The organism is Pseudoclavibacter terrae (assembly GCF_008831075.1).
Classification (GTDB): domain Bacteria; phylum Actinomycetota; class Actinomycetes; order Actinomycetales; family Microbacteriaceae; genus Pseudoclavibacter; species Pseudoclavibacter terrae.
On sequence record NZ_WBJX01000001.1, the window covers coordinates 412,318 to 643,003 of the forward strand.

Below are 230,686 nucleotides of genomic sequence, written 5' to 3' on the forward strand. Positions count from 1 at the left end.
GATGTAAGTCGCATTAGAGATGTTGACCACCGCGTTCTCGGTGAAGAGCATTCGAACGCAGTCCGTCGCCACGAGTCCGTCCACGATCGCGTTCAGTTGGCTGTCGCGTGTGTTCTGATTCGGGTGTCCCGACTGATTGACAGAGACGACTATGGCTGCGCCAGACATCCGCTCTGCTTTGAAATTCGAGATGTGGTGGCCCCAGGACTCACCGCCACCAGATTCCGTTCTGATACTGATTCCATTGACGGACTGGTGTGCGGTGCAGTCGGTGATGCGATGCCGACGGCCACGAAGTTCGAACCCCGCGGGAGTGCCACCCGCAGGAACCGAACCCGTCGTCCGACAGGCTGAGAATGTGACGCCCTCCGAACTGTGATGCGTCGAAAATCCAGCCGAGGTCGTCATAAAGGACTCGACTCCGAGCAAGACGGTCCCGTAAGTGCGACCGTAGTACGTCAGGTCGCTGTTGTTCGCCGGGACCTCGGGAGTGTCATCCGTATACGCATGGCGTACGTGCCGGAACGTGCCGCCGACCACGCGACCGAAACTGCAGCAATTGTCCGCAACGCCGTATCCAAGCGCGCTTTCACCAGACGCGTCCCGGGCATACCCGACATCGACGTTTTCAACGAGGTAGCCGAAGCAGGAGTTGAGGCTGACAACTCTGTTGCTTGACTGCGTCACGCGGACATCTTGGACGCGAGGGTTAAGCAACCGGCTGAAGGCTAGCAGAGCCTCGTTTGAAGTCTGGGTCAGACGCGACGCGATGCATTCGAGCTCGAGCCCGAGAACGTTGATGGTCTGACGAGTGATTCTCGCGGCACGCACATTGGTTTGGTAAGTCTCTCGAAGTCGACCGGCGAGCGTGACGGTTGAACCGGAAACCGAGTAGACGACGCCGAACTCGCCGATGCGTCGGCTTCCCGGACGCGAACCACCGATCAGATCGTCTGCAACGATCTTGATCACGTCCCCAGCTTTCCAGGACATGGTCTTCGCGAGCTTGATCACGGTGGTCGGAACGCTCTGACCCGTCGGGAAAGATACTGCCGTGTCGGCCGCGGAACTGACGCCGACGGTCTCGTCGTAGGTACCGCGCAACGAGATAATCGACTTCGTCGTCGTTGCAATGAGTTTCGCGCCATAACCTGAAACCGTGATCGACTTGCCGCTCTTAGGCGCAAGCGCGACCGAGACTTGGTAGGTGCCAGCGGGAATCAGTAGTGTCCCGCCATCAGGAGTCGCATCCATGGCCGCCTGGAGGCCCGTAGTCGAATCGCTGGCTCCTGTCGGATCTATGCCGGAAAATCTCCTGGCCTCGGCGACCACGGCAATCTTGTCGATCGTTGTCTGTTCGGCCGCTGTCAGGACCGTAGGGGCGCGATTGTGCAGCGGGTGCCCCTGCGCGTCCGCTACCGCATTGGTCGGCGACGCAAACATTCCTGCCAGCGCTGCGCCTACCGCGCCCGCACCGCCTACGACTACCGAGCGTCGACCATGGATTGACTGTGGCATGTTCTCTTCCCCAAAGAAAGAATGGATGGTCGGCACGAATTGGTCCCGTGCCCTGCCGAGCGGTTCGCCCGCATCTCTATTGGAAGTACTCGAACGTGCGATCGCGACGAACTATGCGACCGGTCAGTGACTCCATCCTAAGCACGATAGGAAGGATCTCGCATGGTGATGTCCGGGTGTTGACATCGGCGGTGCACGGGAACTATTGCCCCTCTCCACCGAACTCCCTCCACATCCGCGCCACGCTCTGGCCATCGCGGCTCTCGCGCGGTGAACTGGACCTATGTCTAAGACAACGCGCGTGATCAGCGTCTCGATCCCTGTTTCCGATGTGGATGCGGCGCTCGCCTTCTACATTGACGTGCTCGGCTGCGAGCTCGTCATGGACGTCGAAGCGTGGCCGGGCGCCCGCTACGTCGAGGTGCTCCCGCCCGGTTCCAGTGTGGGCATCGTGCTGCTGCCGCAGGACAGTGAGATCCCGATCGCGGTGCGCCTCGGCACGACCGACGCGGAGGAGGCGCACGACCGCATCCGGGCGAGCGGCGTCGAGCTCCACAACGATGAAGTGCTGCGCTGGGAGGGCGTCGAGCCGATGTTCTCCTTCGAGGACCCGGACGGCAACGGACTCGTCTACCTGGAGGACTCGAGCGATCAGACGCCGGGGGAGTAGGGGATGGGCAACGTCGCGCGAAGCGATCGAGCGGCGCGAACAGCCCGAAGCCCCCGCACTCCCAGCCCCCGCCGCACCGCGCGCATCCTCGTGCTCGTCGCCGCCACGATCGGCCTCGTGCACGCCGCCTTCAGCGCCTACTGGGCGCTCGGCGCATCCTGGCTGCTGTCGACCATCGTCCGCGATCCAGCTGGTCCTCGACCATCGCCGACCGGCCTTCGAGTTGGAAGGGGAGTGGCTCTGACGGAGCCGTCGCGCCGGGGCCGCTGTCCAACATCAGTGCGATATGGGCGGTTTCTGGTAAGTGAATCGTGTCAGCGGCGAAATTCGCACTGATGTTGGTCAGCGCTGCCACCGACCCGACTGCAGGTCCGGTCTCAGCCCCTGCTGCTGCGCACGCCTGAGCCCCGGGCGCAGCACCACCGGCAGTACCTCGCCCCAGCCCCACGCGCAGAGACGCCCGCCGCCAGCTGGTTGCTGGTGGCGGGCGTCTCTGGCGTCCGGCGGATCTGGCAGGCTCGGCGGAACCGTTCCCTGCCCCGCAGCCTTACGCGCTAGGTGCCCCGAGCTGACGTGAGATGCGGTCGGCCGCGGCGATCGCGGCGGGGGCGAGTTCCTCGATGGTGTGCCCGGGGTATTCGAGCTCGATCGAGGACACGGAGAGGCCGTGGGTGACGGCGCCCGTGTGGTCGCGGATGGGTGCCGAGACGCACACGGTGCCGCTCTCGTTCTCGCCGAGGTCGGTTGCGTAGCCGCGAGCCCGCACTCGGGCGAGCTCTTCGTGCAGGGCGTCGAGGTCGGTGATCGTGAGGTCGGTGCGTCGGGGCAGTCCGACCCGTTCGGCGAGTGCATCGACCCGTTCGGGCGCCCAGTCGGCGAGCACGACCTTGCCCATGCCTGAGCTGTGCATGGGCACGGCGAGCCCGACGCGGGAGCGCATGCGGTACGGCTTGGCGGCGTCTCGGCGGATGACGTAGACCATCTCCGAGTCGGTCGCGACGCCCACGTGGATGGTGCAGTCGACCTCGCCCGCGAGCTGCTCCACGAGGGGAGCGGCGACGCTGGAGATGTCGACGCTCGCGAGCGCCCGGCCGGACAGCGCGAGCAGGGTCGGGCCGGCCCGGTATCCCTGTTCGGCGCCGCCGCCGAGGTACTCCTGCGCGACGAGGGTGGCGAGGATGCGGTGCACGGTCGCTTTGGCGAGCCCTGCCTCCGCGACGATGTCGGTGAACCGCGGGTGCGCGAGGGCCGCCGCGAGCACGCGTAGCGTCTTCTCGCTTGCCCCTGCGGATGGTGCAGGGGAGCGGTCCACGTCGTCCATGATGACCATCCTCGTCGTCTCCGTCATCACCGCATGTCGGTGATCGGCACAGAGTCCATGTCGTCGAACGACTGGTTCTCGCCGGCCATCGCCCACACGAACGAGTAGCTTGAGGATCCTACTCCGGAGTGCAGGGACCAGCTCGGGGAGAGCACGACGTCGCCGTTCGCGACCATGAGGTGGCGGGTTTCCTTGGGGTCGCCCATGAGGTGCACGACGCGCTGGTCGTCGTCGAGGTCGAAGTAGTGGTACACCTCGGTGCGGCGGTCGTGGGTGTGCGCTGGCATGGTGTTCCACATGCTGCCGGCGTGCAGGCTGGTGACGCCCATGACGATCTGGCAGCTCTTGACGCCGTTCTCGTGGATGCACTGGCGCAGCGTGCGGCGGTTGGAGGTGACCTGGTCGCCGAGTTCGCGGATCGTGCCCTCTTCCGGGGTGACGAGCGTGTTCGGGTAGGCGGTGTGCGCGGGTGCGCTGAAGCCGTAGAACTTGGCGGGGTCGGCGGCGTCGGCGCTTTCGAAGGTCACGTCGACGGTGCCGCGGCCGAGGTACAGGACGGCGGTCTTGGCGAGCTCGTAGCGCTCTCCGTCGGCGACGATGGTGCCCGTGCCGCCGGTGTTGACGAAGCCGATCTCGCGGCGGTCGAGGAAGTTGTCGCTGCGCAGCTCGTCGACGGTCTCGAGCTTGAGGGGCGCGTCGACGGGGACGGCGCCGACGGTGACGACGCGGTCGAAGTGCGTCGACACGATGCGCACCTCACCGGGGGTGAGGAGCTGCTCGACGAGGTAGCGGTCGCGGAGCCCCTGCTGGTCGAGGGTGGGGATGTCTTCCGGGCGGCCCGGACGGTACTGGTGAGACAAGGGGATGCCTTTCGTTTGCGGTTGAGGTCAGGGGCGGTCGGGTCAGACCAGGCCGAAGAGGCCCGGCAGCCAGAGCGAGAGCTGCGGCACGAACACGACCAGGAACAGGACGACGATGAGCGCGAGGAGGAACGGGAGGAGGCGCATGATGACCGGTTCGAGCCTCACCCCCGCGACTTGCGCTCCGACGAACAGCACGGGCGCCGATGGCGGCGAGATCACACCGATCGACAGGTTCATGACCATCATGATGCCGAAGTGCACGGGGTCGACGCCGTAGGAGATGGCGATGGGCAGGAAGATCGGCGTGAAGATCAGGATGGCCGGGGTCGGGTCGAGCGGGATGCCGATGATGATCAGCACGATCATCATGATGAGCAGCACGACGACCTTGGAGTCCGTCCAGCCGAAGAGCGTGTCGGCGAGCAGCTGCGGCAGGCGAGCGTACGTCATCACGAACGCCATGATCGAGGACACGGCGATCAGGAAGATCACGATGGAGCTGGTTCGCGCGGACTCGAAGAGGAGGCGCGGCAGGTCCTTCACGGACACGGTCCGGTAGATGAACGACAGCAGCAGGGCGTAGACGACGGCAACGGCCGAGCCCTCGGTCGGGGTGAAGAACCCGGCGACGATGCCGCCGATCGCGACAACGATGAGGCCGAGCGCGGGGAGCGCCTTCAGGAAGGTGCCGAGGATGATGCCGAACGCCGGCAGCGGCTTGCCGCGGAGCTCCGGGTGCTTGCGGGCGTAGAAGAAGACGACCACGGCGCAGGCGAGTGCCCAGAGGGCGCCCGGGATGTACCCGGCGACGAACAGGGCGCCGACCGACGTTCCACCCGCCGCGAGCGAGTAGATGATGAGCGTGTTGCTCGGCGGGATGATCATGCCGGCGGGCGCTGAGGCGACGTTCACGGCGGTGGAGAACGCGGGGTCGTAGCCGTCCTTCTTCTGCATGGGCGCCATGGTGGCGCCGACTGCGGAGGCCGTGGCGACGGCGGATCCGGAGACGGTGCCGAAGATCGCGTTCGCGATGACGTTGGTCTGCGCGAGCGGCGCGGGCATCCGCCCGACGAGCACTCGGGCGAGATTGATGAGCCGTTCCGCTATGCCGCCGTTGTTCATGATGACGCCGGCGAGGACGAAGAACGGGATCGCGAGCAGGGCGAACGAGTTGGCGCCGCGGAACATCTGCTGCGCGCTGGTGATGGCTCCGTTGTCGAAGCCGAGGATGAGGAGCATGCAGATCGCCGAGGGCAGTCCGATGCTGATGGAGATGGGGGCACCGAGCGCGAGCAGCAGGACGAGCCCGCCGACGAGGATCAGTGCGATGAGACCTGGCTCGATCATATGGATGCGGCCTCCGGGTCCTCGTGCCCACGCGACCTGACGGAGTAGCCGGGCGAGAGCGTGCGCGAGATGTGCAGGACGATGTAGAGCGAGAAGAGGATGCCCGCGATGGGCAGGGCCAGGTAGAGCTGGCCCTGCGTCACCGGGAGGATGGGGTTGGACTGCCCCCAGGCGAGGATCGCCTGCTTGCCGCCGCCGTAGACGAGGGCGTAGAGGACGAACGCGAGGGTCGCGAGGTAGGCGACGATGTCGGCTCCGCGCTGGAGCTGCCTCGGCAGGCGCTCGACGAGGAAGTCCATGACGACGTCAGCCTTCTGGCCGACGACAACGGCGATGCCGATGAAGCTGACCCAGACGAAGGTGAAGCGTGCGGCTTCCTCGGTCCACGCGCTTGGCGCGTTCAGCACGAGTCTGGTGAAGACCTGCCACACCACGAGCAGCAGCAGCACGCCGAAGAGCGCGATGACCAGTGCTTTCAGGATGCGTCCGAACCACAGCTCGACTGCGGCGGCGGCTTGCTTCACGAGCTAGCTCCTCGCCGCTTCGATGGCGTCGTAGATGGCCTGCGTGCGCTCGTTCGTGACGCGCTCCTCGTGGAGCGGGAGGGTCGCTTCGCGGAACGTCTCGACGTCGACCTCGTTGAACGTGGCACCGGCTTCTTCGGCCTCGCCCTTGGCGGCGTCGACTGCTTCGGCGAAGAGCTCGAGCTCGCGGTCGGAGCTGGCTGCGAGCAGGTCCGTCATCGTGGCCTGCACGTCGGGCTCGATGCCGTCCCACACCGTGGTGCCCGCGATGAGGTAGTCGGGCATCATGAGGTGCTGCGTCTGCGAGTAGAACGGCGCGATCTCGTCGTGCGAGAGGCTCGAGTAGATGAGCTCGTTGTTCTCGGCGCCGTCGAGCACGCCCGACTGGATGGCCGTGAAGACCTCGCCCTGGGCCATCGGCGTGCCGACGCCGCCCATGAGCTCCATCATCTTGACGTTCGTGTCGGAGCCGATGACGCGGATCTTCTGTCCGGCCAGGTCGGCTGGCGTCTCGACGGCGCCCTTGCTGGAGTACACGTTGCGCACGCCGCCGTGGAACGCGGACAGCACCTTGATGCTGTCGTCTTCGACTGCGCCGTAGAGGTCGCCCATGATGGCGTCGTCGTTGAGCACCTGCATCTGGTGCTCTGGTGAGTCGTAGAGGTAGGGGAGGTTCACGACGGAGAAGTCGGGCTCGAAGTTCTCGAGCAGCGAGCCTGCGATCATCGCGAAGTCGATGGTGCCTGACTGCACCTGCTCGATCGTGGATGCCTGGTCGCCCAGCACCTCGTCGGTGTAGAGGTCGAGCGAGAAGCGGCCGTCGGTCGCCTCGTACAGCTCGTCGGAGAACTCGAGCAGCGCCTGTGCCTGCGGGTGCTCGACGCTCTGGTTGAAGGCGACTCGGAATGCCTTCTCGCTGCCCATGAGCTCGCCGACTCCCGGTTCCGCTCCGCCTTCAGCGCCGCCGCCTGCGCCGCTGCCAGAGCATGCGCTGAGAGCCAGTCCTGCGATTGCGACGCCTGCGACGGCGCCGATCTTGCTGATCTTGCTGATCCGCATGGTTCCTCCTCGTTGAGTACTGGCGGCGCTTGCCTTCGCGCTCGCCACGACCGCTATAGTAGCCAGATGAAACCGAGTTCCGCCAGTCGGACCTCGCAACGGAAACAAGTTTCACCGAGCAAGGGAGCACGGGAGTGAGAGCAGCGCAGTACAGCGGGGAGCACCGCATCGTCGTCAACGAGGTCGAGGCGCCAGCGCCGGCCAGCGGCGAAGTCCAGATCCGAGTCGCCTACACGGGCATCTGCGGCACCGACCTCCACGTCCTCCACGGGTCGATGGATGCGCGCGTCGACGTCCCGCAGGCCATCGGCCACGAGATGAGCGGCACCGTCGAGTCCGTCGGCGACGGCGTCACCGCGTTCGCCGCGGGAGACAAGGTCACCGTCATGCCCCTCGACTGGTGCGGCACCTGCCCCGCCTGCAAAGCAGGCAACTCGCACATCTGCCAGAACCTGAACTTCGTCGGCATCGACTCGCCCGGCTCGCTGCAGGAGCTGTGGAACGTGCGCGAGGACCTCGTCGTCCCGCTGCCCGCATCCCTCTCCCTCGAGCACGCCGCACTCGTCGAGCCGCTCGCCGTCGCCTGCCACGACGTGGCGCGCTCGCGGCTCACCGAGGGCGAGACCGCCGTCGTCATCGGCGGCGGCCCCATCGGCCAGCTCATCGCGCTCGTCGCCGCCGCCACCGGCGCGACCGTCTACGTCATCGAGCCCAACCCCGAGCGTCGCGCACTTGCCGAGCGCCTCGGTGCCCGCACCATCGACCCGACCACGAGCGACGCGGTCGCGATCATCGAGGAAGCGACCGGCTCGGCCGGCGCCGACGTCGTCTTCGAGGTCGCCGGCGTCGCCGTCACCGCCCTCACCGCCGTCGACTACGCGAAGGTCCGCGGACGCGTCGTCCTCGTCGCCATCCACCCCAACCCGGTGCCCATCAACCTCCACCGCGTCTTCTGGCGCGAGCTGGAGCTGCTCGGCGCCCGCGTCTACGTGCGCGCCGACTTCGAGCGAGCCATCGAGCTGCTCGCATCGGGTGCCGTCCCCGCCGACGACCTCATCACGAGCGTCGTCGGACTCAGCGAGACCCAGTCGGCATTCGACCAGCTGTCCGGCGCCGCCGCCATGAAGATCCTCGTCAACGTCCAGGAAGGCTAACCATGACCAGCTTCGACCTCACCGGAAAGACCGCCGTCGTCACAGGAGCCCGCCGCGGCATCGGCCTGGGCATCGCCACGGCCCTCGCCGAAGCCGGCGCCGACATCATCGCCGCATCCTCGCAGCAGGAAGCCGACGGCGGCGAGGTCGGCGCGCGCGTCCGCGCCCTCGGCCGCAGCTTCGAAGGCCACGGCGTCGACTTCACCGACCGCGCCGCCGTCGAGCAGTTCGGCGACGCCGTCAAGCACGCCGACATCCTCGTCAACAACGCCGGCACCATCCGCCGCGCCCCAGCAGCAGAGCACTCCCTCGACTGGTGGGACGAGGTCATCCAGGTCAACCTCTCCAGCCAGTTCGTGCTCAGCCAGATCGTCGGCGGCGCGATGGTGGAGCGCGGCGAGGGGCGCATCATCTTCACCGCAAGCCTCCTCAGCTTCCAGGGTGGCATCAACGTGCCCGGGTACACCGCATCGAAGTCGGCCGTCGCCGGCCTCGTCCACGCACTCAGCAACGAGTGGGCGGCGCGCGGCGTGACCGTCAACGCCATCGCCCCCGGCTACATCGCCACCGACAACACGGAGGCGCTGCGCGAAGACAGCGACCGCTCGCGCTCCATCCTCGAGCGCATCCCGGCCGGACGCTGGGGCGAGGCCGACGACCTCGGCGGCGCCGCCGTGTTCCTCGCGAGCCCCGCCGCCGCCTATGTCACGGGCATCGTCCTGCCCGTCGACGGAGGGTGGCTCGCCCGATGAGCTCGCTCTTCGAGGGGCACCCCATCGTTCCCCTCTCCACCCCGAGCACCATCGCGCAGGCGGAAGCGCTCGCCGACGGGCTCGTCGCCGGCGGCATCGGCATCGTCGAGATCGCCCTCCGCGGCGACGGCGCGCTCGCCGCGATGCGCCACATCGCCGGCCGCCCCGACCTCGTCGTCGGAGCAGGCACGGTCCTCGACGTCGAGCAGGCGCAGCAGGCACTGGATGCGGGTGCCCAGTTCCTCGTGTCGCCCGGCCTGTCCGCCGATGTCGTCCGCGCCGGACAGCGCGCGGGAGTGCCCGTGCTCCCCGGCACGTTGACGCCCAGCGACATCACGGCAGCGCGAGACCTGGGGCTCACCCAGCTGAAGCTGTTTCCCGCAGGCAACTTCGGCGGGCTCGCCCTGCTCGGCACCTACGCATCCGTGTTCCGCGGCATCACGTTCATGCCGAGCGGCGGCATCACACCCGCCAACCTCGCCGAGCACCTCGAGCATCCAGCCGTCTTCGCCGTCAGCGGCAGCTGGCTCGGCGGCGCGAAGCTCCTCGACGCGGGAGCCGACGCCGTCGCAGGCGCGGCACGCGAAGCCTCACAGATCGCCGCCAAGGTGCTGCAGGCCAAGGCGGCCGCCGCGTGAGCGGGATCGTCACCATCGGCGAGGCGCTCGGGCTCGTGCTCGCGCGCCGCGCCGGCGGCTTCGACCTGCAGTCCGAAGCCGAGATGAGCTTCGGCGGCGCCGAGAGCAACGTCGCGATCGCCGCCGCCCGCCTCGGCTGCGACGCCACCTGGATCGGACGGCTCGGCGACGACGCCATCGGCAACCGCATCCGTCGCACGCTCAGGGCAGAGCAGGTGCAACTGCACGCCAGCATCGACGCGGATGTCCCCACCGCGCTCATGATCAAGGACCGCCCCCGCCCGGGGCACAGCCGCGTCACCTACTACCGGAACGGGTTCGCGGGCAGCCGCATCACCCCGGCCGACGTGCCCAGCGACGTGGTCGCCAGCGCCGACGTCCTGCACGTCACCGGCATCAGCCTCGCCCTCAGCGACAGCGCCGCCGAGACTGTGCTCAGCGCCGTCCGCCTCGCCCGCGAACGCGGCGTGACCGTGTCGTTCGACGTGAACCACCGCAGCAAGCTCTGGTCCGCCGACACCGCGGCGCCCCGCTACCGTGAGCTCGTCGCGCTCAGCGACATCGTCTTCGCCGGCGACGACGAGGCCGCCATGATCGTCGGCGCATCCTCACCCCTCGAGCAAGCCCGCGCCCTGCAAGCCCTCGGGCCGACGCAGGTGCTCATCAAGCGCGGCGAACACGGCGCATCCGGCGTCCACGGCGACCTCGAACTCGAGGTCCCCGCCTACCGCGTCGACGTCGTCGACACCGTCGGAGCCGGCGACGCGTTCGCCGCCGGCTACCTCGTCGAGCTCATCCGCGGCGGCACCCTCGAACAGCGGATGCTCACCGCCGCGGCCTGCGGCGCCTGCGCGTGCCGCGCCGACGGCGACTGGGAATCGCAGCCCAGCTGGGGCGACGTGCGCGGCCTCGTCGAAGGCTCCGGCGACGCCGTCCTCCGCTGAGGCGCGGCGCGCCAGCCCGCCAGCGCCTCACCGAAACCGAACCCCTGCCGACGCAGACACAAGACTGGAACACGCCCATATGACCTTCGAGATCGGCGACGAGCACTTCCTCCTCGACGGCGAGCCGCACCGCGTGCTCTCCGGCGCCCTGCACTACTTCCGCGTGCATCCCGAGCAGTGGGCCGACCGCATCCACAAGGCGAAGCTCATGGGGCTCAACACCATCGAGACGTACGTGGCGTGGAACGCGCACGAGCCCCGCAAGGGGGAATGGGATGCGACGGGCTGGAACGACCTCGGACGCTTCCTCGACCTCGTCGCCGCCGAAGGCATGCACGCCATCGTGCGTCCCGGCCCCTACATCTGCGCCGAATGGCACAACGGCGGCCTGCCGACGTGGCTGACGGCGATGCCCGGCATCGGGCTGCGCCGATCGGAGCCCACGTACCTGGCCGAGGTCGAGACGTACCTGCGGCGCGTCTACGACATTGTCGTGCCGCGACAGATCGACCTGGGCGGGCCCGTCGTGCTCGTGCAGATCGAGAACGAGTACGGCGCCTACGGCAACGACACCGCCTACCTCGAACGGCTCGTCGAGGTCACGCGCGAGGCGGGCATCACCGTGCCGCTCACGACGATCGACCAGCCCACCGACCAGATGCTGAGCGACGGCAGCGTCGCAGGCGCGCACCTCACCGGCTCCTTCGGGTCCCGCGCCGACGCGCGCCTCGCCACCCTGCGACGCCACCAGCCCACCGGCCCCCTCATGTGCGCCGAATTCTGGGACGGCTGGTTCGACTGGTGGGGCGCCTTCCACCACACGACGAGCGTCGAGGATGCGGCGCGCGAACTCGACGCGCTCCTCGCCGCCGGCGCCTCCGTCAACTTCTACATGGTCCACGGCGGCACCAACTACGGGCTCACCAACGGCGCCAACCACAAGGGCCGCTACCTGCCCATCACCACGTCCTACGACTACGACGCCCCACTCGACGAAGCCGGCAACCCGACGCCCAAGTTCTTCGCCTTCAAGGACGTCATCGCGAAGTACGCGGCCGTGCCCGCCGAGACGCCGGCCGCCGGCGGGCCTGCGCCCGAGCTCACGGCGCCGCTCTCCAGCATTGCGGCGGATGCGTGGCTGCCGACCGTCGCGGACGCCCGCGTCGGCTCACCCGGTTCGGCTGGTTCGGCTGGTTCGGCCGGTTCGACCGCATCGGCTGCATCGGCTGACACTGCTCGCTCGGCTGGTTCGGCTGCATCGGCTGACGCCGCTCGCTCGGACGGGACTCCTGCCTCGCCTGCGACGTACGCCGTGCCACCGACCTTCGACGCGCTGCAGCACCTCAGCGCGCTCGTGAGCTACGAAGTCGAGCTGCCCGACGCATCCTCGCCTCGCCTGCTCGAGTTCGAGGAAGTGCGCGACCACGCATGGGTCTCGGTCGACGGCATCCCGGTCGGCACGCTCTCGCGTACCCTCCACGAGACCGCGATCGTCGTCCCGCCAGGGCAGCGACTGAGCGTGCTCGTCGAAGAACAGGGACGCGTGAACTACGCCGAGCGCATCGGCGAGGAGAAGGGCATCATCGGCGCGCCCCTCCTCGACGGGGTACCGCTCGAAGGATGGACGGCGACACCCATCGACGTCGCCGAAGCCGGGCTAGCGATCGCCGCGGCTGGAGACAGCATCGCCGGGGGGTTCGCCGGCGCCCCCGCGTTCGCACCCCTGCATCACGGCGGAACGCCACTCGGCATCACGGGTCTCCGCGGCGAGTTCGTACTCGATGAACCAACGGACCTCTACCTGGACACTTCGAGGTGGGGCAAGGGCTATGCGCTCGTCAACGGCTTCCTCCTCGGCCGCTATTGGCGGAGCGGGCCGCAGCAGACGCTGTACGTGCCAGGCTCCGTCCTCAGATCCGGCACGAACACGATCTCGGTCATCGAGCTCGAGGTGACGGCGTCTCCCGTCGCCCGCTTCGTCGCGCAAGCCGCCCTCGGCCCCCTCGAGGAGTAGCCACCCCGCGCCGCGCCGCGCCGCGCCGCGCCGCGCCCACGCCGCGCCGCCGCGCCCCGCGCCCGCCCTCGGGTGTCACCCCGCCCCCGTGCCCCGCGCCCCGCATCCGCATCGCTGCCAGTCAAATGGCCCCTCTGGGAAGTCCAGAAGGGCCATTCGGCTGGCAGTGCTTGCTTCTCGGCGGCCCTAAAGCGCCACTTGACTGGCAGCGTTGATCGTGGTCTTCGAGGTGAGGCGCCGCCGCCCATGGCTGTCGCCTCCGCCGCCCACGCCTCTCGCCTCCGCCTCGTGAAGCTTGTGGGGCGATCCGCCGCGCCGCATCCGCGCGGCATTCGCGTCGCTGCCAGTCAAATGGCCCTTCTGGGAAGTCCAGAAGGGCCATTTGCCTGGCAGTGACGACGGCTGAGCGGGGCTTAAGCCCCAGTTGGCTGGCAATGACGACCGCTGAGGCGACGGCTGAGCGACGCTAGGGGCCATTTGGCTGGCAGCGATCGACATCAGGCCGCGTTTCCGCCTGGGCGGGTTCCTCAGCCGCCGCGTTCAGCCGCCGTCTTCCGCCGCCGTGTTCCGCCTGGGCGGCGTTTGCCGCTAGGCGTCGTTGGATCGCCCTCCGGTGCGGGTCGCGTCGCGCGAGGACGAGCTGGACACGTGGCCCGAGGTCGGGCTGGCGCTCGTGCGCGCATCCCGCGCATCCGTCGCATCCCGCGCCTCCGCCGCGTCAGCCGCCGTCTCGATGGGCTCGCCCTGCACCGTGGAGCGCTCGGACTTGCTGCGGTCGCCGCGTGTCTTGAGGAGGCTCGCGATCGTCGCGACGGCGATGGTGGCGCCGATGAACGTGAGCGAGAACCAGATCGGGATCTCGGGCACCCACAGCAGCGGCTCGCCGCCGTTGATGAACGGCACCTCGTTGACGTGCAGGGCGTGGAAGACGAGCTTCACGGCGATGAAGCCGAGGATCACGGCGAGGCCCTGGCTGAGGTAGACGAGGCGCTCGAGGAGTCCGCCGATGAGGAAGAACAGCTGGCGCAGGCCCATGAGGGCGAAGGCGTTCGCGGTGAACACGATGTACGCCTCGTTCGTGAGGCCGTAGATGGCGGGGATCGAGTCGAGGGCGAAGACGAGGTCGATGAAGCCGATCGCGACGATCGTGAGCAGCATCGGCGTGACCCAGCGCTTGCCGTCCTTCTTCACGGTCAGCTTGTCGCCGTGGTACTCGTCGGTGACGGGCAGGATGCGGCGCACGAAGCGCATGAACGCGTTGTTCGAGGGGTCGCCGTGGTCGCCCTTGATCTGCTGGTAGGCGAGCACGAACAGCAGCGCGCCGAACAGGTAGAAGACCCAGGAGAAGTTCTCGATGAGGGCCGCGCCGACGGCGATGAAGCCGCCGCGCATGATGAGGGCGATGACGATGCCGATCATCAGCACCTTCTGCTGGTAGATCTTCGGCACCGCGAAGCCGGTCATGATGATGAGGAACAGGAAGAGGTTGTCGAGCGACAGCGCCTTCTCGGTCAGGTAGCCGGCGAAGTACTCGCCGCCGTAGCGCCAATCGGTGACGAAGCCGATGCCGACGCCGAAGAGCAGCGCGAGGCCGATGTAGAAGGCGGACCAGCGCGCGGATTCGCGGATGGTCGGCTCGTGCGGTGTCCGCACGTGGGCGAAGAACTCGTAGACGAAGAAGCCGATCGTCACGGCGATCGTGATCAGCCAGACGGTGGTGGTCACCTGCATGGGGGTACTCCAAAGGGGGTTCGGTGTTCGACAGCGACACCAAGGTCTCCTCCGCCCGACCAGCACCTCGTGGGGGTGATGCTGGTGGAGCCGGCGCCCCGGAACGTGGAATCACGCTCGTATTGACGGGCACACCGCAGACGGGAGTACTCCCCTTGCTTCGGGAGATAGTAGACAGACTTCCGCAAAGGAAACCTGGGAGAACCCTTTCGAGCGGATGCGGATGCGGACCCGCGCCGCTCCGCTCAGACGGCTCGGGGCGGCGCCGTCGAGAGTCGCGAGTTGAAGCTCGGGCTGAGCACGGTGCGGTGCACGGGCCTCGACGGGTCGGCGATGCGTGCGAGGAGCGTCTCGACGGCGGCCCGCCCCAGCGACGATCGCGGCGGGGTCACGGCGGTCAGCGCGGGTGTGAACAGGTCGGCGACCTCGTCGTCGTACGCCACGACCGAGAGGTCGTCCGGCACACTGAGCCCCCGCGCGAGGGCAACGTCGATGATCGCCATCGCCTCCCGGTCGGAGTGCACGAGCAGGGCGGTGACCCCGGCCTCGAGGACCGCGTCGAGCACCGCATCCACGGCACCCGAGAAACGGGGGTCGCGGCGGTCGGGCAGGATGCGCTCGACGTGCTCACCCGGCGTGAGGCCCAGCTCGCGGCAGGCGGCCGACCAGCCGGCGATGATCTTGCGCGACGTCGGCGAATTCCGCGAGATGAAGAGACCCACCTTGCGGTGCCCGAGCTGCGCGAGGTGACGGGCCGCGAGGACGGCGCCCAGGGCGTGGTCGGTGGTGACCGACTCCGCCGGCGTCCGGTCTGGGCCGACGACGGCATCACGCTCGGCGAGCACGAACGGCAGCCCGGACTCGTGCAGCCACTCCATGACCTCGCGGGCATGGTCGGTGTCGGTGTTGGGGGCGACGACGAGACCGGTGACGCCCTCGTGCTCGACCATCCGCTCGAGCACGGGCCGCTCATCCTGCATCTCGTAGGAGGTGCCCCGCAGCAGCAGCTTCGCGCCCTGCTCGCGCGCCGCCTGCTCCATGCCGCGGATCACACGCGGCCAGTAGAAGTCGAGCGACGGCACCAGCACGCCGATGGTGTGCTGCGCGCCGTTCGTCGCCTGACGCGACTGCAGGGCCGGGGCGCCATCGGGCGGGAGCACCGCGCCGCCGTGCACGCGCACCAGCAGGCCGTCCGACTCGAGCTGCTGCAGATCGCGGCGCAGCGTCACCGGGGTGACCTCGAGCTCGTCGGTCAGCTCGGCGACCCGCACCGCACCGGACGCGAGCAGCCGTTCGAGGATGAGGTCGCGCCGTTCAGCGGCGAGCCGTGATCCCTGTTCCATCATTCTGCGTCCCCCACAGCGTTCATGCCCCCGAAGGGCGGTGTCGAGTGCTCCTGGCGCACGGTGACGGTCATCGTTGACCGGTCGGCGACGTCGAGGTCGAGTCGCACGAGTCTAGGGCCCCACACGTCAGCGAGCATCGGGTCGTCGAGCTCGATCGGCGTGAGGGTCGCGGAGGCGGTGCCAGTCCAGGTGACGTGGACCCGCGGGGCGCCACCCAGAGGGGTGATGATGGCGCTGTCGTCACCCTGACTGTCAGGGGTGAGGGCCACGTCGCCGGCGAGCAGCATCCGCAGCTGCGCCGGGGCGTGTGCGGCAGAGGAGTCCGTCGAGTCGGCCGAGTCCGGCGAGTCGTCCGCGTCCGCCGCGTCGTCCGCGTCCGCCGCGGCGTCAGATGCGGAAAGTTGTGGCGAGGTGCTGTTCAGCTCCTCGCGGACCGCACTTGGCCACAACTGTGCGGAGCTCACGGTCCGGAGTGCGGAGGCGGCGGGAGGGAGTTGTGGCGAAGTGCCGTTGCCGGCGCTCGCAGCTGCGCTAGGCCACAACTCTGTGGGGCTCGCGGTCGCGGGGGCGGGTGCGGGTGCGCCAGCGCCCGCGGCATCGGCGGACGCCCAGCGCCACGCGTCGTGGATGCGCACCTCGGCGCGCTCGCGGTCGAGGACCACCTCGCGGCGCCACGACTCGAGCCCATCGACGTCGTAGGCGCCGGCCAACTCGAGTTCGAGCCTGGGCCCGGCTCCCGTCTGCACGCTGACGACGTCCGCCGCGTACTCGCGCCCCGTCGGCTGCCCGCGGCCGGCGATGAGCGGCACGTTGTGCCATTCGCTCTGCATGGGCCACAGCTCGTAGCGGCGGTCGCTGAAGGTGCGGGCGTCGTAGCTGGGGCGCCCGGCGTCGACGATGACCGGCACGCCGTCGGAGGCGACGAGGAAGCTGCCGATGTCGTTGTGGTTGTGGTTCTCGTCGTTGTGGCCGCCTTTGACTGCAACTGACAAGCCCGAAGTCGAGCCCTCGCGCTCGCGGGCGACGAGCATCTGCGTGGAGGGGAGCCAGGTGGATGCGGGGGCCGGGGGAGCGGGTGGGCTCAGCTGCAGCCAGGCTGCGTCGGTGAGTCCACGCAGCACTCGCCCGAGCCCCTCGGCCTCGACGACCGCGGGCTCCGATGGGCGTCGGTGGGAGGCCGCGAACGCCTGCGCGTCAGTGTCTCCGGCGCGCACGGCCGCCCGGTAGAGGGAGTGCCACGGCTGGTCGCTGCTGGGCTTCGCCTGCCCGTCGGCGGCGTTCACGAACCACCCGTCGCCGAGGTGCATGCGGTGCGGGAAGGCGACGGTCTCGCGCAGCGAGCGGATGCTCGGCACGGGGTCGAAGGCGCCGCCGGTCGCGTAGGTGAGCAGGTCGAGTGCTTCGAGGAGGCGGCAGGCGCCGTTCCACCAGTAGGCGTAGCCCTCGTCGATGGCGCCGTCGTCTGGGAGCACGGCGACGTAGCGGTCGAGCCCTTCGACGACGAGTTCCAGGATGCGCGCGCGTTGGGCGGCCTCGCTCGGAGCGTCGAGCAGTCGGAGGGCGGCGACGAGCACGTTGCCGTGGATCCAGGGGTTCCAGTTGTGTGCGTCCCCGTCGAGGCCGAGCCAGTGCCAGTCGCGGCGCCGCTCGAACGGCTCGAAGACGCGCTCGCGAGCTTCGTGGCGGATGCGCGCCCGCACGCCCGGGTAGTGCAGGTCGAGCTGGTCGCCGAGCAGCTGGTCGATCCAGGCGAGCTGGCCGACGACTTCGCCGGCGCCGAGGTCGAGGTAGGGGTCGGTGACAGTTGCGAGCACCGAGCCGTGTCGGGCGAGCGTGTCGTCGTGGGCCGGCCAGCACCAGGAGCTCTGCTCGCAGAGCAGGATGACGCCGTCGACGACCTCGGCGAGCAGCGTCGCGGAGCCGCTGGTGTCCGCACGCCGCGATTCCGGGGCATCCGCGGCTGGGGTGGTCGCGCCCGGGTCAGTGCCAGGATCGGCCACGACGGGCGGGGCTGAGACGGCGGCCGCAGCGGCGACCACGGTGCGGGTCAGGCGTTCCTGGCGCGAGAAGGCGGGTGTCTCCCAGGCGATGCGATTGCCATCGCCGTGGTACCTGGCGGCGTCGCTCGCCCGTGGTTGTGGCCATGGCGTGCCCTGTTCGGCGGTGGCGCGTTCGGTCATGTCCGCGAGGGTGCGCGCGTCTGGCAGCCCGGCGTGCCAGGTGGATGCGGGTGGCACGGGGAGCGCGTGGTCGGGATCGGCGATGACCTCGTCAAGGCTCCGGCCGTCGAGCTGCTCGTCGAGGGCGCGCGTGAGGGGGCCACGGAACGCGGTGCCGCTCTGCACGGGAATGTCCGTGGTGTCTGTCATCGTCGACCTACTTCTCGGGGGTGGTGCTCGCCGCTGCTGCGGTGATGGTGGTGCCACACGAATCGATCGTAAACGATCATGCACGATCATAACCGCATTGTTGTGATCGAGATTGATTGCTACTCTTTCGAAACGTCACCACCCCGGGGCGACCACTCGAACCCCCGGACGGCAATTCAAAGGAGAATCCGTGTCCACTGCATTCACGCCTGAAGCGCCCGCCGCTGCGGCGCCGCCAGCGTCGCAGCGAGCATGGACCCGCGACGACTGGACCGGCTACGCCGACCGCCTCCTCGCGGGCGCCATGGCCTGGGCGTCACCCGGCAAGGGGCGCATCACCCCTCCTGGCGCGGAAGGCGGCTACGGCCACGACATCGACGGCCTCGAGGGCTTCGCCCGCACGTTCCTGCTCGCCGGCTTCCGCATCGCGGGGGAGCGGGGCCAGGGCGTCGACGAGCTCATCTCCTTCTTCTCCGAGGGCATCCGCACGGGCGTCGACCCGGACGCGGCCGACCGCTGGGTCCGCCTCGAGGAGCACCCGCAGGCCAAGGTCGAGGCGGCGTCGCTCGCCCTCATCCTCGATCTCACCCGCCCCTGGATCTGGGATGCGCTCGACGAGCTCACGCAGCACCGCGTCATCGGCTACTTCGCCCCGGCCGTCGGCGACGACACCTACCCGCGCACGAACTGGCTCTGGTTCCGCCTCGTCGTGCAGACCTTCCTCCGCTCCGTCGGCGGCCCCTGGTCGCCGGATGACGTCGCCGCCGACCTCGCCCTGCACGACTCGTTCGTGCGCGCCGACGGCTGGCTCTCCGACGGGGAGGAGCGCTCCTACGACCACTACGTCGGCTGGGCGCTGCACATCTACCCGGTCCTCTGGTCGCGGATGCGCGGGGCCGGTGAGCTCGCGGGCGATCGCCTCGCCGGCGATGTCGCCGCTCTCGACCGCTTCCTGCAGGACGCCGTGCACCTCATCGGGGGTGACGGCTCGCCGCTCCTGCAGGGACGCAGCCTCATCTACCGCTTCGCTGCCGCGGCCCCGTTCTGGGTGGGCGCGCTCGCGGAGGTTCCCTCGGTCTCGCTCGGCGCGCTCCGCCACGCGGCGGAGAAGGTCGTCTCGCACTTCGCCGAGCGCGGAGTGCCGGATGAGCGCGGCCTCCTCACGATGGGCTGGCTCGGCGAGTGGCGCCAGCTGGCGCAGGCCTACTCCGGCCCTGCTTCCCCGTACTGGGCCTCGAAGGGTCTGCTCGGCGTCCTCCTCCCCGCCGATCACCCCGTCTGGGCCGCCGAGGCCGAGCCGCTTCCCGTCGAGCGGGGCGACTTCGTGCGCACGATCACCGCCCCCGGCTGGGTCGTGACCGGCACGAAGAGCGATGGGATCGTGCGCATCGCCAACCACGGCACGGACCATGCGAAGCCGGACGCCCTCGTCGGCGACTCGCCCCTCTACGCCCGCATCGCCTACTCGAGCGCGACCAGCCCGCTGCTCGACGACGCCGCCTGGCACGAACCCCTCGAGCAGTCGGTCGCGCTCGTCGAGAGCGCCACCACGGGCAAGGACGCCACCGCAGGCACCGAGACCGCCACGCATCGCGCCGCGATGGAGCTCCTCGCGACGACCACCGACGGTGACGCCGGTGTGGCCGCATCCACCTGGCTCGCCCACACGCTGGTTCCGAACGCGAAGCAGCAGCGCCACGGCTCCGGCCTCGACGGCGAGGCGACGGTCGTCGCCCGCCTCACCGTCGTCTCGGTGGTGCGCGGCGCCGAAGAGGTGCGCCTCGCCCGCGTCACCGACCTCGCCGAGGGCGTCGACGAGAACGACTGGATGCTGCGCTGGGGTGGCTGGCCCGTCACGAGCCGACAGGATGCGCAGATCACGAGCGCACTCCGCGGCCTGACGGACGGCACCACGGCACGGACGGTCACCCGGACGGACGCGAGCCCGCTCGGCGCCTCCACCGCGGTGCCCGTGCTCGACGCCCCAGTCGAAACCGGCACCTGGGCCGCCGCCCACCTCACGCTGGCGGGCGCCGACCACACCCCGAGCCTCACCACCGGCGTCGAGCTCACGCACGAGCTCGCCGCCATCACCTGGTCAGACGGTGCGCATAGCACCGTCGACCTCACCAACTACCGCCTCTCGTAGCCCGGGCGTCGGTTTTCAGGGGTCCGAAGCGGATCCCGTTCATTGCAGCAAAGGAGCAGCACCATGAAGAAGCGCACCATGATCGCCACTGCGGGCCTCGCCGCCGCCGCACTGGCCCTCACCGGATGCAGCGGTGGCGGGAGCGTCGACCCAGACGGCCCCATCACGCTGTCGGTGTCGGGCTGGAGCGTCGCATCCACACCCGAGTTCCAGCTGCTGGCGGACGGCTTCACGGAGAAGTACCCCGACGTGACCGTCGAGGTCATCGACTACGACCCCGCCGAGTACAACACGCTCATCACGGCTGACCTCGCGGCCGGTTCGGGCCCCGACATCATCACGCAGAAGGAGACGAAGTTCGTCACCACCTTCCAGGAAGGCGGACAGCTGCTCGACGTGTCCGACATCGAGCTGCCTGAGGGCATCAGCGGCGCCGCATCGTACGAGATCGACGGCACCACGTGGGCGACCCCGTACCGCCAGGACTCGTGGGTGCTCTACTACAACAAGGCCCTCTTCGACCAGGCAGGCGTCGCCTACCCGGACGGCAGCTGGACCTGGGACGACTACGTCGAGAACGCCGACCTCCTGACGCAGAACCTCACCGCAGCGGGCTCGACCGCCAAGGGCGCGCACCAGCACAGCTGGCAGTCGACCGTCCAGGGCTTCGCCAACGCACAGGCTGACGGCGACATCTTCAGCGGCGAGTACGACTACTTCGAGAAGTACTACGACAACTCGCTCAAGCTGCAGGACGACGGCGCGCAGGCCTCCTTCAACACGGTCACGGCCAACAAGCTCACCTACCAGGGCGAGTTCGGCAAGCAGAAGGCCGCGATGATCCCCATGGGCTCGTGGTTCGTGGCGACGCTCATCTCGCAGCAGGCGGCCGGCGAGGCCGACGACTTCGAGTGGGGCATCGCACCCGTGCCGCAGATGGATGCATCCACCGCCGGTCTCGAGAACACGCCCATCACCTTCGGTGACCCTGCCGGCTTCGGCATCAACGCCAACATCGACGAGGGCAAGACGCAGGCCGCCAAGGACTTCCTCGCCTACGCAGCAAGCGAAGAGGCAGCCACGAAGCTCGCCGGCATCGGCATCACCCCGGCGCTCCTGAGCGACCCCGTCGTCGAGGCGTACTTCGGCGTCGAGGGCGCCCCGCAGGACGAGCTCTCCTCGTTCGCCGTGCAGACGCACGAGACGCTCCCCGAGAGCCCGACCAACTCGAAGACCGCGGCCGTCCAGAACATCCTGAACGACATGCACTCCTCGATCCTCTCCGGCTCCAAGTCGGTCAAGGACTCCATCACGGAAGCCGAGACCCGAGTCGCCAACGAAGTCGGCCTCGACTAACCCCTCTCGTCGGTCGGCCGGTGCTCTCTCACCGGCCGACCGGCACCTCTCTCCAGGAGAATCATGACCACCACAACGGAACCGGCGCAGCCCAAGGCCGCGCCCGAGGGCCTGTCGCCCGAGGCGCGCAAGCTGCGCAACCGCTCACGGCTGAAGCGGACGCTCGTCGGCTGGAGCTTCATCCTCCCGAACTTCCTCGGGTTCGCCACGCTGACGCTCGTGCCCGTCATCGTGCTGTTCTACATGTCTCTCTCGAACTGGAACATCTTCGGCACGTCCACGTTCGTCGGCTTCGACAACTTCACCCGCCTCATGGGCGACGGCAGCTTCCAGGTCGCGTTCGGCAACACCATCTACTACTCGGTGCTGCACATCCCGCTCACGATCGTCGTGTCGCTCGGGCTCGCGCTGCTGCTCAACAACAAGCTCCGCGGCGTCGCGTTCTTCCGCACCGCCGCGTTCTTCCCCTACATCACGTCGATCGTCGCGATCGCGCTCGTCTGGAACCTGCTCTTCAGCCCGGACTTCGGCCCCATCAACGAGGGCCTGCGCCTCATCGGCATCGACAACCCGCCAGGCTGGCTCACCTCCACGGAGTGGGCGATGCCCGCAGTGGTCATCATCAGCACGTGGCGCGACATGGGCTACTACATGGTGCTCTTCCTCGCCGCGCTGCAGACGGTGCCGCCCGAGCTGCACGAGGCGGCCCGCGTCGACGGCGCGAACGCCTGGCAGCGCTTCTGGAACGTGACGCTTCCCTGCCTGCGCCCGACGATGTTCTTCGTCACCGTCATGCTGACGATCAACTCGCTGAAGATCTTCGACCTCATCCTCGTGCTCACCGAGGGCGGGCCGGGCCAGTCGACGACCGTCATCTCCCAGTTCATCTACCGCAAGGGCTTCGAGGAGAACGAGTTCGGATACGCGTCAGCGGCCTCCGTCGTGCTGTTCCTGCTCTGCATCGTCGTCACGATCATCCAGTTCATGTGGAACAAGCGGAAGGACAGCTGATGTCCCAGACCATGGCAGTCGTCCTCCCCGAGGAGACCACGACCCCCCTCTCGACCGACCACGTCGAGCCCGCGAAGCCCGCCGGCAAGAAAGAGCACAAGCTCGCTCGCGCGCTGCTCTACGTCATCCTCATCGTCGCCGCGGCCGCGATGCTCACACCGTTCTTCTGGATGATCATGAGCTCGCTCAAGGAGGCCAACGCGGTCTTCTCGGTGCCGGTCCAGTGGATCCCCGAGGTCTTCGTGTGGCAGAACTACGTCGACATCTGGACCAAGTCGGACATCATGACGTGGATCGGCAACACGATGATCCTGTCCGTCACCGTCACGGCCCTGCAGGTGCTCACGGGCTCGTTCGCCGCCTACGGCTTCTCACGAATCAAGTTCCCCGGCCGCGACGTGCTGTTCCTCCTGTACGTCGGCACGATCGCCGTGCCGTGGCAGTCGTACATGATCCCGCAGTTCATCCTGCTGTCGAACGCGAACCTCTCGAACACCCTCTGGGCGATCATCCTGCTGCAGGCGTTCGGCGCCTTCGGTGTGTTCCTCATGAAGCAGTTCTACGAGACCATCCCCATGGAGCTCTCCGAGGCGGCCCGCCTCGACGGGCTCAGCGAGTACGGCATCTGGCGGCGCATCATGCTGCCGCTGTCGATCCCGGCCATCGCGAGCCTCTCCCTGCTGACGTTCGTGAACACCTGGAACGACTACCTCGGACCGCTCATCTACCTGCGCGACCCGAGCCTGTGGACCATGCAGCTGGGCCTCAAGAACTTCGTCTCGAGCCTCTACGACGTCGACTACGGCGTGCTCTTCGCTGGCCTCACCATCTCGGTGCTGCCCATCGCGATCGTGTTCCTCCTCGGCCAGCGGTACTTCGTCGAGGGCATCGCGACCAGCGGGATGAAGGGCTAGGCCATGAAGCGCATCTCGCACGGCGTCTACGCGACGGCGTTCAACGTCACCTACCTGGCGCTCGCCGTCAACCTGATGCTCGCGGTCATGAGCCTGCCGTTCCTCGTGCTGCTCGTGACCACCGACCCGTCGCTGTCGTGGCCGCTGCTCGCGGCGAGCGCGGCGCTGACGGGGCCGGGCATCGCGGGTGCGTTCGCGACCTTCCGTGCGAATGCGGAGGGTGACACCGACGTGATCCGCGCGTTCATCAGCGGGGTGCGCCGCACCTGGAAGCGGGCGCTCGTGATCTCGGCGGTCACGTCCGCCGTCGTCACGGTCGCGCTCGTGGATGTGTTCGTGCTCGTCCCGACGGGCATCGGCGTCCTCCTCGTGCCCCTGCTCGTCGTCGTCACGATCCTGACGCTCGCGACCGCAGCCGTGACGCTCGTGGCCATCACGCAGGCCGAGGACACGCGCCTGCCGACCCTGGCGCGCGCATCCCTCTTCCTCGCCGTGCGCCGCTGGCCGCTGACCTTCGCATCGTTCGCGATCGTCGGCGTCCAGGCCGCCGTGCTCACGGCGGCACCGGCCATCGCCATCGGCATCACCACCGCCGCCTGCCTCTACGTCGTCTGGGCTGGCGGACGCTACACCCTGCAGCAGGCACCCGCGCGCGTCGCGGCCTGATCGACCTCTCGAACTCTCACGAAGGAACACCCATGACTTTCGCGCCCGCATCCACGACCGTGGAGAACGCGCTGGCAGCGGCCACGGACACCGTTCGACGCAACATCGAAGCGTTCGGCGCCGCCTACCCGGACGACACGACCAGCGACAACAAGTACCCGCTGCGCCCCGCGACCGACCTCTTCGCGGAAGGCGCGAACCGTGGCTGGACCACCAGCTTCTGGCCGGGCATGATGTGGCTCGCCGGCGACGTCACGGGCGACGCCGACTTCCACGAGGCCGCGCTTGCGCACGCCGCCGACTTCGAGCGGCGCCTGTACGCAGACGAGGACCTCGAGACGCACGACCTCGGCTTCCTCTACTCGCTCTCCGTCGTCACGGCGTGGAAGCAGACCGGCGACGAGCGCTGGCGCACGGCCGGCATCAAGGCAGGCGAGCGCCTCATGACGCGCTTCCTCGAGCCGGCCGGCATCCTGCAGGCCTGGGGCGACCTCAGCGACCCCGCGCAGCGGGGGCGCGCCATCATCGACAGCCTCATGAACATGCCCCTGCTCAGCTGGGTGGGCGAGCAGACGGGCGACCCCCGGTATGCGGACGCGGTGCGCCGTCACACGGAGCAGCTGCGCACGCAGATCTTCCGCGCAGACGACTCCACGTTCCACACGTTCTACTGGGATGCGGAGACCGGCGAGCCCCTGCGCGGCGGCACCGAGCAGGGTGCGTTCGACGAGTCGTGCTGGGCGCGCGGCGAGGCGTGGGGCATCTACGGCTTCGCGCTCAACTCGCAGACGGTCGGCGACCCGCGGCAGCTCGAGGCGGCCTGGCGGTGCGCGGACTACTACCTCGCCCACCTGCCGAGCGACGGCATCCCCTACTGGGACCTCGTGTACACCGAGGGCAGCGACGCGCCCCGCGACAGCTCGGCCGCCGCGATCGCCGCGTGCGGGTTCTTCGAGCTCGCCGCCGTCGAGCCCGACCCCGAGCGCTCCGCTCGCGCGCTGCAGGCGGCGCACACCCAGATCGACGCGCTCATCGCCGAAGCCGCCCCGCAGCCGCCCGAGTCCTCCGACGCGCTCCTCCTGCACGGCGTCTATGACCTGCCGAAGCTCGTCGGCGTCGACGAGGGAACCCTCTGGGGCGACTACTTCTACCTCGAGGCGCTGACCCGCGCCTCCCGCCCCGACTGGAAGCGCTACTGGTGAGCGGCGGCATGAACGAGGGAGTCTGCGCATGAGGATCGTCACCTGGGACCGCGCTGGTGTCAGCGTGCCCGCAGCGCTCGTCGCCTCGGGCGACGGCGACCGGCTGGTCGACCTGTCCGGGGTCGTCGCCTCGACGCTCGAGCTGCTCACGGATGAGCGGGCGCTGGCGGATGCACGTGCCGTCGTCGACGCGGCTGACCCGTCCAGCCTTCCCGCGCGCGACGGCGAGCGCCTGCTCGCGCCGGTCACACCGCGCGTGCTGCTGTGCATCGGCTACAACTACCGCGGCCACGTGGTCGCGGGCGGAGAAGGGCAGCCCGACCCGGAGCATCCGGACGTGTTCGTGAAGACCGCCAACACGACGCTCGGGCCGGACGACGCCGTCGTCCTGCCGCCGCAGAGCGACGACGTCGACTACGAGGGCGAGATCGGGGTGGTCATCGGGCGCACGGCGCACGCCGTCTCCGCGGAGGACGCCCTCGACCACGTCGCCGGCTACACGCTGGTCAACGACGTGTCTGCCCGCGACTGGCAAAACCGCACGAGTCAGTGGACGCTCGGCAAGTGCTTCGACGGCTTCGCGCCCATCGGGCCGGCGATCGTGACGGCCGACGAGATCGCGGACCCCGCAGACCTGCTCGTCGAGGTCATCCGCGACGGGAAGACGACCGTCTCGCAGAGCACGTCGACGCTCATCTTCCCGTTCGCGGAGATCGTGTCATACGTCTCGCAGTCCATCACGCTCCAGCCGGGCGACGTCATCGCAACCGGGTCACCGCAGAAGCTGCCGGATGCCCTGCAAGAGCATCGTGCGCTCGCCGACGGGGACTCCGTGCGCATTCGCGTGGCCGGTATCGGGGAGCTCGTGACGGTGTTCCGCAGCGCCTGAGAGCCGCGGCCGGGTTCGGCGCTCGCGCCGCTCCCGCCGCTACGGCGTCGGCGTCTCGCTCATCGAGGGGGTCGGTGTCGGCGAGTCGGTGGTCGACTCCGTCTCCTCGGGATCGGGGGAGACCGTCATCGTGTCGTCCTCGTCCGCGGTCTCCTCGGTCGTCGAAGTCGGTACCCCGGTGTCGGGGGAGATCGGGCTCTGCACGACCTCGTCGCCACCGCAACCGGCCAGCAGGAGGGAAGCAGCGAGCGCCGCGGAGGCGGCGAGGGCAGTCCGTAGGGTCTTGGATGTTGATGTCATGTGTCCAGTGAAGACAAGCCACCTGGGAAGTCCGTTCCCCTTGACACGGTGACGTGCGCTCGTTCTCACCGACCTCATCCGCCCGGAGTCAATACTGACGGGAAACTCGGGTTGGGTTCCTAGCGTTGGCGCCATGAGCGAAGCGAAGCCCCTTGCAGACCGTCACGGAATCTGGGCCGCCCTCGGGCAGCACACCGCCGCACACGACCGAGCACCGGAGGCGGTGGGCGGCGACGCCTATGACGTGCTGGTGGTCGGCGCTGGGATCACGGGGCTCACGAGCGCCGTGCTGCTCGCCGAGTCGGGCTTGCGGGTGGGCGTGCTGGAAGCCCACGACCTGCGCGCTTCTGCGACCGTCAACAGCACGGGCAAGCTCTCGCTGCTGCACGGCCAGACGCTGAGCTCGCTGCGCAGCAAGCGGGGTGATGAGGTCGCGGCCGCCTACGTGCAGGGCAATCTCGCGGCCATCGACTGGGCGAGGGCGTTCTGCGCGGCGCGGCAGGTGCCTCTGCAGGAGCGCACCTCCATCCTCTTCTCGCGCACGGAGCAGGGCGTGAAGCAGGTGGCGCAGCAGCGGGAGGCGGCGGAAGCGCTCCGCCTTCCCGTGGGCACCGAGGTCGCCGCGGAGCTGCCGTTCGAGATCCTCGACGCCGTCACCCTCGACGGCGGCCTGCAGCTCAACCCGTACGAACTGATCCTCGCGCTCGTCGAACGGGCCACCGAGCTCGGCGTGCACCTCTCCCTCAACACGCGCGTCACGCGCGTCGACCACCACCGCACGCATGTCGACGTGCACGCGAGCCGCGCCGGCCGCGACCTCTCCGTGCGCGGCGGGCACGTCATCATCGGGACCGGCTTCCCCATCGTCGACCGCAGCGCCGAGTTCACGACCCTCACCGCCTACCGCTCCTACGCGCTCGGCTTCGAGACCGGGATGCCGCTGCTCACCGGCATGTACCTGGGCCTCGACCGCGAGACCATCTCGCTGCGCGAGTACACCACCGCGGGACGACACCACCTCGTGGTCGGCGGGGCAGGCCACAAGGTCGGCGCCAGCGTCTCCTCCCGCGAGCGCGTGGATGCCCTCAGCCAGTGGGGTCAGGAGACGTTCGGGCTGGTGGCCCCCGAGAAGTACCGCTGGTCGGCGCAGGACTACGAGGAGCCGGACGCGGCACCGTCCTCCGGCGTCGCCAACCCGGTCCATCCGCGCATCCTCTACGCCACCGGATACAACAAGTGGGGGCTCTCGAACGGCATCGCCGCAGCGCACGACCTGCGTGGCCGGATCCTCGACGAGCGAGCGGAATGGATGCACACGCTCTACGACCGGCGGGTCACCACTTCGAAGCTTGGCGGTCTGGTCGCCCGCGGCGCGGAGGTCGGCGTGACCGCGGTCGGCGACTGGGCGCGGGCGGAGCTCTCCACGCCGGAGGCGCATCCGGCGGAAGGGGAGGGGAGCGTCGGTCGTTCTGGCGGCGTGCCGGTGGCCGTGAGCACGGTCGACGGGGTCACCCGCTCGGTGTCGGCGGTCTGCACGCACCTCGGCGGCGTGCTGCGCTGGAACGACGAGGACTGCTCGTGGGACTGCCCGCTGCACGCGTCCCGCTTCGCGCCTGATGGGACGCGGATCGAGGGGCCGGCGACGTCCGACCTCCCGTCTCGAGACGCCGACGAGGCGTAGCCGCGCATCCCGGAGCGCCGGAACGCGCGCCAGGGTAGCGGTGCCAGCGTCGTTGCGCCAGGAGAACGGTGCAATTGCTGGGCGGCGACAGACTAGAGGCACCCGTCGTCGGCTCCTGGCTCGATCCCCCGACTGGGCGTCCACGATGTGGACCCCTGGGCCAGGAGCCGTCGCCGGGGTGATCTGAGCAGGTCAGCCCCATGCCCCCGACGCGAAGCCAGGTCCTATGCGCTCCCACCCGTTCCAGCTGCCCGCGTTCGACGCGAGCGCGCTGCGGCTGTCCACCGCGCTGCCGGCGGAGCCGCCTGTGGTCGCGGCGTTCCCGTCTTCCATCGATCTGATGGTCACGGGTGCCGTGGTGAGCGTGGCGGTGCTGTTCGTCGTCGGGGTCTGGGTCGCCGCGGCGATGCGGTTGCGCAGCGGACAGCGGATGTCCCTGGACCTGGTGGGACGAGTGGAGCGGGCTCAGCGGATCAATCGTGCGGCCACCATCTCGACGCTGCTCGCCTCGGGCGTGATGATCGCGCTGCTCGTCGTGTGGGTGATCGTCAGCCTGATCTGGCTGTCCTAGGCGCGGACCACACGGCCCGGGCCGGTCCGGAGGAGAGGGCGGGCGCGGCCTGGTGGGCACTGCTGGGCCGCGCGGTCAGCGCGTGGGCCCGGAGATCTTCGCGCGCGTGCGACGGGCGACGACGGGGCTCACGCGACTGGTCGACGGCTTCTCGCCGGTCGAGGCGCGACGGGTGGCCAGTTGCGCCTCCCCTTCGCAGCAGGCCGCGACGAGCGATTCGATCGCCCGCTCGAGCTGCACGTGCTGGCTGATCTCGATGCCGGTGTCCACGCGTGCGCCGCGGAGGACGACGTGCACGCCCTCGACGTCGACGATGAATCCGAGCGGCACCCCTTCGCGTTCGAGGGCGACGGTGCCTGCCGTGGTCTGCGTGAGTTCGTATCCGGTCAATGCGGAGATGGGAATCATGGGGGAGCTCCTCTGCCGTTCCCAGAAAGCGTGACGGGGCGGTCTGGGAGGAGCTTGGAGATTGACGGGTTTTCGACCGGGGCTGACAGCTACATCGGCGAACGCACCACCATGACCAGGCATTTTGTCGCCAGCGGCGTCGTTGCTAGCTGATCCAAGAAATTTGCGCAAGCCCCCGGGGTAATCCGGTCGCACGGCAGGGCGTGACGCGGTTGACCGCGAGATGCGCGGCACACTAGGCGGATGCGCGCACCGATCACCCCCTGGCGACGCCGGTTCCGTCGATGGCGGGAGCACAGTCGCCTCGTGCGCGTGTGGCGTCTCGCACGCACCGCGAATCCGGTGACGTTCACGGACAAGGTGCGCTACAAAATGCTGCGCGATCGGCGGCAGCTCATCGTGACCTTCGCCGACAAGGCCGCCGTGCGGGGCTACGTGGAGGCGGCCGTCGGCGCGCGGTACCTCCCGAAGGCCTACGGGGTGCTCGACGACCCTCGCGAGCTGGAGGCCCTCGAGCTGCCTGAGTCGTACGTCGTCAAGCCGACGCACGGCTCCGGCGCCGTGGTCGTCGTCTCGCCCGCAGCGCCGGCGGAGGCGCGGCTGCCGGAAGCCAGATGGGGGTGGGTGTACGCGCACGTGCGTCCGGAGCACGCGAACCGGGAGCACCTCGCCGCGATCGGCGAGGGGTGGGTGTCGAAGCTGTACGGCCAAGGCCCCAACAAGGAGTGGGTGTACGGGCGGATGCCGCGCCGCGTGCTGGTCGAGGAGTATCTCGTCGGCGAGGACGGCGCGGTGCCCGAGGACTTCAAGTTCTTCGTCTTCCACGGGGTGGTGCACTTCGTGCAGGTCGACGGCGGGCGGTTCGGCGAGCGGACGCAGGATTTCTTCCGACCCGATTGGACGCACCTCGACATGTCCGGCGGTCTGCCCTGGCGGTCGCCGACTCCTCCTCGGCCCGCCCGACTCGACGAGATGCTGCAGATCGCGGCGAGACTTGGCGCGGAGACCGACTTCGTGCGCGTCGACCTGTACCACCTGCCGGATCGGGTCATCTTCGGAGAGCTGACGAACTACCCGGCCGGTGGCGACAGCCCCTTCGAGCCCGAGAGCTGGAACGCGGTCTTCGGCGAGCCCTGGAGGGTCCCGCGCCGCTACCGCTGAACCACACCCCGCCCGCACACCTGCCTGCCCGCAGACCTGGGCCTTGCGCACCGCAGCTCGCGCGGAGGGATGCACAACCCCCAGGTCTGCTGCACACCCATTCGCAGACCTGGCAGTTGCGCACCGCGCTGGGCACATTCACCCGTCCAACGCCCACGTCTGTCGCGGGACAGCGGGCAGGTGGCGGGGCAGTCGAGCACGCAGGTGCGCGCCCGCGGATCAGCTTGCGTCCGGGTGGCACCCAGGCGATCGCAGGATGCGCGGGGGAATGTGGGTGCGTTCGGCTCCTGGCCGGGCGCTCACGACCTCCACAGCACCGCGGCGGCTGCCGCACGGAAAGGACCACGATGTCGAACGCAGATGTTCACGGCTCGCATGATCTCGACGGCCCCGAGGAAGGAAGCGTCGGCGCAGGCGGCGCGACCGCTGACGGAGCGATCGACGAAGCCCTCGGCACGGACCAGCCCCTGACCTCGAACGAGGGCAGCGTCGGTGCAGGCGGCGCCAGCGCCGACGGGTCGCGCTCGGAGTAGCCGCAACCCACTTCAGGCGACGAAGGGCCGGTCGGCAGCTCAGGCTGACGACCGGCCCTTCGTCGTGCCGGCATCCGCACCTGCGCTCGCGGCCGGGGCCCGTTCGCGGCTAGCTGCTTCGAAAACTCCCGACCCTATCCAGTGCGCACTTGGGGTACCCCGGACGTTCACTCACACTGCGTTCTCAGGCTCCGCTCCGAATCCCTGCCCAGTGCTGGTGATCAGGGCTTTCTCTGATCTCGCTGGAGGGGTAACAGCAGGAAGCTGGAGGTTCAAGCCCGTGTTTGGGCGGCACGCATCGCGCCAGCGTTGGACCTGCCGCTCGTCCCCCGATCGTCGAGCGAGCGACCCCCAACGTCACACCGAGCGCGAGGAAGTCATGTTCTTTCACAAGCAGGAATTGCAGTTCAAGTCGAGTCCGTCGAAGCCTGATGCAGTGCTGGCGAAGCGGATGCAGGAGATCCTCGGCGGCCAGTACGGCGAGATCACCGTCGCGATGCAGTACGGCTTCCAGTCCTGGAACGCCCACGAGCCGGGCAAGTACCGCGACCTGCTCTACGGCATCGGCGCCGAGGAGTTCGGCCACGTCGAGATGATCGCGATCATGATCGCGCAGCTGCTCGAGAAGGCGCCCATCGAGCAGTCCGAGGCGGCCATCAAGGCAGACCCGGTCCTCGGTGCGGTCGTCGGCGGCACCGACATCCAGCAGGCCATCGTCGCAGGTGCCGGTGCACGCCCCGTCGACAGCAACGGCAACCCGTGGCAGGGCTCCTACATCACGGCGAGCGGCAACATGCTCGCCGACTTCACGGCCAACGCGAATGCGGAGATGCAGGGCCGAGTGCAGGTCGCGCGTCTCTACAACATGACCGACGACCCCGGCGTGCGGGACATGCTCTCGTTCCTGCTCGCACGGGACACGATGCATCAGAACCAGTGGATCGCAGCGGCGAACGAGCTGCGCGCCGAAGGCAAGGAGGATCTGCCCGTGCCGAGCAACTTCCCGCTGAACAAGGAAGAGCGCGACGTGGCCTACCAGTACCTGAACTTCTCGGACGGCGCCGCGGCCAGCGAGGGCTCGTGGGCGAGCGGCCCGACCCCGGATGGGAAGGGCGAGTTCACGTACCACGAGGGGCCGACGACCAGCGTCCCCATGCCGCCCCCGACGGTGCCAGACGAGCGCTTCTACGGCACCACGCCTCTGCCCAACACGATGGAGAAGGTCGCCGGGGTGGTCAAGGACACCTTCAGCAAGAAGTAGCGACTTCCGTTCCAGTCCGCACGACGAAGCTCTGAAAGGAACACCATGTCCAACAACACCCCATTCTCCGTTCCGGACACGCCCCGTCACGGGGGTGCCCTCCCGCCCGACGGCTCCCCGCAGGTGCACGAGGACGGCACGGTCTTCGAGCCGGGCGTCACGGAAGATGTGACGTTCTCACCCGCCGGCACCGGTCGGGCCTCCGACGGCGGTGACTCTCGCACCGGCGCCGCGAAGGAACAGGCGTCGCAGCTCAAGGACACCGCGACCGACGAAGCGAAGAACGTCACTGCCAACGCCAAGGAAGAAGCTCGCAACGTGGCAGGCACTGCCAAGGATGAGGCACGCAACGTAGCTGGCACCGCGAAGGAGGAGGCCCGCAACGTGGCCGGCGAGGCGAAGAACCAGCTCGCATCCCTCTACTCCGAGTCGATGCACCAGCTGAACTCGCAGGCCACGCAGCAGCAGGAGCGGGCAGCGACCGGGCTCAAGTCGCTGAGCGGCGAGTTCCGCAACATGGTCAGCAACTCGGAGGGCGACGGCCTCGCCACGGAGCTCGTGCGTCGCGCCGCGGACACCACCGGGGCGGTCGGCGCCTGGCTCGGCGACCGCAACCCGAGCGGTGTGCTCGACGATGTCCGCTCGTTCGCTCGTCGCAAGCCGCTCGCCTTCATCGCGATCGCCGCCGTCACGGGTCTCGTGGCTGGTCGCCTCACCCGTTCCATCGCGGAGGTCGCGAAGGACGAGAAGGCGGATGAGCTCGGCCGGTCGCTCTCGGGAACGTCCGGTTCGCGGTCCGGCGGAACGGGCGCAGCCGATTCGCCAGCAGCCTCGAGCGCTGGCGCTGGCGGCAGCGGCGGCGGCGGCCAGTCCGAGTCCTCGGGCGGTTTCGCCCGGCAGGGCACCACGTCCTACGGCGCGGGCACCTCCGACGAGGGCATCGCGAATGATGTCCCCGTCGCCCCGCCAGCGCCGAGGCCCTTCGCCGACGCGCGTCCGCTCGAGAACCCGGTCGGCGACCCGCTCGACGACCCGCTGGGTGAGCCGCGTCGCGAGAGTGACGGCTTCCCGAACCGCGGAACCGGACTCTGAGGGGGCCCGCCATGACCAGCGAGTACCCGGCACCCCCGCCGCAGCATCCGCCGCAGAACCCATCAGATGTGTCGCTCGGCGACATGCTCGGACGCGTCAGCACTGACATCTCGACGCTCATGCGCCAGGAGGTGGCGCTCGCGAAGGCCGAGCTCACCGAGACGGCGAAGAAGACCGGCAAGGGCGCGGGCCTCCTCGGCGGCGCGGGCTACGCCGGCATCATGGCGCTGCTGTTCCTGTCGATCGCCGCCTGGTGGGGCCTCGGCTACCTGATCGGCAACGCCTGGTCGGCGGTCGTCGTGGCCGTCGTCTACGCCATCGTCGCGGCGATCCTCTTCGCCGTGGGCCGCAGCAAGCTCAAGGACGTCGAAGGCGCCCCGCAGACGGTCGCCACCATCAAAGAGATCCCAGACACGCTCAACCCGAACGGAGATCACCGATGAGCACTGACCCAGACCAGATCCGCGCCGACATCGAGCGCACCCGCAGCACCCTCGGCTCCGACGTGGACGCGCTAGCCGACAAGGTCACGCCGTCCAGCATCGTCGACCGACAGACGGAGAAGGTGAAGGACAAGCTCGGCTCGGTGCGGGACTCCATCATGGGGGCCCGGGACGACGCGGCCGAGTCGGTTCGCGACGCCACCTCCGCCACCGGTGACGGCGTCGCCGACGTGAAACGTCAGGCGGTGCGCACGGCGAAAGGCAACCCCTTGGCGGTCGGCCTCATCGCGTTCGGTCTCGGCGCGCTGGTCGCGTCGCTCGTGCCGGCGAGCGAACCCGAGAAGCAGGCGACCGGCAAGGTGAAGGATGCTGCCGAGCCGCTCGTCGACGAGGTGAAGGGCGCGGCTCAGGACCTCGCCCAGGAGCTGAAGGAGCCGGCGGCGGATGCGGTCGGCAGTGTCCGCGAGACCACGATGGATGCGGCGGAGCACGTCAAGACCGACGCGCAGTCTGCGACCGAAACGGTGAAGGGCGACGCGCAGTCCGCCGCGGACAGCGTGAAGTCCGACGCCACGTCGTCCGCCGAGAACGTCAGGGACTCCGCGCAGGAGGCCCGCGACAACGTGCAGGGCGCTGGCTCCTGATGCGCTGACCCCCACAACCAGCCGAGGACCTCCTCGGCGCCGAACTGGCAGCGGGCCGCGCATCCACCCCCGATCGATGCGTGGCCCGTCTGTCACTCCACCAGCATTCTCAGCAGAGCAGAGGTACACGGAGATGGCCACGTCGAACCCGTCCGCAGCATCCACCAACGAGAAGCAGGGCGCGCCCGACCCGGATGACGCGCGGAAGCCGGACTCGCCGACCGACATCAAGAAGCGGTCGTGGAAGTACGTCTTCACGAAGACGATCCGCGAGTTCTCGTCCGACCAGTGCACCGACATCGCGGCGTCGCTCACCTACTACTTCGTGCTGGCACTGTTTCCGGCGCTCATCGCCGTGTTCTCGCTGCTCGGGGTCATCGGTCAGGGCCAGGCGGCGGCGGATGCGATCCTCGGCATCGTCGACGAGGCGGCTCCAGGTGGCGCGTCCGACGTGATCCGTGGCCCCATCGAGCAGTTCGCGTCGTCACCGGCGGCCGGGTTCGCGCTCGTGTCCGGTCTCCTCGTCGCGATCTGGTCGGCGTCCGGCTACGTGGGGGCGTTCAGTCGCGGCATGAACCGCATCTACGAGATCGAGGAGGGGCGGCCGTTCTGGAAGCTGAAGCCGCAGCAGCTGCTCGTGACGCTCATCGCGATCGTGCTCATCGCGATCGCGGGCGTGATCCTCGTCGTCTCCGGCCCGGTCACCGAGGCCATCGGCGGCGCGCTCGGACTGGGGGAGACCGTCACGACGATCTGGTCGATCGCGAAGTGGCCCGTGCTGGCGTTCGTGATCGTGCTGGTCGTCGCCGTGCTGTACTACGCGACGCCAAACGCGAAACAGCCGAAGTTCCGCTGGATGAGCATGGGCGCGTTCCTCGCCATCGTCGTGCTGGCGATCGCCACGGTCGGGTTCGGGTTCTACGTCGCGAACTTCTCCAACTACGACAAGACGTACGGGTCGCTCGCGGGCGTCATCATCTTCCTGCTCTGGATCTGGATCGCCAACAACGCGCTGCTGTTCGGCGCCGAGTTCGATGCCGAACTCGAGCGCGGCCGCCAGCTGCAGGCGGGCATCGCGGCCGAACGCGAGCTGCAGCTGCCGCCGCGTGACACGAAGCGCAGCGACAAGGCCGCAGACAAAGAGGAGCAGGATGTCGCCGAAGGGCGACAGATCCGCCTGCAGCACGCGGAGACCGAGGCGCGGGACGGTGGGAGGACCGAATAACCGCGGCGGTCCCGCCTGCTGCGCTATCGCTCGATGCGGTTGATGTAGTCGCGCAGGTTGCTGATGACCGTCTCGAGGTCGGTGCCAGTGGCTTGCGCGAGCTGACCCGCGAGCCAGCTCTGGTTCAGCAGGGCGGCGCCGAGGATGTGGCTGTCCTCGATGCTCTCGTCGAGTTCTGTGGCCGGGGCTCCGAACGGCTCGAGGGCGAGCTGGAAGGCCCGCTCGTTGGTGACGGGATCCGAGGTGGCGTGCTGCGCCAGCACGGCGTCGAGCTGCACGTGCATGGCGCGGATGGCCTGCTCCGGAACCTGCAGGCTCGAGCTCTGCTCCGTGATCGCAGCGGCTCCGTGCTCGGAATCGTGGTCCATCTCAGTGCCTTTCATCGCCTGCAAAGGTGGGTCATCGCTCGCGAGGGCGAGCGCTTGCTTCTGGAGGTGTGGGCCGCAGGCCGTCGTGGGTCGGACCGCTGGGCCAGGGGCATCCGCTTCGCACGGTAGGGGGCTCGCTGCTGTGATCAGCCGGTTTCCGGGCTGCATCAGAGCGAATTCACCCCGTTCTTCACCACGCACGCGTTCAGGTGCGCTGCGTCAGCCGACGGTGATCGGGCCGCGCGTGAACGCGACCTCTTGTCCGTCGACGGTTATGGAGCGGCGCGCCCAGACTCGTGCCCTGCCCGTGTTCTCGACTGCGCGGAACATGAGCTGGTTGTCGAGGTTCGTCTGCGTCGAGGTCGCGGTGATCGGGCGCTGGTAGGTCGTGACGTAGACGGAGCAGGTGACGCCGTCGATGCGAGTCGTGCCCGTGCGGGTGGGTGTTGACCACGCCCCGGAGTTGCCCCTCATTGGGGTCCAGGTGACGTTCGCGTCGCTGTAGAACGTGATGCTCGCGTTGGCGAGCTTCGTGCGCGTGCTCGTTCCCGTCACCCACAGGCCGCGCTCGGGGGGTGTGCCGCTGCCGTCGATCGTGAGGTGGTTGGTGGTGATCGGACGCGGCGCGAATCCCTGCGTCCACTGCGTGGTCTGGGTCGTGGTCATCGCGACCCACCCCTGGAGGCCCTTCTCGAGCTCCTGGGAAGCCGCGGCGAGCGGTGCCGCGACAGCGACCGCGATGACCGGTGCGGACCACGCGGCCGCGGTGAGCAGCGCGCGGCGGTGGAGTTCCGGGGTTGGGGTGGTGGATGACATGGGGCTCCTCTGCATGGACGTAGGTGTCGCTCATGGAGTGCGTCTGCCTGCGATCGAGAGACCGTTGCGCGGGATCAGCTGGCAGCAAAGAAAATGAACGACATTCATAAGCATATGCTTGCATCTACAACTAATGCAAATGCATGTAGCTTGATCGTCGACCTGCTCAGGAATCACCCCGGGGTGCCGGGGTACTCTCGCCCTCGGCTCTCCGACGCCTGGCGCTTCCAGTGCAGCGCAGCGAGCCAGCCGGCGCCCAGACCCCGCTGCCGAGAGATTTCATAGGAAGAGCGCATGAGCTTCCACGAGATGAGTGACCGTTGACCGATACCGCACCCGTGTTCCTGCCGATGGACGGCGCTGGCCAGCGTGCCCACGATCGGCCGCGGTCTCGCGAGCTAGTTCCGGCTCCGGCGCCCATCGAGCGGATCGTCGAGGCGCAGGCCCGTGGCGACTGGGAATCGGTGACGCAGCTCCTCGAGCAGCACTGGTCGTCGCTGCTGCGCACTTCACGCGCCGCGATGCGGGAGGTGGTGAACGCGCTACCAGATGCCGTGCTGGAGGCGAAGTCACGCTGGGCTGCAGCACGGCAGTACCTGAACTTCGCTCCGGACGACGGGCGCGTGCGCCCGGCACGTTTCGATTTCGAGGCGGCTCAGCCGAACGACGCGGGCGAGCTCATCGACGACCTGGCGCAGTTCACGGGCCAGACGGCGCACGAACGGGGGCAGGGGCATTTCCAGAGCGCCGCGACGATCGCCGAGACCGCGATCGAGGCGGTCAAGCAGGCGTCGCCGGCCGAGATGAAGACCTTGCGTCCCCTCCTTCCCGGGTTGCGCATCCAGTGGGCGACGAGCCTCCTCTTCGCGGGCGACATCCGCGCCGCGCTGACCGAGTTCGAGGCCGCCTACGCTGACGCCGTCGCGTTCGACAGCGACCGGATGGCCACCGCGGCGGCCGGGTCGATCGCGCTCATCCACAGCCTCACGGGCGACCTCGTGCTGGCGCGTTCGTGGCTGCGGCGCCAGCCGACCGCGCTGAACGGCGGATTCGAGGGGCCGGGCGAGTTCGACGGCGGCCCTGGCGACGCGGTCACCGTCATGGGTGCGCTGGCTGCGGCGAACATCGCGATCGATGAGTTGAACGTGGAGGAGGCGCGGGCCTGGCTGGCGAAGGACCCCGGCGACGAGGTCGCCCCCGAGCAGTGGGCGCTGCGCCTCGGTGTCGCATCGCGCCTGGAGGTGCTGAGCGGGGACCCGCTAGCGCAGTCGCTACGCAATCGCGCCGCGGTGCGAGCCCGCCCCGCCCATCTCGCCGAGGACGGGCTGAACGGGTGGGCGCTCAGCTTCTCGGACGTCGGCATCCGCGTCGCGTTGCGCGACGTGCGCGGAGCCACGGAGGCGCTCGCGGCGCTCGACGCCGGCGACGGCGAGCTTCACCGGCAGGCCGCGCTGATCGCGCGCATCTGGAGGCTTGTGCGGGCCGGTGAGCACGTGCAGGCGGTCGCCGTCATGGAGTCCGTACCGACCGACGAGCGCAGCCTGCGGGTCGGCATGGAGCTGCTGGCCGCAGCCGCGATCATCCACCTCAGCGCCGGAGCCAAGGCCAGGGCCGCGGAACTGTTCAGCACCCTCACGACGATGGTCGCCGAACAAGGCTTCAACGGGGTGCTGATGCGCTTCAGCGACGAGGACTACGAGGCCCTGTGCGCGAGCAGCGGCGTGCGGCCCGAGGTGCGCGAGGCGAGGCGGGCATTGGGCGGTGAGCTCCACACGACCGCGCAGGCGGCGGTGTCGGACATCAGGCTCACGGAGCGCGAACGCGTCGTGCTCCGCCACCTGCTCCAGTCCAGGAAGCTCAACGACATCGCCGCCATCGAGCACGTGTCACCCAACACCGTCAAGTCGCAGCTGCGAACGCTCTTCAAGAAGCTCGGCGTCTCCTCCCGCGACGACGCCATCAAGGTGGGGCGACGCAACCCGGGCCTGTGGTCCGACGTCGGGCTGTGAGGCGCTGCTGAACCGCAGGATGCTCGCCTCACGGTGCCGCATGATGGTGCCATGCGAATCTCCCGCGCGCGTGCCGTCGCCCTCGTCGCAGGCGTGGCGTCCCTGGCATCCGTGGCGCTCGCGGGCTGCGCGTCCGATGGGCTGACGAGCGGCGAGTCCGGCTCGGAGGTGAACGCTGGCGTCGCTCTGCCACCCACGTCGGGCACCTTCGACTACCAGCTGGGGGAGCCGTACGCGATCGACGGCGGCATCGACGTCGTCGCCCGCGATTCGACGGCGGCCCCCGAACCCGGGGCGTACAGCATATGCTACGTGAACGGCTTCCAGACGCAGCCAGGGGAGGCGGAGGCGTGGCTGGGGGAGCGCGGCGGGCTGCTGCTGCGTGACGCCAGCGGTGAGCCGGTCATCGATCCGGACTGGCCCGACGAGTACATCCTCGACCCCTCCACGAGCCGTCAGCGCGACGGCATCCTCGCCGAGATCGAACCCGTCATCACCGGATGCGCGGAGGCGGGCTTCGACGCCGTCGAGGTCGACAACCTCGACACGTTCACCCGCTTCGGCGCCATCGACGAAACCGGTGCGCTGGAGCTCGCGCGTGCCTACGTCGACGTCGCACACGCATCCGGGCTCGCGATCGGCCAGAAGAACAGCGCCGAGCTCGCCGATCGTGGACGAGACGAACTCGGCTTCGATTTCGCCGTCACCGAAGAGTGCAGCGCGTACGCGGAGTGCGGCACCTACTCGGCGGCGTACGGCGAGCAGGTGCTGCAGATCGAGTATCTCGACAACCTGCCGGCGGCGGGCGCCGCGGCCGTGATCTCGACGGATGCGGTCTGCGGCGATCCGGACCGGGCGCCGCTCACGATCATCCGCGATCGCGACCTCGTCGGGGTCGGCGCCGAGGGCTACTTCTACCAGCAGTGCTGAAGAGGCAGGCATCGAGCGTGGGGAGAAGCTGCTGATGCGTCCTGAGCGGGTTCACTGACTATTTACTTCACTTAACTACCGAAAGCGTCCCGGGTCGCACTAGTCTGATCGCACCCCCCAGATGGCGTCCACCCTGATGCCGTCTCTCGCGACGTTGCGGTCGATCCGGGCGCCACGTCGCGTTCGGGTCGTTTGCGCGCGCGAGCAGCACCCGGAATGGACCCATGAACGACGATCTTTCTCCCGAGACCGCCACCACCTCGAGCCGCCGCACCGTACTGACCGCCGCCGCATGGACGGTGCCCGTCCTCGCAGCCGCGACCGCGACCCCAGCACTCGCTGCCTCGCTCTGCACGCCGACGAATGTCCTGCTCAGCTGGGCGAACACCGGTGTCGTGGCGCAGCCCGAGCCGGGTGACAACACGCAGGTCGGCTTCAGCCGCACCTTCCCGTTCCAGCTCGTCAACCAGCGTCCCACGCGAAGCACGATGAACGTCGCTGTAAGCCACGCGTACACCGGAAACGCACGCTCCGCAGACGTCCTCACCTCGACCGGAGCCGTCGCGGCCCGCAACGGAACACGCACGCAGGTCAGCGGTGTCGGCAACGTCGGCGGCACCAATGCTCCTGGCTACACGGTCGCGCAGCGTATCGGCACCGCAGCGGCTCCAATTGGCCGCTCGGCTGTGACCGCGGGTGACTACCAGACCGTCACATTCACGTTCCCAGAGCCGGTCAGCAACGTGCGGTTCTCCGTGACCGACATCGACCGCTCCTGGGAAGAGAACGGGACCCGCGATTTCTGGGATGCGGTGACGATCCTCGGCCTCAGCCCCGCGCCTGCAGCCGGCACCGGTTTCGCGGCCGTTCCCGGGCTGGGCTCGACAAACATGGTGGGCACCGGCACTCTCGCTAACCCGTACCGACGCAGCGTCAACGGCAACATCGCCGAGGCGACCGCGGGCGGCAACCTGGACGTGACCATCTCGGCCACCATCACGAGCTTCCAGATCCGCTACCGCAATTACGGATACTCCTTCCAGGCCAGCGGAACGAGCCTCGCGCCGACGACCGACAACAACCAGACGATCTTCATCTCGCAGATGCGAGTGGATCGCGCTGCCTCCGTCTGCCTCTGACCGAGGCGCGCGAGCACTCGTCCAACGGTGGGCGGATATTGAAGAGCAAATTCATCCGGATGTTTGAGTTGAATCCGAGTCGTTTTCGATCGGAAGCGAATTGTTCATTCGAGATATTTGAGTTTCAGTCCACCGGACACATAGTCTGAAATCTCCCCGACCTGGCCGCTCGCAGTCTCTGCGCATGTCTGGCCCCCACCTGGCGCCCCTCTCGGTTGCTTGCCGGTTCACCACGAATGGATCCCCTTTGTCAGATACGTCTCCCGCGCGTCCAAACGACCTTGACCGTCGCCGCATGCTGAAAAGCGCCGCCTGGGCAGCGCCTGTGATCGCCGTTGCAGCAGCAACCCCATTCGCTGTTGCTTCGAGCTCTGGCGGGACACGAAACGTCACGACGGCCGGCGCTGTCGCAATTCGCGTGACCGGGCAGGTTCGCCGGATCACCTTCACCGTCATCGGGGGTGGAGGCGGAGCCACGGCCGCGTCGGCCGCGCCCGCGCACCAGGGCGCTCTGCTCTCGGGAACGATCACACTTCCCGCGAGCGCCACGAGTCGCAACATCAACATCATTGTCGGTGCCGGCGCGGGTGCGGCAGGAGTGGGCGGACTCGGGTACGGCAACGGCGGTAGCGGACCGACCTACGGTGGCGGTGGCGGATCCTCTATCTCCATCGACAACACCCTTGCGGTTGTCGCGGGTGGCGGAGGTGGGCGCTCGGTGGTCAACTCGACGCAGGGCACCACGACGACGATCGACCGCTACGCGCCGTTCACTCAGATGCCCTCGACAGGCTCGAGTGCAGGTGCGGTGAACGGAATGACACGGCAGACGACGGTCACCACCGGTGGTCAGGTGTACGTCGGCGCGCCAGGACTTGCTGCGTCTGGCGCGACGGGTGGTGTCGCCCCGCTGGCGACAGCGAACTTCCCCGCGACCAACCCGACCGGCGCGACAATCGTGCGCACGGCAGGGGTCGCCGGAGGTAACCACCTCACCGGTGCCAACGGCGGTGGAAATGGCGCGAATGGTGTTGCAGCCGGCGGTGGTTCAACCGGAGCAGGCGGCGGCGGATACGCGGGTGGATCGTCCGGCGCAAGTATCCGACGTACGGACGGGAACATCGTCGACGCACCTGGCGGTGGCGGTGGCGGTTCGAACTACACGAGCGGTCCTGGCGTCGTGGTGACCACCACCGGCACGAGCAACCTGCCTCCCGTTGGCCCTACGGGTCACGTTGGCCGCGTTGAGGTTACCTGGTCCACAACCTGACCAGTGCATTGAGTCTTGAGGGGGTATCCGCATCAGCGGATACCCCCTCCGACGTTGAGTTGAAGGCACCTCGCCAACGCAGATGACCCGCGTATGCGTGGGGCAGATGTGTCTCGAGCCTTGTTGCTGCGTGCCGGGCCACCTACTGTAGGAACACCTGTGCGTCGAGTTTCCACGACGTATGCACCACCTGTCCTGCTCCAATTCCCCCCCTGAGCAAAGGCCTGCCGTGCACAAGTCTTCCGCCTCCCGTCAAGGAGCCCTCGAGACGTCGACCGATCGCCGCGCCGTGATTCGGAACACCGCCTGGGCGGTGCCTGCGATCGCAGCTGCCGTTGCAGCGCCGCTCGCTTCCGCATCGACGACTGCCGACATTGACGTGGGGGCGTACGTGAACCTCGGAACGTGCGGAGTCCTCGGCGTTCTCGGTCCTGGATTCACCCTGACCGCATCCCCGACCGCCCCGCTGCCAGTAGACACGACGATCACGATCATCGGAAGCGGAATCGGGAACATCGGCACCTTCGGCGCCGCCGGCGGCACGGCTTCGATCACAACGCTCAGTGGCACCGCGCGGCAAGCGGTCCTCACCGCCCCGTTGCCCGCAGGCGCGACCCTCGCTCTGCGAACCACGCTGTCCATCAGCGTCGCCTTCACGCTGAACGCCGTCGTGTCCCTCCCGAACGGATACAGGGGCACCGGCGCAAAGCCGGCGGCCAGCGTGTCCTCGACGCTCATCCTCTGCAGCGGGTTCTAGAGTCCCTGCGCGGTGAACGCAAATCGCCCGTGGATGCGCGGGGTGATTCACGTCTGGGTGTCCTGCTCAGGCAGGTTGGTCAATCTGCTGATGGTGTGATCTTCCCGATTCCGGTGCGGAACGGGGGAACTTCACTCTCGCTTCGACTGGATCGCAAATGCCCGGTCTTGGAACCGCCGCTTCACCGGGTCGACGAACGCCGAATACGCGAGCTAGGGACGGGACACAGTCAGGCGATCTTCTGCGTTGGACGTATGCTCGTCCCACCCCCCCCCCCCCGTGCGCGCGACACCCTCGACGCGTATGCACCACCTTCCTGCTCCATCCCCCCAACGCTGAGCAAAGGCTTGCCCGTGCAGCATTCTGTCGCGCCCCAGACCACGCCCGGGACTTCTCGTCCCGACCGACGAGCGCTGCTGAGCGCCGCGGCATGGACCGTCCCCGTCCTCGCCGCCGCGGCTGCGGCGCCGCTCGCCTCGGCATCGACGCCCACGGGCATCAGTGCCGGCGCCTTCCGGCTCGTCGGCAACTGCGGCGTGCAGGGACTATTCGGACCGGGGTTCCTGCTGGCCGCGGACCCAGGTGTCGCCTTGCCCATCGGGACGCAGATCCTCATCACCGGCAGCGGGGTCGCCTCCCTCGGAATCGTTCGCGTCACCGGCCAAGCGACCGCCGACGTCGAGAACCTCGGGACCGTATTGAGGCGCGTGACCTTGACATCCGAGCTCCCGGCAGGCGAGTCCATCGCGGCTCGTACCGCGCTGTCGACGACCAGCGCCTTCACGCTCACCGCGTTTGTCACCCTGCCCGACGGGTACGTCCAGGGGAGCGGTGCCAAGACGGCTGGGAACGTGAACTCGCAGCAGATCGTCTGCACGGCGGGCTGAGCCGCCTCCGCCCGCACGTTCCGCCGGCTGATCCTGCCGAGCAGGAGCGACCTGCGCTTGCCAACGCAGATGCCCCGCCCATCCCAGAGGATGAGCGGGGCATTCGCGTACCGAGCGGCGACGAGGCGTCAGCGCCCCGTCGGCTGGTACTCGCTGACCGTGTCGGCCGCGAGGTGCTGCTTGAGGTCCGCGATGCTCACCGTGTCCAGGAAGACGACGGACTGGTCACCGACCATCCCGGTGCCGTTCGTCGGCAGAGTGAAGCTCCGGACGTTGCTGCCACGGATGTCCCGCATCGAGAAGCCCAGGTTCGCCATCGTGGTCAGATCAAGGGAGTCGCTGACCCCGACATAGGGCGTGAACTGCGTGATGATGTTGTTCACTTTGCCCGGGTCGGTCAGTGTCTCAGCGCTGAGCATCTTGTCGAGCACCGCCTTCAGCCAGGCCTGCTGGTTGCGCACGCGCTGGTAGTCGCCGTCGGTGAACGCGTACCGCTCGCGCACGAATGCGAGCGCTTCCTCGCCCGTCAGAGTGATGGGGCCCGCTTCGAACGTCTTGCCCTTCATATGCGAGGAGTTGAACGCGACGTCGTTGTTGATCGTGACGCCGCCGAGCGCATCCGTGATTCCGGCGAACCCGTCGAAGTCGACAACAGCCACGTGGTTGATGCGCTGCCCGAGCAGCCCCTCGACGGTCTGGACGACCAGCGGAACGCCGCCGAACGAGAGCGCGGCGTTGATCTTCGCCTCACCATGGCCGGGGATCGCAAGCCAGCTATCGCGCATGATCGACATGATCTGCACGTCGCTGCGGTCGGCGGGGACGTGCACGAGCATCATCGTGTCGCTGCGGCTGCCGAGGTCGGTCATGATCGACGGGCTGCCGGGCGCTCGGGAGTCGCTTCCAAGAAGCAGGATGTTGACTGGTTCGCCAGCGGCCGTCACGACCTGCTCCGGTCGGCCTTCGTACTCGCCCGGGTCGCCCTCGAACGTCTCGATGGCATCGATCCTCGATTGGACGTTCCACCAGACGATCCCGGCACCCGCGACGGCCGCGACCAAAATGCCGACGAGCGTCCACAGCAGGATCTTCGGGCCGCGACGCTTCCTCTTGCCGCTTTCGCGGGCACCGCGCCGGGTGCCGTCCGAGCTGCTGGCTGCGTCGTGCTCGAAGAGATCTGAGAGGGCGTCGTCATCGCTTTGGGGGCGCGACGAAGCCTGGCCTGGGGTCTGCTCCATGCAGGCGAGTATGACACGGGCAACGTTTCGAGCACGATTCAGGCCAACAGGCCTCAGCGAGCATCGCATTTTGATCCATCTGCGACGGGAATGCACACCGAACATGTTTCGGGGAGGAAAACACGCCCTCGATGCGCAAAAAAGACCGGGGTAACCCTTTTGTTATGCGTGAACGTTGGGATAGTCTCAGCTGGCACCCAGGATCTCTATGACGAGCCACAGGCCCGGACAGAGCGCGGCCGGTGGCCGCGGAGACCCGAAGCGCATTGCCGTTGCCCCTCAAGCGGTGTGCGCACCAAGAAGTACTCATCTCTTATTGGAGCACACGTGACGCCTCCCTCCTCAGGGCCCGCTACCGCGCAGATCCCGGTCGTGACGACCGACGACACTCGCGACAGCGCATCACTGCCCTCGGTCGAGCCGCACTTCGCGCAGACTGCCGCGGAGCCGAACGCCCGCGTGCAGCGCACGCTCAAGCGTCGCGCCAACTGGCGTCAGGGATACGCCCGCCTGCTGGTCGTCACCGACCTCGCGGTCCTCGCCGTGGTCATGCTGGGCGCTCAACTCGTCTGGCTCGGCGGCGGCAACGCGGCCGTTCCCGCTGGCGGCAACGCTGTCATCAGCAGCGACGTCTCGTACTGGCTCGTGTCCGCCGTCATCGTCGCTGGCTGGGCTTGGATGCTCTCCCTCTTCGACACCCGCGACTACCGCATCCTCGGCTCCGGCTTCGAGGAGTACCGGGGCGTCTTCAACGCGTCGCTCATGCTCGCGGGAATCGTGTCGATCTTCGCGTACCTCACCGCGTTCGAGCTCGCCCGCGGATACGTGCTCATCGCGTTCCCCGTCGGGACGCTCGCGCTGGTGCTCTCGCGCTGGATCGGCCGCCAGTGGCTCGTGCGTCAGCGCAAGGGCGGCAACCTGCAGGCTCGCGTGCTGCTCGTCGGCTCGCGCTACTCTGTGCTCGACCTCAACCGCGACCTGTCGCGGCGTGAAGCTGCCGGCTACAACGTCGTCGGAGCCTGCCTCATCGACGGCAAGAGCGGCGAGCTCGACCCGAACGCTCCTGACTTCCTGCCAGGCACCGACGTGCCGGTCGGCGGCAACCCGGAAGACCTCGCAGGCTCGCTCGACGCCATCGGCGCCGACACCGTGGTCATCGCCGGAAACGACGTCACCTCCACGCAGTGGCTGCGCGAAGTGGGCTGGGACCTGCACCCGGACCGTCACTTCCTCATCGTCGCCCCGGGCCTGCTGGATGTGGGCGGCCCCCGCATCGTCACGCGCCCGGTCGCGGGCCTCCCGCTGCTGCACGTCGACTCCCCGAAGTTCACGCGCATGGGCCTGCTGCTCAAGCGGGCCTTCGACGTCCTCGTGTCCGGCCTCCTCATCCTCGTGCTCTCGCCGCTGCTCATCGGAACCGCGATCGCCGTTGCGGTCACGTCGCCCGGTGGAGTCTTCTTCAAGCAGGAGCGAGTCGGCTACAGCGGACAGCGCTTCACGATGTGGAAGTTCCGCAGCATGCGCGCCGACGCCGAAGAAGTGCTCAAGAAGCTGCAGAGCGAGCGCCGCGACGCGGGCAACGACATCCTCTTCAAGATGAAGGACGACCCGCGCATCACGAAGGTCGGCAAGTTCATCCGCCGATACTCGATCGACGAGCTCCCGCAGCTGTTCAACGTCTTCGGCGGCTCCATGTCGCTCGTCGGACCCCGCCCGCCGCTGGACCGCGAGGTCAAGCAGTACGAGGACCACGTGCACCGTCGCTTCATGGTGAAGCCGGGCATCACCGGCCTGTGGCAGGTCAGCGGCCGCTCGAACCTCACGTGGGAAGAGACCGTGCGCCTCGACCTCTACTACGTCGAGAACTGGTCGATGGCCGGTGACTTCGTCATCCTCTTCCGCACAGCCCGCGCGGTCGTCGCGAGCGAGGGCGCGTACTAGGGGTTCTCCCGAAGCTGCACGAGGCGGCGGTGGTCCACACATGGACCGCCGCCGCTTTGCTCGTCGCCGGCCGGGATGCGTCCCGTGCGTGCCGCCTGAACAGTAGGCTGGCAGGATGGACCAGGGGACAGGCGCGCGGCCTCACGTGGGTGGCGAGCTCTTCGACGCCATCGTCGCCCCGGTCGGGTCCCTCGCGTTGGTGAGGGACGACGAGAGCGGTGACGTCACTGTCCTGTCGCTGACGGACGTCGACTGCAAGCCGCTCGTGCTGAGCGGAACGGCCGCAGTCATCTGGGACGAGTTCGATGGTGAGCGCTCACTCCGCGACATCGTTCGCGTGCTGGCCAGCGACTACGGCCTCGACGAGGCGGTCATCGGTGAGCAGGTGCTCTCCTTCGTCACGCAGCTGCTCGAGGCGCAGCTGCTGCACGTGCGTGGCTCCGCGAGGGACACTGCGACAGCGCTCTAGGGGATCCAAGGACCCGCCCAGCTTGTGAACGAGCGTTTTCTCAGGCAAAATACCGGTTGATTGCTCCGCTTGATCCCGGTCCCCGATCGCGGCGCGTTCAATCCAGCTTCTGCCGACGCGTCTCCGCGCAGGCACCAATGGCAGCGCACCTCGCACTGCAACGACCCAGGGGGGCCCATGAGCCAGCATCCGGACCACATCGAACGACGCACGATCCTCCAAGGCGCGGCCTGGTCGGTGCCTGTCATGGCGGCGGCAGTCGCGACACCGGTGGCGGTTGCCTCGCCGGGGTGCCCGAGGACCTTCGCCTACCGGGCTGCCGAGGTCGACTACCAGTTCACCAACCTCACCGCTGAGGGACGCTGGCGCGCCGACTCGTCGCTCCGAGTCGTCGCCCGCGTGGGGTCCACGGTGCTGAATCTCGGCGGACTGAGCTACGCCTCGGACGAGGCGGGTGCTACCGTCGCGACCATCGGCTTGAACTCCGTCATCACGTTCACCGTCAGGGTCAGCTGGACCACCGTGCCAGCGGGGTGGACCGTGACCGAGGCCGTTCTCGGCGGCGGGCAGTGGCGGTACACGTTCACCCGAACCTCGCCGGTCGCATCCATCTCCGCGCTGTCGCCCATCACCAACCGTCCGACGGCGGCATCCGCGTCGAACGCGGTTCCGATCACCACCTTCATCGGGGCAGCGACGAATACCCCGTTCACGGTCGGACAGCTCGTGGCGAACGGTCCGACGTACTCGTTCCCGTGGACGTACTCGACCACCTACAACGTCTCGAATGCGCGCAGCGCGTGCAACACGGGCCAGGTGACGGTGAACTCGGGCGACTTCACGATCACCAATCGACCGGTCACGTGATTTCCCGTGGCGCGGGCCAGGCCCGCGCCACGGCTCGATCGCGCCAGCGGCAGACGTCTCAGCGCTCGTCGAAGGCGCGCAGGTCTCGGCGCGCTTGAACGATGCCGTGGAGTCCTCGGCTGACACGCCTCCACCAGGCTTGCCGGAGGCTGATGGCGCCGTTGCGGAGGTCAGGGTCGATCGCTTCGAGGTCCGCGCGTGCCGGGAAGAAGGCGCGCGCGGCGATGCCGGGCTTCTCGAGCAACGGCGCACGCTGCAGCTTGAGCATCCACCCCGTCATCGCGTGCTCGGCCTTTGCGTTGAGGCGCCAGAGACGCAGCGGCTCGCTCGCCGCGGAGTTCGGCACGAGCGGCACGTCGTGCCCCAGGTCGATGAGGAACCGGCGCGCGGTCTGCGTGGAGTCGGTGCCAACCGCATCCTGCAGGATCTGCTCGGAGAGCGAGGGTGTTGCGCGCGCCTCGGCGATGTACTCGGAGTCGGTGCCCTGCATCCGCTTGAGGGCTTCGACGAGTTCCGTGTACTCCGTCATCTGTCGAGAGTCGTCCGAGACCTGGCCCTCCTCGCGAAGGGAGTGGAGCGCGAGCACGAGGGCGCTGCCGGCGATGTCGGGGGTGTCGATGGGGTGTCCTGCCACGCTGACCTGGATGCGGTGCAGCCACAGGCGGTCGAAGGCGCTCTGCGAGTCGCCGAGGAACCCGGGCCAGTAGTGATGCACGTCGATGTCGTTGGGCCAGGACTCGTGGATGAGGGTGCGCGAGTGCTGCTCGAGGAGCTTCGGGAAGTCGGGCCACGGGCGTGGCGTCCAGCCGTAGACGGCGAGCGCCTCGATGAAGTCCCTGGCCCGGGTGGGTTCGACGATGATGTCGACGTCGGTGGAGTACCTGCGGGTGCGCAGACCGAGGTCGGCCGAGATCGGCCCCTTGATGACGAGCATCCGAATGCCCTGTTCGCGGGCAACATGCTGTGCGAGGGCCGTCGACAGCGCAACTCCATCGCTCACCGAGAAGGCGATGGTTGTTGCGTCCGAAGACGCTTCAGCTGGTGCCACTGAAGTCCTTACCTGTGCGCTGCGGGTCTGGAGGACTCGCAAGGGTGAGCATATCGAGGTCTGCGAGCGCATGTGCACGTGATCGGGGGGTAGGGGAGCGCTCCCCTGGCCCGTTCTGGGGCCGGTCTGCTTGGTACAGTTGCGAGCATGACGAGAACACTGCGCCTGCATCCCCTTGGCGTAGACGTCGAACTGTGCCTCGATGACAGCATCTCGGCGGAGTTCGAGGCTGATCTGCGTGAGTCGTGGGCCGATGTGACTGGCCAGCCCGGGGATGGTGAGCCGGACGAGACGCATCGTCTTGCGCTCGCGCAGTTCGACGAGCCCGAGGTGAGCGATGTGGTCGGCGCTTCTGCTGCTGACTTGGCGTCGCAGATCTCGACGACCGTGACGTTGGATGCGATCGAGCACAACGGCGGGCGCCTTGTCATGATCCACGCGGCGGGCGTCGCGCTCGACGACGGGCGGGTCATCGCCTTCGTGGGGCCGTCCGGGCGGGGCAAGACGACGCTCGCGAAGACCCTCGGACGTGAGTTCGGCTACGTCACCGATGAGACGCTCGCCATCGACTTCGACGGCAACGTGCTGCCGTACCGCAAGCCGCTCTCGGTCATCGTCGACCCGAGCCGGCCGAAGGAGCAGCTGTCGCCGGCGAAGCTCGGCCTGCGGCCGCTTCCGGATGCACCGCTCAAGATCGCCGCGATCGTGCTGATGCACCGTGTTGACGAGCACGAGCTCGAAGATGGGCCGCTCATCTCGCCGGTGGCGACGGGCAGCGCCATCGGCTGGATGGTGCCGGAGCTCAGCTACCTCCCCGCGCTCCCTGACCCGCTTGTGCAGCTCGCGGAGCTCATCGATGCGACGAACGGGGTGCGCCGCGTCACGTACTCGGATGCGTCGCAGGTCGCCGCGCTGGTCCCGGAGATCCTGAGCGCGCACGGTGACGTGCAGCCGTGGACCGCCGGACACAGCGAACTGGACGCGACGACGCCGTCGGCCACGGTCGGCGAGGACTCGTACCGTCGGGCACCCGGCGTGCACTGGCTGCTGTTCGCGAACGAGGCGGTCACGCTCGAGGCTCGCATCGTGCGCCAGCTCGCGGGTATCGCGCCTGGCCTCTGGGAGCTGCTCGGAGAATGGACGACGCTCACGCAGCTCACGGCGGAGCTCATCGAGCAGTACGGTGAGGTGGCGGACGCACGCGAGCTGGTGCAGGTCGCTCTCGACGGTCTCATCGAGGCGAACCTGGTCGAACGCGTCCAGGCAGCCGTCGTCGGCAACACGGCGGGCAAGTGACCGACCCGGGGGGCGCGACCACTGCCGCGCCGAGACCGCGTCGTTCGCCGCTCCGACGACTCACGTCGCATCCGCTCTTCCACCTGGTTGCCGCGTTCGTCGTGCTTGCGCTCGTGCAGGCGTTCTTCGTGAAGGTCTACGCGATCCCATCCGCCTCCATGGATGACACGCTCGCCGTCGGCGACCGCATCCTCGTCAACCGTCTCGCGTACCTCGGCGATGCCGAGCCCGTCACGGGCGACATCGTCGTGTTCGCAGCGTCCGACACCTGGGATGAAGCGCCTCCCGAGCCGCCGAGCGACCCGCTGCGGTTCGCCGCGCGAGTCGTGGGTGAGGTCTTCGGCATCGGCCAGGGCTTCTCGCACATCCTCGTGAAGCGCGTCATCGCGACCGGCGGGCAGACCATGGCGGTCGACCCCGCAACCGGCGGCATCGTCGTCGACGGAGTCGCGCTCGACGAGAGCTCCTACGTCGACCTCGACTTCGAATTCGTGCCAGGCACCCTCGACTGCTCCACCTCGCCCGCGTCGCTGCGCTGCTTCGACGAATTCACGGTGCCAGAGGGACAGATCGTCGTGCTCGGCGACAACCGCACCAACTCATCCGACTCACTCGCCGCCTGCCGCGGCGGGGGAGTGGACGCATCCTGCCTGCGCACCGTGCGCGACGAGGACGTCGTGGGCGAGGTCTTCTCGATCGTGTGGCCGATACCGAGGTTCGGCGGGGTCTAGGGCCCGCTGCTCCGTCGCGTGACTGGGTTTCGCTGCGAGCCGTGTCCGCCGAGCGGACCAAGCCGACCTGTTCCCTTAGAACGACGTGTGCTTGGCCACGGGCATGAGCGAGCCCAAGCGCACGGCCTCTGCCACCCGTTCCGCCGCTCGCTCCTGCTCCCAGGCCTGATTTCTCCTGGCTGCGATGGCGACACCGATTCCGATGACGATGAAAGCGGACTGGGTGATGAACACCTCGCCGAGGCGGAAGGCGCAGAGCAGGACGACGATTGAGGCCGCTTCGATTATGCGGGCATCTCGAGAGGTCGGCCCCTTGGCAAGGAATTGGAAGCCGGCGAGCCCGATCAGTGAGAGGAAGGCGATCAGGAGGAAGTAGCCGCCTTCGGTGATGAGGCCCCAGTAGGCGTTGTGGTACAGCCAGTTGTCGCCTGCGACCTGCGTCACCGCCTCGCCGAGCCCGTAACCGTTCCAAGGAGCGGCGATCGTCTTCTCCAGCGACGCGGCATCGATGCGCTCACGCAGGGCGTCGGAACCTTCGCGCGTGGTCGCGTAGTCGCCAGCCGTTGAAAGATTGGTTTCAGCGAAGATGAAGCCCGCGTAGATCAGGGCAGCCAGGCAGATGCGCCAGAAGGGACCGAGGTACTTCGCCACGACGAGCCAGATGAGTGCGCCAGCGAGGGCTGCCATCGACGTGCGCGAGTCCGTGAGGACAACGCAAGCCCCGCCCACCAGCACGATGGTGCCGCGAACCCACGCCCGGTTGGCGAGAAGCAGAATGAGGACGGTGACCACGGCGTATGTCAATCCTGCGACGTTCTTGTCACCGAGGTACCCGGTGAGGAGGCCACCGTAGTTGTCAGGCGCAACGCCCGCGTAGAAGAGAGGTACGTTCACGAGGAGCGCGAGTGCGAACCCCTTGAGTGCGGAGGCGATGTCGATTCGCCCTGTCGCGATGAAGGCGCCCATCACCATCATGATGAAGATGCGTCCACCGCGGTCAATGTCGCTTTGCTCGACACCTGCGGCCAGAGCGTTGAGCGCGAGGTACGCGAGGATCACTGCGCAGATAGCGGGGTACCAGTAGGCGCCCGCAAGCGAGCGCGTGGGTCGACGGAAAGCCGCAATTCCGATCAAAGCAAGGCCCGCGAGGTCATTGATAGGCAAGCCGAGACCCGGGGCCGGCAGGCGGACGATGAAGACGGCCATGATGATGGCGTCGATGATCCGGGTCTCGCCGAGCGCGAGCACGGAGTCTCTGAACGCAAGCTTCGCAGACTGCTGCGGGTAAGCGTCATTCACCTTTTCGGTCACGCGGACGATGGTACGTTGTTTCCCAGTCGCCGACCAACTGTCTGAGGCCAACGCCCGCCTCTTCCGGTCCCGGTCAGGTGACGCTCGGTGGTGGCCGGTTCGCGTGTGCCACGAGTCCGTATGCTTTGCTCAACTGCTACATCCCGACTGAGAGGTGTGTCGTCGCTACGGTGACGACGGTGTACGAATGACGAAGAGCCGAAGTGCGCAGGTGGGGGGTCCTGCCGGACCCCGCCCGCGTGTGGCGATCGCTCACGACTACATCACCCAACGCGGCGGGGCCGAGCGCGTAGTGCTTGCACTGCATCGCGCATTTCCCGAGGCCAAGGTCTACACGACGCTCTTCGAGCCGGCGACGACATTCCCTGAATTCGGAGAAGTCGACATCGTCGCCTCGCCTTTGAATCGGGTAGCAGCGTTCCGGAGAGATCACCGAAAAGCGCTTCCACTCCTTGCTGCCGCGAGCTCGAGAATTCGAATCGACGCCGACGTCGTGATCGCGTCGACGACCGGGTGGGCACACGGCTTCCAAACAACGGGCAAGAAGATCGCCTACTGTCACAGCCCCGCGCGCTACTTGTACCTGCAGGAGCAGTACTTGGGCAGTGCCGGTCACCTGTCTCCCGCGGTTCTCGGAGTCAAGGCGCTGAGTCCCTACCTTCGGCGCTGGGACCGTTGTGCGTCCGCGACCGTGGACACCTACGTGAGCAACTCCACGGTCGTCCGAGAGCGCGTTCGGGAGATCTACGGCCGGGAGTCCCAGCTGATCTTCCCGCCGCACAGCGTCGATGTCAGTGGTCCGCGTTCTCCTCGCCCGGAACTCGAGGAGTTCGTCGGGCTCGGCGGTCACCTGCTCCTCGTCTCCAGGCTGCTTCCGTACAAGAACGTGGACAAGGCGATTCGAGCCGCCGCGGGACTGCCGCTTGAGCGACTCGTCATCGTCGGCGATGGTCCTGAACGTGAATCCCTCAAGGCATCGCTCCCGAGCAACGTCCGCATGGTCTCTGGGATATCCGATGCTGAGCTCAGATGGCTCTATGCCCGAAGCCGTGCGCTCCTCGCACCGTCACACGAAGACTTCGGGCTCACGGTCGTCGAAGCCGCTGCGTGGGGCAAGCCGAGCATCGCGTTGCATTCCGGCGGGTACCTCGACACGGTCGACGAGGGGACGACGGGCCGTTTCTTCGCGCGCCCGGAAGTCGCTGACATCGCAGCCGCCATTGCAGCTTCGCGTTTCGACGTCTGGGACGTCCAGAAAATCAAGGCCCACGCGCGACTGTTCTCCGAAGAATCGTTTGCCCAGCGTCTCAAAGGTCTCGTGGACCGAGCGTCGCAGGACGCCAAGTCGGCGAATGACGGCCTTGTCTAGATCGCCGATGTTGTTACTCTTGACTTCGGTCGCGCACGAGGAACTCTTTCGGCGAGCGCCCATTTTTGTGTCAAAGAGAGGGTCGACCCGTGACGGTACTTGATTTCCTGAGGCTTACGGGCCGCAGCTGGCGGACGCTGCTGATCGGTGTCGCGATCGGACTTCTTGGAGCGTTCGGCTACACGCAGGTCCAGCCGCATGTGTTCACGGCGAATTCGTCGGGCTTCGTCACGGCCGGCCCATCGGAGGGCGGGCTCATCGGAGGGTCCGAAGCCGCAGTTGCCAAGGCGCAGTCTTACCTTCCGCTTATCACGAGCCGCCCCGTCTACGAGAAGATCGCTCAGAACCCGGACTCGGGTCTCGCTGAGGGGCAGACGCTGACCGGGCGCTTGACGGCATCCGTCGCGCCCAACAGCAATCTCATCGAAGTGCAGGCCAGCGCGGATTCTCCTGCCGCCGCGGTTGCCCTCGCCAACGGAGCTCTGCAGGCCATGGCCGACGTCATCAGCGACCTCGAGTCGCAAGCAGGAGGCGGAGTCTCCAGCGTCACTGTTCTCCCACTCCAGGACGCTGTAGCGCCGACATCGCCGGAAAGCCCCAACCTGCGGAACAACCTCCTCATCGGCGCGGGCATCGGCCTCGTCTTGGCATACGTCTTCGTCTTCCTGAGGAAGGCGCTCGACGTCAAGGTCCGCAACTCGAAGGACCTCGCGAGCGCCGCAGGTGTCGGCTCCCTCGGCCGCATTCCCAAGTCGCCGCAGCTCATGGGCAAGAACCGCGCTTCGAATGACGCGGACGCGATCGCCGCCGAGTCCTTCCGTCGACTTCGCACGAACCTTCGCTTCGCGAGCGTCGACGAGGAGATCCGTTCGATGGTGATCACCAGCTCGAATGCCGGTGAGGGGAAGTCGACGATCGCGACATCGCTGGCCCAGGTTCTGGCTCAGTCGAACACGCCAACGATTCTCATCGACGCCGACCTTCGTCGTCCGACGGTGGCCTCCGTCCTCGGCATCGACGGAAGCGTGGGGCTCAGCGAAGTGCTGAGCGGGCAGATCTCGCTGGAGGATGCCCTCACGGCAACGAAGACGCCCGGCCTGTACGCGCTTCCCTCTGGCCGCATCCCCCCGAACCCTTCCGAGATGCTCGGCTCGGAAGCCATGCGCTCCATCATCCGTCTGCTCTCGCAGGACTACATCGTGATCATCGATGCACCGCCTCTGCTCCCCGTGACCGACGCCGCGATCCTCTCGACCCGAGTCGACGGAGTCGTGCTCGTCGCTACAGCCGGACGTACTCGCCGCGAGGATGTCGGGGCGGCGCGCGACATGCTCTCGCAGGTGCACGGGCGACTGCTCGGCACGGTGCTGAACATGGTCCCACCGCGAGACACCGCAGACGGGTACGAGTACCGCCGCAACCGCAGCTACTACGTCACCGCCAACAAGAAGGGCATGCCTGTCTTCAAGTCCGCGAAGGGACACGTCGACCTTCTCGAGCCGCAGCCGGACACGAACGCGCCAGCGACGATCAGCCTGGCACCCCGCGCGAACGTCGCTCCGCAGAACGCGGGGAAGAAAGCTCAACCGCAGGCAGCGCCCCAGCAGACCGCGGTGGCCGAACCGCCCCTGAGCAACGCAGCCCCATCTGATTCCGAGAACGCCCCGACCCGTCGCTCGCGCAGAGGAGCGTAGTGCCCAAACTGCTCTTCGTCTGTCACGCGAACATCGCGCGATCGGCAGCTGCGGAGGTTCTCGCGCAATCCCAGCTCGGAGACGCGAGTGCGTGGTCGGTGGAGAGTGCCGGAGTGCGTGCGCTGGTCGGAGAAGACATCGACGAGGTCATCGCTGGTGCGCTGCGCGAACGCGGACTCGTCCCCCCGCCGCATAAGGCTCAGCAGGTGACCAATTCGATGCTCGATTCGGCAGACCTCGTGCTCGCGTTCGAGTCTGCACATCGCATGTGGATGCTGCGCGAGTCCCCGAAGTCGGTTCGCAAGACCTTCACGGTCCGTGGCGCGGCTGCAATACTCGACGGCATTCCGCGACGCGCTGCGCCGCTTGCCTACCTTTCAAATGTAAAGACATCAGGAAAGAACGAGGAATTCGCGGACCCGTACGGGCGTGGACCGGACGTCGCGCGCCAGGCGATCCAGGAGATCGACCTCCTCTTGAGCAGAATTCTCCCTGGAATCGACGCGCTCCCTCGGACCGCCCGCAGTTCCACTCAGGCCATCCGTGATTGAGGCGGAGTACCCGGCACCAACGTCGCGGCAGCAGCGTGTGCTCCTCATCAGCCCAGCCTTCCACGGGTACTGGAAGGCGATCTCCGACGCATTGAAGTTCCGGGGACACGAGGTCCACCCGCACTGCTACGACGCACCGAACGGCCTGTCCGGCAAGGTGCAGAACAAGCTCATCCACGAGCTTCCGGTGGCACTCCAATGGCATGGGCTCCGCGAGGCAGCAAGCGTCCGTGCTGTCCGTGCTCTGGATCGGGTCCAGCCGGACGTCATCCTCGTCATCAAGGGCGATCAGCTGACCGATACCTGGTGGTCGGCAGCTGAGAAATCCGGTGCCGCTCGCGTGCTCTGGCTGTACGACGAGCTGGAACGCATGTCCTACTCGCCAGAGCGCCTTCGAGAGCTCGGGCCCGTCGTCAGCTATAGCAAGCGCGACGTCGAAGCGTTGCGTCTCGCCGGTGTTCAGGCTGCGCACGTCCCTGACGCGCACGATTCACTGATGGAGTTCACGCCAAAGCCGATCAAGGGTCTCAGCTTCATCGGGGCTCGGTATCCGCGTCGCGAGGAACTCCTCCGAGCGGTAGCCGTCGAAGGCATCGATGTGGTTGCGTTCGGACGAGAATGGTCGCGCTCCTTGTGGGATATCGCGCGCACCCGTCGCTTCCGAGGAGCCGGTTTCCCGAGTGGAGGAGACGTGCCGAGGGCTGAGTACTACGGGATCATGGCCGGCTCGAGCGCGGCGCTCAACATGCACGGAGACGGCCACGACTTCAGCATGCGCACCTTCGAAGCGCCCGGGGTCGGTGGACTCTCGCTTATCGACAAGCCGGAAGTCGAGCGTTACTACGACGTCGGTACGGAAACGCTCGTCTACTCGGGTGCTGAGGACGTCGTCGACATCATGCGACGTGCCGAACTCGACAGCGTCTGGTCGCAGTCGATTCGTGATGCTGGTCGCCGCAAGACTCTCGCGAAGCACACCTTCGTCCACCGGGTAGCGGAGATCGAACAGCTGTGGGGCTGAACCATCCGGAGGACCTGCCTGCTTGGCGGCGCTGGCAGGAGTCGCGCCACACCCTGCGCCGGCTGAAATCCGTGCTCGTTCGCCCGCCCGCACCGAGTTTCACGCTGTTCTCGTCCGGGGCGCTGCCGACGATCCTCGTCGTCGTTGACGCGCCGACCCCCTCGCAGATCGCCGCCTACCTCGAACCTGCGCTGAAGGTCGAGGGTGCGAGCGTTGCCGTCCTCGCCCAGGGGGACGTGAGCTCGTTTCTTCCTGCGGGATGGACTGAGCATGTTCTCGCGGATGAATCGCCCCCAGCCTTCCTGCGTGGCGTTGGCGTGGTCTTCGCCTCCGGTCATTTCCTTCCAGCGAGCTCGCTCGCTCACACGTGGGCACAAGCGCTTGCCGCGCGGTTCGTTGTCGCACAGCACGGCTTGCTGACCCCCTTCCAACCGCCGCTTCCTCCCAACGCCCACGCGCTCGCCTTCACCGAGGAAGATGCCGTGTTCTGGCGTACAGGGCGAAGCGACGTGACGTACGACGTGGTGGGCTCGCAGATGCTCTGGAACGCCTCGAAGCGTCGAGCCGCGCAGACCGAGGTCAGCGGTCAGCCTGTCTTCCTCGGTCAGTTGCACGGGGCGGAGCTGGCGCGTCGGACAGCCGCGCGAACCGCTCAGCGATTCTGCATGTCGACGGGGGCCAGCTACCGCCCGCACCCCGCGGAGATCGACAAGCTCTCCCGATTCCAGCACGAGCGCTGGCGACGAGCCGGGATCGTCGTCGACGATTCGAAGGTGCCGCTTCGCGATCTGAATCGCCCCGTCGTCTCGATCTTCTCGACCGGCGTCCTGGAAGCGGCGGCCTCTGGGCGTCCGGCCTGGGTCACCGGTGCCAACGTGCCGGACTGGATTCACGAATTCTGGGCGCGCTATTCTTTACGCGAATGGGGCGGCGAACCAACGCCAGCTCCCGTTGTTCCCCCGGTAGAACCAGCCAAAGCTATCGCCGCGAGCCTCGCGCGCATTCTGGAAGGAACAGCATGAGGATGCTCTGCGTGATCCCGGTCCGGGGAGGGTCGAAAGGCATCCCAGGCAAGAATCGGCGTCTCGTCGCGGGCAAGCCCCTGCTTGTCTGGACGATCGAGCAGGCGTTGGCAGCGCAGCCGAAGATGGATGTGCTCGTCTCGACAGATGACGAGCAGCTGGCTGACATCGCGCGCTCCGCAGGGGCCCAGGTGCCTTGGCTGCGCCCGGCGTATCTCGCCGAGGACACGACGGCGACAGAGCCCGTAGTCGAACATGCGATCGCTGCGTACACGGCCGAGGGCAAGCGTCCCGACGCGGTGATGCTCCTGCAAGTGACCTCCCCTGTGCGTTTGGAAGGCACACTCGACCGCGCCATCCAGCAGTTCGTCGCTTCGGGTGTCGACTCCATGGTCGGAGCCGTCCCGCAGACGCCATTCCTCTGGCAGTACGGCGCGGATGAGCACGACCAGCCGCGCGCGCACTTCACCATCGGCGCGCGCCCCCGCCGCCAGGAGCTCGATCGCACGCAGCTCTTCTATCGCGAGACCGGCTCGCTCTACGTCACCAGCACCGAGATCTACGAGCACGAGCACAACCGCCTCGGAGGCAAGATCGGCATCTTCGAGATGGATGACCTGGAGGGTGTCGATATCGACACCGAGCTCGATCTTTCCATCGCAGACCACCAGCTCACGCAGCTCCACCGCGACACGGCAAACGCCACCTCGGCAGCTTCAGCAGGACCAACAGACAAGGACTCCGCTCAGTGATCTTCGAGCGCAACCTCACTCCCTACATCGTCTTCGCGGAGGACCCGATCGTTGTCGGGCTTCAGAAGATCAGCGCCAACCAGCAGCGCATCGTCTTCTGCGTCGATGAGCACGGGAGGCTCAAGGGCTCCCTGTCAGATGGTGACTTCCGTCGCTGGATCGTCGCGAACCCGACGGCGTCCCTCGACGTCACGTGTGTCGAGGTCTCCAACACCAGCGTGACCTCAGCCCCAGCGACGTCCACGCCAGCAGACCTAGCTCCGCTGCTCGGACAGGGCGGCATCACGCATCTGCCCCTCGTCGATGCCACCAACCACCTCATCGCGGTCGCCATCGACCGCAATGACGTGCTGCGTATCGGTGCTCACGAGATCGGGCCAGGGCATCCCGCGTTCCTCATCGCTGAGATCGGCAACAACCACAACGGTGATGTCGACCTTGCCAAGCGTCTCGTGGACCTCGCAGCCGACGCTGGCGCGGACGCGGTCAAGTTCCAGCTTCGCGACATGGACGCGCTCTACCGGCAGAGCGGCGCTTCGACCGCCGGAGAAGACCTCGGGGCGCAGTACACGCTCGATCTCCTCTCGCGGGTCTCCCTCCCAGCAGAGAAGCTCTTCACCGTCTTCGACCACGCGCGAGATCGCGGCGTCGACCTGATGTGCACGCCGTGGGACGGCCCGAGCGTGCAGGCGCTCGTCGACTACGGCATCGAAGGCCTCAAGATCGCGTCGGCCGACCTGACGAACCACGAGCTGCTCCGGGACGCCGGTTCGCGCGGCCTCCCGCTCATCCTCTCGACCGGCATGTCACGCGAGTCCGAGATCCTCGAGACCGTGGGGCTCCTGCGTTCGCTCGGTTCGAGTTTCGCGCTGCTCCACACGCAGTCAACGTATCCGGCGCCGTTCAAGGACCTCAACCTGGCCTACCTCGATCGCCTTGCCGAGATCGGCGACTGCATCGTCGGCTATTCCGGCCACGAGCGTGGATGGCACGTGCCGGTCGCGGCGGTCGCGCGAGGCGCGCGCATCATCGAGAAGCACTTCACCGTCGACCGCGGCATGGAAGGCAACGACCACACGGTGTCGCTGCTCCCCGAGGAGTTCGCGAAGATGGTCGAGCAGGTTCGAGACATCGAGATCGCCCTCGGTGACGCCGCTCCCCGCGAGGTGTCGACCGGCGAGCTCATGAACCGGACGACACTCGCGAAGTCGCTGGTCGCCGCTCGGGGACTTCGCGAGGGCGAGGTGCTGCGGGCAGAGGACATCGCAGTCAAGAGCCCGGGGCGTGGACTGCAGCCGAACCGACTCGACGAGCTCGTCGGGCGCAAGGTGAACCACGACATGGCCGAGGGTGAGTTCTTCTTCGAGAGCGATCTGACCGACACGGCGTCGGTCGGCCGCGAGTTCGAGTTCCGCCGACCGTGGGGGCTGCCAGTGCGCTACCACGACTACAAGAAGCTCATCGAGAACTCGACGCCGGACTTCCTCGAGTTCCACTTCTCGTACAAGGACCTCGAGGTCGATCTCGACAGCTTCTTCACGGAGCCGCTCGACATGGACTTCACGACCCACCTCCCCGACCTCTTCTCCGGCGATTTCCTCGTCGATCTGGCGTCTCCAGATGACGCCCACTGGGAGCGGTCGATCCGCGAGGTGCAGCGCACGATCGACACCACGCGCAGCTTGAAGAAGTGGTTCCTCCGCTCGAGCGAGCCGATCATGGTCGTCACCATGGGTGGTTTCACGAAGGACAAGCATGTTCCGGCTGAAGCGCGCGGGGCTATGTATGCGCGTATCGCGGATGCGGTGAAGCGCCTGGACGCCGACGGGGTCCGCATCGCCGCGCAGACGCTCCCGCCGTTCCCCTGGCTCATGGGCGGTCAGCAGTTCCACAACCTGTTCCTCGACCCGCACGACACCGCGGAGTTCTCCGCGACGACGGGCACGAAGCTCTGCTTCGACGTGTCGCACTCAAAGCTGGCCGCGAACTTCCTCGGGATGCAGTTCTCGGAGTACACCGAGCTCATCGCCCCGCACAGCATCCACCTTCACCTCGTCGACGCGACCGGAGTCGACGGGGAAGGCGTGCAGGTCGGCGAAGGCGAGGTCGACTGGCCCCTGCTCGCAGGTCAGCTCGACGAGTTCAGCCCTGGGGCTCCGTTCATCCCGGAGATCTGGCAGGGCCACATCGACAACGGTCAGGGCTTCTGGACGGCGCTCGACAGACTCGAGCAATGGCTGTAGGCGAATCCGAGGCCGACGCCCAGCGCGCTCAGGCTCAGCGGCCGATCGCGCTGTGGGTCGTTCCCGTGTCCGGGCTCGGGGGAGTGGCTCGCCACGTGCTCGACGTCGCCGCTGCGGGCCTCCCCGGGTACGAGCTCGTCGTGCTCTCACCAGAGGGGCCGCTCGCCGCGGAGCTCAGAGATCGCGGTGCTCGCGTTGCGGTGGGGAAGTTCGGCCCGGACTTCGGCGTACTGGCCTCGATCCGGACGCTGCGGACTGCAGCACAGCGTCTGAGGCCAGCTGTCGTCCACTCGCATCTGGCCTACGCCGACGTCATCGTCGCAGCAACACCTCTGCCGCCCGGCACCGTTCGCGTCACGACTGAGCACGGTATCGCCGGCGACGACCAGGTGTACCACCGGACAGCTGCCAAATCGAAGATCATGGCGAAGGTCCACGGGATCCGTCTTCGTCGGTTCGACCGCGTCATCGCTGTCGCCGAGGCAACAAGACGCGCGATGATCGACAAGTGGTCGCCGTCGCAGGACATCCGCGTGATCTTGAACGGGGTCGACCCGGTCGAACAGCCGCGTCCTGCCAGGTCGAGGCAGCCTTCGCTGCGCATTCTGGCGCTTGCGAGGCTCTCGCCAGAAAAGCGCATCCCGCAGCTGCTCAGGGCCTTCAGAATCGTCCTCGACGCGCGCCCAGACGCGCACCTGACGATCGCGGGAGTGGGCGAGCTGGACAGCGAACTGAAGGCGCTCGCCGCCGATCTCGGCATCTCCGAGTCGGTGACGTTCCCCGGCTTCGTCGACCCTGAGGACGCCATGGCGGACGCGGATGTGCTTGCTCAGCTCTCAGTCTGGGAGAACTGTTCCTACTCGCTGCTGGACGCGGCGAACAGGGGCATGCGCGTCATCGCGTCGCGGGTCGGGGGCAACCCGGAGATCGTCGCCCCGCGCGGCCTCGTCGACGCCGATGACATCGATGCCGTGGCAGCGGCGCTCCTCGACGAGGCGGCAGAGACGCACCTCGACAACTGGTTGTCCGTCGCAGATATGACGCGTGCCGTGGCTGAGGTCTACGCAGAGGCCCTGGGTGGGGTCGAGCATCGAGCACTGCCCGGCCACGTCACCTTGGCGACGAACAACGGGGACATCGGCGGGGGCGAGGTCATGTTGCTGAGCATCGCCGACGCGCTTCGAACTCTCGGGGTCGCCGTCACCATAGTGGGTCCCGCCGAGCCAGCTGCGCTCGTCGCGGCTGCACGCGAGCGTGGACACTCGGTCGTCGAGCTGCCGGCGAAGGGCCGCAAGCAGTGGATCGCTCAGCTGCGGAGCTGGGATGCGAAGAACCGCGATGGCGTGCTCTGGTGCAACGGCCTTGTGCCCGCCTTCGCCACCTCGTTCCACCCCCAGCGCATCGTGCACCTGCATCAGCGGCCAACGGGGGCGCAGCGACTCCTCGCGCCGATCGCCCGATTCCGAAGCCTCCGCACGCTGGTCCCGTCCGCGTCCATGCAGGAGGCCATCCCGGGATCGACGGTTCTCCCCAACTGGTCCGAGCGAGTGGTGCTTCCGAAGACTCGGACCCGGAAACCGGGGTCCCCCGTCGTCATCGGCTTTCTTGGACGCTTTTCTGTGGATAAGGGTGTCCCGGTGCTTGCGGAGGCATTGGCGCAACTCGAGCAGTCGCATCCGGGTCAGTACAGGTTGCGAATGGCCGGCGAGCCGAGGTTCGTCAGCGACTCGGCGCGAGCGGACGTCGAAACCGCACTCGCGCCTGTCAGTGCCCTCGTGGAGTTCACCGGTTGGGTGCTTCGGGACGAGTTCCTCGCAGATATCGATCTCCTGGTCGTCCCCTCGGTCTGGGCAGAGCCGTTCGGCCTCGTCGTCAGCGAAGCCATGTCAGCGCGCGTTCCGGTGATCGTCAGCGACGCTGGCGCCCTGCCGGAGGTCATCGGCGACATGGCCCTGGTCTTCGAGTCGGGCGACGCAGCTGCTCTGGCCGCGGCAATCCGCGAGCGATTCGCCCAGGACCCTTCGCGGACCGTGGACGACCAGTTCGCCAGATGGCAGTCAACGTACAGCCCAGAGGCGGGAGCTCGGCGGGTCGCCAGTCTGCTGGCGACCATCCAGCGCTGACCGGAAGGCGCGAAATCGCACTCATGCATCCCATGAGCAGCACAACAATCGAAGTACGGAGCCCAGCGTCCATATGAACAGCACCGTGAGTCACCATCTCAGAATCGGCTTCCTCACCCCGTGGGACACGTCGAACGCCAACGCCTGGTCGGGTGTCTTGGGCCCGATGATGCTGGCGCTGGCGCAGCGAGCAACACTGATCCCCCTTTCGACTGCTGACGTGCAGACGGCACTTCCAGACCGTGTGCTGGCCCGCCTGCTCGGGAGCATCTCCTCGAAGAAGTACCTGTGGGACCAGGCGATCGCGACTTCGCGGGCTCGCGGCAGGAATGCGAGCAGCGTCGTCGGAGCCGCGGATCTCGACGTGATCTTGGCAGTCGCGGCATCGCAGGACGTCGCATTCCTGAACACTCGTGGAATCCCGATCGTCCAGGTAGGAGACGCGACGTTCAAAGCCATCCGCGACTACTACCCGATGTTCACGAACCTGCACCCGCTCTCAGTCGTGCAGCAGGAAGCGGTGGCGAAGAGGGCGACCCGGGCCACAGATCGCTTCGCGATGGCAACGCAGTGGTCGATCGACTCGTTGGTCGCTGACTACGGGGTGTCGAGCGGCAGCTGTGTCCTCGCACCGTTCGGCCCGGCGCTCGAGCCCTCGCAGCCGCCCACGGCCGCACTTGGAGAAGCCGGTGTCCTGCGGGCGCTGCTCGTCACGAGCGACTGGGCGCGTAAGGGTGGGGATCTCGCCGTTCGCGTCATCGAGCATGTTCGTCGTCAGCATCCGGGCGTGACGCTCACCGTCGTCGGCAACACGCCCGACGGTCTGCCCGACTGGGTCGAGAACCTCGGGCGTCTCCCGCGTCAGGAGCTCGCCGAGCAGTACGAACGAGCGGACGTGCTGCTTGAGCTTGCGACCGCCAATGCAGGCGGGGTCACGCTCACCGACGCCGCAGCGTTCGGGTTGCCGGCCATCGCGACGGACACCGGGGGAGTCTCGTCGATCGTGGAGAGCGGAACCTCCGGACTCCTGTTTCCTGCAGGCGCTGACACGTTCACTGCTGCTGTTGCAGCCGTCGAGACGATGCTCGACCGCGACGTCCGTTCTCGATACGCAAGGGGCGCGAGAGCGCAGCACGAAGCAACTCTCAACTGGGAGGCGTGGGCTGATGCCGTGACCGCGCTCTGCGTCGAGGCCGTGTCATCTGCACCTCACCGAGGCGAGATGGGCACCCGGGCGTAGCGGAACTCGCGACGCAGGGTCTCCAGCGACCTGACGTCACGCCCGGCGAGCTGACGGGCAGCGTTGACGATGAAGTTCAGGATCGCAGCTGCGCCGAGGGCAGCCCGATGGAGGCCGGGGTGGTCGTTCCACTTCTCCGCGAAGCGCAGGGCCGACGTGACGACCCACGTGCGTCGCAGTTCGGGGTTCGAGGAACCACCACCCTCATGCTCGACGGTCAGGTCACCAAGAACGTACGAGTGCACGCCACGCTGCCCGAGGCGCCGCTGGAGATCGATCTCCTCGGAATTCATGTAGAACCGCTCGTCGAAGCCGCCAGCGTCACGGAAGACTCGAGTCTGAAGGAAGAGTACGGCGCCCACAACCCAATCGGTCCTGTGCACGCCCGGCACAACTGTCGAGGTGTCGTGCCCCACGGCCTCGTGCCACCAGCGTGTGTGCCTGAATCTCGCCAGTCCGCTGAACGCATTCACGAAGGTGTGCTTGACCGCAGGGAAGTGGCGCCCTGTCCATTGAGTCGAGCCACTGTGACCTACGACCTCGGGCGACACCACCGCCGGCATCAGAGGAACGGCAGCGAGTAGGAGATCCGCGATGAAGTTTCGTGAGATGGTCAGATCGCTGTTGAGAATGAGCAAATACTCATGCTCAGCCGCCCCAGCCCCAACGTTCACGGTGCTGCCAAAGCCGCCGTTTCGGTCGCGGCGGATCAAGAATTCTCCCGCAACGGGTACATATGGCTCCGGAGAGGCGTCATCAACGACGATCACCTGCATATCGGCAGAGCCAATCTGCTCGCCGAGCGCGACGACCAGCGATTGAGTCGGGAGTGGGTCGCCATAGTGAGGCACGACGATCGACACACCGTCTCTGAATTCATCCATATTGCACATGCTCCGATAGTTCCAGCAGCGCCGGGGCAACTGGGTGTGTTCTTGTCCCCGACAACGGTGCGGTGTGAGTGCACATCAAGTTCACTAGAGGTTCGCGACGGACATCAGGTGCTCAACACGGTTGAAAAAGACCCTTTCGAACGGGATCTTGGCCATGAAATCTAGGCCTCGCTTAGCTTGCGCAGCAAACTCCTGGGGGTGTTCAAAGAGTTGCCGCACGACATCTACCGCGGACTGCACTGAACCCATCGGTACCGCCCAGCCTCCCCCACCGCGCGCCAGTAGGGGGCTGAGCGTTCGATTCTGAAAGCCGAGGACAGGTACGCCGGAACCCATGGCCTCAAAGTACGTGCTGGCGGAGTCGCCCTGAACGTGCGGCAGGAACATCAGGTCGATGCTGTCCCTGGCCATCGATTTCCAGTCACTTTCAAAGTCCACGAAGCCAGTAAACTCAACCCACCTAGGGGACGACACTCGAAGCTGTGCCGCGTCCTCGCCCGTCCCGATAAAAGTGAACTCGACAGGTAGTCCTGCCCGCTCTAAGCCGCTGAGAAACGGTGGGATGTGATGCACGCCCTTCATGCGTGTCAGTCGGCCAGAGTAAGCGATGCGTAGCGGTGTGGAACCGTCCCAGACGGGGCGGTGCTGAGCTCGTTCAATGTCTTCGGCCCGCAGTCGATGGTCAAAAAACATTAGCGTCGAATCGTTGATGTTTCTGTAGTGGTCGAAGGCGGAGTGTCCGTTGCACTGGAAGCCCGCAGCTGCCCGGGCCAGGGAATCGATTCGTCGTCGGCGCATCATCGCACCGGCACGGATACGGATGCCGTCGGCGGCATTCTTGCGAGAGACCAAACCAACCTCGAGACGAACCTCGGGCGACCAGTCGTCAGTTAAGACTGTTGGGTAGTCGGCAGTCACGAGATGGCTGCTCAGCGGGCCGTGGACGCTGTGCATTACGACGGCTGGCTTGCGCGCAGCAAGTTCCTCCACGCTGGTGGTCCCCACGAACGAAAGATTCGCGGCATGCACCTCGTGGGCCCAAGTGACGCCCAGCTTTTGGGCCTCTGCGCGCTCCGGCTGAGCCAGCGAAGTGACAAGAACTTCACCGGGCCACTGTCTTGCGTACTCGACCAAGCCAGAAGCAGACTTCGCGAACGTGCCCAGACGCCCAACGGGATCCTGGAAGAGCGGTCCGTCGCTCAAATAGACGAGTTTCGTAGTCAACGGGCGTCGCTCCTTCTTCAGACCTGCCTAGTGTGCCTCACTCGAGCGTTTTCTGCTGGCCTGGATTACCGACCCTCTCGGCACGCTTCGTGGACGACGACGTCTTCCGGGTGCAAGCCTCAGGTATGCTCACTGGCACCAGGAGCTCGCTCCGCGACCGGCGTGGGCTCCTGTGGGTGCCAATCGATGCGCCGGCTGTCGACAGAAAGATGCGCGTGAAATCCGTCTCCGTCTCCATCATCGTGCCCAGCCGAGGCGGCGCGGCCCGGCTTCCACAGTTGTTCGGGGCTTTACGTGCGCAGACGGTGCGGAACTGGGAGGCGGTCGTGGTCCTAGACGGGGACATCGACGATTCAGAGCGCATCTGTCGTGCTGCAGCCGGCAACCTCCCGGTCAGGACAATAGTTTTCCCCGAGAACGAAGGACGGTCCCGAGCGCTTAACGCCGGGTTTGCCGCAGCTACGGGAGATATTCTGGTCCGCTGCGACGACGACCTCGTCCCCGCACCCGACTACGTCGCGCAGCAAATCGCGGAGCACGCGGACGGTCCAGTCGGTGTTATCGGTCTCTACAGAAACATCTTTCCGGACACCCCTTACGCATCCGTCTACGGGCGGCCGAACGATGAGCGATTCAGGCGAGAAGCGTACGCAAAGAGCGCCGATGCTGTGTGGCATTATTGGGCAGGGAACGCATCTATATCTCGGTCTACTTACGAGAAGGTTGGAGAGTACGATCCCCGGTTTCGCGCCTATGGGTACGAAGACGTTGACATGGGCTACAGGCTCTACCAGCTCGGTGTCCGTATCCACTTGAGTCCTGAACTCGAGACGAATCATATGGTGGCGGCGACGACGACGAGGGTCAGGGTCAAGCGGGCGTACTATTCAGGATCAGCTCGGCGCGTATTCGAGGACAAACATGCGTTACCGCCTGTCGAACATCAGGCAGGGCTGTGGTCAAAATCCGTGAAGCACGCCGCGCGCCGGGCTGAACTAGGTGCCCTAATGCGGAGGGCAGAGAACCTCGATAAGAGACTGCCGCGGCTACCTGGTTGGCTGGGGCAGAAGTTAGTTGCTCACCTCGTTGAAACAGCTGCAGGCGCCGGATATGGGCACGCTGTCGAGTTGCAGGCAGACTTCTAACATGACAAAGACGGCGGCTGGTCAGCCTCAGGGCCCCGAGAGGGTGCATGTCTGTTCACTTACCCCCGTTTTGCCGACACCAGCAAGCGCACACGCGGGCGGTGTCTACGTTTGGCGCCTTCACGAAGCCCTTACTAGTTTCGCAACGGTTCACTATCTGGTGCCGGACCTTCAGAGTAACAAGCCGACCATGGCGACAACCGACGCCAGGACTTACACAGGTTTGTTGACTCAGGGTGGATTGGTGCGCCGCATCCTCACGATCGTCTTTAATTCGGCCAAACGGCTGGATGCTCAAGCGCCATTTCTCACAGTTTTACCCAGCCTTTTGTCAATTCGTTCACTTCGAGCGATTCGAAATGCTGATGTGCTGGATATACAGTGGTCCGACTGGGCGCACTGGTCAGTACTCCGTGTGGTCAATCCCCGGGTTAAGCTCATCGTGACGCTACACGACATCACCTCTCAGAGCGCCGGGCGGCGGCTAGAACAGGCGCGGCGACCGCTGCAACGTGCAAAATGGACTCTCTCGCGATCGCTGGCGAGACTTCTCCAAGTTTTCGTGCTCAAGGTCGCCGATCAAGTCGTAGTGCTCAGTGATAAGGACCGGGATCTCCTCGCAGGGGGGAGAAGTAATGAAAAGATCGTTGTGGTGAGTCCTCCACTTGAGACTTCATCTTCAGGCGGAATTTTTTACTCACCTAACAAGAGTGTGCTCTTTTTGGCATATTTTCTTCGCCAGGAGAACGCTGAAGCCCTAGAGTGGTTCATCGATCTCGTATGGCCGGAGGTATTTCGAGCCGTACCAGACGCGCAGCTGCGAATCGTCGGTACCGGGCTCAGCCCCGCTTTGTCTGCCAGGCTGTCTGGTATACCGGGCGTGCGGGTAGAGGGCTTCATCGAGTGCGTAGATGACGCCTATCGCGACACGCAGCTCGCGGTCGTGCCGCTTCGATCGGGGGCGGGCGTTAAGTTCAAGTCCATCGACCCCCTACTACGCGGGTTGCCGGTAGTAGCCACCTCAGTCGGAGCGGAAGGGATCGGCGGTCCTGAAATTTTTACGGCTATCGAGGACGATCCTATTCGGTTCGCCAATGCGGTGCAGAGAATTCTCCTTGATCCAAAGGACTCAGTCGGGAAGGCGAATCGAACAAGAGTCTGGGCCGAAAAAAAATATGGCATGCGAGCGTTTGCCTTGAAAGTCGAGACGCTTTATAGCCGGCGAACTCGGGGGTCTAAGTAGCGGTGCGGCGGGGTCGGGGAAGGGGCACAAGTAGATGGCCGTAGAATTGAGCGTAGCGGTAATTATTCCTGCATTCAACGCTGCGTCTGTGATCGGTGAGCAGCTGCGAGCGCTCTCACTACAGACGCACCAGAATTTCCGTGTTGTAGTAAGCGACAACGGCTCTACTGACGGCACGCGAAAGGCCGTCGAGGCATGGATGCCTCAATTCAAGTCTTTGATCTGGGTTCTGGCCGATGGGCGCAAAGGGGCGGCTCATGCTCGCAATACCGGAATCCGCTCTGTGACATCGGATCTCGTGTTGATTTGCGACAGCGACGACGCGGTAGGCCCGGACTGGGTTGCGGCTCACGTGGAGGTGCTGGGGAGATACCAGGCATCTACTGGTCCGCTCTACATCGTCGACGCGGTTGGGCAGGAGCGCCGCGAGATCTGGAACGCCGACTCCATCCCGCGAACCATGAACTACTTGCAATACATGCCAAGTTGCAACGCCGGGTTCAGGCGGGCCGCATTCGACGCCGTCGGGGGCTTTGACGAGGAGCTTTGGCGTGGGCACGAAGATGTGGACCTGGGCTGGAGGTTGTGCCTAGCTGGTTTCACCATTGGGCACGCACCAGACGCGGTTATCCAGTACGTTCAACGCTCGGGGGCATCCAAAAGATTGAAACAGCAGTTTCAGTATGGCCAGGCATTCGCGCAACTTTTCGCAAAGCACAAATCTAGGCCTATACCTGTTCAAAGCCGGCGTTGGCGAGCAAGATGGTGGAGTGAATGGCTCCTTAAGAATCTGGGAATCCCGCAGAGGTGGAAATCTGCTCCAGCTACCATCGCGTTTCAAATCGGCCGAATCTACCGGTCGCGTCTACTCAACGTTCACTCACCTATGTGGTGAGGTCTCACGGAAGCAGGAGGGCTTAGATTATGATGGTGACGCAATCTCTGCGTAGCCTCAAGCACGGGGCATTTCTTGCGCGAAAGAAGATGGTCAATTCCTTGCGGCCGCCGTTGCAGACCGTCACAGACCTGGCTCTAACTGGTCTAGGACGAGTCCAGCCCTACGACTTCGATGCGCGCAATTATCACGGCCAATTCTTGGCCTCCCACACGGTTGCGGCCAATGTTCCAGAGCAGGCCCCGCCGGATATCTACATGTTTTGGCTAGGAAACACCCCGATTAGTGCGAATAGGTCAAGGGCGATAGATGCTGCTCGAGAACTCAACCCTCACCAGGCGCTTCACCTCGTGACAGAAGCAAATCTTGGAGAATACCTGCGGAGTGATCTGCCACTGCATTCGGCCTACAAGAATCTCGCGCTAACACATAAATCTGATTATTTGCGGTGTTATTTCATGCACGTCCACGGGGGTGGGTACCTAGACGTGAAGACAATCCACCAGAGTTGGAGCTCATCTTTCAGTCAGCTCAATGCTTTGGAGGATCGCTGGATGCTGGGGTACCGAGAAATTGGGCACGCGTCCACGACCCCTCTGCCTGGGGCGATCCAAGATGATGTGCGCCGTAACTTCTTCCGTATTATCGGTACATGTTCCTTCATCGCGAAGCCCAATTCACCGCTGACCTCTGAATGGTTCGGCGAGATCACTCGTCGGTTAAACTACTACGAGGATCTGCTGCAATTGCATCCGGGGGGCGTAAGGGGAGGTGAGAGCTACGGCGAAGTGGTGCCCAAGCATGCTCTGCTCGCCGACATCCTCGGACCTCTTGCGTTGAAATACCATGAGAAGCTTGTGATTGATGATCGAGTCAAGCCGGATTTCGTTGACTACCTCTAGGGTAGTTGTGGTGACTTGTGCGGGATGCGTTGAGGGTACACGCGGTAGAATCATGCTCTTCCGACTATCTCCGCAGATTGAACAGTCTACTTTTCGGATCTGCACATCGTAATCGTGAACAGAAACCTGTATGTATGATCGACGCGCAGTCCACCGGAAGCAGGTTTATCACAGCTGGCCATGGATCACTCGGCTCGAAAGTTGGAAGGACTTTTTGGCCGAGGTAGATGATAAGTCGACGAAACAAGCTGTGCATCTAAGGTAGCTCAACGTCTCTTTCCACGGAGTCCCACGTGATCGTGAGGACATCGAACTAGATCGCTCGTCTACGTTAACTGGCCGAGCTGAACTAGTTCTTCGAACTGGGGACTGCTTGCGCGCAGCTGGGCAAACGTCCCCACACTCTCGACTTTGCCGTTGGCCAAGTAGATGATTTGCGACGCGCTTCTGACCGTGGATAGACGGTGGGCGACGATCAGGACGGTCATACGACCACGAAGGGCGTCGATGGTGCGTGTAATCTGACTTTCCGTTACGTTATCTAGTGCCGAGGTGGCCTCGTCGAGAACGAGAAACTTCGGTCGCCTGTAGAGTGCTCGAGCGATGCCGACGCGCTGACGTTGGCCCCCTGAGAGGCGGACTCCGCGCTCCCCGAGCACGGTATCAAGGCCCTCGGGCAGTTCTCGGACGAAGGCCTCAAGTTGGGCCTCCGACAAAACATCAGCAATTATCCTGTCATCGATCTCTGCTCGAGGGACTCCATATGCAATATTCTCGCGAAGGCTGGTGTTGGTCAGGTAAACCTCTTGCGGGACGACCCCCACGCTTTCGTACCACGCTGCGAGATCGTCGGCAATCAGATGACCGCCAACGCGCACAGCTCCGGCTTGCGGCGTTATGAGGCCAAGCACCAGGTCTAAGACCGTGCTCTTGCCCGCTCCGCTCGCTCCAACTAGAGCTGTCGTTTCCCCGTGCGAGATGCGCAGCGTCAGGCCGTCGAGGACTGGATTCGTTGCGCTCGGATATGTGTATACGACTCCATCAAGATCGATATCGCCCTCGTACTCGTGGTGCGAGACCCTGCTCTCGTTGTGAGGGGCGATTGCCTGGAACTCATCTGTAACGCGCGCGAGAATGTCGAGGCCCACCGTTCCGGCACGAATGGAACTGGCCGTAGCTGTCACTCGGTTGAGCGTGGGGAGCATTCGCAATGATGCTGCGGCGAAAACGCCGAGAGTGACTAAGGCCTCTTCAGGGGTTCCAGTAGAGAAGAGAACCACGGTCATGGCAACAATAGCGATGATGAAAGTAATCTCCAAGACGTACTTCGGCACCTCGGAGAGAATTGCCGTACGCCGTTGTCCGTGAGCGACTTTCATCTTCGCGTCCAAGAAGGCGTCTACGAGCGAAGTCGCGCTAGAAGTCAACCGAGCCTCACGGAAGCCATCGAGTCCAGGCATGAGCGCTGCCCAGCCAGAGATGTCGGCAGAAGCGATATCCTCGCTAGCTTTCATGAGGGCGGGCTTCATGGACCGTTGCACGAGCAGTGAGGCGGTTGCCAGAACTAGGACAGCCACGAGCGTGGCCAGGGGGGAAACCACGAGCAGGACCAGTGCGAGGGCAGCGAGTGTGAGGAGATCGGCGACCAGCGTGAGTATGCCTAGTCCAACCTGATTGAAGGCCTGTGGGACCGCAATGCCGATGTTGCGGTAGATCTCCGGGAGGCTGCGCTCCTTGTGAAGTGTGTAAGGGGAGAGCACGTACCGACGCATTAGCTCGGCTGAGGCCTCAGCGGTCAACCGCGTCGTTCGACCAAGAAGCCACCAGCGAAACGCGACGAAAACAACACTTTTAATGAGAAACGCGATGGCAACAACGCCGGCCAGAGAGACAACGAGGGCCTGCAGGTCGTCCGTTCCCAGCCATCGCGAGACCTCACCGGGGATCCCGCTAGTCGTGTCCTGAGAAGTCAGGACCTGCATCAGGGGCAGCATGGATGCAACGCCCAGGGTGTCGAGGCCGGCGAGCGCTATCGACCCGAGGATCGCGAGGACGATCCACGGGCCTCGGCTGCTGGGGGCTAGGACGCGCACTCGGAGCAAATTCTTCAGCATCAAGGATCCAGTCATCGTCAGGGCCACAGTTGCCCCAAGGCTAACGCGCATTGGCCCGCGGAGCGTACCGCGGCTGGGGATGCGCGGTTCACCTGCCCAGTTGCTAGCCTGATCGCATGCGCGAGCCACGTTTCACAGTGATAATTCCGACGTTACAGCGCTCGGAGCGCCTTGGCGCGTTGATCGACACTTGTACGCGAAGCCCCCTCGTCTTGGAGATTCTCGTAATCAATAATGTCCAGGAGCCGTTAACTAATTATTCGAGCAAACTTCGCATAATCCAGCAGGACGAGAACATCTACGTGAATCCCGCATGGAACCTTGGTGCTAGACAGGCCCGCGGAGATCTGCTGGCGATCGTCAATGATGACGTTTCCTTCGATGAGGAAGCTCTGGAGCACGCCGCGCGAGTGCTTGACCGTGGATGGTTTTCCGTCGTGGGGCCGGATCGCTCGACCTTCGCGACCGCGTCCTCGCGCACGATCGCGCATCGACTTGCTCGGCATGACGCGACAACGTGGTACTTCGGGACATTCATGTGTCTCCGGACGGTCGACTACGTCGCCATTCCGGAGGAAATGCGCATCTGGGGAGGGGACGACTGGATCATCCAGTCGCAGAATCGACCTCCGGCAGTGTTGATCCGGACCCGCTTCGAGACCGATATGAGCACTTCGAGTGGCTCGCCCGAGTTTCGAGCGCTACGAGCCGAGGAACAAGCAACAGCCGATCGTATACTGTCCCCAATTTTCGGCACGCGTTGGTGGCATAGTCCACTCGTTAGGGTGACCCACGCTAGAATTCGGATGCATCGTCTTAGCGCGTGGATCAGGAGATATATTCTCCGCAGAGCGGGGTAGCCATCTCGTGGCGCCTAAGGAAGCGCGGACTCGTTGGCCCTTTTCGACTGGCCGACGGCTGGTGTCGCATGATCTAACCTAGTGGCATGGTTGACGCATATAAAATCCTGGGGTTATTCGATCATGCGGGTGTCCTTGGTAGTCAGCGGAACGAGTCGCGGGAGCGTAGAGTTCCTGGCCCGTACCGGATTGATCTATTGCAGGACCAAGGGGTTGAGCTACGGACGGTACCCATGCCTCGGTCGCGCCTGCACAGGAAGATCCGAGATGTAATCGAGCATCGGTCCGGTGTTCGAGTGGACCTTGCCCTGCGAGGCGCAGGTTTGGCGCGACGCTCCGACGCCGTGCTGGCTGTCCTGGAGGACAAGGTCGAATTCCCTGCGTTCAGCCGTCGGGCGCGATTTTCTCCCTATGCGTCAGCTCGTCTAGCGGTCGTCTCCTGCTGGTGGGCCGAGGAGATCGTGAACGGGCCTGCGTCTACCAGGAAACGAATCGAAAAAGTGCTGCGAAGTGTTGACGATATTTTTGTATTCTCACGCAATCAGGTCAAGATTTTCGACCTAGTCGGCGCAGGCCATAAGGTTGTGCCTATCACGTTCGGCGTCGACCATCACAGCTTCCGCCCGGGCTCGGGAGACTTCGTGCGCAGGACTGTACTCAGTGCCGGCGTGGACCGCGGTCGTGACTTTGTCACGCTCGTACGAGCCGCCGAGATGCTTCCGGACGTGAAGTTTACGATCATCACGCAAGCCGGGCGGCTCCGTGGCGAATCCGTACCGTCGAACGTGGAGCTGTTGCCACCGTTATCAGGCGACGCGTACAGGAGCGCCTTGTTAAGCGCTGAGCTGGTAGTACTCCCTACGCATGACTTGGCCTATCCGACGGGGCAGAGCGTGCTGCTCGAGGCGATGGCATGCGGGAAAGCAACCATGGTTACTCGAACGGATGCCATGGAGGAGTACATCGGGGACGGTGAGTTCAATTTTGCGATGCCGCCTCACAACCCCGAGGGTGTTGCTGAAAGCCTGGCGGTCGCGCTTTCGCACCCCGAAGAGCTGCGGAAGGTTGGCGCACGAGCTCGGGTCGCGATCGAGGAGCGGTTCAACTTCGACCGAACTTGGGCCCAGGTGGCCGTGCATCTTCGGGACCCTCGTTAACCCTTCTCTGACGTGCGTAGGACTGACCGTTGGCTGAGCGGGTGGCCGAGGAGTCGTCGAGGTACTCTGTGGCGAAGTCGCATGGCTGGCTGCTCCACGTATTTCCATGAGAGCCAGGCGACCCCGCTAGTCAGGCAAAGCGCCAGGACGATTGTCCCGTAAGGCCCCATCCAGGAGAGGCCACAAACCATGATGAGCTGCTGGATCGGGAACGCCCATATGTAGATACCGTAGGAAATATCATTTCTTGCGCCTAATCTGACTTTGAGTCGGCTGGCAAGCCAAAGCAGAATGAAGGCGAACGGTAATTGTCCGAGCCAATCCGCGGTCCCCGTGACCACCATCGTCGCGAAGAGAGCAAGCGCCACGGCCAGGCTCAAATAGTCGACCCTGATTCGGTCGGCCATCAGAAATAGCCACATGCCAGCTAGGAAGAAGCCACCCAGGCGAAGCGAGTTGAGATAAAGGTTTGTCGTTACTTCGAGAGGTCCGTGGGCTAGGATTTGTCCGACGAGGAGAGCTGCGAGTGTGATGCTTACGAGCAATAATGCGTGCTTACGTAGCTTGCTTGCAGATAGCAAGACAGCCGCGCCAATGTAGGCGGAAAACTCGAAGAATAAAGTCCAAAGTGATCCGTTCCAAAGTGTGGCTAGTGGCACCTGGCTAAGCGTCTCGTCGATACCCCACTGGAAGTTCCAGAGAGCGAGATTGCCAACTACGTATGAAACGGCACTTCCCGGTACCCAGGTTTCCCCAGCAATGAATGCGGCGAGGGGCGAGAGGACGAAAGCTGTTGCTAGCAGTATGACCCAGTATGCTGGAAATATTCGGAGGACGCGGTGCAGCAAGTACTCTCTCGTGCTGAGTCTCAAGCGTGATCCAGCGATCAAATATCCAGATATGGCAAAGAATCCGTTCACTGCCCAGCCTGACGCATCAAACAGGTCACCAGATTCGAAGCCTCCGATCGCCCACCCGTGATGGAAAAGCACCGTGGTCGCGAGTAGTAATCGGATGAAGTTAAGCGCGTTATCACGGCTCGACAGGCTGTCTGCCAAAGTTCTGGTCACGCGCTGAGGGTATCAGTTCAGGTCGGTGCGAGCGTGCCTGGGGGGCCGCAGGCGAGGAACTTTCAACTCCGCACCGGATGCAAGTGGCACCGGAGAGCTCCTCTGCGTCGACCGCAAGCCGTGTGCCACAAAAAATCGCGAGGCAGTCTTGGTGGGAAACGGACACCCCAAAATGTGTGACGTGCGCACGGGAGTGCTTTCCATGCTCAGGATCCACTTCCAGTGGGCCCGTGTAGATCGGCGCCGGGTACAGCTGTTTGTTAGCCTCACATGTGCTCTTGAACTCCGTGCTGCGGTGTTGGCAGCGGTGTCATGAGCCCCGGTCTGAGCGCTGCCTGGCTGGCGCCTCGGGCAGATCCTCTTGCCTGCTAGATTCAGCCGGTGCCATAACGCTGCGCGATGCGCTCTCTACGCGCGACAATGCGCTGAATTTCGTTCGCCTCCTCCTCGCGATGGCAGTGATCATTCATCACGGTTACGCGATAGCTGGCGAGGTCGGCTGGGCTAATTCCTTCGAGATTGGCGGATGGGCTGTTTATGCTTTTTTCGCGCTCTCGGGATACCTCATCGCAGGTTCGCGCATGCGCCATGGCTTCGGTGCCTACATTGCGCACCGAGTTCTACGTATCTTTCTGGCGTTCTGGGCCGTTCTTCTAGGTACGGCGTTCGTGCTCGCTCCGCTCTCCTCCGCGCTAAGCGGGCAGGGCTACGTACTTCGGCGGAGCATACGTCGTGAAGAACGCGGCTTTACTGACCCTCCAACCGGGTATCGAGGGCACGCTCATGGGTGTGCGCATGTGGAATGTACCTCTGTGGACGCTCCCCTATGAGTTCGCTGCGTATGTGGTCATAGGTGTGCTTCTCTCTGTCGCAGTCGTGCGAAAGCGTCCTACTCTGGTGCTTGGTGCTCTCTCAATGCTCGCCATTGTTGCGCAGTTTTTAATGCGAGATATGGTGTGGGTGGAGAGCGCGGTTCTTTTGAATGCATTACAACTGGGTTCGTACTTCCTCCTTGGTGCCCTAATGTTTATAATTTCCGATTAGATTCGTCTAGATTGGTACATCTTCGCTATTGCGGTGATGGTGTTCGGCGTACTTGCGCTCGGTGGTCTCGCTCATGTGCTAGGTCAATTGCCTTTCGCCTACGTGATCTTCTGGCTCGGGTCTCGCTTGCCCATTCGTTTGGGTAGATCGAATGACATCTCGTACGGCCTCTATATTTGGGGGTTCCCTGTCCAGCAAAGTATTGTTCAATTGAGTGGCCTCAATTTCGGTGCACTCGGGTTCAGTGTCTTGGCCATCGTCGTCACTGTTCCAGTTGCCTTCCTCTCCTGGAGGTATGTTGAGAAACCCTCTATGGCCCTTCGGTGGCGTAGACCTCAGAAGCTGAGAGCAGGCGGTCCTAAACCTCCAACGGTCTAGATTCGGCGCGAGCTCCTTGCAACTGCACTCGGGCACCATCACTAGGCAGGTTCTTAGACCCGCTGGGATCCAATAGTCGTGCGGCCACTCTTCAAGAAGCTCACTTCCGTGCTGCCCCACCTGCCCTCCGCGAGCTGCTCTCCACCCGCGACAATTCGCGTAACTGCCCCCGAAGGTGGTTCGCGGCTGCTGTGATCCTGTGCCGCTCATTGACGGGCAGTGGACTCGAGAGTGGTCCGTTGCCGACCTAGGCACCTGGGCAGTCAACGACTCCTCGCGATCGGGGGATACCTGATTGCAGGATGCAAGATGCGCGCCGCTCTGCCCGGTCCCTTCTGGCGGACAGCGCTGCGCATCCTCCCCGTATTCTGAGCCTGCTCATCGTGACGGCATTCGTGGTGGGGCTCCTCGCGAAGGCCTCAACGGGGCAGTAGCTGGCGATAGGCTTCCTCAGCTACGACATCTCTAACTTCCTAGCCCGCGATTCCGCAGACCAATATCGATACCGTTCTGCGTGACGTGCCGTTGCCTGACCTCCGGAACGGGTTCCGCTGAAAGCTAGACGGTGAGTTCACCGCCTACGTCATTGGTGCACTCGCGCCGCACGTTCCGGAGGCGAGAAGCGGAGCGTCTGGCTCCTGGCAACTTAGCTGTCGTTACGGTCATGATTCAGCCCGCCGCGCCTGGGCCGCTGGTCGTTACGCAGCCCCTGACTGTCAACGTGCTGTCCTATATCGTCTTCTTCTTTGCAAGAGCGTTGCTCTTCTTCCTGTCCGCCGTAATCCGTCTCACGTGGTGGGCCCTCGCAAGGACTCTGGTGCCGCTGGACGCCCTGGCTCCCGCTGGCCTTGCCGAGTCCTGCGGACAATTGCCGTCTGGCTTGGCGGTCCTCCAGCTTGGAGTCGGATTCGAGTCTCGCTCGGGCGAGAGAACGACTTTTCATGCCGTCCTTACATCTGGGCTTGGCTTGTTAAGCAGCGAATTGTCTTGGCCGGCGCTCAAGCTCTCGGACCGTGGGTCAGTGCCTTGCTCGCACTCGTCTGCACGCTGCCGCTTGCCTGGCTGTCCTGGAAGGGTGTTGAGGAGCCGGCGATGCGGCTGCGGCACCTCGTGCCCGTCCGGGACATGTCAAAGGACCCAAGTCCCAGCTCGGCCTCGGCTCCGCAATCGCCTTCTTCTGCGGACGATCCTCGCTCCTGAAACCGGGCCCGCGCGACAGGAGTCCGGTGTCGGAATGCTGGCCGCAACCGCTGCTTCCGATCAAGCACGCAGGTGCACCACCGGGGGAGCTCATGCGTGGGAAGAACATCGTCGCGGCAGCCGTCGGCACAACAAGCACGAGCTTCTCGTTTTGGATCTCGGGCGGTGAAATCGGAGTCAGCGGTGGTATTGAGCTCGCGGGCTCAACCACGGACAGCGTCGACTTCGTGCAGACGACGGTGCCGATTGAGATCGCCGTTCGCTCTAGAACCCACTGCGACGCCAACCTCGACTTCAAGCGCAGCCCGACGGTCGCGCCCACCGCGGTCGCCTCAGCGCCGCTCCGCTGGGGCTGAGCGACGCTCAGCGACGACCCTGGCGCGCTGAAGTCGGCCGCTCGTGCCCTTCACGGGGTCGCGAGCCGTCGGCTTTCGCGTCAGAAGAACATCTCCAGCGACAACCGCAGTGCCTCCTCGGTGAGCAGCGCGGCCGTCGACAGTCCAGCCGTCGCTATCAACGCCCCGGGATGCGCCAGCCCGACCACGACGGCACGCAACCTAGGCTGCTGCGCGAGGAACGCATCCGGCACCCTCGAACGCAGCTGTGACGGATGCTCGCGCCAGCCGCGCAGCTTCGAGAGGAACCACGCGCACCGCAGCAGGAAAACGAGCCAGATGGCCAAGACCACCGGGAACATGAGGCCCGCGAACAGCTCGATGCCCGAGTACGTGATCTCGTCCTCGCGGTTCTCGGCGATGAGCTGCAACAGCGTCGACAGGCTGGCGCTCATGACCACAGAGACGGTCCAGGCCACGAATCCGACGATGAGGGTCACGAACCGCACGAAGAAGTGGCCGAACACGGAGTCGTGTGCGTCAAGGTGGCTGCGGGGCGTGTGCAGGAGGAGTGCGACCGTCGCCGAGAGCGCCGGCACCGACCCCACCATCAGGATCGCCACCCACGCCACCGTCGGCCAGTCAGCAAACCAGCCGATCACGGTCAGACCGCCGAAGACCACGAACCAGGCCCAGCTCCAAAGCAGCGGATGCGACACCAGGGCCGCCGGAAGCCGTCGGTCCGCGGCGTCGAGCAGGCGGTGAGCGGACGGCACCCGCGCGGAGTTCATGCGCCAATCGTATTGCCGCCACGTCGTAGCTGAGCCACCAATTCGTGTTCCAGGACAGGCGCAACGCCGTGCATTCTCGAGTGCCTTGACGGGATCCGAGCACGCCAAACGGATGCCGTGAAATCGACTAGCGACGAGTCCAGGGCACGAGCCCGTCCAGGCTTCTGGACCGCGCGCTCAACGGGCCCCGACCGACGCGGCCTGCTCGGTACAGCCGTCTGGTCCACGCCCATCGTCGACGCCGGTGTCCAACTCAGAATGATGATTCAGATCCGCCCCTTGCACGAAATCGCACAAGGGGGAGTTCTGCCCTGCGCTGGACCGCACCACTTCGGTTACAGTTGCCCCGGGGTAGCGAGCTGACGTGCCGGAAGCCCACCGTGTCGTAGGGGGAAACTCGACCCGGTGAGAGCAACCGCAACGCGAGGAAGACACGTGTCCTCCTCGCGCGCAGCTCAACGCCCCGACGGCGCCGACCGAACCTGGTCGGCATCAAAGGGGGAAACACAATGTCACTTGACGACGTCCGGAACACGCAGAACACGATCGACCGCCGCAAGGTCATCGGGGCAGCGGCCTGGGCCGCGCCGGTGATCGCGCTCGCGGTTGCCACACCGGCGGGCGCGACCTCGCAGATCCAGTACCAAGCGCACTCCGGATCCGGGGCCACCATCGCCTACGGCTCCTACCAGGGCTCCGACAACAGCCAGGAGTTCGGACTCCTCGTGCAGGTCGTCAACACCTACGTCATCCCGTGGGCGACCTTCAGCGCAAACATCCCCGGGCTCACCGCAACGGTCACGAGCTTCGTCGCGACCTACGACTTCCCGTTCGCGGTGGATGTGCAGGAGATGAGCTCAGATTGGTCGCTCACCGAGAGCGAGCCGGCGGGCGGACCCTTCACCTACACGTTCACGCCCAAGTCACTCCCACCGGCGCCCATCGAGATGCGCGAGCCGCTCGGAGACGCGACACCGAACGTCATTACGCCCGAGAACTCACTCATCGGGCCAAGCATGCTCGGGGTCGCGGTCAGTCCGCCGGCCAGCGGCACCACCATCACCGTGCCATACACGCATACGTTCGACTTCACCGTGGCCTTCCCGAACGGCACGACGGTCGACGACAGCTACACGTTCACGGGAACGCACGTCACCGCGCCCGAGTAGCAGGAACCGCCGCGTGGTGCATCCCCCGTCCTAGTTCGTGACTGCGGCGGGGGATGCGGTGGTCCACGCCCCACAGTGCCGTTTCTGCGCGCCGCACGACTCGCGTACGCTCAACCGCGTGAAACCCAGACGACGAGCGCGGAACAAGCGTGCGCTCGCAGCCATCGGCCTGGCGGTCGCGCTCGCCGTCGCCGTGGCCCTCGCGGGTCTTCCCCTCTTCGTCTTCCCCTCCATCGACGAACCGCGCGAGGTCGACGCCATCGTCGTGCTCGGCCCGCCGCGCGACGCCCGCATTCACGCCGCACAGCAGCTCGCCGCCGAGGGGTACAGCGACACCATCGTCATCGCCGTCGACGACTACGGCATCGACGCAGCCATCAACATCGACGCCTGCCCACCGGATGCGGCACCTGACGAAGCTGGACTCGTCACCCGCTGCCTCATCCCTGAACCCTTCACCACCGCCGGAGAAGCCATCATGGTGGAGCGGCTCGCAGCGGCCGAGGGGTGGGAGAGCGTCATGATCGTGACCAACGTCACCCACATCTCACGCGCCCGCATGATCTTCACCGACTGCCTCGGCGGGGGAGTTCTCGCGGTCGATGACGGGGCAGGCATCGAAGACTCCAACTGGGCGTGGATGTACGCCTACCAGTCCGCGGCGTTCGTCAAGGCCCTCGTCGCGCCCACCTGCTGAATCGCGCGGCAGTTCTCTCGGGGCCAGGCACGCCCACCCGCGATGTCGGCGGCACTCGGTACGGTAGATGCATGACGACACGTCGCAACGAGGGGGCAGCATGACCGCGCTCGACCACACCACCGTGCAGTGGCGCCGGGTGTCACCCAAGTACATCTGGTCGGAGCTCATCGGAGCCTTCTTCTGGGCCCTGGTCGCGCTCGCCGGCATCATCGCGATCCTCGTCATCCCGGACGTGCCGAAGTGGGTCGCCGTGTTCCCCGGCGCCGGACTCCTCGTCATCCTCATCTCCATCCCCTTCGAATGGCGCCGCGTGCGCGCCATCGGCTACCAGCTGCGCCAAGACGACCTCGTGTTCCGCCGGGGCCTCTTCTGGAGCCGCATGGTCGCCATCCCATACGGTCGCCTGCAGCTCGTCGACATCCAACGCGGCCCGCTCACCCGGATCTTCGGGCTCTCGTCGCTCAAAGTCGTCACCGCAGCCGCAGTCACGAACGTGACGATCCCCGGTCTGGGCTGGCAGGACGCGGAGAAGCTCAGAGACGACCTCGTCGCGCTCGCCGAGACCCGCCGAGCTGGCCTCTGATGAGCGCCCCAACCTCACCAGGCAACTGGCAGCAGCCGGGGCCGCCCCCGCCCATGGGCGGCGCACCGCCCGGTGCCCCGGCAGGGGGTCCGCCGCCGGGAACGCCGCTCGGGCAGGGCTCCGACCTCATCGACGGCGACTGGCACAGGCTCCACCCGCTGACGCCGCTCCTCCGTGTCGGCGTGTTCGTCATCGCCATCGGCGCCTTCCTCATCAACCAGTCGTGGCAGACGATCACGAGCTTCCTCTTCCCGCAGCTCGACGAGTACAGCGGTGCAGAGTACGACCCAACCAACATGGTGCTCCGCAACGAGGGCTGGCTCTTGTGGGTCGCGCTCGGCATCCTGGCCGTCATCCTCATCCTCGGGCTCTTCAGCTACCTGTCGTGGCGCTTCTCGCAGTTCCGCGTCAGCGACACGACCATCGAACTGCAGACCGGGGTGCTGTTCCGTAAGAGCCGCCAAGCGCGACTCGACCGCGTGCAGGACATCAACATCCAGCGTCCCCTGGTCGCTCGCATCGTCGGCGCCTCGAAGATCGAGATCGGCGTCGCCGGCGAAAACGCGAACATCCAGCTCGTCTACGTGCGCACGCGCGACGCCGACGGCATCCGCGCCGGAATCCTGCAGCGCGCATCCGGTGCGAAGCGCAACGAGCGCCAAGCCCAGGCGCAGGGGTACGCCAACGCCGGGCACGCAGGCGAACCGGGGTCAGCCGTCGGCGGCCCGTCCGCGCCCGGATACGGTCCCGCGAGCGGCTCGGGCGATGCGGCCTCGCAGCCCCAGCAGAAGCCGCCGACCGCGGAGCAGCTGCGCACGCGAGCATCCGAGTTCTTCGCCCAACGAGTCGAAGAGCTCACGAGCCCAGAACTCGCCCCGGGCGAGGCCGCACCACAGTCGGTCGTCCGACTCCCGCCGTGGCGGCTCGTCGTCGCCAACCTCGTGAACCCGTGGCTCGTGGTCATCCTCGTAGCCCTCATCGCCGGCCTCATCGTCACGTTCACCTTCGGCTTCTGGTGGCTCCTCTTCTCGATCCTGCCCCTCGGCGCCGTCTTCTTCGCCGTCACCGTCGGCCAGATCCTGCCGTCGCTGAACTACAGCATCGCGGCCACCCCGGACGGCGTCCGAGTCGGCCGCGGGCTCCTCACCACCAGCAACGACACGGTCCCACCCGGGCGCATCCACGCCGTGCAGGTGTCGCAGCCCCTCTTCTGGCGGCCCTTCGACTGGTGGATGGTGCGCATCACCCGCGCCGGCACCGAACAGGTCTCCTCAGACGGGTCACAGAACCAGGCCGCGCTCACCCGCAACCTCGTCCTCCCCGTCGGCACCCGCGCCGAGACCGAACGCGTCCTCGCGCTGCTCCTGCCCATGCTCGTCGACGACGAGGTCCGCCGACTCATCGAACTCGGCATGTACAGCAAGGGCGACGACAACTACTTCGTCACCGCCCCGAAACGAGCGGCATGGATGCGCCCGTTCTCGTGGAAGCGCCACGGGTTCCGCCTCGACAACCGCGCCCTCTACCTTCGCTTCGGCGCGTGGTCGCGCAAACTCACGATCATCCCCGCAGAGCGGATGCAGTCCATCGGCCTCGACCGCGGGCCCATCGGCTACTTCGCCAACGTCGTCAACCTCCACGCCCACACCGTGCTCGGCCTCGGAGTGACAACGCGTATCGGCATGGTCGACGGCAGCATCGGCATCCGACTCTTCGACGACGTCTCCGCCGTCGCCATCCGCGCCGCGAACCTCGACACCTCCCACCGCTGGCGGGAAGCCGCCACGCTCAGCGCCATCGCAACCGCGCGCATGCGCGTCGCCGACGCGGCGGCGCGCGGCATCCCCGTCGACAGCCAGACCACCGCCGTCCTGCAAGCCGAACGCGAGTACCAGCATGCGCTCGCCCAGAGCGGTCTGCAGGAGACCTCCACACCACCCGTCGCGCAGCCCCAAGCGGCACAGGACGCCGCTCCGGCCCCGGACCTGTCCCGTATCCCCGCCCAGTTCGGCTCCGCGGGGTCCGCGGCCGCGGGAGCCCCCGCGCAGCCTGCGCGGTTCGAGTCCACCGGAACCCCGATGCCGGATGCGGTGCCGCCCGCGCCCTCGCGGATCGGACCCGTGCCGGGCGCGCCGGCGAACGGGGCCTGGGCACCGGTCTCCTGGGAGCCCGTCGCCACGACGCCGGCCGCCCCAGAATCTGGTATCGACACGACACCGACACCGATGCAGACCCCCGCGACGATCGGACCCGCACCGGTCGGTGCCGCGCCGCAGGTCCCGAGCGCGCCGCGCATCCCGACCCCACCGACCGGACCGGCGCCGTCAACCCCGTCTGGCCCAGGCGGCACCGCGCCGGCCGAATCGCCGGTCGGCGAAGCGCCGCAACCGCTCACGCGTCGCCAGCTGCGCGAGCAGCGCCAGAACGGGATCATCCCGCCATCGGATCCAGCACCACACCGCGAGCAGGCTTCGGAGGACGGCGCGTGACCGGCAGAGAAGGGCGCCTCGGCATCGGCCTCGTCGGAGACTCGCCCACGGGACTCATCGTCGCGACCGCCCTCGCCGCGGCAGGCCACGCGCTCGTCGGCGTCGCCACCGAGTCCGAGGAAGCCAGCGACCGCGCATCCGCGATGCTGCCCGGCGCCCCCAAGCTCACGCAACGCCAAGCCATCGAGCGGAGCGAACTCGTCATCCTCGCCTACGAAGACGCAGAGCTCGAAGCCCGCGTGCTGGAACTCTCCGAGACGAAGGCCTGGGTTGCAGGGCAGCTCGTCCTGCACACCGTCGCCGGCCGCGGCACCGCAGTGCTCGGCACCGCCCTCGACCGAGGCGTCATTCCACTCGCCGTGCATCCCGCCATCGAGATCACCGGCACGAGCCTCGACCTGCACCGCCTCAAAGAAGCGTGGTGCGCGGTCACCGCACCCCGCCCAGTGCTCCCCATCGCGCAGGCCCTCGTCGTCGAACTCGGTGCCGAACCGGTCATCATCCAAGAACAGGACCGCCCCACCTACGCGGAAGCACTCCACACCGCGACCGAGTTCACCCGCTCCATCGTGAAGCAGGCGACCGAGCTGCTCACCGGAATCGGCGTCGAGAACCCAGGCTTCATGCTCTCCAGCCTCGTCCGCTCAGCCGCGGACAACGCCCTCAGCGACGCCAACCCGCTTCCCCTCGACCCGCTCGACGGTACGCTTCCTGAGGCGGACCCGCGCTCGTAGCAGCAACCGCCGGTTCCAAGGAGGGCACTTGCCACACGTTCTGACCACGATCGCCGAAGCCAAGGAAGTGCTCCCGGAGATCGCGAAAAGCGACACCATCGCACTCGTCCCCACGATGGGCGCCCTCCACGACGGGCACCTCTCGCTCGTCGACATCGCCAAACGCAGCGCCACCAAGACCGTGGTCTCCGTCTTCGTGAACCCCATGCAATTCGCGCCAGGCGAAGACTTCGAACGGTACCCGCGCACGTTCGACGATGACCTCGCCAAACTCGACGAAGCGGGCGTCGACTACGTCTTCGCGCCAGCCGTCAACGACATGTACCCCGACGGCGTCAAGCAGACGCGCGTCGTCGGCGGATACGCGGCCGGACTCCTCGAGGCAGCGCATCGCCTCGCGCACTTCGACGGCGTCCTCACCGTCGTGACCAAGCTCTTCAACATCGTCCGCCCGAACGTCGCCGTCTTCGGCGAGAAAGACGCGCAGCAGCTGTTCCTCGTGCGCCGCCTCGTGCGCGACCTCAACCTCGACATCGACGTCGTCGGGGCGCCCATCGTCCGCGAAGACGACGGCCTCGCCCTGTCCAGCCGCAACCGCTACCTCTCCACCGAAGAACGCGCCGCCGCGCTCAGCCTCGTCCGCGCCCTCACCGCCGCAGCATCCAACGGCGACCGCGGGATCCGAGAGATGATCTCCCAGGCTCAAGGCGCGCTCATGGACGAGAAGCTCGTCAAGATGGACTACGTGTCCATCGTCGACCCCGAGAGGTTCACGCTCGTCAACGAGGCCTACACGGGCAAAGCGCTCGTGCTCGTCGCCGCCAAGGTCGGCACAACCCGCCTCATCGACAACATGAGCGCGTACGTCGGCGAGTACCGCTAGCCCGCCACGACCCGCGCCGCACATCCGCACAACCCGACGCGCATCCAGCGCGTCGCTAGGCTAGAGATCCGCCGACCCAAGGGGAACACACACATGAGCTTTCGCATCCTGACGGTCTGCACCGGCAACATCTGCCGCTCACCGCTCGCAGAGCAGCTCCTTCGCGACGGCCTCAAAGACCTCCCGGGCGTCACCGTCGAAAGCGCCGGCACCGGGGCCCTCGTCGGCAGCGGCATGCCGCAGCAGGCCCTCGCCCTCGCCGCCCAGTACGGGGTGACGGACGCCGAAGCCCACATCTCCAGGCAGCTCACCGAGGACATCGCCCGCAGCGCAGGCCTCGTCCTCGCGCTCTCCCGCGACCACCGGCAGCGCATCGTCGAGCTCGCCCCCTCCGTCGTGCGACGCACCTTCACCCTTCGCGAGTTCGCGCACATCGCCAGCCAGGTCACCGCCGAGGACCTCGAGGAGACCTACGAAGCTCCAGGCGCCAGCTCAAGCTCGCGCCGCTCGCGCCGCGAAGCGCTCGACAGCACCAGCGACGGGGCCGCCGGCGGCGCCTCCGACCAGGACATCGCCGCCGCAGCCCTCGCCGCCGCAGTCGGCGCAGCAGCACCGCTGCGCGGCGTCGTCCCCCCACTCGAGAACGCCAGCGACTACGACGTCGTCGACCCGTTCCGCCGCTCCGACGAGACCTACCAGCGCTCCGGACGCGAACTCGTGCCCGCCGCCGAGACCATCGTCGCCTACCTCGAAGGTGTCGTCGACTGGGCCAGGGCGCGCACCTCGTAACCACGCCGAGGCCCGCCGGTTCGCGCGACGGCTCGAAGTGCACCAAACTGGGGGAGTGCGTTTCCGAGCGCCGTTCGTCGCGCCCGGGACACGCACCCACACCCAGACGCACGAACCGCAAGGAGCCCGAATGGCCGACGCGCCCACCCAAGACGCACTCTCCGAGGCGGAAGCCTCCGAGCAGAAGCAGGTGCGTCTCGACAAGCGCGCGCGGATGCTCGAGTCGGGCATCGCCCCCTACCCGCTGACGCTCCCCATCACGCACACCATCGCCGAGGTGCGTGCCGCCCACGCCGAGCTCGAGGACGGCGCCTCCACCGGCGAGCGAGCCGGAGTCGCGGGACGCATCGTGCACCTCCGCAACACCGGCAAGCTGTGCTTCGCGAGCATCCAATCGGGTGACGGCTCGCGCATCCAGATCATGCTCTCGCTCGCAGTCGTCGGCCAGGAGCAGCTGGACCTGTGGAAGGACTACGTCGACCTCGGCGACCACATCTTCGCGGCCGGCGAGATCATCTCCTCGCGTCGCGGCGAGCTGAGCATCATGGCCGACGAGTGGAAGATGGCCTCCAAGGCCGTTCGCCCGCTCCCCAACCTGCACAGCGAGCTCAGCGAGGAGACGCGCGTCCGCCAGCGCTACCTCGACCTCATCCAGCGCCCCGTCGCCCGGGACGTCGTCGTCGCGCGCGCGAAGACCAACGCGTCGCTACGCCAGACGTTCGCGAACCACGAGTTCCTCGAGGTCGAGACGCCCATGCTGCAGACCATGCACGGCGGTGCCGCGGCCCGCCCGTTCGTGACGCACTCGAACGCCTTCGACACGGAGCTGTTCCTGCGCATCGCGCCCGAGCTGTACCTGAAGCGCGCCGTCGTCGGCGGCCTCGACCGCGTCTTCGAGATCAACCGCAACTTCCGCAACGAGGGCGCCGACTCGACGCACAGCCCCGAGTTCGCGATGCTCGAGGCCTACCAGGCGTACGGCGACTACAACTCCATCGCCGACCTCACGCAGGAGCTCGTGCAGAACGCGGCCCTCGCCGTCTCCGGTTCGCACGTCGTCACGTGGACGGACGGCACCGAGTTCGACCTGGGCGGAAACTGGGACCGCGTGTCCATGTACCCGTCGCTCTCCGAAGCCGCCGGTGTCGAGATCACGCCATCGACGCCGCTCTCCGAGCTCCTCGCCCTCGCCGAGAAGGTCGAAGTCGAGGTCAGCCACCCCACGCACGGCAAGCTCGTCGAAGAGCTGTGGGAGCACTTCGTGAAGGACCACCTCACGCGCCCGACCTTCGTCATGGACTTCCCCGTCGAGACCTCGCCGCTCACCGCATCCCACCGCTCCATCCCCGGCGTGGTCGAGAAGTGGGACCTGTACGTGCGCGGGTTCGAGCTGGCCACGGGCTACTCGGAGCTCATCGACCCCGTCGAGCAGCGCGCCCGCTTCGTCGAGCAGGCCGCCCTCGGTGCGAAGGGCGACGTTGAGGCGATGCGCGTCGACGAGGAGTTCCTCACGGCCCTCGAGCACGCCATGCCCCCGTCGGGCGGCATGGGCATGGGCATCGACCGCCTCCTCATGGCCATCACGGGCCTCGGCATCCGCGAGACGGTGCTCTTCCCGCTCGTGAAGTAGCCCGCAGCCATCTGCCGGCAGCCGCCGCCCGCTTGGGCGGCGGCTTCCGGCGTCTTCCGGCCTCCCCGTACCACCTCCCGCGAGTTGCCCCAAAAGGTCACCATCGCGAACTGCCGCCCGCGAGCTGCCTCAGACGGTGGTTGCGGTGCGCCGGCAGCACCCCTTTCGGGCAACTCGTGCCGCGCTGCGCGGGTCACGGATGCTCCGGTCTTCTCTGCAACGCCAGCAAGAGGAAAAGGAGGCGCATCCGGGCCACTTCGGTGCCGCAGCGGCTGTGGATGGGCGCTGTGCACAGCTGGACCCGACCAGCGTGTAGGAGCTCCGGCGGAGTCGTACCGTGCCGAGATGAGAACGAGCAAACCCCTGCCAGAGCCATTCGAAGGCGTACCATTCCGGACGGCCGATGGCCTGGTGTCCGGGCTCACTCGCGGAAGGCTTCGCGCCGCCGCGAAGGTACGAGTCCACCACGGCGTGCGGGCGCAACGAGCGCCGCGCGACGCACGCGAACTCGACCTTGCGTATGCCCGCTGCATGCCGCGCGACTCGGCCTTGGCCGGCATCTCTGCACTCCGATACTGGGGGCTCCCGCTGGCTCGTCACCTCGAGGATCAGATGCTGACGCATGCCTGTCGGCCGGACTTCCATAGGGCCCCGCGGGGCAGGCGCATCAGGGGAAGCGTGATTGCCAGCGATCTCTTCGACGTGAGAAGCCCGCGCGGCTTCGACGTCGTCTCGCCGCCGATCGGCTGGGCGCAGGCGGCGATCTCGATCGACGAGCGGGAGCTTCTTGTCGTCGCAGATGCCATGCTCACCTCGTTCGACGGCTATCCCGGGCGCCGCTTCGGCGGGCCGCTGGCCTCCGGCGCGGAGCTGAAGGACCTGGCCGAGCGGTGGGTGGGGCGGCGCGGGGCGAAGCCGCTCAGGAGAACGGCGGAACGAGCTCGGGCCGGCTCAGAGTCGCCCGGCGAGTCCCGAACCAGGTTCGTCATGCTTGAAGCGGGGTTCCCCGAACCGATCCCGAATCACTGGGTGCTGCTCGAGGAGGACAGACGAGCACGGACCGACCTTGCCTATCCGGAGCTCAGGATCGCAATCGAGTACCAGGGGGAGTACCACTTCAGCCCCGAGCAAGTCATCGACGATCTGGAGCGCATCCGTGAGTTGCGACTGATGGGGTGGATCGTGATCCTTGTGACGAAGCGCGACATCCGCAACCCTGGGGCATTCCTCGCAGAACTGCGCGCAGCGCTGGCCGCTCGAGGCGCTTGATCTCCGGTGCGCAAGCGCCATCCGGTGCGTGCGCTCTCGAGTTGCCTCAAATGGGCGCCAACAGTCCGTCCCGGCGACCCGTTGGGGCAAGTCGCGCCTCGCGAGGTGGACGAGGGGGCCTGGGCGGAGCCACGCCCAGCGCATCCGCTAGCAGGTGGTGCTGGTGATGATGTAGCCACCGCCGTAGAAGGAACCGGCAGGCTGGTGGTAGCCCCATACATTGAGGTCGATGGCGTTGGAGATGCCGGTGACGGCGGCGGGGAGTGTTGCTCCGCCGCTGTCGAGGTTGCCGCCCCACGCGTAGACGCGGCGGTCGGAGCCGAGCGCGAGGTAGGTGCCGTCGGATGCGAATACCTTGACGGCTTGCACTCCGCTCGCGAGGGCGCGGGCGGCCGTGGTGTAGGCGATGCCGCTGGCGCTGGCGGCGAAGAACTGCGTCACGGCGCCCGCCGCGTTGATGTACGAGCCGCCCGAGTAGTTGCTGATGGACCAGGTGTTGAACGTCGAGACGCCCGTCGCGCGCTGCGTCCAGTTGGCGCCACCGGTGGAGCTGCTGAAGGCGCCTCCGGAGCTGTACAGGCCGCCGTCGTTGGTCAGTGCGAACACGGCGGAGGGGCCGGCTTCGATGGAGCGGATGGATGCGGGGAAGCCGGCGCGCGGGGTCAGCGTGTGTGCTGCGGTGCTCCACGTCTGCACGGAGCCGTTGGCCATGAGGACAGCTCCGCCGAAGGTGTACGCGGTCTCGCGGACCGCGTAGCTGCTGAACTGTGTCGCTCCTGCGGTGCCGGCGATGAGCGTTGCGGCGGCGGTCGCGCCCGTGTTCGCCCACCAGTAGAGGCCGGCCGATGTGAGGACGTACGAGTATCCATCGTTGGACTGCGCGTCGATGACGTTCCCGGAGATGCCGGTGACGGGCGTCGTGGTGAGGGGGCCGGTGCCGGTCCCGTTCCGGTACCACTGGTAGACGGCGGCTCCCGTTGCGCCGGCGGCGACGCCACCGGCACCCGCGTTGCTGGCCTGCACGGAGGTCCAGCTGTCGACGAGCCTGACACCGCTCACGTTCGTGCCGCCCACGGCGAGGATCGAGTGGTTCGGGGCCTGGGTGCCCGAGTTGTTGCCCCAGATCTGCACGGACCCGCCCGGGCTCACGATAACGGCTGCATTCGAACCGATGGACACTGTGCCGGTCGCCGCCTGGTCGCCGGAGATGGCACCAAGGGTGCCGGTCGTGATCCCCGTCATCGCCACGGTCGAGAACGTGGGCGCGGTGGTTGCGGGTCCGACGCTGCGGCGCAGTTCGGTGACGGTGCCCGGCGAGGGGTTGACGTCGCCGAAGACCTGCGCCGGAGACACTTGGGCGTTCACGGTTCCGGTGATCGCGTAGGAGCCGGCGGGGCCCGTGACGGTGAAGGCCGGGACGTTGACGACGCCGTCGGCGACGGTCGTGACGTTGGCCGTGGTGCCACCGGCGGTGAAGGTGAGTCCGGCGGGCAACTGGAGAGAGACCGGCGTTCCGACCGGGGCAGCGGCGCCGCGAAGCGTCACGCGGAAGCGAGCGGTGCCCGCAGACGTCGCCACGCAGCGGGTGGCGGAGAAGTCACTGAGGGGTGCGATGCGGAATTCCCGCGGAGACGCCGCCGCGCTCGGCGCGGACGCCGCGACGGCGATGACGGGCGCTGACCACGCCGCGCCCCGGATGATGGTGCGTCGATTGATGCGGTGGTCTTGAGGCGTTGCGGAGGTCATGCGCGAGTACTGCTCCAGATCGGGGGATGCGGCGGGGGAGCCTCAAGGCGGGCCGCTGGGGCACTCGAAAGGCACAAACGGCTCAATCATAGTCACGAGACCAACTTTTCAGTCGGCGAATTTCGATCCGAACGGGTTGTCACTTGCCGGAAGACGGACATCCAGACAAGACCCGCATCTCGGGCCGCTGACGGCGGCCAGTCGGGTCGGTCGTCAGCTCTCGGAGCTCGCGTGCTTCTCGCCGTCGACGCGGTACTGGACCTCGGTGACGATCTTCCTGAGCGCGTAGATGGTGACCGTCCGGCGCTGACTGGGTGGGTCCCACCCAGTGTGGTGCTTGAATTCCAGCTGCTGCAGATCTTCGAGGGCGGTGGATGCGGCGCTGAGTCGTGGGGAGAGGTCGTCGTCGGGGTCTTCCCACGCGCGCATGACCTGCGCGATCTGCTCGCCCGCCGCGGCGAGTGCCCGACTCGACTCCGCTTGCGCCTCGCTCCAGGACCGCTCGAGGAATGGCTCCTGCAGTTCGGCGATGTGTCGGACGATGCGGCTGAGGCTGTCGAGCTGGCCTTGGGCCGAGTTGCTGTCGAACTTCGACCGGAGTCGCCGCGCGTTGCCTCGCAAGTTGTCCTGGACTTCGCCGACGAGGGACTTGGCGTCGGTGAGCTGAGTCTCGAGGCGACGAAGCGAGGCACGCCAGTCATCGAGCGCGTCCTGGGGGAGCTCCTCACCGGGGAGCTCGGTGGCGCGTTTGATGGCATCGGCGGCCGCGGTCTTGACCGTGCCGAGGGCCTCGAGCGCCTGTTTCGTGCCGGTCGTCGGCGGGATCAGCAGGTTCAGTCCCACGCCGATGGCGGCTCCCACGGCCATCTGCACGACGTAGCCGATCGAGAAGCCGTCCGGGTTCGCGCCGCCGACGACGAACACGAAGAGCGCCGCGATCGGGATGTAGTCGCGTCCAGCCCCGAAGGCGGGGATGCCGGCCAGCAGCGTCCCGACGCCGACGGCGACGGGAACGGCGAGCGCCACGGGGGTCCCCAGGGTGACGAGCGCACCGGATGCGAGCACGCCGAGGAGCACTCCGACCACGACCTGCATGCTCGACCGCACTGATCCGGCGACGGTCGGCACGCTTGCGACCAGCGCGCCGAGGGGCGCGTAGTAGGCGTACGCGTTGGCTTCCCCGGGGACGAGGTGTCCGGCGTACCACGCGAGGGTCGCCGCCGCTGCCGTCTTGGCGACGTGCAGGAGCCGGGACGGGGTGATGGCGGGGAGGAGGGCGCGGACGATTCTGTGCATCGACTCAACTCTGGCGGTTGCGACTTCGAGTGCGCTCAGGGTTGACACGCGCCGAGAGTTCGGGGTGCGAAGTCGCATCGACGAGTTGGCGAGCACCGGAGCGCGCACTCCTCCCGTCCGGCGCCGTGTCAACGTGCCCGAGGAGTCAGCAGACAGTGCCTTCGATGACGTAGCCGCCGCCGTAGTAGCTGCCGGCGGTGGGGTGGTAGCCCCACACGTTGAGGTCGATGACGTTGTCGCTCGGGACCAGCTTCGGGTTGCCGCGCGTGCCGTTGTCGAGGTTGCCGCCCCACGCGTAGACGCTGCCGTCTGAAGCGAGCGCGAGGTAGGTGCCGTCGGATGCGAAGACCTTCGTGATGGCCTTGCCCGTGGCGTCGGCCGTCTTCGCTTCGGCCTTGAACGCGTAGTCGACGCTGATGCCGGGGATGCGCGTGGACGCGTGGAACTGCATCATGGTTCCGGTGGACGTGATGTAGAGGCCGCCGACGTAGTTGCGGATCGCCCACGACGCGAACGCCGCGACGTTCCGCGCGCGCCTCGTCCAGGCGGCGCCCCCAGCTGAGAAGCCGAATGCGGAGCCGCTCGTCCACAGGTCGCCGTTCGTGGTGCGCACGATGATGGCACCGGAGTTGGCCTCGACCTGCGCTATGCCGGTCGGCGCGCCTGCCACGGTCGTCAGGGTGTGGCCGTTGGTCCACTGGCGGATCGCGCCGTTCGCGAAGAGGACTGCACCGCCGTGCACGAAGCTGGTCTCGCGCACGCCGTAGGTGCTGATCGCGGAAGCGCCTGCGGTGCCGGAGATGAGGGTAGCGGTGACGGTCGTGCCGCTTGTCGCGTTGCCCCAGTAGTGGAGGCCAGCGGTGGTGAGCACGTAGCTGAAGCCGTCGTTCGACTCGGCGGCGATGACGGTGCCGGTGATGCCCGTGACCTTCGCGACGACGGGGGCACCGGTGCCGGTCCCCGTGCGATACCACTGGTAGACCTCGGTGCCAGTCGAACCGGTCGCGACCCCGCCGGTAGAAGTGTTGCCGTCCTGCAGCGAGGTCCACGCGTCGACGAAGGTCATGTTCGTCACGTTCGTGCCCCCGTACTGGAGGGTCCCGGGGGCGCTCTGGTCGGCACCCACGTTGCGACCCCAGTAGCGAACGAGTCCGCCGGCGACAAGGACGGCCGCGTTCGAGCCTGCGCTGCTGTTCGCCTGGTCTCCGGAGATCGCTCCAACAGTTGCGGTCGTGAGGCCGGGAACGGTCGACCAGTTGATCTGGGGTGCGTTGCTGCTCGACGTTCCCACGTCACGCGTGATCTGCACGACCTGGCCTGGGGATGCGGTGATCGACCCGTACGCGTAGGCGACGACGCCCTCGTACGTGGCGGTGATCGTGTAGGCGCCCGCGGTGCCGGTGGCTCGGAAGGCGGGTACCCGGGCGACTCCACCCGCGCCGATCGTGACGTTTGCTGTGCGGCCGCCTGTCGTGAACTCGAGCCCGACGGGCAGCTGTATGGCAACGGTCCCGGTGGTTGGCGCTGGCTTCTCGCCGATGGTCGCCTCGAAGCGAACCTGCCCGGCGTCGACGGTGCCGCATCGGGTGGCGCCGAACCCGGTGAGTCCCACGATGAGCGGCTCGTTCGAGGCCGCGGCGAGCGGCGCGCTCGCGAGCGCCGCAAGCACGGGTGTGGTCCAGGCTGCGGTCGCCATGACGGTTCGGCGCGAGAGGCGGCTCTTGGGGTCGGGTGCTGCGTGCGTCACTGGGGCTCCTGGGCTGGATCGTGTCCAAGGTGGATGCGCGCGACGGCGGGTCCGTGCGCCTTGGCGGCCAGGCAGATGACTTCTGGCGGCGAGGACGGACGCGATGGCCGTGCGGGTCTGGGTGCCACATGAGAGAGCACCTACCAACTGGTCGGGTATGGCTCCAGGTTGCCAGAAGTGAACGACGTCCACAATTTCTCGGAGGACTAAATCAGTGGCCTATGCGTGACGGAGAGCAACGGAGAAGGCGGGGCGGATGCCTGCGCATCCGCCCCGCCTTCGGTCCCGATTCGAGTCCTGACTATCGTTCGGTGGGGCTCCCAGGGCTCGCATCCGTGTCAGGCGAGGATGCGGCAGCGCCCACGATGGGCATCTGGTTCGTCTGGGGTCCGGCGACCGGCACACTCATGACCGGCGCCCTCCGCAGCCACGGGAACTTCGGCCGCTTCGGCTCACGCTCGACGGGCTCTTCGACTTCGAGGCCGTAGAAGTCGCCGATGTGTCCGAGCAGCGCGGCTCGCTGCGCGCGTTCGTACGCGCGCTTCTCGCGGGCGAAGGCGATGGCGGTCGAGAAGCAGGTGAGGATCAGGATGACCGAGAAGGGCAACGCGATCATGATCGCCGCTGTCTGGAGAGCCGTCAGCCCGCCGGAGAGCAGCAGCGCCGTGGCGAGGACGGCAGTCATGAGAGCGAAGAACGCGCGCACCCAGTTCTTGGGCTCGGCCTGCCCGCCGCTCGCCAGCATTCCCATGACGAGTGCGCCGGAGTCGGCGGAGGTGATGAAGAACACCGCGATGAGCAGGATCACGCCGAAGGTCAGCACCGTCCCTGCAGGCAGGGTCGCGACCATCTGGAACAACGCCCCCTGCACGTCGAGCTCCCCGTTCGCGTCGAGGAACTGCGTCTCGCCGGTCAGCTCCTGGTAGATGGCCGTCCCGCCGAGCACCGAGAACCAGAGGAACGTCACGAGCGTCGGCACGAGCATGACGCCCGTCACGAACTGGCGCACTGTCCGGCCCCGTGAGATGCGCGCGATGAACACGCCCACGAAGGGCGCCCACGACATCCACCAGCCCCAGTAGAACGTCGTCCAGCTCGCCTGCCACGCCTCGCCTTCCGCGCCCTGGTAGGCGCTCACGTTGAAGGACAGCCCGACGAAGTTCTGGACGTAGTGGCCCATCGACTGCACGAAGTCCCTCAACAGGAACTGAGTCGGACCGACGATCAGGATGAAGAGGACGAGCACGCCCGCAAGCACCAGGTTGGTGTTCGAGAGCCACTTCATGCCCTTGCCGACCCCGGAGAGCACAGAGAAGAGCACGAAGGCGGTGATGACCGCGATGATCGCCACCGACGAGGTCGTCGAGGTGGTCAGTATGCCCGCAGCTTCCAGTCCGGAGCCGATCTGCAGCACACCGAGCCCCAGAGACGTCGCAACGCCGAAGACGGTTCCCACGAGCGCGACCACGTCGATGAGATTTCCCCAGCCGCCGCGGATGCGCCTTCCGAACATGGGTTCAAGTGCCCAGCGGATGCTCACGGAACGACCTCGGCGGTGGATCGCGTATGCGAGGGCCAGCCCGAGCACGATGTAGATCGCCCAGGCGTGCACTCCCCAGTGGAGGAAGGTCTGCGACATGGCCTGCTGCGCCAGTTCCACCTCAGTGCCAGTCACGCTCGGACGTGGCATGAGGAAGTGGCTCAACGGCTCACTCACCCCGTAGAACACGAGACCGATGCCCATGCCGGCGGCGAAGAGCAACGCCAGCCAGGACATGTTCGAGAACTCGGGTTCGTCGTCGTCCTTGCCGAGCTTGATGTCTCCGTACTTGCCGAAGCCCACCCAGATGCTGAAGACGACGAAGAACGCGGCGACGAGGACGTAGTACCAGGAGAAGTTCTGGATGATCGAACCCTGGATGGCGTTGAAGGTGCTCTCGGCGACGCTCGGGGCGATGATCGCAAACCCGGCGAAGGCGAGGATGATGATGGCCGCGGGCCAGAACACCCACCGTTTGATCGCAGGTGGGACCCGTTTGTCAGTGGCAGATGCAGCCGTCAGGCCAGGGGAATCTGGTGTAGGGGAGCTGGAAGTCACTGCGTCAATGGTACGCGAGCTCCGAGAAATCGCTAGTCGGCCTAAGTATTCGGGTCGGTGACCGTCAGGCGGGCTCGGTGCGCACCAGCTCGTGAACGCCCGAGATGATCTCGTCCGGGCGGAACGGGTAGCGCTCGATCTCGCGCTGGTCGCTGATGCCGGTGAGCACGAGCACGGTGTGCAACCCGGCCTCCATGCCCGCGACGATGTCCGTGTCCATCCGGTCGCCGATCATGGCGGTGTTGTGCGAGTGGGCGCCGATCTTGTTGAGCGCCGAGCGGAACATCATCGGGTTCGGCTTGCCGACCACGTAGGGCTCGCGGCCGGTGGCCTTCGTGATGAGCGCCGCGATCGCACCGGTCGCCGGCAGCGGGCCGTCGGCGCTCGGACCCGTGGCGTCGGGATTGGTCACGATGAAGCGCGCGCCGTTGCCGATGAGGCGGATCGCCTTCGTGATGGCATCGAACGAGTAGTTGCGCGTCTCTCCCACGACCACGAAGTCTGGGTCGGTCTCGGTCATGATGTAGCCGGCCTCGTGCAGGGCGGTGAGGAGTCCGGCCTCGCCGATGACGAACGCCGAGCCGCCTGGCAGCTGCTGCTTCAGGAAGTCGGCGGTTGCGAGCGCCGAGGTCCAGAGTCGATCCTCCGGAACGTTGATGCCGCCAGCGCGCAACCGAGCTGCGAGGTCTCGCGCCGTGAAGATGGAGTTGTTCGTGAGCACCAGGTACGGGGTGTCGTCGCGCTGCCACTGCGCGAGCAGTTCCACCGCGCCCGGCAGTGCTGCCTGCTCGTGCACGAGCACGCCGTCCATGTCAGTGAGCCAGCATTCGACGTTCGAGCGATCGACCATGCCCTCAGCCTAGGTGGACCCACCGACATCGGGGCGGTCGAGTCCAGACTCGCCGGGGCGGGGAGGGTATCGCGTAGACTCACTCCATCATGGACTTCTTCCTCAACGCACTCTGGTCGATCATCCCGACGGTGATCATCGGGGCCGCGTTCTTCTGGATCCTGACGTCGATCCTCTCCGGCGATCGCCGCGAGCGTGCCATGGCCGACAAGATCGAGCGCGAAGAACGCGCCCGCCTCGGCCTCCCGCAGCTCGACGCGAACAGCTAGCACCTCCCTCCTCTCCACCCTGACCTCCTCGCCGAAGAGGGGGTCAGTTCTCGTCGTCTGGACCCGACCCATGTCTTTCCTGCTCAACTGGGCGTCGCCCAAGCCGCTCGGCACGCCGTTCCGGTTCCTGCTGTCGTCCTCGCTGTTCTCGAACCTCGCCGACGGCATCCTCATCGCGGCGGGGCCGCTACTCGTCGCGAGCCTCACCCGCGACCCGTTGCTCGTCTCGCTCGCGCTCGTCGTCCAGCAGCTTCCGTGGCTCGTGTTCGGTCTCTTCGCGGGTGTCGTCGCCGACCGTCTCCCGCGCGTCGCGATCATCGTCGCGGGGGCCCTGAGCAGAGTCCTGATGCTCGCGATCATCGGCGCGCTCGTGCTGACCGACACCATCAACCTGCCGATCCTCTACGTCGCCCTGTTCCTCGTCGGCTCAGCCGAGGTGTTCACTGACAACGCGTGGACCTCGATCGTTCCTGATCTCGTGCCGTCGAAGGAGCTCGGCATCGGGAACTCGCGCCTCATCGCGAGTCAGACCGTCATGAACCAGCTCGCGGGGCCAGCCATCGGTGGGGCCATCTTCGCCGTCGGGCACGCACTGCCGTACGGTGTGACCGTCGTCTCGCTGCTCTTCGCCGTCGTGCTGGTCTCGCGCATCACGTCGCCGCCGGTCTCGACCGCGACGACAGGGCCGATAGAGACCGTGCGCTCGGTTGCGCGCGTCCGCCGGGACATCGCGAAGGGCTTCGCGTGGCTCTGGCAGAACCCGCCAGTTCGCACGCTCGCGATCATCCTGTTCGCCTTCAACATCACCTACGGCATGACGTACGGGGTGCTCGTGCTCTACGCGAAGCAGCGCCTGGGTCTCGACGACGCCGGATACGGCCTGCTTCTCGCCGTCTCGGCCCTCGGCGGGCTGGTGGGCACGGCGCTCTACGCTCGCCTCGAGCGTCGGTTCTCGTACACGAGCCTCATGCGCGCCTGCCTCGCGCTCGAGACCGTGCTCCATCTTGTGCTCGCGGCGACAGCGAACGTCATCGTCGCCGGCGCGACCATGTTCGTCTTCGGGATGTACTCGGTCATTTGGGCAACGCTCGCGAGCACGATCCGAGGCCGTGCCGTGCCGAGTCGGATGCGCGGCCGTGTGTCGAGCGTCTACTTCCTCGGCATGATCGGCGGCATGGCGGTCGGCTCGTTCGTGGGCGGGCTCATCGGCCAGGGGTTCGGTATCGTCGCCACGATCTGGGTCGCGTTCGGGGTCAGCATCCTCATCCTGGCGCTCGTCTGGCGGTCGTTGGTCAACGTCGGTCGAGCGGGCGCTCTGAGGGAGCACCCAGATAGCTCCGGGGAGCGCGGCGTAACCTGATCCGCATCGTGCTGGATCGAGGACGCGGAGGAGGGTGCTGACGATGCCGCGTTCTCTCCTGCCTGCCCTTATCGCGGCCGTCATGATGACGATGCTCGCCGGATGCGCGTCCGGGCCCTTCCCAGCGGTCCAGTCGGCCCTCGATTCCTTCAATCAGACCCTGCGATCACTTCCAGGCGTCGAGGCGTCGAGCCTCGACCGGCCGCCCGTCGACGGGGCGGTGAAGATCGACCTCATCGTCACGCTGACCGACGAGGTGACGGAGGATGAGCTGGCCGATATCGGCGACTTCGCGTCGACGTTCCCGACCGTCCAGCTTGGCCAGGGCCAGTACCCCGGCGCAGTCGAGCTGCGCCTCGCAGGTTCGGCCTACTCGTACTTCGACCTGCCCACCCCTGAGGCCCTGCACGCGCAGCTCGCCTACTGGCGCCAACTCGTCGCGGTGGGGTTCGAGTCGATCTCGACACGCACCTACTCCGCGCCGGTGACTGCCGGGATGCTCGAGGCGACCGACAGCGTCGCCGGTGACCCTTCCGCGGACCGTGCCTCGCAGCATGGCGAGTTCGCGCAGGAGGAGGCGCCTCCCACGAGCTCGCTGGGGGGCTCCGCGCCGGACGCGACCCCGACGGCCTCGAGCGCGCCCGCGCTCACCTCGGCGGCGCGGGGTCGTCTTGTCGTCGTCGAGCTCTCGAGCGACGAGCGCGACGACGACGCGCGCACCGCGCAGCTGCTCGACGCCGCCCGCTCGCTCGACGATCCCGGCGCCGCGACGGGGGAGTGGGACCTCATGGGGCTCGCCCCGTTCACGACCGGCCAGTTCGTCCAGTCCGCGCTGCCGACCGCTGACCAGATCGACTTCGTTCGCGAGACGAGGGCTGTGTTCGACGAGTCGGACCAGCTCGCGAGCGTGCACGTGCGAGTGGACGATTCCTCGGCGGGCAGCACGCAGGTGAACGTCACCGCCTTCGACGACACCATGGAGGGTGTCAAGTCCGCCGATGCGGCCGAGACGTTCCGCGAGACGGCCGAGTGGTCTGAGCTCATGCAGCTGGTTCCGGAGCTGCAGCAGACCAACCGCGACTTCAGCGTCAACTTCGTCGGCAACAACCTCACCGGGCTCGGAGTGTTCGAGCTCAAGTTCGGCGTCCGGGACTGCGGCTTCTGGTCCGGCTCGCAGTGGCCCGACCTGTCGCGGGACCTCGAGATGGCCTGGGCTGCCAGCCTGCAGGGCGCGAATGCTCCGACCGTCGCTGCACAGGTCTGCGCAGCACAGCGCTGACCTTCCTCCGAGAACTGGCTTCGGGGTTAACCGGGTGGAGCGAGGCGCGCATAGCCGATGCAGGGGGAAATCCCGGCAAATGCTCAATTGTCCGGATCTCGTCAAACTCGCGTTCTGGGGTTAGAGTCATGACCATCCATTTGGTAGGTGAATTGTCATGAAGTTGAGCTGGGGTGAACGGGATGCACGCAACGACGCGTGAACTGCTGGTCAGAGAGCGGCTCCTCCGCGCGCTCGATGACGACACGGCACGCATCACGCTCCTGCACGCGCCGAGCGGGTATGGCAAGACCACGCTCCTGCGCATGTGGGTCGATGCTGGTCGTCACACCGGGCGCCTGCTCTGGGTCACCTTCGGCGCATCCACGACGACGCGCAACAGCGTGTGGGAGCAGATCGCACGCGCCGCCCTGCGCGAGGGGCTGGTCACCAGTCTCCAGTTCGAAGACCTCCTGACGCTCATCAACACCGACGACTTCGAGAAGCGAGACCTCATCGCCGCCATGCGCGGCGAGGGGGCGTTCACGATCATCCTCGACGGCTACGAGCGCCTCGGCGACCTCGCCCGCGTCATCGACGAGGACCTGCTGCGCGGTACGGAGCACGTGCCGGGCATGCGTGCCATCGTCGCAGCGCGGGGTCGCACGACACTCGGCCAGCAACGGCTGCAGCTGCACGACCGGGTCCACGTCATCAGCAACGTCGACCTCGAGTTCACCGAAGCGGAAGTCGACGAGTTCTTCACGCTCGTCGTCGGCGAGAGCCGCCACGCCGCGCCGCGGGACGTGTACGAGGCGACCGGCGGGTACGCGATCGCCGTCCGCGCCGCCATCCTCGAACTCTCGCGGTCCGGCCCCCGAGCGGCGCACTGGCGAGAGAACGCGCTCAACTCGACCAATCTCTCGGGGCAGCTGCCCAACGAAGAGCTCGCGAACTTCGCCCGCATCACCAGTGTCGTCCCCTACTTCGACACGTCCCTCGCGCGGATGCTCGTTCCGAACACCGACCCGGACGCCGCCATCCGAGTGCTCGAAGCCGACGGATTCGGGCGGCACATCGCGTTCACGCGCACGAGTCGTGCGTTCCAGTACGTGACCGCGCTGCGCGAGGCGCTGCACGAGGAGCTGCGCACCGAATCACCGGCCGAGTACAAGCGCGCGGCATCCATCGCCTCCGCCTGGCTCGGTGGAAACGGCGACCCTGAAGGTGCGCTCGACCTGGCCCTGGAGGTCGGGGACTACGAGCTCGCCTCGCGCATCTGCGCGCGCCTCCTGCTCTCGGTCGTCGAGGCGTACACGACCGACCGCTACGAGGCGCGCCTGCAGCACCTCCCGCAGGAGGTCCTCGCCGCATACCCGATCCTCGCGTTCGTGCTCGGCCTCGCGCGCCTCGCCAACCCCGTCCTGCGCGGCGGGGCGAAGCCGCTGCTGCAGATCGCGGCAGGCATGCGCATCCCGAACGGCCTGTCACCGGAACGGCGCACCGAGTACCTCTGCTTCAAGGTCTTCGCGTCGCGGACACTCGGCCGGTACCAGGAGTCGGCGGAGCTCGCACGGCAAGTGCTCGACGTGGTTGCGGCGCAGGGGGCGGCGGGCTCGTCGACGACGCTCTCTCCGGTCTTCACGCGGGGTGCAGCGCTCTCCCTCTTCCTCGTCGGAGATGTCAAAGGGGCGCACGCGGCCGTCGCGAGCACGTTCGTCGTGCCGCAGTCGCAGAGCTCCCGCAATCTCTCGTTCTCGGACGCGGCAGGCTACAAGGCCATCGATGGTGACATGCCGGCGTCGAGGGCGATGCTCGCGCAGATCGACGACGGGGCCTGGACGACCACCAGCGAACGAGGTCACCTCGGCACGTTCGGGCACATCGCCCGGTCGTACGGATACCTCGAGGACCAGGAGTGGGCGATGGCGCGAGCCACCCTCGAAGACATTGAGCGGCACACCGTCACCTCCGACCTGTGGCCGCACCTCCAAGAGCCCATCATGCTCGCGAGGCTCGCGCAGGGCGAGGCGCTCGCCGAGGCGCGACGCGTCGAGGAGATGCTCGACGGGCCACTCGCCACCCCGGGGAACGCCGAGAGCCTCGGGCTCTTCAGGGTGAAGGCGTTCCTGGTGGTGCTGTGGCTCGCGGCCGGGCGACCCGCGCGGGCGCGCAAGCTGCTCGACGGGTATGCGGCGGACGACTTCCGCACCCTCCCCGCGAGGGCGCTGCTCGCCCTCGTCGATGGAGACGCCGACCAATCGATGCGGCTCGTCTCGCGCTCGCTCGACTTCGTGAAGACGCCGAGGATGCGCATGTCGGTGCACGCGCTCGGCGCAGCCGCGTCCCTTCGGGCGGGGGACCGGGACGTCGCACTCAGCATGGTCGGCCTCGCCTCGAGCCTCGGGCGCGAGTACGGACTCGTCTCTCCGCTGCTGCTGCTGCCGGACCGCGATCGCGAGGCGCTCGCGATCCTGAGTCGCGAGTCGGGTGGCGCGGATGATGTGGAGATGTTTGATTCGCTCGACGTCGCGACCACCATCCAGGAAGTGAGTGCGATGCCGCAGTTCACGGAGCGCGAGCGAGTCGTGGTTCACGCGCTCGCACGGCATGCGTCACCCGCCCGGATCGCGGAGGAGCTGTTCGTCTCGCCCAACACCGTGAAGACCCAGTTGCGCTCCGCGTACAAGAAGCTCGGCGTGCATTCCCGGCCAGAGGCCCTCCGTCGCGCGGAGTCGCTTGGGCTCCTCCGTGACAGAAGTGACGACTAACCCGTCTCACTCTTCACGCGCAAGCCACCTCGGGGTGAAGCCCGGGGTGGTTTTCTCGTTGCTGACAAGGTCAATGGTCAGTCGTTTATTTGTATCTACAAATTAGGGTGAAGTCCGGGGTGACTTCGCGGTGAAGAACCCGTATTCGGGGTGCTATTGACGCGCCTGGCGCTCTCAACGGTGACGCCAGCGCAGGACGCGCCACTCCGGCGCGGATGCACTTACCCCGATGTGCCGAAGAGGTTCCCCTTTGTCTGAAACCCCCAGCTCCCCAGTCGTTCCCGCCGCATCCACCGCGGCCGGCACATCCACCCGTCGCTCAGTGCTGCGCGCCGCCGCGTGGACCACGCCCGTCATCGCGCTCGCCACGGCGGCGCCCGCGCAGGCGGCATCGCGGTGCGTGAACAAGACCAACTTCAACGCGCTCACCACGGGCACGAAGCCCACCCAGATCGCGTTCCCGGGAACGGGGGTCACCGCCACGCTGAGCTACGTCGGCTACGGCGGCTTCACCGGCTCCTCGACCAACGGCGCCGTCCAGAACGGCCCGCAGGGTGGAAACCCCGCCACGCAGAAGTGGATCAAGTTCGAGAACGCCACCGCCAGCTACGGCAGCGGCCTCGACGTGAAGATCGTCTTCAGCGAACCCGTCAACAAGCTCTCCTTCACGCTCTTCGACCTCGACTGGGCCGACGGCAACCACCGCGACGCCGTCATCGCGACCACCCCGCCCACGTCGTTCACCATCGCACCCGCGCTGCAGGGCAACGGCACGCTCGGAAACCCCTGGCGCAAGATCACCGTCGGCGAGATCCCGAGCACCTCGCTCAACGGCAACGTGCAGCTCAACTACACGGGGCCGATCACCGAGGTCAACTTCCGGTACTTCCAGGACCTCAACGTCCAGGGCTCGAACCACAACCAGCTCATCGGGCTGAGCGACCTCGCGTTCGACAAGTGCCTCTGACGCAGAACAGCTGAACGGCGAAGGCGTCGCCGCGCGGTCCGACCGGACCCGCGGCGGCGCTTCTCTGTGCCCCGGGTATGCATCCGCACGCCCAGGGCGAACAGGGGAGGGTTTCGGGGGTGGTCGCCGTTACTCTCGGTGTACACGGCCCCCGACCCTGTAGCCAGGTGTCGAGGTCAGGGAGTCGAAGGAGAAACGGATGTTCGAGAGATTTACCGACCGCGCCCGGCGCGTGATCGTCCTCGCCCAAGAAGAGGCGAAGATGCTCAACCACAACTACATCGGGACCGAGCACATCCTCCTCGGCCTCATCCACGAGGGTGAAGGGGTCGCCGCCAAGGCGCTCGAATCCCTCGACATCTCACTGCCTGCCGTTCGCGAGCAGGTCCAGGAGATCATCGGCCAGGGGCAGCAGCGTCCAACGGGGCACATCCCGTTCACGCCGCGCGCCAAGAAGGTGCTCGAGCTCTCGCTCCGCGAAGCTCTGCAGCTCGGCCACAACTACATCGGCACCGAGCACATCCTGCTCGGCCTGATCCGCGAGGGCGAGGGTGTCGCAGCCCAGGTGCTCGTGAAGCTCGGCGCCGACCTCAACCGGGTCCGCCAGCAGGTCATCCAGCTGCTGAGCGGCTTCCAGGGCAAGGAGCAGGTCGTCGCTGGCGCAGACCAGCCGCAGCAGGCAGCCCAGGGCTCCGCCGTGCTCGACCAGTTCGGCCGCAACCTCACGCAGGCCGCGCGCGAAGGCAAGCTCGACCCCGTCATCGGGCGCGAGAAGCAGATCGAGCGCGTCATGCAGATCCTGTCGCGTCGCTCGAAGAACAACCCGGTCCTCATCGGCGAGCCCGGCGTCGGCAAGACCGCCGTCGTCGAAGGCCTCGCCCAGGCGATCGTCACCGGCCAGGTGCCCGAGACGCTCAAGGACAAGCAGCTCTACTCGCTCGACCTCGGCTCGCTCATCGCCGGCTCCCGCTACCGCGGTGACTTCGAAGAGCGCCTCAAGAAGGTCACCAAGGAGATCCGCACGCGCGGCGACATCATCGTCTTCATCGACGAGATCCACACCCTCGTGGGTGCTGGTGCCGCCGAGGGTGCGATCGATGCCGCGAGCATCCTGAAGCCGCTCCTCGCACGAGGCGAGCTCCAGACCATCGGCGCGACGACGATCGACGAGTACAAGAAGCACTTCGAGAAGGATGCGGCGCTCGAGCGACGCTTCCAGCCCATTCAGGTGGAAGAGCCGTCGATCGCGCACACGATCAACATCCTCAAGGGTCTCCGCGACAAGTACGAGGCGTTCCACAAGGTGTCCATCACCGACGACGCCATCGTCGCCGCTGCCACCCTCGCAGACCGCTACGTCTCCGACCGGTTCCTGCCGGACAAGGCGATCGACCTCCTCGACGAGGCGGGCGCACGCCTCCGCCTCTCCGTGCTCTCATCGCCGCCTGAGCTGCGCGAGCTCGACGAGAAGATCGCGATCGTCCGCGCCGACAAGGAGCAGGCCATCGAGCTGCAGGACTTCGAAGGCGCCGCGTCACTGCGCGACGACGAGAAGAACCTGCTCGGCGAGCGCCTCCGCCTCGAGAAGCAGTGGAAGTCGGGCGACGTCAAGTCGACCGGCACCGTCGACGAGGGTCTGATCGCCGAGGTCCTCTCGCAGGCCACCGGCATCCCCGTCTTCAAGCTCACCGAGGAAGAGACCGCGCGTCTCGTCTTCATGGAAGATGCCCTGCACCAGCGGGTCATCGGCCAGAACGAGGCCATCGCGGCCCTGTCCAAGACCATCCGCCGCACCCGTGCCGGACTCAAGGACCCGAACCGCCCATCCGGCTCATTCATCTTCGCCGGCCCCACGGGTGTCGGAAAGACGGAGCTCGCCAAGGCGCTCGCGGAGTTCCTCTTCGACGACGAGTCGGCGCTCATCTCGCTCGACATGTCGGAATTCGGCGAGAAGCACACCGTCTCGCGGCTCTTCGGTGCCCCTCCAGGCTTCGTCGGCTTCGAAGAGGGTGGCCAGCTCACCGAGAAGGTGCGCCGCAAGCCGTTCTCCGTGGTCCTGTTCGACGAGATCGAGAAGGCCCACCCGGACATCTTCAACTCGCTCCTGCAGGTGCTTGAAGAAGGGCGTCTCACCGACGGCCAGGGTCGCGTCGTGGACTTCAAGAACACGGTCATCATCATGACGACCAACCTCGGCACGAAGGGCATCTCCGGCGGCCCCGTCGGCTTCCAGCTCGAAGGCGACGCCTCGGTGTCGTACGACAACATGAAGTCGAAGGTCAACGAAGAGCTCAAGAAGCACTTCAAGCCCGAGTTCCTGAACCGCGTCGACGACACGATCGTGTTCCCGCAGCTCTCCACCAACGAGCTGCTGCAGATCGTGGACCTCTTCATCGGTCGCCTCAGCGAGCGCATGCTCGACCGCGACATGACCGTCGAGATCACCGAGCTCGCCAAGCGCAAGCTCATCAAGGTCGGTTTCGACCCGACGCTCGGCGCCCGACCGCTGCGTCGTGCCGTGCAGCACGAAGTGGAAGACCTCCTCTCCGAGAAGATCCTCCGCGGCGAGCTCAAGGCCGGCGACCACGTCGAGGTCGACTACCCGGAAGACGAGTTCGTGTTCAACGTCACGAAGCGCCTCGTCCCCGAGACGGTCGCAGCAGGCGGCGTCACCTCGCAGGCCGAGGGCATCATCGCCGACTCAGGCGAGGGCGACGCGCAGACCGCGTAACCCGCTCGCGCAGGGAGAACGAAGCCCCCGCATCCACCGGATGCGGGGGCTTCGTCGTCATTGGCGAGCGGCGTTTTTCTGCACGCGCCCGTGTATCGCGGGTCCTGGTACATCCGGCGCGAAGAGTGAGGCAGATGCACGCCTGGCCGCGCATCGAAGGTGTCTCTAGCTGACTCCTCTCGTGGATGGGTGGGTGGATGGGTGGGTGGATGGGCGGCTGGGTGCTTCTGCCATGGCGAAAAGTGAGGCAGATGCAGGCTCCCGAGCGATTTGAGCTGCTTCTCACTCACTCTTCTTGTGGATGGGCGGGTGGTGGTCTGCGTCGTACGGGCGCGCCGCGAACCTTCACGCATCCGCTGCAAAGAGTGAGGCAGATGCAGGCTCCCGAGCAGTTTGAACTGCGTCTCACTGACTCCTCGCGTGGATGGGTGTATGGGTGATGGCGGCTGGGCTGGGGGTGCGTGGGCCGTCGCGCGTCCGCTGTGAAGAGTGAGGCAGATGCAGGCTCGGACGCGCATCAAAGATGCTCCTTGCTGACTCTTCTGGCAGAAGGACGAAGGTCGCCCGATGAGGCCTTCGCCCGGCTGCGAAAAGTGGAGCAGTTGCATGCTCGGTCGCGCTCGCGGATGCTTCTTGCTGACTCTCGCTGACTCTTGCTGCTTCTTGCTAACTCTGGCGAAGGATACGCGGGGGTGGCGAACAGCCCAGGTGCGCGCTATCCACAGGCCAGGGGATCGGCGGCGCTGTGGGTCACGCACGCTCCTACGATCTGGCCATGACGAAACCGTGGAATGCCGAGCAAGCATCCGGCGCAGGCGCGCCCTGGCGCCCGCGCCTGCCGTTGCGTGCCGCACTCGGGGCGAAGGCAATCAGCGTCGGTGATGCGCGCAAGGCGGGCGTCGGTCGGGGCGCGCTGAGCAACCGGGGGCTTGAGCGCCCCTTCTACGGTGTTCGACAGGTGCCGCCGCAACCGCCTCGGGCCGGCAGTCAGGCGCGTGGCCGGTCGGTCGACGAGTTCCAGGTGCTCAGGATTCGGCAGCGCCGACGCATCCTGGCCTACGTCCCTCGGTTGCGCCCCGGTCAGGCATTCGGCCCGCGCGCCACGGCCATGCTTCACGGGTTGCCGTTGCCCGTGCGCATGCTGCGCGATACGACCGTCGACGTCATCGTGCCGCAAGGTGCCTGCCGCCCGAACGCCGCGGGGGTCAAGGCACGGGGCGTGCCCGGACGCAATTTCGATATGCAGACGGTCAATGGTGTGCCGTGCACACCCCCGGAGCTGCTCTACTGTCTACTCGCGCGGGATCTGTCCGAGGTCGACCTGCTCGCAGTCGGCGACGCGCTCATCACCGAGGCGGACAACTACCCGAACCGCACATGGTTCACTGCGCTGTCCAGCGCTGAGCAACTCACCTCGGCAGTGATCCGCTGGTCACCCGGAACGGGGAGCGCGCAGCTCCGCAAGGTGACGCCCATGATCCGGCTCGGCGTCGAGTCACCCTACGAGACCTCCATGCGCTTCCATCTGCACGAATCCGGCTACCCGGAGCTGACCCTGCAGCTCTCCATCTTCCACAACGGCATCGAACTGGCGAGAGCGGACGGGGCAGATCCCGAAGCTCGCATCCTCTACGACTTCGACGGCGACGGCCACCGCGTCGACAAGCGGCAGTTCCGGAAAGATGTCAGGCGCCCGCGTCTCCTGCGTATGCTCGGCTGGCACGACGAGCGGCTCACGGTCGAAGACCTCGAGCCGAGCCCGGACGCTTTCGTCAAATACGCCCACGAACTGAGGCGCCGACGGCTTGCGGAGCTGACGAGCCAGACGCCCCGAGCCGAAGAGTGAGCCAGACGCACACCCTGCGCGGCCGGAGCGTGCATCCCCCTCACTTCTTTGGGCACTGGGCGCTGGCATTGGGCGCTGGCGTTGGGGCTGGGGCTGGGGCTGAGGCTGGCGCCGGGCTCCAAGTCGAGCCAGATCAGTGAGCCAGATGCCTGCTCAGCTGGGCTGACAGATGCATCTGGCTCACTCTTCCCCAAAACGCTAGCGCGCACCCGCGAGCAGCTCGCGCGGTGCCCGCGAGCTACCGCGTGGCCTTCCGGAAGCCGTCCCAGATGTCCCAGACGCTGGTGGTGACGACCCCGAAGGCGACGAGAACCGAGACGATCGTCGTCACCGTCGCCGCGCTGTCCGCGCTCGGGATGATCGTGATGAAGAAGTCCGGGTTCAGGAGCAGGCCGCGACCGAGCGCCGTGAGCAGCAGGGACATGAACAGGACGGCCAGCACCGCGTTCGCCCAAGCGAGAGGCAGCGTCACGCGCCCGGCCCGGTACAGGGCCACGCTGTAGACCGCTTCGAAGATGAACAGCACGAGCAGCCCCAGCGCCCACCACGGCCAGAGATCCTGGCCGAAGAACGACAGTCCCGGCTGGGCCGGCACGAATCCGACGAAATGGTCCCACGCGATCGCGCCCGTCCCGAGCACGAGGAACACCAGCGACGCCACGAGTTCGGTCGCTCCAGCCCCGGTCTGGCGGATCTCCGGGAGGTCGGCGACGCTCCACCTGCCGTCCCCTGTCGGGGTGTCGGTGCGGTCGAGGATGAAGAAGACGAGGGTCGTCCAGAAGGTGACGTGCATGATCACGCTGAGGATGATCACCACGACCTCCGCGATGATCTCGCCGATGTTGCTCCCGAGCAGCGTCTGCGCGATGGCGACCCCGAGCGCCGCGCATGCGGGGATGATCCAGAGCATCACCTTCAGCAGGCGCCACCACATGAGGTAGTAGCGCGGGCCGATCAGATACAGCTTCCGGTCCGTGTAGCTCGCGGCCAGCAGCTCCGGGTCGCCGAGGTCCGTGAGCACGGCTGCTTCTGCGACCGTGGCCTGCTCACCGGCCTCGGTGCGCGCATCCACCAGGTCCTGGATGGAGGCGCGGAGCTCAGCCTCGAGGTCCGCCCGCTGGTCGTCGGGCACTGTGCGCATCGCGGCGCTGACGTAGCGCTCGGTCAGGGTGTCGTTGATGGCGGTCATGTCAGGCCCCTTCTGGGAGATGCTCGATCGCCTCAGCGAGGGAGCGGAATTCCGTGGTCATCGCGGTTGCGAGCGCCGTGCCTGCCGGGCTCGCGCGGTAGAACTTGCGAGGGCGGGCCTCGTCGGTGTTCCACTCGCTCGTGAGGTGCCCCTGCTTCTCGAGTCTGCGAAGAAGCGGGTAGAGGGTGTTCGCGTCGGTGTCGAAGCCACGGGATTGCAGTGCTTCGAGGAGGCCGTAGCCGTAGCCGGGCTCGGCGAGGAGGCGGAGGCACGCAAGCACGACGGTGCCCCTGCGCAGCTCCTGCAGGTGGATGTCGTGGGTCTCGTCGTCGCTCATGAATCACACCATAGTGTGTGAGGCACACTGTCGTCAATGGCACGGTGTTGTGAGTTGTTTGAGCCGAGCTTCTCAACCGGTGGCACCACGGCCGGTCGCACCACGGGCTTACGCTGGAGGGCGTGCCTGCATCCCCCTCTTCCTCGCCGAACGGCAAGCCGAAGAAGGAGGCGACGCTCGCGCAGGTGACCCTGCTGGCGCTCCTGCCGTCGTTCGTCTTCGCGATCGGCGAGGGCGCGATCATCCCGATCATCCCGACCGTCGCCGTCTCGCTCGGCACGGGGATCGAGTTCGCAGGCTTCATCGCGGGGTCGCTCATGATCGGTCAGATGCTCGGCGACCTGCCTGCCGGCGCGGTTGTCCAACGTCTCGGCGAGAAGCGGGCGATGCTCGCGGCGCTCGCGGTGAGCCTGGTCGGCATCCTGCTGTGCGCGTTCGCGGTGGCGCCGTGGATGCTGCTCATCGGCGTCGTGATCATCGGCATCTCGGCCGCCAACTTCAACCTCGCTCGTCACGCGTTCCTCACGACTTACGTGCCCCTGAGATACCGAGCCAGGGTGCTGTCGACGCTCGGAGGAGTGTTTCGCGCGGGGTTCTTCGTCGGCCCGTTCATCATCGCCGGCATCCTCGTGCTGTTCGATGCGCCGCAGTACGGGTTCTGGGTGTTCATCGTCTGCGGGGCCATCGCCGCGCTCATCCTGCTCTTCGCGCCCGATCCCGAGACGGTCGCGCGTCCCGCGCACTCCGCGAAGGCGGTGCCGGACGCTGGCGTCGGGGACGTCGGCGTGCTGCCACCGAAGCGGCTGGGCGTCTTCGCCACCATCCGGGTGAACGCCGGCGTGCTCGTTCGCCTCGGGACCGGCGCCGGCATCATGGCCGCGCTCCGGGCCGCCCGCAACGTGATGCTGCCGCTCTGGGCGCTTTCGATCGGGATGGATACCGCAGCGGCCGTGCTGGTCATCGGTGTGAGCGCGGGCGTGGATTTCGCCCTCTTCTTCGTGTCGGGCTGGGTCATGGATCGATTCGGCCGTGTCTGGGGTGCGGTCCCGGCGCTGCTCGGCTTGGGCGCGGGCTTCCTCGCGTTGGCGTTCACCCACGACCTCGCCGGTGATGCCTCTCACCTGTGGTTCACGGTGCTCGCGATCTGGCTCGGCTTCGCGAACGGCATCGGCTCTGGCATCCTCATGACGCTCGGCGCCGATCTCGCGCCGCGGCAGGATCCGGCCCCGTTCCTCGGCGCGTGGCGGCTGATCACTGATTCGTCGGCGGCGTCGGTCCCTGTGATCGTTGCGGCCGCGACGGCGCTGGTGTCGATCTCGTTCACGTCGGGGATGCTCGGCGTGCTCGGCTTCGTCGGCGCGGCGCTCATGGGCTGGCAGATCCCGAAGCACGTGCCGCGTCAGCGGCGCTGACAACAGAACTCGCCCCCGCGCCCCCGCGCCCCCGCGCGCCCGGCCCCCGGCGCCAGAGTCTCGGGATGGAATCGTCGCTTCGTTCTGGGAATCTTCCTGCAACGAAGTGAGTTCTGCATCCCGAGTCGGGAGTGCTCGCGATGCGGCGGTTACCGGGGCAGGCGGTCAAGGTAGTCGAGCAGGACGCCTTCGCGCATAGCCCAGGGGGAGACGTCGAGCTGCGCGATGTCGAAGACGTGCATGACCTCGGACAGGACGACGCCGCCTGCCACGATCTGCAGGGCACGGTCGGTCGTGATGCCGGGCAGCGCAGGCCGCGCTTCAGAGTGGAGCTTGGCGAGGCGCGGCACCCAGTCGTCGAGCTGCCACTTCTGCAGCGTCGTGCGCTGTCCCGCCCCGATGCCGTCGATCGACGAGCCGGCGAGGCGGGCGAGGGAGCGGATGGTCTTCGACGAGCCCACGAACTGGTCTGGGCGGGCGCCGTCGAACGTCTCCGCCGCCTCCTTGATGAGCTTGCGCGCGTACTTGCGCAGCTCATCCACCTGGTCTTCGGTTGGCGGGTCGTTGTGGAGGAAGTTGACGGTGCTGCGGCCGGCGCCGAGGGGCACGGAGATGGCGTGCTCGGAGAGCTCGTCGTCGCCGACGGCCAACTCGAGCGAGCCGCCGCCGATGTCGACGAGCATGATCCGACCGGCTGCCCAGCCGAACCAGCGGCGGACGGCGAGGAATGTGGTCCTGGCTTCCTCTTCGCCGGTCATGACCTGGAGGTCGATGCCGGTCTCCTTGTGGATGCGCTTCAGCAGTTCGGGCCCGTTCTTGGCTTCGCGGATGGCGCTGGTCGCGAGCGGCATGAAGTGGTCGAGCTTGCTCTTCTTGACGGCGTCGGCGGCCCGGTGCATGGCGTCCATGATCTTGGCGACGCCTTCGTCGGAGATCGAGCGGTCTGGCTGCAGGTACCGCATGAGGCGCAGGATGCTCTTCTGGGACGTCTCCGGCACGGGTTTCGCGCCGGGGTGGGCGTCGACCACGATCAGGTGGACGGTGTTGGATCCGACGTCGAGAACTCCAAGGCGCATGCCCTGGATGTTACCCGTGCTGTCGCTCGGGGCGGCGTCCCCGCCTGCCCGCGCGTACGCTGGACGGATGCAGGAGATCACCATCAGGCGGGCCACCACGCACGACATCGTGGGTATCAGCGAGCTGATCCAGCCGCTCGTCGACCGGAACGTGCTGCTGCGGAAGGAGCTCATCACGCTCTACGAGGCGGTGCAGGAGTTCCGGGTCGCAGTCGATGAGCACGGCAGTCTGGTGGGGTGCGGCGCCTTGCACGTGCTGTGGCGCGACCTGGGCGAGGTTCGAACGATCGCGACCTCGGACTCCGTGCGTGGAACCGGCGTGGGGCACGTGCTCCTCGACCGTCTCATGGCGGACGCCCGCCACCTGGGCCTCGAGCGCCTCTTCTGCCTGACGTTCGAGACGAGCTTCTTCGAACGGCACGGCTTCGTGGTGGTCGGCGAGCAGATCGTCGACGCGGAGACGTACGAGATGATGCGCCGTTCCCCGGATGAGGGTGTCGCCGAGTTCCTGGACCTCGCGCACGTCAAGCCGAACACGCTCGGCAACACGCGCATGCTGAAGGTGCTCTGAGCGCGTCACTGACCTGAGCACGGGCCGCTTCGCCACGGCGGTCGGTGCGCCTCACGAGAGTCGCAGGACCGGGTCCGTACCCTTGGCGAGTGAGTTCGACCCGCAGACCAAGCAAGGCCGTCTACCGCCGTCGGCGGCTGGTGCTCCTCATCGTCTGCGTGCTGGTCATCGGCCTGCTGATCTGGGGCATCTCGAGTCTCCTCGGGGCCGGAGGAGACGAGCGGGGCGGCGGGCCCACATCCGTTTCCCCGTCCGCCTCTGCGAGCACGTCGGCATCCGCTGAGACGGGTGAGACGCCCGCCGCGACACCGACACCCACGCCCACGCCGACGCCGACGGGGCCGGCTGAGTGTGCGGCGCCGGAGCTGGTCGTCTCTGCGGTGCTCGACGCCGCCAGCTACGCGGCTGACGTCCAGCCGCAGCTCTCCCTCTCGATCGCCAACACGGGTGCGGAGCCGTGCGTCATGAACGTCGGCACCGCCGTGCAGGTCTACACGATCTCGAGCGGCGCCGACGTCATCTGGGTCTCGTCGCACTGCCAGACCGACCCGGCGGACGAGATCGTCACGATCGGTGCGGGCCAGTCCATCGCGGCCCCGCCCATCTCCTGGGTGCGGGAGCGCTCGTCGCTGGACACCTGTGGCACGGACCGGGCGGATGCTGTTGCCGGGGGTGCCTACTACCAGCTCGTCGTCAGCGTCAACGGCATCGCATCCCAGCCCGCCACGTTCGTCCTCGACTGAGCAAGGACCACTTCGGGGTTTCGCGATAATCCCCTGAACGTTAACCTTGAAGACAGTGTGAGCTGAGACGATCCTCTCGTTCCGCACGATCCTGTCCCTCCGTCGATCTCCAGGAGACTCATGACGACGCCCACTCGCAAGCGAGCAACCGCTGCCGCTGCCGTCCTCGGCACGGCAGCTCTTGTTTCCGCCTTCGCAGCACCAGCGGGGGCCGCCGTGCTGTCCCCGAGCTTCATCGAGCCCACCGCCGGCGCGAAGCAGATCAACCTCGTGGGCTTCAACGACTTCCACGGTCGTTTCCTCGACGCCGACCTGTTCGCGGCCACCGTGCTGCAGGCCCAGCAGGGCTTCGGCGAGGAGAACAGCCTCGTCATCTCCAACGGCGACGCCGTCGGTGCCAGCCTCTTCGAGTCGTCGATCCAGCAGGACCAGCCGACGATCGACGTGCTCAACACGATGGGCGTCGATGTCTGGACGCAGGGCAACCACGAGTTCGACCAGGGCATCGACGACGCGACCGGTCGCCTCGCATCCGCCACGAACGGCCCGGACCTGGCCGCGAACGTCACCCTCGCCGACGGGTCGTACCCGTTCGACACGCACGCGATCTTCGAGGTCAACGGTCTCAAGGTGGCCGTCATCGGCGCCGTCACCGAGGAGACCTCGGCGCTCGTCTCGCCTGACGGCATCGAGGGCGTCACCTTCGGCGACCCCGTCGAGGGCGTCAACAAGGTCGCCGCTGAGCTCACCGCCAGCAAGGCCGCCGACGTCATCATCGCCTCCTACCACGAGGGTGCGCCGCTCGACGACGCGCCGATCGCTGACAACGAGCAGTCGGACACCTTCCGTCACATCGTCGAGGACACGGCTCCCGAAGTGGACGCGATCTTCAACGCGCACACGCACCGCCAGTACGCGTACGACGCGCCCAACGGCGCATCGACCCGTCCCGTGATCCAGGCCGGCCAGTACGCGGAGAACATCGCGCAGGTCGCGCTCACCGTGGACGCCTCCGGCAACGTGACCAAGTCGGACAGCTCGATCGTCCCGACGCTCGAGGCGGTTCCCGAGGCGCTCGAGAGCGACCCGCGTATCGCTGAGATCCGCACGATCCGCGATGCTGCTGTCGCCGAGGCCGACGTGCTCGGTGCCGAGGTCGTCGGCACGCAGACCGGCGATCTGTCGCGCGGCAAGGAGTACGAGCCCGGCTCGCTCGTCGTCGCCGAAGACGGCACCACGTCGGGTGGAATCGTCACGACCGCCGACAACCGCGCGGAGGAGTCGTCGCTCGGCGGCATCATCTCGCAGTCGATGCTCGAGACGGTCGCAGCCACCGGACGCGACGTCGACGCGGCGATCATGAACCCGGGCGGCCTGCGCGCTGACCTGCTCGACGACGACGGTCAGATCACCTACAAGGAGGCCGCGACGGTCATCCCGTTCGCGAACAACCTCTCGGTCGTCTCGCTCAAGGGCGTCGATGTGAAGAACGTGCTCGAGGAGCAGTGGCAGCTCACCGCTGACGGCGAAGTGCCGTCGCGCCCGTACCTGCAGCTCGGCCTGAGCGACAACTTCACGTACGTCTTCGACAGCTCGCGTCCCCGCATGGACCGCATCGTGGGCCTCTCCATCGACGACGAGCCCGTGCAGCCGGACGAGACCTACAACCTCGTCATGCCCACGTTCCTCGCAGCCGGTGGCGACAACTTCCACTCGCTCGCGAACAATGTCGGCGTGCAGGACACTGGCCTCATCGACCTCGACGCGTTCGTGAGCTGGATCCGCAGCGAGACCTCCGCTTCCCCGGAGGGTGTCACGCCCGACCTGAAGCGCAACGGCTTCGAGATCCTCGGGCTCCCCGAGAACAACACGTTCGTGGCAGGCGAGACCTACACGCTGACCGTCTCGAAGTTCAACCTCACGTCGCTCGGGTTCACGCAGAACCTGTCGATCGTCGGCTGGATCGGCCAGATGGAGCTCGGCGCGCAGACCGTCGACCTCTCGACGCCGAACCGGGTGGAGTTCACGTTCACGCTTTCGGAGAACGGCATCGCCAACAGCTCCGAATCGCGGCTCGCGTTCCTCGCCAGCCAGTCCGGCGCGGTCGCCTCCCTGCCGGTCATCGTCCCGCCGATGGTCGAACCGACCCCGACCCCGACCCCGACGGCGACGACGGAGCCGACGGCCACGGCGGAGCCGACGCCGACGGCAAGCGCAACCGCGGCGCCTGTTCCGACGGCGACGTCCCCGGCCGCTGATGGTGGCTCGCTCGCCACGACGGGTTCTGACGAGAACGCCATGTTCGCCGCCATCGCAGGTGCACTCGCACTGCTCGTGGCCGGTGGAGCCGCGATGCTGCTTCGTCGCCGCGCAGGCAGCGACGCGTAGTCCTCGGACGCAGCGCTGAGTCGGCCGACGGCTGATTCGCGAAAGGCCCGGAGCAGATGCTCCGGGCCTTTCGCATGCGTGCTACTGGAGGGCCCAGTCGTTCGCTCGCACGCAGCTGCGCAGGGCGGCGAACGGGTGCCGCGGAGGCGGGGGCTTGGTCAGTTGCCGAGCGCCGCGGTGAGTGCGCGGTCGATGCTCCCGATCGATGGGTCGACGACGTGCGCCAAGCCCATGCGCTTGGCTTCTGCAGCGCGCAGATTCGCGGATGCGACGCGGCGGATCTCGCCGGCGAGGCTGACCTCGCCGAAGACGACGGTGCCGTCGCGGACCGGACGGTTGCGGATGGAGGAGGCGATGGCGATGGCGATGGCGAGGTCGGCCGCCGGTTCCTGGAGCTTCACCCCGCCGACGGTCGAGACGTAGACGTCGTACTCGGAGAGCTTGTGCTTGGTGCGCCGTTCGAGCACGGCGAGCAGCATCGCGACGCGGCTCGTGTCGACGCCGTTGGTGACCCTGCGCGGGTTCGGGGCGTTCGTCTTCTGCACGAGGGCCTGGATCTCGACGGGCAGCGCGCGCCGCCCTTCGAGCGCGACGGTGACACAGGTTCCGCTGACCGGCTCGGGCCGCTCGCTGAGGAACAGGCCGGACGGGTCTGGCACCTCGGTCATGCCCTCGCCGGTCATCTCGAAGCAGCCCACCTCGTCCGTCGGCCCGAAGCGGTTCTTGATCGTGCGCACGAATCGCAGTGCCGTGTGGCGGTCGCCCTCGATGTGGGCGACGACGTCGACGAGGTGCTCGAGGAGGCGCGGGCCGGCGATGGTGCCGTCTTTCGTGACGTGGCCGACGATGATGACGGGTACGCCCCTGGTCTTGGCGACGCGGATGAGGGCTGACGCGACCTCGCGCACCTGGCTCGGCTGCCCCGCAAGCGAGTCGACGGTGTCGCTGGAGACGGTCTGCACGGAGTCGACGATGATGAGGCCGGGGTCGAGGCGCTCGATCTGCCCGAGCACGGTCGACAGGTCGGTCTCGCTCGCGAGGTACAGGGTGTCGTGCAGGGCATTGGTGCGCTGGGCGCGCATCCGCACCTGGTTCACCGATTCCTCCGCGGACGCGTACAGCACGGTGGTGCCCTTCGCGGCGACCCGGGAGGCGAGCTCGAGGAGGATCGTCGACTTTCCGACACCAGGCTCGCCGCTGAGCAGGATGGCGGCGCCTGGAACCAGCCCGCCGCCGAGGACCCGGTCGAACTCGCCGATTCCCGTCGGGCGGTGCGCGACGTTGTCGACGGGCGCCTCGGTGATGGGGCGTGCGGCACGCGACTCGCTGATCGTGGCCGCCTGGATGCGCCCGGCGGTCTGCGATTCGAAGCGGTCGACGAGGGTGCCCCAGGCCTGGCATTCGGGGCACTGCCCGAACCACTTCAGCGATGCGGCACCGCATTCGGTGCACTTGAACGCTGGCTGCTGCTTGGTCTTGGGAGGCATGCGTCAAGGCTAGGTGCGACCACCGACAACGGGCCCCAGCACGCGCTCACGGCAAAGAGTCCCTATCCTGAGGAGGCTCACCGCCGTACGCGTTCCCTGCGTGCACCCCCGACGCGGGGAGCCACGTCTGGAGGATCAGTGACGATACGAACGCGCGCCCGCACGACGACGGCCCTGCTCGCCCTGGCGGCGATGACCGGACTCGCAGGATGCGCCCCCGGCCCGATCATCGAGGACGGGCCGGGCGAGGCGGGCACCCTGGAGGTGCAGAAGGTCAACCCGGCCGACTTCGCTGGCCAGAGCATGAGCTACGTCTACTTCACCGACGGCCCGGATGAGGCTGCGACGCGTGAGCTCATCGCCTCTTTCGAAGAGGAGTACGACGTGACCGTGAACCTCGAGGTGCTGCCGTACTCCGACCTCGTCACGAGTGTCCAGGCCCGCCTCTCCGGCGGCAATGCGCCGGATGTGGTGCGGCTCACCGGCCTGACCGACTTCCGCGCCGACCTGCTCGACCTGCGCACCTACCTCGGCGAGGACTATGCCGAGGAGTTCGTCGACGGCCCCGTGAAGGGCGTGCTCGGGGAGTACGGCGAGATGCTCGCCGTACCGTCGGATCTGACCCTCAACGGGCCGTTCATCAACGTCGACCTGTTCAACGAGGCCGGGGTTCCGCTGCCCGATCCGGAGGATCCCTGGACGTGGGACGAGATGATCGACGCGGCCACGAAGGTGCGCGACGCGACCGGAACCGAGTACGCGTTCGCGATCGACAAGTCCGGGCACCGCGTCAGCACGGTCCTCAGCCAGTACGGCACCGCGCTTGTCGGCGACGATGGCGCTGTCCTCGATGAGGCGAAGGCGGTGGAGGCGCTCCAGCCGCTTGTCGACATGATGGCGGACGGGCGCATGCCGCGTGACTTCTGGCTCGGCTCCGGCAGCCGCTACGAGGGTGCGAACGACATCTTCCTGGCACAGCAGACGCCCGTGTACCTGTCCGGGAACTGGCAGGTGGGGCAGTTCGCCGACAACGCCGACTTCACGTGGTCCGCGGCACCGAACCCGTGCGCCGACGAGTGCGGTGGCTTCCCCGGCGGGAAGTACATGGGCGCGCTCGCGGAGGGCCCGAACCCTGCGCTCGGCGCGTTCTTCGTGCAGTACATGAACACGACCAAGGCGCAGCAGAAGTTCATCGTCGCCGGCGGCTTCCTGCCCACGCGGGTCGACCTCACCGAGCGCGGCGTGCAGTACCCGGTCCGCCAGGAGGACATGGACGTGTTCTTCGCCGATCTCGCTCGCACGCCCGATCTCGGGTACGAGGCGAACAGCCAGCCGTCCTACACCGGCGCCTCGCTGGAACTCGTCGACCAGCTCGCGCTTGTCGTCGCGGGGGAGAAGGACACGACGACAGCGGTCTCCGACTTGCAAGCGAAGTCCGAGCAGCTCGTCGAGGAGCTGCAGCCGTGACCGCCGATCTCAGCGCCACGACCGACGCACAGCGCGTCGTCCAGCCATCCGGTCCGGATCGGCGACCCGGGAAGCAGCAGCGCGGGTCGACGAAGCCGTGGCAGCTGCGTCTCGCTCCGTATTTGTTCCTCCTGCCCAACATGGCGATCTTCGGCGTCTTCACGATCTGGCCGGCGATCAACGGCTTCAACAACTCCCTGTACTCCTCGTCGAACGGGCGCACCTTCCGGCGGGAGGGGCTCGGCAACTACACGCGCATCCTCACCGACCCTGAGTTCTGGGGCGTGGTGGCGCAGACCGCCGTGTATGCGGTTGCGTACGTCGCCCTCTCGGTGGTCCTCGGCATCCTGCTCGCCGTGCTCGTCGAGCAGCAGCTGCGCGGGCGCGCGTTCTTCCGGGCCGTGTTCTTCATCCCGGTGCTCGTGTCGCCGGTCGTCGCGGGCCTCGTCTGGAACTGGATGCTCGAACGCGAGGGTGGGCTCGTGAACACGGTGCTCGGGATGCTCGGCATCCCAGCCGTGCCGTGGCTCGTCGAGGGGCCGTGGGCGATGGTCGCGATCATCGGTGTCGGCGTCTGGCTGCAGGCCGGCTTCTACATGCTCATCCTCATGGCCGGGCTCCAGAGCATCGACCCCACCCTGAACGAGGCGGCCTCCATCGACGGGGCGTCGCGGTGGCAGCAGTTCTGGGGCATCACCCTGCCCCTGCTGCAGCCCAGCGTCCTCGTCGTGGTGGTGCTCGCCACCATCCACGGCTTCCAGGCCTTCGACTACATCTTCACACTCACGGGTGGCGGCCCGATCGGGGCGACCACCCTCATCGTGCAGTACATCTACGAGAACGCGTTCGTGTCGCCCATCCGGTACGGACTCGCCGCCGCAGGCAGCGTGCTGCTGTTCCTCGTCGTGTTCTCGATCACGCTCGTCAACTACTTCATCGGCCGAAAGCGAGACGCGGTATGACCACGGACACGGCCCTCCTGAACTCGGTCGACACCCAGAAGCCGGGGAAGCCGACGTGGACCACGACGAGCTCGAAGCGCGTCACGTCGACGGACGCGCTGCGCGTCGTGATCCTCATCACGTTCGCGCTGCTCGCCCTCATCCCCATCGTGTGGCTGCTGCTCGGGTCGTTCAAGACGCAGCCGGAACTGGCCGCAGGCGCGAGCACGCTCTTCCCATCGTCCTGGTCGTTCACGAACTACACCGAGGCGCTCACCCGCTTCAGCTTCGGCAGCTACCTGCTGAACAGCGTCGTCGTCACCGTCGCGGCGACGGTCCTGACGCTCGCCGTGAACTCGATGGCCGCGTACGGCCTCGCGAAGTACAACTTCCGCGGCAAGACATTCCTGTTCATCGTGACCCTCGCGACGATCATGATCCCGCTGCAGGTCATCCTCATCCCCGTCTACCAGGTGGTCGCGTCGCTCGGCCTCGTCAACTCGCTGTGGGGCCTCATCATCCCCGCCGCGGCGACCCCGACGGGTGTGTTCATCCTGCGCCAGTACATGCTCTCCATCCCGGACGAGCTCATCGAGGCGGCCCGCATCGACGGCGCTGGCGAGTTCCGCATCTTCGCGTCCATCGTGCTCCCCATCTGCCGGCCCGCGCTCGCGGTGGTCGCCATCCTGTCCGTCATGTGGCGGTGGAACGACTTCCTGTGGCCGCTCATCGTCGCGCAGAGCGAATCGGTGTACACGCTGCCCGTGGCGCTCGCCCGGTTCAACGCGGAGGAGACGGTGCCGTTCAACCTGATCCTCGCGATGAGCGTCGTCAGCATCCTGCCCATCGTGGTGCTGTTCCTCTTCTTCCAGCGCCAGGTGACGACGGGGATCGCGAATACGGGTCTGAAGTAGCGCGCGCCGCCCGGTTCGGGCAGTATCAGAGCGTGTCAGCGCGTCGCGTGGTGTACGCCGTGAACCCGTCGGCGGGGCGGGGCGTGCCCGCAGACCTCGGGCGCAGGCTCGCCGGGGGAGTGGGCGGTGGCCAGCTGCCCGACCTCGAGGTGGTGCTGGTGACCGCCGGCTCCATGCCGGAGCTCCGGGGCCGCGCCGTCGCCGAGCTCGCGCATCCGGGCGGCGTGGATGCGCTGGTCGTGATGGGCGGCGACGGCATGGTCTCTCTGGGGGCGGGTCTCGTCGCGGGCACGGGAGCGCCGCTCGGGATCGTGCCGGCCGGCACGGGCAACGACTTCGCGCGCGGCGCCGGGATCAGGCGGGATGCCCCCGCCGTCGGAATTGAGCGGATGCTGACAGCCCTGCGCACCGGTGACGCCGGCGTTCGCGAGGTCGACGTGGTGCGCCTTGCTCTCGACGGTGTCGAGCACGTTGCCCTGAACTCGGTGAACATCGGCTTCGACGCCGTTGTGAACCGCCGAGCGAACGAACTCCGGCGCCTGCCCGGCACCGCTCGCTACATCGCCGCCCTGCTGGATTCGGTGCGGAGCTTCTCGCCTCTCGAATTCGGCGTCTCGGTCGACGGTGGTCCCACGCGCGCCGTCGCCGCCGAGCTGCTCGCGATCTTGAACGGGTCCTCGATCGGCGGCGGCATCAGGGTCGCGCCTCACGCGGTCATCGACGACGGCGCCCTCGACCTCGTCGTCGTCGGACGGCTCTCGAAGCTCGGTCTGCTCACGCTGTTTCCCCTCGCGATGGTGGGCCTGCACACGCGGCTGCCCGCCGTCTCCTTCGAGCGGATGCGGCGCATCCGCGTGCAGGTGCCGGCCGGCGTTCTCGTGTACGCCGACGGGGAGGAGCTGCGCGGGCCGGACCAGCACGCGTGCACGCTCGATGTGCGGGTGGACCCGGGCGCGCTGCGCCTTGTCCAACCCCAGGGGCCGGCCTGACGCGCCGTCGTCGACCGCCGATTTGCATTCGACCCCATGGGTCGTACTAAGATTCCCCACGGTGACGTGTCCGAGCGGCCGAAGGTGCAACACTCGAAATGTTGTGTAGGGGCGACTCTACCGTGGGTTCAAATCCCACCGTCACCGCCACTCGAAAGGCCCCGACTTCCCTGCGTTTGCAAGGGAGCCGGGGCCTTTCTGCTGCCCTCATCGCGACGGCTCTGCCTCGTGGTCGAAGGAAGTCGACGAAGCCGCGGTGATCCGCCCGCGGATGAAGATGATCGCCAGGAGACCGAAGAGGATGACCGCGATGTTGCCGAGCCCCGCGAACGCCGTGAGCGGCCCGGTGCCAGGGTGCGCGGTGAGCAGGAAGATGCTGGGGTCAGTGCTCGCGTGCAGGAGGATCGGCCAGATCAGGCTGCCTGTGACACGGAGCGCGAGGTACATGCAGATGCCGAACGCGAACGTGTAGAGCACCTGGACCGCCGTCGTGACGAGATCCTGCCCATCGAGCAGATTGCCGGAGTGCATCGCGGCGAAGAGCGCAGCTGACACGAGCGCCGTCGCGATCTCCGAATGGCCCGCCTTGCGCATGAGGTTCACGACGTACCCGCGGGTCAGCACCTCCTCGGCGAAGCCGATGCACAACCCCGTGACCAGCCAGGCCGCGACCAGGCCCAGGCCGGCCGAGTCGTAGTCGAGCGCCGCGAACCGGAGCACGTTGAAGACCAGCACGACGGCCACGGCGATCCACATCCACCCCCTGCCCCGAATCGGCTGCGGTGCGAACAGCTCGCGCAGCCACCCGAGCGAGATCGCGAAGGCCACGAGGAGGAGGCCACCCAGGGCGATCGGCAGTGCGAAGCCCACGATGAGCGCGCCCGCCGAGCTGGGCTCGAGGCCATCCAAGAACGGCAGGAACAGCAACCCGCCCAGCTGGTACAGCACGTAGTAGGCGACAACCAGCGCGACGGCCTTCCACCACCCGCCCCGCTCCCAGAAGGCTCTCCAGCGGGATATCTCGGGTGTGTGTCCGGGGTCGTCGGTTCGGCCGCTCATCGGCGCACTCCAAAGGGTTCGGGGGAGGGCCGCCTCGGGGATCGCTCGGCCTGAGCACAGAGCCTACTGAGCACGGAGGGTACGCAGGAGAGCGGACGTCACCAGCCGTGCGTGTTCATCCACTCGCGACGCTGGTCGGCTTCGTCCCTGCTGATGTCTCCGCGCCAGGAGTCATGCTCGGCGAGCTCACCGCCCTCAAGTGTCACGAACGCGAAACAGGCCGGGCAGATCGCCCTGCCGTGCGGGAAGCCGTCGGCGAGCGGCGGCGCGGGGGCGGCCTGGGTTCCGCTTCCAGCGCACCGGGGCGGGTCGGCGTTCACGTCGCTCCACAGGATGCTCGAGCCCGTGCGGTTGTGCAGGCCGGCGTGCCCGGCCCGTCTCGTGCAGATCTCGCCGTCGCGGCGGCTGAGGCACAGCATGCGAGCCGCACCGGGCAGCTGCGCGATCGGACGGTTGCTCACCGCTCTCCGATGAGGTTGAGCTGCGTGCCGTCGATGTCGACGAGGTAGCCGACCCTGCCACCCCACGTTTCTCGGGCGACCTGATGCAGGCGGGGGAACCCGACACGCGTCTCAGGTACGCCCGTCGCCAGGATGGCCGCGTACAGCGCGTCGAAGTCTCGGGACGGGAGATTGGGCACCGCACGGTCACGCATCCGGCCAGCCTACGGCCGCGAATCGTGGGTCTCCACAGGACCGGCCCGCTCTCGCACACCCCGGGTATGCTCTGTCTGCTGCGTTCCGCGCGGCGACAGAACACCTAGGAGAACACCGTGCCCGTTGGCCTGCTCGCCGTCGTCGACGACATCCTCACCGCCGCGCTCAAGGCCTCAGCCAAATCGGCGGGTGTCGTCATCGACGACGCCGCCGTCACCCCGCAGTACGTGCAGGGCATCACGCCCGCCCGCGAGCTGCCGGTCGTCTGGAACATCGCCAAAGGCAGCCTCTTCAACAAGTTCGTGATCATCATCCCGATCGCGCTCCTGCTGACGGCGTTCGCTCCATGGGTCCTGCCGTTCCTGCTCATCATCGGCGGCGTGTACCTGTGCTTCGAGGGCGCAGAGAAGGTGACCGAGTGGTTCGGGCACCACCATGCGCTCGACGAGGATCATCCGCGCGACGAGAAGAAGCTGATCTCCGGCGCGGTACGCACCGACCTCATCCTGTCCACCGAGATCATGCTCATCTCGCTGTCGAACCTCGACCCCGACCTCGGGTTCTGGATGCGACTCGCCGCGCTCGTCGTCATCGCTCTCGCCATGACCGCCCTCGTCTACGGCGCCGTCGCCCTGCTCGTCAAGATCGACGACATCGGCCTGCACATGGCGACCCGCAGCGACCGCCGCACGCGCCACCTCGGCGTCCGCATCGTCCGCTCCATGCCCGCCGTGTTCCGCTTCATCAGCATCGTCGGCACCGTCGCCATGCTGTGGGTCGGCGGCCACCTCGTCATCATCAACGTCGGCGAGGTCGGCTTCCACGCGCCGGCGGACCTGCTGCACGAGATCGAGCACGCGCTCATGAACACGGGCCCCGTGGTCGTGTGGCTCGTCGACACCCTCATCTCCGCGATCGTCGGACTCATCGTCGGCCTCGTGGTCGTCGGCGTCGTGCTCCTCGTCGGGCGCATCCTCCCGAAGAAGCCGAAGGCCGTGACCGCCGCTGCCACCCCTGCGCCAGCAGGTGAGTCACCGAAGCCCGGCGCCCACTAGCCGCTTCGAGTACGCGCTGCCTGTGTTTGCAACCTCCCGGGGCGTCCCGAGGGGTGGAAGCACAGGCAGCGTTCGCGTTGGTCGCTAGCGCTCGCGGCGCAAAAGACCGATGAGCTCGTTGTAGGTCACCGTGAACCCGAAGCGCAGGATGCACCAGACGAGCGTGGTCGCGATGGCGATCGTGATGCCGGCGCGCAACGTCGCATCCATCGGCACCAGCCAGAAGCCGAAGCCGATGACCGCGACAGCCGACCCGCACACCATCGCGGGCGCGTAGGAGCGGAGCACGTCCACGGTGCGAAGGCCCATGACGCGAATGGCGACGGCCTGCTTCACGACGACGAAGACCGCCACCACGAGGAGCTGCCCGACCGCGACGCCCATGATGCCGCCGTAGTGCGCGCCGGCGATGAGCACCGCCACGAACACGACGAGCTGCGCCGCGGAGAGCCGCATCGCGAGACCGGGCCGCCCGATGGCCTTGTACACCTCGTTGATGCCAGAACCCAGCGACCGCACCGCCGCATACAGCGACAGCACGATGAGCGGCTCGATGACCGTGAGCCAACCGTCGCCGAAGAGCAGCGGCACGAGCGCCGGCGCCACGGTCGCGAGCCCGATACCGGCCGTGACGCCGAAGATCGTCTGAACGCGCAGCCCAAGCAGGTAGCTGCGCTGCAGCAGCGCAGGGTCGCTCTGCGCCCTCGCGTACAGCGGGTACAGGACCGCCGTCAGGATGTAGAGCGTGTTCACGATGCCGAACTCGGGCAGCCGAAAGGCCAGCTGGTACGTGCCGAGCGCGGCAGTCCCGAGGAACGCGGCCACGATCAGGTAGTCGACCTCGAAGTTGAAGCGCGAGATGATCTGGCTGCCTGCGGCAGGAAGCCCGAAGTCGGTCACCTCACGCAGGTCGGCCTTCCCCCAGCGCCAGAAGCGCAACGGCGTCCGATCGCGCAACGCGACCCAGCACGAGATCGCGTACGCGAACGACGCGGCGATCGAACCGAGGATGAGCGACCAGACCCCAGCGCCGCCGAGCGCCAGCCCCATGGTCACTGTCCCCGTCACGACGGCGCGGACGATGGAAGCGGTCGTGATCGCGCTGAAGCGCATGTCCCTGCGAAGCAGGGACTCTGGGACCGCGCACAGCGACGCCCCGACGACGACAAGACTGGACGCCTGCAGGAGCGGCGTGAGGTCTGGTTGCCTGAACCACAGTGCGAAGACCGGCGCGAGAACGACCAGGAGCACGGCCAGCAACGCGCCGAAAGTGAGTGTGATGGCGAGCGACGCCCGCACGATCGAGGGGCGCCTCGTCAGCACGACGAGCGCCTGCGCGATGCCCCCATCAGCGACGGTCTCGGCGTACGCCATGATGACCAGCGCGAGCGTCACGAGCCCGTACTGATCAGGGGTGAGCGACCTGGCCAGGATGGCGGTCGTCGCGAGCAGCACCAGACGGCTGACCGCGACGGCCCCAGACTGCATCGCAGCGCCGCGGGCCGCGCTGCGGGCCAGCTGGCGCGGATTGAGCGCAGACCCGGCTGAGTCCTCGCTCATGCCTGCGCGGCGGTGGGCTCGAACACCCGATGCGCGCTCGCGCCTGTTCCCCTCGCCAGGCGCCCGCGAACGTAGCCGACGCCCGTGATCCCGAGCCCCGCGACGATCGCGGCCGCCCCTTGGAGACGGCCAGCACGGAGTTCGCGCAACGCCCCGCGGCCGAGCACGCGCAGCACGTAGTCCCTCTCCGTCGACAGGGCGGCCGTCGCTCCCTGCAGGCGCGCGATCGACGCCTTCGAGAGCCCTTCCGCGTAGCACCGTCGCAGGAAGTACCCCCAGGTGCCCCGCGCCGCCGCCACCTCGTGGCGAACGGCCGAGCTCGGCTCGAAGATCACCCTGGCCTGCGGGTCCGCCGCGGTGATCCGGATGCACAGCTCCGTCTCCTCGCCGCCGAGCGGGATGCGCCCCACCCGGCCCAGCTCCTCGCCGAAGCCGCCAGCCGTGATGATCGCCGTGCGACGCAGCGACATGTTGCAGCCCATGAGGTTGCGCACCTCGCTGGCACTCGTGGGCTGGCCCAGGTACGTGCATCCCACGACCCAGTCGAACTCGCCGGGACCCGCGGTCGGATCGAGGGCGGAGCCCGGCGTCGGGTACATCGGTGGTCTCGACACAGGCCAGGCGGGTCGCGCGGAACCCCCGACGGCAACGACGGTGTCGTCGACATACTGAGCGACCAGCAGTTCGAGCCAAGACGTATCGGCGACCGCGTCATCGTCGAGGAAGGCGACGATCTCACCCCGCGCCACCTCGACTCCCGTGTTGCGAGCTCCGGAGAGCCCCCGGCGCCGGCTGTTCTCGACGACGGTCGCGGCGTCACCGAAGTGCCGCTTCGCCCGCTCGAAGAGCGCACGGTTGTGGTCAATGACCACGATCAGCTCGTCCGGGGCCAGCGAGCCGCCCACCGCCGACGACGCCCCGCGCACGATCGTGGACCAGCGGTCCTCCGTGTACGCGCAGATGACCACGGAAACTGTCGGCATTGGCTCCCCCCGGAGTTCTCCCCTTGAACAGGCTTGCAGCGTGTGCAGGGTCGAGCCTAGACGTGCGCCAGCTCGCGCGAGCGGCGCTTCACGTCCCGAGCGCGCGTGCGCTCGGTGGCGAGCGTGCGCAGCACGCGCGTGCCGTCCGCCCACGTCCGCAGGTGGCTCTCCCCGTGGATGCGACGTCTCTCGACACTCGGCACCTCGCGGATGCGAGCATCGGCCGCCGCCATCCGGCAGTTGATGATCGTCTCGATCTCGAAGCCATCACCCCAGAGCATGAGGTCCGGCTGTGAGGCGCCGGGCTCCGGGAGCTCCAGCACCGGCAGCATGTCGCGCCAGAACGCGTTGTAGCCGTAGCAGAGGTCGGAGAACTTCGTGCCGAAGGCGAGGTTGGCCGTCAGGTTCAGCCCGGCGTTCCCCGCACGGCGAAGCGGGGTGATGTCCTCGCTGCCGCCTCCCGGCAGGAAGCGCGTCCCCTTCGCGAAATCGGCGCCGTCGACGAGCGCGTCGACGAACAGCGGGATCTCGATCGGGTCGGCCGAGCCGTCAGCGTCGAACATGACGATGACGTCGCCCGTTGCCGCGCCGAAGCCACAGGAGAGCGCGTTGCCCTTGCCTTTGCGGGTCTGAGCGATGAGCGACGCGTCCGGCCGAAGGCGGCGGACCACCTCCGCCGTCCCGTCGCTCGAGTTCGCGTCGACGACGATGATCTCGTGGTCTCGAGGCAGCTGCGGCAGCATGACCTCGAGGTTCGACGCTTCGTTTTTCGCCGGGATGACGATCGTCACCGTGGGCGCAGACGTACGTTCCATCAAGTTCCCCCAAACTTGTCGGTGGTGACGCTCAGTTCCCCCTGCGCGTCGCCATGATCGACCCTAACAGTCGTTTTGGCCCGGGCCAAGAGATGTCGTCAGGAGGCCGTATTGCTGGCGCGCCAGGCCTGATAAGCGCTGACATCTAGCTGAAAGACGACAGTTCCCGACTTCTCGAAGACCGGCTTCCAGTAGCCGGTTCGACCGAGTGCATCTCGAAGTTCTGCGAACTGAGATTCTGTCTGCAGAGCGTAGGCTTCACCGAAACCGCTCTGTGCTGGAGACCAGAGCGCGTAGACCGGCACGTCGGCGTCGAAGGGGCCGACGTAGCCATCGAGCGACCGTGTGAGGTCGGCCACATGGGTGTCCATCGAAGCGTCAGGAGCGAGCTGCTGCACGGGGAATCCCAGCTCGAGACGCTCGATGAAGTCGCCGTTCTCGTCGTTCGTGCGAGGGGACGTGGGGAGGTCGCCGTCGCCGAGCAGCAGGGTGATCGGGCCGTCGGCGCGCCCGTTGGAATCTCGGGTCACGAGATTGACGGCCTCGATGTCACTCGGGTGCACGTAGTGGATGCGGTCAAGCGCCGAATACGAGGGCAGCCAGCACAGGGACAGCGCGAGGGCGAAGGCGACCAGCGTCGATCGCCTGGGCCAGCCGGAGTCGGTGCCGAACGCGGCGACGGCCAGCCCCGCGAGCCATGGGATGCCGAAGAGCGCCGCTCGGAAGATGCCCTCCTGCCCGTATGGTGTCAGGACCAGGATGATGAGCCCCGTCGCGGTGGTTGCTGTCGCAGCGAGGCCGAGCGAGAGCGGTGGCCGGTTCTCACGCTGTCGACCGCGCCGCAGGACCGCGTCGAGCATCCGCTCGAGGATGACCCAGCCAGCCGCCGCGACCAGCAGCAGGATGCCGCCGACCAAGCCGTAGACCGACCACGAGACCTCGGGGATGCGGACGAGCGGTATCGACTCGACGGTGCGGGGCGGCAGGAAGTTGCCGGCCCGACCGAACTCGTCGAAGTTCAGGAACGCGCTGACGGCACCCGAATGCAGCAGGGTCCAGACGATCGCTGGAGCCAGCACCAGCGCCGGCAGCCACCAGGGCTTGACGACACGGAACGCCACCAGGACGGCGATCATGAGGCCCACGATGTACGGGCTCAGCTGATGCGTCATGGCGAGCGCGCAGGAGACGGGCAGGATCATGGCGACCCTCGCGCGGGCCGACGCTGACGACATCACGGCCGCGGCGATCGCGAACGCGAAGCAGTAGCCGAGCGACTGCGGCGAGAAGTAGTCGGCGCCGATGGTGTCGACGAGCACGCAGAACGCGACGGCGATCCAGGCGGCGCGAGGGTCCCGCACGATGCGACCCAGGAACTCGCGGAGGACGACGACGCGGATGAGGCCGATGATGAGCGGCCAGAACCGGGCGAAGGCGACGACGTCCTCCAGGCCGCTCGCCTCGGCGACCCACGCGATCGAGCTGAAGAAGCCGGGCCAGCCGTTGTAGACGCCGACGGAGGAGTTCGTCGTGTGCGAGGTGAGGATCTGGTCGACGAGGTCGACGTGCTTGACGCTCGACGGCGAGCGGGGGCCCTCGTAGAGCAGGGCGGTCGTGAGCATGACGACGACCAGCAGGGAGATCGCCGAGACTGCGGAGCTGAGCTCCGTGGCTCGGCGGGAGCAGACGAGGCTGAGGAGCACGGCCAGGAAGCCAACCGCCCACGGGAGTCCGAGGACGTGGAGGAAGCCACCGAACTGCGGCTCCACCGGGCCGGTGGCGACAACCGTGCCGATGCAGAGGGCCGCGCCGAGGATCGCGGTGACCATCAGCACGATCGGGACGGCGCCGGGTGCGTCGTCCGCCGGCTGACCGGCGGCGCGACGAGCGCTCCACGACGTGTGCAGGGTCAGGTCACGCCGCGCGCGGAACCACGCGAGACCGCCACTCACGGCTGCGGCGGTGGCGAGTGCCGCCGCCGCGGGAGTCGGCACCCAGACAGTGGTGCTCATCATGAGCATGGACCCGAGCACCAGCACCGTCGGGCCCGTCACGACCGTCAACGTCACGCGGGATTGCGCCGAGAAGCGGGCACCGTGGGCCCAGACCCCAGCCCCGAGTCCGATGAAGAGGAACGCCACACCCGCGCCGACGCGCACCTCGTCGAGGCCGAGCAGGAGACCCGCCAGGTACGCGAGCGCGGTGCCGACGGCGATGCACGCGAGCGCTGACCGCACCGGGGCCGAGCGCTTGGCTCTGCGGAGCATCAGCGCATCCGTCACGATCTGCGGAGCCCCGCCTGCCGTGTCCGGCTGGCCAACCTCGCTCTGGCGTAGAGCACAGGGCCAGCCAGGTAGCCACGCACCTCCTCCTGCCAGGCTCCGGCCGGCGCCTCGACGTGGTCGAGCATCCGCCCCTCGGTGGCGGTGCGGATGCTCGCCAGCCGCTTGACGCCCGCGAAGAGGCGGCTCACGATGTCGAGCGACGTGGCCGGGTTCGCCAGGTACTTCGTCAGGAATGCGGTGAGCCCTGTGCCGTAGCCGTACAGCTGGCCTCGGAGCGCGTCATCGTCCGCACGGTGCTGGTGCCAGACGAGCGCGGCGGGTTCGTATGCGATCGCGAAGCCGGCGCGAAGGACGCGCACGAACATGTCGAGGTCCTCCCCACCCTTCGTCTTCGCGCCGGCGCCGAGCGCCTCGTCGAACTCGCCGACACGGTCGACGGCCTCGCGTGCGAGCGCGAGGTTGGCGCCCGTGCCGAAGATGCCGGCCGAGTACGGGTAGAGCGGCGAACCGTCGTTGCGTCCGCTGAGGTCGTAGCGCTCGGAGGTCATGCGCCCCGACCACGACGGTGAGCGCGCATCGAAGTAGCCTTCGGCGTTCGTCTCGATAGCCGCGGTCGCGACCAGACCCGTCACGCAGCCGATGGCCGGCTCGTCCCGGAACGTGCGGGCGATCTCGGTCAGCCAATTGCGGTCGACAAGGACGTCGTCGTCGGTGTACGCCAAGATCTCGCCGCGCGCCGCCGCAATTCCGGCGTTGCGCGCCGCAGAGAGCCCCGCGCGCTCCTGGCGAAGGTACCGGAACCGGGAATCCAAGGCGCAGATCGCCGCGAGGAGCTCGCGAGTCTCCTCGGTCGACGGCGCGTTGTCGACGACCAGCACCTCGAAGTCCGGGTAGTCCAGCGCCTGGATGCGGTCCAGGCAGCTGGTCAGCAGCTCGGTGTGGTCTCGCGTGCAGACGATGACGCTCACGAACGGCGCATCGGCGATCGGTTCGGGCGCATCGGCGTTCACGGAGTCGCCGAAGGAGTCCACCGATCGAACCCGGATCTCCCGGGAGGAGACGGCGTCCGGCGCGGCATCGAAATGCAGGTAGCCGAGCGGCCTGCCGTGCGCTCGCACAAGCACTCGGGTGCGGTGATGCCCCGCGCCTGCATGCCTTGGGCCCCGCAGCCCGTCGTTGTTGAACAGATCGAACTCGCCGCACCAGATACCTGGCGCGGCGGAACGCGTCGCGTGTGTCATCCCGCCCCGACTCTCGTGAAACACGGCCCCCCGCCGCGAGCCACAGTCTAGTCGGGCGGTTCACTTCTCGCGCTATCATCACCCGGATGAGGATGCTCTACGTCGTCGAATCCACGCCCACGATCGACGCCAGGACCGGTGACGGCAGCAGCCTGATCCCGTACCATGTGGCGCTCGCGATGCCCGCGCACGTGAGCCTGGAGATCGTCACCTTCTCGGGCTCGAATACGGTCGACGAGACATTGCGGGCGAGGGCGAGTCGCATCCACGAGCTCCCGCAGCGGGGCCTCCGAGACGCGCAGATGCTCTCGCTCGTCGCTCGCGAATCCGTCGGCACCGCCAGGCGCATGACGGCCAGCTCACGACGTGTCGTGCGAGAGCTCTCCCGTGCCGCTGATGCGACCCTCGTGCACGGGCCGCACCTCCTGTCGCTGCTGGATGCGGTCGTGGGGCCCTGCGCCTACCAGAGCGTCGACCCGTGGTCGTTCCGGCTGGAGATGGAAGCCGTCGCGGCATCGGGGCCCCGCGCGCTCTACCGGCGGTCGCTGGCCAGAGCGCGCCTCGCCCGCGAGCGTGATCTGCCACGGCACATCGCGCTGGCAACCGTCGGCCGGGCTGACGCCGAACGCTGGCGGACCGAGCTCGAGCGCGACGTCGAGGCGATCCCCAACGGCGTCGCGCGTGGCCCCGGCTCCGAGCAACGGCGAGCCGGGCGCCCGGAGCGCCCCACGCTGAGCTTCACAGGAAGCCTCGACTACACCCCGAACATCGAATCGGCGACCAGGCTCGTGCGGGAGATCGCCCCCGTCGTGTGGGCTCAGGAGCCCACGGCGCGCATCCTCATCGCGGGCCGCAACCCGGTGGATGAGGTCCTCGCGCTCGCCTCCGACCGGGTCCAGGTGCTGGCCAACGTCCCGTCCATGTCGGAGGTCTACGCGGCCAGCGACATCGCGGTCTTCGCCGACGTCTCCGGACTGGGTATCCGCAACTCCGTCTCCGAGGCGCTCGCGGCGGGCACACCGGTCGTGGCGACACCGATCGCCGCCCGAGAGCAGCCGGACCACGCCCTCCTCACCGTCGTCTCGGAGGCCGAGTCCTTCGGTGGACGAACCCTCGACCTGTTGCGGGCCGTCAGGGCAGCGCCGCGGTCCCGGCATCAGATCGGGGCGAGCACGCCGATGCGCTCCTGGGAGGACGCGGCGGGGGAGTACCTGGCCATCCTCGGCGCCGCGAGTCGGTGACCTGAGCTCAGCGCCCGTCGCGGGCGAGCCAGGCGAGTGCATGCTCCCACAGCATCACGTCCCGGTCGGCGGCGATGAGCTGGTCGGCTGTGCCGTCCGCATCGGCGTGCGCCTCGAGGCGATCGGCGAGCGTCGCGGCCGTTCGCGCCCAGGCGAGCAGCACGAACGCCTCGTCGAAGCCCAGTCCGTGCCGCTCGAGGTGCCGGGCGAGCAGGCGCCTGCCGTGGCCACCGCGCACCCACAGCTGTTCGAACGCCGACCGCTGCGCGTCCCGGGTGAACGCACCTCGCGCCGACTCCGCGCAGTACTGCAGGTAGAAGACGAGATCGTGCCCTGGCAGGCCGTGCTCGCGCGCCCGTTCCCAGTCGAGCACTCGCAGCTCGCCAGCCTCGGCGAGGAGCACGTTGGGGTGGCCGAGGTCGCCGTGCTCGAAGACGGCGGGCACGGGGCGCGCACGTACACCGGCGAGTGCGTCGTGCGTGCGCTCCACGAGGCGGGTGATGGACGCCCGCCCGCTGAGCGCAGCGAGGCGGCCGAGTGGGGTCTCGACGAGCTCGTCGTACCAGTCGGTGTTCTCGGCGGCTTCTCGCGTGCGCGGCATCGCCTCGATGAACCGCAGGCCGATCGTCACGGCCAGGTCGTGGTCGCGCTCGACCGCCCCCGGGTCGAGGGCGGCCCCGTCGAGCGCCTCGCGAAGCAGATAGCTGGTCGAGCCGATCGTCGCGAGGCGCTCCACCCGCGCGATCGAGCTCGCGAGCTCGGGTGCTGCGCCCCGCAGCGCCATCAGCATGTGGCCCTCACGCTGGATGCCAGAATCGTCCCCTGGCTGACGGGGGATCTTCGCGACCCACGAGTCGGCCCTGACGGCGCCCTCATGCAGTGCGACGACATGCCTCGAGGTGTCGAAGCGAGGCGTGATGATGATGGGATGCGCGTCGCCGAAGATCGGATGCGGCGCGCGCGCCCTGCGCACCACGACGTAGCCCTGACGCGCGAACAGCCAGTGCGCGTGCATCCTGGCGCCGAGACGCGCCCCGAGCGACAGCGCCCGCCGCGTGGGTGATCCGTCGTGCCGCGAGAGCGTCGCGTCGAGCGCCCTGGCATCGTGCATGGGCACGAAGCGCGCCGCGCGACTGAGGTCTGGGGCGCTCCAGTGTGCGACGGCGAGCGTTCCGGGAATGCGTCTGGCCCGTCGCAGCGTGCGACGGAGTGGAGCCGTCGTGGGGCTCTTGAGCGGAGACCCGCCGACCTCGATGCACAGGACGCCACCCTCCGAGAGCGCCGCGACGCCCCTCGCGATGTCCAGCGGAGACGAGGAGACGCTGAAGACGAGGTCGAAGGTGCCGTCGTCGGCGGCCCCCATGCCGCCGACAGCGCGGACATCCGGTTGCAGCAGACGGAGCGCGGCGAGCGCCTCGGGAGAGAGATCACCGACGTAGCCGAGGTGAGCGGGTTCGAGCACACCCGTCAGGAACCGCCAGTCGTTGCGGCGCCACGCGTGGAGGAGCGGCTCGTGCGAGTCGGCAGTCACGTGGTGCGAACCAGCTCTCGCACCTCGGTCGCCACGGCGTCCGGCGAGCGCGTGGCGTCGAGCACCGTCGCCCGTTCGCAGCGCCTCGCGAAGGCGAGGTACCGCTGGCGCTGACGCTCGAGCTGCTCCGGCCCGAACTCCCCGGCACGACTCCACAGCACGCCGCTCGGCGCATCCAGGATGAGCACTCGGTCGAGGGACGGCATGAGGCGCGAGCTGGCGCCCCGCAGCAGCCGGCCGCCCAGTGACGGGTCGTCGGAACCGAGGATGACGTGCTCGTTCGCAACCCGGTCGAGCACAACCGTGCGACCGTGGTACCGGTGCCATCTGGCAGCGAAGGAGCCACGGATGAGTCGGCAGAGGCGAAGCGCGAGGCCGCCTCCCGGCACGCGCTCGAGCGGGCTCCATCTCGTGCGCGTCCACAGTCCCAGGTGCGCGCTGCGCACGCCCGGTTCGAGCGCGACGAGGCCAGAGATGACCGTCGACTTCCCTGATCCGTCTGGTCCGAGCACAGCAATGATCCGCCCTCGCGGCATGGCGATTCCCCCAAATCGGGCGCCGCGGCGGCGCCTCCCCCGCAGCCAGACTAGTCGCCGGACCGCGTGCCCTCGACTTCGTCGACAGGCCGTTTTCGCGTATCTTCGCTAGTCGTTCACGTTCTCGACAGCAACCCTGAGAAGGTCGTGCATCCACACGGGGAGGCACGTCGCTTCCAGAAGGAGTCACCGCCATGTCCGATCTGACCTTCCAGCTCATCGCGCTCGCGATCTACTTCGCGGCCATGGTGGGGATTGGGCTCTACGCCTTCCGACAGACCAAGGACCACGAGGACTACATGCTCGGTGGCCGCAGTCTGAGCCCGGGGACAGCGGCACTGAGCGCCGGCGCCTCCGACATGTCCGGATGGCTCATGATGGGTCTCCCAGGCGCCATCTTCGTCTCCGGCCTCTTCGAGGCTTGGATCGGCATCGGCCTCCTCATCGGCGCCTACCTCAACTGGCGTTTCGTGGCTCCGCGCCTGCGCGCCTACACGGAGGTCGCCAGCAACTCGATCACCGTCCCGAGCTACTTCGAGAACCGCCTGCACGACAAGTCGCGCGCGCTGCGCATCGCCAGCGGCGTCGTGATCCTCGTCTTCTTCACGTTCTACATCTCTTCCGGCATGGTCGCAGGTGGCGTGTTCTTCGAGAGCAGCTTCAGCGGTGACTACCTGACGGGCATGCTGCTCGTCGCCGGGGTCACACTCGCCTACACCCTCTTCGGCGGCTTCCTCGGCGCGACGTTCACCGACGTCGTCCAGGGCCTCATGATGCTGGTCGCGCTCATCGCGATCCCGGTCGTCGCGATCATCTCGCTCGGCGGCTTCGGCGGGGTCAGCGAGGCCATCGTCGCCTCGGGCGTCGACCACACGGGCCTCATCCCCGAGGAGCTGAGCTGGCCCGTCATCATCGGCATCATCTCGGCGCTCGGCTGGGGCCTGGGCTACGTCGGGCAGCCGCACATCATCGTGCGCTTCATGGCGCTGCGCGACTCCCATTCAGCGATCGCCGGTCGTCGCATCGGCATCTCGTGGATGTTCCTCTCGCTCCTCGGCGCGGTCACCGCAGGGCTCGTCGCCGTCGCCTACGTGCAGGAGAACGGCGTCGATGTCGCAGATCCCGAGACGGTCGTCCTCCTCATGGCGCAGGTCCTCTTCCACCCGCTGGTCAGCGGGTTCATCCTCGCCGCAGTGCTGGCGGCGATCATGAGCACCATCTCGAGCCAGCTCATCGTCTGCTCGTCTGCCCTCGTCGAAGACCTCTTCATGGTGGTCGCCAAGAAGAAGCCGAGCGCGAAGACGCTGGTGCTCGCAGGCCGCGGAGCCGTCCTCGGTGTCGCCCTCGTCGCGGGTCTGCTCGCCATCAACCCGTCCGACTCGATCCTCGCGCTCGTGGGCTTCGCCTGGGCTGGCTTCGGTGCCGCGTTCGGCCCGATCATCCTGCTCAGCCTCTACTGGAAGAAGCTCACCAACTGGGGTGCGCTGGCGGGCATGGTCGCCGGTGCCGCGACGGTCTTCATCTGGTCAGCGCTCGGCACCGACCTGTACGAGATCATCCCGGGCTTCATCCTGAACCTCGTCGTCTCGGTCGTCGTCAGCCTGCTGACGCACAAGCCGGGAAGCGCAACCGATGTGGACGTCGAGCGGGAGTTCGCGGAGACCGGCGCGCTGGCGGTCGTCAAGCCGCAGAAGTAGAGGTTCCGTCGCCGCTTGCCGCGGTGGTTGCAGAGTTGTGGGGGGGGGGGGGGGGGGGGGGGGGGGGGGCGGGGGGGGGGGGCGCGGCGGGCCAGGCGAAGCGAGGGACGGCGGGGGGGGGGGGTGTGGTGGTGTGGGGGGGGGGGGCCGCCCGTGTTGTGGGGCCCCCCCCCCCCCCCACAACTGTCTGCATTGAGGCGCGGTCGCAGGAGCCGCAGCGGCCGCGGGCTCACGAGACCTCCGGTGCGATTCAGAGTCTGGGCGTGCGCGGAGGCTCCGTGCGGCGCTCGCCCGTCGCCTCGAAGGCCGCGGCAAGCCGCAGGAGCGCCGTGTCGTCGTAGGCGCGGCCGGCGAAGGTCAGGCCGACCGGCATCCCGATGTCGGCCATCGTGCCCATGGGCACGGTCACGGTCGGGATGCCGAGGTGGCGGATGGCGAGGTTGCCGTTCGCGACCCACACGCCGTTGCGCCAGCCCAGGTCCGCCGACGCTTCGTCGACATCCATGTCGGCCGGCCCCACGTCGGCCACCGCGGGGAAGGCGACGGCGTCGAGGCGCTGCGCGAGCAGCCACTCCTCGAGGTCGACGCGACGGGTCTCCTCCAGGCCCCGAACGCCGCCGGCCAGCTCCGGGATGTCGGTGAACGAGGCGACGGGATGCTCGCGCACGTGCTCGGGGTACGTCGCGATGTCATCGTCGAAGCCCGTGTAGCGGTCGGGGAGTGCGCCGTCGGGGTGCGGGAAGATGCGGGCGCCATCGACCTGCGTGAGCGAGTTCAGCTTCGGGTCGCCGTTGGCTGCGAGGAAGTCGTCCCAGCCCCACGCCGACAGGTCCACGATCTCGCGCTTCAGGTACTCGGGGGAGACGAGACCGCGCGTGGAGATCTTCGGGGCTCCGGGTCGGTCGCCCTCGTAGTTGGAGACGGCGGGGAAGTCGACCTCCACGACGGTCGCGCCGGCCGCCTCGAGGTCGGCGCGCGCGGCCTCCCAGAGCTCGATGATGGATCGACGCGTATCGATCTTCTGGCCGGTCGGCCCTCCGACGCCAGGCTCCTCGGACGTGCCGGCGTCCGGGTCCGCGTTGATGTACATGCGGGGCACCCCGATGCGGGTGCCGGCGAGCGTGGCGCGGGCATCCGCCTGGTTCGAAGGCAGCAGGGCCGCGTACGAGGCCGGCCGCACCTCGGAGGCACGGGGGATCCGCACCCAGGGCTGCGCTCGCCAGAAGTCTCCGCGGGTGTCGTGGTCGTCGGCGACGACGACGTCGAGCACCTCGAGCAGGTCGGCCATCGACCTCGAGTGGGGCACGACGACGTCCATGGTCGGGACGAGTGGCCAGTTGCCTCGCACGGAGATGATGCCCCGTGACGGCGTGTAGGCGCAGAGCGCGTTGTTGGACGCGGGCGCACGCCCGCTCGACCAGGTCTCCTCGCCGAGGCCGAATGCCGCGAAGCTGGCCGCGGTCGCGGTGCCGGATCCGTTCGACGACCCCGACCCGAAGGCGCTCGTCAGGAACTGGGCGTTGTACGGGCTCTCGGCCCGGCCGTACTCGCCGCGCTGCATGCCGCCGTTGGCCATCGGCGGCATGTTCGTGAGGCCCAGGCAGATCGCGCCGCCGGCTCGCAGGCGCTCGATCGTGAACGCGTCCCGTTGCGCGACGAGGTCCGCGAACGCGGGGCTGCCGGATGCGGCGGTCAGGCCCTCGACGAGGTAGCTGTCCTTCGCCGTGTAGGGGATGCCGTCGAGTGGTCCGAGCAGCTCGCCGGCCGCGCGACGTGCATCCGACGCTCGAGCCTCGTCCAGCGCCGCCGGGTTGCTGACGACGACCGAGTTCAGCGCGGGACCCGCCGCGTCGTATGCCGCGATGCGGGCGAGGTACGCCTCGACGAGCTCCTCGCTCGTGGCCTCGCCGTGCTCAAGGGCGGCGCGCAGCCGCGCGATGCCCGCCTCGACGACGTCGAAGCTCATCGCGGGCCCCCGTCGGCACTCGGGGTGTCGAGGCTCGGCTGCTGCTGGGTGATGCAGTGGATGCCGCCGCCGCGAGCGAACAGCTCTCGCGCATCCACCGACACCACCGTGCGGCCAGGGTAGACGGACTCGAGCACTTCTCGCGCCCGTGCATCCGCAGCCTCGTCGTCGAACCCGCAGGCGACGACGCCGTCGTTCGTCACGAGGTGGTTGACGTAGCTCCAGTCGACGAAGCCGTCTTCGTCGCGCAGGGTGCTCGGTGCGGGGATGCCGACGATCTCGAGCTGGCGGCCGGCAGCATCGAGCTGGCCGGCGAGATGCTCGCGCAACTCGGCGACCACGGCGTGGTCGGGATGCTCGGGGTCTTGTTGCTCATGCAGCAGCAGGGTGCCGGGAGCGGTGAGCGTCGCGACGATGTCGACATGGCCGTTCGTGCCGAACTCGTCGTAGTCGCGGGCGAGGCCGCGCGGCAGCCAGATCGTGCGGGTCGCGCCGAGCGTCCGAGCGAACTCGGCCTCGACGCGCGCCTTGTCGGCGAGCGGATTCCGGCGTGGATCGAGCTGCACCGTTTCAGTCGCGAGGATCGTTCCCTCGCCGTCGACGTGGATGCCGCCACCCTCGTTCACGAGGAGCGAGCTCACGAGCTCCGCGCCGCTCGCCTCCGCGACGATGCGGCCGATGCCAGCCGACTTCTGCCACTCGGCCCAGGCCGGGGCGCCCCAGCCGTTGAAGATCCAGTCGACGGCGCCGAGCACGCCTGGCCGTTCGTCGTCGGCGACGAACGTGGGCCCGATGTCGCGCATCCAGAACTCGTCGAGGGGTGCCTCGAGGATCTCGATCTCGTCGCCGAGCATGCGGCGCGCTCGGGTGAGCTCGCTGGGGTCGACGACCATCGTCACGGGTTCGAAGCGCGCGACGGCGTGGGCGACCGCGGTCCAGGCGGCGTACCCGGCCTCGCGCTGTGCGGCGGTGTCGCCGAGCGTGATTCCCTCGCGGGGGAAGGCCATCCATGTGCGATCATGCGGCGCCGTCTCAGCGGGCATCTTCCAGGCCATGTCCGGGTCCTCCAGGTTTCGGTGCCACCTTTGTTGATCAAGTGATCAACAAGTGCTCGAAGAGTACGTAGACTCGGGACATCGTGTCAAGAGCCACCAGGAAGCCAGCCGCCGAGCGCCGCGCCGACATCACCGCGGCCGCGGCCGCCCTCGCGCTCGAAGAGGGGCTCGCCGGCGTCACCATGCGCGCCGTCGCCAGTCGCATCGGGGTTGCACCGGCCCTGGTCGCCCACTACGAGCCGAACATGGACGAGCTCGTCACCTCGACATTCCGCGCAATCGTCGGCGGGGAGCTCGACGAGCTCGAGGTGGAGCTGGCGCCCGTGGGCTCTGCCTCCGCCAGGCTCGACCTGCTCGTCGCGACGCTCCTCGACGGCAGCCGCGACGCCGTCACCCACGTCTGGGTCGACGGATGGTCGCTCGGGCGTCGCAACGAGACGCTCGCCGAGGGAGTGCGCGCCGAGATGGACAGATGGCACGCCGCCATCACTCGCATCCTCGTCGCTGGCAGCGCGACCGGAGAGTTCCGCGTCCGCGAGCCGGACGCGGTCGCGTGGCAGATCCTGGGCATGATCGATGGCCTCAACGCCCACGCGCTCGTCCGCTGGGGGCGGGACGCGGATCGCCCCGACCTGCTTCGTTCAGTGCTTGATGCGATACTCAGAGCTGAAACCGCCCAAAATCCTACAGAAACGACTAGTCTAAAGCGTGACTTCTAGCAATTCTTCCGTTCAGACCGAGGCCGAGGCTCCCTCCGAAGAGGCCCAGGCCGCGCCTACATTCGCCGATCTCGGTCTTGACGGGCCCGTCCTCAAGGTCCTCAGCGACGTCGGTTACGAGACCCCGTCCGCCATCCAGGCCGCGACGATCCCCACCCTCCTCGAAGGCCGCGACGTCGTCGGCCTCGCCCAGACAGGAACCGGCAAGACCGCCGCGTTCGCCCTCCCCATCCTCGCCCAGCTCGATGTCGACCAGAAGACGCCCCAGGCGCTTGTGCTCGCGCCGACCCGCGAGCTCGCCCTCCAGGTGTGCGAGGCGTTCGAGAAGTACGCGGCGCGCATGCGCGGCGTGCACGTCCTCCCCATCTACGGCGGCCAGGGCTACGGCGTCCAGCTCTCCGCGCTCCGCCGCGGCGTGCACATCGTCGTCGGAACACCCGGCCGCATCATGGACCACCTGTCGAAGGGCACGCTCGACCTGAGCGAGCTCAAGTTCCTCGTGCTCGACGAGGCCGACGAGATGCTCAAGATGGGCTTCGCCGAGGACGTCGAGACGATCCTCGCCGACACCCCGGACACCAAGCAGGTCGCGCTCTTCTCCGCGACCATGCCGTCGCAGATCCGCCGCATCTCGAAGAAGTACCTCAACGAGCCCGCCGAGATCACGGTCAAGACGAAGACCACGACCTCGTCGACGATCACGCAGCGGTACCTCATCGTGTCCTACGCGCAGAAGGTCGACGCGCTCACGCGCATCCTCGAGGTCGAGAACTTCGAGGGCATGATCATCTTCGTCCGCACGAAGAACGAGACCGAGGGCCTCGCCGAGAAGCTCCGCGCACGCGGGTACTCGGCGGCCGCCATCAACGGCGACGTCGCCCAGGTGCAGCGCGAGCGCACCGTCAACCAGCTGAAGTCCGGCAAGCTCGACATCCTCGTCGCCACCGACGTGGCGGCCCGTGGCCTCGACGTGGAGCGCATCAGCCACGTCGTGAACTTCGACATCCCGACCGACACCGAGTCGTACGTGCACCGCATCGGCCGCACCGGCCGCGCCGGCCGCACGGGCGACGCGATCAGCTTCATCACGCCTCGCGAGCGCTACCTGCTCGGCCAGATCGAGAAGGCCACCAAGCAGGAGCTCACGCAGATGCAGCTCCCCAGCGTCGACGACGTCAACACGACGCGCCTCACGCGCTTCGACGACGCCATCAGCGAGGCGCTCACGCAGAGCGACCGTGTCGAGAAGTTCCGCGACATCATCGACCACTACGTGCGCAACCACAACGTGCCGGAGTCCGACGTCGCAGCAGCCCTCGCGATCGTCGCCCAGGGCGAAACGCCGCTGCTGCTCGACGCCGAGGCCGAGCGCAAGGAGCGCTTCGAGCGCAACCAGCGCGAGCAGGCTGAGCGCAAGGAGCGTCGCGAGCGTGAAGGCGGCGGCGACAGCCGTGGCGGATCGCGTGGCGACAGCCGTGGTGGCGGAGAGCGCGCACCGCGTCGCTCGCGCTCCAACGGCAAGCCGATGGCCATGTACCGCCTCGCGGTCGGCAAGCGCCACAAGGTGGAGCCCCGCCAGATCGTTGGCGCGCTCGCGAACGAGGGTGGCCTGAGCCGCGACGACTTCGGTGCGATCGACATCCGCCCGGGCTTCTCGCTGGTCGAGCTGCCGGCCGACCTGTCGAACGACGTGCTCGACAAGCTCACCGGCACCCGCATCTCGGGCAAGCTCATCGAGCTGACGCCCGACCGTGGCCCGTCGCGCGACTCGGGCGACCGCCCGTACAAGAAGCGCTACGACAGCTAGCTCGCCGCCGCAAGCACACGAGAGATGCACCTTCGTTTTCGAACGAGGGTGCATTTCTCGTGTGCCTGTGGAATGCGCCGAGGCGCACTGACGAGGCTCGCTAGAGTGGGCGTGCGCGACGACGCGCCACCCACTCAGCCAAGGAGCATCGTGCCAGAACCAACCACGGCCTCTTCCCCTCGAACCTTCTCCGACGACTTCGTCTGGGGGTCGGCGACCGCCTCCTACCAGATCGAAGGCGGCGCGGCGGAGGGCGGGAGGACTCCGTCCATCTGGGACACGTTCTCGCACACGCCGGGCAAGGTGCAGGGCGGCGACACCGGTGACGTCGCCATCGACCACTACCACCGGTGGAAGGACGACGTCGAGACCATCACGGAGATGGGACTGGATGCCTACCGCTTCTCGATCTCCTGGTCGCGTGTGCAGCCGGGCGGCTCCGGTGAGTTCAACGAGGAGGGCATCCGCTTCTACTCGGAGCTGCTCGACGCACTCGTCGCGGCCGGTGTGAAGCCCGTCGCAACGCTCTACCACTGGGACCTGCCCCAGGAGCTCGAAGACGAGGGCGGCTGGGCGAACCGCAACACCGCGTACGCCTTCGCGGAGTACGCGGCCCGCATGGCGGCAGAGTTCGGCGACCGCGTGCACACGTGGTCGACCCTCAACGAGCCGTTCTGCACGGCCTACCTCGGCTACGCGTCCGGCGTCCACGCCCCGGGTCGCACCGAGCCCGCTGCAGCGCTCGCCGCGTGCCACCACCTGAACCTGGCCCACGGTCTCGCGACGCGCGCCATCCGCGCCGCCGTCGGAGAAGACTCCGTCGTCTCGGTGACCCTCAACTTCCACGTCATCCGCCCAGACGACCCCGACTCGGCCGACGACCTCGACGCGGTCCGCCAGATCGACGCGCTCTCCAACCGCGTCTTCCTCGGCCCCATGCTCTCCGGACACTACGACGATGACCTCATCCACGACACGCGTCACGTGACCGACTGGTCGTTTGTGCTCCCCGGCGACACGCAGCTCATCCACCAGCGCATCGACGTGCTCGGCGTCAACTACTACACGACGTTCCGCGTCAAGAAGTACCTGGGTGTGGGGGAGCGCTCGCGCAACGACGGCCACGGCGAGTCCGCCGCGAGCCCCTGGGTGGGCGTCACCGACATCGACTTCGTCGACCAGGGCGCGCCATACACCTCCATGGGGTGGAGTATCTTCCCGGATGGCCTCACCGAGCTGCTGGTCTCGCTCACCGAGCGATACCCCGGCCAGGCGCTCATGGTCACCGAGAACGGTGCGGCGTTTCCCGACGTCGTCGGCGAGGACGGCCTCGTGCACGACCCGGAACGCGTCGCCTACTACCGCGACCACATCGCGGCGATCGCGGACGCCATCGACGCCGGCGCCGACGTGCGCGGCTACTTCGCCTGGTCGCTCTTCGACAACTTCGAGTGGGCGTTCGGCTACAACATGCGCTTCGGCATCCTGCGCGTCGACTACGACACGCTCGAGCGCACGTGGAAGGACTCTGGCCGCTGGTACCAGCAGCTCATCGCGACCCGCACCCTGCCAGCGGCCGGTGCATGAGCGCGGTCGAACTCGTCATCTTCGACTGCGACGGAGTGCTCGTCGACAGTGAGGTGCTCGCGGTCCGCATCGAGCGCGAGATGCTCGCGGAACTCGGGTGGGAGCTCACGCAGGACGAGCACGTCTCCCGCTTCCTCGGCACCTCGCAGGCGACCTTCGAGAGGAAGCTGCAGGAGGGCCTCGGCCGGCCCGTGCCGGAAGGATGGTTCGATCTGCAGCGCGAGACGCTCTTCCACGCGTTCGACACGGAGCTGACAGCGGTCGAGGGCCTGCCGAGGGCGCTCGGCGTGATCCAGGATGAGCTCGGGCTCGCGAGCTGCGTCGCCTCGAGCGGCGACCACGCGAAGCTCAGCAAGACGCTCGGGCACACCGGCCTCTACCCGCGCTTCGCGGGGCGCATCTTCAGCGCCACCGAGGTCGAGCACGGCAAGCCGGCGCCAGACCTGTTCCTCCACGCGGCCGAGCGGATGGGGGTGGACCCCGCGAACTGCGTCGTCGTCGAGGACAGCAGGTACGGGGTGCAGGCGGCAGTGGCCGCCGGGATGCACGCGTACGGCTTCGCGGGTGGGCTCACGCCGAGTGCGTGGCTCGAAGACGCCGGCGCGGAGACCTTCGAGACGATGGCCGAGCTGCCGGAGCGCATCCGGGGCCGTCAGGGCAGCGCGTGACGGCTGACACCGACTGAACGAACGCAGGAAGCGGGCTGCTCCATGAGCAGCCCGCTTCCCGTGTGCAGCGTGGAACCTACGCGGTGAGCGAGTCCACGTACTCCTGGTTCTCGGAGATCCACTGCTCGACGAGCGGCGCGTAGTCGTCCGTGTCGTTCTCGTTGAACATCAGGTTCTCGAGCGAGTACAGCTGCTCGGAGTCCATCTTGAAGTTCTGCAGCCAGCCGGCGACCGTCGGGTGCGTCTCCTGGAAGTCAGCCTTGCTGTACGAGTGGATGCCCTCCGAGTCGCCCAGCAGGCCCTGCGGGTCCTCGAGGTCGCGCACGGGGAACGCGTCGTAGGCCCAGTGTGGGCGCCACAGCGTGACGACGATGTTCTCGCCGTTGTTCGTCGCCGTCTGCAGCTCGGTGAGCATGGCAGCGGTGGACGAGGTCTGGTAGTTCATTCCCTCGAGGCCGTAGCCGGGGATGACGTCGTCCTGCGTGACGCGCGTGAGGCCGGCACCAGGCTCGATGCCGATGATCGTGTTGCCGAACTGGTCGGCTGCCCCGGCCAGTTCGTCGAGCGAGGTGATGGGGGAGTCCTCGTTGACGGCGATGGTCAGCGACGCCTCGTCGTTCCACGCACCGAGGTCGACGATGTCATCGCCGTACTCTTCGACGTAGTCGGAGTGCGTGATGGGGAGCCACGTGTCGAGCGTCACGTCGTAGTCGCCCGTGGAGAGGCCGGAGAACACGGGAGCGGGGTCCGCGTACTCGAGCTCCACGTCGTAGCCCTTCTCCGTGAGGATCGCCTTCCACAGCTCGGACGCGGCGATGCCCTCGTCCCAGCCGTTGAACACGGCGATCGTGACGTCGGCCTGGTCGCCGTTCTCGAGCGTCTCGGCGGCGGTGTCGCCGGAGCATCCGGTGAGGGCGAGTGCGGCAGCGGAGGCTGCGGCGATCCCGGTGATGATTCGTTTCTTGGTACGCATGTGCGTCCTTTCGTTTCTGGTTTGGGGAATGGAAGTCGTGGGGCGGGTCAGCCCGTGGTGGTGATGGGGGCCCTGGTCGGCATCGAGTGCGTGGCAACCGCTTCGCCGGCATCCGCTGCCTCATGCTGCTGGGTGCGCTTCGAGCGGAGGAACGACGGCACGCGTCGCTTCTGCCCGGCGAAGGCGGCCGTCACGCGGTCGAGGAACATCGCGAGGATCACGACCGCGATGCCTGCCTCGAAGCCGAGCGCGACGTCGATGCGGTTGAGGCTCTGCACGACCTGCGCGCCGAGACCGCCCGCGCCGACCATGCCGGCGATGACGACCATCGAGAGCGCGAGCATGATGATCTGGTTGACGCCCGCCATGATGGATGGCATCGCGAGGGGCAGCTGGATCTGGCGCAGGATGCGGCCGGGGGTCGCGCCGAACGCGCGCCCTGCCTCGACCACTTCCTTGTCGACCCCGCGGATGCCCAGCTCCGTCATGCGCACTCCAGGTGCCATGGCGAAGATGATCGTCGCGACGATGCCGGGCACGACGCCGACGCGGAACAGGATGAGCGCGGGGATCAGGTATACGAACGCTGGCATGGTCTGCATGAAGTCGAGGACCGGCTTGATGGCGTTCGAGGCCGCGTCGGACTTCGCGGCCCAGATGCCCAGCGGGATGCTGAAGAGGATGGCGAGCAGGCTCGCGACCAGCACGAGCGCGAGCGTCGTCATGGCGTTCTCCCACTGGTCGACGCCCACGATGATGAGGAAGCCGATGAGGCTTCCCAGTGCGAGCTTCCAGCCTTTCGCGAAGAATGCGACCGCCGCGACGACGATGAGGATCGCCCAGAACGGTGGCGTCTCGAGGGCCCAGTAGACGCCCTCGTACATGCCCTGGAAGATGGTGCGGATCACGGCGAAGAAGCCGTCGAGGGCAGTGGTCAGCCAGTCGACGACCGCCTCTGCACCGTCACCGAGGGGCAGTCGGAACGTGGCGGGCAGGGTCGTGAGCGCGGTGGCGGCGATCATGCGTGGCTCCCTTCGAGGGTCTCTGCGATATCCGCCGGGCTGACGCTCGTGACGGGGTCGATGATCGGGAGCAGGCCCGTCGTGCTGGGGACGTTCGCGAGGGAGGCGAGGATCGTGACGCGGGGAACGACGCCCAGGAGTCGCTGGTTCTCGTCGACGACCGCGATCGGCAGCGTCGAGTCGACCGACAGCTCGAACAGGTCAGAGAGCGGCGTCTCGGGGGAGACCATCGCGATGTCGCGTTTGATGGCGCTCGCGAGGTCGGGCTGGCCGTCCTTCACGAGGCGCATGACGTGGCGGTCGATGACGGCGCCTTCGAGCTTGCGGCCGGTGGACGTGATGAACGCCCCGCCGGTCTGCGTGTCGCGCATGACGCGCAGCGCCCCTCGGGGGCCTGCGCTCTGCGGGACGACGGCGCGGGCGGGCTCCATGACGCTGCCAGCGGTGAGCACACGCGCCCGGTCCACATCCTGCACGAACTGCGCGACGTAGTCGTTTGCCGGGTCCGTGAGGATCTCCTCCGGCGTCCCGATCTGCACGATCGCGCCATCGCGCATCACGGCGATCCGGTCGCCGAGGAACATCGCCTCGTTGAGGTCGTGCGTGATGAAGATGATGGTCTTGCCGAGCTCGGCCTGCAGCTCGACGAGCTCTTCCTGCATCTCGCGGCGGATGAGCGGGTCGAGTGCGCTGAACGCCTCGTCCATGAGCAGGATGTCGGTCTCGGCCGTGAGTGCGCGGGCGATGCCGACGCGCTGCTGCATGCCTCCGGACAGCTCCGACGGCAGCGAGTCGGCCCACTGGCCGAGGCTGACGCGGTCGAGGACCTTGCGGGCACGCTCGAGGCGCTCGGCGCGCGGGACGCCCTGCACCTCGAGGCCGAAGGCGGCGTTCTCGAGCACGGTGCGGTGCGGGAAGAGCGCGAAGTGCTGGAACACCATGGAGACGTGGTTCTGTCGCACGCTGCGCACCTCGGCGGCGTCGGCCGTCGCGAGGTCGGTGCCGTGGATGACGATGCTGCCGGCGGTTGGCTCGAGCAGGCCGTTGAGCGTGCGGATGAGGGTGGACTTGCCCGAGCCGGAGAGGCCCATGACGACGAAGATCTCGCCCTGCTTGACGTCGAAGGTGGCGTCGATGACTGCCGCGGTGACCCCGGGGCCGAGTTCGGATCTCGGCGTTCCGGAGCTCAGTCGCTTCGCGGCTTCCTTGGGCTTGCGCCCGAAGACCTTCGTGAGGCCCTTCACAGACACAGCTGTGTCGTTCACGCGTTCTCCCTGCGGTAGATGGATCGGACGCGAAAGAACGCAGCGGTACGCGACACGGCCTCGGATGAGGAGACGGTCGCGGGGGCGGCGGGTACCGGGCGAGGACTGCACCAGAATGACGTTTGGGCGCGGTCATCGCCCCGGGCGCGCGCTGCCGATCGAGATTGCCTCACAGAGGCAGCGGATAAAGCGCACCGGGTTGGTCTTTCGCGGGGAATCGCGGCGCCGAACCGGTGTGGCGGCGATTGCTCCGGGAGTCAACGCTAGCAAGGTGCCTTCCCCGGGCATCGCCTGAGAGGGTTGATTTTCCGCCAAACTCGGCCCGTTTGCCAGGTCTCGACCCAGCGTCTGCCCCATGCCTGCGCGGATCGGAGCGCAAGGCGTGATAGTTACCGGAGCGTTACATCACACGCGACAAAAGCGCCGAACATCCGTCCAACTTGGCCTGAGAAGATGAGCGAATGAGCGAACGAGCGCAGAACCCGCCCGTCACCAGCACCCCGAAACGGGCATCCGAGGGAGTCAAGCTCCTGCACCTGTTCGCCGCACTTCTGGTCGTGTGCAGCGCGACCGTGCTCTTCGCCTTCGAGAACAACCTCGGCTACCTGCCGCTCGCCGCCGGAATCGCCCTCGGGTTCCTCGCGGACCGAGGGCTCGGCCGCGACCTGCTGCTCGTCGGAATCGGCATGGGCATCATCAGCCTCCACTCGATGAAAGCCGACATCTCGTGGGGCAACATCGTCGTGATGGGCACGGTGCTGTCGCTTGCCGTCGCCGTGCCCTACGCCATCTCGAGGTGGGTCTACAAAGACCACGCTGTTCGCTTCCCGCTGCGCCGCGGCACCCCATGGTCGAGGCTCGAGAAGCTCTGGCTCGGCCTCGTCCTCGTTCTCGGCTGGCTCATCCTGCCGTTCTACTTCATCACCTCCGGCGTCTACCAGAACTGGCCGGCCGTCACGACCGCGTCCGAGATCGGGCGCCTCTTCGTCGGGGTGGGCTTCGTCGGCATCTGGGACGAGCTGTTCTTCATCTGCACGGTCTTCACGCTCCTCCTCCGCCACTTCCCGTTCTGGGTCGCCAACGCGCTGCAGTCGATCGTCTTCGTCTCCTTCCTCTGGGAGCTCGGCTACCAGTCGTGGGGGCCGCTGCTCACCCTGCCGTTCGCGCTCATCCAAGGGTGGATCTTCACGAAGACCAAGTCGCTGACGTACGTCATCTGCGTGCACCTGCTCTTCGACCTCGTCGTCTTCCTCGTCATCGTCCACGCCCACCACCCCGCCTGGTTGCCGATCTTCCTCTACTAGCCCCCCCGTCGCATCCCCGCCCGTCCCCCCCCTCACCTCCCCGCCGCCCCTCCGTCGCTGCCAGTCAGATGGCCCTTATCGGGGTGTCAGAGAGGCTCATTGGCTGGCACCGTTCGGCGACTGGATGCGCGAAAGGGCACTTTGCCTGGCAGAGATCGATCGACCCAGGGACTACAGAGAGAGGCCTGCGCCACTCGGGGGTCAGGAACCCTGTGGATACGGACTTGTCCACAGGTGCCGGTCACACCTCGAGTGGCAAGCAGCAGCGAACTTAGCGTCGCGGCATGCGCACTCCTCGACCCCTGCCGGAGAACCTCACGACGAGCGAGGGATTCTCGACCGCACAAGCCGTCGACAACGGAGTCACGAGGAAGCGGATGAGGGCGCGCGACCTCACGGCGTCGCATCACGGCATCCGAGTGTCTGCTCGGGATCTCAGCCCGTATGACCTCGATGAGAGCTTCGCACGGGCGGGGCTCCTCGACGGGCAGGCGCTCGCATGCGCGTCGGGTGCACGGTGGTGGGGTCTCCCGCTGCCAAGGGCGTTGGAGGATGAGATGGTGACACACGTCGCGGTCGCGCAGCCGGCGCACCCGCCGACTGGCAAGCGGATACGCGGGTATCGTCTCGACGCGAGGCGCTTCGAGACGTTCGAGCACAGAGGAGTGCTGACCCTCTCGCCAGCGACCCTGCTCGCGCAGCTCGCAGCGCGGCTCGATCTGACGAGGACGGTGGTGTTCGCGGATGCGCTGCGCACGTCGTTCGACTGCTCTCCGAGTCGAAGCCCCCTCGTCCGGCTTCACCCCCTCGAAGAGCTTCACGCAGTTGCGCAGCGCTGGAAGGGGCGGCCTGGGGCCGCGAATCTCCGAGCAGCGCTCGAGCTCTCGCGGGAGGGGTCGGAATCCCCAAGGAGACCGAGCTCCGGCTGCTGATCATGGGCGCGGGGTTCCCCGAGCCGGTCATCCAGTACAAGCTGGATGTGCCCGGATACGGGAACGCGCGCATCGACCTCGCGTATATCGGGGAGAAGATCGCCATCGAGTACGAGGGCGAGGGTCATTTCTTCGACGCCGCTGCCGCTCGCCGGGCCCTGGAGCGAACCGAGGCGCTGCAGCGGGCCGGCTGGCGTGTGATCCGGGTGACGGATGCCGACCTCCGTCGGCCTTGGAATCTGTTCGAGAGCATCCGCCGCGCCCTCGCCGAGTGCGGGGCCCTGCAGTGAACGCCGAAGGTCTGGAGCTCACGCGGAAACGGCGACGCCGCCTGCAGGTGCAGACGGCGTCGCCGTTCGTGAAGGTGGGGAGTCGCTAGTCGAGGCCCGGGTCGAGGACCGCGTGGTCGACCGAGATCGTGGGAATGGATGCCGTGATGACGGAGCCGTCTTCGCGGATGGAGCCCTCGATGTCGCTGAGCGTCGGGTACCCCTCGAGCTCCCGGACGGCGCCGAGCTTGACGGTGGTCGGCTCGCCTGGGGCGATCGCGACGCGGCGTCCGCGCACGAACACCTCGGCGCCCGAACCGGTCTCGGCGGTGAACGTCATCAACTCCTGCTCCAGGTCGACGCGGATGCGCGACCCGCGCAGCGTGAGGTGGAACTCGAGACGCGGCCAGTCCGCTGGGAGGCGGGGATCGAAGGTGATCTTCCCGCCGTGGTCGCGCATCCCGCCGAAGCCGTAGACGAGCGCGCTCCAGATGCCGCCCGTGGAGGCGATGTGGATGCCGTCGCTCGTGTTGTGGTGCAGGTTCGCGATGTCGACGAACAGGGCCGTGGAGAAGTAGTGCTCCGCGAGATCCGCGTAGCCGACCTCCGCCGCGATGATCGACTGCACGACCGCGGAGAGCGACGAGTCGCCCGTCGTGAGCGCGTCGTAGTACTCGAAGTCCTTGCGCTTCTGCTCCGGCGTGAACTCGTTGCCCTGCAGGAGCAGCGCGAGTACGACGTCGGCCTGCTTGAGCACCTGGAACCGGTAGATGACGAGCGGGTGGAAGTGCAGCAGCAGCGGGCGCTGCGACGGCGGCGTGTTCTCGAGGTCCCACAGCTCCTTCTCGAGGAACTGCGCGTCCTGAGGGTGGATGCCGAGCTTCTCGTCGAATGGCAGGTACATGGCCTCGGCGGCGGCGGCCCACTCGACCAGCTCTTCCTCGGCGAGGTGGAGGCGCATCGTGAGGCGTTCGAAGGAGGCCGGGTCGGTCTCGCGGAGGCGCTCGCACGCGGTGTAAGCCGCACGCAGGTTCGCCTTGGCCATGACGTTCGTGTACAGGTTGTCGTTGACGACGGTCGTGTACTCGTCGGGTCCGGTGACGCCGTGGATGTGGAAGTGGTCGTCTCCGCCGGTGCGCCAGAAGCCCAGGTCAGCCCAGAGGCGGGCTGTCTCGACGAGGATGTCGATGGCGCCCTGAGCGAGGAGCTCGTCGTCGCCCGTGGCTGAGACGTACTGCATGAGGGCATGCGAGATGTCCGCGTCGATGTGGTACTGGGCGGTGCCGGCTGCGTAGTAGGCGGACGACTCGAGGCCGTTGATGGTGCGCCACGGGAAGAGCGCGCCCTTCTGGTTCATCTCGTGCGCCCGCTGGCGTGCCGCGTCGAGCATCTGGTGCCGGAAGCGGAGTGCGTTGCGTGCCACGTTCGGGGCCGTGTAGCTGAGGAACGGGAGGACGTACACCTCGGTGTCCCAGAAGTAGTGGCCGCCGTATCCGGAGCCGGAGACGCCCTTCGCGGCGATGCCGCCGCCGTCGGTGCGGGCCGTGGCCTGGGCGAGCTGGAAGAGGTTCCAGCGCGTCGCCTGCTGGTACACGGGGTGGCCGTGGATGACGATGTCGCTGCGGTCCCAGAAATCGTCGAGCCACTCGCGCTGCCACGTGTACACGTCGTCGACGGGGATCTCGCGCATGCGGTCGAGGGTGCGGTCGGCGCGGTCGGCGAGCTCGCGCGTGGGCACGCTCTTCGACGTGTGGTACGCGACGTGCTTGATGATGCGCACTGGCATGCCCGGTTCGGCGCGCACGCGGAAGGCGGTCTCGGCGAAGTCGGCGTCGACGCGGGTCGTCGCATCCCACTCGTTGTCGGTGATGATGTCGTGGTCTGCCGCGACTGCGATGGTCATGCCCGAGTGCGTGGTGCGGTAGGCGAGCATCGAGCGGAGGCCCTCCTCGCGTGCGATGCGGGACTGGAGGACGCGGTCGGTGAACGATTCCGCCTTGCGCGGGTCGAACGCGACCTCGGTCTCCTTCTTGCCGCGCTGGAACTCGTCGCCGCCGTCCTGGCGGTTGATGATCTGGCTCGACAGCAGGATGGATGCGCCGCGGTCGACCATCTCGACCTCGTAGTCGAGGAGCATGTAGTGGCGGTCGGTGAACGACACGAGGCGGTGCGAGCGGATGCGCACGTGCTTGCCCGACGGCGTGCGCCAGTCGAGCTCGCGGGTCAGGACGCCGTCCTTGAACGAGAGCACGCGCGAGTAGGAGAGCAGGTCTGCTTCGCTGATGACGAGCGGCTCGTCGTCGACGAAGAGGCGGATGATCTTCGCGTCTGGGACGTTGACGATCGTCTGCCCGACCTGGGCGAAGCCGAACGCGTCCTCGGCGTGGCGGATGGGCCACGTCTCGTGGAATCCGTTGATGAAGGTTCCGTACATGTAGCCGTCGCGGCTCTCTTCGAGGTTGCCTCGGAGGCCGAGGTAGCCGTTCCCGGTGGCGAAGAGCGTCTCGACGAGACCCTGCGAGTTGGCGTCGAATTCGTGCTCGACGAGTGCCCACTCGTCGAGCGGGAACCGGTGCCGGTCCAGCGGGTCTTCCGTGGAGAGGTTCATGCGTTGCCTTCCTTGCTGTCAGAGGCGACAGCCTTGCTGTCTGAGGCGACAGCCTTGCTGTCTGAGGCGACAGTCGTGCTGTCTGAGTTCGTGAACACCGGCACGAGCTCTGCGAGGTCATCGACCACGGTGTCGGCCCCGGAGGACATGAGCTCTTCGTGGCTCGCCTCGCGGGACACTCCGATGACCAGGCCGAAGTCGCCGTCGCGTCCTGCTTGCACGCCGGAGTGGGCGTCCTCGACGACGACGCACTGCGCCGCGGTGAGGCCGAGCAGCTGGGCCGCGTAGAGGTAGGTGTCCGGGGCCGGCTTGCCGGCGATGCCGTGCTGTGCGGCGACGAGGCCGTCGACGACGGTCTCGAATCGGTCGAGGAGGCCGGCCGCCGTGAGCACGGGTACCGCGTTGCGGGAGCTGGAGACGACGGCGACGCGCAGGCCGTGCTCGACGGCGGCGTTCAGGAACTCGACGGACCCGGGGTAGGCCTTGACGCCGGTTTCGGCGAGTTCCGAGTTGAAGGTGTCGTTCTTGCGGTTGCCGAGGCCGCACACGGTCTCGAGTTCGGGCGAGTCCTCGGGGGTGCCGTCCTCGAGCGTGATGTCGCGGGAGGCGAGGAACGACCGGACGCCGTCGTAGCGGGGTTTGCCGTCGATGTATCGCAGGTAGTCGTCGTCGGTGTACGCGGGGCCGACGCCTTTGAGCGTGAGGTAGTCGGTGAAGAGCCTCGCCCATGCGCGCATGTGCACCTCGGCGGTCGGCGTGATGACGCCGTCGAGGTCGAAGAGTATGGCTTGTGAACTGGTGAGCTGTGTCACGTCTCGAAGACGAGGAGCGATCATTGCATCCAACCTTGCATCGTTGGGTGGCGCCGTGACGCCGTTCTATGGTGCACGACAGAATTCACCGGTGTGCTCCTCCCTCGATGCACACCGCAGATCCCCGGCGCGGTGATCAATATCGTAGGGCGTCCTGGGGGTGGGATGCGTCCATTTTCGGACGATCCGTTCAGCCTGTTTCGTGGATGTGGCTGCGCTCCGCCTGACGGCTGAAGAGGGAGAGGATCTCGAGGGTCGTCGCGCCGTCGTTGGTCATGGAGTGCGGTCGGGTCGTGTCGAATTCTGCGGCTTCCCCTGCTTCGAGGATCGTGACCTCCTCGTCGAGCTGCAGGCGGAGTCGGCCTGCTAGGACGTAGCACCATTCGGTGCCTTCGTGGACGCGCAGCTGGACGGGCTTGCTGCGGTCCGCGGGCTTCTGCGGGGCGACGAGCACTTTGAAGGCCTGCATGCCGTCGGTTGCGCGCGAGAGCGCGAGGTAGACGCGGTCTCCGCGCTTGACGGGTTTCGGGTGGATGCGCGGGTCGCCGGTGGAGGGGGCGCCGACGAGGTCGTCGAGCGGCACTCGGTAGCAGCGCGCGAGTGGGAGGAGCACGTCGAGGGAAGGTCGACGTCCGCCGGATTCGAGGCGCGAGAGCGTGCTGACGCTGAGGTCGGTCTCGTCGGCGACCTCGCTGAGGGTCATGCCCCGCGCTTGTCGGATCTCGCGGAGCCGCGGTGCGACACGGCTGAGCGCTTCGGGGATGCTGGCCGTCTGCTCCGAGGCCGTGTCTGGTCCGGCCGTGTGGGCGGTGTGGTCTGACCCCTGGTGCACATCCATCATGTTGCGAACCTAGCAAACGGAATTGCCAAAAGCGAGACTCGGCGCGGAGACTCGACGCATGACACATCAGGATGCGCCGCTGCGAGCGGCAGACACCGAGGCTCAGCTGTGGGACGCCGTCGTGATCGGGGCCGGCCCAGCCGGGCTGAGCACTGCGCTGACGCTCACGAGGGGGCGCCGGCGCGTCCTCGTGATCGACCACGGGGTCCCGCGGAATCGCTTCACCGACCACATGCACGGGGTGCTCGGTCACGAGGGGCTCGCGCCTGGCGAGCTGCGCAGAATCGGAAGGGCCGAGGTCGAGGCGCACGAGGGCGTCTTCGAGGACGCCCAGGTCGCGGCGGTGGACTCGGTCACCGACGGCGACGGCACCCGCGTGCGCATCGCGACGACCGATGGCCGGACCTTCCGGGCGCGGGCAGTTGTGGTGGCGACGGGGCTCCGCGACGAGCTCCCCAACCTGCCCGGATTGCGTGCGCTCTGGGGTCGTGGCGTGTACGCGTGCCCGTTCTGCGACGGCTACGAGCATCGCGACCGACCGATGGCCGTGCTCGCGAACGGCGACCATTCAGACATGAAGGCCCACCTCCTGCGCCAATGGAGCGCTGACCTCGTGCTCCTCGTGAACGGGGCGTTTGCGCTCGGCGAGGCCGAGGCGAGGGCGCTCACCGCGCGGGGGATCCGCATCGAGCGCTCCGGTGTCGACGAGGTGCTCGCGGGTGACGACAACCGTGTGCGGGGCGTGCGCCTCGCGAACGGCACCGAGCTGGCACTCGAGGCGATCTTCACGAATCCTGCCTTCGTGCCACTGACGGACTTCCTCGAAGGGGTCGAGGTGCGGGGCACCGAGCATCCGGACGCCCGCGTCTGGGTCGTCGGCAACGCGGGAGACCCGCGCGCCAACGTGCCCGTCTCGATCGGCCAGGGTGCGACGGCCGGGGGTGACGTCGCGTTCGCCCTGCTCATGGATGAGATCGCAGCGGCGACCGCGGACAGCGAACCGTCCGTGGTGGAGAGCGCGGTGTCCGCGGAGGCCGCCGCCTGAGTCCAGTCCCTGCCTTGAGGTGCAGCGGTCAGGTCGCCCGGGGCCCCTAGTCTCGCAGCGCGTCGCCCTCGCCGGCCTCGGCGGGGCGTTCGCCCCGCCTGCGGATGGCGGTCGCCGTCGCGAGGGCGCCGGCGGCCAGGACGGCCGCCCCGCCGATAGCCGGAGCGAGCAGCTCACCACCGGTGGATGCGAGTCCGTCGGGCGTCGCGGTGGGGCTCGGGGATGCCGTGGCCCAGCCCGGTGCCGAGGCGCTCGGCGTGGGAGTCCCGGTCGCGCCTGGCGTGCCAGTGGGAGAGGCGGTCGGCGTCAGGGATGGGGTTGAGGTCGGTGCGGGCGTTGCTGTCGGGGACACCGTCGGGGTCGGCGGGACCGGCACCTCGACGAGCTGCTCCTTGGGAAGCACCTGCACGATGGTGGGCCGGGGGCCGGCGAACGAGCCTGCCGGCGCGGGCGTTCCAACGGGGACGAAGTCGGGGAACAGCGAGTTCTGCGTCTCGAAGGAGCCGTCTTCTCCGGGGTGTTGGACGGCGACGAACACGTGACGCTCGCTGTCGTGGATGACGGGCCCGCACGTCTCGCTCTCGCGAGGCACGGCCAGGAACTGCTCGACGTTGCCGCGGTCGGGGCCCTCCAGCGTCACGCGGAAGAGGCCGTCGTTGTAGCCGATCGTGCTCGGGGCGCCGTCGGTCGAGATCCAGAGGTTCCCGACGGAGTCGAACGCGAGGTTGTCCGGGCAGGAGATGGGCGACACCTGCGCCGCGGGGAAGCCGGAGAAGTACGCCGACGAGTTCGTGGCAGGGTCGCCGCAGAGCAGCAGCAGGTTCCAGGTGAAGCTCGTGGCCGTCTGGTCGCCCCCTGCCTCGGTGATCTCGACGACGTGCCCGTCGCGGTTCTCGGCGCGCGGGTTGGCCTCGTCGGCACCGGCGCGGCCCGGGGTGCCGCGGTTCGTGTTGTTGGTGCAGGCGACGTAGACCTTCCCGGTGAAGGGGTTCGGCTCCACATCCTCACAGCGATCCATCTTGGTGGCGCCTGCGAGGTCTGCGGCGAGGCGAGTGTTGACGAGCACCTGGTCGACCGACATGCCGGCGATCTGGGATGCCCCGCCGACGACCAGCGGCAGCCAGGTGCCGGTGCCGTCGAAGGCCGCGTCGCTCGGGAGCGCGCCCGACCCCGTGATCTCCGAGGCGGGGGAGTTGCCCGCGAACTGCGCGACGTAGAGGTCGCCGTTGGCGAGCAGCGTCATGTTGTGGGCGCGGTTGCCTTCGATGTACGTGTCGCGGGACACGAACTTGTACAGGTAGTCGAAGCGCTCGTCGTCACCGGTGTAGGCCACGACCTTGCCGTTCGCGGCGATCGAGATGTTGGCGCCCTCATGCTTGAGGCGACCCAGCATCGAGTGCTTTTTCGGTGTGCTCGTCGGGTCGAGCGGGTCGATCTCGATGATCCAGCCGAAGCGGTTGGCTTCGTTCTCGTACCCGGCGTTCCGGGTGTCGAAGCGAGGCGCATCCAGCTCCCAGCCGCGCGCCGTCTCGCTGTCGGAGAGACCGTACCGCTTGTCCTCCGCGGAGACCCCGGGGGAACGGAAGTAGCCGTTGAAGTTCTCCTCGCCGGAGAGGATGGTGCCCCACGGGGTTGTGCCGCCCGCGCAGTTGCCGAGTGTTCCCTTGACCCAGCGGCCGGCTGGGTCTTCCACGGTCGTGAGGAGCGGCGATCCAGCGGCTGGCCCCGTGACCTCGTAGACCGTGTTGAGCAGGAAGCGGCGGTTGCGTTCGGCGCCCACGACGTAGTTCCAGGGGTGCTCGGCGGAGGTCCGCTCGAGTTCCACGACCGTGAGGCCGTGTGCGGCACGGCTGACGGCCCGCACCCGCGCCTGCTCGTTCTCGAGCTGCGCTGCAGGGAACATGATGTTCTCGTTCGTGTACTCGTGGTTGACGAAGAGCACGGCGCGCAGGCCGTCGGTGCCGTCGAGCGGCAGGATGTCGGTGTAGTCGCAGTTGTAGCCGAACTGTCGGGCCTGCGCCGCCTCCGTCTGGTCCTCCGGGTCGAAGAGCGGGCTGTCGGCGAAGAGCGGGTCTCCCCAGCGGATCAGGGCACGCCAGTCGTAGCCGTCCGGCACCGTGAACGTGTCGGACATCGCGTCGACGGGCGAGATCGGTGAGAACTCGAGCGGCGAGGCGGCGGGACCGAACGGTGACGCGCTCGGAGCAGCCTCGGCGCGCGGCGCGCCGCTGAAGGCGAGGGTGATGGCGCCCGCGAGTCCGGCGCTCGCGCCGAGCATCGTGCGGCGTGAGAGCTGCGCGGACACGATGTCGCGGAAGTAGGCGTTCGACGAGGTGTTGCAGACCTCGCCCGTGCACGCGTTGGCGCACTTGAGGGCGCAGGTCACTGGGCTGCGCTTGCCCTTCGTGTGCCCGAGCATCGGGAGGAACGTGCGGCGCGAGACATCGGTCATGGGAGAACTCCTTCGTCGGGGGACTCGACGAAGGCAAGCAGCGCGCGAGGAACGGAGGATGGTCGCCGGGTGAATGCCCGGTGAATCCGCGTGAGGGCTGCCTAACGCGGGACGGTTGACGGACGCGGGAGGGCTGCCCGCAGCGTGGCGAGGTGGTGCTCGCGAATCGCGGCCTCGATCTCGGCGTGCGGCGCCCCGGACTCGACGAGCTCGATCTGCCGCTCATGCTCGACGAGTGAGGATCTGGTGTGCTCCGGCACGAACCCGAGCGTCGAGTGGCGCACCTGGGTGAGCCTGTGCCTGGTCCGTTCGACGAGCTCCAGGAGGTGCGCGTTCGGGCATCGCCGGTAGAGCACGCGGTGGAAGCGCGCATTCAGGTCCATGAACGCGACGGCGTCGAGGGCGTCGATCGCCTGCCGCATCGACTCGGTGATCTGGCGGGCCTCCGCGAGGTCGGCCGGCGTCAGGTGCGGGGCCGCGCTCGCGGTTGCGTAGCCCCCGAGCACCGCAAGCGATTCGAGGGTCTGCGAGAAGAGCTCGGGGTTGAGGCCGGACACCTGCGCGCCGACGTTGCGTTCGAAGGTGACGGCGCCCTCGGCTTCGAGCATCCGGATCGCTTCGCGGACGGGCACGGTGCTCACGCCGATCTGGTTCGCGATGGACCCCAGCACGAGGCGGTGGCCCGGAGGGAACGTGCCATCGGAGATGCGCTCGTTGAGGTAGTCGTAGGCGAGGCGCGCTTTGCCGGGCGCCAGGGTCTCGAGAGTTCGTGCCACAGTCTCCACGCTCCACCTCTTGCTTCATTGCCGGGGTAGGAGCGACCATATACGCCGCCGACTCGCGGTTCGTCCACCTGGGCCGGTGCCGAGGCGAGGCCCGCCTGAGTTGACGTGCCCGGGTATTTCTTGGCATCATCATCGAACTTCATTCGATTGCATAGATCGCCGCCTCGGCCAGACGGGCTCGCAGCGTGGCAGTCGACCACAAGCCGCGCCGCCTCGGGGATGCCGTGTTCCCCCGGGGCGGCGCTTTTTTGTCCCCGCCGAGCTTCAGGCGGATGGCTTCCGGCAGTAGAGTTCATGCAATTGCATTGAAATGGATGGAGCTGCCATGACCGGCACGATCGAGTTCGGCCTCAACACCTTCGGCGACGCGACCAACGACCTCCAAGGGCAGCCGCGTTCGCACGCCCAGGTCATCCGCGACGTCATCGAAGAAGGTGTCCTCGCCGAGCAGGTCGGCATCGACGCGTTCGCGGTCGGCGAGCACCACAGGGATGACTTCGCGATCTCGACCCCGGAGACCGTGCTCGCCGCCATCGCCGCCCGCACCGAGCGCATCCGCCTCGGCAGTGCAGTGACCGTGCTCAGCTCCGACGATCCCGTGCGCGTCTTCCAGCGCTTCTCGACCGTCGACGCCATCTCCAACGGGCGCGCCGAGGTCATGCTCGGCCGCGGCTCCTTCACCGAGTCCTTCCCCCTCTTCGGACTGAACCTCCAGGACTACGAGGTGCTCTTCGAGGAGAAGCTCGACCTGTTCATGAAGATCGCGGCGGGCGGGCCGGTGAGCTGGAGCGGAACCGTTCGGGGCGCGCTCAACGACGTGACCGTGCATCCGCAGCTCGAAGAAGGGCGCCTTCGCACGTGGGCTGCCGTCGGCGGAACCCCGCAGTCCGTCGTGCGCGCCGCGCAGTACTCGATGCCGCTCATGCTCGCGATCATCGGCGGCGAATCGGCACGCTTTGCACCGTTCGCCAACCTCTACCGGAAGGCCAACGAGCAGTTCGGCCAACCCAACGGCCCCATCGGCGCGCACTCGCCCGGGCACATCGCCGAGACCGACGAGCAGGCGCGCGAGGAGCACTGGCTGAACTACCGGACCATGATGATGCGCATCGGCAAGGAACGCGGCTGGTCGCCTATGCAGTACGAGCAGTACGTGCAGGAGGCGGGGGAGCGCGGTGCGCTCTACGTCGGGTCGCCGGAGACCGTCGCACGCAAGATCGCCGCGACCGTGCAGGTGCTCGGACTCCAGCGCTTCGACCTCAAGTACAGCGCGGGCACGCTCCCGCACGAGCACAGCATGAAGGCCATCGAGCTCTACGGAACGAAGGTCATCCCCATGGTGAGGGACCTCCTCGCCTGATTGTGCGGATGCACGGCCCCGGGCTTGTGGGCTGGGCGAATTGCTCGTGAAGCGCCCAGCCCGCACGAGTAGCGTTGGAGCCCGGAGAACGCTTGAGCCCGCCACACTCGAGCCCGCCAACAACCGAGGAGTTTGCACTATGACGTACCCCAACGAAGCGGAACTGCTTGCGAAGGTCCCCGGCCAGCTGTTCATCGGCGGCGAATGGGTGGACGGCGCGGACGAGCCCTTCGCGGTCAACGACCCGTCGACCGGCACGGCCCTGAAGCACATCGCCAACGCCAACCCAGAGCAGGGCATTCAGGCGCTCGACGCGGCTGTCGCCGCTCAGGAGGACTTCGCGCGCATGGCCCCCCGTGAGCGCGGCGAGATCCTCCGCCGCGCCTTCGACATCCTGCAGGAGCGCCGCGACGAGATGGCGCTCATCATGACGCTCGAGATGGGCAAGCCCCTCGCGGAGGCGCAGGGCGAGGTCACCTACGGTGGCGAGTTCCTGCGCTGGTTCAGCGAGGAAGCCGTGCGCGTGCACGGCCGCTACGGCACGCAGCCGGAGGGCACCGGACGCATGATCGTCTCGAAGCATCCGGTCGGCCCCGCGTTCCTCATCACTCCGTGGAACTTCCCGCTCGCGATGGCGACGCGCAAGATCGCGCCAGCGATCGCCGCAGGCTGCACCTCGGTCGTGAAGCCCGCATCCCTCACCCCCCTCACCACGCTCTACTTCGTGAAGATCCTCGAAGAGGCCGGCCTGCCCAAGGGGGTAGTGAACGTCATCACGACCCGCAGCACCGCCGCCGTCTCGTCGCCGATCATCGCCGACCCGCGCCTCCGCAAGATCTCGTTCACCGGCTCGACCGGAGTCGGCCAGGGCCTCATGAAGGAGGCAACGAAGAACGTGCTGCGCACGTCCATGGAGCTCGGCGGCAACGCGCCGTTCGTCGTCTTCGAGGACGCCGACCTGGACAAGGCCGTCGAAGGCGTCATCGCGGCGAAGTTCCGCAACATCGGGCAGGCCTGCACGGCCGCGAACCGCATCCTCGTGCACACGGACGTCGCCGATGAGTTCGCGCGTCGCGTCACCGAGAAGGTGTCGTCGTTCAAGATCGGGCGCGGCACCGAGGAGGGTGTCGTCATCGGCCCGCTCGTCGAGGACAAAGCCGTCGACAAGGTCGCGTCGCTCGTCGACTCGGCCGTCGCCGCTGGTGCCGAGCTGCTCCACGGCGGCAAGCGCGTCGAAGGCGACGGCTCCTTCTACGAGCCGACCGTGCTCAACCGCACCCCATCCTCCAGCGAGATCTTCCGCGAGGAGATCTTCGGACCCGTCCTCTCGATCACGACGTTCGCCGACGAGGAAGAGGCCATCCGCCTCGCCAACGACACCGAGTACGGCCTCGTCTCCTACGTGTTCACCGAAGACCTGAAGCGCGGCCAGCGCCTCATCGACCGCATCGAGACGGGCATGATGGGCCTCAACATCGGCGTGCTCTCCAACGCCGCGGCGCCGTTCGGCGGCGTCAAGATGTCGGGCATCGGCCGCGAGGGCGGCTTCGAGGGCATCGAGGAGTACCTGTACACCAAGTACACGCTGACCCCGAACCCCTACGCGTAAGCACCCGCACCTCCCACATCCACCGATCCCGCCGTCAGCCTCGTGCTGGCGGCGGGATCGTCGTCTGACGCTCCGCGCCTCCCCGTCTCCGCGTCTCCGCGTCCCCTTGCCTTCGCGCCTCCCCGTCTCCGCGTCTCCGCGTACCGCGCTTCCGCGTCCCCGCGTCCCCGCGTTTTCGAGTCTCCGCGTCCCCTTGCCTTCGCGCTCTCCGCGTCCCCGTGCCCTCCGCGTCTTCGCGCTTCCGCATCTTCGCGCCCTTCGCGTCCCCGCGTTTTCGAGTCTCCGCGTCCCCTTGCCTTCGCGCTCTCCGCGTCCCCGTGCCCTCCGCGTCTCCGCGCTTCCGCCTCCACTGCCGCCCGCGCCCCCCTCACCCCACGCCCGCCCCCACCCGCCCCTGAAGCGCAGAGTTGTGAGAAGGTGCTGCTCCGGTGCGGAGGAGCTGCACTTCTCCATAACTGTGTTTCGCGCGGCAGCGCAGCGTCGGCCAGGGCAAGGATCAGCGTTGTGGGAGAACGCTCCTGCGACGCCGCAGAGCGACACCTCGCCACAACTCTCTCGGTGCCGCGGCGGGTCGGACCGGGACCGCCGCGGTTCTCCACAAGCAGAGAGAACGCTCGTCCCAGCGCCCGGAACCCTCATAGCCTCGAGCGGTGGATGCAGGCAGCAGGAGCGGCGCGGGCAAGGCCAGCCGACGAGGCGACGACGCTGGGCGCGCAACGGGACGCGAGCCGCGCATCCCATTGCCCAGCGAGCTTCGATACTCCGCGTTCAGCGTCGCCGACGCTCGCGCCGCGGGCGTCTCCCGCGGACGCCTCAGAAACCGGACAGAGGGACGGCCCTTCCACGGCGTGCGGGTTCCAGAGGTCCTGAGCGCTCCGGGAGAGATCGATCGCCTGCTCGGCCTCCACGGCGCCCGCGATGAGTTCGAGGCGCTCGCCGAGCGGATGCGGGACCTCGATCGCAGCTATGTGCCGATCATGTCCGCCGTTCAGGCGTTCGGCGGTGTCTCAGCGGTACGTCTCTGCGGCCTCCCGCTGCCGCTCCGTCTGCTTCGGGACCCGACGGTGCATGTCATCGTGCCGAAAGGGCGAAATCCGCCGCGGGCGAGGGGCGTCTCGGCGCGATCCGTTCCGGCGAGGTTCTGGAGCGTCCACGCATTGCGCGGCGCCAGCATCGCGTCGCCTGAGCTCCTGTACTGTCTGCTGGCGCGCGACCTGAGCGTGCGCGAACTCGTTCAGTTGGGCGACGCGCTGGTCTCCGAAGCAGGCAACTATCCTGGCCGCACGCTGCCGTGGGCGCTCACGAGCAGGGAACGGCTGACTGCGGCAGTCGACGCGTGGGCGGGATGCGCGGGGGCGGCGCCACTCCGAGCCGCCACGGGGCTGCTTCGGGATGGCGTCGAGTCGCCGTGGGAGACGGTGACACGTCTCGTGCTGGTTGAATCCGGGTATCCCGAGCCTGCGGTGAACTTCCAGCTCATGTCGGGGATGCGCAAGATCGCTCGCCTCGATCTCGCCGATCTGCGCGCGCGCATTGCGTACGAGTACGACGGGGACGGCCATCGGAAGGACAAGCGCCAGTGGCGTCTCGATGTCACGCGCAGTCGTGAGATCCAGGGTGAGCGCTGGAGCCACGTCCGCCTCACGGTGGCTGATCTGGAGCCGGCCACCGGTTTGGAGACCTTCACGTCCTACGCGCACCGACTCCGAGCCGAGCGGCTTGCCGGATGACGTGCGCGCGGGGATCAGCGTTGTGGCAAAGCGTCGTCAGTGTTCAGCGGAGCTGCAACTTTCCACAACTCTGCAGAGGGTGCGGATGCGGGCGCGGGTGCGGGTGCGGGTGCGGCGCTCACGGGGCGGGCTGGCAGCTGGGGCACCAGGCGGCGACGCGCTCCCTGCCCTGCAGGCCGCGGCGGATGCGTGTTCCGCAGCGCAAGCACGGTTTGCCGTACCTGCCGTAGACATACGTTCGCTTCCCCGGACGCAGGTCCCCGGTCGTCGTCCGCTCCACCCGGTCGCGGTTCGCGACGATGAGCTTGTGGCCCAGCTCGACGAGCCGGTCGAGGTCGCCGGCCCCGGAGACGGGGGTGTGCGGGTGCAGGCCGCGCAGGAACAGCAGCTCGGTCACGTACACGTTCCCGAGGCCTGCGAGGTTCCGCTGCTCGAGGAGCGCGCCGGCCAGTTCCGCGTCCGGCTCGCGCCGAAGGTTCTCCACCGCGAGGGCCGCATCCCAGGAGTCGCCGAGCAGGTCGGGGCCGAGGTGGCCGACCGCATCCTCCTCGTCGTCGCGCGACAGCATCTCGACAACCGGCAGCTCGAAACCCACGGCGGTTCCGGCGGCGGTGCCGAGGACGACTCTCGCGAGGTAGTCAGGGCGGGGCCACCTCCCACCGAGCTGCACGAGCTGCCAGCTGCCGTCCATGCCGAGGTGCGTGTGCAGGGTGTGCTCGCCGATGCGCGTCAGCAGGTGCTTGCCTCGCGGCACGACCCCGTCGACGGTGAGGCCGCTGAGGTCGAGCGCCGCATACTTCGGGACCCGCAGCTCGAAGCGGGTCAGCTGCCGGCCGGCCAGGGCGCGGTTCAGGCGGGTCGCTGCGCGGTAGACGGTGTCACCTTCCGGCATCACGCACCTCGATGCCGAGGTGTGCCGCGAGGTGGGGAGCAAGCGCCTCGAGCTGGGAGGGCGTCACCGTGACGCCGCGGAGCCCCTCGAGACCCGTGATGGTCGAGAACTCCAGGCCGCGCAGGTCGACGTGCTCGAGGCGTGCGCCCGTGACATCGAGGATGCCGGTGCGACTCTCCGTGAACGCGACGCGCTTCGCCGTGGCGCCGCCCAGGTCGATCTCGTCGAACGCGCAGTCCGCGAACTGCACGTCGGTCAGGGTGGAGCCTCGCAGGTTCACGTAGCCGAGACGATTGTCGCGGAACTCGACATTCTGGAGGTCGCTCTCGTGGAGGTCGGCCGAGCCGAGCCGCGAGGCCGACCACGAGACGGAGCGGAACGACTGCCGCTGTCCCTGGACGACGGGCACCTCGACGCGCTCCAGCACGCACTCGCTCACCCGCCCCGAGTGGAGCAGGAGCCTGCGGGCGGTGAGCCCCTCGATGCGGCACTCGGAGAAGGTCACGCCGGCGGCGTCGATCTCCTCACCCTGCACGTCGACGAAGTGCTGCAGCTCGTGGACCCGCGCTGTCGCGAAGTCCACGGCACGCGCCTCGTCGAGTTCCGGCAGGAACGGTGCCTCGATCCTCGCCTCGGTGCCGCCTGTCCTGCTTCCTCGTCGTCCGCGTGCTGCTGCCAATGCGTTTCCTTTCCGTCGTGGTGTTGGGGGTCAATTGCCGGGGCGCATCCGCAGGCCGCGGGTCGTGAGCGAGAACCCACCCTCCTGCAGCATGCTCGCGAGGGGCGTCTCGAGCACGAACGTGCCATCGACGCGCTCGATCACGAGGTTCGGGATGCGTGCGCGCCGCACGGTCTCGGCGAGCGAACGGGCGGCCGCACGGAGGACGTCGTCCGAGTCGGTGAAGGTGAGCAGCGTCTTCCCGCCGCGTTCGACGTACAGGGCGAGGTCTCCGTCGACCATCGTGACGAGCCCGCCCGCCTTCCTGCCTGGCCGGTGCTTGGTCTGCGACTCCTCGGCGTCCGGCCAGGCGAGGGCCGCGCCGTACGGGTTCGCGGGGTCGGTGGCGGCGAGCGTGAGCGTCTGGAAGCGCTTCTCGCCGTCGAGCTCGAGCGTGAAGCTCCGCAGGCGGTCGACGGCGCCGACCGTCGAGAACTGGGCGGCGCCGAGCTTCTCGATGAAGTACCCGCGCCTGGCCTTGCCGGATTCCTCGAAGCGAGCGAGGACGCGGTACACGAGGGCGAACCCGCCGAGCACCTCTTCGGCCATGACGCTGCCCCGGGTCACGATGCCGTAGCGATCGAGGAGGAGGTCGCCGATGGCGAGGCCCCGCTCGGTGGCGTCGCTCACGCCGTTCAGCCCGAGGGTCCATCTGCCGCTCGTGTGCGGCTGGGAGGGGGCGGGGCGCTGGGATGCGAAGGCGGATGCGGTGGGGCTGCCGGTGGAGTCGCTCGGCGCCATGGCGACGCGGCCGCGGTAGAGCCTGCCGCGGGCGGCGCGGCTCGGGGCTCGGTGCGCGGAGGTGCTGGCAGAGCCGGGACCACCGGAGAGGAGGGCGCGCAGCGGCGCGAGGGTGTCGTTGGTCACGCGTCCCTGCCAGACGAGCGCCCAGAGGGCGTCGGAGAGCTCGCGGTCGCTGATCGACTCGGGTTCGAGCATCAGGCGGACGTGCCTCGACAGCTGGGGGAAGAAACCGGGGCCCGAGCCGGCGAGCGCGTCGAGGAGGTGCCGGCCGCGCGCATCCGGCTCGCCCTCGGGCTGGTCGGGAAGCGTGAGGTGCGCCGTGTCTGCCAGGTGCAGGCTGATCCATCCATCGCTCGAGCCGATGGCTCCGTGCCCTCGCCACAGCACCTCGCCGGCGGTTGTGAGCTCGTCGAGCATGCTGGGGTGGTAGTCCCGGACCCGGGCGGGCAGGATGAGCGTCTCGAGTGCGGATGCGGGGACGGGTACTCCCGCGAGCTGGTCGATGACGGTGATGAGGCCGTCGATGCCGCGCAGGTCGCCGCCGACGTGCTGCCAGGCTGGCAGGAATCTGGCGAAGGCGGAGTGGTCGACCGGTTCGATCTCGCTGCGGAGCGCGGCGAGGGAGCGGGCCCGGAGTCGTTTGAGCACGGTCTCGTCGACCCACTCGGAGCCCTCGCGGTCTGGGCGGAACTCGCCCTCGACGACGCGGCGGGCCAGCTCGAGACGGGTGAGCGCCTCACGCACGACGGCCTGCCCGGTGCCGTAGCGCTCTGCGACCTCGGCGACGGAGAATGGCCCGTGCGAGCGCGCGTAGCGGGAGACGAGATCGCCGACCGGGTCGTCGACGGGGTCGATGAAGGCGACAGGGACACCGATCGGCAGCGCCACTCCGAGCGCGTCGCGGAGCCTGCTGGCGTCCTCGATCGCGGCGATGCGCTCGACGCCGGCGATGCGCACACGGAGGGCGCGCTTGGCGCTGATGAGCTCCGCCGCGTACTGCTCGGCGACCTCGATGCTCGCGCCGGGCCGTGTCTCGCCGGCCGCTTCGCTCTCCTCCCGTTCCTCGTCGTGCTCGCCGCCCGGCGCCTCGAGCTCGTCGGTGCCCCGAAGGTCGTCGCCGAGCAGACGCTCGGCGATCTCCTCGACGCTGATGGGCCCGAGCACACGCAGCAGGTCGGCGACGCCTTCAGCATCGCGGGCCCGCCGGTCCGGTGCCGTGCGCTGCAGCTCAGCCTCGAGTCTGGCGATGACATTGGCGTCGAGGAGCTCGCGCAGCTCGACTCGACCGAGCAGGTCTGCCAGGAGGCTCGTGTCGAGTGCCAGCGCGGCCGCCCGGCGCTCCGCGAGTGGGCTGTCGCCCTCGTACATGAACGCACCCACGTAGCCGAACAGCAGCGTTCGCGCGAACGGCGAGGCCTGCTCCGTGGTGACGTCGACGAGGCGGACCTCGCGCCCGGCGATGCGCTTGGCGAGATCGACCAGCGCGTCGAGGTCGTAGACGTCGTGCAGCACCTCTCGAACGGCTTCGAGGATGATCGGGAACGTCGGGTACTGCTTGGCGACGTCGAGCAGCTGTGCCGCCTTCTGTCGCTGCTGCCAGAGCGGGGAACGCTTGCCGGGGTTGAGCCGGGGGAGCAGCAGCGCCCGGGCCGCGGCCTCGCGGAAGCGCGAGGCGAAGAGCGCGGAGCCGCCCACCTCGCGTGCCACGATCTGCTCGATCTCGTCGGCTTCGAGGGCGAACAGCTCGGCTCCGGGCGGTTCGGCGTCGCCTTCGGGGATGCGAACGATGATGCCGTCATCGCTTGCGACGACTCCGCCGTCGAGTCCGTACTGGTCCCGGATGCGCGCGGCGACGATGAGACCCCACGGCGAGTGGACGGGGGAGCCGTACGGGGAGTGCAGGATGATGCGCCAGTCGCCGAGCTCGTCCCGAGTGCGCTCGACGATGAGCGTGTGGTCGCTCGGCACCTGCCCCGTCGCGTCCTGCTGCTCGCGAACGTAGGCGACGGCGTTCTGCACGGCGTTGTCGTCCATGAGCGTCGAGAGCGCTTCCGGCACGCGCCCCTTGGCGGCGATCTCGCGGGTGATGGCGCCGATGGCCTGTCCGAGCTCGGAGGGGCGTCCGAGTGCGTCCCCGGTCCAGAAGGGCAGTCGCCCCGGCTGGCCGTAGGCGGGGGTCACGAGGACACGATCGAACGTGATCTCGGCGATGCGCCAGCTCGTCGCGCCGAGGGCGAAGATGTCGCCGACTCGCGATTCGTAGACCATCTCCTCGTCGAGCTCGCCGACGCGGCGCGGGCCGCGCTGCGCGTCGGCGTCTTCGGACCCGGCGAGGAAGACCCCGAAGAGCCCTCGGTCTGGGATGGTGCCGCCCGAGGTCACCGCCAGCCGGGCGGCGCCCGGTCGGCCCGTGAGTCGACCGAGATCGCGGTCCCACACGAGGCGGGGCCGCAGCTCGGAGAACTGGTCGGACGGGTACTTGCCGGAGAGGAGGTCGAGCGTCGCCTCGAACAGGGGGCGCGACAGCGAGGCGAACGGGGCCGAGCGGCGGACGAGGTCGAACCACTCCTCGACGTCGAGGTCCTCGATGGCGGCGGCCGCGATGGTCTGCTGGGCGAGCACGTCGAGCGGGTTGGCGAGCACGCGCATCCGCTCGATCTGCCCTGTCACCATGCGGGAGGCGAGCACGGAGGAGTGCAGTACGTCTGCCCGGTGCTTGGGGAAGATCGTGCCCTCCGAGGTCTCGCCGACCTGGTGCCCGGCGCGGCCGACCCGTTGGAGGCCGCTCGCGACCGACGGCGGCGACTCGACCTGCACGACGAGGTCGACGTCGCCCATGTCGATGCCGAGCTCAAGGCTCGAGGTCGCGACGACGCAGCGCAGCGTGCCGCTCTTGAGCGCGTTCTCGACCTCGGCGCGAGACTCCTTCGAGACGGAGCCGTGGTGGGCGCGTGCAAACGACAGCGGGGCGCCGGCGGACTGGCCTGCCTGTCCCATCGCCTCTGCAGGCGGCCGCTTCGGGTCTGGCTTGGGCTTGGCGCTGTGGTCGCCGGAGGACCAGCGCACACCGGGTGCCGCGGCACCGTACGGGGCGTCGGCCTGGGCGGCCTCGATCGACGGGGCGTCGACCGCCGCGCGCTCCTCCGCGATCTCGTTGAGCCGCGCCGTGAGGCGCTCGGCGAGTCGCCGTGAGTTGACGAACACGATCGTGGAGCGGTGCGACTCGACGAGGTCGGCGATGGACTCCTCGATGTGCGGCCACACGGAGCCGCTCTCCTCTGCGTCGACCTTCGGATCCCGCAGGGTCCCCGCGGCGGCGCCCGCTTCGAAGTCGGCGAACGGGTCGGCGTCGCCGATGGCACCGGATGCGTCGGCGGAGGTCGGCGTGGCAGCCCCTGCCCTGGTCATCCCGATGTCGCTGAGGTCTTCGACCGGGACGCGCACCTCGAGCTTGAACGTCTTCGTGCTCGGCGGCGCGACGACCTTGACGGGCGCGTTGCCGGCGAGGAAGCGCGACATCTCGTCGAGCGGACGCACGGTCGCCGAGAGCCCGATGCGCTGCGCCGGCTTGTCGAGGAGCGCGTCGAGCCGCTCGAGCGTCAGCGCCATGTGGGCTCCGCGCTTGCTCGAGGCGACGGCGTGCACCTCATCGATGATGACGGTGGTCACGCCGGTGAGCGTCTTCCGCGCCTGGGAGGTGAGCATGAGGTAGAGCGACTCTGGCGTCGTGATGAGGATGTCTGGCGGGTTGCGCAGCTGCTGCCTGCGCTCGGCCGGGGTCGTGTCGCCGGAGCGCACGCCCACGCGGATGTCTGGAGCGATGGCACCGAGCCGCCTCGCCGTCTGCGTGATGCCGACGAGCGGCGAGTGCAGGTTGCGTTCGACGTCGACGCCGAGGGCCTTGAGGGGAGACAGGTACACGACTCGGGTGCGACGCTCGGCGTTCGGCTCCGAACTCTGCGCGCCGCGTTCGGCGGCCAGCTGGTCGATCGCCCAGAGGAACGCGCTGAGCGTCTTGCCCGAACCGGTCGGTGCCACGACGAGCGTGTGGTGGCCGTCGGCGATCTCGCGCCAGGATGCGTCCTGGACGGCAGTGGGGCCGACGAAGGCGCCTTGGAACCATTCCCGCGTGGCGGGTGAGAACGCATCCAGCGCGGTCGATTTCGGCATGGGGACAACAGAACCACACACCACCGACATCAGCCTTCAGGAGGACCGGATCAACCCCGCGGAGGACGATCATTCAGCCGTGATGGGTGAAGCTGGGTGCACCACATTCTGAAGGAGTGATCTCACATGAAGCGTCTTGTCCGCCCCCGCCGGGGCCGCATGATCGCCGGTGTCTGCGCGGGTATCGCGCAGCGATTCGGCTGGTCGCCGTTCGTCGTCCGCCTGCTCACCGTCCTGTCAATCCTCATCCCGGGCCCGCAGGTCATCATCTACCTGGCGCTCTGGCTGCTCATCCCGAACGACTAGCGACGGTCTGGGACGAGACCTGGCCGAGCACCCGCTCGAGGAACGCCGCCATGAGCGGCAGCTCGGTCTCGGAGACGGCGTGACCGAGGCCCGCCTCGACGTACTTCTCGACGTCGGCGTGGGCCTCCAGCCATGCCCCCGTGTGCTCGACGGCGAGCGCTGGGATGACGGTGTCGGCGTCGCCGCGCCCCCAGAAGACGGGCGGACGCGACTGGGCGAGCTCAGCATCCCCCGGCAGCGTGCCGACGGCGACGAGCCCGGAGATCAGGAGCGCGCCCGCGAACGACCCGGGTCGCTGACGGAGCGCCTGCATGGCGACGATGCTGCCCTGCGAGTAGCCGAGCAGGGCGATCGGTGCACCCGAGGAGAAGACGCCGAGCCCGTCGAGCAGCTCGAGCAGCGCTGACGCCGCGTCGTTCGCGCCGCGCTCGAGGCCGAGCTGCGCGTCGGCATCGACGGCGACTTCGCCGGTCATCGGGTCGGCGAAGCGCAGCGGGAACCACTCGCGTCCGCCCTCCGGCTGGACGTGCGGGGCAGGGACAGAGACGTAGCGGTAGTCGTGCGGCAGCTGGCCGGTGAGGCTCAGGATGTCGGTGCCGTCCGCGCCGTATCCGTGGAGTCCCACGACCAGCGGGGCCCTGCTCGTGGCCGCCGTCTCGGCGTCGCCGCCGCGCCAGAGGAGTGTCGTGGGGTCGATACCTGTGGATGCAGTGCTCACCCGGGAAACATACATGGTCCACAATGGGGTCATGACGGTGCGCACTCCTGATCCTGAGTCCGGCTGGATGAACGACGACGAGCTCGCGCTCGTCAGGCGTCGCGTGCCGATGCTGTATGTCGAGGCCATCCCGGTGCGTGTCGACGCCGCGGGGAAGGTCGAGCATCTCGGCGTGCTGCTGCGCGCGGACAACCAGGGCGTCATGACGCGTTCGTTCGTCTCGGGGCGGGTGCAGTACGGCGAGTCGATCAGGGATGCGCTGCTGCGCCACCTGGAGAAGGACCTCGGCACGATGGCGTTCCCCGCGCTGCCGCAGGCGCTCGCGCCGTTCACGGTCGCGGAGTTCTCGCCGATGCCGGGCTCCGGCCTGTTCGATTCGCGGCAGCACGCGGTGGCGCTCGAGTTCATCGTGCCGGTCGCGGGGGAGTGCAACCCGCGCCAGGATGCGCTCGAGATCACGTGGCTGACGCCGCAGCAGGCGCTCGACCCCGACCTCCTCGAGGAGCTCGAGGGTGGGCGTGGCCATGTGCTGCGCACTGCCATCGGTCACCTCGGCCTCTGGCCCTAGCCTCGGCCCCTGCCGGGCTCCGCGCTCATGGCCATCCGCTACTGGCTCGTCGTGCAGCCCTTCGATCGTGCCCTCGCGATGGTCGAGGGCGGTTTCGTGCAGGCCCCCTGGGGTGCGCTCGAGAGGGTCGAGCAGATGCGCGTGTCCGACGGCGTGGTCATCTACTGCCCGCGCGAGGTGAACCCTGACGGCGAGCCCATGCGCAGCGTGGTGCAGGCAGGGTACGTGCTCGACGATGAGCCGTACCGTGCTGGCGGTCGGGGCTCGTCGCCGTGGCGGCGGGAGGTGCAGTGGATGCGCGAGGCGCGACCCGCGCCCATCCGTCCGCTGCGGGAGCTGCTCGACCTGACGCGCAACGACAGGTACTGGGGTGAGCGATTGCGAGCCGGCTGGCTGGAGCTGTCCCGTCGCGACTTCGAGATCTTCGAGGATGCCGTCAGACGGCCGTCGCCCGAGCCGAGTGCGTTGGGGATGGGCCTCATTCGCGACACCGGCCTCGGTCGGGCTGCGGAGTCATCCGGGGTCGAGCGGGACGCTGAGGACCCGTACGCAACCAGGTTCTGACGGCGCAACCGCCGAACATGTGACACATTAGTGAGTGGGCGTGATGGACACCGCTGAGGTGAGCTTACGCGTCTCGACCACAGTGAGCTCGATGAACGGGGTGCCCATGATCGACGCGTTGGACTTCAGGCCGGCCGCGCAGCAGTCGAACCTGCGAGCCACGATCGAGGACTCGGTCGCCGCGGCCATCGTGTCCGGCGGGCTGGCGGCGGGGACCCTCGTCTCCGTGCCGGCGCTCGCGGCACGCTTCGAGGTCTCGGCGACTCCGGTTCGCGAGGCCATGCTGAACCTCGAGAAGCTGGGCTTCGTGGAGCCCGTGCGGAACAAGGGCTTCCGCGTCACGCACGTCTCTGTGGAGGAGCTTCGGCAGATCGTCGAAGTCAGGCAGATGCTCGAGGTGCCCGTCGTCCGGGAGCTCGCTGCCGATTTCCCTGATGCACCCCGGACCGAGCTCCGTGACCTGGCGACACGGATCGATGCCGCGTCGGCGGCAGGCGACCTGCCTCTGTATCTCGCTGTCGACATCGAGTTCCACGAGCGGCTGCTCAGTCTGTCTGGCAATGCCCGGCTCGTGTCGATCGTGACCGCGTTGCGGCGACAGACGAGGCTCACGGGGCTTACCGAGATGCTCGGGTCCGAAGAGCTCACCGCTTCGGCGCGCGAGCACGCCGACCTCCTCGTGCTGCTCGAGGCCGGCAAGGCGGATGAGGCTGCCGAGCTCATGCACCGCCACATCGGCCACGTCGTCGGCTGGTGGGCTGGCCTACCCGAAGAGGCTTAGCAAGCCCTCCACACAGCGAAACACTTTGTAACAACTGTGTTTCAAGGGTGTTGAAAGGTCTTCTGCGGTCGTCCGCCGAACAGTAATGTGTGACATCCCATCACCGGAGATGGTCCGGCGATTCTGACGTCTGTTCGGAAGGAACTCACCATGACTGCACGTCGTTCCACCAGCCCTCGGGGTGCTGGCCTCTGGAAGAGGGTGCTCCTGCCTGGAGCCCTCCTCGCAACTGCCGCACTGGCCCTGACCGGATGCTCCGGAGGTGTCGCCGGAGGTGGGGACACCGCGTCCGAGGACGGACCGATCAAGCTGGGACTCGCGGCCCCCTTCTCGGGATCCGAGTCGGCCTTCGGCCCATACATGGAGAACGGCGCGAAGATGGCGATCGACGAGCTCAACGAGGCCGGTGGCGTCCTCGGCCGCCAACTCGAGCTGGTCACCGCCGACGACGCCTGTGACGCGACGAGCGCTACCGCCGCGGCGAACAAGCTCGTCACCGACGGGGTCGTCGCCTCGGTCGGCGGCTACTGCTCCGGAGCGACGCTCCCGACGCTGCCGATCTTCAACACGGCCGAGATTCCCATGGTGATCCCAGCGGCCAACTCGAACCAGCTCGTCGCCGCCGGCCTCGACAACGTGTTCCTCATCAACGGAACCGGCACCCAGCAGGCTCAGGCCATGCTCACGTACGCCGAGAAGCAGGGCGTGAAGACGCTCGCGCTCGTCGACGACAACACGGACTACTCGACGGACCTCGCGAAGTCCGCCTCCGAGCAGGCCAAGGAGCTCGGCATCGAGGTCGTCCTCGAGGAGTCCGTCAACGCCGGTGAATCCGACTACGCGGCCAACGTCAACAAGGTCGTCTCGGCGAACCCGGACATGATGTATTGGACCGGCTACTACCAGGAGGGCGGCCTGATCACGCAGCAGCTGCGTGCCGCCGGCTACACGGGCAAGGTCATGGTCGCCGACGGCTCGGTCGACGCGAAGTTCGCTGAGATCGCCGGCAGCTCCTCCGAGGGTGTGCTCGGCACGTTCACGCAGACCCCAGACATGCTCGAGGGTGCAACCGAGTGGATCGACGCCTACACCGAGAAGTTCGGTGCGGCCCCCGGCCCGTACTCCACGCAGAGCTACGACGCCGTCCGCGTCGTCGCCCAGGCGATCGAGGATGCAGGAAGCACTGAGGGGCCCGCGGTCATCGAGGCGCTCAACGCGCTCGACGGCTTCGACATCTTCTCCGGCCCCCTCACCTTCACGGAAGAGGGCACGCTCACCGAGGGCGGATTCGCCATCGTCACCGTCGGACCCGACGGCACCTTCATCCTCGAGGATGACCTGAAGAGCTAGTCAGCCACGGCGGGCGGGGAGGGAACTCCCCGCCCGCTTCTGCAGTCAGGAACCACTGTGATTCAACTCATCATCGACGGGCTCTTCGTCGGATCCTTCTACGCGCTCGTCGCGCTCGGGTACAGCATGGTGTACGGCATCATCAAGCTGCTCAACTTCGCGCACGGCGACGTCTACATGGTCGGCGCGTTCGCCGGCCTCACGATCTTCTCGGCCTTCTCCGGCCTCGCCGGGGGCGGCATCCTCTCGATCCTGCTCGTCATGCTGCTCGCGATGATCTTCACGGGCATCCTCGGCGTGACGATCGAGCGGGTCGCCTACCGTCCGCTGCGCTCGAGCCCTCGACTCGCGGTGCTCATCACCGCGGTGGGCATGTCGTTCATCCTCGAGTACGGCGTGCGCCAGATCTTCGGGCCCGACCCGAAGGTGTACCCGACGCGTCTCGAAGGCGAGACGCTCGACCTCCTGGGCGGCCGCATCACGATGCCGCAGATCGTCATGATGCTCGTCGCGGCCGCCCTCATGTTCGGCCTCAACACCTACATCATGCGCTCGCGCGACGGGCGAGCCATGCGCGCCATCGCGCTCGACCCCACCGCCGCGCAGCTCATGGGCGTCAACGTCAACAAGGTCATCTCGCGCACCTTCTTCATCGGCTCCGCCCTCGCAGGCGCCGCCGGCGTCATGGCGGGTGCCTACTACGGCACGATCGACTTCCTCGCGGGCTTCGTCATCGGGTTGAAGGCGTTCACCGCAGCCGTCATCGGCGGCATCGGGAACCTCTACGGCGCCATGCTCGGCGGTCTCGTGCTCGGCCTGCTCGAGGCGTTCGGCACCCACTGGCTCGGCGGCGAGTGGCGAGACGTGTTCTCGTTCGCGTGCCTGATCCTCTTCCTGTCCTTCAGACCGACCGGCATCCTCGGTGCCCGCGTCGTGGAACGGATGTGACCCCATGACCGACATCAGACTCCAGGCGCCAGCGCCCACCGTCGAGCGGCCCACGCCGCGCACCGGCATCCGGAACCCGAAGACCTTCATGAACCTCGTGGGGCTCGTGCTGTTCCTCTTCGCCTTCCTGCTCCCGTTCATCAACGCGACGCCGTACGTCATCTCCATCGGCACATCCGCGATGATCTACATCATGCTCGCGATGGGCCTCAACATCGTCGTCGGCTACGCGGGCCTCCTCGACCTCGGCTACTACGCCTTCTTCGCGGTCGGCGCGTACACGGCGGGCGTACTCAACACGCTGCTGGACATGCCGCTCATCGCGACGATCCCGTTCGTCATCGTGGCGTGCATCCTTGCCGGGCTCATCATCGGCGGGCCGACGCTGCGCCTGCGCAGCGACTACCTCGCGATCGTCACGCTCGGCTTCGGCGAGATCATCCGGCTCACCGCGAACAACCTGGAGGTCACGGGCGGACCGTCGGGCATCTCCGGCATCGACACGTTCGAGTTCTTCGGCTGGTCGTTCGCCGACGGCCTCACGGTCGGCGGCATCGAGTTCAACGGCAAGATCCTGCTGTACTTCCTCTGCGTCATCATCGCGGGAGGCGCCGCGATCATCGCGGCCTCTCGGCTCGGCAAGGGCAAGATGGGTCGCGCCTGGCGCGCCATCAAGGACGACGAGGACGCCGCAGAGGCGATGGGCGTCAACACCTACACGACGAAGCTCGGCGCGTACGTGCTCGGCGCGGTGTTCGGCGGCCTCGCCGGCGTGCTCATGGCGGCCCACCAGACGGCCATCAGCCCGACCTCGTTCGTGTTCCTCAACTCGGCGCTGCTGCTCATGGCGGTCGTGCTCGGCGGCATGGGCTCGATCCCGGGCGTCATCGTCGGCGCCCTGCTCGTCTCGCTGCTGCCCGAGATCCTCCGCGACTTCTCCGACTGGCGCTTCCTCGTCTTCGGCGTGCTGCTGGTGGTCATGATGATCTTCCGGCCGCAGGGCATCTGGCCGGCGACCGCCATCCTGCCGTTCCTCAAGTCGCGGGCCAAGGGCGAGCCGCCGTCCCCGAAGGACGGGTTCTCCGCCCATGAGGCGCCGGATGCCAACATCGACCTCTCGAAGGAGCAGGCATGAGCCAGGGTTCAGGCACGGGCGAGGTCTACGGGACCGCGCCCATCGATGTGCCGAAGACGGAGTCGGTGACCGCGGTCGCCGAGGAGTTCAGGCGGGCGCACGAGGGGGAGCCGCTGCTCTCCGTCCGCGACCTGCGCCTGCAGTTCGGTGGTGTGAAGGCCGTCGACGGCACGTCGTTCGACGCCTACGCGGGCGAGATCATCTCGGTGATCGGCCCGAACGGGGCCGGCAAGACGAGCGCGTTCAACTGCATCACGGGCTTCTACCGGCCGACGTCGGGCACGATCACCTTCGACGGCGTCGACATCATGCGCAAGCAGCCGTCGTCGATCACGCGCCTCGGGCTGAGTCGCACGTTCCAGAACGTGCGCATGTTCCGCGACATGTCGGTCATCGACAACGTGAAGACCGCCATGCACGCGCGCATCCGGCAGAACGTGTTCCAGACGATGCTGCACACGATCGGCTACAAGAAGATCGAGGCGCAGGCGCTCGAGGACGCGCGCGGCTGGCTCGACTTCGTCGGCTACTCGCTCGACGACGACCTGCTCGCGTCGCAGCTGCCCTACGGCGAGCAGCGGCGCGTGGAGATCGCCCGCGCGCTGGCCACGCAGCCCAAGCTGCTGCTGCTCGACGAGCCCGCGGCCGGTCTCAATCACAACGAGAAGCAGGAGCTGATCGCCCTCATCCGCAAGATCAGGGACCTCGGGGTCGGCATCGTGCTCATCGAGCACGACATGGGCCTCGTGATGGAGATCTCCGAGCGCGTGATCGTGCTCAACTTCGGCCGGGAGATCGCCGACGGCCTGCCGGAGGACGTCAAGAACGACCCGAGGGTCATCGAGGCGTACCTGGGGGTCGAGGACCCGGAGGACGAGGTCGCGGAGGAGGTCGCCGAAGAGCGGCTCGATGCTCCCGGACGGCCACGCGCCCTCCACGACCGGATCGACGAAGCGGACATCGCGGAGCAGGGCTCCGCGGGGGAGGAACGGTCATGAGCGCTGAACTCGAGGTGAAGGACGTCGACCTCTTCTACGGGCGTGTGCAGGCGCTGCGGGGGCTGTCGATCGAGGTGAACGAGGGTGAGGTCGTCTCGCTGCTCGGCAACAACGGTGCTGGCAAGACCAGCACGCTCACGATGCTCTCCGGGCTCGCCAGAGCAAAGAGCGGCACGATCACCTGGCGCGGCAAGGACATCTCGAGCGCCAAGCCGTGGGACCTCGTGCGCGACGGGCTCATCCACGTGCCTGAGGGGCGTCGGATCTTCTCGACCATGTCGGTGCACGAGAACCTCCTGCTCGGCGGCTACCAGGTCAAGGACCCGAAGGTCGTGGCCGATCGTGTCGAGGAGTGCTACGAGCTCATGCCGCGGCTGCTCGAGCGGCGCACGCAGCAGGGCGGCACCCTCTCGGGTGGCGAGCAGCAGATGGTCGCGATCGCGCGAGCGTACGTCGGCGGCCCGAAGCTGCTGCTGCTCGACGAGCCGTCGATGGGACTGGCGCCGCTTGTCGTGAAGCAGGTGATGGAGCTCATCGGGCGCATCAACGAGCGTGGCGCGACGGTGCTGCTCGTCGAGCAGAATGCGCGGGCGGCGCTCAAGGTCGCGCACCGCGCGTACGTCATCGAGCACGGGCATGTGACACTCTCCGGGCTCGCGTCCGATCTGGCGAAGGACAAGGCGGTCATCGAGGCCTACCTGGGCTGACCACGACCTGGCCCGTCCCGGATGCGGGGCGGGCCAGGCTTGCACGACCAACTGGTGTGTGACATATTACTGTGATGGAGGTGCGGGATGAGCAGCTACGACGTCGTCGTGATCGGCGGTGGCATCGTGGGCGCTGCCTGCGCGGCTGAGCTCGCCGGCCGAGGCCGGCGCGTGGCGCTCGTCGAGCGCGGTCGCGTCGCGAGCGGCACCAGCGCGCACTGCGAGGGCAACCTCCTCGTCTCCGACAAGGGGCCCGGCGCCGAGCTCGAGCTCTCGAAGCTCGCGAACGCCGCCTGGTCCAAGCTCTCGGGCAGCTTCCGCGAGGAGCTCGGCGACGACTTCCCAGACATCGAGTTCGAGGCCAAGGGCGGCCTCGTCGTCGCGACGACCGATGGGGGAGCGTCCGCGCTCCTCGACTTCGCGGCCACGCAGCGCACCGCCGACGTCGCGGCCGAGCCGGTCACGATCTCCGAGGCGCGCAGGCTCGAGCCGTGGCTCACCGATCGCATGACCGCAGCCGTCTGGTACCCGGGCGACAGCCAGGTGCAGCCGACCATCGCGACCGAGGCGCTCGTCGCCCTCGCGCACCTGCGCGGGGCGAGCATCCTGGAGCACCACGAGGTGACGGGCGCCCTCCGCGACGGCGGCAGGCTCGTCGGCGTTCGCACGACTGCGGGAGACGTGCACGGTCGTGACGTCGTCGTCGCCGCCGGACCCTGGTCGGGTGAGGTGTCGGCGCTCCTTGGCGCACCGCTGCCCGTCCGGCCGCGACGGGGCGTTGTGCTCGTCACGGCGAAGATGCCGCAGCGGGTGTTCCACAAGGTCTACGACGCCGACTACGTCGGTGCCGTCGGTTCCGGTGACGTCGCCCTCATGACCTCGAGCGTCGTGGAGTCGACACCGGGCGGCACGGTGCTCATCGGCTCGAGCCGCGAGCAGGTGGGCTTCGACGACGCGTTCCGCGCCAATGTGCTGAGCGAGCTCGCGAGGAAGGCCATCTCGATCTTCCCGTTCCTCACCGAGACGGCGATCATCCGCAGCTACTCCGGGTTCCGCCCGTACATGCCCGATCACCTGCCCCTCATCGGTGCCGATCCACGACTTCCGGGTCTGTGGCACGCGACGGGCCACGAGGGGGCCGGCATCGGCCTCTCGCTGCCAACGGCCACGCTCATCGGCGACCTTATGGACGGGGCGCCGACGCAGATCGACGCCACCCAGTTCGCTCCGTCTCGACCGACCCTCGCCGCCGAGTTGGAGGCCGTCGCATGAGCGAACGTGCAGTCCGGGGCGACGGGGTCGAGAAGCCCGTCCGCATCACGGTCGACGGCGAGCCCGTCGAGGGCATCGCGGGGCAGAGCATCGCGGGTGTCCTCCTCGGCTCCGGCCGCGTCGCCTGGCGCGAGACGGCGGTCGCGGGCAGGCCCCGCGGACTGTTCTGCGGCATCGGTGTGTGCTTCGACTGCCTCGTCACCGTCGACGGGGTTCCGGATGTGCGCGCCTGTCAGCGACGCGCGTGCGACGGGGACGAGGTGAGCTCGCAATGACCTCGACGCAGCGTGGACGGCGCCACGTCGCCGTCGTCGGCGGGGGACCAGCTGGTCTCGCGGCCGCAGTGGCCGCAGCCGAGCACGGCGCCCGCGTGACGCTCATCGAGTCGGGTCGCGAGCTCGGCGGCCAGTACTGGCGACACCTGCCGGGCGAGCGCGACGGTCACGGTCAGGCCGTTCTGCACCACGGCTGGTCGACCTACCAGGACCTTGAGCGTCGAGTTCGCTCGACCCCCGACATCACCGTGCTGGCCGAGACCAGCGTGTGGGCCGTGGATGCGCCGACTGCGGCGGGTCACGGTGCCGGCCTCGGCATCCCGACGCTCCAGCTGCTGACCGGTCCTGCGGATGCCGCGACACGCGTTCCGTCGACGCTCGGGCCGGACGCCATCGTCATCGCGACCGGTGCCCACGACCGCACCCTCCCGTTCCCGGGCTGGGACCTGCCCGGGGTCTCCACGGGCGGGGCTGCCCAGGCCTTCGCGAAGAGCGAGCGCATCGCGGTCGGCGGCAACGTCGTCGTCGCGGGTGCCGGCCCGTTCCTGCTGCCCGTCGCTGCGTCCCTCGCGCAGGTGGGTTCGCGCGTCATCGAGGTCGTCGAAGCCAACCGCATCCCGCGCCTCGCCTCCGGCTGGCTGCCCAGGCCGTGGCAGCTGGCCGGTGCGCCGGGCAAGGTGAGCGAGCTCTTCGGCTACGTGGCAGGTCAGCTGCGTCACCGCATCCCGTACCGCGTCGGCGAGGCCGTCGTGGAGGCGCACGGCGACGGCCGAGTCGAGCGCGTGACGATCGCCAGCGTCGACGCCGAGTGGCGGCCGATCCCGGGTAGTGAGCGGCAGGTGGCCTGCGACGCCGTGTGCGTCACCCACGGGTTCACGCCCCGCCTCGAGGTCGCGATCGCGGCCGGCTGCGCGCTGGGCGATGACAGATTCGTGGTCATTGACGAGTCGTGCGCGACGAGCGCGGGAGGCGTCTACGCGGCCGGGGAGGTGACCGGCATCGGGGGCGTCGACCTCTCGCTCGCGGAGGGGCGAGTCGCGGGGCACTGCGGCGCCGGCGGGTCGTCCAGGGACGCTCAGGTCAGCGACGCTCAGCGCAAGCGCGCGGTCTTCGGCGCGTTCGCCGCGCGCATCGATGCCGCCCATGGAGTGCGCCCGGGCTGGCAGGACTGGCTCCGCGACGACACGATCGTGTGCCGATGCGAGGAGGTCACCGCGGGCCAGCTCCGCCGGAAGGCTGCCGCCACCGGCTCACGCAGCCTGCGCTCCCAGAAGCTCGCCACCCGCGCCGGCCTGGGCATCTGCCAGGCACGCATCTGCGGCCGCAGCGCCGAAGAGCTGCTGCAGGCCGCGACAGGCTCAACCGGTGAACTCGACGAGGGCATCGTCGACCGCCGCCCCATCCAGACCCCCATCCGGCTCGCAGAGCTGGCAGGCATCTCAGAAGAGCAGCATCCCCTGACAGGAAGGCAAGACCCATGACCGAAGCAGCTTCCACGCACCTCGACCTCGGCGGCGTCGTCGTCGCGACGGCCCTCCCATACAAGGAGGACGCCTCGGCACCCGCCGGACTCGCCGTCGACTACGACGCGTACGCCGAGCACTGCAACTGGCTCATCGAGAACGGCTGCCGGGGTGTCGGCCCGAACGGCTCGCTCGGCGAGTACTCGTCCCTCACCGACGAGGAGCGACGCAAGGTCGTGCAGGTGGCCGTCGAGACCGTCGGCGACCGCGGCATCGTCGTCGCGGGCGTGCACGGACCCGGCTGGCACCAGGCCCAGCACTGGACGCAGCTCGCGAAGGAGGACGGCGCCCACGGCGTGCTCTGCCTCCCGCCGACCATGTACCGCTCGGCGGACGCCGACGTCGTCGAGCACTTCGCGAAGGTCGCGGAGGTCGGCCTGCCCGTCATGATCTACAACAACCCGCTGGACACGAAGGTCGACATCACGCCGAACCTCGTCGCCGAGATCGCGAAGATCGACGGCATCGTCGCCGTCAAGGAGTTCTCCGGGGACGTGCGGCGCGCGTTCGAGATCCAGGAGGCCTGCGAGGCGGCCGGGTCGAGCATCGACATCATCGCGGGCAGCGACGACGTGCTCTTCGAGCTCATGATCGACGGCGCGACGGGCTGGTTCGCGGGCTACCCCAACGTGTTCCCCGCGGAGGCCGTCGCGATCTACGACAACATGGCCGCTGGCCGCTACGTCGAGGCGCGCGAGATCTACAAGAGCCTCATCGCCGCCTTCCGCTGGGACTCGCGCCCGGAGTTCGTGCAGGCCATCAAGCTCGGGATGGACATGGTCGGCCGCAACGGCGGGCCCTGCCGTCCGCCGCGCGCGGCGCTCACGCAGGCCATGGAGGCGCAGGTGCGCGCCGACACGCAGCGCGCCCTCGACGCCCTCGCCGCCCTCCAGTAGGTTCGCACCTTCCACTCCACAGCCTGAGGTCAACTGACATGCGAGCATCACGAGTCATCTCCGCCGTCGACTCCCACACCGAGGGGATGCCGACCAGGGTCGTCACGGGCGGAGTCGGGGTGATCCCCGGCGCGACCATGAACGAGAAGCGCCTCTACGTGCAGGAGCACCGTGACGACCTGCGCACGTTCCTCATGCGCGAGCCGCGTGGGCACTCCGCCATGAGCGGGAGCATCCTGCAACCGCCGACGCGACCCGACGCCGACTTCGGGGTCCTCTACATCGAGGTCTCCGGTCTGCTCCCGATGTGCGGGCACGGCACGATCGGGACAGCGACGGTGTTGGTCGAGACGGGGATGGTCGAGGTGCAGGAGCCGGAGACGGTGATCCGGCTGGATACGCCGGCCGGCCTCGTGATCGCTCGTGTGGAAGTGTGCGAAGGACGCGCTGTTAGCGTTACCATCGAGAACGTGCCCAGCTTCTGCGAACGCCTCGACGCCGTCGTCCCGGTGCCGGAACTCGGCATCGACGCGCTCCGGTACTCGCTGGCGTTCGGCGGGAACTACTACGCCATGGTCGACCTCGACGACCTCGACCTCCCGTTCGACCGAAGCCGCAAGGATGAGATCCTGCGCGCCGGCCTCGCCATCATGGACGCGATCAACACGCACGACGCGCCCCGGCATCCGACGATCGAGGGCGTCGACCACGTCCACCACGTCGAGTTCATCGCGCCGGGCTCCGACGCGGTCCACTCGCGGCACGCCATGGCGATCTACCCCGGCTGGTTCGACCGTTCCCCGTGCGGCACCGGCACGTCCGCACGCATGGCGGAGCTGCACGCCAGGGGCGAGCTGCCCCTGCACACCGATTTCGTCAACGAGTCGTTCATCGGCACGAGCTTCACGGGCCGGCTCATCGACGAGGTGCAGGTCGGCGACCGCGCGGCCGTGATCCCCACCATCACGGGTCGCGCGTGGATCACCGGCATGGGCCAGTACCTGCTCGACCCGACAGACCCGTTCCCCGCAGGTTTCGAATTCTAGATTGGACTCATCGATGAGCACACCCACCCCGCACACCAGCGACGCCGAGCTCGAGCAGATCCTCGCGGCATCCGCGCTCGCCGCCCCGGTCTGGGCGGCGACGCCCCCGGCCGAACGTGCGTCGGCGCTCATCGCGGTCGCGGACGCCCTCGATCAGGCGGCCGGGGAGCTCATCCCCATCGGCATGCGGGAGACGGGCCTCGCGCAGGCGAGGCTCACGGGTGAGCTGAAGCGCACGACCGTGCAGATCCGCCTCTTCGCGGACGTCATCCGAGACGGCGCCTACCTCGACGTGCGCCTCGACGAGGCCGACCCCGACTTCGTGCTCGGCCCGCGGCCCGACGTGCGCCGGATGCTCGTGCCCGTCGGCGTCGCCGTCAACTTCTCCGCCTCCAACTTCCCGTTCGCCTTCTCGGTGGCGGGCGGTGACTCGGCTGCGGCGCTCGCGGCGGGCTGCGCGCTCATCGTCAAGGGCCACTCCGGTCACCCGGAGCTCTCGGTCGCGACGGCGCGCGTCGTCGAGGACGCGCTCCGCGCGGCCGGAGCTCCCGACGGGGTCTTCGCGCTTGTGCTCGGCCAGCAGGCCGGGGTCACCGTGCTCGAGGACGACCGCGTCGACGTCGGCACCTTCACGGGGTCGATCCGCGTGGGCCGCCTGCTCGCCGACAAGGCCGCGGCCCGCCCCCGGCCCATCCAGTTCTACGGGGAGCTCGGCAGCGTCAACCCGGTCTTCGTGACCGCTGCCGCGCTCGCCGAGCGCGGCGAGGAGATCGCGGCAGGCTACGCCGCGTCCGTCGCCGGTTCCGCTGGCCAGCTGTGCACGAAGCCCGGCTTCCTCTGGGTGCCCACGACGGATGCCGCCGGCGAGCTCGAGCTGCGCGTCTCGCAGGCGGCCGAGCAGGCCGCGGAGCACCGCCTTCTGAACCCGAGCATCGGCCGGGCCTACCTCCAGCGCCGCGCCGACGTGCTCGCGGCCGACGGCGTGCGCGTCGTCGCCGAGGGCACCGTGCGCAGCGACGACGATGGCAACGTGTGGGCGACGCCGACGATCGTGGCCGTGCCCGCGAGCAAGCTCTCGGCGGGCGACGAGACGCTGCTCGACGAGGTCTTCGGTCCGTTCTCCGTGATCGTCGAGTACGACGACGAAGCCTCGCTCGCGCCCAGCCTCGACGAGCTGTACGTCGGCAACCTCACTGGCACCGTGCACGCCGCCGCGGGGGAGCAGTCGCCAGCGCTGTCATCGCTCGTCGCAGGGCTGGCGAGGAAGACGGGACGCGTCCTCTTCGGCGGGTGGCCCACCGGGGTCGCCGTCACTCCGGCCATGCAGCACGGCGGCCCGTACCCGGCGACCTCGAACGACACGTCGACCTCGGTCGGTACCGCCTCCATCTCCCGCTTCCTGCGCGGCGTCGCCTACCAGGGTGCGCCTCAGGAGGCCCTGCCCGAGCCGCTGCAGGACGCCAACCCCTGGGGTGTGCCGCAGCAGCGCGCGGCAGCAGGACAGTCGGCGAGCTGGGGCTCGCAGCGCTGAGCTCTGCGCCGTGCGGCCTCACCGCTGAGCGGCGAGACGCGAGCGGAGCGTCGGCCTCGCGCCGGCCGAGGGCGTGTCGGGTGCTTCCGAGGCTGCGAGGCGCCCGCGTCTGCGCAGCTCCGGGACGACGTGCTCGACGAAGTCCTCGAACGAGCCGGGCAGGATGGCCGGGGTCACGACGAAACCGTCGGCGGCTCCGGCATCCTGCCACTCGCACAGCTCCTCGGCGACGGCCTCGCCGCTGCCCGTCGGTGACGGCGTCAGCTGATCGAGCGACTGCCGCAGCGCCAGGTCTCGGACGCTGAGCCCCTCGCGTCTGCACACAGCGGCGAGCATGTCCTCGAAGCCGTCGCTGCCGGTCGCGCCGCGGTGCTCGGCGAGGAAGTCGGCTGCGGGCTCGTCCAGTCGCAGCGTCCCGGCGTCCGCGTGCATGAGTCGGGCGAGTGAGCGCAGCGCCGATGGTTCATCGATCAACGAGAGCAGCGCATCCCGAGTCCTCGTTGCATCGATCATCGTCGATCCCGCGACGGGTTGGATGGCCGCGCATACTCGCAGCTCGTCAGGGTCGCGCCCGGCCGAGCGTGCGCGCTCTCGCAGCTCCGCCCTGATCGCGCGATTGCCCTCGATTCCGTCGGCTGCCACGAAGACCAGCTCGGCCCACTTCGCCGCGAACTCCATCCCACGGGGGGAGGCCCCGGCCTGCATGAGCACCGGATGCCCCTGCGGGCTCCTCGGCAGGCTCAGTGGGCCGGGAGGTGCGGCGCGCTCGCGTGGGGCTGGGGTGCGCGCGACGCGGCTGGGGTCCGCGAACAGGCCCGTCCGCTCGTCCTGCACCAGCGCGCCAGGTGCCCAGGTCCTCATGAGCTCGAGCACCTGGCTGACGACCCGGTCGGCTCGGTCGTAGCGCTGCGTCTTCGGCGGGATGCGCTCGAGGCCCATGTTGCGTGCCTCGGCGTCGGTCGTGGAGGTCACGATGTTCCAGGCCACTCGCCCTTCCGAGAGATGGTCGAGGCTCGCGAGCGTTCGCGCGATGGCGTACGGCGGCAGGAACGACGTCGAGACGGTCGCGCCCAGCCCGATTCGAGAGGTGGCACCGGCGACCACGCTCAGCACCGTGATGGGATCGAGGGTCACCGCCCCCTTGCCGCCGCTTGCGAGTGTCGTCGCCACGTCGCCGAGCGCGTCCTCTGGCACGGCGAGCGCGTCCGGGAGGAACATCAGGTCGAAGCCGCCTCGCTCGAGCAGGCGTGCGATGTCGACGTACGAGCGCGCGCGCAGCCAGTCGCGGCCGGAATCGGGGTGCCGCCACGCGGCGGCGTAGCGGTGCGTGGGCGGATTCACCATGCCGACGAGCGTGAGCTGGCGACGCGTCCGCTCAGACAAGCGACAGTCCCGTTCCCGCGGCCGCGCCGGCCGCCGCCGTGAGCGTGAACGCCGTGAGTACGATGCCGGCGAGGGCGGCGTCTCGCGCATCCAACGCGACAGGGCGCCACACCGTGCGAGGGCCCGCGCCGAGTCCTCTCGACTCGAGTGCCTGTGCGATCCGCTCGCCTGACCGGATGGAGACGACCAGCAGCGCGAAGGCCGCCGAGCCGAATCCCGTGAGGCCTGTTCGGGGCATGCCGTCCCGTCCGAGGGGTGCCCGCACGGCCTGCGCGGCGCGGATGCTCAGCCATTCGCTCGGCAGCAGCTGCAGGAGCCGGAACCCGGCGAGCAGGGCGTACGCGAATCGCGGGCTGAGCATCGCGTGCTGGGTGAGGCTCGTCATGAGCTCGCGAGGCGGGGTGCTCGCGATGAACGCGATCGACAGCATGCCGATCACGGTGGTGCGGAGGGCGAGCGCGACGCCGATGGCGAGGCCTTCGCTGGTGAGCCGAACGGGCAGATCGGGGAGGAGCTCCGTCCCTGGACGGCTGAGGGCGTTGACGGTGACGAGACCGACGCCGAACGCCACGAAGGGCACGGATGCGGCGAGCAGCTGCAGCGGCGCGAGCCGCGTCGTCGTGAGCACGGCGACGACGGCGAGCATCGTCAGCACGCCGAGCGTCACCGGGTTGAGGACGAACAGCGTCGCGAGGGAGCAGGCGAACAGCACCGCGAGCTTCACGGTCGGGTTGCGACGCTCCAGGTACCGGCCCGCTGGCCGAGTCGTCCCGCTCACGCGGCCACCTGCACGGCGGCTTCGTCGAGCCTGCGGAGGATCCGCCGCGCGTGCGCTTCCGGGAGATCCTGCTGGACGAGCCAGGCGAGCAGCGGCGTGCGCTCGAGGCCCGCCGCTTCCAGGAGCGCGGGGTCGCGCAGCAGCTCGAACGGCGTCGTGTCGGCGAGGAGTCCGCCGTCGCCGAGCACGAGCACGCGATGGGCATGCGCGCACACGGCCCGAAGCTCGTGGCTCGAGAAGAGCACACCGCATCCGGACGCCGCCGTGCGCTCGAGCTCGCGCATGGCCGCGATGCTCGAGCGCCGGTCGAGGCCGAACCCCGGTTCGTCGGCGAGGAGGAACGGCCGGTCGTGCGCGAGCATGGCCGCGATGCTGAGCCGCCGCTGCTGCCCGCCGGAGAGCCGGTAGGGGTTGTGGTCGAGGTAGTGAGTGAGGTCGAAGCGCTCGACGAGCCCGCTGACGCGTTCGGCGTCGCCGGGCCCGAGCCCGTGCTCCATCTCCCGCCGGACCGTGGTCTGCGCGAACTGGTGCTCGGGGTTCTGGAAGATGAGGCCGGGGCGCGGGCCGTGGATGGTCCCGCCAGCCGGTCGTGCCAGGCCGGCGAGGGTGCGCAGCAGGCTCGACTTGCCGCATCCGTTGCGCCCGAGGAGCGCCACGACCTCGCCCGCGCGGAGTTCGAAGCTCACGTCGCGGAGCACGGCGCCGCTCCCAGCTGCGGCCGCGGCAGCAGTGCGCCTCCGCCTCGGCGCCCCTCCTGCGACGACGTCGAGCGACTCCACGCGCAGGGAAGGACCGCAGGCCGCGCTCGATCCTGGGGGCGTGGTGGTCGGGGGCGGTGCGCCTTCCCCGAGCGTGGCGACCGCTCCGGCCACGGCCGTGTTCGCGAGACCTCCGCTCAGCCCTGTCGTGGCGGTGAGCTCCGCTTCGAGCGGCAGCCAGCATCCGGACTCCTGGAGTTCGGCCGCGTTATCGAGCAGCACCTGGGCAGTGGCGCCGTCGTGGGCGATGACCCCGCCGCGGCCGACGACCACCGTGCGAGCGGGCAGACCCGCGATGCCGCGAGCCCCCGCGAACTCGTCGAGGCGGTGCTCGACGAGCACGACCGTCGATGCATGCGCGGACGCGGCGTCGATGGCTCGGCGGACGGATGCGATGCCCTCCGGGTCGAGCATGGACGTGGGTTCGTCGAGCACGAGCACCCTGGGCCGGGTGACGACGGCCGCGGCGAGCGCCACCCGCTGCGTCTCCCCGCCGGAGAGCGTCGCCGACCGCCGGCCGGCCAGCGAGGTGGCTCCGACGAGCTCGAGCGCCGCATTCACGGCAGGCCCGATCGACGGCCGCGGCCACGCATGGTTCTCGAGCGGGAAGGCGACCTCGTCAGCCACGTCGGGGAGGCACACCGACGAGGCCGGGTTCTGCGCCACGACGGACAGGTTCCGCGAGATCGTCGGCACGTCGTGCTCCTGCGTGTCCAGGCCGCAGACGCGCATGGTCCCGCTCACCTGTGCTGGCACGGCGTGGGGGATGACCCCGCTCAGCGCCTGCAGCAGCGTCGACTTCCCGGAACCGGACGGCCCGATGACCAGCACGTGCTCACCCGGCTCGACCCGCAGGTCCACCGGCCCGAGCCCGTCGCCCGAGGAGTGGATCACCTCGAAGTCGTGTGCCTCGATATCGAGTCCGGAGCTCTCCGTGGGCGAGGCGTCAGGCCGCACGGCGCACGGCCATGGGCTTCGTGTCCTGCACGATCGCGAAGTTGTCGAGCACGCCCGTGCGCACGAGCGAGTCCACGATGAGCTTCGCGAGGAGGCCGCCGAGGATGATGCCGGACGCGAGCTGGATGCCGAAGCGCAGGAAGAGGATCTCCTGCCCGTACCAGCCTGAGCGGAACGCCGAGTAGAAGAACACGAGGCCAGCACCCAGCGCACCGGAGATGGCGTACCGCAGCCAGCCGTACTTCCGGTACCGGCCGATCGCGAACGGCAGCTCGCTGCCGATGCCCTGCAGCGCGGCCGCGACGAACAGCAGCGGGCCGACCGCCGAGCCGAGGAACACGACCTCGATGACCGAGGCGAGCACTTCAGCGATCACGCCGACGAACGGCCGCCGGATGATGGCGATCGCGATGGGCGCGACCAGCAGCCAGCCGCCGAAGAGGAAGTGCTGGGCGAGGTCGCCCGCAGGCCCCATCGCGATCGAGAGCGCCGTCCAGGCCTGCACCAGCGCCCAGTAGAGGAAGCCGAAGACCGTGCCGAGCACGACCATGAGCACGATGTCGCGCAGCTTGAGGCTCATGCGTGCGCTCCCGTCTCCGCGCCCGCCGCGTGGCTTGGGCTGTTGAGCGAGACCGTGAGGTGACTCGTGACATGCTGCACGTGCGCGCCGACCCCAGCCCAGGCCGCGACGACGGTCTCCAGGACTCGGCCGAGGTCCCCGCTGAGCTTCGTGACGAAATGCTCGGACGCCACGAAGGTGCCGCTCGCCTTCGCCGTATCGATGGCGGCGTAGATCTCCCGCATGTGGTCGGGCGTCCGCTCGTCCGATCCGATGTCCTCGAGCGGGTAGAGCGCCCATTCTGCGCTCGCGAAGCTCCCAGTGTGGCGACCGCGGGGCGCATCCACCCGCCGAGGGCCCGCCCCGCCCGGCAGCTCGCAGATCGCCTCACCCGGGCAGCCGCGAGAGAGCAGCACCTGGACGGAGGCGTGCAGTCCGGTCGCCGCCACGTGCTGCGTGAGGTCGGTGAGCCAGCGCAACAGCGCCTGCTCGTCGCCGCCCGCGTACGTGCTGACGTCACCCGTCTCGAGGATCAGCCCCGTGGAGTCGGCGGCGTCCACCGCAGCGAGGATCACCTCGACGTAGCGGTCGGACATGACCGAGAGGGTGACCCTCGCCCCCACCCCGAATGCGAGTGGGTCTCGAGTGATGGATTCCATGTGCGTGCCTTCCGTCGGAGCGTGACGGCACGGGTGAGTCGACTCCCTTCGCTGGCATTACCCAGATCAGGTTCAACGGTCGGAGTTCGAGTACTCCCTCTCAGCCCGACTCATCGGGCTCCCGTGCACGGCCACACTGTAGCCCCGGCGGGGCGCGCGGCTAGCTCGAGGCGCCCGTGAAGACGACGTGATTGCCCTCCGGGTCGAGCACCTGGAGGATCTGGAAGTGAGTCGCGTCTTCGATCCCGCCGTGCTCGATCTTCGCCGCGTCGAGCCGCCTGGCGACACTCTCGAGGTCGTCATCGTTGAAGACCACGGTGGATTTCCCCGAGCGACTCGAGTCGGCCCACAGCTGGAGGCCGGCCTCGCTTGTGAAGTGCCACTCCAGGAGGCCCGGCATCGGATTCTCGTCTGGACCCCGCCCGAAGAGCCTGCCGTAATATTCCGTAGCCTGAGCCAGGTCTGACACCGTGATCTGCGCGAGTACACCGTTGATAGCCATGCGTCCCAGCATGCGCGACAAGGGTGCGAGGACCCTCAACGAACATGTCCCCGCGTTTCGACGCGTAACGGGCCGCGACGGGTGCCGTGGACCGAACTCGGGGCGCGGCCTAGCGTCGCACCATGACGAACCCCAACCGAATCCACCTCGGCGTCGCACTCGATGGCGCCGGCATCCACCCGGCGGCCTGGCGGGAGCCGAGCGCCCGCCCAGACGAGCTCTTCACGCCCGAGTACTGGGTACGGCTCGTGCAGCTCGCCGAGCAGGGCCTCCTCGACTTCGTCACCATCGAGGACTCGCTCGCGCTGCAGAGCAGCGAGTTCCTCCGCGGCGACAACCGGACCGATGAGGTCCGGGGTCGGTTGGACGCGCTCCTCATCGCCTCCCGCGTCTCGCCCGTCACGGAGCACATCGGCCTCATCCCCACCGTCACGACGACGCACACGGAGCCCTTTCACGTCTCGAAGGCCGTCGCAACCCTCGACTACACGAGCCTGGGCCGCGCGGGCTGGCAGGCCCGCGTCTCGCCGGGGGCGGAGCACTCACACTTCGGCCGTCGGGATGCGCCGCTCGTCGGCGAGCTGTTCGCGGAGGCCAACGACTTCGTCGAGGTCGTGCGCAGGCTCTGGGACAGCTGGGAGGACGACGCGGAGATCCGGGACGCCTCCACCGACCGGTTCCTCGACGCGGCGAAGGTGCACCGCATCGAGTTCGAGGGCAAGTGGTTCAGCGTTCGCGGGCCGTCCATCACGCCCCGGCCGCCGCAGGGGCAGCCGATCGTCGCGGCGCTCGGCCACGCTCAGGTGCCGTACGAGTTCGCGGCCGCCAGTGCGGATCTGCTCTTCGTGACGCCGACCGACGTCGCGTCGGCCGTGCGCATCCTGGGCGAGGTGCGGGCCGCGGAGCAGCAGGTCGGGAGGGACGCCGAGCTTTCGGTGTTCGTCGACCTCGCAGTGTTCCTCGACGGGCCTGAGGAGACGGCATCCGCCCGCCTCAACCGCCTCAACGCGACGGGGCGCGCGCTCGGGGAGCCGCCAGCGGTCTTCGCGGGCTCAGCCGAGGAGCTCGTCGAGCACTTCGAGACGCTCGCCGGCCTCGGCTACGACGGCTTCCGCCTGCACCCCGGCGTCGTGACCGACGACCTGCCGCGCATCGTCACGGACGTCGTCCCGCTCCTGCAGCGCAAGGGCCTCTTCCGGGAGCGCTACGAGGAACGCACCCTGCGAGGCCTCCTCGGCCTCGAGACCACCGTGCCCAACCGCTACGCCGCCGTCTAGACCAGACCCCGATCAGGAGATCACCATGACGAAGAAGCAGATCATCCTCGCGGCCTACGTCGGCGGGGTCAACGAGCACACGCTGTGGGAGCACCCGGAGGCGGGCAGCCAGATCGAGTTCTCGACGTTCAAGCACGTGGCGCAGAAGGCCGAGGCCGGGAAGTTCGACTACTTCTTCCTCGCCGAGGGCCTCGCGCTGCGCTCGCGGCTTGGCGAGATCTTCGACCACGACATCTCGGGGCGGCCTGACACCATCCCGGTGCTCGCCGCTATCGCCGCCGTGACCGAGCACATCGGCCTCGTCGGGACCATCAACGCCACCTTCAACGAGCCGTACGAGCTCGCTCGCCAGTTCGCGAGCCTCGACCACCTCTCCGGGGGACGTGCCGGCTGGAACGTCGTGACGTCGTTCGACGCGTTCACAGGCGCGAACTTCCGCCGCGGGGGCTTCCTACCGCACGCGGAGCGCTACGAGCGGGCCGAGCAGACCGTCAGCACCGTCCGGGAGCTGTGGGACTCCTGGTCGGCGGATGCGGTCGTCGCGAACAAGGAGACCGGTCAGTTCCTCGATTCCGCCGACGAGGGACGTTTCGACGTGCAGACGAGCCAGTTCGACATCAGCGGCCGCTTCACGGTTCCCCGCAGCCCGCAGGGGCGGCCGATCATCGTGCAGGCTGGCATCTCTCCGCAGGGCAGGGACTTCGCGGCAGCCAACGCCGACGTCATCTTCTCCCCATACTCGCGCCTCGAGGAAGCACGCGACTTCTACGCCGACATCAAGGCTCGGGTCGAGGGGTTCGGCCGCGACCGTGACGACCTGAAGATCCTGCCGCAGTCGAGCTTCGTGCTCGGCGACACCCAGGAGGAAGCGCAGGAGAAGGCTCGCTGGGTGACGGAGCAGCAGCTCAGCCCGCGCACCATCCAGGTCCGCCTCGAGCAGGTCTGGAACCGCGACTTCTCGGACATCGACTTCGACGGCCCGCTGCCGGACTTCGATCCGGATGGGGAGAGCGCGCCGATCATCGAGGGCCGCGCCTTCACCTACGGCGACCGCCTCGCGACGGTTCGCAGGTGGCGGGAGAAGGCGCAGGAGAACGGATGGAGCATCCGCGAGTTCGCCCGCAACGAGCTCGGCGGTGTGCGCTTCGTCGGCACCGCCGCCCAGGTGGCCGAGGAGATCGACGACTTCGTGCAGAACGACGGCTCTGACGGGCTGGTCATCGGCTCGCACCTCACACCTGGCGGCATCGACGAGTTCGTCGACCAGGTCGTGCCGATCCTCCAGGAGCGCGGCTCCCTGCGCGAGGAGTACACGGGAACGACCCTGCGCGACAACCTCGGCATCCCCGTGCCGGAGCGGGGGACGCGGGCCCCGAGCGCGTTCGCGGTCTGACCCAGAAGAATCCCTAGCAACGAAGAGGTGGCCGCCGGAGATGAACTCCGGCGGCCACCTCTCCGCGTGCCGTGCCGTGCCGTGAGTGGCTGGGCTCACACGTCCGGGTACGTCTCCCGCAGGACGCGCCCCAGGTAGGCCGCGATGGCACCGGGCCCCGAGCCGTCGGCGACGCGCTCCACGTCGGCGTTGTAGTTGGTGTTCGTGTTGATGTCGTAGACCACCTGGCGGCCGTCCTCGGTCTCGATGAACTCGATGCCGGCGATCTCCAAGCCGATGTCCTTGGTGAACGCGACGAGGCGTTCGACGAGGTCGTCGTGACCGCCCTGGCGCAGCGAGAAGATGGACGTGCCGGGTTCGGGCGCCAGTTCCGCGCCAGGGGGAATGACCGGGCGACCCGTGTCGGGGTCGATCGCGCACGCATCCGCTGGGCACAGCTGGAAGCCGCCGTGGATGGTGTCTGCCGCGATCGAGTAGATGTGCTCGCCGCCGACGATCTCGACGCGCGTGATGAATCCTCCGGCGGGGCGCAGATACTCCTGCAGGAGCGTGATGCCGTCGAGCGGCTCCTCGAACTCGGGGGAGTCGAGGTAGGCCTCGAAGTCGGCGAAGTGGTCGAAGCGGCGCACGCCGAGGCCCTTGCCGCCCTGGTTGTGCTTCGTGATGAACGGGGTCGGGAAGTCGCGCGCCGCATCCCGCAGCCCCTGCCTGCCGACGACCGCGAGCGTTCGCGGGGTGTCGATGCCGGCCCGGCGCAGGAGCGTCAGCTGGTCGACCTTGCTCACCTCGAGCTCGATGGCGCGGCGGCCGTTGACGGTGCGCCGGCCCGCGGCCTCCACCCAGTTGAGGACGGAGCGCGCGTAGTCCTTCGAGAGCGCGTGATCCCTGGTGTGCGAGGAGGCGCTGATGCGCGACCAGAAGATGCCCTCCGGTGGGACCGCGTCGATGTCGATGACGCCCTCGACCAGGCGCCATTCGACGACGGGAACGCCGGCGGCTTCGAAGGCCGCCTGGAACGGCGGCCACCACTCGGGGTTCTCGTGCAGCGCGTAGACGACGGGTGTGGCTGCGACGGGCTGCGAGGAGATGGACTGGGAGGAGACCGGTGTGCTCAAGAGAAGAATCCTTCGACGTCGAGTGCGCCGCCAGCCGCGTCGAAGTCGGCGCGGGCCGCGGCACGGAGGTTGGGGTCCGCGAGGAAGTCGGCGGCGACGAGCGCGAGGCCGGCGCTTGCGTCGGCGATGGCGGTGCTCGCGGCGTCGCTCGTCGCGTACTCGGCGAACTCGCGCGTGTGGAGGCTGACGTCCGGTGGGCTGATCGCGATGACCGGGTGGATGCCGGGCACGCGCACGCTCACGTTGCCGAAGTCGGTGGATGCGGCGAGGTGCGAGGGCACGGACGCCTTGGTGAGCACGCGACGGCCGCGAGCCTCCTGGTGCACCGCCCACCGATCGGAGAGCGGCGTGTTGTAGCGCAGCGGCATCGTGAACGGCAGCGGGTCCCATTCGACCTCGACTCCCGTGCCGGTGGCCAGGGCGATGCCGTTGGCGATGTCCTCGAGGCGCAGGCTCAGCTCCTTCAGCGTCTCCGCGGCGTTCGAGCGCACGTAGTACTCGAGCTCCGCGAACTCGGGGACAACGTTGGGGCGCTGGCCGCCGTTGACGATGACGCCGTGGATGCGGTCGCCCGGGTACAGGTGCTGCCGCAGGAGGCCGGTGGCCTGGTAGTTCAGGTTGGCGGCATCGAGCGCGTTGCGTCCCTGGAACGGGGATGCGGAGGCGTGGGCGGGAACCCCGTAGTAGCGGACGCGCAGGATGCGCCGGCCGATGAAGGGCTGGTCGGTGACGTCGTAGCCGAAGGGATGGATCATGATCGCGGCGTCGACGTCGTCGAACGCGCCCGCACGGGCCATGATCTCCTTGCCGTTCCCGCCTTCCTCGGCGGGGGTCCCGTAGAGCACGATTCGGCCCGAGGGGAGCGCACGGGTTCGACCCGCCTCGACGAGAGCGAGGAACGCGCCCACGGCGGAGGCGGCGATGATGTTGTGCCCGCAGCCGTGGCCCACGCCGGGGAGGGCGTCGTACTCGGCGAGGATCGCGACGGTCGGCGCATCCTGTGCCGCTTCGCCGATGACCAGCTCGGCGACCAGCGCCGTGTCGAGCCCGAAGGCGCCGACTCGGGCGGTGATGCCGTGCTCGGCGAGCAGCTCTGCGATGTCGGCGACGCTCTGCGTCTCCTCGAATCCCTCCTCCGCGTACTCGAAGATGCGGTGGGAGAGCTCCACCAGCTCGGGTTGCAGCGAGTCGGAGGCGGAGCGGATCGCGGAGGCGTCGTCACGGGACGCGCCGTCGTGGGCCGAGGTGATTCGCGGGGCAGCGGCGGCCGCGATGGCGGTCTCGGCGGCGACGAGGTCCAGGTAGGTGCTGCTGGGCGTCGTGGGGGATGCTCCGACGCTGATGCCGCGGGTCGCCCCGGGTCCCTTGGGTGCGCTGCTCGGGCCTGCTGCTTCGCTCACGTGGTGTGCTCCTTGCCGCCGGGGGCCCCGGTCGGGCCGTCTGCATCCATCGTGCCTCGATTCTGCAGAGCGTGCCTGACCGTGTCTTGGTTGCCGTCGTGGGCCGTAACGTGAAGCTCGATTACAGTGACAGCGTGATGTTCATCGTCGGTGCCGTGCTGCTCGGGCTCAGCCTCGCGCTCACGACCTGGGCGCACTTCCTCATCGGCAGGGCTGGCGCCGGCCGCAAGCTCCCGATCTTCAAGGACCCGCCTGGCACTCCGAAGCTCGCGGGCTGGCTGCGCATGGGCGGGGCCCTGCTGGCTGTCGTCGCCGCGGGCCAGCTCTGGCACGTCATCGGGCTCGCCGCGCTGCTGCCTGTCGCGCTCGTGCTGTTCGTGCCTGGACTCATCGCGCATTCCCGGCATGAGCGCACGCTGCAGTCATGACCGGCTGAGCCTCACGACCATCTTGCCCGTGTTGGCTCCGCGCATCATGTCGAGGAACGCCTGCACGGTGTTGCCGAGGCCGTCGACGACCGTCTCGTCGTAGGCGATCTCGCCCGCACGCAACCACTCCGCCATGAGCGGCTGGAACTCACCGGCGAGGTGGCCGTATCCGCCGACCGTGAACCCCTCGAGGCGGAGGGAGCGCTTGATGATGTTGGCCATGTTGTCCGGACCCGCCGGCTTGTCGTCGTCGTTGTAGGTCGAGATGGCGCCGCACAGCGCGGCTCGGCCGCCTCGGTTGAGGACATCGAGGGCCGCCTCGAGGTGGTCGCCCCCGACGTTGTCGAAGTACACGTCGATGCCATCGGGCGCAGCCTCGGCGAGCTGCTCACGCACGGGCCGCTCCTTGTAGTCGAAGGCGGCATCGAAGCCGTACCTCGCAGTCAGGAGCTCGACCTTCTCGGCCGACCCCGCGGATCCGATGACGCGTGCGGCGCCGAGCTTCCGCGCGATCTGACCGACCGCCGTGCCGACAGCCCCGGCAGCTCCAGAGACGAAGACGGTGTCACCCTCCTGGAGTCCTGCGATCGCCGTGAGGCCGACGTAGGCGGTGAGCCCCGTCATGCCGAGCATCGACAGGTACAGCGAGAGGGGGATGCCGTCGATCTCCTCGACGATCCGGAACGACGAAGCGTCCTCCTGTGCGACATCGCGCCAGCCGAAGGCATGCAGGACGTGAGCGCCCACGGGCACGGCGTCGCTCGCAGAGGCGACCACGACGCCGACCGCACCGCCGGTGAGCGTCTCGTCGAGCGCATACGGGGCCACGTAGCTCGGCGCGTCCGTCATGCGGCCGCGCATGTAGGGATCGACCGAGAGGTACAGGTTCTCGACGCGCACCTGGCCGGGCTTCAGCTCTCCGTACTCGATCTGGACGGTGCGAAAATCCTCTTGGGCTGGCCACCCCTCGGGTCGTGCGGCGAGTTGGATCTGGATGCTCGTGGTGCTGGACGTCATCGGGTCAGGCAATCACAGCCGGCTGACCACTATGTCCGTAGTGCTGGTACTACGCCTATAGTAGGGCGGTGTCCTCCACTCGCGATCGCTCGCTTTCTGCCGCCCTCGAGCTCCTCGCGTCCGGTGGCATGCGAGCCCTCACGCACACGCGTGTGGATGCCGAGGCGGGGCTCCCGAGGGGCTCCACCTCGAATCATTTCCGCACGCGTCAGTCGCTCATCGAGGGGGTCATCGAACGGCTCGACAGGAGTGACTACGCCGAGTGGCTCCTCACCTACGAGTGGGGCGAGCCGAGTCTCGACCGGTTCTGTGTCGCGATGGATGCGGCCGTCGAGTCCATGACGGGGCGGGGGCGGATTCAGACGCTCGCCCGCTTCGCGCTGCTGCTCGAGGGAACTCACAATCCCTCAGTCGCCAGAGCCGTCCAGGTGGGGCGCGACAGGCTGCGCGGCTGGGCGGCGGGGGCGGTGGCGAGCCTCGGCGTGAGCGAGCCTGAATCCCGTGCCTCTGCACTGGTCGCGTTGATCGACGGCGCGGTGCTGCATGAACTCGCTCGGCCCGCTGCGGGCGGGCCCAACGAGCGCCAGTCGGACGACCGCGGGATCGACGTGCGACTGGCGGTGCGACGACTGCTCTCGGAGGGCTGACTGCAACTCGGAGGTCGGGTGCTCAGCTCGCGCGGTGGCTGCTGCTGGTCAGGTGTGGGTCGAGGTCAGCTCGCTGATTGCAGCTCTGCCGCCCAGTCTGACGTTGCGACGGCGATCTGCTCGCGCCCCTCCTCGTCGGGGATGGTCGCCGTCCCGTCGCCGGACTGCGGGCCGTAGTTGCCGAACATGGCGTGGTTTGCGCCGTCGATCTCGAGGGTCTCGGCGTTCGTGGGGAGCAGGTCGCGTGCGTCGGAGGCTTTCTGCGGGGTGGTGAGTCCGTCTGCGCTTCCGGTGATGCTGAGGACGTCGAGCGAGGTGTCGGCCGTGAGGTCGTTGGCGCAGTAGCCGCCGAAGAGGAGGAGGCCGGCCACGTCGGGTGAATCGGCGAGCTGGCAGGCGCGGACGCCGCCGAGGGAGTGTCCGCCGACGGCCCAGGTCGTGATGTCTGGCGCGGCGGTCGAGTAGTCGTCGATGGTGCGGGTGTCGAAGAAGGCGAGGTTGAGGAGTGGCTGCGGGATGACGACGGTCATCTGCTCCTCGGTGACGAGGTTGGAGAGCTTGGCGGCGTAGGCCGCTGGCTCGACCTTCGCTCCGGGGATGAAGATGAGCCCGGTTGTGCTCGCGGCTTCGGTGGGGCTGAGCACCAGCGACCCATCGACTTCCGCGACGGTGATCGCCGGGTCGTCGGTGACGGACGCGAGCGGCTCGGGCTCGGCGGCCATGACGCCGACGTTCGCCCAGATGAGGAACGCGGCGATTGCGGCGACGAAGACGCCGGCGATGATGGAGAAGCTCCAGATGAGCGTGCGCCGTAGCCGGTTCCGCTTTGGTTGACGCGGCGGCTGGTTCGGGGGAGTTGCTGGCACCTTGCGAGGGTACTCCTCAGATGCTGGTGCGGGCGTTCCTGGTGGCGCTGGTGACGGGCTTCTCGAACGCGAAGACGGGCAGGTCGAAGGCGGGGATGCGCCGCTCGCTGTCAGGTGACGCCGTGTTTCGTCCGGCGAAGCACGGTGTCGTCTCGTGTACTCGTCTTGCGGTGACTGCTTTCGGCCTGGTTCGTGCGTTCCTACGCTGACGCAAGAGGTTTCGTGATGGCGACGAAGAGTGGCGACGAACGAGAGGGCAGCAGATGAGCATTTCACTCCGCACCGAGGGCAGCGCCACGATCGCCGTGCGCCTGCAGAGGCTGTTCTCGCAGCTCTTCGTGTCTGAGCGGTCGGGTGTGGGCGAGCAGAGGCTCCTCCTTCGCGGCGTCGGCATCGAAGAGGTGTAGACGAGGTCGGCATGTGCGTCGGCTCGCGTCAGAACGGCGGAGGGTCGTTGCTCGGGTCTCGTTCCGTGTGAAGTTCGGGTGGCACGGCGGTCGCGCTCGAGGGGTCGGCCGTGGATGCGGCTTCGCTCTGCGCGTTGATCTCGGCTGTCGGCACGAACCGAACGCCCTGCCGCTCGGGCCGGTCAGCCAGGACTGTTCCGCCTGGCGTCTTCCACTCGAGGACTCCGCCTTCGAGCTGGTCGATTGACCACGGTGTGGCGTGGCGCATGACGTGGTGGAAGACGCAGAGGTGTTCGAGGTTCCCGAGGCAGGTCTTCCCACCGTGCTGCCATTCCTGAGTGTGGTCGATCTGGCAGGCGCGGGCTGGGAGGCGGCAGCCCGGGAAACGGCAGTGGACGTCGCGGGCCGCCAGGAATCTGCGCATGGCCGCGGTCGGCGTGTACGTGTCGACTGCGAGTACGGTCCCCGTGACCGGGTGGGTCAGAATCCGCGTGAACATCGGTGCCGTTGCGGCCATGCGCTTGGCTTCGTCGATCGGCACGGGTGAGAAGCCGTCGAGGAGCGCCGGGGGATGGCCGGGTTCGCGTTGGTCGGCGAGCAGGGTCGTTGCTGGGATGACCAGGTTCACCGTCGCCTGGACGCCGTTGGCTGCGGTTGTCGAGGTGGGGTCGCTCGTGAGGAGCTGGTCGCAGACGAGGTCGGCGCTGACTTCTCCAAGTGTCCTCTCATCGGGTTCTGACTCTGGCGCTTCGCCGGCGGCAGCGGCGGCCTTCTCGGCCTTGGCGCGTGCCCGCAGGACACGCGTCGCCTGCTTGCGGACTCTGTCGCGAACGGCGGTGAGCAGGAGGAGCGACCCTCCGACGTGCAGCACCCCGTGACCATCGCCCGCGTCGGTCACCGAGACGAATCCCTTCATGCGCGTCTTCCGTCGACGCTCCGCGAGCGGGATCTGCGTGAGTTCTTCCGCGATACGAGCGGTTATGCGCCTGAGTGCCGCCTCCGTGAGGATCTGTCCGCTCACCTGGTCGAGGGCGCTCTCGACGTAGCGGGCGCGGAGCGAAGCCTGCTCGGCTTCCACTTCGTGGGAGATGAGAAGCCCTGACGAGACGATGGCGTCGAGGTGGTGGCCGGAGATGCGTCCGTCTGCCACTGCATCCACTGCGGCGGGGAACTCCCGTACGGCGTTCCATGACCCGGCGAGCTGCCGGATCACAAGACTGTGCTTCGCCTGCACTTCGAACGAGATCTCCGCCGAGATCGAACGGACGTGCATGCCCATCTCGGGGTGGCCGTCGGCAAGGTCGAGGAGGTAGCCGAAGTTGTACGCGCGAGCCTCGAGCAGGATCGCCTCAGCGTCGATAGCGCGCCTGGCTGACTCGATGCGGGCAGTCTCGGACAGGATCGCAGCGCGTTCGGCGGCGACGGAGGCTGGGTCGTTGACGTCGAAACGCCACCGCTCCTTGAAGCTCGCTGCCGGCTGGTACATGGGTCAACCCTAGCAGTAGTAGAATCTAATTATTAGGAATGGTCAGTAACTTTCTCGCCTCAGGATTCAAGGCCTGCGCTGCTCCGATGACAGATCGAGGGAGACTCGCGCCCGCTAGGAGAGCTGGCGCGCCACGAACCCGAGCGCGGCCGCCGTGTCGACGATCTCGGTCACGGATTCCCGCGGCACGACGACCAGCGGGTAGGCGTCACTGTCCTCCTCGAGGAACACGAGCGCGAGCCCGGCGGGCGCAAGCAGCGCGTCGGCGGCGGCGGATGCGGTTGGCACATCCCCGTCCACGTCTCCGATCTCATCAGTGTCGAGACCCAGGCGAACGACCCGCGGGACGCCGGCGAGGGCGTCCGCGAGTTCCATGGCGGTGTCGTCGGCGTGGAGGTATGCGAGGGCGCCGCAGTCATCGAGCGCGTCGATGAGGGCGCCCCAGGCCTCGTCTGCGCCGTCGTCCTCCTCGACACCGCTCTCGTCGGTGTCTGCCTGATCGTCGTCGCCGTCATCTTCTTCGCGGTCATCGTCGGCCGCGCCGCGCAGCGCCTCCTGCACGCTCGGCCAGATCTCCGGGTCGTCGTCGATCAGCGTGCAGAGGCGTTCCCAGGCGGTGGAGTCAGTCACGGCCTCGAGGGTACCCGCCCGGGGTCCTACGCGCCCGCGACAGCCGCGATGAGCCCATCCACGTCGCCGTCGGTGGTGTCCCAGGAGCAGAGGAAGCGCACGAGGCCTGTGGAGGCGTCCCATGTGTGGAACGCGTAGCGTTCGCTGACGCGCTCGGCGACCTCGCCCGGCAGCACGGCGAACACGCCGTTGGCCTGGCGGGGGAGCGGCACCGAGCAGCCGTCGATGGCCTCGATGCCGGCGGCGAGGCGAGCGGCCATGGCGTTCGCGTGCTCAGCGTTCTCGCGCCACAGCTCGCCGCCGAACAGCGCGAGCAGCTGCGCTGAGACGAAGCGCATCTTCGATGACAGCTGCAGGTCGATCTTCCGAGCCTCTTCGACGCCGTACACGGCCTCCGGGTTGACGACGACCACGGCCTCGGCGGCGAGCGCCCCGTTCTTGGTCCCGCCCAGGCTGATGACGTCGGCCCCCGCGGCGCTCGAGACCTCGGCGAGCGTGCAGTCGAAGTGGGCGGCGGCGTTCGAGAGGCGTGCGCCGTCGACGTGCAGCCACATGCCGTTCGCGTGGGCTGCGTCGGCCAGTGCGCGGACCTCGTCCGGCGAGTATGCGGTGCCGACCTCTGTCGCCTGGCTGATGCTCACGGCGAGCGGGGTCGCGCGGTGCACGTCGCGCCGGACGCTCGCCGCGCGCTCGATGTCGGCGGGGGTGAGCTTCCCGTCCGGGGACTCGACGGTGAGCAGCTTGACGCCGCCGACCCGCTCGGGTGCCGCGTTCTCGTCGGTGTTGATGTGCGCGGATGCTGGGCACACGACGCCGCCCCAGCGGGGGACCATCGACTGCAGCGCGACGACGTTGGCGCCGGAGCCGTTGAAGACCGGCAGGCCGATGGCTGTCTCTCCGAAGAGCTCGCGACACAGGTTCTGGAACGCCGTCGAGTAGGGGTCGGCCCCGTACGCGCCGACGTGCCCGCCGTTCGCGGTGACAAGCGCATCCAGCACCTGCGGGTGGGCGCCCGCGGCGTTGTCGCTCGTGAACGTGCGGATGCTGGGGTCGTGCAGCTGCGAAATCACCGATCCATTCTCGCGCACGCCACGGCTCGATGAAAACTCATGTGTCCGCGTCTACGCTCGGCTCATGAGCAACGCCGAGGCGAACCCCATCGAGGCGCGGCTGCAGGACGCCTACGAGACCGGTCAGGTCATCGCGGGCATCGAGCTGCTGCTGCCCCGCGAGGTGCCGCTCGGCGGCCCCCGCTCGCTGCCCGTCCTGCGCTCGGTCCCCAACAAGTACCGCCATTTCATCGGGGCGTGGTGCTTCATCGACCACTACGGCCCCGTCGACCTGCCGTCGGATGGCGGAATGGATGTGGCCCCTCACCCGCACACGGGCCTGCAGACGGTGAGCTGGCTGTTCTCCGGTGAAGTGCTGCACCGTGACTCGATCGGCAGTATCCACGAGGTCGCACCCGGTGGCGTCAACGTCATGACGGCGGGCGCGGGGATCGCGCACTCGGAGGTCTCGCCGACGCGTTCGAGTCGCGCACCGGTGCTCCACGGGGTGCAGCTCTGGATCGCGCTGCCCGCCGAGCAGAGAGGCACGGCAGCCGCCTTCGCCGGCCTGGATCGTTGTCCATCGATGCAACTCGAGGCGTCGACGGGGGCGGAGGGGCGCGTCGAGGCGACCGTCTTCCTGGGCGAGTACGCCGGCCTGCGCTCCGGCGCCCCAAGCTTCTCCCCGCTTGTGGGCGTCGAGCTCGCATTCCCTGGCTGCTCGGAAGCGGAGCTCGCACTGGACCCGGCCTTCGAGCACGGGGTGCTGGCCTGCTCGCCGGGCATCACGGTCGATGACGTGGAACTCCCCGTGGGCGCCGTCGGCTACCTGCCCCCAGGGACCGAACGGACCATCGTGGGTGCGGCGGAAGGCGGACGCGCGCTGCTGCTCGGAGGTGTGCCCTTCGAGGAGGAGATCGTCATGTTCTGGAACTTCGTCGGGTCCTCGCACGAGGAGGTCGCGGAGGCTCGCGCAGCGTGGGAAGCGACCAGGGGATCGCAGGCACCCGATGCGCGCTTCGGCGCCGTCGACAGCCACGACGGGAAGACGCTCGCGGCCCCAGCTCTCCCGGCCGTGCGCCTCAACCCCCGCGGTCGAACGCGCGACGACTGAGGCGCACGGCCCGTGGCCTCGGTCCCGGCGGAGCGTCAGCGATCGCGATCTTCCGCATCGATGATGGGGATCGCGTTCGTGAACACCGATGCCCGCTCCTGGGCCTCGACGCTTCCAGTGAAGAGCCCAGAACCTCCCGCGCTGGTGTCGTCGCTGCGGGTGTCCTCTTCCCGTGACGCACGGGTTGCTGCATCATCGTGGGCCGCAGGCTCGGTGATGAGCACCCGCTGCACGGGCAGCGATGACGGCATGGTGCGCTGCAGCCAGGTGACCATGGCCTCGCGCACGAAGCACCGGAGGTCGAACAGGGTCGGCGCATCCACCGCGGTCACGAGGATGCGGATGCGGACGAGCCCGCCCGTGGCCTCGGTCACCTGCAGCACCTGCGCGCGGCCATCCCAGAGGTCGGTCTGCGTGAGCACCTCCGCGAGCCGCTCGCGCATGAGCGCCGGGGAGACGCGCCAGTCGACGTCGAGCTCGACCGAGCCGAGCAGCTCGCTGCCCTGCCGTGTCCAGTTCTGGAAGGGCTGCGTGGTGAAGTAGGTGCATGGCAGCACGAGGCGCCGGTCGTCCCACAAGTCCACAACCACGTAGCTCAGCGTGATCTCGCCGATCCGGCCCCACTCGTCCTCGACCACCACGACGTCGTCGACCCGCAGAGCCTCGCTGAACACGAGCTGCAGGCCAGCGAAGATGTTCGCGAGCACCGACTGCGCGGCGAGGCCGGCGACCACGGACGCGATTCCGGCCGAAGCGAGGAGGCTGGCGCCGACGGTGCGGACGGCCGGGAACGTCAGCAGGATCGCACCCAACGCGATGATCACGATGACGGCGACCGCCAGCCGCCGCAGGATCAGGGTCTGGGTGCGGATGCGACGCGCGACGCGGTTGTTGGCCACGTCGATGCGGTTTCGGCCGAGCGTGATGTCGGTCGAGAAGGCGACGAGGCCGGCCATGAGCCAGGCTCCAGCAGCGATGACGCAGATCGTGAGCGCGTGGTAGATCACCTCGCGCCAGGAGCCCTCGCCCGAGGCGGGGAACGCCACTGCGACGGCGATCCACAGCGCGATGATGAGCACGACGACGCGGAAGGGCCGCCGCGTGTGCCGCACAAGCGGTTCGGGCCAGCGCATTCGTTTCGCGACCAGGCGGATGACGAGGGCGACGGCGGCGGTCAGGGCGACCGCTGCTGCGACGGCGAGAGCGAGTGAGATGACAAAGGCGAGCCAGGGATCGAGCACGTTCCTCCTCGGGGGTGGAGGTCCCTCCCGGTGCGGGGAGGGCCGGAGCAGCCACGCTAGTGATGGAGTCTCCGTGCTCCCTGGCTTGTCACCAGGCGAGGAGGCGCAGCGGCGTCAGCTTCTGCGCTCGGCCTCCGAGCGCTCCCGCCATCGGATGAGGAACCTCCGGTCGAAGGAGGGCGCGCAGCGCAGGCAGGAGACGAGCCTGCCCTTGGTCGGGCGACGGAAGCGCAGCACCTCGTGTCCGTTCGGGCAGACGCCCACCCACTTCGCGAACTCGGACGCGACTTCACCGTCGTGCGTGCGCCCGCCGACGTACCCCAGCTGGTCGGCGATGCGCTTCCACTCAGGTCCGTGGCCGGCCTTATGGCCGGCGACCGCGTGGGCGACCTCGTGCAGCAGCGTCTGGTGCACGGTGTCGTCGTCGTAGCGGGCCGACAAGTACCGCGACACGGTGATGCGCCTGTCCCGGAAGTTGCAGGCGCCCGCCCGCTTCTTTGCGTGGTCGAACCCGAAGCTCCAGCTGTCGTCGAGGTGCATGCGGATGAGGGCTTCCGCCCAGACCTGCACCTTGGCCAGGTCGGCCACCGCGCCGCTTAGGAGTCGATCGAGGTGATCGGCTCGCTCAGTTCCGAGGAGGGCTCCTCGTCGCCCTCGAGGATCGCCCGGGTCACACGGATCGCGAACTTCGACGACTGCAGCTGGTCGGCAGCCACTCCGCGCGCGAGGCGCAGCTCGTGGGCCCGCTCGAAGTCGACGAGCGCCTCCGTGTACTCGCGCTGCTCGAAGCGCACCTTGCCGCGGTGCTGCAGCGCGAAGGCGGCCAGTTCATCCCATTCGTGGGTCAGCGCCTCGTCGACACAGCCGGTCAGGTCCTGGAGCGCGACGTCGTGCTTGCCCTGGAACTGCTGCACCTGCGCCTTGCGGACGCGTGCCGCGAGGGCGTCCTCGCGGGCGCCGGTGAAGCGCGACTGGCGGTACGCGGTCTGCGCCGTGTCGAACGCCTCGTCGAGGCGACCGAGCATGCGGAGCAGCGCGACCTTCTCGTTCAGCGCGGTGAGGGATCGCAGCACGGCGATCTCCGCGAGGCGAGCCTCCGCGGCGTCGACGTCGATGCGCTCGCGGAGGGTCTCCGGGTCGTAGCCGAGGATGATGGGAGCGTCTGACACCCCAGCAGGTTAGTCGCAGCGGCGGCGGTTTGTGTGCATCCCTCGCCGGGTTGTGGACAGCGGGTCCGATCAGGCGTCGGCGGGGGTCACCAGCCGCCCTGCCTGCGCTCGCGGAAGAGGCTCTTCCCCGGCAGGGGGGACGCGGTCGCCGATGCGTCCCTGGCCGGCTCGGCGCCGCGGGTGAACTCGTGCACGGCCGCGCCTCGAACGACGACGGCCGGCGGGAAGCCCGATGCAACGCGCCGCTCGAGACCGGGCAGTGCGAGCGCGTCGGCGGATCGGGAGGCGACGGCCGCGATGTTGCCGAAACGTCGACCCTTCAGCATGGCGGGGTCGCCGACGAGGGCGACCTCGCCGAACACCTCGAGCAGGGTCGCGACCTCGGCTCGGGCGAACGCGAGGTCGTGGCCGTCGGCGATGTTCACGAGCACCACTCCGTCGGCGTTGAGGAACGGTTCGAGCTCGGCGAAGAACTCCACGCTCGTCACGTGAGCCGGGGTCTGCGCACCCGAGAAGATGTCGACGACGATCGCGTCGACGGAGCCGAGCAAGCCGCGGGGCAGTCTGCCGAGCTGCTCACGAGCATCCCCGTAGCGGACCCGGATGCTCGCTCCGGCCGGAAGCGGCACGACCTCGCGCACGAAGTCGACGAGCGAGCGCTCGAGCTCGACGACCTGCTGTCGTGAGCGTGGCCGGGTGGCGTCGACGTAGCGCGGGATGGTGAGCGCCCCCGCCCCGAGGTGCAGGGCCGTGATGGCCGCTGACTCCGGGAAGGCGAGGTCGAGGACGTAGCCCATGTGCCGGATGTACCCGAACGAGAGCTCGCGCGGGTCGAGTGGGTTGACGGCTGACTGCGGCGTGCCGTCGACGATCAGGGTCCACTCTTCTCCGTCGCGCGAGAAGCGGGCCTGGGCCCCTGAGTCGAGCTTCACGCTCTGCGGGCTGGAGCTGCTTGGGGTCTTCTCGCTGGCTGACGGCACCTGGCAAGTCAAGCAGAGACACGCTGGGTTCGAGCAAGGGTCACCTTGTTTGGAATCGTTCAAAAGAACGGGCACGATGAGTTGCATGACGATGAGCGGCGAGCACGACGTGGGCAAGCGACGCGACGCCGCCTTCTGGCGTTCGGCGCTGCGCGATGCCGGACTTCGCGTGACGCGCCAGCGTGTCACCGTGCTCGAACTGCTCGACGCCGACCCGCACGCGTCGGCCGAGCGGATCTTCGCCGCAGCGACCTCGCTTCGCGCCGAACTCGGCTCGCTCACCCTGCAGGCGGTCTACGGGATCCTCGACGACCTCGGACGCACCGGCCTCGTGCGTCGATTCGACGCGCCCCGCACCGCTGCCCGCTTCGAGACCCGCATCGGCGACAACCACCACCACGCGGTCTGCGACGAGTGCGGGCGCATCGAGGACATCGACTGCTCGGTCGGCGAGGCGCCGTGCCTCGTCCCGGACGCGCCGAACGGCTTCGCCGTGCACACCGCGGAGGTCGTCTACCGCGGCGTCTGCGCCGACTGCGCGCCACGCTGACCCGCGTCGGCGCACCCAGACTCATCCCCAGTTCACAGCCCAGCTGAATCCGAAGAGGAGCGTTATGACTGACTACATCGACCCGACAGTCCCATCCACCGAGACCAACGGCCGTCCCACGGAAAGCGACCGGAACTCCCTGAGCGCAGGCGCAGACGGCCCGCTCATGCTGCACGACGTTCGCCTCGTCGAGACGCTCGCGAGCTTCAACCGCGAGCGTGTGCCGGAGCGCAACCCGCACGCAAAGGGCGCGGGCGCCTTCGGCACCTTCACGGCCACGCACGACGTCTCGCAGTACACACGCGCCGCCGTCTTCCAGCAGGGCGCCGAGAGCGAGACCCTGCTTCGCTTCTCGACCGTCGCGGGTGAGCAGGGCTCGCCCGACACCTGGCGCGACGTGCGCGGCTTCTCGCTGCGCTTCTACACGAGCGAGGGCAACCTCGACGTCGTCGGCAACAACACGCCCGTCTTCTTCCTGCGCGACCCCATGAAGTTCCCCCACTTCATCCGCTCGCAGAAGCGCCTCCCCGACTCGGGCCTGCGCGACAACACCATGCAGTGGGACTTCTGGACCCTCAACCCGGAGACCGCGCACCAGGTCACCTACCTGCTCGGCGACCGCGGCCTCCCGCAGTCGTGGCGCCACATGAACGGATACGGCTCGCACACGTACGCGTGGATCAACGCGGCCGGCGAGCGCTTCTGGGTGAAGTACCACTTCATCTCCGAGCAGGGCGTCGAGGTCCTGTCGAACGACGAGGCAGAGAAGCTCGCGGGCTCGGACGCCGAGTACCACCGCCGCGACCTCTTCGAGGCCATCGGCAGGGGCGACTTCCCGCGCTGGAAGCTCAACGTGCAGGTCATGCCGTTCGAGGACGCGAAGACCTACCGCATCAACCCGTTCGACCTCACGAAGGTGTGGCCGCACGCCGACTACCCGCTCATCCCGGTCGGCGACCTCGAGCTCAACCGCAACCCGGAGAACTTCTTCGCGCAGATCGAGCAGGCGGCCTTCTCGCCCTCGAACCAGGTGCCAGGCACCGGGATCTCGCCGGACAAGATGCTGCTCGGCCGCGTCTTCGCGTACCCGGACGCCCAGCGCGCCCGCATCGGCACGAACTACCAGCAGCTCGAGGTGAACCGGCCGAAGAACCCGACCAACTCGTACACGTTCGACGGCAACATGACGGTGTCGCACTCCGGCGCCGCGCCGGTCTACGCGCCGAACTCGTTCGGGCGCCCGTACGCCGACCAGACGGGTCCGGTCGAGAACTCATGGGAGACCGACGGGGACCTGGTGCGCAGCGCCTACACGCTCCGCGCTGACGACGATGACTTCTCGCAGGCTGGCACCCTCGTCCGCGAGATCTTCACACAGGACCAGCGCGACCGTCTCGTCGAGACCGTCGCCGGTGCGCTCGAGACCGTCATCGAACCCGTCCGCTCGAACGCGTTCCAGTACTGGGTGAACATCGACCCTGAGACCGGTGCGCGCATCCGAGCCGCGGTCGAGGCCAACGCCGTCGACAGCGACCCAGCGCCAGTGGGCGTCGGCCACTAGGAGGAGCAGCGGGGCCGCTGCCCCGCAGACGAGCGTGCCCCCTCGAGTGCTTCACTCGAGGGGGCACGCTCGTTCGCGTTCGCGAAGGCGACAGGTGGTCAGGAGGCGCGCCAGTACCCGCAGTTGCGCGACTCGAACGTGCTGTCCTTGGCGTCGATCGTGACGACGATCTCGGCCTGGGTCTTGTCGTACGACGTCTCGATCCATTCGCCCTTGTCGTCGTAGCGGAACCAGCGGCAGTCGTCGCTCGGTGTCTCGGGCTTGTAGGTGCCAGGCTTGATCTCCTCGCCGACCTTCCAGACGCCGTCATTGAAGCGCGTGCCGTCGTTGCCGGCGGTGACGTTGGCCTCGTAGGTGTTCAGGGAGGTCCTTGCCGACTCGGCGTCCGGGTGCTCAGGGCAGAGGATGAGGGCGGCTTCGAGCTGCGACGACTGCTCGTCCGTCGAGATGCCGGGGGAGATCGCGAAGTAGAACCCCGGGGTCGCGCAGAGCGCGTAGACGTCGGCGAGGCGCACGTCGTCTGGGGCCGCATCCTTGTCGTCGTCCGTGGCGGCTTGGCCGAGGGCGTCGAGCGCCTTCTGCTCGGTCTCCGAGAACGTGGTCCCGCCGTTCGACTTGCCCGTGCAGCGAGTGACGTCGTCGCCGAGCGCCCAGATCTCGGTGAGGTCAGAGGGGGCTTCGGCGAACGTGCGGGTGTCGGCCATTCGGCAGGCGTAGCTGACGGCGAACGCGCCCGTGTCGGACGACTCCGAGGGGGTCGTCTCGGTGGGCGCACCGGACGTGCTCTCCGAGGTCGAGGTCGTCTCGACTTCTGGCGTCTCACCGCCGGACATCTGCCCGACGAGCGCGCATCCCGACAGCACGAACAGGGCGGTCAGCGCGACAGCCGACGTGCGCACGAGCTTCTTCACGAGGTCTCCTTCATGGCGAGGGCATGACACGGCCGAGGCTGGGGCGGCGCGCTTCCTCGCGATCCGACGAAGCCGACCGTGCTGGAAGACACGCTAACGGAACCGGGGTGCCTGGGGGTGGATGCGGGGGAGGACTCCCCGCGGGGAGTCGAGGAGACGAACGCTGGGAGACGGGGCGCGCGGGAGATGGGTGCCAGGGAGACGGGTGCCAGGGAGACGGCTGAGGGCAGGGGCTCGAACGCCCCTGCCCTCAGCTGATGCGTCTCGGTTCGCTTACGCGTCGCGGCGGCGCGTGAGCGCGAGAGCGCCGAGCGCGAGTGCGGCGAGCGCTGCGAGCGTCACGAGGACGAGGTGTTCCGCACCGGTCGTCGCGAGGGCGCCTCCATCCGTGCCGCCAGCCGCAGCATCGGGGCCGTTCCCGTGCGCTGCACCGTCACCCGGTACCGTGCTCGCCCCCGGTGTCGTCGTCCCGCCCGGAGCGACGGTCGCGCCGGGGGTCTCCGTTGGCGCGGGTGTCTCGTCCGGGGCGCACGCGATCGACCCCTGTTTGAGTGCGTCGGCCTTCACGCCGTCCTCGAGCCAGTAGGCGGCGCGTGTGCCGTCGACGCAGGTCTCGTTCGCGGCGATCGCGAAGCCCTCGTTGTTCGTGTCGGGGAGTCCCGCGGGGCGGGCAACGTGCGTCACCGTGTAACCGGCCGAGCCGTCTTCCGTGCCGAACTGGAACAGTGCGCTCGTGCCGCCGCATCCGTTGTCGCACATCCCCCAGAGCGTCTGCGTGGATTCGTCGTAGTCGAGGGCCATGACGCCGCCGAGGCCGGACTCGAGGGTCGCGACGCGGGCCGCGCTGCCGTCGTCGAAGAGCGCGTAGGCGTAGACGCCTGCGGTCTCCTCGACGGCGACGAAGAACAGGCCGTTGGCGCCCGGGTAGTTCGCCGAGTCGTACGGGGTGCCCGTGTTCTCGTCGAGCAGCTTGCCGTCGAGCTCGCTGTCTGCGACCCACTCGATCGCCTCGATGCCCGTGTTGGCGCCGACCTGCGGCAGACTCGCCGTGAGGTCCCACTCGGTTGTCGCGACGACGTCAGCGCCGGTCGCATCGCGGAGGTTGACCTTCAGGATCGTGTTCTTGTTGGTCGACTTGTCAGCGTTGTCGCGCTCTGAGCCGATGTAGACCGATTCGGGCTGTCCCGCTTTGACCGTGACACCCTCGGCGTCGGGGCCAGCGGCTGACGGGTTGTCCGCGTCCGCCTGGAAGCGAACCCGCTTGGGCTCCTCCCAGCCTGCCGCGGGGGAGACGCTGCCGTCGCTCGCGACGTCGAAGCGGTAGAGGTTGCCTGTGCCGTTGTCGACGGCCCACAGCGTGCTGCCTTCTGGCGAGTACTGGTAGTCCAGACCCGACATGTCCTCGCCGAGCGTGATGCCGCCCGGGATCGGGGTGACCTCGGGTGAGCCGTCCCAGGGCTCGGCCTCCGGCGCGGTCGGCCCAGGCGTCTCGACGGGTGCGTCGGAGCACGCGTTGAGCGCGCCCTTCGTCGACGCGGTCGTCGCGCGGAAGTCGCCGTCGCCGTCGGCGCAGCGCGCCCAGCTCACGTCGACGTGGTCGATCCACGTCGTCGTGTCGACGATGGTCCCTGCTGCGTCTGCGAGCGTGGCGCTGTCGCCGCTGCCGAGCCCGAAGCCGAGGAGGCTCTCCTCGTAGACGAAGAACTCGCCGGGTGCGAGCAGGGTCGCGGCCGGCGCGGGCGCCGGGGTGTGACCGGCGTTGTCATCGACGATCGTCCAGCCGGAGATGTCGACGGTGTCGGCGCCGCGGTTGTAGACCTCGACCCAGTCGCCTGGCGTGCCGCCGTTCGACTCGACCTCGTTGATGACGACGGGCGAGGTCGGGGCGACGCCCGTGAAGAGGTTCTCGGCGCCCTTGGTCGGCTCGGAGGTCTCGGTGAATGCCCCGCTGCCGTTCGGGGAACGACCGTAGCTCGTGGCCGCGTGCTGGGTCCAGGAGTGCTCGTCGACGACGGTCGTCCCGTCAGCGGCGAAGAGCATGGCGCTGTCGCCGCCGCCCAGGCCGAAGGCGAAGTCCGCCTCCTCGACCACGAGATAGGCACCCGCCTGCAGCGTCGTGCCCTCGGCCAGCATGAAGCGGTGCGTCACGTCCTCGGGCGAGTTGTCGGTGAGGACGTAGCCGCTGAGGTCGATGGCACCGGCCCCGGGATTGAACAGCTCGACCCAGTCGCCGGGCGTGCCGCCGGACGATTCGATCTCGTTGATGACGACGGTGCCGGTCGCGGCCTCGCCGTCGTTGGCAGCGGCCTTGCTGCTCGCGGTCGTCTGGACGAAGTCGCCGACGCCGTCTGGGAGGCGTGCGTAGCTCACGTCGGCGTGCTGGGCCCACGAGTGGGCATCCACGAGAGTGCCCGCGGCGTCGAAGATCCGCGCCTGGTCCTCCTTGCCCAGCCCGAAGCCGAACTGCGTGTCGTCGACGACGAGGTAGGCGCCAGGCTGGATGCTCGTGCCGGTCGGGAAGCGGAAGTCGCGGGCGTCGTCGTTGTCCTTGACGGCCCAGCCCGAGAGGTCGACGGGCGCGTCACCTGTGTTGGCCAGCTCGATCCAGTCGGTCGTGTCGCCGTTGGACTCGACCTCGTTGATGACCACGCCGCTCGCGTGTGCCGTGGGGGAGGGTGCTGCGCTCGCCGACAGCGGGGCCGCGAGGGCCGCGCTTCCGCCGATGATCAAGGCGACAGCTGCCGCCAGTGGTGTTCGTTGTGCTTGCACGCACGCGCTCCTCTGCGCTCGGGGGGACGAAGCGACGTGCGCTCAGGGTGAGCACATGCGCCGCGGTCATCGAACCCGGGGCGGGTGCCTCACCGGTAGCGCGGACCTGAACGGAACAAGAACGAGGTGCGGTCCACGGGTAGCAGGCGAGGCGAGGGGAGGGGCGGCGCGGACACGACTGAGGGCAGGGGCTCGAATGCCCCTGCCCTCAGCTGGCACGTCTCGGTTCGCTACGCGTCGCGGCGGCGGGTGAGCGCGAGAGCGCCGAGCGTGAGCGCGGCGAGCCCTGCGAGCATCCCGGGGACGAGGTGCGCCGCACCGGTCGTCGCGAGCGCTTCATCCTTCGCGCCCGTCTCCGTTCCGCTTCCCTGCCCGCCGCCCGCGGCCCCGCCAGGGCTCGGAGTCGCGCCTTGCGTGTCCGTCGCTACCGGCGAACCCGTGGGCGCCGGTGTCTCCGTGCCACCCGGTGTCTCCGTGGCGCCCGGGGTCTCTGAAGGCGGCGTCCCAACGGGGGCGCACGCGATCGAGCCCTGTTTCAGTGCGTCGGTCTGCACGCCGTCTTCGAGCCAGTAGGCGGCGCGGGTGCCGTTGGTGCAGGTCTCGTTCGCCGCGATCGTGAACCCCTCGTTGTTGGTGTCGGGGAGACCGGCGGGTCGGGCGATGAGCGTCACGGTGTATCCGGCTGAGCCATCCGTGGTGCCGAAGTGGAAGAGCGCGCTTGTGCCGCCGCATCCGTTGTCGCACATCCCCCAGAGCGTCTGCGTGGATTCGTCGTAGTCGAGGGCCATGACGCCGCCGAGGCCGGACTCGAGGGTCGCGACGCGGGCCGCGCTGCCGTCGTCGAAGAGCGCGTAGGCGTAGACGCCTGCGGTCTCCTCGACGGCGACGAAGAACAGGCCGTTGGCGCCCGGGTAGTTCGCCGAGTCGTACGGGGTGCCCGTGTTCTCGTCGAGCAGCTTGCCGTCGAGCTCGCTGTCTGCGACCCACTCGATCGCCTCGATGCCCGTGTTGGCCTCGACCGCTGGCAGGCTCTCGGTCAGGTCCCACTCGGTTGTCGCGACGACGTCAGCGCCCGTCGCGGCGCGGACGTCCACTTCGAGGATCGTGTTCCGGTTCGTCGACTTCGCCGAATTGTCGCGCTCAGCGCCGACGAAGACCGAGTCTGGCCGCCCCGGCGAGAACGTGACGCCCTCGGTGTCCGGACCGGCCGCATCCGGCTGCCCCGCATCCGCTTGGAACCGCACTCGCTTCGGCGTCTCCCAGCCCTGAGCGGGGGTGACGCCCCCGTCAGCCGCCACATCGAAGCGGTAGAGCCCGCCAGTGCCGTTCTCGACGGCCCACAACGTGCTGCCTTCTGGCGAGTACTGGTAGTCCAGACCCGACATGTCCTCGGCAAGCGTGACGCCGCTGGCGATCGGAGAGGCTGCGGGGCTCCCCGGCCATGGCTCGCTTTCGGGATTCGTGGGACCTGGCGTCTCGGTCGGGGCGTCGGCGCAGACGTTCGCGCTCCCCTTCGTGGCCACCGCGGTTCGGGCGAACTCCCCGGTGCCGTCGGGGCAACGCCCGTACGTGGTCGCCGCATGCCGGCTCCACGAGTACTCATCGACCACGGTCGTCCCGTCCGTTCCGAACAATCGCACGCTGTCAGCGCCGCCCAGGCCCAGATCGCTCTCACCGTCCTCGATCACGAGGTGCGCTCCCGCCGCGACGACCGTGCCGGCCGGGACCGTGTACCGGTGCGTCGGGTCTTCCGGCGAGTTGTCGGTGAGGACGTAGCCCTCGAGGTCGATCGCCTTCGTACTCGGGTTGAAGAGCTCGAGCCAATCACCAGGCTGGCCACCGGACGACTCGATCTCGTTGATCACGACGTCGCCGCTGCCGGAGACGGGCAGCTCAGTCGCGTTCGCGGGTGCCGGCACAGCCAGCACCGCACCTCCACCGATCATGAGGGCGACAGCCGCCGCCAGGTTCATTCGTTGTGCTTGCACGCACGCCCCTCAGTTGTGAATGGCGACCTGGGGGAGCTCAGGCGGGCGTCGCCGCGGGCAAGTCTAGACACCGGGTCTGGACTCGCACCCGTGCCGGGTTCCTTTCGCGAGACGAATCGCGGATCGTCGTCCTCGTTGACGGGAAAGGCGAAGCGCCGACCTCCGGTGGAGGTCGGCGCTTGGCAGAGCAGCTGCTCCGGGGGCGATCAGGCTGCCTCGTAGGTGAGGCAGTCCGCGGCGTCGTTGCCCTGGGCTCCGACGCGGATGGCCGGGGCGCTGCAGGTCAGGTCCTTGTTGAAGCGGCAGTCTGCGGCCTGGCAGGCGCCGACGCCTGCGATGACCTTGTCGAGGCCGCCCTTGCGGTCGAGGGGGATGAACGTGGCGCAGCCCTCGTCGCCGTCGATCGTCACAGCGGGCGCGTGGCAGCCGTCGTGGTTGAACGAGCAGCCGGCGACAGAACAGGTGCTGACGTTGGGGAGATCGAGCAGTGTCATGATGTGCCTCCGTTGGTGGGTTGCCTCAACGGTAGGAGCACGCAGGCCCGGTACTCAAGCCGACACTGGACTCGGTCGTGTGTTTCTGATAAGGGGAGGTTCCCCTTGCTGAGCGGAGCCTTGCCTGCCTCGACCTGGACCCCGCGAGGCCCAGCCGAGCCGCGTTATACCCGAGATTTCAGATTGAGGCAAGGTCGGGGTAGACATACCACCAATCGGCGCATACACTCGATGTTTGCGCTTCGTCTCACCATGCCTTCATATTGCGGTCGGCCTGGCAGTGCTTCTCTCACCAACATCTTCGCGGGTCGTCATCGACCGCGTCCGTTGATGATGGGCACGCCTTGTACATCGTGAAACGTGGCGGAACCTCACCGACGACACTACTGGCATCTCGCGGAATCCGCGGGATCGTGGAGGGAACTTCCTTGGCTGCTGCGCGCAACGCATCTCCGACGCCTACGACCGGTCGGAATGCACGCCGACTCTCATTCGCGAAGATCAGCGACACACTCGATGTGCCAGATCTCCTCGCTCTGCAAACCGAATCCTTCGACTGGCTCGTCGGCAACGACGCCTGGAAGCAGCGCCTCGCTCAGGCGCAGGCTGAAGGCCGCACCGACGTCGCTCTCCGCTCCGGCCTCGACGAGATCTTCGAGGAGATCTCTCCGATCGAGGACCTCGGCGAGACGATGCAGCTGAGCTTCACCAACCCGTACCTCGAGCCCGAGAAGTACTCCCTCGAGGAGTGCAAGGAGCGCGGCAAGACGTACTCCGCGCCTCTCTACGTCGAGGCCGAGTTCATGAACCACCAGACGCTCGAGATCAAGACGCAGACCGTCTTCATGGGCGACTTCCCGCTCATGACGAGCAAGGGCACGTTCATCATCAACGGCACCGAGCGTGTCGTCGTCTCGCAGCTCGTCCGCAGCCCGGGCGTCTACTTCGAGCGCACCCCCGAGAAGACCAGCGACAAGGACGTCTTCTCGGCCCGCATCATCCCGAGCCGTGGCGCATGGCTCGAGTTCGAGATCGACAAGCGCGACCAGGTCGCCGTTCGCATCGACCGCAAGCGCAAGCAGTCCGTCACGGTCTTCATGAAGGCCCTCGGCCTGACGACCGAGGAGATCCGCGAGCAGTTCGCCGGGTACGAGTCCATCGAGCTCACGCTCGAGAAGGACGACATCCGCACGAAGGAAGATGCCCTCAAGGACATCTACCGCAAGCTCCGTCCGGGCGAGCAGGTCGCCACGGAGGCCGCGCGTGCGCTCCTCGACAACTTCTACTTCAACTCGAAGCGCTACGACCTCGCCAAGGTGGGTCGCTACAAGATCAACCGCAAGCTCGGCATCGAGTCCGCGATCAGCGAGTCGGTTCTGACCGTCGAGGACATCGTCTCGACGATCAAGTACCTCGTCGCGCTGCACGCCGGCGACGAGAAGTTCGATGGCAAGCGGAACGGCGAGCCCGCCGACATCCGTCTCGACGTCGACGACATCGACCACTTCGGCAACCGCCGCATCCGTGCGGTCGGCGAGCTCATCCAGTCGCAGGTCCGCACCGGACTCAGCCGCATGGAGCGAGTCGTGCGCGAGCGCATGACCACGCAGGAGATCGAGGCGATCACCCCGCAGACCCTGATCAACGTGCGACCAGTCGTCGCCGCGATCAAGGAGTTCTTCGGAACGTCGCAGCTCTCGCAGTTCATGGACCAGAACAACCCGCTCGCGGGACTCACGCACAAGCGTCGCCTCTCGGCCCTCGGGCCCGGCGGGCTCTCGCGTGAGCGCGCAGGCGTCGAGGTCCGTGACGTCCACCCGTCGCACTACGGCCGCATGTGCCCGATCGAGACGCCTGAAGGCCCGAACATCGGTCTGATCGGCTCGCTCGCGACGTTCGCCCGCATCAACGCCTTCGGCTTCATCGAGACGCCGTACCGCCGCGTCGTCGACACCAAGGTCACGGAGCAGGTCGACTACCTGACCGCGTCCGAGGAAGACGAGTTCGTCGTCGCACAGGCCAACGCGCCCATCGGCGCCGACGGTCACTTCGTCGAAGACGAGGTGCTCGTGCGTCGCAAGGGCGGCGAGGTCGAGCTCGTCCCCGCCGGCGAGGTCAACTACATGGACGTCTCCCCGCGCCAGATGGTGTCGGTCGCGACGAGCCTCATCCCGTTCCTCGAGCACGACGATGCGAACCGCGCGCTCATGGGCGCCAACATGCAGCGTCAGGCCGTCCCGCTCGTGCGCAGCGAGAGCCCCGTCGTCGGAACCGGTATGGAGGGCTTCGCAGCCATCGACGCCGGTGACGTCATCACGGCGAACCGCGCGGGCGTCGTGCAGTCGGTCTCGGCCGACCACGTCGTCCTGCAGCTCGACGAGGGTGGAACCGAGTCCTACTTCCTCCGCAAGTTCGACCGCTCGAACCACGGCACGTGCTACAACCACCGCGTTGTCGTCTCGGCCGGCGAGCGCGTCGAAGAGGGAATGGTCATCGCGGATGGTCCTGCGACGGAGAACGGCGAGCTCGCGCTCGGCAAGAACCTCCTCGTCGGCTTCATGCCGTGGGAAGGCCACAACTTCGAGGACGCCATGATCCTCAGCCAGAACCTGGTGAAGAACGACACCCTCTCCTCGATCCACATCGAGGAGTACGAGGTCGACGCTCGCGACACCAAGCTCGGCAAGGAAGAGATCACCCGCGATCTGCCCAACGTCTCGCCCGAGCTCCTCAAGGACCTCGACGAGCGCGGCATCATCCGCATCGGTGCAGAGGTCCAGCCGGGCGACATCCTGGTCGGCAAGGTCACGCCGAAGGGCGAGACCGAGCTCAGCGCGGAAGAGCGCCTGCTGCGTGCGATCTTCAACGAGAAGAGCCGCGAGGTGCGCGACACCTCGCTCAAGGTTCCTCACGGTGAGGCCGGCACGATCATCCAGGTCAAGGTCTTCGACTCCGAGGAGGGCGACGACGAGCTCGGCTCCGGCGTCAACCAGCGCGTTGTCGTGTACATCGCGCAGGAGCGCAAGATCACCGAGGGCGACAAGCTCGCTGGCCGTCACGGCAACAAGGGCGTCATCGCGAAGATCCTGCCGGAAGAGGACATGCCGTTCCTCGCCGACGGAACGCCGCTCGACATCGTGCTCAACCCGCTGGGCATCCCGAAGCGCATGAACTTCGGCCAGGTGCTCGAGACGCACCTCGGCTGGGTCGCGAAGACCGGCTGGAAGATCGAGGGCGAGCCCGAGTGGGCGAAGAACCTCGTCCCCGAGGCCTACGAGGGAACCCCGGGCGTCAAGCTCGCGACCCCCGTCTTCGACGGCGCGACCGAGGAAGAGCTCACGGGCCTCCTCGACTCGACGCTCAAGACGCGCGACGGCGACCGCCTCATCAACTCGACCGGAAAGACCGTCCTGTTCGACGGCCGCTCCGGCGAGCCGTTCCCGGACCCGATCTCCGTCGGCTACATGTACATCCTGAAGCTGCACCACCTCGTGGACGACAAGATCCACGCGCGTTCGACGGGTCCGTACTCGATGATCACGCAGCAGCCACTCGGTGGTAAGGCGCAGTTCGGTGGACAGCGCTTCGGTGAGATGGAGGTGTGGGCGCTCTACGCGTACGGCGCCGCATACACGCTCCAGGAGCTCCTCACCATCAAGTCCGACGACATCGTCGGACGCGTCAAGGCCTACGAGGCCATCGTCAAGGGCGAGAACATCCAGGAGCCGGGTATCCCCGAGTCCTTCAAGGTTCTCCTCAAGGAGATGCAGTCGCTCTGCCTGAACGTCGAGGTCCTCTCGGCTGACGGCACCGCGCTGAGCCTCCGCGACAACGACGACGAGGCCTACCGGGCCGCCGAAGAACTCGGCATCAACATCTCCAGCCGCTTCGAGTCCTCGTCCGTCGACGAGATCTAAGCCTCCCCGACACGACGAAGACTCATTCTTCACAAGGAGACAACAGCATTGTTGGATGCAACCAAGTTTGATGAACTGCGCATCGGCCTAGCCACGGCAGATGACATTCGCAAGTGGTCGTACGGCGAGGTCAAGAAGCCCGAGACCATCAACTACCGCACGCTCAAGCCCGAGAAGGACGGTCTGTTCGGCGAACAGATCTTCGGCCCTTCCCGAGACTGGGAGTGCGCCTGCGGCAAGTACAAGCGTGTCCGCTTCAAGGGCATCGTGTGCGAGCGATGCGGCGTCGAGGTCACGAAGTCGGCAGTGCGCCGTGAGCGCATGGGCCACATCGAGCTCGCGGCTCCCGTCACGCACATCTGGTACTTCAAGGGCGTTCCGAGCCGTCTCGGCTACCTCCTCGACATGGCGCCGAAGGACCTCGAGAAGGTCATCTACTTCGCCGCGTACATGGTCATCTCGGTGGACGAGGAGGGTCGTCGCGACGACCTCAGCGGCCTCGAGAGCGAGATGCGTCTCGAGCTCAAGAGCCTGAACGACCAGAAGGATGCGGCCATCGCGGCTCGCATGCTCCGCCTCGAAGAGGAGCTCGGTGCTCTCGAGACCGAGGGTGCCAAGGCAGACCAGCTCCGCAAGACAAAGGACGCCGGCGAGAAGGAGATGGGTCAGCTCCGCAAGGGGTTCGACGAGGACATCACCCGCGTCGAGCGCGTCTTCGAGTCGTTCAAGAACCTGAAGGTCGGTGAGCTCAAGCCGGAGGACACCGACTTCCACGAGCTCGTCGACCGCTACGGCGACTACTTCGAAGCCCACATGGGTGCCGAGTCGATCCAGAAGCGCCTGCAGAACTTCGACCTCAAGGCCGAAGGCGAGCTGCTGCGCACCCAGATCGCGGAGGGCAAGGGTCAGAAGAAGATCCGCGCCATCAAGCGCCTCAAGGTCGTCTCGTCGTTCCTCGCAACGGGCAACAGCCCCGCCGCGATGGTCCTCGATGTCGTCCCGGTCATCCCGCCGGAGCTCCGCCCGATGGTGCAGCTCGACGGTGGCCGCTTCGCGACGAGCGACCTCAACGACCTCTACCGTCGTGTGATCAACCGCAACAACCGCCTCCGTCGCCTGCTCGACCTCGGTGCTCCCGAGATCATCGTGAACAACGAGAAGCGCATGCTCCAGGAGTCGGTCGACGCGCTGTTCGACAACGGTCGCCGCGGCCGCCCGGTCACGGGTACCGGCAACCGCGCTCTCAAGTCCCTCAGCGACATGCTGAAGGGCAAGCAGGGCCGCTTCCGTCAGAACCTCCTCGGAAAGCGCGTCGACTACTCGGGCCGTTCCGTCATCATCGTGGGACCGCAGCTGCGCATGCACCAGTGCGGCCTCCCGAAGCAGATGGCGCTCGAGCTGTTCAAGCCGTACGTCATCAAGCGACTGATCGACCTGCAGCACGCGTCGAACATCAAGGCAGCCAAGCGTGCCGTCGAGCGCGCGAAGCCCGAGGTGTGGGACGTGCTCGAAGAGGTCATCCGCGAGCGTCCGGTGCTGCTCAACCGTGCACCCACGCTGCACCGTCTGGGCATCCAGGCGTTCGAGCCGCTCCTCGTCGAGGGCAAGGCGATCCAGCTGCACCCGCTCGTCTGCGCGGCGTTCAACGCCGACTTCGACGGCGACCAGATGGCCGTTCACCTGCCGCTCTCGGTCGAGGCCCAGGCCGAGGCCCGCGTGCTCATGCTCGCGTCGAACAACATCCTCAAGCCGTCGGATGGACGCCCCGTCACCCTGCCTTCGCAGGACATGGTCGCGGGTCTGTACCACCTGACGACGCTGCAGGACGACGTCGAGGGCGCCGGACGAGTCTTCTCGTCCACGGCCGAGGCGATCATGGCGTTCGACCAGGGCTCGCTCGACCTCAACGCTCCGATCAGGCTGCGCCTCACGGGCATCACGTTCGAAGAGGGCAAGGCTCCTGAGGGCTACGTCCAGGGCGAGACCGTGCTCGTCGAGACGACGCTCGGCCGCGCTCGCTTCAACGAGCTGCTCCCGTCCGACTACCCCTACGTCGAGGACACGATGACCAAGGGACGTCTGTCCGGTGTCGTCAACTACCTCGCGGAGCGGTACTCGAAGGACGAGGTCGCCGAGACGCTCGACCGCATCAAGGACTCCGGCTTCTACTGGGCTACCCGCTCGGGCATCTCGATCGCGCTCAGCGACCTCGTGACGCCCGACTCGAAGCGCGAGATCGTCGAGCGCACCGAGGCCGAAGTGGCCGAGCTGCGCAACGAGTGGCAGGTCATGGGCGCGATCTCCGAGCAGGAGTACCGCGAAGAGGTCATCAAGAAGTGGGAAGCTGCAACCGCGCTCGTCGCCGACGAGATGCAGGCGGCCTTCCCGTCGACCAACTCCATCCACCGCATGGTCACGGCAGGCGCAAACGGCAACTGGCTGCAGGTTCGCCAGATCGCCGGTATGCGCGGCCTGGTCGCCAACCCGAAGGGTGAGACCATTCCTCGCCCGATCGTGCACTCGTACCGCGAGGGCCTGACGGTTGCCGAGTACTTCATCTCGACCCACGGTGCCCGCAAGGGTCTGGCCGACACGGCTCTCCGTACGGCCGACTCCGGCTATCTGACTCGTCGACTCGTCGACGTCTCGCAGGACGTTATCATCCGTGAGGACGACTGCGGCACCGCTCGTGGCCTCGACATCCAGATCGCCCACATCACGGATGGCGGCGAGATCGTCGTCGACGACAACGTGGAGAACGCGGTCTACGCCCGCAGCATCTCGGTCGACGCAGTGGACGCCGACGGCAACGTCGTCGCCGCTGCCGGCACCGACATGGGCGACGTCGTCATCGACCAGCTCATGGACGCAGGCATCACCGAGGTCAAGATCCGTTCTGTCCTCACGTGCGAGTCCAGCGTCGGCGTCTGCGCAGCGTGCTACGGCCGCTCGCTTGCCACCGGCAACCTCGTCGACATCGGTGAGGCCGTCGGCATCATCGCGGCACAGTCCATCGGCGAGCCAGGTACCCAGCTCACGATGCGCACGTTCCACTCCGGTGGTGTGTCGAGCGCTGGTGACATCACGCAGGGTCTGCCTCGTGTCCAGGAGCTCTTCGAGGCCCGCACCCCGAAGGGCGCATCGCCGCTCGCCGAGGCCGCTGGTCGCATCGAGATCCAGGACACCGACAAGTCGCGCAAGATCGTCCTCATCCCGGACAACGGCGACGAGCCGCACATCTACCCGGTGCTGAAGCGCGCTGAGCTCCTCGTCGAGGACGGCCAGCACGTCGAGCACGGCCAGCAGCTGCACGAGGGTCCCATCGACCCGAAGGACGTGCTGCGGGTCAAGGGCGCTCGCGAGGTGCAGAAGTACCTCGTCAGCGGTGTGCAGGGCGTCTACCGTTCGCAGGGTGTGCCGATCCACGACAAGCACATCGAGGTCATCGTCCGCCAGATGCTCCGTAAGATCACGGTCATCGACCACGGCGAGACCGACATGCTGCCGGGTGAGCTGGCTGATGGACAGCGCTTCGCGTCCATCAACCGCGCAGCCGTCATGTCGGGACGCAAGCCCGCGACCGGCCGTCAGGAAGTCATGGGAATCACGAAGGCGTCGCTCGCGACCGAGTCGTGGCTCTCGGCCGCTTCGTTCCAGGAGACGACCCGCGTGCTCACGCAGGCCGCCATGGAAGCGACGACCGACCCGCTGGTCGGCCTCAAGGAGAACGTCATCATCGGTCGCCTCATCCCGGCTGGTACTGGTCTCACCAAGTACCGCGAGATGTCGGTCGAGCCGACCGACGAGGCCCGCGCCGAGCGGTACCCGTTCGGTGCAGACGAGGGCAGCTTCGACGAGAACGACCTCACGTTCGTCGACTTCGAGGCCTTCTCGAGCGATGACTTCGGCGGTTCCAACTTCAGCTAGCCCTGAAGTCGCGTCGGCTCGCCGACGCGCCAGTGCGAACGCCCCCACCCGTCACGGGTGGGGGCGTTCGCGCGTCTGCGGCTTGTCACCGGGAAGAAGCGAGCCTGCGGCCCTAACGTGGGCTCCATGAGTGACGACACGCGCGCGCCTCGCCAGCCCTCGGATGACGGCCACGAGCCGGAAGTCGGCGGCGGAGCCGGCGAGAACCGAGAGCTTCCCGACCCCCAGGATCGACTGGAGGCCGCGCTCGCTCGCAGCCGCGGAATCGGGGAGGACGGCGAGGTGCCGCCCGGTGAGGTGCTTGCGGGGGATGACCTCGCGTTCGACGGTCGAGCAGAAGCGCCGACGGACCCGGCACTGGCGCCTCAGGAAGACGTCAGGGTCGCCTTCGCGGACCCCCTCGCGACCGACGGCACCGACCCGAACGCCACGGTGGGCCTGGATCGGGATGAGCTCGCGGCCGTGCTCGCTGACGGACCGCGTCCAGACGCGCCCGCAGCTGCAGCCGGTGATCTCGAGCGGAGCACGGATCTCGAGCAGAGCACGGAGGCCGACAGCCAGCCCGAACCGATGTCTGATACAGGTCCAGCAGCGCCGGAGGCCGACGCTCATGGCCAGGCCGGACCAGAGGCTGCTTCTGCGTCGGCGGACGTGCCGGTCGTGGAACGTGAGAGCGCCGAGGAGGACGACGTCGCGGACTTCCCGGTGACCGAACCGGTTCCCGCCCAGGATCTCGCAGCCGACGCGCTTGGCGCCGCTTCGGTCTCGGCCATCACCGTGGACGCCACCGGATCTGCCACCGCGCCGGACGAGGAGCGGGAGTCCCCGCGTCGCACCCTCGAGATCGACCGCACAGCCGCCCGTGTCGCCGCGACAAGCGCAGTGCAGGCATCGACCCAGGCGCCGGCCGATCCGGACCCGTCAGACGACCATCAGGACCTCGACGGGACCACGCCGGTCGCCGGGGAGGTCACGCGTGCGGACGTCGTCGTCACGGAGACCGTCACGGAGCAGCTCGCCGAGGACGGGGAGACCGTGGAAGCGGTCACCGTGACGGAGCGCGTGGACGTCCTCGACGATGCAGACGCCGCAGCCGTCACCCACGCGTCGACCGACGACGCGGCTGACGCTGACGCTGACGCCGACGCCGTCCCCGGGACGGACGCAGCGGAACATCCTGAAGCCGCAGGGACCCTCACCACGACGCACGCGGGCGACGAGCCCGGAGAGACCGACTCCGTCAGGCCAGACGCTGACGCGCCCTCCACGCAGGCAGGCGATGACTCGACGTTCGCGCCACTCCGCCTCTCCGCCCCGACGGACAGCGACGATCTGGCCCCGGTGAAGCCGAAGAAGCGCGGGAACCGGATGTTCGCGGTGTTCGTCGCCCTGGTCGCCTCGGTGGTCTTCGCGGCTCTGTACCTGCTGGCCTTCGCTCTCTTGCGGACGGCGTTCAACACGGGACTCGACCCCATCGGCGAGGCCTCCGAGTTCGCGATCACCGCGGCCTTCACGGTCCCCGTCACGGTCTTCGCTGCGTTCGGCGTGCTGTGGGCACTGATCGTGAACCGTGCCGGCTGGTGGGCCTACGTCCTCGGCGGGTTCCTGGCAGCGGTGCTGGTCGCAGCCGGCTACTACTTCGGAGCGGCGCTCCAGCAGCACCTCGCCGACGGGCTCCCCATCACGAGCATCCAGCTCGGCGAGGTGCTCGCGAAGTTCAGGGCCTCCGAGCACCTGCTGTCCGCGCTGGTGGCTGCGATCGCGGCGCGGGAGGCCTTCACCTGGGTGGGCGGCATCGCCGCGGCTCGGGGACGACGGGTGTCGCGAGCGAACCGGAGGGCGAAGCTCGCCTATGAGAAGCGCATGGCTGAGCGCTCCGCGGAGACGGCGGACGCGAACGGGGTGGCCAAGTGAGTGAAGCCGAGCTGCGCAGGCTCACGCTGCCGAGCGACGAGTTCCCGGCATTCCCCGAGGTGGCGATCGACGTGCCCGCTGGCTGGGAGCCGCTGCAGTGGGCTGGCGCAGTGCTCGGTGCGCGGCACCTCGTCGCGACGAACGGCTTCAACCCGAATGTGCTCGTCACGATCGAACGGTGGCCCGGCACCATCTCGCACGAGGATGCGCTGACGGTGCTGCGACAGCGCATCACGCAGGGCGGAGGCAAGGAGCGCGTCGCCGAGTCCGCCGCGGAACCCGAGCTCATGCACTACGTCGAGTCGACGCAGCGGGATCCGAGGCTGGGCGGGCTCGAGGTCCGCTCGAAGATGGTCGTGCTGCACCGCGGGCCTCTCACGGAGATCGTCACTGCGGTCGGGACGAGCACGGCCGCCCAATCGGCGCATGTCGGCAAGGACATCGCGGCGATCGTCCGCGGACTCCGGGTCGAGCTCACGGCCTGACCTGGACGGCAGCGGTCCCATGATCGAAGGCTACGACGCCGAGCTCCCTCCCGACCCGGGTTCGTCCTGGGGGAGAGCCGTCACGTGGGGAGCCGTCAGCAGTCTCGTCTTCGCCTCGCTGGTCATCGCGACCTGGGGGTTCGTGTCGCTCGGCCTGGACCGTGACGTCATCGACCTGCCCGACGTGAGCGTCCTCGTGGCTCCGCTCGCCGTGGCGGCTGCAACGGTCGTGGTCGCCGCCTCCGTGGCGCTGGCACTCCGCAGGCGGCACCAGGGCAGGCAGGGGGCGCTCTGGCTCGCCGCCCCCGGCAGCATCCTGGCCTGGCTCGCCTTCGCGATCGTGGCCGGCATCGTGGCCACGGGGTCACGACCGGAGGCTGGGAACCCGGACGCCCTCTCACCGTTGCCGAGTCAGGTCGCCATCGGGCTTTCCGTGGGTCCATTCGGGCTCGTGATCGTCCCCCTGGCGGCGCTCGTGGTGGTCGCGGCGGTGCTCTCGACGTCACGCCCGACGCGGCCCGGTCGGGGTCCCGCTTGACCCTGCAAAACTGACGGGGTAGGATTTTTCGGTGCGCGCGCCCTGTCGCGCCCAAAACCGTGCGAACGCTGAAACTGCGAAGAATCTGCAGCGAAGCGCGCAACTGTAAGCAACGCCAGTCGCCTCGGCTGCCACCGCTTCACCAACCAGCGATACCAGAGATTTTGTACCGCCGGTCGGTTATCAAGAGGCAAACAGTGCCTCGTAGGCACAGGAATCGTGCTTACCACGATCACGCAGTACAAAACCAAGGAGATTATTCGTGCCAACAATTCAGCAGTTGGTCCGCAAGGGCCGCCGCCCCAAGGCGTCGGCGTCCAAGACGCCAGCCCTGAAGGCCAACCCTCAGCAGCGCGGGGTTTGCACCCGCGTCTACACCACGACGCCCAAGAAGCCGAACTCGGCGCTCCGTAAGGTCGCTCGTGTCAAGCTGTCGAACGGCACCGAGGTGACCGCCTACATCCCAGGTGAGGGCCACAACCTCCAGGAGCACTCGATGGTGCTCGTCCGCGGCGGTCGTGTGAAGGACCTCCCGGGTGTGCGGTACAAGATCGTCCGCGGTGCACTCGACACCCAGGCAGTGAAGAACCGCAAGCAGGCTCGCAGCCGTTACGGCGCGAAGATGGAGAAGAAGTAATGCCACGTAAGGGTCCAGCCCCCAAGCGCCCCGTGGTCGCCGACCCCGTGTACGGCGCCCCCATCGTCAGCCAGCTCGTCAACAAGATCCTGCTTGACGGCAAGAAGGGCCTCGCAGAGCGCATCGTGTACGACGCGCTCGAGGGCGTTGCCGCCAAGTCGGACCAGGACGCAGTCGCGACCCTGAAGAAGGCGCTCGACAACGTGCGCCCCACGCTCGAGGTCCGCTCGCGTCGCGTCGGTGGCTCGACGTACCAGGTGCCGGTCGAGGTCAAGCCTCATCGTGCCAACACGCTCGCACTGCGCTGGCTCACGAGCTACGCGAAGAACCGTCGCGAGAAGTCGATGACCGAGCGCCTCACGAACGAGATCCTCGACGCATCCAACGGCCTCGGTGCCGCGGTGAAGCGCCGTGAAGACACGCACAAGATGGCCGAGTCCAACAAGGCCTTCGCGCACTACCGCTGGTAATCCAGCAGCTGGTAGCCCTCACCACTCTCGCTTCAATCCTTTCGGAGGACACCCGTGGCACAGGACGTGCTTACTGACCTGAACAAGGTCCGCAACATCGGCATCATGGCGCACATCGATGCCGGCAAGACGACAACCACCGAGCGCATCCTGTTCTACACCGGTGTCAACCACAAGCTCGGCGAGACGCACGATGGTGCCTCGACGACGGACTGGATGGAGCAGGAGCAGGAGCGTGGCATCACGATCACCTCGGCTGCCGTGACGTCGTTCTGGAAGAAGAACCAGATCAACATCATCGACACGCCCGGTCACGTCGACTTCACCGTCGAGGTGGAGCGCTCGCTCCGCGTCCTCGACGGTGCGGTCGCCGTGTTCGATGGCAAGGAGGGCGTCGAGCCCCAGTCGGAGACCGTCTGGCGCCAGGCCGACAAGTACGACGTTCCGCGCATCTGCTTCGTCAACAAGATGGACAAGCTCGGAGCCGACTTCTACTTCACCGTCGACACGATCGTCAACCGCCTGGGCGCGAAGCCGCTCGTCATCCAGCTCCCCATCGGCGCTGAGAACGACTTCATCGGCATCGTCGACCTCGTCGAGATGAACGCCAAGGTCTGGCCGAGCGACTCCAAGGGTGACACCACCCTCGGTGCCGCCTACGAGACCCAGGAGATCCCGGAAGACCTCAAGGAGCGCGCAGAAGAGTACCGCACGAAGCTCCTCGAGGCCGTCGCCGAGACCGACGACGAGCTCATGGAGCGCTTCTTCGCTGGCGAGGAGATCTCGATCGCCGAGATCAAGGCCGCCATCCGCAAGCTCACCGTCACGAGCGAGATGTACCCCGTGCTCTGCGGCTCCGCATTCAAGAACCGCGGCGTCCAGCCGATGCTCGATGCAGTCGTGGACTACCTCCCGTCGCCGCTCGACGTTCCTGCCGTCATCGGCATGAACCCGCGCGACGAGTCGGAGGAGCTCACGCGTCGTCCGAGCGCCGACGAGCCGTTCGCTGCTCTCGCCTTCAAGATCGCCGTGCACCCGTTCTTCGGTCGCCTGATCTACACGCGCGTCTACTCGGGACACGTCCCGTCGGGCGCGCAGGTCGTCAACTCCTCGAAGGGCAAGAAGGAGCGCATCGGGAAGATCTTCCAGATGCACGCCAACAAGGAGAACCCGGTCGAGTCGATGACCGCGGGACACATCTACGCCGTCATCGGCCTCAAGGACACCATGACCGGTGACACCCTGAGCGACCCTGACAAGCAGATCGTCCTCGAGTCGATGACCTTCCCGGAGCCCGTCATCGAGGTCGCCATCGAGCCGAAGACCAAGGCCGACCAGGAGAAGCTCGGAACGGCTATCCAGAAGCTCGCCGAGGAAGACCCGACGTTCCGCGTCATGCTCGACCAGGAGACCGGTCAGACGGTCATCAAGGGCATGGGCGAGCTCCACCTCGACATCCTCGTCGACCGCATGAAGCGCGAATTCAAGGTCGAGGCGAACGTGGGCAAGCCCCAGGTCGCCTACCGCGAGACGCTCACGAAGGTCGTCGAGAAGTTCGACTACACCCACAAGAAGCAGACGGGTGGCTCCGGCCAGTTCGCAAAGATCCAGATCAAGCTCGAGCCGCTTGAGATGGACGCGGACAAGACCTACGAGTTCGTGAACGCCGTCACCGGTGGTCGCGTTCCTCGTGAGTACATCCCATCCGTGGATGCTGGCATCCAGGATGCGATGCAGGTCGGCGTCCTCGCCGGCTACCCGATGGTCGGCGTCAAGGCGTCGCTCCTCGATGGTGCTGCGCACGACGTCGACTCCTCGGAGATGGCGTTCAAGATCGCGGGCTCGATCGCGTTCAAGGAAGCAGCTCCCAAGGCCGGTCCCGTCATCCTCGAGCCGCTCATGGCGGTCGAGGTCCGTACTCCTGAGGAGTACATGGGCGACGTGATCGGCGACCTCAACTCGCGCCGCGGCCAGATCCAGTCGATGGAAGATGCCAGTGGTGTGAAGGTGGTGCGTGCACTCGTGCCGCTGTCGGAGATGTTCGGATACATCGGAGACCTGCGCAGCAAGACCTCTGGTCGCGCCGTGTACTCGATGACGTTCGAAACGTACGCCGAGGTCCCCAAGGCTGTTGCCGAGGAGATCATCCAGAAGAACCGGGGCGAGTAGCCCGAACCTGCTCGGGTGACGCAGCGCGTCGCCCGAGCAGGTAACATTCATCACTGAAAACCCGGAAGTCATTCTGCGTCATTCGCGGACTGGCACCAACGACGTCCTAGGAGGACCACAGTGGCTAAGGCCAAGTTCGAGCGGACCAAGCCGCACGTAAACATCGGAACGATCGGTCACGTCGACCACGGCAAGACCACGCTCACCGCAGCGATCTCGAAGGTGCTTGCTGACAAGTACCCTTCGGCGACCAACGTGCAGCGTGACTTCGCGTCGATCGACTCCGCTCCGGAAGAGCGTCAGCGCGGTATCACGATCAACATCTCCCACGTCGAGTACGAGACGCCCAAGCGTCACTACGCTCACGTCGATGCTCCGGGTCACGCCGACTACATCAAGAACATGATCACGGGTGCTGCGCAGATGGATGGCGCAATCCTCGTGGTCGCCGCAACCGACGGCCCCATGGCTCAGACGCGTGAGCACGTGCTGCTCGCGAAGCAGGTCGGCGTGCCGTACCTGGTCGTCGCGCTGAACAAGGCCGACATGGTCGACGACGAGGAGATCCTGGAGCTCGTCGAGCTCGAGGTTCGCGAGCTCCTCTCGAGCCAGGACTACCCCGGCGACGACGCACCTGTCGTTCAGGTCTCGGGCCTCAAGGCGCTCGAGGGCGACGAGAAGTGGGCCGAGAAGATCGTCGAGCTCATGCAGGCTGTCGACGACAACGTGCCGGAGCCCGTCCGCGACAAGGACAAGCCGTTCCTCATGCCCGTCGAGGACGTCTTCACGATCACCGGTCGTGGAACCGTCGTCACGGGTCGCGCCGAGCGTGGCACGCTCTCGATCAACTCCGACGTCGAGATCGTGGGCCTCCGCCCGACCGTCAAGACGACGGTCACGGGTATCGAGATGTTCCACAAGCAGCTCGACGAGGCGTGGGCCGGTGAGAACTGTGGTCTGCTCCTTCGTGGCACCAAGCGTGAGGACGTCGAGCGCGGTCAGGTCATCGTCGCTCCCGGTTCCGTCACGCCGCACACGAACTTCGAGGGAACCGCGTACATCCTCTCGAAGGACGAGGGTGGCCGTCACAACCCGTTCTTCACGAACTACCGCCCGCAGTTCTACTTCCGTAC

196 protein-coding genes, 1 tRNA gene and 1 riboswitch (2 of these 198 running past the window's edge) are annotated in these 230,686 nt (G+C 67.7%); of the genes, 122 read left to right on the plus strand and 75 right to left on the minus strand.

The window, feature by feature from the left end:
* Nucleotides 1-1,518, minus strand: partial view of a pectate lyase family protein gene (locus F8O03_RS01950; RefSeq protein WP_151422150.1) — the 5' portion only. 681 nt of this gene lie to the left of the window's left edge; 1,518 of the gene's 2,199 nt are visible here — the first part of the coding sequence; it begins with the start codon at nucleotides 1,516-1,518; its stop codon lies off the left edge, out of view.
* 283 nt (nucleotides 1,519-1,801) lie between these two features.
* Between F8O03_RS01950 and F8O03_RS01955 the strand changes: the two genes are divergently transcribed.
* Entirely contained in the window at nucleotides 1,802-2,188 is a 387-nt protein-coding gene (locus tag F8O03_RS01955) for a VOC family protein (RefSeq protein ID WP_151422151.1), read from the plus strand.
* Nucleotides 2,189-2,735: 547 nt separating this feature from the next.
* On the opposite strand, the gene F8O03_RS01960 is transcribed toward F8O03_RS01955, so the two are convergent.
* Genes F8O03_RS01960 through F8O03_RS01980 form a run of 5 tightly spaced genes read right to left on the minus strand, consistent with a single transcriptional unit; the run spans nucleotide 2,736 to nucleotide 7,302 of the window.
* Nucleotides 2,736-3,509 carry an IclR family transcriptional regulator gene (locus F8O03_RS01960; protein WP_167516438.1) on the minus strand — a complete coding sequence of 258 codons (774 nt, stop codon included), beginning with the start codon at nucleotides 3,507-3,509 and terminating at the stop codon, nucleotides 2,736-2,738.
* A 26-nt stretch (nucleotides 3,510-3,535) separates the two neighbouring features.
* Complete coding sequence (kduI, locus tag F8O03_RS01965; RefSeq protein WP_151422153.1) at nucleotides 3,536-4,369, minus strand: 5-dehydro-4-deoxy-D-glucuronate isomerase; 834 nt, start codon at nucleotides 4,367-4,369, stop codon at nucleotides 3,536-3,538.
* 42 nt (nucleotides 4,370-4,411) lie between these two features.
* A complete protein-coding gene (locus tag F8O03_RS01970) occupies nucleotides 4,412-5,719 on the minus strand; it encodes a TRAP transporter large permease (protein ID WP_151422154.1) in 1,308 nt (435 codons plus the stop codon).
* Nucleotides 5,716-6,243 (minus strand): TRAP transporter small permease, encoded by a 528-nt coding sequence (locus F8O03_RS01975; RefSeq protein ID WP_104251740.1) that lies wholly within the window; start codon nucleotides 6,241-6,243, stop codon nucleotides 5,716-5,718. Before F8O03_RS01975 ends, F8O03_RS01970 begins: the two co-directional genes overlap by 4 nt.
* Before the next feature lie 3 nt (nucleotides 6,244-6,246).
* Nucleotides 6,247-7,302 (minus strand): TRAP transporter substrate-binding protein, encoded by a 1,056-nt coding sequence (locus F8O03_RS01980; RefSeq protein WP_104251741.1) that lies wholly within the window; start codon nucleotides 7,300-7,302, stop codon nucleotides 6,247-6,249.
* Between the two features lie 134 nt (nucleotides 7,303-7,436).
* Between F8O03_RS01980 and F8O03_RS01985 the strand changes: the two genes are divergently transcribed.
* From F8O03_RS01985 to F8O03_RS18345, 5 genes are all read left to right on the plus strand, one after another.
* On the plus strand, nucleotides 7,437-8,456 hold the full coding sequence (locus tag F8O03_RS01985) for a zinc-dependent alcohol dehydrogenase (protein WP_151422155.1): 1,020 nt from the start codon (nucleotides 7,437-7,439) through the stop codon (nucleotides 8,454-8,456).
* A gap of 2 nt (nucleotides 8,457-8,458) precedes the next feature.
* Nucleotides 8,459-9,208, plus strand: a complete 750-nt coding sequence (locus tag F8O03_RS01990) for an SDR family oxidoreductase (protein ID WP_151422156.1) — start codon at nucleotides 8,459-8,461, stop codon at nucleotides 9,206-9,208.
* Nucleotides 9,205-9,846 (plus strand): bifunctional 4-hydroxy-2-oxoglutarate aldolase/2-dehydro-3-deoxy-phosphogluconate aldolase, encoded by a 642-nt coding sequence (locus F8O03_RS01995; protein WP_151422157.1) that lies wholly within the window; start codon nucleotides 9,205-9,207, stop codon nucleotides 9,844-9,846. Before F8O03_RS01990 ends, F8O03_RS01995 begins: the two co-directional genes overlap by 4 nt.
* The gene (locus tag F8O03_RS02000) at nucleotides 9,843-10,790 is read left to right on the plus strand and encodes a sugar kinase (RefSeq protein WP_244295829.1); all 948 of its coding nucleotides are present in this window, start codon (nucleotides 9,843-9,845) and stop codon (nucleotides 10,788-10,790) included. The genes F8O03_RS01995 and F8O03_RS02000 overlap by 4 nt, the downstream gene beginning before the upstream one ends.
* Before the next feature lie 79 nt (nucleotides 10,791-10,869).
* Entirely contained in the window at nucleotides 10,870-12,804 is a 1,935-nt protein-coding gene (locus F8O03_RS18345; protein WP_244295831.1) for a glycoside hydrolase family 35 protein, read from the plus strand.
* A 588-nt stretch (nucleotides 12,805-13,392) separates the two neighbouring features.
* Here the strand turns inward: F8O03_RS18345 and F8O03_RS02015 are convergent.
* From F8O03_RS02015 to F8O03_RS02025, 3 genes are all read right to left on the minus strand, one after another.
* Nucleotides 13,393-14,535, minus strand: coding sequence for a TerC family protein (locus F8O03_RS02015; RefSeq protein ID WP_151422158.1), 1,143 nt, complete (start codon nucleotides 14,533-14,535; stop codon nucleotides 13,393-13,395).
* Between the two features lie 245 nt (nucleotides 14,536-14,780).
* Nucleotides 14,781-15,881 carry a substrate-binding domain-containing protein gene (locus F8O03_RS02020; protein ID WP_151422159.1) on the minus strand — a complete coding sequence of 367 codons (1,101 nt, stop codon included), beginning with the start codon at nucleotides 15,879-15,881 and terminating at the stop codon, nucleotides 14,781-14,783.
* Nucleotides 15,878-18,250: a heparinase II/III domain-containing protein gene (locus tag F8O03_RS02025; protein ID WP_151422160.1), complete on the minus strand. Its 2,373-nt coding sequence runs from the start codon at nucleotides 18,248-18,250 to the stop codon at nucleotides 15,878-15,880. Before F8O03_RS02025 ends, F8O03_RS02020 begins: the two co-directional genes overlap by 4 nt.
* A gap of 190 nt (nucleotides 18,251-18,440) precedes the next feature.
* Here F8O03_RS02025 and F8O03_RS02030 point away from each other — a divergent pair, with 190 nt between their 5' ends.
* The 7 genes from F8O03_RS02030 to F8O03_RS02060 all read left to right on the plus strand — a co-directional run bounded on the left by F8O03_RS02030 (nucleotide 18,441) and on the right by F8O03_RS02060 (nucleotide 26,437).
* Nucleotides 18,441-20,399 carry a DUF2264 domain-containing protein gene (locus F8O03_RS02030; protein ID WP_151422161.1) on the plus strand — a complete coding sequence of 653 codons (1,959 nt, stop codon included), beginning with the start codon at nucleotides 18,441-18,443 and terminating at the stop codon, nucleotides 20,397-20,399.
* Between the two features lie 63 nt (nucleotides 20,400-20,462).
* A complete protein-coding gene (locus F8O03_RS02035) occupies nucleotides 20,463-21,755 on the plus strand; it encodes an ABC transporter substrate-binding protein (protein WP_151422162.1) in 1,293 nt (430 codons plus the stop codon).
* Nucleotides 21,756-21,818: 63 nt separating this feature from the next.
* Nucleotides 21,819-22,766, plus strand: coding sequence for a carbohydrate ABC transporter permease (locus F8O03_RS02040; RefSeq protein ID WP_151422163.1), 948 nt, complete (start codon nucleotides 21,819-21,821; stop codon nucleotides 22,764-22,766).
* On the plus strand, nucleotides 22,766-23,680 hold the full coding sequence (locus F8O03_RS02045; protein ID WP_208851778.1) for a carbohydrate ABC transporter permease: 915 nt from the start codon (nucleotides 22,766-22,768) through the stop codon (nucleotides 23,678-23,680). The genes F8O03_RS02040 and F8O03_RS02045 overlap by 1 nt, the downstream gene beginning before the upstream one ends.
* 3 nt (nucleotides 23,681-23,683) lie before the next feature.
* Nucleotides 23,684-24,346 (plus strand): ferredoxin-NADPH reductase, encoded by a 663-nt coding sequence (locus F8O03_RS02050; RefSeq protein WP_151422164.1) that lies wholly within the window; start codon nucleotides 23,684-23,686, stop codon nucleotides 24,344-24,346.
* A gap of 32 nt (nucleotides 24,347-24,378) precedes the next feature.
* Nucleotides 24,379-25,548 carry a glycoside hydrolase family 88 protein gene (locus F8O03_RS02055; RefSeq protein ID WP_151422165.1) on the plus strand — a complete coding sequence of 390 codons (1,170 nt, stop codon included), beginning with the start codon at nucleotides 24,379-24,381 and terminating at the stop codon, nucleotides 25,546-25,548.
* A 28-nt stretch (nucleotides 25,549-25,576) separates the two neighbouring features.
* Nucleotides 25,577-26,437 (plus strand): fumarylacetoacetate hydrolase family protein, encoded by an 861-nt coding sequence (locus F8O03_RS02060; protein ID WP_151422166.1) that lies wholly within the window; start codon nucleotides 25,577-25,579, stop codon nucleotides 26,435-26,437.
* A 39-nt stretch (nucleotides 26,438-26,476) separates the two neighbouring features.
* Here F8O03_RS02060 and F8O03_RS02065 read toward each other — a convergent pair whose 3' ends face one another.
* On the minus strand, nucleotides 26,477-26,737 hold the full coding sequence (locus F8O03_RS02065) for a hypothetical protein (RefSeq protein ID WP_151422167.1): 261 nt from the start codon (nucleotides 26,735-26,737) through the stop codon (nucleotides 26,477-26,479).
* Nucleotides 26,738-26,870: 133 nt separating this feature from the next.
* Between F8O03_RS02065 and F8O03_RS02070 the strand changes: the two genes are divergently transcribed.
* Together F8O03_RS02070 and F8O03_RS02075 are read left to right on the plus strand one after the other, a co-directional pair.
* A complete protein-coding gene (locus F8O03_RS02070) occupies nucleotides 26,871-28,418 on the plus strand; it encodes an FAD-dependent oxidoreductase (RefSeq protein WP_151422168.1) in 1,548 nt (515 codons plus the stop codon).
* A 226-nt stretch (nucleotides 28,419-28,644) separates the two neighbouring features.
* Complete coding sequence (locus tag F8O03_RS02075) at nucleotides 28,645-28,989, plus strand: hypothetical protein (RefSeq protein WP_151422169.1); 345 nt, start codon at nucleotides 28,645-28,647, stop codon at nucleotides 28,987-28,989.
* A gap of 75 nt (nucleotides 28,990-29,064) precedes the next feature.
* On the opposite strand, the gene F8O03_RS02080 is transcribed toward F8O03_RS02075, so the two are convergent.
* The gene (locus F8O03_RS02080) at nucleotides 29,065-29,397 is read right to left on the minus strand and encodes a hypothetical protein (protein WP_151422170.1); all 333 of its coding nucleotides are present in this window, start codon (nucleotides 29,395-29,397) and stop codon (nucleotides 29,065-29,067) included.
* 243 nt (nucleotides 29,398-29,640) lie between these two features.
* On the opposite strand from F8O03_RS02080, the gene F8O03_RS02085 reads away from it, so the two are divergent.
* The 7 genes from F8O03_RS02085 (at nucleotide 29,641) to F8O03_RS02115 (ending at nucleotide 35,756) form a co-directional block, all read left to right on the plus strand.
* Nucleotides 29,641-30,558 carry an ATP-grasp fold amidoligase family protein gene (locus F8O03_RS02085; RefSeq protein WP_151422171.1) on the plus strand — a complete coding sequence of 306 codons (918 nt, stop codon included), beginning with the start codon at nucleotides 29,641-29,643 and terminating at the stop codon, nucleotides 30,556-30,558.
* A gap of 347 nt (nucleotides 30,559-30,905) precedes the next feature.
* Nucleotides 30,906-31,091 carry a hypothetical protein gene (locus F8O03_RS02090; RefSeq protein WP_104251799.1) on the plus strand — a complete coding sequence of 62 codons (186 nt, stop codon included), beginning with the start codon at nucleotides 30,906-30,908 and terminating at the stop codon, nucleotides 31,089-31,091.
* A 379-nt stretch (nucleotides 31,092-31,470) separates the two neighbouring features.
* Entirely contained in the window at nucleotides 31,471-32,352 is an 882-nt protein-coding gene (locus F8O03_RS02095) for a manganese catalase (RefSeq protein ID WP_151422172.1), read from the plus strand.
* Between the two features lie 45 nt (nucleotides 32,353-32,397).
* A complete protein-coding gene (locus F8O03_RS02100) occupies nucleotides 32,398-33,444 on the plus strand; it encodes a hypothetical protein (protein WP_151422173.1) in 1,047 nt (348 codons plus the stop codon).
* Between the two features lie 11 nt (nucleotides 33,445-33,455).
* Nucleotides 33,456-33,887 (plus strand): phage holin family protein, encoded by a 432-nt coding sequence (locus F8O03_RS02105; protein WP_151422174.1) that lies wholly within the window; start codon nucleotides 33,456-33,458, stop codon nucleotides 33,885-33,887.
* The gene (locus tag F8O03_RS02110; RefSeq protein ID WP_151422175.1) at nucleotides 33,884-34,531 is read left to right on the plus strand and encodes a DUF3618 domain-containing protein; all 648 of its coding nucleotides are present in this window, start codon (nucleotides 33,884-33,886) and stop codon (nucleotides 34,529-34,531) included. The genes F8O03_RS02105 and F8O03_RS02110 overlap by 4 nt, the downstream gene beginning before the upstream one ends.
* 133 nt (nucleotides 34,532-34,664) lie before the next feature.
* Nucleotides 34,665-35,756: a YihY/virulence factor BrkB family protein gene (locus tag F8O03_RS02115; protein WP_151422176.1), complete on the plus strand. Its 1,092-nt coding sequence runs from the start codon at nucleotides 34,665-34,667 to the stop codon at nucleotides 35,754-35,756.
* Nucleotides 35,757-35,779: 23 nt separating this feature from the next.
* Here the strand turns inward: F8O03_RS02115 and F8O03_RS02120 are convergent, their stop codons facing one another.
* Nucleotides 35,780-36,124, minus strand: coding sequence for a hypothetical protein (locus tag F8O03_RS02120; protein ID WP_151422177.1), 345 nt, complete (start codon nucleotides 36,122-36,124; stop codon nucleotides 35,780-35,782).
* A 219-nt stretch (nucleotides 36,125-36,343) separates the two neighbouring features.
* Complete coding sequence (locus tag F8O03_RS02125; protein WP_151422178.1) at nucleotides 36,344-36,940, minus strand: hypothetical protein; 597 nt, start codon at nucleotides 36,938-36,940, stop codon at nucleotides 36,344-36,346.
* Between the two features lie 320 nt (nucleotides 36,941-37,260).
* On the opposite strand from F8O03_RS02125, the gene F8O03_RS02130 reads away from it, so the two are divergent.
* From F8O03_RS02130 to F8O03_RS02155, 6 genes are all read left to right on the plus strand, one after another.
* Nucleotides 37,261-38,949, plus strand: a complete 1,689-nt coding sequence (locus tag F8O03_RS02130) for a helix-turn-helix transcriptional regulator (RefSeq protein WP_151422179.1) — start codon at nucleotides 37,261-37,263, stop codon at nucleotides 38,947-38,949.
* Nucleotides 38,950-39,000: 51 nt separating this feature from the next.
* A complete protein-coding gene (locus F8O03_RS02135; protein ID WP_151422180.1) occupies nucleotides 39,001-39,879 on the plus strand; it encodes an endo alpha-1,4 polygalactosaminidase in 879 nt (292 codons plus the stop codon).
* Between the two features lie 224 nt (nucleotides 39,880-40,103).
* On the plus strand, nucleotides 40,104-41,018 hold the full coding sequence (locus tag F8O03_RS02140; protein ID WP_151422181.1) for a hypothetical protein: 915 nt from the start codon (nucleotides 40,104-40,106) through the stop codon (nucleotides 41,016-41,018).
* 418 nt (nucleotides 41,019-41,436) lie between these two features.
* Nucleotides 41,437-42,288 carry a hypothetical protein gene (locus F8O03_RS02145; protein ID WP_151422182.1) on the plus strand — a complete coding sequence of 284 codons (852 nt, stop codon included), beginning with the start codon at nucleotides 41,437-41,439 and terminating at the stop codon, nucleotides 42,286-42,288.
* A gap of 229 nt (nucleotides 42,289-42,517) precedes the next feature.
* Nucleotides 42,518-43,045, plus strand: a complete 528-nt coding sequence (locus tag F8O03_RS02150; RefSeq protein ID WP_151422183.1) for a hypothetical protein — start codon at nucleotides 42,518-42,520, stop codon at nucleotides 43,043-43,045.
* 353 nt (nucleotides 43,046-43,398) lie between these two features.
* Nucleotides 43,399-43,932 (plus strand): hypothetical protein, encoded by a 534-nt coding sequence (locus F8O03_RS02155; protein ID WP_151422184.1) that lies wholly within the window; start codon nucleotides 43,399-43,401, stop codon nucleotides 43,930-43,932.
* 128 nt (nucleotides 43,933-44,060) lie between these two features.
* On the opposite strand, the gene F8O03_RS02160 is transcribed toward F8O03_RS02155, so the two are convergent.
* Entirely contained in the window at nucleotides 44,061-45,170 is a 1,110-nt protein-coding gene (locus tag F8O03_RS02160; protein ID WP_151422185.1) for an LCP family protein, read from the minus strand.
* Between the two features lie 327 nt (nucleotides 45,171-45,497).
* Here F8O03_RS02160 and F8O03_RS02165 point away from each other — a divergent pair, with 327 nt between their 5' ends.
* From F8O03_RS02165 to F8O03_RS02175, 3 genes are all read left to right on the plus strand, one after another.
* A complete protein-coding gene (locus F8O03_RS02165; protein ID WP_244295834.1) occupies nucleotides 45,498-47,111 on the plus strand; it encodes a sugar transferase in 1,614 nt (537 codons plus the stop codon).
* Nucleotides 47,112-47,226: 115 nt separating this feature from the next.
* Nucleotides 47,227-47,580: a PqqD family protein gene (locus tag F8O03_RS02170; protein WP_151422187.1), complete on the plus strand. Its 354-nt coding sequence runs from the start codon at nucleotides 47,227-47,229 to the stop codon at nucleotides 47,578-47,580.
* A 177-nt stretch (nucleotides 47,581-47,757) separates the two neighbouring features.
* Nucleotides 47,758-48,447, plus strand: a complete 690-nt coding sequence (locus F8O03_RS02175) for a hypothetical protein (RefSeq protein WP_151422188.1) — start codon at nucleotides 47,758-47,760, stop codon at nucleotides 48,445-48,447.
* A gap of 58 nt (nucleotides 48,448-48,505) precedes the next feature.
* Here the strand turns inward: F8O03_RS02175 and F8O03_RS02180 are convergent, their stop codons facing one another.
* Nucleotides 48,506-49,495, minus strand: a complete 990-nt coding sequence (locus F8O03_RS02180) for a nucleotidyltransferase family protein (protein ID WP_167516439.1) — start codon at nucleotides 49,493-49,495, stop codon at nucleotides 48,506-48,508.
* Between the two features lie 147 nt (nucleotides 49,496-49,642).
* Between F8O03_RS02180 and F8O03_RS02185 the strand changes: the two genes are divergently transcribed.
* Together F8O03_RS02185 and lepB are read left to right on the plus strand one after the other, a co-directional pair.
* Nucleotides 49,643-50,791: an ATP-binding protein gene (locus F8O03_RS02185; protein WP_167516440.1), complete on the plus strand. Its 1,149-nt coding sequence runs from the start codon at nucleotides 49,643-49,645 to the stop codon at nucleotides 50,789-50,791.
* Nucleotides 50,788-51,522, plus strand: coding sequence for a signal peptidase I (gene lepB / locus F8O03_RS02190; RefSeq protein WP_151422191.1), 735 nt, complete (start codon nucleotides 50,788-50,790; stop codon nucleotides 51,520-51,522). Before F8O03_RS02185 ends, lepB begins: the two co-directional genes overlap by 4 nt.
* A 75-nt stretch (nucleotides 51,523-51,597) precedes the next feature.
* On the opposite strand, the gene F8O03_RS02195 is transcribed toward lepB, so the two are convergent.
* Nucleotides 51,598-52,833, minus strand: coding sequence for an O-antigen ligase family protein (locus F8O03_RS02195; RefSeq protein WP_151422192.1), 1,236 nt, complete (start codon nucleotides 52,831-52,833; stop codon nucleotides 51,598-51,600).
* Between the two features lie 241 nt (nucleotides 52,834-53,074).
* Here F8O03_RS02195 and F8O03_RS02200 point away from each other — a divergent pair, with 241 nt between their 5' ends.
* The 9 genes from F8O03_RS02200 (at nucleotide 53,075) to F8O03_RS02245 (ending at nucleotide 64,848) form a co-directional block, all read left to right on the plus strand.
* Nucleotides 53,075-54,202, plus strand: a complete 1,128-nt coding sequence (locus F8O03_RS02200; protein WP_244295836.1) for a glycosyltransferase — start codon at nucleotides 53,075-53,077, stop codon at nucleotides 54,200-54,202.
* An 89-nt stretch (nucleotides 54,203-54,291) separates the two neighbouring features.
* Nucleotides 54,292-55,896, plus strand: a complete 1,605-nt coding sequence (locus tag F8O03_RS02205; protein WP_151422194.1) for a tyrosine-protein kinase domain-containing protein — start codon at nucleotides 54,292-54,294, stop codon at nucleotides 55,894-55,896.
* Nucleotides 55,896-56,447, plus strand: a complete 552-nt coding sequence (locus F8O03_RS02210) for an arsenate reductase/protein-tyrosine-phosphatase family protein (protein ID WP_151422195.1) — start codon at nucleotides 55,896-55,898, stop codon at nucleotides 56,445-56,447. Before F8O03_RS02205 ends, F8O03_RS02210 begins: the two co-directional genes overlap by 1 nt.
* Nucleotides 56,440-57,468, plus strand: coding sequence for a CgeB family protein (locus F8O03_RS02215; RefSeq protein WP_244295839.1), 1,029 nt, complete (start codon nucleotides 56,440-56,442; stop codon nucleotides 57,466-57,468). Before F8O03_RS02210 ends, F8O03_RS02215 begins: the two co-directional genes overlap by 8 nt.
* A 71-nt stretch (nucleotides 57,469-57,539) precedes the next feature.
* Nucleotides 57,540-58,490 carry a hypothetical protein gene (locus F8O03_RS02220; protein ID WP_151422196.1) on the plus strand — a complete coding sequence of 317 codons (951 nt, stop codon included), beginning with the start codon at nucleotides 57,540-57,542 and terminating at the stop codon, nucleotides 58,488-58,490.
* The gene (locus tag F8O03_RS02225) at nucleotides 58,487-59,242 is read left to right on the plus strand and encodes an acylneuraminate cytidylyltransferase family protein (protein ID WP_151422197.1); all 756 of its coding nucleotides are present in this window, start codon (nucleotides 58,487-58,489) and stop codon (nucleotides 59,240-59,242) included. The genes F8O03_RS02220 and F8O03_RS02225 overlap by 4 nt, the downstream gene beginning before the upstream one ends.
* Complete coding sequence (locus F8O03_RS02230; protein WP_151422198.1) at nucleotides 59,239-61,485, plus strand: N-acetylneuraminate synthase family protein; 2,247 nt, start codon at nucleotides 59,239-59,241, stop codon at nucleotides 61,483-61,485. Before F8O03_RS02225 ends, F8O03_RS02230 begins: the two co-directional genes overlap by 4 nt.
* Nucleotides 61,476-63,608: a glycosyltransferase family 4 protein gene (locus F8O03_RS18210; RefSeq protein WP_208851779.1), complete on the plus strand. Its 2,133-nt coding sequence runs from the start codon at nucleotides 61,476-61,478 to the stop codon at nucleotides 63,606-63,608. Before F8O03_RS02230 ends, F8O03_RS18210 begins: the two co-directional genes overlap by 10 nt.
* 85 nt (nucleotides 63,609-63,693) lie before the next feature.
* Nucleotides 63,694-64,848: a glycosyltransferase family 4 protein gene (locus tag F8O03_RS02245; RefSeq protein ID WP_167516441.1), complete on the plus strand. Its 1,155-nt coding sequence runs from the start codon at nucleotides 63,694-63,696 to the stop codon at nucleotides 64,846-64,848.
* Here the strand turns inward: F8O03_RS02245 and F8O03_RS02250 are convergent.
* Both F8O03_RS02250 and F8O03_RS02255 read right to left on the minus strand, forming a co-directional pair.
* Nucleotides 64,818-65,732, minus strand: a complete 915-nt coding sequence (locus F8O03_RS02250; protein ID WP_151422200.1) for a glycosyltransferase family 2 protein — start codon at nucleotides 65,730-65,732, stop codon at nucleotides 64,818-64,820. The genes F8O03_RS02245 and F8O03_RS02250 overlap by 31 nt on opposite strands.
* Nucleotides 65,733-65,825: 93 nt before the next feature.
* Nucleotides 65,826-66,965 (minus strand): glycosyltransferase, encoded by a 1,140-nt coding sequence (locus F8O03_RS02255; protein ID WP_151422201.1) that lies wholly within the window; start codon nucleotides 66,963-66,965, stop codon nucleotides 65,826-65,828.
* Between the two features lie 89 nt (nucleotides 66,966-67,054).
* Between F8O03_RS02255 and F8O03_RS02260 the strand changes: the two genes are divergently transcribed.
* From F8O03_RS02260 to F8O03_RS02275, 4 genes are all read left to right on the plus strand, one after another.
* Nucleotides 67,055-68,110, plus strand: a complete 1,056-nt coding sequence (locus tag F8O03_RS02260; protein ID WP_244295841.1) for a glycosyltransferase family 2 protein — start codon at nucleotides 67,055-67,057, stop codon at nucleotides 68,108-68,110.
* Between the two features lie 190 nt (nucleotides 68,111-68,300).
* Nucleotides 68,301-69,353 carry a glycosyltransferase family 4 protein gene (locus tag F8O03_RS02265; RefSeq protein ID WP_341872786.1) on the plus strand — a complete coding sequence of 351 codons (1,053 nt, stop codon included), beginning with the start codon at nucleotides 68,301-68,303 and terminating at the stop codon, nucleotides 69,351-69,353.
* A gap of 34 nt (nucleotides 69,354-69,387) precedes the next feature.
* Nucleotides 69,388-70,248 (plus strand): glycosyltransferase family 2 protein, encoded by an 861-nt coding sequence (locus F8O03_RS18570; RefSeq protein ID WP_151422203.1) that lies wholly within the window; start codon nucleotides 69,388-69,390, stop codon nucleotides 70,246-70,248.
* A 35-nt stretch (nucleotides 70,249-70,283) separates the two neighbouring features.
* Nucleotides 70,284-71,150 (plus strand): capsular polysaccharide synthesis protein, encoded by an 867-nt coding sequence (locus F8O03_RS02275; protein ID WP_167516444.1) that lies wholly within the window; start codon nucleotides 70,284-70,286, stop codon nucleotides 71,148-71,150.
* A gap of 326 nt (nucleotides 71,151-71,476) precedes the next feature.
* Here F8O03_RS02275 and F8O03_RS02280 read toward each other — a convergent pair whose 3' ends face one another.
* The gene (locus tag F8O03_RS02280; RefSeq protein ID WP_167516445.1) at nucleotides 71,477-73,291 is read right to left on the minus strand and encodes an ABC transporter ATP-binding protein; all 1,815 of its coding nucleotides are present in this window, start codon (nucleotides 73,289-73,291) and stop codon (nucleotides 71,477-71,479) included.
* A gap of 89 nt (nucleotides 73,292-73,380) precedes the next feature.
* On the opposite strand from F8O03_RS02280, the gene F8O03_RS18575 reads away from it, so the two are divergent.
* Complete coding sequence (locus F8O03_RS18575) at nucleotides 73,381-74,124, plus strand: glycosyltransferase family 2 protein (RefSeq protein ID WP_151422206.1); 744 nt, start codon at nucleotides 73,381-73,383, stop codon at nucleotides 74,122-74,124.
* A 296-nt stretch (nucleotides 74,125-74,420) separates the two neighbouring features.
* The gene (locus F8O03_RS02290) at nucleotides 74,421-75,281 is read left to right on the plus strand and encodes a glycosyltransferase family 4 protein (RefSeq protein WP_167516446.1); all 861 of its coding nucleotides are present in this window, start codon (nucleotides 74,421-74,423) and stop codon (nucleotides 75,279-75,281) included.
* On the opposite strand, the gene F8O03_RS02295 is transcribed toward F8O03_RS02290, so the two are convergent.
* A complete protein-coding gene (locus tag F8O03_RS02295) occupies nucleotides 75,278-76,351 on the minus strand; it encodes an acyltransferase family protein (RefSeq protein WP_151422208.1) in 1,074 nt (357 codons plus the stop codon). The genes F8O03_RS02290 and F8O03_RS02295 overlap by 4 nt on opposite strands.
* Nucleotides 76,352-76,803: 452 nt before the next feature.
* Between F8O03_RS02295 and F8O03_RS18580 the strand changes: the two genes are divergently transcribed.
* From F8O03_RS18580 to F8O03_RS02305, 3 genes are all read left to right on the plus strand, one after another.
* Nucleotides 76,804-77,181 carry an acyltransferase family protein gene (locus F8O03_RS18580; RefSeq protein ID WP_151422209.1) on the plus strand — a complete coding sequence of 126 codons (378 nt, stop codon included), beginning with the start codon at nucleotides 76,804-76,806 and terminating at the stop codon, nucleotides 77,179-77,181.
* Nucleotides 77,084-77,395 (plus strand): hypothetical protein, encoded by a 312-nt coding sequence (locus tag F8O03_RS17965; protein WP_167516419.1) that lies wholly within the window; start codon nucleotides 77,084-77,086, stop codon nucleotides 77,393-77,395. The genes F8O03_RS18580 and F8O03_RS17965 overlap by 98 nt, the downstream gene beginning before the upstream one ends.
* 1,670 nt (nucleotides 77,396-79,065) lie before the next feature.
* Nucleotides 79,066-79,329: a hypothetical protein gene (locus tag F8O03_RS02305; protein ID WP_151422210.1), complete on the plus strand. Its 264-nt coding sequence runs from the start codon at nucleotides 79,066-79,068 to the stop codon at nucleotides 79,327-79,329.
* A gap of 80 nt (nucleotides 79,330-79,409) precedes the next feature.
* On the opposite strand, the gene F8O03_RS02310 is transcribed toward F8O03_RS02305, so the two are convergent.
* The gene (locus F8O03_RS02310; protein ID WP_151422211.1) at nucleotides 79,410-80,099 is read right to left on the minus strand and encodes a hypothetical protein; all 690 of its coding nucleotides are present in this window, start codon (nucleotides 80,097-80,099) and stop codon (nucleotides 79,410-79,412) included.
* A gap of 509 nt (nucleotides 80,100-80,608) precedes the next feature.
* Between F8O03_RS02310 and F8O03_RS02315 the strand changes: the two genes are divergently transcribed.
* The 9 genes from F8O03_RS02315 (at nucleotide 80,609) to F8O03_RS02355 (ending at nucleotide 90,345) form a co-directional block, all read left to right on the plus strand.
* Entirely contained in the window at nucleotides 80,609-81,268 is a 660-nt protein-coding gene (locus tag F8O03_RS02315; RefSeq protein WP_151422212.1) for a hypothetical protein, read from the plus strand.
* Nucleotides 81,269-81,386: 118 nt separating this feature from the next.
* Complete coding sequence (locus F8O03_RS02320) at nucleotides 81,387-81,965, plus strand: YdcF family protein (RefSeq protein WP_167516447.1); 579 nt, start codon at nucleotides 81,387-81,389, stop codon at nucleotides 81,963-81,965.
* A gap of 100 nt (nucleotides 81,966-82,065) precedes the next feature.
* The gene (locus F8O03_RS02325; RefSeq protein WP_151422214.1) at nucleotides 82,066-82,551 is read left to right on the plus strand and encodes a PH domain-containing protein; all 486 of its coding nucleotides are present in this window, start codon (nucleotides 82,066-82,068) and stop codon (nucleotides 82,549-82,551) included.
* Complete coding sequence (locus F8O03_RS02330) at nucleotides 82,551-85,040, plus strand: PH domain-containing protein (protein WP_151422215.1); 2,490 nt, start codon at nucleotides 82,551-82,553, stop codon at nucleotides 85,038-85,040. The genes F8O03_RS02325 and F8O03_RS02330 overlap by 1 nt, the downstream gene beginning before the upstream one ends.
* A complete protein-coding gene (locus F8O03_RS02335; RefSeq protein ID WP_151422216.1) occupies nucleotides 85,037-85,774 on the plus strand; it encodes a DUF2520 domain-containing protein in 738 nt (245 codons plus the stop codon). Before F8O03_RS02330 ends, F8O03_RS02335 begins: the two co-directional genes overlap by 4 nt.
* A gap of 28 nt (nucleotides 85,775-85,802) precedes the next feature.
* A complete protein-coding gene (panC, locus tag F8O03_RS02340; RefSeq protein WP_151422217.1) occupies nucleotides 85,803-86,657 on the plus strand; it encodes a pantoate--beta-alanine ligase in 855 nt (284 codons plus the stop codon).
* Between the two features lie 93 nt (nucleotides 86,658-86,750).
* On the plus strand, nucleotides 86,751-87,446 hold the full coding sequence (locus tag F8O03_RS02345; protein WP_151422218.1) for an arsenate reductase/protein-tyrosine-phosphatase family protein: 696 nt from the start codon (nucleotides 86,751-86,753) through the stop codon (nucleotides 87,444-87,446).
* Nucleotides 87,447-87,576: 130 nt separating this feature from the next.
* The gene (gene lysS / locus F8O03_RS02350; RefSeq protein WP_151422219.1) at nucleotides 87,577-89,076 is read left to right on the plus strand and encodes a lysine--tRNA ligase; all 1,500 of its coding nucleotides are present in this window, start codon (nucleotides 87,577-87,579) and stop codon (nucleotides 89,074-89,076) included.
* 678 nt (nucleotides 89,077-89,754) lie between these two features.
* Complete coding sequence (locus F8O03_RS02355; RefSeq protein WP_151422220.1) at nucleotides 89,755-90,345, plus strand: PDDEXK family nuclease; 591 nt, start codon at nucleotides 89,755-89,757, stop codon at nucleotides 90,343-90,345.
* A 147-nt stretch (nucleotides 90,346-90,492) separates the two neighbouring features.
* On the opposite strand, the gene F8O03_RS02360 is transcribed toward F8O03_RS02355, so the two are convergent.
* The 5 genes from F8O03_RS02360 to F8O03_RS02380 form a co-directional block, all read right to left on the minus strand.
* Nucleotides 90,493-92,091 (minus strand): hypothetical protein, encoded by a 1,599-nt coding sequence (locus tag F8O03_RS02360; protein ID WP_151422221.1) that lies wholly within the window; start codon nucleotides 92,089-92,091, stop codon nucleotides 90,493-90,495.
* Between the two features lie 213 nt (nucleotides 92,092-92,304).
* On the minus strand, nucleotides 92,305-93,387 hold the full coding sequence (locus F8O03_RS02365) for an aromatic acid exporter family protein (protein ID WP_151422222.1): 1,083 nt from the start codon (nucleotides 93,385-93,387) through the stop codon (nucleotides 92,305-92,307).
* Nucleotides 93,388-93,532: 145 nt separating this feature from the next.
* Nucleotides 93,533-95,134 (minus strand): hypothetical protein, encoded by a 1,602-nt coding sequence (locus F8O03_RS02370; protein ID WP_151422223.1) that lies wholly within the window; start codon nucleotides 95,132-95,134, stop codon nucleotides 93,533-93,535.
* Nucleotides 95,135-95,435: 301 nt separating this feature from the next.
* Nucleotides 95,436-97,142, minus strand: coding sequence for a BCCT family transporter (locus F8O03_RS02375; RefSeq protein ID WP_151422224.1), 1,707 nt, complete (start codon nucleotides 97,140-97,142; stop codon nucleotides 95,436-95,438).
* A gap of 154 nt (nucleotides 97,143-97,296) precedes the next feature.
* Nucleotides 97,297-98,082, minus strand: coding sequence for an HAD-IIA family hydrolase (locus tag F8O03_RS02380; protein ID WP_151422225.1), 786 nt, complete (start codon nucleotides 98,080-98,082; stop codon nucleotides 97,297-97,299).
* Nucleotides 98,083-98,171: 89 nt separating this feature from the next.
* On the opposite strand from F8O03_RS02380, the gene F8O03_RS02385 reads away from it, so the two are divergent.
* The 7 genes from F8O03_RS02385 (at nucleotide 98,172) to F8O03_RS02415 (ending at nucleotide 109,284) form a co-directional block, all read left to right on the plus strand.
* Complete coding sequence (locus F8O03_RS02385) at nucleotides 98,172-98,351, plus strand: hypothetical protein (protein ID WP_104251852.1); 180 nt, start codon at nucleotides 98,172-98,174, stop codon at nucleotides 98,349-98,351.
* A 70-nt stretch (nucleotides 98,352-98,421) separates the two neighbouring features.
* Nucleotides 98,422-99,711, plus strand: coding sequence for an MFS transporter (locus F8O03_RS02390; RefSeq protein ID WP_151422226.1), 1,290 nt, complete (start codon nucleotides 98,422-98,424; stop codon nucleotides 99,709-99,711).
* A gap of 43 nt (nucleotides 99,712-99,754) precedes the next feature.
* The gene (locus F8O03_RS02395) at nucleotides 99,755-100,990 is read left to right on the plus strand and encodes a hypothetical protein (protein WP_151422227.1); all 1,236 of its coding nucleotides are present in this window, start codon (nucleotides 99,755-99,757) and stop codon (nucleotides 100,988-100,990) included.
* A 182-nt stretch (nucleotides 100,991-101,172) separates the two neighbouring features.
* Entirely contained in the window at nucleotides 101,173-103,740 is a 2,568-nt protein-coding gene (locus tag F8O03_RS02400; RefSeq protein WP_151422228.1) for a LuxR C-terminal-related transcriptional regulator, read from the plus strand.
* A gap of 250 nt (nucleotides 103,741-103,990) precedes the next feature.
* Nucleotides 103,991-104,707: a hypothetical protein gene (locus F8O03_RS02405; RefSeq protein ID WP_151422229.1), complete on the plus strand. Its 717-nt coding sequence runs from the start codon at nucleotides 103,991-103,993 to the stop codon at nucleotides 104,705-104,707.
* 199 nt (nucleotides 104,708-104,906) lie between these two features.
* Nucleotides 104,907-107,438 carry an ATP-dependent Clp protease ATP-binding subunit gene (locus F8O03_RS02410; RefSeq protein ID WP_151422230.1) on the plus strand — a complete coding sequence of 844 codons (2,532 nt, stop codon included), beginning with the start codon at nucleotides 104,907-104,909 and terminating at the stop codon, nucleotides 107,436-107,438.
* A gap of 745 nt (nucleotides 107,439-108,183) precedes the next feature.
* Entirely contained in the window at nucleotides 108,184-109,284 is a 1,101-nt protein-coding gene (locus tag F8O03_RS02415) for a hypothetical protein (protein ID WP_151422231.1), read from the plus strand.
* Between the two features lie 238 nt (nucleotides 109,285-109,522).
* Here F8O03_RS02415 and F8O03_RS02420 read toward each other — a convergent pair whose 3' ends face one another.
* Both F8O03_RS02420 and F8O03_RS02425 read right to left on the minus strand, forming a co-directional pair.
* Entirely contained in the window at nucleotides 109,523-110,473 is a 951-nt protein-coding gene (locus F8O03_RS02420) for a permease prefix domain 1-containing protein (protein ID WP_151422232.1), read from the minus strand.
* A 1-nt stretch (nucleotide 110,474) separates the two neighbouring features.
* Nucleotides 110,475-110,810: a PadR family transcriptional regulator gene (locus F8O03_RS02425; protein ID WP_104251859.1), complete on the minus strand. Its 336-nt coding sequence runs from the start codon at nucleotides 110,808-110,810 to the stop codon at nucleotides 110,475-110,477.
* 122 nt (nucleotides 110,811-110,932) lie between these two features.
* Here F8O03_RS02425 and F8O03_RS02430 point away from each other — a divergent pair, with 122 nt between their 5' ends.
* Entirely contained in the window at nucleotides 110,933-112,222 is a 1,290-nt protein-coding gene (locus F8O03_RS02430; RefSeq protein ID WP_151422233.1) for an MFS transporter, read from the plus strand.
* A gap of 149 nt (nucleotides 112,223-112,371) precedes the next feature.
* Here F8O03_RS02430 and F8O03_RS02435 read toward each other — a convergent pair whose 3' ends face one another.
* Nucleotides 112,372-113,298 carry a Ppx/GppA phosphatase family protein gene (locus F8O03_RS02435; protein WP_151422234.1) on the minus strand — a complete coding sequence of 309 codons (927 nt, stop codon included), beginning with the start codon at nucleotides 113,296-113,298 and terminating at the stop codon, nucleotides 112,372-112,374.
* 67 nt (nucleotides 113,299-113,365) lie between these two features.
* Here F8O03_RS02435 and F8O03_RS02440 point away from each other — a divergent pair, with 67 nt between their 5' ends.
* The 3 genes from F8O03_RS02440 to F8O03_RS02450 all read left to right on the plus strand — a co-directional run bounded on the left by F8O03_RS02440 (nucleotide 113,366) and on the right by F8O03_RS02450 (nucleotide 117,000).
* Complete coding sequence (locus F8O03_RS02440; RefSeq protein WP_104251862.1) at nucleotides 113,366-113,869, plus strand: amino-acid N-acetyltransferase; 504 nt, start codon at nucleotides 113,366-113,368, stop codon at nucleotides 113,867-113,869.
* A gap of 89 nt (nucleotides 113,870-113,958) precedes the next feature.
* Nucleotides 113,959-114,612 (plus strand): hypothetical protein, encoded by a 654-nt coding sequence (locus F8O03_RS02445; RefSeq protein ID WP_151422235.1) that lies wholly within the window; start codon nucleotides 113,959-113,961, stop codon nucleotides 114,610-114,612.
* Between the two features lie 120 nt (nucleotides 114,613-114,732).
* The gene (locus F8O03_RS02450; RefSeq protein WP_151422236.1) at nucleotides 114,733-117,000 is read left to right on the plus strand and encodes a bifunctional metallophosphatase/5'-nucleotidase; all 2,268 of its coding nucleotides are present in this window, start codon (nucleotides 114,733-114,735) and stop codon (nucleotides 116,998-117,000) included.
* 158 nt (nucleotides 117,001-117,158) lie between these two features.
* Here F8O03_RS02450 and radA read toward each other — a convergent pair whose 3' ends face one another.
* Nucleotides 117,159-118,487, minus strand: a complete 1,329-nt coding sequence (radA, locus tag F8O03_RS02455; RefSeq protein WP_104251865.1) for a DNA repair protein RadA — start codon at nucleotides 118,485-118,487, stop codon at nucleotides 117,159-117,161.
* A gap of 138 nt (nucleotides 118,488-118,625) precedes the next feature.
* On the opposite strand from radA, the gene F8O03_RS02460 reads away from it, so the two are divergent.
* From F8O03_RS02460 to F8O03_RS02480, 5 genes are all read left to right on the plus strand, one after another.
* A complete protein-coding gene (locus F8O03_RS02460; RefSeq protein WP_151422237.1) occupies nucleotides 118,626-119,954 on the plus strand; it encodes an extracellular solute-binding protein in 1,329 nt (442 codons plus the stop codon).
* Complete coding sequence (locus F8O03_RS02465) at nucleotides 119,951-120,916, plus strand: carbohydrate ABC transporter permease (RefSeq protein WP_244295844.1); 966 nt, start codon at nucleotides 119,951-119,953, stop codon at nucleotides 120,914-120,916. Before F8O03_RS02460 ends, F8O03_RS02465 begins: the two co-directional genes overlap by 4 nt.
* Nucleotides 120,913-121,809, plus strand: a complete 897-nt coding sequence (locus F8O03_RS02470) for a carbohydrate ABC transporter permease (protein WP_151422238.1) — start codon at nucleotides 120,913-120,915, stop codon at nucleotides 121,807-121,809. Before F8O03_RS02465 ends, F8O03_RS02470 begins: the two co-directional genes overlap by 4 nt.
* Before the next feature lie 32 nt (nucleotides 121,810-121,841).
* Nucleotides 121,842-122,798, plus strand: a complete 957-nt coding sequence (locus F8O03_RS02475; RefSeq protein ID WP_151422239.1) for a diacylglycerol/lipid kinase family protein — start codon at nucleotides 121,842-121,844, stop codon at nucleotides 122,796-122,798.
* Nucleotides 122,799-122,858: 60 nt separating this feature from the next.
* A tRNA-Ser gene (locus tag F8O03_RS02480) sits at nucleotides 122,859-122,948 on the plus strand.
* 57 nt (nucleotides 122,949-123,005) lie between these two features.
* Here the strand turns inward: F8O03_RS02480 and F8O03_RS02485 are convergent.
* The 3 genes from F8O03_RS02485 to F8O03_RS02495 form a co-directional block, all read right to left on the minus strand.
* Nucleotides 123,006-123,857, minus strand: coding sequence for a CPBP family intramembrane glutamic endopeptidase (locus tag F8O03_RS02485; protein ID WP_151422240.1), 852 nt, complete (start codon nucleotides 123,855-123,857; stop codon nucleotides 123,006-123,008).
* Nucleotides 123,858-123,955: 98 nt separating this feature from the next.
* On the minus strand, nucleotides 123,956-124,318 hold the full coding sequence (locus tag F8O03_RS18355) for a hypothetical protein (protein ID WP_244295845.1): 363 nt from the start codon (nucleotides 124,316-124,318) through the stop codon (nucleotides 123,956-123,958).
* Nucleotides 124,315-124,512, minus strand: a complete 198-nt coding sequence (locus F8O03_RS02495; RefSeq protein WP_151422241.1) for a VOC family protein — start codon at nucleotides 124,510-124,512, stop codon at nucleotides 124,315-124,317. The genes F8O03_RS18355 and F8O03_RS02495 overlap by 4 nt, the downstream gene beginning before the upstream one ends.
* A gap of 117 nt (nucleotides 124,513-124,629) precedes the next feature.
* Between F8O03_RS02495 and F8O03_RS02500 the strand changes: the two genes are divergently transcribed.
* Nucleotides 124,630-125,568: a DUF808 domain-containing protein gene (locus tag F8O03_RS02500; protein WP_151422242.1), complete on the plus strand. Its 939-nt coding sequence runs from the start codon at nucleotides 124,630-124,632 to the stop codon at nucleotides 125,566-125,568.
* An 84-nt stretch (nucleotides 125,569-125,652) separates the two neighbouring features.
* On the opposite strand, the gene F8O03_RS02505 is transcribed toward F8O03_RS02500, so the two are convergent.
* The 5 genes from F8O03_RS02505 to F8O03_RS02525 all read right to left on the minus strand — a co-directional run bounded on the left by F8O03_RS02505 (nucleotide 125,653) and on the right by F8O03_RS02525 (nucleotide 132,452).
* Nucleotides 125,653-127,128 (minus strand): lipopolysaccharide biosynthesis protein, encoded by a 1,476-nt coding sequence (locus F8O03_RS02505; RefSeq protein ID WP_151422243.1) that lies wholly within the window; start codon nucleotides 127,126-127,128, stop codon nucleotides 125,653-125,655.
* Complete coding sequence (locus F8O03_RS02510; protein WP_151422244.1) at nucleotides 127,125-128,111, minus strand: glycosyltransferase family 2 protein; 987 nt, start codon at nucleotides 128,109-128,111, stop codon at nucleotides 127,125-127,127. Before F8O03_RS02510 ends, F8O03_RS02505 begins: the two co-directional genes overlap by 4 nt.
* A gap of 56 nt (nucleotides 128,112-128,167) precedes the next feature.
* Complete coding sequence (locus F8O03_RS02515; RefSeq protein ID WP_151422245.1) at nucleotides 128,168-128,926, minus strand: glycosyltransferase family 2 protein; 759 nt, start codon at nucleotides 128,924-128,926, stop codon at nucleotides 128,168-128,170.
* A 98-nt stretch (nucleotides 128,927-129,024) separates the two neighbouring features.
* Nucleotides 129,025-131,193: a hypothetical protein gene (locus tag F8O03_RS02520; protein ID WP_151422246.1), complete on the minus strand. Its 2,169-nt coding sequence runs from the start codon at nucleotides 131,191-131,193 to the stop codon at nucleotides 129,025-129,027.
* An 11-nt stretch (nucleotides 131,194-131,204) separates the two neighbouring features.
* Nucleotides 131,205-132,452 (minus strand): glycosyltransferase family 2 protein, encoded by a 1,248-nt coding sequence (locus tag F8O03_RS02525; protein WP_151422247.1) that lies wholly within the window; start codon nucleotides 132,450-132,452, stop codon nucleotides 131,205-131,207.
* Between the two features lie 86 nt (nucleotides 132,453-132,538).
* Here F8O03_RS02525 and F8O03_RS02530 point away from each other — a divergent pair, with 86 nt between their 5' ends.
* Nucleotides 132,539-133,693: a glycosyltransferase gene (locus F8O03_RS02530; RefSeq protein ID WP_151422248.1), complete on the plus strand. Its 1,155-nt coding sequence runs from the start codon at nucleotides 132,539-132,541 to the stop codon at nucleotides 133,691-133,693.
* 7 nt (nucleotides 133,694-133,700) lie between these two features.
* On the opposite strand, the gene F8O03_RS02535 is transcribed toward F8O03_RS02530, so the two are convergent.
* Both F8O03_RS02535 and F8O03_RS02540 read right to left on the minus strand, forming a co-directional pair.
* Complete coding sequence (locus F8O03_RS02535; RefSeq protein ID WP_151422249.1) at nucleotides 133,701-135,224, minus strand: aminoglycoside phosphotransferase family protein; 1,524 nt, start codon at nucleotides 135,222-135,224, stop codon at nucleotides 133,701-133,703.
* Entirely contained in the window at nucleotides 135,221-135,736 is a 516-nt protein-coding gene (locus tag F8O03_RS02540) for a dTMP kinase (RefSeq protein WP_151422250.1), read from the minus strand. Before F8O03_RS02540 ends, F8O03_RS02535 begins: the two co-directional genes overlap by 4 nt.
* Nucleotides 135,737-135,954: 218 nt before the next feature.
* Here F8O03_RS02540 and putP point away from each other — a divergent pair, with 218 nt between their 5' ends.
* A complete protein-coding gene (gene putP / locus F8O03_RS02545) occupies nucleotides 135,955-137,457 on the plus strand; it encodes a sodium/proline symporter PutP (protein ID WP_104251872.1) in 1,503 nt (500 codons plus the stop codon).
* A 250-nt stretch (nucleotides 137,458-137,707) separates the two neighbouring features.
* On the opposite strand, the gene F8O03_RS02555 is transcribed toward putP, so the two are convergent.
* Entirely contained in the window at nucleotides 137,708-139,423 is a 1,716-nt protein-coding gene (locus F8O03_RS02555; RefSeq protein WP_151422251.1) for an amidase, read from the minus strand.
* Nucleotides 139,420-140,478: an agmatine deiminase family protein gene (locus F8O03_RS02560; RefSeq protein ID WP_151422252.1), complete on the minus strand. Its 1,059-nt coding sequence runs from the start codon at nucleotides 140,476-140,478 to the stop codon at nucleotides 139,420-139,422. Before F8O03_RS02560 ends, F8O03_RS02555 begins: the two co-directional genes overlap by 4 nt.
* Before the next feature lie 83 nt (nucleotides 140,479-140,561).
* Between F8O03_RS02560 and F8O03_RS02565 the strand changes: the two genes are divergently transcribed.
* From F8O03_RS02565 to F8O03_RS02580, 4 genes are all read left to right on the plus strand, one after another.
* The gene (locus F8O03_RS02565; RefSeq protein WP_151422253.1) at nucleotides 140,562-141,197 is read left to right on the plus strand and encodes a TetR/AcrR family transcriptional regulator; all 636 of its coding nucleotides are present in this window, start codon (nucleotides 140,562-140,564) and stop codon (nucleotides 141,195-141,197) included.
* Nucleotides 141,187-143,004, plus strand: coding sequence for a DEAD/DEAH box helicase (locus F8O03_RS02570; RefSeq protein ID WP_104251876.1), 1,818 nt, complete (start codon nucleotides 141,187-141,189; stop codon nucleotides 143,002-143,004). Before F8O03_RS02565 ends, F8O03_RS02570 begins: the two co-directional genes overlap by 11 nt.
* Nucleotides 143,005-143,076: 72 nt before the next feature.
* A complete protein-coding gene (locus tag F8O03_RS02575; RefSeq protein ID WP_151422254.1) occupies nucleotides 143,077-144,591 on the plus strand; it encodes a GH1 family beta-glucosidase in 1,515 nt (504 codons plus the stop codon).
* Entirely contained in the window at nucleotides 144,588-145,259 is a 672-nt protein-coding gene (locus tag F8O03_RS02580; protein ID WP_151422255.1) for an HAD family hydrolase, read from the plus strand. Before F8O03_RS02575 ends, F8O03_RS02580 begins: the two co-directional genes overlap by 4 nt.
* Nucleotides 145,260-145,335: 76 nt before the next feature.
* On the opposite strand, the gene F8O03_RS02585 is transcribed toward F8O03_RS02580, so the two are convergent.
* From F8O03_RS02585 to F8O03_RS02595, 3 genes are read right to left on the minus strand one after another with little or no spacing between them, the layout of a single operon-like run.
* On the minus strand, nucleotides 145,336-146,232 hold the full coding sequence (locus F8O03_RS02585) for a glycine betaine ABC transporter substrate-binding protein (RefSeq protein WP_104251880.1): 897 nt from the start codon (nucleotides 146,230-146,232) through the stop codon (nucleotides 145,336-145,338).
* Between the two features lie 47 nt (nucleotides 146,233-146,279).
* Nucleotides 146,280-147,254, minus strand: coding sequence for an ABC transporter permease (locus tag F8O03_RS02590; protein ID WP_104251881.1), 975 nt, complete (start codon nucleotides 147,252-147,254; stop codon nucleotides 146,280-146,282).
* Entirely contained in the window at nucleotides 147,251-148,519 is a 1,269-nt protein-coding gene (locus tag F8O03_RS02595; RefSeq protein WP_151422256.1) for a quaternary amine ABC transporter ATP-binding protein, read from the minus strand. The genes F8O03_RS02590 and F8O03_RS02595 overlap by 4 nt, the downstream gene beginning before the upstream one ends.
* A gap of 461 nt (nucleotides 148,520-148,980) precedes the next feature.
* On the opposite strand from F8O03_RS02595, the gene F8O03_RS02600 reads away from it, so the two are divergent.
* The 3 genes from F8O03_RS02600 (at nucleotide 148,981) to F8O03_RS02610 (ending at nucleotide 151,045) form a co-directional block, all read left to right on the plus strand.
* Nucleotides 148,981-149,823 carry a CPBP family intramembrane glutamic endopeptidase gene (locus tag F8O03_RS02600; protein ID WP_244295851.1) on the plus strand — a complete coding sequence of 281 codons (843 nt, stop codon included), beginning with the start codon at nucleotides 148,981-148,983 and terminating at the stop codon, nucleotides 149,821-149,823.
* Between the two features lie 284 nt (nucleotides 149,824-150,107).
* Entirely contained in the window at nucleotides 150,108-150,755 is a 648-nt protein-coding gene (locus F8O03_RS02605) for a hypothetical protein (protein ID WP_151422257.1), read from the plus strand.
* Between the two features lie 2 nt (nucleotides 150,756-150,757).
* Complete coding sequence (locus F8O03_RS02610; RefSeq protein WP_151422258.1) at nucleotides 150,758-151,045, plus strand: PDDEXK family nuclease; 288 nt, start codon at nucleotides 150,758-150,760, stop codon at nucleotides 151,043-151,045.
* Nucleotides 151,046-151,130: 85 nt separating this feature from the next.
* On the opposite strand, the gene F8O03_RS02615 is transcribed toward F8O03_RS02610, so the two are convergent.
* The 3 genes from F8O03_RS02615 to F8O03_RS02625 form a co-directional block, all read right to left on the minus strand.
* Nucleotides 151,131-153,632 carry a glycoside hydrolase family 65 protein gene (locus F8O03_RS02615; RefSeq protein WP_104254117.1) on the minus strand — a complete coding sequence of 834 codons (2,502 nt, stop codon included), beginning with the start codon at nucleotides 153,630-153,632 and terminating at the stop codon, nucleotides 151,131-151,133.
* Nucleotides 153,629-154,444, minus strand: coding sequence for an HAD family hydrolase (locus F8O03_RS02620; RefSeq protein WP_244295853.1), 816 nt, complete (start codon nucleotides 154,442-154,444; stop codon nucleotides 153,629-153,631). The genes F8O03_RS02615 and F8O03_RS02620 overlap by 4 nt, the downstream gene beginning before the upstream one ends.
* A gap of 190 nt (nucleotides 154,445-154,634) precedes the next feature.
* Nucleotides 154,635-155,285: a helix-turn-helix domain-containing protein gene (locus F8O03_RS02625; protein ID WP_244295856.1), complete on the minus strand. Its 651-nt coding sequence runs from the start codon at nucleotides 155,283-155,285 to the stop codon at nucleotides 154,635-154,637.
* Nucleotides 155,286-155,343: 58 nt separating this feature from the next.
* On the opposite strand from F8O03_RS02625, the gene F8O03_RS02630 reads away from it, so the two are divergent.
* On the plus strand, nucleotides 155,344-156,330 hold the full coding sequence (locus F8O03_RS02630) for an NAD(P)/FAD-dependent oxidoreductase (protein ID WP_151422260.1): 987 nt from the start codon (nucleotides 155,344-155,346) through the stop codon (nucleotides 156,328-156,330).
* 46 nt (nucleotides 156,331-156,376) lie between these two features.
* On the opposite strand, the gene F8O03_RS02635 is transcribed toward F8O03_RS02630, so the two are convergent.
* Together F8O03_RS02635 and F8O03_RS02640 are read right to left on the minus strand one after the other, a co-directional pair.
* Nucleotides 156,377-158,782, minus strand: a complete 2,406-nt coding sequence (locus F8O03_RS02635; RefSeq protein ID WP_151422261.1) for a PhoX family protein — start codon at nucleotides 158,780-158,782, stop codon at nucleotides 156,377-156,379.
* Nucleotides 158,783-158,883: 101 nt separating this feature from the next.
* The gene (locus tag F8O03_RS02640) at nucleotides 158,884-159,558 is read right to left on the minus strand and encodes a GntR family transcriptional regulator (protein WP_151422262.1); all 675 of its coding nucleotides are present in this window, start codon (nucleotides 159,556-159,558) and stop codon (nucleotides 158,884-158,886) included.
* A 334-nt stretch (nucleotides 159,559-159,892) separates the two neighbouring features.
* Between F8O03_RS02640 and F8O03_RS02645 the strand changes: the two genes are divergently transcribed.
* The 3 genes from F8O03_RS02645 to F8O03_RS02660 all read left to right on the plus strand — a co-directional run bounded on the left by F8O03_RS02645 (nucleotide 159,893) and on the right by F8O03_RS02660 (nucleotide 164,266).
* On the plus strand, nucleotides 159,893-160,927 hold the full coding sequence (locus F8O03_RS02645) for an LLM class flavin-dependent oxidoreductase (protein WP_104254111.1): 1,035 nt from the start codon (nucleotides 159,893-159,895) through the stop codon (nucleotides 160,925-160,927).
* Between the two features lie 139 nt (nucleotides 160,928-161,066).
* Nucleotides 161,067-162,536, plus strand: a complete 1,470-nt coding sequence (locus F8O03_RS02650) for an NAD-dependent succinate-semialdehyde dehydrogenase (protein ID WP_151422263.1) — start codon at nucleotides 161,067-161,069, stop codon at nucleotides 162,534-162,536.
* 650 nt (nucleotides 162,537-163,186) lie between these two features.
* Nucleotides 163,187-164,266, plus strand: a complete 1,080-nt coding sequence (locus F8O03_RS02660) for a hypothetical protein (RefSeq protein WP_151422265.1) — start codon at nucleotides 163,187-163,189, stop codon at nucleotides 164,264-164,266.
* 118 nt (nucleotides 164,267-164,384) lie between these two features.
* Here F8O03_RS02660 and F8O03_RS02665 read toward each other — a convergent pair whose 3' ends face one another.
* From F8O03_RS02665 to F8O03_RS02675, 3 genes are read right to left on the minus strand one after another with little or no spacing between them, the layout of a single operon-like run.
* Nucleotides 164,385-165,158 carry a DNA-formamidopyrimidine glycosylase family protein gene (locus F8O03_RS02665; protein WP_151422266.1) on the minus strand — a complete coding sequence of 258 codons (774 nt, stop codon included), beginning with the start codon at nucleotides 165,156-165,158 and terminating at the stop codon, nucleotides 164,385-164,387.
* Nucleotides 165,145-165,837: a pentapeptide repeat-containing protein gene (locus tag F8O03_RS02670; protein WP_151422267.1), complete on the minus strand. Its 693-nt coding sequence runs from the start codon at nucleotides 165,835-165,837 to the stop codon at nucleotides 165,145-165,147. Before F8O03_RS02670 ends, F8O03_RS02665 begins: the two co-directional genes overlap by 14 nt.
* A gap of 30 nt (nucleotides 165,838-165,867) precedes the next feature.
* A complete protein-coding gene (locus F8O03_RS02675) occupies nucleotides 165,868-170,790 on the minus strand; it encodes an Lhr family ATP-dependent helicase (protein WP_151422268.1) in 4,923 nt (1,640 codons plus the stop codon).
* Between the two features lie 126 nt (nucleotides 170,791-170,916).
* On the opposite strand from F8O03_RS02675, the gene F8O03_RS02680 reads away from it, so the two are divergent.
* Entirely contained in the window at nucleotides 170,917-171,096 is a 180-nt protein-coding gene (locus tag F8O03_RS02680; protein WP_151422269.1) for a PspC domain-containing protein, read from the plus strand.
* Here F8O03_RS02680 and F8O03_RS02685 read toward each other — a convergent pair.
* A complete protein-coding gene (locus F8O03_RS02685; protein ID WP_167516448.1) occupies nucleotides 171,080-171,814 on the minus strand; it encodes an alpha/beta hydrolase in 735 nt (244 codons plus the stop codon). The genes F8O03_RS02680 and F8O03_RS02685 overlap by 17 nt on opposite strands.
* A gap of 31 nt (nucleotides 171,815-171,845) precedes the next feature.
* Here F8O03_RS02685 and F8O03_RS02690 point away from each other — a divergent pair, with 31 nt between their 5' ends.
* The 14 genes from F8O03_RS02690 (at nucleotide 171,846) to F8O03_RS02755 (ending at nucleotide 185,408) form a co-directional block, all read left to right on the plus strand.
* Entirely contained in the window at nucleotides 171,846-172,382 is a 537-nt protein-coding gene (locus F8O03_RS02690) for a DUF4916 domain-containing protein (protein WP_151422271.1), read from the plus strand.
* 27 nt (nucleotides 172,383-172,409) lie between these two features.
* On the plus strand, nucleotides 172,410-172,946 hold the full coding sequence (locus F8O03_RS02695; protein ID WP_151422272.1) for an EVE domain-containing protein: 537 nt from the start codon (nucleotides 172,410-172,412) through the stop codon (nucleotides 172,944-172,946).
* A gap of 91 nt (nucleotides 172,947-173,037) precedes the next feature.
* A complete protein-coding gene (locus tag F8O03_RS02700; RefSeq protein WP_244295857.1) occupies nucleotides 173,038-173,727 on the plus strand; it encodes a GntR family transcriptional regulator in 690 nt (229 codons plus the stop codon).
* 150 nt (nucleotides 173,728-173,877) lie between these two features.
* Complete coding sequence (locus tag F8O03_RS02705) at nucleotides 173,878-175,077, plus strand: branched-chain amino acid ABC transporter substrate-binding protein (RefSeq protein ID WP_151422273.1); 1,200 nt, start codon at nucleotides 173,878-173,880, stop codon at nucleotides 175,075-175,077.
* A gap of 57 nt (nucleotides 175,078-175,134) precedes the next feature.
* Entirely contained in the window at nucleotides 175,135-176,025 is an 891-nt protein-coding gene (locus F8O03_RS02710) for a branched-chain amino acid ABC transporter permease (RefSeq protein WP_068479389.1), read from the plus strand.
* Nucleotides 176,026-176,029: 4 nt separating this feature from the next.
* On the plus strand, nucleotides 176,030-177,160 hold the full coding sequence (locus F8O03_RS02715; RefSeq protein WP_104254074.1) for a branched-chain amino acid ABC transporter permease: 1,131 nt from the start codon (nucleotides 176,030-176,032) through the stop codon (nucleotides 177,158-177,160).
* Nucleotides 177,157-178,158: an ABC transporter ATP-binding protein gene (locus F8O03_RS02720; RefSeq protein WP_151422274.1), complete on the plus strand. Its 1,002-nt coding sequence runs from the start codon at nucleotides 177,157-177,159 to the stop codon at nucleotides 178,156-178,158. Before F8O03_RS02715 ends, F8O03_RS02720 begins: the two co-directional genes overlap by 4 nt.
* Nucleotides 178,155-178,865, plus strand: coding sequence for an ABC transporter ATP-binding protein (locus tag F8O03_RS02725; RefSeq protein WP_104254072.1), 711 nt, complete (start codon nucleotides 178,155-178,157; stop codon nucleotides 178,863-178,865). Before F8O03_RS02720 ends, F8O03_RS02725 begins: the two co-directional genes overlap by 4 nt.
* Nucleotides 178,866-178,952: 87 nt before the next feature.
* Complete coding sequence (locus tag F8O03_RS02730; RefSeq protein WP_151422275.1) at nucleotides 178,953-180,137, plus strand: NAD(P)/FAD-dependent oxidoreductase; 1,185 nt, start codon at nucleotides 178,953-178,955, stop codon at nucleotides 180,135-180,137.
* Complete coding sequence (locus F8O03_RS02735; protein ID WP_151422276.1) at nucleotides 180,134-180,412, plus strand: (2Fe-2S)-binding protein; 279 nt, start codon at nucleotides 180,134-180,136, stop codon at nucleotides 180,410-180,412. Before F8O03_RS02730 ends, F8O03_RS02735 begins: the two co-directional genes overlap by 4 nt.
* Nucleotides 180,409-181,893 carry an FAD/NAD(P)-dependent oxidoreductase gene (locus tag F8O03_RS18495; protein ID WP_151422277.1) on the plus strand — a complete coding sequence of 495 codons (1,485 nt, stop codon included), beginning with the start codon at nucleotides 180,409-180,411 and terminating at the stop codon, nucleotides 181,891-181,893. The genes F8O03_RS02735 and F8O03_RS18495 overlap by 4 nt, the downstream gene beginning before the upstream one ends.
* Entirely contained in the window at nucleotides 181,890-182,831 is a 942-nt protein-coding gene (locus F8O03_RS02745; RefSeq protein WP_104254068.1) for a dihydrodipicolinate synthase family protein, read from the plus strand. Before F8O03_RS18495 ends, F8O03_RS02745 begins: the two co-directional genes overlap by 4 nt.
* Nucleotides 182,832-182,869: 38 nt before the next feature.
* Nucleotides 182,870-183,877, plus strand: a complete 1,008-nt coding sequence (locus F8O03_RS02750; RefSeq protein WP_151422278.1) for a proline racemase family protein — start codon at nucleotides 182,870-182,872, stop codon at nucleotides 183,875-183,877.
* A gap of 13 nt (nucleotides 183,878-183,890) precedes the next feature.
* On the plus strand, nucleotides 183,891-185,408 hold the full coding sequence (locus F8O03_RS02755) for an aldehyde dehydrogenase (NADP(+)) (protein ID WP_151422279.1): 1,518 nt from the start codon (nucleotides 183,891-183,893) through the stop codon (nucleotides 185,406-185,408).
* Between the two features lie 18 nt (nucleotides 185,409-185,426).
* Here the strand turns inward: F8O03_RS02755 and F8O03_RS02760 are convergent, their stop codons facing one another.
* The 6 genes from F8O03_RS02760 to F8O03_RS02785 all read right to left on the minus strand — a co-directional run bounded on the left by F8O03_RS02760 (nucleotide 185,427) and on the right by F8O03_RS02785 (nucleotide 191,004).
* The gene (locus F8O03_RS02760) at nucleotides 185,427-186,752 is read right to left on the minus strand and encodes an NtaA/DmoA family FMN-dependent monooxygenase (protein ID WP_244295860.1); all 1,326 of its coding nucleotides are present in this window, start codon (nucleotides 186,750-186,752) and stop codon (nucleotides 185,427-185,429) included.
* 31 nt (nucleotides 186,753-186,783) lie between these two features.
* Complete coding sequence (locus F8O03_RS02765) at nucleotides 186,784-187,569, minus strand: energy-coupling factor transporter transmembrane component T family protein (RefSeq protein WP_167516420.1); 786 nt, start codon at nucleotides 187,567-187,569, stop codon at nucleotides 186,784-186,786.
* A complete protein-coding gene (locus tag F8O03_RS02770; RefSeq protein ID WP_151422282.1) occupies nucleotides 187,566-189,284 on the minus strand; it encodes an ABC transporter ATP-binding protein in 1,719 nt (572 codons plus the stop codon). Before F8O03_RS02770 ends, F8O03_RS02765 begins: the two co-directional genes overlap by 4 nt.
* A complete protein-coding gene (locus tag F8O03_RS02775) occupies nucleotides 189,274-189,864 on the minus strand; it encodes an ECF transporter S component (protein ID WP_151422283.1) in 591 nt (196 codons plus the stop codon). The genes F8O03_RS02770 and F8O03_RS02775 overlap by 11 nt, the downstream gene beginning before the upstream one ends.
* A complete protein-coding gene (locus F8O03_RS02780) occupies nucleotides 189,861-190,502 on the minus strand; it encodes a YkoF family thiamine/hydroxymethylpyrimidine-binding protein (protein WP_151422284.1) in 642 nt (213 codons plus the stop codon). The genes F8O03_RS02775 and F8O03_RS02780 overlap by 4 nt, the downstream gene beginning before the upstream one ends.
* A gap of 27 nt (nucleotides 190,503-190,529) precedes the next feature.
* Nucleotides 190,530-190,637, minus strand: a riboswitch (TPP riboswitch).
* A 25-nt stretch (nucleotides 190,638-190,662) separates the two neighbouring features.
* Nucleotides 190,663-191,004, minus strand: coding sequence for a VOC family protein (locus tag F8O03_RS02785; protein ID WP_151422285.1), 342 nt, complete (start codon nucleotides 191,002-191,004; stop codon nucleotides 190,663-190,665).
* A 122-nt stretch (nucleotides 191,005-191,126) separates the two neighbouring features.
* Between F8O03_RS02785 and F8O03_RS02790 the strand changes: the two genes are divergently transcribed.
* Nucleotides 191,127-192,281, plus strand: a complete 1,155-nt coding sequence (locus F8O03_RS02790; RefSeq protein ID WP_151422286.1) for an LLM class flavin-dependent oxidoreductase — start codon at nucleotides 191,127-191,129, stop codon at nucleotides 192,279-192,281.
* 25 nt (nucleotides 192,282-192,306) lie between these two features.
* On the plus strand, nucleotides 192,307-193,674 hold the full coding sequence (locus F8O03_RS02795; protein ID WP_151422287.1) for an NtaA/DmoA family FMN-dependent monooxygenase: 1,368 nt from the start codon (nucleotides 192,307-192,309) through the stop codon (nucleotides 193,672-193,674).
* Nucleotides 193,675-193,769: 95 nt separating this feature from the next.
* Here the strand turns inward: F8O03_RS02795 and F8O03_RS02800 are convergent, their stop codons facing one another.
* Nucleotides 193,770-194,789, minus strand: coding sequence for an ATP-grasp domain-containing protein (locus F8O03_RS02800; protein WP_244295862.1), 1,020 nt, complete (start codon nucleotides 194,787-194,789; stop codon nucleotides 193,770-193,772).
* Nucleotides 194,786-196,189: a M20 family metallopeptidase gene (locus tag F8O03_RS02805; RefSeq protein ID WP_244295864.1), complete on the minus strand. Its 1,404-nt coding sequence runs from the start codon at nucleotides 196,187-196,189 to the stop codon at nucleotides 194,786-194,788. The genes F8O03_RS02800 and F8O03_RS02805 overlap by 4 nt, the downstream gene beginning before the upstream one ends.
* 134 nt (nucleotides 196,190-196,323) lie before the next feature.
* On the opposite strand from F8O03_RS02805, the gene F8O03_RS02810 reads away from it, so the two are divergent.
* Nucleotides 196,324-196,617 carry a hypothetical protein gene (locus F8O03_RS02810; RefSeq protein WP_151422288.1) on the plus strand — a complete coding sequence of 98 codons (294 nt, stop codon included), beginning with the start codon at nucleotides 196,324-196,326 and terminating at the stop codon, nucleotides 196,615-196,617.
* Here the strand turns inward: F8O03_RS02810 and F8O03_RS02815 are convergent.
* A complete protein-coding gene (locus tag F8O03_RS02815) occupies nucleotides 196,612-197,634 on the minus strand; it encodes an NADP-dependent oxidoreductase (protein WP_151422289.1) in 1,023 nt (340 codons plus the stop codon). The two genes, F8O03_RS02810 and F8O03_RS02815, sit on opposite strands and share 6 nt — an antisense overlap.
* A 68-nt stretch (nucleotides 197,635-197,702) precedes the next feature.
* Here F8O03_RS02815 and F8O03_RS02820 point away from each other — a divergent pair, with 68 nt between their 5' ends.
* Complete coding sequence (locus tag F8O03_RS02820) at nucleotides 197,703-198,281, plus strand: TetR/AcrR family transcriptional regulator (protein WP_151422290.1); 579 nt, start codon at nucleotides 197,703-197,705, stop codon at nucleotides 198,279-198,281.
* A 65-nt stretch (nucleotides 198,282-198,346) separates the two neighbouring features.
* Here the strand turns inward: F8O03_RS02820 and F8O03_RS18215 are convergent, their stop codons facing one another.
* Nucleotides 198,347-199,147 carry an alpha/beta hydrolase gene (locus tag F8O03_RS18215; RefSeq protein WP_244295866.1) on the minus strand — a complete coding sequence of 267 codons (801 nt, stop codon included), beginning with the start codon at nucleotides 199,145-199,147 and terminating at the stop codon, nucleotides 198,347-198,349.
* Nucleotides 199,148-199,410: 263 nt separating this feature from the next.
* Here F8O03_RS18215 and F8O03_RS18370 point away from each other — a divergent pair, with 263 nt between their 5' ends.
* Nucleotides 199,411-199,554, plus strand: coding sequence for a hypothetical protein (locus tag F8O03_RS18370; RefSeq protein ID WP_167516449.1), 144 nt, complete (start codon nucleotides 199,411-199,413; stop codon nucleotides 199,552-199,554).
* Between the two features lie 28 nt (nucleotides 199,555-199,582).
* On the opposite strand, the gene F8O03_RS02830 is transcribed toward F8O03_RS18370, so the two are convergent.
* The 3 genes from F8O03_RS02830 to F8O03_RS02840 all read right to left on the minus strand — a co-directional run bounded on the left by F8O03_RS02830 (nucleotide 199,583) and on the right by F8O03_RS02840 (nucleotide 202,737).
* On the minus strand, nucleotides 199,583-201,040 hold the full coding sequence (locus F8O03_RS02830) for an HNH endonuclease signature motif containing protein (protein WP_151422292.1): 1,458 nt from the start codon (nucleotides 201,038-201,040) through the stop codon (nucleotides 199,583-199,585).
* A gap of 114 nt (nucleotides 201,041-201,154) precedes the next feature.
* A complete protein-coding gene (locus F8O03_RS02835; protein WP_151422293.1) occupies nucleotides 201,155-201,670 on the minus strand; it encodes a DUF6630 family protein in 516 nt (171 codons plus the stop codon).
* 26 nt (nucleotides 201,671-201,696) lie between these two features.
* On the minus strand, nucleotides 201,697-202,737 hold the full coding sequence (locus F8O03_RS02840) for a threonine aldolase family protein (RefSeq protein ID WP_151423084.1): 1,041 nt from the start codon (nucleotides 202,735-202,737) through the stop codon (nucleotides 201,697-201,699).
* A 67-nt stretch (nucleotides 202,738-202,804) separates the two neighbouring features.
* On the opposite strand from F8O03_RS02840, the gene F8O03_RS02845 reads away from it, so the two are divergent.
* Nucleotides 202,805-203,833 (plus strand): pirin family protein, encoded by a 1,029-nt coding sequence (locus F8O03_RS02845; protein ID WP_151422294.1) that lies wholly within the window; start codon nucleotides 202,805-202,807, stop codon nucleotides 203,831-203,833.
* A 35-nt stretch (nucleotides 203,834-203,868) separates the two neighbouring features.
* On the opposite strand, the gene F8O03_RS02850 is transcribed toward F8O03_RS02845, so the two are convergent.
* The 4 genes from F8O03_RS02850 to F8O03_RS02865 form a co-directional block, all read right to left on the minus strand.
* Entirely contained in the window at nucleotides 203,869-205,074 is a 1,206-nt protein-coding gene (locus tag F8O03_RS02850; RefSeq protein WP_244295868.1) for a mechanosensitive ion channel family protein, read from the minus strand.
* A 114-nt stretch (nucleotides 205,075-205,188) separates the two neighbouring features.
* Nucleotides 205,189-205,662, minus strand: a complete 474-nt coding sequence (locus tag F8O03_RS02855) for a SprT-like domain-containing protein (protein ID WP_104254053.1) — start codon at nucleotides 205,660-205,662, stop codon at nucleotides 205,189-205,191.
* An 8-nt stretch (nucleotides 205,663-205,670) separates the two neighbouring features.
* Nucleotides 205,671-206,243, minus strand: coding sequence for a hypothetical protein (locus tag F8O03_RS02860; RefSeq protein WP_104254052.1), 573 nt, complete (start codon nucleotides 206,241-206,243; stop codon nucleotides 205,671-205,673).
* A gap of 86 nt (nucleotides 206,244-206,329) precedes the next feature.
* On the minus strand, nucleotides 206,330-207,223 hold the full coding sequence (locus tag F8O03_RS02865) for a spermidine synthase (protein WP_244295870.1): 894 nt from the start codon (nucleotides 207,221-207,223) through the stop codon (nucleotides 206,330-206,332).
* Between the two features lie 85 nt (nucleotides 207,224-207,308).
* Between F8O03_RS02865 and F8O03_RS02870 the strand changes: the two genes are divergently transcribed.
* Both F8O03_RS02870 and F8O03_RS02875 read left to right on the plus strand, forming a co-directional pair.
* Nucleotides 207,309-207,773, plus strand: a complete 465-nt coding sequence (locus tag F8O03_RS02870) for a Fur family transcriptional regulator (protein ID WP_151422295.1) — start codon at nucleotides 207,309-207,311, stop codon at nucleotides 207,771-207,773.
* Nucleotides 207,774-207,837: 64 nt separating this feature from the next.
* Nucleotides 207,838-209,334 carry a catalase gene (locus tag F8O03_RS02875; protein WP_151422296.1) on the plus strand — a complete coding sequence of 499 codons (1,497 nt, stop codon included), beginning with the start codon at nucleotides 207,838-207,840 and terminating at the stop codon, nucleotides 209,332-209,334.
* 98 nt (nucleotides 209,335-209,432) lie between these two features.
* Here F8O03_RS02875 and F8O03_RS02880 read toward each other — a convergent pair whose 3' ends face one another.
* The 4 genes from F8O03_RS02880 to F8O03_RS02895 all read right to left on the minus strand — a co-directional run bounded on the left by F8O03_RS02880 (nucleotide 209,433) and on the right by F8O03_RS02895 (nucleotide 215,496).
* Nucleotides 209,433-210,245, minus strand: coding sequence for an Rv1352/Rv1906c domain-containing protein (locus F8O03_RS02880; RefSeq protein ID WP_151422297.1), 813 nt, complete (start codon nucleotides 210,243-210,245; stop codon nucleotides 209,433-209,435).
* A 273-nt stretch (nucleotides 210,246-210,518) separates the two neighbouring features.
* Nucleotides 210,519-213,014: a lamin tail domain-containing protein gene (locus F8O03_RS02885; protein ID WP_151422298.1), complete on the minus strand. Its 2,496-nt coding sequence runs from the start codon at nucleotides 213,012-213,014 to the stop codon at nucleotides 210,519-210,521.
* Nucleotides 213,015-213,244: 230 nt separating this feature from the next.
* Nucleotides 213,245-215,002 (minus strand): lamin tail domain-containing protein, encoded by a 1,758-nt coding sequence (locus F8O03_RS02890; protein WP_151422299.1) that lies wholly within the window; start codon nucleotides 215,000-215,002, stop codon nucleotides 213,245-213,247.
* Nucleotides 215,003-215,208: 206 nt separating this feature from the next.
* Nucleotides 215,209-215,496: a DUF1540 domain-containing protein gene (locus tag F8O03_RS02895; RefSeq protein ID WP_104254046.1), complete on the minus strand. Its 288-nt coding sequence runs from the start codon at nucleotides 215,494-215,496 to the stop codon at nucleotides 215,209-215,211.
* A 428-nt stretch (nucleotides 215,497-215,924) separates the two neighbouring features.
* On the opposite strand from F8O03_RS02895, the gene rpoB reads away from it, so the two are divergent.
* The 9 genes from rpoB to tuf all read left to right on the plus strand — a co-directional run.
* Complete coding sequence (rpoB, locus tag F8O03_RS02900; RefSeq protein WP_104254045.1) at nucleotides 215,925-219,413, plus strand: DNA-directed RNA polymerase subunit beta; 3,489 nt, start codon at nucleotides 215,925-215,927, stop codon at nucleotides 219,411-219,413.
* Between the two features lie 48 nt (nucleotides 219,414-219,461).
* The gene (locus F8O03_RS02905; protein ID WP_104254044.1) at nucleotides 219,462-223,340 is read left to right on the plus strand and encodes a DNA-directed RNA polymerase subunit beta'; all 3,879 of its coding nucleotides are present in this window, start codon (nucleotides 219,462-219,464) and stop codon (nucleotides 223,338-223,340) included.
* Nucleotides 223,341-223,466: 126 nt separating this feature from the next.
* The gene (locus F8O03_RS02910; protein WP_151422300.1) at nucleotides 223,467-225,254 is read left to right on the plus strand and encodes a hypothetical protein; all 1,788 of its coding nucleotides are present in this window, start codon (nucleotides 223,467-223,469) and stop codon (nucleotides 225,252-225,254) included.
* Nucleotides 225,251-225,739 carry a hypothetical protein gene (locus F8O03_RS02915; RefSeq protein ID WP_151422301.1) on the plus strand — a complete coding sequence of 163 codons (489 nt, stop codon included), beginning with the start codon at nucleotides 225,251-225,253 and terminating at the stop codon, nucleotides 225,737-225,739. Before F8O03_RS02910 ends, F8O03_RS02915 begins: the two co-directional genes overlap by 4 nt.
* A 19-nt stretch (nucleotides 225,740-225,758) precedes the next feature.
* Nucleotides 225,759-226,277: a hypothetical protein gene (locus F8O03_RS02920; protein WP_151422302.1), complete on the plus strand. Its 519-nt coding sequence runs from the start codon at nucleotides 225,759-225,761 to the stop codon at nucleotides 226,275-226,277.
* 262 nt (nucleotides 226,278-226,539) lie between these two features.
* Complete coding sequence (gene rpsL, locus F8O03_RS02925) at nucleotides 226,540-226,914, plus strand: 30S ribosomal protein S12 (RefSeq protein WP_068479306.1); 375 nt, start codon at nucleotides 226,540-226,542, stop codon at nucleotides 226,912-226,914.
* Nucleotides 226,914-227,384 carry a 30S ribosomal protein S7 gene (rpsG, locus tag F8O03_RS02930; protein ID WP_104254040.1) on the plus strand — a complete coding sequence of 157 codons (471 nt, stop codon included), beginning with the start codon at nucleotides 226,914-226,916 and terminating at the stop codon, nucleotides 227,382-227,384. The genes rpsL and rpsG overlap by 1 nt, the downstream gene beginning before the upstream one ends.
* A 54-nt stretch (nucleotides 227,385-227,438) precedes the next feature.
* Entirely contained in the window at nucleotides 227,439-229,553 is a 2,115-nt protein-coding gene (gene fusA, locus F8O03_RS02935) for an elongation factor G (RefSeq protein WP_104254039.1), read from the plus strand.
* A 120-nt stretch (nucleotides 229,554-229,673) separates the two neighbouring features.
* On the plus strand, nucleotides 229,674-230,686 hold the 5' portion of the coding sequence (tuf, locus tag F8O03_RS02940; protein WP_068479300.1) for an elongation factor Tu. 181 nt of this gene lie beyond the right edge of the window; 1,013 of the gene's 1,194 nt are visible here — the first part of the coding sequence; its start codon is at nucleotides 229,674-229,676; its stop codon lies beyond the right edge, outside the window.

Bases quoted from the DNA above. Each gene is read 5' to 3' on its own strand.
- F8O03_RS02085 (WP_151422171.1), top strand. From the start codon at position 29,641: ATGCGCGCACCGATCACCCCCTGGCGACGCCGGTTCCGTCGATGGCGG.
- F8O03_RS01960 (WP_167516438.1), bottom strand. From the start codon at position 3,509: ATGGACGACGTGGACCGCTCCCCTGCACCATCCGCAGGGGCAAGCGAG.
- F8O03_RS02070 (WP_151422168.1), top strand. From the start codon at position 26,871: ATGAGCGAAGCGAAGCCCCTTGCAGACCGTCACGGAATCTGGGCCGCC.
- F8O03_RS02345 (WP_151422218.1), top strand. From the start codon at position 86,751: ATGAGCTTTCGCATCCTGACGGTCTGCACCGGCAACATCTGCCGCTCA.
- rpsG (WP_104254040.1), top strand. From the start codon at position 226,914: ATGCCACGTAAGGGTCCAGCCCCCAAGCGCCCCGTGGTCGCCGACCCC.
- F8O03_RS02315 (WP_151422212.1), top strand. From the start codon at position 80,609: ATGTCACTTGACGACGTCCGGAACACGCAGAACACGATCGACCGCCGC.
- F8O03_RS02135 (WP_151422180.1), top strand. From the start codon at position 39,001: ATGCGAATCTCCCGCGCGCGTGCCGTCGCCCTCGTCGCAGGCGTGGCG.
- F8O03_RS02700 (WP_244295857.1), top strand. From the start codon at position 173,038: ATGAACGGGGTGCCCATGATCGACGCGTTGGACTTCAGGCCGGCCGCG.
- F8O03_RS02495 (WP_151422241.1), bottom strand. From the start codon at position 124,512: ATGCGTGACCGTGCGGTGCCCAATCTCCCGTCCCGAGACTTCGACGCG.
- F8O03_RS02730 (WP_151422275.1), top strand. From the start codon at position 178,953: ATGAGCAGCTACGACGTCGTCGTGATCGGCGGTGGCATCGTGGGCGCT.
- F8O03_RS18370 (WP_167516449.1), top strand. From the start codon at position 199,411: ATGAGCATTTCACTCCGCACCGAGGGCAGCGCCACGATCGCCGTGCGC.
- F8O03_RS02055 (WP_151422165.1), top strand. From the start codon at position 24,379: ATGACTTTCGCGCCCGCATCCACGACCGTGGAGAACGCGCTGGCAGCG.
- F8O03_RS02875 (WP_151422296.1), top strand. From the start codon at position 207,838: ATGACTGACTACATCGACCCGACAGTCCCATCCACCGAGACCAACGGC.
- F8O03_RS02635 (WP_151422261.1), bottom strand. From the start codon at position 158,782: ATGACCGATGTCTCGCGCCGCACGTTCCTCCCGATGCTCGGGCACACG.
- F8O03_RS02720 (WP_151422274.1), top strand. From the start codon at position 177,157: ATGAGCCAGGGTTCAGGCACGGGCGAGGTCTACGGGACCGCGCCCATC.
- F8O03_RS18495 (WP_151422277.1), top strand. From the start codon at position 180,409: ATGACCTCGACGCAGCGTGGACGGCGCCACGTCGCCGTCGTCGGCGGG.
- F8O03_RS02830 (WP_151422292.1), bottom strand. From the start codon at position 201,040: ATGTACCAGCCGGCAGCGAGCTTCAAGGAGCGGTGGCGTTTCGACGTC.
- F8O03_RS02420 (WP_151422232.1), bottom strand. From the start codon at position 110,473: ATGACCGCCATCAACGACACCCTGACCGAGCGCTACGTCAGCGCCGCG.
- F8O03_RS02050 (WP_151422164.1), top strand. From the start codon at position 23,684: ATGAAGCGCATCTCGCACGGCGTCTACGCGACGGCGTTCAACGTCACC.
- F8O03_RS02690 (WP_151422271.1), top strand. From the start codon at position 171,846: ATGACGGTGCGCACTCCTGATCCTGAGTCCGGCTGGATGAACGACGAC.
- F8O03_RS02555 (WP_151422251.1), bottom strand. From the start codon at position 139,423: ATGAGCTTCGACGTCGTCGAGGCGGGCATCGCGCGGCTGCGCGCCGCC.
- F8O03_RS02790 (WP_151422286.1), top strand. From the start codon at position 191,127: ATGACGAACCCCAACCGAATCCACCTCGGCGTCGCACTCGATGGCGCC.
- F8O03_RS02785 (WP_151422285.1), bottom strand. From the start codon at position 191,004: ATGGCTATCAACGGTGTACTCGCGCAGATCACGGTGTCAGACCTGGCT.
- F8O03_RS02110 (WP_151422175.1), top strand. From the start codon at position 33,884: ATGAGCACTGACCCAGACCAGATCCGCGCCGACATCGAGCGCACCCGC.
- F8O03_RS02675 (WP_151422268.1), bottom strand. From the start codon at position 170,790: ATGCCGAAATCGACCGCGCTGGATGCGTTCTCACCCGCCACGCGGGAA.
- F8O03_RS02745 (WP_104254068.1), top strand. From the start codon at position 181,890: ATGACCGAAGCAGCTTCCACGCACCTCGACCTCGGCGGCGTCGTCGTC.
- F8O03_RS01980 (WP_104251741.1), bottom strand. From the start codon at position 7,302: ATGCGGATCAGCAAGATCAGCAAGATCGGCGCCGTCGCAGGCGTCGCA.
- F8O03_RS02665 (WP_151422266.1), bottom strand. From the start codon at position 165,158: ATGCCGGAAGGTGACACCGTCTACCGCGCAGCGACCCGCCTGAACCGC.
- F8O03_RS02780 (WP_151422284.1), bottom strand. From the start codon at position 190,502: ATGGAATCCATCACTCGAGACCCACTCGCATTCGGGGTGGGGGCGAGG.
- F8O03_RS02040 (WP_151422163.1), top strand. From the start codon at position 21,819: ATGACCACCACAACGGAACCGGCGCAGCCCAAGGCCGCGCCCGAGGGC.
- F8O03_RS02580 (WP_151422255.1), top strand. From the start codon at position 144,588: ATGAGCGCGGTCGAACTCGTCATCTTCGACTGCGACGGAGTGCTCGTC.
- F8O03_RS02750 (WP_151422278.1), top strand. From the start codon at position 182,870: ATGCGAGCATCACGAGTCATCTCCGCCGTCGACTCCCACACCGAGGGG.
- F8O03_RS02360 (WP_151422221.1), bottom strand. From the start codon at position 92,091: ATGACCTCCGCAACGCCTCAAGACCACCGCATCAATCGACGCACCATC.
- F8O03_RS02815 (WP_151422289.1), bottom strand. From the start codon at position 197,634: ATGACGTCCAGCACCACGAGCATCCAGATCCAACTCGCCGCACGACCC.
- F8O03_RS02020 (WP_151422159.1), bottom strand. From the start codon at position 15,881: ATGATGGAACAGGGATCACGGCTCGCCGCTGAACGGCGCGACCTCATC.
- radA (WP_104251865.1), bottom strand. From the start codon at position 118,487: ATGCCTCCCAAGACCAAGCAGCAGCCAGCGTTCAAGTGCACCGAATGC.
- F8O03_RS02265 (WP_341872786.1), top strand. From the start codon at position 68,301: ATGGCGACAACCGACGCCAGGACTTACACAGGTTTGTTGACTCAGGGT.
- F8O03_RS02410 (WP_151422230.1), top strand. From the start codon at position 104,907: ATGTTCGAGAGATTTACCGACCGCGCCCGGCGCGTGATCGTCCTCGCC.
- F8O03_RS02525 (WP_151422247.1), bottom strand. From the start codon at position 132,452: ATGACACACGCGACGCGTTCCGCCGCGCCAGGTATCTGGTGCGGCGAG.
- F8O03_RS02615 (WP_104254117.1), bottom strand. From the start codon at position 153,632: ATGAACCTCTCCACGGAAGACCCGCTGGACCGGCACCGGTTCCCGCTC.
- F8O03_RS02870 (WP_151422295.1), top strand. From the start codon at position 207,309: ATGACGATGAGCGGCGAGCACGACGTGGGCAAGCGACGCGACGCCGCC.
- F8O03_RS02845 (WP_151422294.1), top strand. From the start codon at position 202,805: ATGAGCAACGCCGAGGCGAACCCCATCGAGGCGCGGCTGCAGGACGCC.
- F8O03_RS02515 (WP_151422245.1), bottom strand. From the start codon at position 128,926: ATGGAACGTACGTCTGCGCCCACGGTGACGATCGTCATCCCGGCGAAA.
- F8O03_RS01995 (WP_151422157.1), top strand. From the start codon at position 9,205: ATGAGCTCGCTCTTCGAGGGGCACCCCATCGTTCCCCTCTCCACCCCG.
- F8O03_RS02775 (WP_151422283.1), bottom strand. From the start codon at position 189,864: ATGAGCCTCAAGCTGCGCGACATCGTGCTCATGGTCGTGCTCGGCACG.
- F8O03_RS02795 (WP_151422287.1), top strand. From the start codon at position 192,307: ATGACGAAGAAGCAGATCATCCTCGCGGCCTACGTCGGCGGGGTCAAC.
- F8O03_RS02760 (WP_244295860.1), bottom strand. From the start codon at position 186,752: ATGGTGAATCCGCCCACGCACCGCTACGCCGCCGCGTGGCGGCACCCC.
- F8O03_RS02450 (WP_151422236.1), top strand. From the start codon at position 114,733: ATGACGACGCCCACTCGCAAGCGAGCAACCGCTGCCGCTGCCGTCCTC.
- F8O03_RS02425 (WP_104251859.1), bottom strand. From the start codon at position 110,810: ATGAGCGACGACGAGACCCACGACATCCACCTGCAGGAGCTGCGCAGG.
- F8O03_RS02025 (WP_151422160.1), bottom strand. From the start codon at position 18,250: ATGACAGACACCACGGACATTCCCGTGCAGAGCGGCACCGCGTTCCGT.
- F8O03_RS02725 (WP_104254072.1), top strand. From the start codon at position 178,155: ATGAGCGCTGAACTCGAGGTGAAGGACGTCGACCTCTTCTACGGGCGT.
- F8O03_RS02650 (WP_151422263.1), top strand. From the start codon at position 161,067: ATGACGTACCCCAACGAAGCGGAACTGCTTGCGAAGGTCCCCGGCCAG.
- F8O03_RS02175 (WP_151422188.1), top strand. From the start codon at position 47,758: ATGAGCCAGCATCCGGACCACATCGAACGACGCACGATCCTCCAAGGC.
- F8O03_RS02715 (WP_104254074.1), top strand. From the start codon at position 176,030: ATGACCGACATCAGACTCCAGGCGCCAGCGCCCACCGTCGAGCGGCCC.
- F8O03_RS02330 (WP_151422215.1), top strand. From the start codon at position 82,551: ATGAGCGCCCCAACCTCACCAGGCAACTGGCAGCAGCCGGGGCCGCCC.
- F8O03_RS02470 (WP_151422238.1), top strand. From the start codon at position 120,913: ATGACCACGGACACGGCCCTCCTGAACTCGGTCGACACCCAGAAGCCG.
- F8O03_RS02505 (WP_151422243.1), bottom strand. From the start codon at position 127,128: ATGAGCGAGGACTCAGCCGGGTCTGCGCTCAATCCGCGCCAGCTGGCC.
- F8O03_RS02185 (WP_167516440.1), top strand. From the start codon at position 49,643: ATGACGAGAACACTGCGCCTGCATCCCCTTGGCGTAGACGTCGAACTG.
- F8O03_RS02600 (WP_244295851.1), top strand. From the start codon at position 148,981: ATGAGCGAACGAGCGCAGAACCCGCCCGTCACCAGCACCCCGAAACGG.
- F8O03_RS02115 (WP_151422176.1), top strand. From the start codon at position 34,665: ATGGCCACGTCGAACCCGTCCGCAGCATCCACCAACGAGAAGCAGGGC.
- F8O03_RS02250 (WP_151422200.1), bottom strand. From the start codon at position 65,732: ATGGATGAATTCAGAGACGGTGTGTCGATCGTCGTGCCTCACTATGGC.
- F8O03_RS01990 (WP_151422156.1), top strand. From the start codon at position 8,459: ATGACCAGCTTCGACCTCACCGGAAAGACCGCCGTCGTCACAGGAGCC.
- F8O03_RS02325 (WP_151422214.1), top strand. From the start codon at position 82,066: ATGACCGCGCTCGACCACACCACCGTGCAGTGGCGCCGGGTGTCACCC.
- F8O03_RS02560 (WP_151422252.1), bottom strand. From the start codon at position 140,478: ATGGCCTGGAAGATGCCCGCTGAGACGGCGCCGCATGATCGCACATGG.
- F8O03_RS02680 (WP_151422269.1), top strand. From the start codon at position 170,917: ATGAAGCGTCTTGTCCGCCCCCGCCGGGGCCGCATGATCGCCGGTGTC.
- F8O03_RS02395 (WP_151422227.1), top strand. From the start codon at position 99,755: ATGCCGCGTTCTCTCCTGCCTGCCCTTATCGCGGCCGTCATGATGACG.
- F8O03_RS02520 (WP_151422246.1), bottom strand. From the start codon at position 131,193: ATGCTCCGCAGAGCCAAGCGCTCGGCCCCGGTGCGGTCAGCGCTCGCG.
- F8O03_RS02160 (WP_151422185.1), bottom strand. From the start codon at position 45,170: ATGGAGCAGACCCCAGGCCAGGCTTCGTCGCGCCCCCAAAGCGATGAC.
- F8O03_RS02060 (WP_151422166.1), top strand. From the start codon at position 25,577: ATGAGGATCGTCACCTGGGACCGCGCTGGTGTCAGCGTGCCCGCAGCG.
- F8O03_RS02090 (WP_104251799.1), top strand. From the start codon at position 30,906: ATGTCGAACGCAGATGTTCACGGCTCGCATGATCTCGACGGCCCCGAG.
- F8O03_RS18570 (WP_151422203.1), top strand. From the start codon at position 69,388: ATGGCCGTAGAATTGAGCGTAGCGGTAATTATTCCTGCATTCAACGCT.
- F8O03_RS02435 (WP_151422234.1), bottom strand. From the start codon at position 113,298: ATGCGCCTTGGAGTTCTCGACGTCGGATCCAACACCGTCCACCTGATC.
- F8O03_RS18580 (WP_151422209.1), top strand. From the start codon at position 76,804: ATGGCAGTGATCATTCATCACGGTTACGCGATAGCTGGCGAGGTCGGC.
- F8O03_RS02530 (WP_151422248.1), top strand. From the start codon at position 132,539: ATGAGGATGCTCTACGTCGTCGAATCCACGCCCACGATCGACGCCAGG.
- F8O03_RS02100 (WP_151422173.1), top strand. From the start codon at position 32,398: ATGTCCAACAACACCCCATTCTCCGTTCCGGACACGCCCCGTCACGGG.
- F8O03_RS02140 (WP_151422181.1), top strand. From the start codon at position 40,104: ATGAACGACGATCTTTCTCCCGAGACCGCCACCACCTCGAGCCGCCGC.
- F8O03_RS02380 (WP_151422225.1), bottom strand. From the start codon at position 98,082: ATGGTCGATCGCTCGAACGTCGAATGCTGGCTCACTGACATGGACGGC.
- F8O03_RS02695 (WP_151422272.1), top strand. From the start codon at position 172,410: ATGGCCATCCGCTACTGGCTCGTCGTGCAGCCCTTCGATCGTGCCCTC.
- F8O03_RS02105 (WP_151422174.1), top strand. From the start codon at position 33,456: ATGACCAGCGAGTACCCGGCACCCCCGCCGCAGCATCCGCCGCAGAAC.
- F8O03_RS02895 (WP_104254046.1), bottom strand. From the start codon at position 215,496: ATGACACTGCTCGATCTCCCCAACGTCAGCACCTGTTCTGTCGCCGGC.
- F8O03_RS02080 (WP_151422170.1), bottom strand. From the start codon at position 29,397: ATGATTCCCATCTCCGCATTGACCGGATACGAACTCACGCAGACCACG.
- F8O03_RS18345 (WP_244295831.1), top strand. From the start codon at position 10,870: ATGACCTTCGAGATCGGCGACGAGCACTTCCTCCTCGACGGCGAGCCG.
- F8O03_RS02910 (WP_151422300.1), top strand. From the start codon at position 223,467: ATGAGTGACGACACGCGCGCGCCTCGCCAGCCCTCGGATGACGGCCAC.
- F8O03_RS18210 (WP_208851779.1), top strand. From the start codon at position 61,476: ATGGCTGTAGGCGAATCCGAGGCCGACGCCCAGCGCGCTCAGGCTCAG.
- F8O03_RS01970 (WP_151422154.1), bottom strand. From the start codon at position 5,719: ATGATCGAGCCAGGTCTCATCGCACTGATCCTCGTCGGCGGGCTCGTC.
- F8O03_RS02365 (WP_151422222.1), bottom strand. From the start codon at position 93,387: ATGCACAGAATCGTCCGCGCCCTCCTCCCCGCCATCACCCCGTCCCGG.
- F8O03_RS02485 (WP_151422240.1), bottom strand. From the start codon at position 123,857: ATGAGCGGCCGAACCGACGACCCCGGACACACACCCGAGATATCCCGC.
- F8O03_RS02310 (WP_151422211.1), bottom strand. From the start codon at position 80,099: ATGAACTCCGCGCGGGTGCCGTCCGCTCACCGCCTGCTCGACGCCGCG.
- F8O03_RS02400 (WP_151422228.1), top strand. From the start codon at position 101,173: ATGCACGCAACGACGCGTGAACTGCTGGTCAGAGAGCGGCTCCTCCGC.
- F8O03_RS02385 (WP_104251852.1), top strand. From the start codon at position 98,172: ATGGACTTCTTCCTCAACGCACTCTGGTCGATCATCCCGACGGTGATC.
- F8O03_RS02125 (WP_151422178.1), bottom strand. From the start codon at position 36,940: ATGTCATCCACCACCCCAACCCCGGAACTCCACCGCCGCGCGCTGCTC.
- putP (WP_104251872.1), top strand. From the start codon at position 135,955: ATGTCCGATCTGACCTTCCAGCTCATCGCGCTCGCGATCTACTTCGCG.
- F8O03_RS02045 (WP_208851778.1), top strand. From the start codon at position 22,766: ATGTCCCAGACCATGGCAGTCGTCCTCCCCGAGGAGACCACGACCCCC.
- F8O03_RS02390 (WP_151422226.1), top strand. From the start codon at position 98,422: ATGTCTTTCCTGCTCAACTGGGCGTCGCCCAAGCCGCTCGGCACGCCG.
- F8O03_RS02170 (WP_151422187.1), top strand. From the start codon at position 47,227: ATGGACCAGGGGACAGGCGCGCGGCCTCACGTGGGTGGCGAGCTCTTC.
- F8O03_RS02645 (WP_104254111.1), top strand. From the start codon at position 159,893: ATGACCGGCACGATCGAGTTCGGCCTCAACACCTTCGGCGACGCGACC.
- F8O03_RS02120 (WP_151422177.1), bottom strand. From the start codon at position 36,124: ATGGACCACGATTCCGAGCACGGAGCCGCTGCGATCACGGAGCAGAGC.
- F8O03_RS01955 (WP_151422151.1), top strand. From the start codon at position 1,802: ATGTCTAAGACAACGCGCGTGATCAGCGTCTCGATCCCTGTTTCCGAT.
- F8O03_RS02225 (WP_151422197.1), top strand. From the start codon at position 58,487: ATGAGGATGCTCTGCGTGATCCCGGTCCGGGGAGGGTCGAAAGGCATC.
- F8O03_RS02585 (WP_104251880.1), bottom strand. From the start codon at position 146,232: ATGCGTACCAAGAAACGAATCATCACCGGGATCGCCGCAGCCTCCGCT.
- F8O03_RS02575 (WP_151422254.1), top strand. From the start codon at position 143,077: ATGCGCCGAGGCGCACTGACGAGGCTCGCTAGAGTGGGCGTGCGCGAC.
- F8O03_RS02075 (WP_151422169.1), top strand. From the start codon at position 28,645: ATGCGCTCCCACCCGTTCCAGCTGCCCGCGTTCGACGCGAGCGCGCTG.
- lysS (WP_151422219.1), top strand. From the start codon at position 87,577: ATGGCCGACGCGCCCACCCAAGACGCACTCTCCGAGGCGGAAGCCTCC.
- F8O03_RS02065 (WP_151422167.1), bottom strand. From the start codon at position 26,737: ATGACATCAACATCCAAGACCCTACGGACTGCCCTCGCCGCCTCCGCG.
- F8O03_RS02605 (WP_151422257.1), top strand. From the start codon at position 150,108: ATGCGCACTCCTCGACCCCTGCCGGAGAACCTCACGACGAGCGAGGGA.
- F8O03_RS02920 (WP_151422302.1), top strand. From the start codon at position 225,759: ATGATCGAAGGCTACGACGCCGAGCTCCCTCCCGACCCGGGTTCGTCC.
- F8O03_RS02590 (WP_104251881.1), bottom strand. From the start codon at position 147,254: ATGATCGCCGCCACCGCGCTCACGACCCTGCCCGCCACGTTCCGACTG.
- F8O03_RS02705 (WP_151422273.1), top strand. From the start codon at position 173,878: ATGACTGCACGTCGTTCCACCAGCCCTCGGGGTGCTGGCCTCTGGAAG.
- F8O03_RS02305 (WP_151422210.1), top strand. From the start codon at position 79,066: ATGCGTGGGAAGAACATCGTCGCGGCAGCCGTCGGCACAACAAGCACG.
- F8O03_RS02095 (WP_151422172.1), top strand. From the start codon at position 31,471: ATGTTCTTTCACAAGCAGGAATTGCAGTTCAAGTCGAGTCCGTCGAAG.
- F8O03_RS02630 (WP_151422260.1), top strand. From the start codon at position 155,344: ATGACACATCAGGATGCGCCGCTGCGAGCGGCAGACACCGAGGCTCAG.
- F8O03_RS02755 (WP_151422279.1), top strand. From the start codon at position 183,891: ATGAGCACACCCACCCCGCACACCAGCGACGCCGAGCTCGAGCAGATC.
- F8O03_RS02035 (WP_151422162.1), top strand. From the start codon at position 20,463: ATGAAGAAGCGCACCATGATCGCCACTGCGGGCCTCGCCGCCGCCGCA.
- F8O03_RS02440 (WP_104251862.1), top strand. From the start codon at position 113,366: ATGCAGGAGATCACCATCAGGCGGGCCACCACGCACGACATCGTGGGT.
- F8O03_RS02510 (WP_151422244.1), bottom strand. From the start codon at position 128,111: ATGCCGACAGTTTCCGTGGTCATCTGCGCGTACACGGAGGACCGCTGG.
- F8O03_RS02015 (WP_151422158.1), bottom strand. From the start codon at position 14,535: ATGCAGGTGACCACCACCGTCTGGCTGATCACGATCGCCGTGACGATC.
- F8O03_RS02625 (WP_244295856.1), bottom strand. From the start codon at position 155,285: ATGATGGATGTGCACCAGGGGTCAGACCACACCGCCCACACGGCCGGA.
- F8O03_RS02735 (WP_151422276.1), top strand. From the start codon at position 180,134: ATGAGCGAACGTGCAGTCCGGGGCGACGGGGTCGAGAAGCCCGTCCGC.
- F8O03_RS18575 (WP_151422206.1), top strand. From the start codon at position 73,381: ATGCGCGAGCCACGTTTCACAGTGATAATTCCGACGTTACAGCGCTCG.
- F8O03_RS02610 (WP_151422258.1), top strand. From the start codon at position 150,758: ATGGGCGCGGGGTTCCCCGAGCCGGTCATCCAGTACAAGCTGGATGTG.